The following is a 227,179-nucleotide window of genomic DNA, read 5'->3' as shown; positions in this document are numbered from 1 at the left end:
AGTGCTTGATCATGGCGCGCACCGGCATCGCAGCAGCATCGCCCAGCGCGCAGATGGTGCGGCCCATGATGTTCTCGGCCACGTTGTCGAGCAGTTGCATGTCCTCGGGTTTGCCGAGGCCACGGTCGATGCGGTCGACCAGGCGCCAGAGCCAGCCCGTGCCCTCGCGGCAGGGCGTGCACTGGCCGCAGCTTTCGTGCATGTAGAAGTAGGACAGGCGCTTGAGCGACTCGACCATGTCGCGCGAGTCGTCCATCACGATGACGGCGCCCGAGCCGAGCATGGAGCCGGCCTTGGCGATGGAGTCGTAGTCCATCGTGCACTCCATCATGATGTGCGCGGGCAGCACCGGGGCCGACGATCCACCAGGGATCACGGCCTTGAGCTGGCGGCCCTTGCGCACACCACCGGCGAGTTCGAGCAGCTTGCTGAACGGCGTGCCGAGCGGCACCTCGTAGTTGCCCGGCAATTCGACGTCCCCGCTGACGGAGAAGATCTTGGTGCCGCCGTTGTTGGGCTTGCCGATCTCCAGATACGCCTGGCCACCGTTGCGGATGATCCAGGGCACCGCCGCGAAGGTTTCGGTGTTGTTGATGGTGGTGGGCTTGCCGTACAGGCCGAAGCTCGCGGGGAACGGCGGCTTGAAGCGCGGCTGGCCCTTCTTGCCCTCGAGCGATTCGAGCAGCGCGGTTTCCTCGCCGCAGATGTAGGCACCAAAGCCGTGAAACGCGTGCAGCTGAAAGCTGAAGCCCGAGCCCAGGATGTTGTCGCCCAGCAGGCCGGCCGCCCTCGCCTCTTCCAGCGCGGCCTCGAAGCGTTCGTACACCTCGAAGATCTCGCCGTGGATGTAGTTGTAGCCCACGCTGATGCCCATGGCATACGCCGCGATCGCCATGCCTTCGATGACGATGTGCGGGTTGTACATGAGGATGTCGCGGTCCTTGCAGGTGCCCGGCTCGCCCTCGTCGGAGTTGCACACCAGGTACTTCTGGCCCGGGAACTGGCGCGGCATGAAGCTCCACTTCAGGCCACTGGGGAAGCCAGCACCGCCGCGGCCGCGCAGGGCCGATTCCTTGACGGTGGCGATCACCTGGTCTTGCGTCAGACCTTCACCGCCGTCCTTGCCGAGGATCTTGCGCAGCGCCTGGTAGCCGCCGCGTGCCTCGTAATCCTTGAGCGACCAGTTGCGCCCGTTCAGGTCGGCGTAGATCTGCGGGTTGATGTGGCGGCCGTGGAAGCAGGTCTGCACGCCGGTGGCGGCGAACTGGCCAATGATCTGTTCGGCGTTCATCAGGCTTTGCCCTCCGTGGCGCGCAGGCCGTCGACCAGCTGGTCGAGCTTGTCGTGGCTCATGAAGCTGCACATGTGGCGGTCGTTCACCAGCATCACCGGCGCGTCGGCGCAGGCGCCCAGGCACTCGCTCTGCTGCAGCGTGAACAGGCCGTCGGGCGTGGTTTCGCCCATCTCGATGCCGAGCTTCTTCTCGAGGTGGTGCAGTGCCTTCTGGCCATCGCGCAGCTGGCACGGCAGGTTGGTGCAGACGTTGAGCTTGTATTTGCCCACCGGCCGCTGGTTGTACATGTTGTAGAAGGTCGTGACCTCATGCACCGCGATCGGCTCGACGCCGATGTAGGCCGCCAGCGCGGTCTCGGCTTCGGTGCTCACCCAGCCCTGCTCCTGCTGGATGATGGCCAGGCAGGCCATGACGGCCGAGATGCGCTGCTCGGGCGGGTACTTGGCGACCTCGCGGTCGAAGCGCGCGATGGTGGCGGCGGAGAACTGCATGGCGGTGGGCGCAGGGGCGTTCATCGGTCGATCTCCCCGAAGACGATATCCATGGTGCCGATGATGGCGACCGCATCGGCCAGCATGTGGCCGCGCGCCATCTCGTCGAGCGCGGCCAGGTGTGCGAAGCCGGGAGCGCGGATCTTCAGGCGGTAAGGCTTGTTGGCGCCGTCGCTCACGAGGTAGATGCCGAACTCGCCCTTGGGGTGTTCGACCGCAGCGTAGGCCTCGCCCTCGGGCACGTGGAAGCCTTCGGTGAAGAGCTTGAAGTGGTGGATCAGCTCTTCCATGTTGGTCTTCATCGCCTCGCGGGCGGGCGGCGCGACCTTGTGGTTGTCGGTGATCACCGGCCCGGGGTTGACGCGCAGCCAGTCCACGCACTGCTTGATGATGCGATTGGACTGCTTCATCTCCTCCATGCGCACGAGGTAGCGGTCGTAGGTGTCGCCGGTCTTGCCCACCGGAATGTCGAATTGCATGCGGTCGTACACGTCGTACGGCTGCTTCTTGCGCAAGTCCCAGGCGATACCGGAGCCGCGCAGCATGGGGCCGGTCATGCCGAGGTTGAGGGCACGCTCGGGCGTCACCACACCGATGCCCACGGTGCGCTGCTTCCAGATGCGGTTGTCGGTGAGCAGCGTGTGGTACTCGCCGAGGTAGGTCGGGAAGCGCTTCGTGAAATCGTCGATGAAGTCGAGCAGCGAACCCTGGCGGTTCTGGTTCATCTCGTCGATCGCGCGCTGGTTGCGCACCTTGCTCGCCTGGTACTGCGGCATGGTGTCGGGCAGATCGCGGTAGACGCCGCCGGGGCGGAAGTAAGCCGCGTGCATGCGCGCACCCGACACCGCCTCGTACATGTCGAACAGGTCCTCGCGCTCGCGAAAGGCGTAGATGAGGATGGTGGAGCTGCCACAGTCGTTGCCATGCGAACCCAGCCACATGAGGTGGTTGAGCAGGCGCGTGATCTCGCTGAACATCACGCGGATGTATTGCGCACGGATCGGCACCTCGATGCCCAGCAGCTTTTCGATGGCCAGGCAGTAGGCGTGCTCGTTGCACATCATGGACACGTAGTCAAGACGGTCCATGTAAGGCAGCGACTGGATGTAGGTCTTGTGCTCGGCGAGTTTTTCGGTTGCGCGATGCAGCAGGCCGATGTGCGGGTCGGCGCGCTGCACGACCTCGCCGTCGAGCTCGAGCACCAGGCGCAGCACGCCGTGGGCTGCCGGGTGCTGCGGGCCGAAGTTCAGGGTGTAGTTCTTGATCTCTGCCATGTCGGTTCGTCCCGCGGGTTCAGTGCAGGCCGCCGTAGTTGTCTTCGCGGATCACGCGCGGCGTGATCTCGCGCGGCTCGATCGTCACGGGCTCGTAGACCACCCGCTGACGCTGTGCGTCGTAGCGCATCTCGACGTGGCCGGAGAGCGGGAAATCCTTGCGGAACGGGTGGCCGATGAAGCCGTAGTCGGTGAGGATGCGCCGCAGGTCGTCGTGACCTTCGAAGACGATGCCGTACAGGTCGAAGGCCTCGCGCTCGTACCAGTTGGCACTGTTCCACAGCGCCGTGACAGAAGGCAGCACGGGAAAGTCGTCATCGGTGCAGAACACACGCACCCGCACGCGCTGGTTCAGGCTCACCGACAGCAGGTGCGACACGGCCGCAAAGCGCGCACCTTCCCAGCGACCGTCGCCATACTCGTGGTAGTCCACACCGCACAGGTCGAGCAATTGCTCGAAACGCGCTTCGGGCGCGTCATGCAGGGTCTGCATCACACCCAGGTAATCGTTGGCGCCCACGGTGACGGTGACCTCACCGCGCGAAAGCTCGACCGAGCGGGCGCGCTCGCCCAGCAGATCGGCCAGGCGCTGGCGCAGTTGTTCGGGCGCGATGGCGTGAGAAGAGGCGGCGTGTTCGGTCATGGTGCTTCTCAGGCGCGCGCGATCGTCTGGGTGCGGCGGATCTTCTGCTGCAACTGGATGATTCCGTACAGCAGGGCCTCGGCGGTGGGCGGGCAGCCGGGCACGTACACATCCACCGGCACGATGCGGTCGCAGCCGCGCACGACCGAATAGCTGTAGTGGTAGTAGCCGCCGCCATTGGCGCAGGAGCCCATCGAGAGCACCCAGCGCGGCTCGGCCATCTGGTCGTAGACCTTGCGCAGTGCCGGCGCCATCTTGTTGCACAGCGTGCCGGCCACGATCATGAGGTCGGACTGGCGCGGGCTGGCGCGAAACACCTCGGAGCCAAAGCGGCCGATGTCGTAGCGTGCAGCCGCGGCATGCATCATCTCGACAGCACAGCAGGCCAGGCCGAACGTCATCGGCCAGAGCGATCCGGTCTTGGCCCAGTTCACCACCGCGTCATAGCTGGTGGTGACGAAACCTTCCTTGAAGACACCTTCAATCATGCGCTACTCCGTCGCGCCCGCGCGGCGGGCGCAGATTCATTCCCAGTCGAGGGCGCCCTTTTTCCACTCGTAGGCAAAGCCCACGGTGAGGATGGCGAGGAAAACCACACCGGCCACGAAACCTGTGACACCGATGTCATTGAAGGCCACCGCCCAGGGGATGAGAAAAGCGATCTCGAGATCGAACAGGATGAAGAGGATGGCCACCAGGTAGTAGCGCACATCGAACTTCATGCGCGCGTCTTCGAAGGCTTCGAAGCCGCACTCGTAGGGGGAGTTCTTCTCGGCGTCCGGCAGGTTGGGGCCAAGGATGTAGCCAAGCACCTGGGGGATGACGCCTACCGCGATACCCACAAGGATGAACAGAAGCACGGGGAGGTACTGGTCTAGGCTCATCGTGGGTCGGTTCCATAAGCCGGGCCTGCGGGCCGGGCCTTCAACGATCTGGTGCCGACGGCGAGACTCGAACTCGCACAGCTTTCGCCACTACCCCCTCAAGATAGCGTGTCTACCAATTTCACCACGTCGGCTTGGGTCTGCGTTGCCATGCTCACGAGGCTTGAGTGAGCAATCGCGACAACCCAGGGAGTTTACCCTGAAATGCACCCCTCTTTCGGGGTGGACGGGACCCTTTTTTAAGGCACCCGCGCCGCATGCGTCAGCACGCGGCAAGGATGCTCACATTCACTGCGAGGGGATCTGACCGGCACCCGCGGGAGCCTGTGCCGGCGCGCCTTGCGCGGGCGCACCCTGAGCGGGCGCGGCGCCCGGCGCAGGTGCCGGCACGGGAACGCCGCCAGGGATCTGCTGCGCAGGCGTGGCCGGCACGGACTCAAGCACGCTGCCCGAACTCGGCGCCTCACGCAGGTTGCCGAAGTAGGCCAGACCCAGCGTGCAGGCGAGAAACACCGCGGCGAGCACGGCCGTGGTTCGCGAGAGGAAGTTCGCACCGCCCGAAGCGCCGAACAGGCTGGCCGAGCCCGCACCGCCGCCGCCGAAGGCCGCGCCAGCGTCAGCGCCCTTGCCGTGCTGCATCAGGATGAGGCCGATCATGCCCAGGGCAGCGAGGATCTGCACCACAAGCAGGAGGGTCAACAGGAAGTTCATCGATTTCTCCGGGTTTCGTGCGAACGGCGCGCGCCGTTGCTGAAGGTTCTGAATCAGTGGGCGGCAGCGACGATCTGCAGGAAATCGGGCGCCTTGAGCGACGCACCGCCGATGAGGCCGCCGTCAATATCGGGCTGCGCCAGCAAGCTGGCGGCGTTGGCCGCGTTCATGCTGCCGCCATAGAGAATGCGCACGCGTTCGGGGTGGGCGGTTGCCGCAGCGATCTGCGCCCGCAACACCGCATGCACCTGCTGGGCCTGCTCTGGCGTGGCGGTCTTGCCGGTACCGATGGCCCACACGGGCTCGTAAGCCACCACGATCTCGCTCGTGCAGTGCGCCACGGTGTGGATCACCGCGGCGAGCTGACGTTTGACCACGGCCTCGGTCTGGCCGGCTTCACGCTCGGCCAGTGTTTCGCCCACGCAGACGATGGGGGTGACGCCGCCCGCAAGCGCACGCTGGGCCTTGGCGGCCACCAGCGCATCGGTCTCGCCGTGGTACTGGCGGCGCTCGGAGTGGCCGACGATGGCAAAGCGGCAACCGAAGTCGCGCAGCATGGCCACCGACACCTCACCGGTGTAGGCGCCCTGCTCGTGCGGCGAAACGTCCTGCGCGCCCCAGGCGATGGCGGTGCCGTGAAGCAAGGACTGCATCTGCGCCAGATAGGGGGTCGGCGCGCACACCGCCACCTCGGCGGCGGGCGAACCGATCTGTGCCAGCAGCGCGCGCAGCAACGCCTCATTGGCGGCCAGGCCGCCATTCATCTTCCAGTTGCCGGCAATGAGTTTTTTCATCGTCATGACCAACGCAGCATCAGCTTGCCGATGTGGCGATTCGATTCCATGAGCGCGTGGGCGTCGGCCGCTTGCGCGGGCTCGAACACCTGGTGGATCACCGGCTTGATGGTGCCCGCCGCCAACAGCGGCCACACGCGTTCACGCAGCGAGCGCGCAATGGCGGCTTTGAAGGCCACAGGGCGCGGGCGCAACGTGGAGCCGGTGATGGTGAGGCGACGACGCAGCACCAGACCGGCGTTGAACTCGGCCTTCACGCCGCCCTGCACCGCAATGATGACCAGCCGGCCGTCCTCGGCCAGACAGTCGATTTCGCGTGCCACGTAGCTGCCTGCGACCATGTCGAGGATCACGTCCACGCCACGGCCGCCGGTGATGTCGGCCACGGCGGCAACGAAATCCTGCGTGCGGTAGTTGATCGCGTGGTCAGCGCCCAGCGCCTTGCAGGCCGCGCACTTCTCGTCGCTGCCGGCGGTCGCAATCACCACCGCGCCCATGGCCTTGGCCATCTGGATGACGGTGACGCCGATGCCGCTGGTGCCACCCTGCACGAGCAGGGTCTCACCGGGCTGCAGGCGACCGCGGTCGAACACGTTGCTCCACACGGTGAAGAAGGTCTCGGGCAGCGAGGCTGCGGCCACGTCGTCCAGACCCGCCGGCACCGGCAGGCACTGGCCGACGGGGGCCACGCACCATTGCGCGTAGCCGCCACCGGCCACCAACGCACAGACGCGATCACCGACCTTCAGCCCGGCCTCGGCCATGGCCGCCACGTCACCGGATTCGATGACACCGGCCACTTCGAGGCCAGGGATGTCGGACGCGCCGGGCGGCACCGGGTAGTTGCCGGTGCGCTGCAGCACGTCGGGGCGGTTCACGCCCGACGCGCTGACACGGATCAGCACCTCACCTGTACTCGCCACCGGGCGTTCGCGCTCGGCCAGGCGCAACACCTCGGGGCCACCGTAGGCGCCGATCTCGACAACCTGCATGCTCGGCATGTCGGCGCGTACCTTACTGCTGCTGCTGTTGCTGCTGCTGGGCAGCGGCCTCGGCGGACGCGCGATCACCACGATCACCACCGCCGTTGCGCTCGAGCAGCGCCTTCATCGACAGCTTGACGCGACCCTTCTCGTCGGTCTCGAGCACCTTGACCTTCACGATCTGGCCTTCCGACAGGTAGTCGGTGACCTTCTCGACGCGCTCGTGCGCGATCTGGCTGATGTGCAGCAGGCCGTCCTTGCCGGGCAGCAGGTTCACCAGGGCACCGAAGTCGAGGATCTTGGTGATCGGGCCTTCGTAGACCTTGCCCACTTCCACCTCGGCCGTGATCTGTTCGATGCGGCGTTTTGCCTCGTCGGCCTTGGCCGAATCGGTGGAGGCGATGGTGATGGTGCCGTCTTCGTCGATGTTGATCTGGGTGCCGGTTTCTTCGGTCAGCGCACGGATCACGGCGCCGCCCTTGCCGATCACGTCGCGGATCTTCTCCGGGTTGATCTTCATCGTGTACAGCTTGGGCGCAAAACTGGAGATCTCGGTCTTGGCCTCGCCCATGGCTTCCTGCATCTTGCCCAGGATGTGCATGCGCGCCTCTTTGGCTTGGGCCAGCGCGACCTGCATGATTTCCTTGGTGATGCCCTGGATCTTGATGTCCATCTGCAGGGCGGTGATGCCGTTGGTGGTGCCGGCGACCTTGAAGTCCATGTCGCCCAGATGATCTTCGTCACCCAGGATGTCGGTCAGCACGGCAAAGCGGTTGCCATCCTTGATGAGGCCCATGGCGATGCCGGCGACGTGCGCCTTCATCGGCACGCCGGCGTCCATCAGTGCCAGGCAGCCGCCGCAGACGGAGGCCATCGACGACGAACCGTTGGACTCGGTGATCTCGGACACCACACGGATGGTGTAGGGGAACTCTTCCTTGCTCGGCAGGCAGGCCACCAGGGCGCGCTTGGCCAGGCGGCCGTGGCCGATCTCGCGGCGCTTGGGGCTGCCCACGCGGCCGGTTTCGCCGGTGGCGAAGGGCGGCATGTTGTAGTGGAGCATGAAGCGGTCTTCAAACTCGCCGGCCAGCGCGTCGATCTTCTGCGCGTCGCGGTCGGTGCCCAGCGTGGCAATCACCAGCGCCTGGGTTTCACCGCGCGTGAACAGCGCCGAGCCGTGGGTGCGCGGCAGCACGCCGTTGCGGATCTCGATGTTGCGCACGGTGCGCGTGTCGCGGCCGTCGATGCGCGGCTCGCCAGCCAGGATCTGGCCGCGCACGATGCGCGCTTCGATATCGAACAGCAGGCCTTCGACCTTGACGCTGTCGAACTCGACGCCGGCGGCCTTGAGGCCGTCCATCACGGCGGCGTAGGCCTCACGGCAGGCCTGGGTGCGTGCCTGCTTGTTGCGGATCTGGTAGGCAGCGCGCAGCTTGTCTTCGCCGAGTTCGGCCACCTTGGCGATCAGCGGTTCGTCGCGCGCGGGGGCTTCCCAGGTCCACTCGGGCTTGCCGGCTTCGCGCACCAGGTCGTTGATGGCGTTGATCGCGATGTTGCCCTGCTCGTGGCCGAACACCACGGCGCCCAGCATGATCTCTTCGGACAGCTGCTCGGCCTCGGATTCGACCATCAGCACCGCGGCCTGCGTGCCGGCGACCACCAGATCCATCTGCGAGTTCTGGCGCTCGGTCTGGCCCGGGTTGAGCACGTACTGGCCGTTGATGTAGCCCACGCGCGCGGCACCGATCGGGCCGTTGAAGGGGATGCCGGAGACCGACAGCGCGGCCGAGGTCGCGATCATCGCGGCGATGTCGGCATCCACCTCGGGGTTCAGCGACAGCGTGTGGATGACCACCTGCACTTCGTTGAAGAAGCCCTCGGGAAACAGGGGGCGGATCGGGCGGTCGATCAGGCGGCTGGTCAGCGTCTCCAGCTCGCTCGGGCGGCCTTCGCGCTTGAAGAAGCTGCCGGGGATCTTGCCGGCGGCGTAGGTCTTCTCGATGTAGTCCACGGTCAGCGGGAAGAAATCCTGGCCGGCCTTGGCTTCCTTGCGCGCGACGACGGTGGCCAGCACCACGGTGCCCTCCATGTCGAGCAGAACGGCGCCGGTGGACTGGCGCGCGATTTCGCCGGTTTCCATGGTGACCGTGTGCTGGCCCCACTGGAAGGTCTTGGTGACTTTGTTGAACATGCTCATGGGTTCATCTCCTGTTCGCCGCCCGCTTCTTCGGGCGGCATGGCGTGCAGTGGTCTGCACCTTCCCGGAGAACGCACCCAGAACACGATGCCATTCCAGAGCCGCTGCGCAGCGCGCAACCGCTTTGGAATGACACAGCTTCGCTCGGTGTGTGAACTCCGGACTTCAGCGAACCGGTGCGCAGAACGCAAAAAGCCCGAGCCAGCGAACCAACTCAGGCTTGTTGCGTGGGCACACCCGGCTCAAATTACTTGCGCAGGCCCAGTTTCTGGATCAGGGCCAGGTAGCGGTCGGCGTCCTTGGCCTTGAGGTAGTCGAGCAGCTTGCGGCGGCGGCTCACCATGCGCAGCAGACCGCGACGGCCGTGGTGGTCCTTGGCGTGCGTCTTGAAGTGCGGGGTGAGTTCGTTGATCCGGGCGGTCAGCAGCGCGACCTGGACTTCGGGGCTGCCGGTGTCGTGGGCGGCACGGGCATTGGCGGCAATGACGTCCGCCTTGGCTTGTTGAGCAATCATTTCGGTTTCCTGTGAACTTGCGTCCCGCTGCAGCGACTGCCAACCGTTGGTTCGACCTGCCGCGACGGGCGTGAACTGCCACTGCGAGCGCAACGGCAACCCGGCATTCTAGCCGAATCGGCCTGGCGGGGGGCTGCCGCTCAACGGGCCGTCGCCAGCCAGCCCTTCAGGCGCGCCACGCCCTCGACCAGGCGTGCGGTGTCGCGGCTGGCAAAACACCAGCGCAGCCAGCCGCTGGCCTCGGCCCCGAAAGCGCTGCCCGGCGCCAACCCGAGGCCGGCTTCGCGCACCAGTCGTTTTGCAACGTTCAGGCAGTCAGCCTGCCCCGGCAATTGGAAAAAGGCATACATGCCGGCGCGCGGCGTGGCCAGCGCCACACCCGGCAGTGCCTGCAGCAGCGGCACCAGGGAGTCGCGGCATTGGCGCAGGTGGGCCACCAGGGCGGGCGTGACCGAATCGCCATGGGCGATGGCGGCCACCGCGCCGCGTTGCACGAACACCGGCGCGCACGAGGTGTTGAACTCGATCAGCTTGCCCACCGGCTCGGTGAGGGCCCGCGGCAGCACCAGCCACCCCAGGCGCCAGCCAGTCATCAGAAAGCTCTTGGAGAAGCTGTGGGCCACGATCAGGCGGTCCTCGGGCTCAGCCACGTCCAGGAAGCTCGGCGCCGCACCATTCGCGGTATCGGCTTCGAAGTAAAGCCGCTCGTAGACCTCGTCGGCGACGATCCAGGTACCCGTGGCGCGGCAGTGCGCCAGGATGGCGCGCTGCTCGACCGCGGTGAGCGTGAAGCCGGTCGGGTTGGCCGGCGCGTTGACGATCAGCACACGCGTGGCCGGTGTGATGGCAGCACGCAGGGCGCCGAGGTCGAGCGTCCAGGCGCCGGCGCGCGGCACCAGCGACACCGTGCGCACACGCGCCCCCATGATCTGCGGCTGCGCCACCAGGTTGGGCCAGGCAGGCGTGAGCACCACCACCTCGTCGCCCGCGTTCACGAGCGTCTGGGCGGCCAGCATGAGGCCGTTGACGCCGCCCGATGTGACGGCGATGCGCTCAAACCAGTGCGTCGCCCCGCGGCCGGGGTGCAGGCGCTCGGTGTAGCCGGCGATGGCCTGACGCAGCTCGGGCAGGCCCAGGTTGTGGGCATAGAACGTCTCGCCCGCTTGCAGCGAAGCGATCGCTGCGGCGCGGATCGGCTCGGGCGTCACCTCGTCGCTCTCGCCGAACCAGAACGCCAGCACGCCCTCGCGGCCGATGCCCTCATTGGCCACCTCCCGAATCCGCGAGCCCTGCAGGCCCGCCACCACCTCACGCATTACCGCTCTCCGTCGTTGTCAGGGACGGCCCATCGTACAGGTGTGCGGCATCTCGGCCTGCTGCGGCGCGAGGTTGCGGATCACCCGGAAACCGTAGCCCGAGCCTTCGACATCGAACTTCACGCCAGGCGCGCCCTGGCGCTCCATCACGGCCACGGCCAGGTTCTGCTGGAACTGGTGATCGCCCTCGCGCATGCGCCCGCGCTGACCGGCCAGCGACACGTCGGCCTGCGCCAGCGCGGCAGCAATCGCGCCCGCCTCCACCTTGCCCGCGCGCTCGATGGCCTGCGCCAGCGCTTCGATCATGAGCTGCATGCGCATGTGCACGTAATCGTCTTCGGGTTTGGGAAAGCGCTCGCGAAAGCTGCGATAGAAGGTCTCGCTGTCGGCGTTGGGTACGTTCGGGAACCAGTCGGCCACGGCGACCACCTTGCCCACGCCGGCCTCGCCGATGGCCGCGGGTGCGCCCAGCGCGTTGCCGTAGAAGGTGTAGAAGCGGCCCTCGAAGCCGACATCGCGGGCAGCCTTCACCAGCAACGTAAGGTCGTTGCCCCAGTTGCCGGTGAGCACGGCCTGCGCGCCGCTGGTTTTGATCTTGGTGGCGTACGGGAGGAAGTCCTTCACGCGGCCAATCGGGTGCAGCTCGTCACCCACGATCTGCACGTCGGGCCGCTGCGCGCCCAGCTGACGCCGCGCCTCGCGCAGCACACCCTGGCCGAAGCTGTAGTCCTGGCCGATCAGGTAGATGCGTTTCAAGTCCTTGTCTTCGCGAAGCACGCCCATGAGCGCGCTCATGCGCATGTCGGCGTGGGCATCGAAGCGGAAATGCCAGAAGCTGCATTTCTCGTTGGTGAGCGACGGGTCCACCGCGGAGTAGTTGAGGAAGAGCTGGCGGCGCTGTGGCTCGCGCTCGTTGTGCTTGTTGATCGCCTCGATCAGCGCACTGGCCGCGGCCGACGAGTTGCCCTGGGCCACGATCGCAATGCCCCGATCGACCGCCAGTCGCAGCGAGGACAGCGCCTCCTCGGTCTGCCCTTTGCTGTCGAAGCGTTCAATCTGCAGCGGACGCGCGCCACCGGGCAGCTTGACGCCGCCCCGCGCGTTCACGCGCTCGGCCGCCCACAACAGGTTTCGGTACACCGCCTCGCCGGTGTTGGCAAACGGGCCCGAAAGCCCTTCGATCATGGCGATGCGGATCGGCTCGCCACGCGGCGCCGACGGGGCAGACTGGGCCAATGCCAGCGGCACGGCGGAAACGGACAGCAGGGCGGCGCCCAGCGCGGCCAGGCCGCGGCGACGGGAAACGGGAAACATGGACAACTCCGTGGTGAAACCTCGGGCGCACGATGGGGCGCCCTGTCGATTTGTCGCATGCGCGACAGATCGAGACTTTAATTCATAATTATTGCGAGCTTTCGACCTCTGATCGGCATGCAATGCGGTGTCACACCGCCGGCGACAGGTTGGCCAGCGGCCACCGCGGCGCGACGTCGAAACGGCCCGCCGGCCCGGTTTGCCCGAGCAAACCGGCCTGGGCGCGCAGCCCGGCGGCCAGGGCGATCATGGCGCCGTTGTCGGTGCACAGGGCCAGCTCGGGGTAGTGCACGCGCAAGCCGCGCCGCGTGGCTTGCGCGTTCAATTGGGCACGCAAGCGTGCGTTCGCGCCCACGCCGCCTGCCACCACAAGCCGGCGCAGGCCGGTGCTTTCGATCGCGGCGAGCGACTTCTTCACCAGCACGTCCACGATGGCGGCCTGCACGCTGGCGGCCACGTCGGCTTTTTCCTGCGGTGTCAGTGGGTCGGCCAGGTGGGTGGTGGCCGGGCCCTCGGGCGCCGCATGTGCGAGACGCTTCACCTGCGTGAGCACCGCCGTCTTGAGGCCGGCAAAAGAGAAATCGAGATCACCGCTGTGCAACAGCGGGCGCGGAAACTTGTAGGCGATGTCGCTGCCCTGCTCCGCCAGCCGAGCCAGTGCCGGCCCGCCCGGGTAGCCCAGGCCCAGCAGCTTGGCGGACTTGTCGAAGGCTTCGCCGGCCGCGTCATCGATGGTCTCACCCAGGAGTTCGTAGCGCCCCACCCCGTCCACCCGCATCAGCTGCGTGTGGCCACCCGACACGAGCAAGGCCACGAACGGGAACTCGGGCGGGTCCGCACTCAGGAAGGGCGACAACAAGTGCCCTTCGAGGTGATGCACGCCGATCACCGGCTTGCCCAGCGCCACGCCGAGCGCGTGCGCCACGCCGGTGCCCACCAACAACGCCCCGGCCAGACCGGGGCCACGCGTGCAGGCCACTGCATCGATCGCGTCCAGCCCCAGGCCGGCCTGCGCCAGCACCGCGTCGGTGAGCGGCAGCACGCGGCGGATGTGGTCGCGGCTGGCCAGCTCGGGCACCACACCGCCATAGGCCTGGTGCATGTCGATCTGGCTGTGCAGCGCGTGACCCAGCAGACGCGGCACGCCGTGGCCACTGGCATCCACCAGGGCCACGCCGGTTTCGTCGCAGGAGGATTCGATACCCAGGATTCGCATGAGGGGCGGGAGTTTAAGCGCGGCACGCTTGTTGCTCACGTGAGGGGGTGATGAGGCATGGGGTGGACGAGGAATGAAAACGGGCCTGGACTTTCTGCTGGCCGCCAAGCGCTGCGAGATCGATGGCCTGCAGCGACTGGCGTTCACCGCCACGCTGGTGGACGTGACCGCGCGGCTGGTGCACAGCCTGCAGCGCGAGCGCGGGCTGACCAACATGGTGCTGGCGTCGCAGGGCACGCGCTTCAACGAGGCGCGGGGTGCCCAGCTGGGTGCCTCGCGGCAGGTCGAGGCCGAATGGCGCGCGCAGTTCGAGCGGCTGGACGCCAGCGCCGCACAGGCTGGCCACGGCGCGCGCCTGTTCAGCCGAATCGCCTATGTGCTTCAAGGGCTGGACGGCCTGGAGCCCCTGCGCGAACGCCTGTGCGGCGGTGAATGGAATACCGCGCGCGCCACCGAGGCCTACGTGCGCCTCATCGCCGCGCTGCTGGCCGTGGTGTTCGAGGCCGCCGACAGCGCCACCGACCCCGAGGTCTCGCGCCGGCTGGTGGCGCAGTTCAATTTCATGCAGGGCAAGGAGTTCGCGGGGCAGGAGCGCGCACTGGGCGCGGCCCTGTTCGCGCGCGGCCAGGCCGATGCGGCCGAGCAGCAACGCCTGCTGCACCTCATCGAATCGCAGGATCGTTGCCTGGAGGTGTTCGGCGCCTTCGCGCCGCCCGAGACCCGCGCCATGCTCACCGCGCCGCACGCCGGCGGCACGCTGGCCGAACTGGAGCGCCTGCGCCGCGTGCTGTGCACCGCGGCGCACGGTGCCGCCCTCAGGCCCGAGCTCAGCCAGACCTGGTTCGACACCTGCAGCGCGCGCATCGACGGCATGAAGGGCGTGGAAGACCGCCTCACCGCCGACCTGCGCGATCTGTGCAGCGAAAAGATCGCACACGCCCAGGCCGAACTCGCCACATTCGGCGCGCTCGCCGCGCATCCGGCACCCGATCCGCTGGCGTTCTACCTGGCTCCTGCCGACCCGCACCCCGCGCCGGTCACCACCCAGGGCTTCGGCTTGCCCCTGGAGCGCTCGGTGCTTGAACTCGTCAACGACCAGGCACGCCGGCTGCAGGCGATGGGGGATGAACTCGAGGCCGTGCGCGCCAGCCTCAACGAGCGCCGGCTCATCGAACGCGCCAAGGGCTTGTTGATGGCGCACCGCCACCTGAGCGAGGCCGATGCGCACAAGGCGCTGCGCCAGATGGCCATGAACCAGAACCGGCGCCTGGTGGACGTGGCCGAGGCGGTGCTCTCGATGGCCGCGGTGCTGCCGCCGCGCTGAGTGCACTGCTGCGGTGCACAACAAGGGTTCGCGCGCACCAAGCAAGCGCCCGGCTCGCAGCGCGCGGCAAGCAAATCAACCACTTGCGAACACAGCGCGGGCTGGCACGGTCCCTGCATTGATCACATCAGACGGAGAGCGGCCAACGGCGGTCGGTTTCCGGCAAGTCTCCCCAGACACGGACAACGGCGTCCATTTCCCACCCGCGCCTCGCGGGAACGGAAATGGGCGCCGTTGTGTTTTGGGGCTGTGGAATCTTCATTCAACGCAGGAGCTGGACCCATGACCGCAGCGCACACGCCCACGAGCCCTTCCGCCGCCCAACCCACCCGGCGCGAGCTGATCAAGCAAGGCGCCGCAAGCGCCGCCCTCTTCGCCAGCCTGGGCCACCTGCCCGTGTTCGCCGCCGGCTCCGACGCGCCCGAGAAGAAGGAAGTGAAGATCGGTTTCATACCGCTGACCGACTGCGCGAGCGTCGTCATGGCCTCGGTGCTGGGCATCGACCAGAAGTACGGCGTGAAGATCATTCCCACCAAGGAAGCGAGCTGGCCAGGCGTGCGTGACAAGCTCGTCAACGGCGAGCTGGACATGGCGCACGTGCTATGGGGCCTGATCTACGGCGTGCATCTGGGCACCGCCGGCCCGAAGAAGGACATGGCGGTCCTGATGAACCTGAACCACAACGGCCAGGCCATCACGCTGTCGAAAAAGCTCGCCGACAAAGGCGCGGTGGACGCCGCCAGCCTGGCCAGGCTGATGGCCACCGAAAAGCGCGAATACACCTTCGCCCAGACCTTCCCCACCGGCACGCACGCCATGTGGCTGTACTACTGGCTGGCGTCGGCCGGCATCCAGCCCCTGAAGGACAGCAAGATCATCACCGTGCCGCCACCGCAGATGGTGGCCAACATGCGCGTGGGCAACATGGACGGCTTCTGCGTGGGCGAGCCCTGGAACCACCGCGCCATCATGGACAACATCGGCATCACCGCCGTCACCACGCAGGACATCTGGAAGGACCACCCCGAAAAGGCACTGGGCACCACGGGCGAGTTCGCGCAGAAGTACCCCAACACCTGCCGCGCGGTGGTGGCCGCCATCCTGGAAGCCGGCAAGTGGATCGACGCTGGCCTGCAGAACAAGCTGAAGATGGCCGAGACCGTGGCCGACCGCGCCTATGTGAACACCAGCGTGGACGCCATCAACCAGCGCATCCTGGGCCGCTACCAGAACGGGCTGGGCAAGACCTGGGACGACCCCAACCACATGAAGTTCTTCAATGACGGCGCGGTGAACTTCCCCTACCTGTCCGACGGCATGTGGTTCCTCACGCAGCACAAGCGCTGGGGCCTGCTGAAAGACCATCCCGACTACCTGGCCGTGGCGCAGCAGATCAACAAGATCGACCTCTACAAACAAGGCGCCGCCGCCGCCAAGGTCAATGTGCCCAAGGAGACGATGCGCAGCAGCAAGCTCATCGACGGCGTGGTGTGGGACGGCAAGAACCCCAAGGCGTATGCCGACGGCTTCAAGGTCCAGGTCTGAGGAGAACGCCATGGTCAGCGCTGTTTTTCATTCACCGCTCGCGGTGCCCGATCCGGTGAACCCGCCCGCCCGCAAACCCGCGGTGGCGGCCCACGCCCCCGAACCCCTGCCCGCAGCCGCGCCGGAGGCCAACGCCCACACCCGCATGCCCATCGACTGGAAGGCCTTCTGGCTGCGGGTTGTCCCGCCCGCTCTGGGCCTCGGCCTGCTGGTGCTGTTGTGGGGAATGATCGCCAAGTCCGCCGACAGCGGCATCCCCTCGCCCGCCGTGACCTGGGAGGCCGCGGTCAAGCTGTTCAGCGACCCGTTCTATTCCAACGGCCCCAACGACCAGGGTATCGGCTGGAACGTGCTGTCCTCCCTGCAGCGCGTGGGCATGGGCTTCGGCATGGCCGCGCTGGTGGGCATTCCGGTGGGCTTTGCCATCGGGCGCTTCAGCTTCCTCTCGCGCATGTTCAACCCGCTCATCAGCCTGCTGCGCCCGGTCTCGCCGCTGGCCTGGCTGCCCATCGGCCTGCTGGTGTTCAAGGGCGCCAACCCGGCCGCCATCTGGACCATCTTCATCTGCTCCATCTGGCCCATGATCATCAACACCGCGGTGGGCGTGCAGCGTGTGCCGCAGGATTACATGAACGTGGCGCGCGTGCTCAACCTGAGCGAATGGAAGATCGTCACCCGGATCCTGCTGCCGGCCGTGCTGCCGTACATGCTCACCGGCGTGCGCCTGGCGGTCGGTACCGCGTGGCTCGTCATCGTGGCGGCCGAGATGCTCACCGGCGGCGTCGGCATCGGCTTCTGGGTGTGGGACGAGTGGAACAACCTCAACGTTGCCCACATCATCATCGCGATCTTCACCATCGGCCTCGTGGGCCTGGTGCTGGAGTTCGCGCTCATCAAACTGGCCACCGCCTTCACCTACGAGGACGTCAAGTCATGAGCGCCGACGACAGCAAGTACATCGAGATCCAGGGCGTCGCGCAGACCTTCAAGACGCAAAAGGGCCTGTTCCCCGCACTGCGCGACATTCACCTCACCGTCGCCAAGGGCGAGTTCGTCGCCCTCATCGGTCACTCGGGTTGCGGCAAGTCCACGCTGCTCAACCTCATTGCCGGCCTCACCACGCCCACCAGCGGCGTGCTGCTGTGCGCCGACCGCGAGATCGACGGCCCCGGCCCCGAGCGCGCGGTGGTGTTCCAGAACCATTCGCTGCTGCCCTGGCTCACCTGCTTCGAGAACGTGTACCTGGCGGTGGAGCGCGTGTTCGGCGCCACCGAGAAACGGGCTCAGCTCAAGGCCCGCACCGATGCCGCGCTGGCGCTGGTGGGCCTGTCGCACGCGGCCAGCAAGCGCCCCGGCGAGATCTCAGGCGGCATGAAGCAGCGCGTGGGCATTGCACGTGCACTGAGCATGGAGCCCAAGGTGCTGCTGATGGATGAGCCTTTCGGCGCGCTCGACGCGCTCACCCGCGCCCGGCTGCAGGACGAACTGCTGGAGATCGTGGCCACCACACAGGCCACCGTGGTGATGGTGACGCACGACGTGGACGAGGCCGTGCTGCTGGCCGACCGCATCGTCATGATGACCAACGGCCCGGCCGCCACCATCGGCGAGGTGCTGCGCGTGGACCTGCCGCGCCCGCGCCATCGCGTGGCCCTGGCCGACGACCCGCGCTACCAGCAGTGCCGCAAGGCGGTGATCGATTTCCTCTACACGCGGCAAGGCCACGTGGAAAAAGCCGCCTGAGGAGAACGCCATGGACATGCGCGTCAATCCGCGACAGAAATTGAAACTCGTGATGGTGGGCAACGGCATGGCCGGGGTGCGCACGCTGGAGGAACTGCTCAAGATCGCGCCCGACCTCTACGACATCACTGTCTTCGGCGCCGAGCCACACCCCAACTACAACCGCATCCTGCTCTCGCCGGTGCTCGCGGGCGAGCAGACGCTGGACGAGATCGTGCTCAACGACTGGGCCTGGTACCGCGACAACGCGATCACGCTGCACGCGGGCTGGCAGGTCACGTCGGTGGACCGTGCGAAGCGCCTGGTGCACGCCACGAATGCGCTGGGTGAGACGATCAGCGCGCCCTACGACCGGCTCATCATGGCCACCGGCTCCAACCCCTTCATCCTGCCGATCCCGGGCAAGGACTTGGCAGGCGTGCTGGCCTACCGCGACATCGCCGACACGCAGGCCATGATCGACGCGGCCGCGAAGTACAAACACGCGGTCGTCATCGGGGGCGGCCTGCTGGGCCTGGAGGCCGCCAACGGCCTGATGAAGCGCGGCATGAGCGTGAGCGTGGTGCATGTGGCGCCCTGGCTCATGGAGCGCCAGCTCGACGACGTGGCTGGCAAGTTGCTGCAGCAGTCGCTGCAGGCTCGCGGCATGAATTTCCTCATCGGCGCGCAGACACAGGAGCTCGTCGGCGGGGAAGACGGGCGCGTGAAAGCGGTGCGCTTCAAGGACGGCACCGAGGTGCCCGCCGACTTGGTGGTGATGGCCGTGGGCATCCGCCCGAACACCGCGCTGGCCGAGGCCATGAAGCTGCACGTGAACCGCGGCATCGTGGTGAGCGACACCTTGCAGACCGTGACCGATCCGCGCATCTACGCGGTGGGCGAATGTGCGGCGCACCGCGGCATCGCCTATGGCCTGGTGGCGCCGCTGTTCGAGCAAGGCAAGGTGCTGGCCACGCACCTGGCCGAGTTCGGCATCGGCCGCTACAGCGGCTCGCTCACGTCGACCAAACTCAAGGTCACCGGCATCGACCTGTTCTCGGCCGGCAACTTCATGGGCGGCGACAACACCGAAGAGATCGTGATGAGCGATCCCGCGGGCGGCGTCTACAAGAAGCTCGTCATCCAGGACGACAAGCTGGTGGGCGCCTGCCTGTACGGCGACACGGTGGACGGCAGCTGGTACTTCAAGCTGCTGCGCGAAGGCCGCAGCGTGGCCGATATCCGCGACAAGCTGATGTTCGGCGAATCGAACATCGGCGATACAGGGCATGAGGGCCACAGCAAGGCCGCCAGCATGCCCGACGACGCAGAGGTCTGCGGCTGCAACGGCGTGAACAAGGGCGCCATCTGCAAGGCCATCAAGGACAAGGGCCTGTTCACGCTGGATGAGGTGCGCAAGCACACCAAGGCCAGCGCCAGCTGCGGCTCGTGCACCGGCCTGGTGGAGCAGATCCTCATGTTCACCGCGGGCGGCGACTACTCGGCCACCCCCCGGCTCAAGCCCATCTGCGGCTGCACCGACCACGGCCACCAGGCGGTGCGCGACGCGATCCGCGAGCAGAAGTACCTGAGCACCGGCGCGGTGTTCGCAGGCATGGGCTGGCGCACGCCCAACGGCTGCGCCACCTGCCGCCCCGCGGTGAACTACTACCTCATCAGCACCTGGCCCAAAGAGGCGAAGGACGATCCGCAGAGCCGCTTCATCAACGAGCGCAGCCACGCCAACATCCAGAAAGACGGCACCTACAGCGTGATCCCGCGCATGTGGGGCGGCGAGACGAACGCGGCCGAGCTGCGCCGCATCGCCGACGTGGTGGACAAGTACCAGATTCCCACCGTCAAGGTCACGGGCGGCCAGCGCATCGACCTGCTGGGCGTGAAGAAGGAAGACCTGCAGTCGGTGTGGCGCGACCTCGCCATGCCCAGCGGCCACGCCTATGCCAAGGCCCTGCGCACGGTGAAAACCTGCGTCGGCAGCGAGTGGTGCCGCATGGGCACGCAGGACAGCACCCAGATGGGCAAGGACCTCGAGCGCGCCATGTGGCGCATGTACGCGCCGCACAAGGTGAAGTTCGCGGTGAGTGGCTGCCCGCGCAACTGCGCCGAAGCGGGCATCAAGGACGTCGGGATCATCGGCGTCGATTCGGGCTGGGAGATGTACATCGCCGGCAACGGCGGCATCAAGACCGAGGTGGCCGAGTTCCTGGTGAAACTGAAGACCGCCGAGGAGGTGCTGGAGTACACCGGCGCCTTCATGCAGCTCTACCGCCTGGAAGGCTGGTACCTCGAGCGCACCGTGCACTACGTGGGCCGCGTGGGGCTGGACTACGTGAAGAAGCGCATCGTCGACGACGCCGAAGGCCGCAAGGCGCTGTGGGCACAACTGCAGTTCGCGCTCGATGGCGAACCCGACCCCTGGTTCGAGCACCAGAAGGCCGCGGTGGACACGCGCCAGTTCGTTCCGATCCAGCCCGTGGCGCTGGCCAACGAGGGGAGCGCAGCATGAGCGCCATCAACCCGAACTGGACGCCGATCTGCCGCGTCGACGACATCCCCGTGCTGGGCTCGCGCACCGTGCGCCGACCGACGGGCATGGACGTGGCGATCTTTCGCAACGCCGACGGCGACGTGTTCGCCTTGCTCGACCGCTGCCCGCACAAGGGCGGACCGCTGAGCCAGGGCATCGTGTTCGACAACCGCGTGGCCTGCCCGCTGCACAACTGGACCATCGGCCTGCAAGACGGCTGCGCACAGGCGCCCGACGAGGGCTGCACGCCGCGCTTCGCGGTTCAGGTGGTGGACGGCGTGGTGCACCTGGACGCGCACGAACTGGCCACCCACGCCACCGAACACACGCGCCCGGTGGCCGGCCCGCAGACGCGGCGCGCGGCGGTATGACCGACACCCGCTCCACCTGCCCCTACTGCGGCGTGGGCTGCGGGGTCATCATCGAAAGCGACGGCGCGCAGATCACCGGCGTGCGCGGCGACCCGCAGCACCCTGCCAACTTCGGCCGACTGTGCAGCAAGGGGCAGACCCTGCACCTCACGGCCGCCGCGCCGGTGACCCTGCAGGCGCGATTGCTGCACCCGATGCTGCGCCCCGCGCGCGGCGCCGCGCCAGCCCGCACCGACTGGGACAGCGCGCTCACGCTCGCCGCGGAGCGCTTCAACACCGTCATCAACAGCCACGGCCCCGACGCCGTGGGCTTCTACATCAGCGGCCAGCTGCTTACCGAGGACTACTACGTCTTCAACAAGCTCGCCAAGGGCCTGATCGGAACCAACAACATCGACACCAACTCGCGCCTGTGCATGAGCAGCGCGGTGGCCGGCTACAAGCTCACGCTGGGCGCCGACGCGCCGCCCGCCTGCTACGACGACGTGAACCACGCCGACTGCCTGTTCATCGTCGGCAGCAACGCGGCCTGGGCGCACCCGGTGCTGTTTCGCCGCATCGAAGACGCCAAGGCTGCGCGGCCCGGCATGAAGGTCATCGTGGCCGACCCGCGCCGCACCGACACCGCGGGCCTGGCCGACCTCTACCTGCCGCTGCAGCCCGGCAGCGACGTGGCACTGTTCCACGGCCTGCTGCACATCATGCTGTGGGAGGGTTGGGTCGACACTGGCTACATCGAGCGCCACACCACCGGCTTCGATGCGCTCAAGGCGCTGGTGCGCGAGCACACGCCGGAGCAAGTGGCGCAACTGTGCGGCGTGGCAAAGGAAGACCTGTTCACCGCAGCCCGGTGGTTCGCGCAATCGCCCGCCACCCTCAGCCTCTACTGCCAGGGCCTGAACCAAAGCAGCAGCGGCACCGCCAAGAACGCGAGCCTGATCAACCTGCACCTGGCCACCGGCCAGATCGGCAAACCCGGCGCCGGCCCGTTCAGCCTGACCGGCCAGCCCAACGCCATGGGCGGGCGCGAGGTCGGCGGGCTGGCCAACCTGCTCTCGGCCCACCGCGACATGGCCAACCCCGCGCACCGCGCTGAGGTGGCTGCGCTCTGGGGGGTGCCCGATGTGCCCGCCAAGCCCGGCCTCACCGCGGTGGAACTGTTCGAGGCCGCTGCCGACGGCGCGGTGAAGGCGCTGTGGATCGCCTGCACCAACCCCGCCCAGTCCATGCCCGACCAGCGCACCGTGCGCCGCGCCCTGCAGCGTGCCGAGTTCGTGGTGGTGCAGGAAGCTTTCGCCACCCCCGCCACCTGCGACTTCGCCGACCTGCTGCTGCCCGCCACCACCTGGGGCGAGAAGGAAGGCACCGTCACCAACAGCGAACGCCGCATCAGCCGCGTGCGCGCGGCCGTGCCGCCGCCCGGCGAAGCACGGCACGACTGGCGCATCGTGGTCGACTTCGCGCGGCGCCTGGAACGAGCAAGAGGAGCAAATGGGGTCGGATCCGAATTCGAGAATTCGGCTCTGACCCCATTTGCGGTGCGGCCGGGGACCACCCTTTTCCCCTATCAGAACCCCGAAGCCATCTGGCACGAACACCGCGAATCCACCCGCGGACGCGACCTCGATATAACCGGGCTGTCCTACCCCACGCTGGAGCACGAAGGCCCGCAGCAATGGCCCTTGCGCGAGGGCGAAAGCACCGGCCGCAAGCGCCTGTACGAAGACGGCGTGTTCCCCACCGTCGACGGCAAGGCCCGCTTTGCCGCTCTGCCCTACAAGCCGCTGGCCGAGCCGCGCGAATCGCGCTTTCCCTTTTCGCTGACCACGGGCCGCCTGCGCGACCAGTGGCACGGCATGAGCCGCACTGGCACGCTGGGCCGCCTGTTCGGCCACGTGGCCGAGCCCGCGGTGCAATTGCACCCGCAGGACATGGCCCGTCTCGCCGTGCGCGACGGCGACCTCGTGTACGTCACCAGCAAACGCGGCAGCCTGGTGCTGCCCGCGCAGGCCAGCGAGCAGATCGCGCCCACGCAGGCCTTCATCGCCATGCACTGGGGCAGCGAATACCTCAGCGGGCGCAGCAGCGCGGGCGAGCCGGTGGCGGGCGTGAACGCCATCACCACCTCGGCCTTCTGCCCGGGCTCGAAGCAGCCGGAACTGAAACACGCCGCGGTGAAGGTGCTCAAGGCCGAGCTGCCCTGGACGCTGCTGGCCCTGGCCTGGCTGCCCGACCACCGCGCGCTGGCCGTGCAGCAGGCATTGCGCACGCTGATGGCCGAATTCCCGTTCGCGAGCTGTGTGCCCTTCGGCCGCGAGCGCACCGGCGTGCTGTTCCGCGCCGCCGCGCACGAAGCGCCCGCGCCCGAGCTGATCGACCGGCTGGAGGCCCTGCTCTGCCTCGACCGCGCCGACACCCAGCGCTACGCCGACCGCCGCCTCGGCCAGCGGCGCGCCGCGCGTCTGCTGCGCGCACCCGGCGTGCCGGCCCGGCTCGAAGGCTTTCTGCTCGCAGGCGACACCCGCGCCGAGGCCTGGCTCAAGCCCCTGTTGCAAGACGAACTGCCCGCCGAGGCCTACGCGAAACGCCTGCTGATGCCGGGCGCACGCGCCCCGGTGGACGAAGCGCCGCGCGGCAAACAGGTCTGCACCTGCCTCAACGTGAGCGACGCCGCGATCCGCGACCGTCTGAGCCGCTGCGAGGGCAGCGACGAGCAGCGTCTGGCGCAACTGCAGGATGCCCTGCGCTGCGGCACCCAGTGCGGCTCCTGCGTGCCCGAGCTGCGCCGTCTGGTGCGCGCCAGCGCGCCGGCCCTCGCATGAACCGTCGCGCAGCCGCCATATAACAACAAGTCATCAGGCTTGCCAGACAATCCGCCGATCATGGGCATCAGTCACTACATCAAGGAAATCGGCCGCGGCAAGGAAGGCGCTCGCTCGCTCACGCGCGCGCAGGCCGCCGACCTGATGGGTCAGGTGCTCGACGGCGCCGTGAGCGACCTCGAGTTGGGCGGCTTCTGCCTGGCCATGCGCATCAAGGGCGAAACGCCCGAAGAGATGGCCGGCTTCCTTGACGCCACGCACGCGCGTCTGCAGCGCGTACCCGGCCATGAGCGGCCCGTGGTGGTGCTGCCCAGCTACAACGGCGCGCGCAAGCTGCCCCTGCTCACGCCGCTGCTGGCGCTGTGGCTGGCGCGCCAGGGTGCAGCAGTGCTGGTGCACGGCACCGCCACCGAGGACAAACGCGTCACCGCCGAGGCGGTGTTCGGCGCACTGGGCATCGCGCCGGCCGCGCGCGTGGCGGGCATTGCGCCCGGTGCCTGTGCCTACGTGCCCACCGCCGCGCTGCTGCCCGGCTTGAAGCGCCTGCTCGACGTGCGCCGCGCCGTGGGTCTGCGCAACCCGGGCCACAGCCTGGTCAAACTCATGAACCCGGTGGCCGGGCCCGCGCTCGTTGTGGGCAGCTACACACACCCCGAGTACGCGCTGAGCATGGCCGAGACCTTTGCGCTCACCGGCGCCCACGCGCTGCTGCTGCGCGGCACCGAAGGCGAGCCGGTCGCCGACCCGCGCCGCCAGCCGCGCATCGAGGCCTTTCGCGACGGCGTGCGCATCGAACGCATCGCTGCGCAGGACGGCCCGCTCACGCAACTGCCCGAGCTGCCCGCGATCGACGCCGCCAACACGGCCGCCTACATCCGCGCCGTGCTCGACGGCACCTTGCCCCTGCCCACGCCGATCGCCCGCCAGGGCGCGTGCATCCTTGCCGAGATCCAGCACCATGAACCCGTCAACGCCTGACTTTCGCCCCGGCACCGTCACCCTGGTGGGCGCCGGCCCGGGCGATCCGGAGCTGCTCACGCTCAAGGCGGTGCGCGCCATCGGCGCGGCCACCGTGCTGCTGGTGGACGACCTCGTGAACGACGCCGTGCTTGCCCACGCCAACCCGCGCGCGCGCATCGTGCACGTCGGCAAGCGCGGCGGCTGCAAGAGCACGCCGCAGGCCTTCATCGACAAGCTCATGCTGATGGCCGCGCGCGAGGGCGAGATCGTTGTGCGCGTCAAGGGCGGCGACCCATTCATCTTCGGCCGCGGCGGCGAAGAGGTGGAGCACCTGCGCGCCGAGGGCGTGGCGGTGCAGGTGGTCAACGGCATCACCGCCGGCCTCGCGGGCCTCACCGCGCTGGGGGTGCCACTCACACACCGCGACCACGCGCACGGCGTGGTGTTCATCACCGGCCACGCCAAGCCTGGCGACGCTGGCACCGACTGGCCCACGCTGGCTGCCACCGCGCGCGACGCGAAACTCACCCTGGTGATCTACATGGGCGTGAGCGGCGCGGCCCACATCGAGCAAGGCCTGCTGGCCGGCCTGCCCGCGCACACCCCGCTCGCGGTGATCCAGCACGCCACGCTGCCCGAACAACGCCACACCGTGAGCACGCTGGGCGACCTGCGTGCCTGCATCGAACGCGAAGGCCTGGGCAGCCCGGCGGTGATCGTGGTCGGCGACGTGCTGCGGGGCCTGCGGTCGCTGGCCGCGGCCGCACCATCGGTGCGCGCCGCCTGAAGCGGGGCGCACCCAGGCACCGGCACCTCTACACTGCGGCCCCAGCCCGGAGGCCGCATGCTCGACAAACTCAACCGATTCGCCGAAAGCCATGGTGCGCTGCGCCCGGGGCGCGGCCTCGTCAGCGGCGTGATCGCCCTGTCGCTGGCCATCCTGTGCTTCCTGGGCGTGCTGGCGTTCCACTTCCCCGAGTACCTCACCACGCCCGAGCTGCGCCGCCAGTACGACGTGTCGCTGATGCGCCAGATCCTGTTCTGGTCGCTGGTGCTCGCGGGTGCGCTGAGCCTGGCCAACCTGGTGTTCCGGCGCGCGCCGTGGCTCGCAGGCGCGGCCTTTGCCCTCGTGCTGCTAAGTGCGCTGCTGGGCGGCCACGCGGTGGAGGTGGACCCGAACTTCCCCGACCACACCCCCTACATCGGCCTGGACTGGTTCATCCTTGACCTGCTGGGCTCGGCGCTGGTCTTCATCTTCATCGAGAAGCTGTTCAAGCTGCGCAAGGACCAGCCAGTGTTCCGCCCCGAATGGCAGACCGACTTCCACCACTTCATCGTGAACCACATGCTGGTGGGCTTCATGCTGCTGGCCACCAACCTGCTGGTGCACCGCCTGTTCGGCTGGGTGCCCGCGGACGGCGTGCGCGGCTGGATCGCAGACCTGCCGTTCTGGGCCGGCCTGCCGCTGTGCATCCTGGTGGCCGACCTCGCGCAGTACTGGACGCACCGTGCCTACCACCAGGTGCCGCTGCTGTGGCGGCTGCACGCCGTGCACCACAGCTCGAAACACATGGACTGGATGGCCGGCTCGCGCCAGCACGTCCTCGAGACCTTGATCACGCGCACCCTGGTGCTGGGGCCGATCTTCCTGCTCGGCTTCTCCAAGGAGGTGATCGACGCCTACATCATCGTGGTGGGCTTCCAGGCGGTGTTCAACCACGCCAACGTGAGCGTGCGCCTGGGCCCGCTGCGCTACCTGATCGTCACGCCCAACTTCCACCACTGGCACCACAGCCAGGACCAGGAAGCACTGGATCGCAACTACGCCGCGCACTTCGCCTTCCTCGACCACCTGTTCGGCACCGCCGTCAACAGCCCGAAGGTCTGGCCCGAGCGGTATGGCGTGCTGGGCGACTACGTGCCCAAGGGCTTCCTGCGGCAACTGGCCTTCCCGTTCACCTGGAAGGGCTGACCCGGCATGACCGATACCGCCTGGGACGTCATCGTCGTCGGGGCCGGCGCCGCCGGCCTGTTCTGCGCCGGCATCGCGGGCCAGCGCGGCCGGCGGGTGCTGCTCATCGACCACAGCGCCAAGGTGGCCGAGAAGATCCGCATATCCGGCGGCGGACGCGCCAACTTCACCAACCGCGACCTGGATCCGCGGGCGCCGCAGAAACACTTCGTGGGCGAGAACCCGAACTTCTGCCGCTCGGCGCTGTCGCGCTACACGCCAGCCGACTTCATCGCCCTGGTCGATCGCCACGGCATCGCCTGGCACGAGAAGCACAAGGGCCAGCTGTTCTGCGACCGATCGGCCGACGACCTGATCCAGGTGCTGCTGCGCGAATGCGAGGCCGGTGGCGTGACCCGTTGGCAGCCTTGCGCCGTCGCGGGCGTTCGCCAGGGCGGCGACGGCGCGTACGAGCTCGACACCGATCGCGGCCCGGTGCGTGCGCCAAAGCTGGTGGTGGCCACGGGCGGTCTGCCGATCCCGCAGATCGGCGCCAGCGATTTCGGCCTGCGCCTGGCCGCGCAGTTCGGGCTGCGCGTGGTCGACCCGCGTCCCGCGCTGGTGCCGCTCACCTTTGACGGCGCCGGCTGGGCACCCTACGCCGAACTGGCCGGCCTGGCGCTGCCGGTGCGCATCGAGACTGGTGAGAAGAAGGCCCGCATGGCCTTCGACGAGGACCTGCTGTTCACCCACCGCGGCCTGTCGGGCCCGGCGGTGCTGCAGATCTCCAGCTATTGGCTGCCCGGCACGCCACTGCGCGTCGACCTGGCGCCCGGCGCCGCCCTGGCCGATGCACTGGCCGAGGCCAAGCGCCATTCGCACAAGCGCCTGGCCAACGAACTGGCACGCTGGGTGCCGTCCCGACTGGCCGACGCCTGGACGGCCCGGGATGCCGACTGGCAGCGCCCGGTGATGGAAACCGCCGACAAGGCCCTGGCCCGCTTGGCCGGGCAGTTGCAGCGCTGGGAACTGGTGCCCACCGGCACCGAGGGCTGGCGCAAGGCCGAGGTGATGCGCGGCGGGGTGGACACGCGCGAGCTTTCGCAGCAGACGCTGGAATCGCGTCAGCCCGGGTTGTATTTCATCGGCGAGGTGGTCGACGTGACCGGCTGGCTCGGCGGTTACAACTTCCAGTGGGCCTGGGCATCGGCCCATGCCTGCGCCCAGGCCATCTGAGGGGCCCCTCGGGTAGCCAACCGTTGCGAAGTGGCTATAATCGCGGGCTTTGCTGGCAAATTCCCGTCGGCCAATACTAGTTTTTGACGGGACCTATCGCAGCCAAGAAGCCCGGGCCTGATCTACCCGACTTCCTCTGGCCGCACATTCTGGAATCGACCGATACATGACCACCATCCGTGTCAAAGACAACGAGCCGTTCGACGTGGCTCTGCGTCGCTTCAAGCGCACCATTGAAAAGCTCGGCCTGCTGACCGACCTTCGCGCCCGCGAGTTCTACGAGAAGCCCACCGCCGAACGCAAGCGCAAGAAGGCTGCCGCCGTGAAGCGCCACTTCAAGCGCGTGCGCTCGATGCAGCTGCCCAAGAAGCTGTACTGAACGCCTCGGCCCCAGCTGGCCGACACAAAGCCCGCCCAAGGACGCTTGCGCGGGCTTTTTCGTTTTCAATTCCGTTTCCTCCTCACCGCAGGACCCGACCATGAGCCTCAAAGCCCGCATCACCGACGACATGAAGGCCGCCATGCGCGCCAAGGACACCGAACGCCTGGCCACCATCCGCCTGCTCACGGCGGCCATCAAGCAAAAGGAAGTGGACGAGCGCATCGAACTCGACGACGCCGCCGTGGTGGGCGTGATCGACAAGATGGTCAAGCAGCGCAAGGACTCGATCGCCGCATTTGAACAAGGCAACCGCCCGGATCTGGCGGCCAAGGAGGCGGCCGAGCTGACCGTGCTGCAGGCCTACCTGCCCGAGCGCCTGTCGGCCGAGGCGGTGGCGGTGGAGGTGAAAGCCATCGTGGCCGAACTGGGCGCAGAACTGGGTCGTTCGGTTGGGCCGGGCGACATGGGCAAGGTCATGGGTGCGGTGAAAACGCGCCTGGCCGGCAAGGCCGACATGGCGCAAGTCTCGGCGGCGGTGAAGGCGGCACTGGCCGGCTGAGACGCCGGTTCACCAGCGGCCAGGCTGACAAAATCCTGACGCCAAGGGCGGCGCGCGCCGCCCGTCATCGAGCGGTCACCGTTCAGAAATCCCGAGCGGGGCAAACCCGCATGCAGCCCGGAGCAGCACCTCGGCACAGTTCGCGCCATTTGTCACCCTGGAGACGCGAATGTCATGGTTGCCCCGCCCCCTGCTGGCCGCTGCCGCGCTGGCCGGCCTTCTGCTCAGCCCCCTCGCCGCCCAGGCCCAGGGCGCCGCGCCCGTCAAGGTCGGCGTCATCGGGCCCTTCACCGGTCCATCCTCCGATTTCGGGCAGCCCATGCTCAACGGCATCCGGCTCGCGGTGGAGGAGATCAACGCCGTCGGCGGCTACCTCGGCAGGCCGCTGGAACTCGTCATCAAGGACGACCGCGGTGACCCTGACACCGGCCTGCGCGAGTCGGAGCAACTGGTGCGCGACGGCGTCATCGCCACCATCGGCTTCTGCAATACCGGGGTGGCGCTCAAGTCCCTGGACGTGTTCCAGAAGAACCGGTTGCCGCTGATCGTCCCCTGCTCCACCGGCACGCCGGTGACGGCGAAGTACCCGGCGCCCGAAAGCTACATCTTCCGCACCTCGGCACGCGACGCCATCCAGGCGCCCTTCGTGGTGCAGGACCTGGTGCGCCGCGGCTGGACGCGCGTGGCCATCTTTGCCGACACCACCGGCTACGGCGAGGCCGGCCTGAAGGACGTGGAAGCCGCACTCGCTGCGAGGAACCTCAAGCCGGTGCACGTGGCCCGCTTTGGCCTGGGCGTGAAGGATCTGAAGACCGAACTGGCCGCAGCGCGCGCCGCCGGTGCCAATGTGGTGTTCAGCTACACCGTGGGCCCAGAGAACGCCACCATCGCCAACGGCCGCAAAGAACTGGGCTGGGACGTGCCGCAGGTGGGCGCCTGGCCGCTGTCGTTCCCGTTCTTCATCAATGGCGCACCGCAGGCCAGCGAAGGCGCGCTGATGGCGCAGACGTTCATCGCCGAACCCAGCAACGAGCGGCGCGCCTCCTTCCTGGCCAACTACGCGCGCAAGTTCAACCAGAAGATGGCCGTGCCCATGGCCGCCGCCCAGGCCTACGACACCACCTACCTGCTCACCTACGCGATGTTCGGCATCCGCAACGGCCAGTTCGGCGGCCCCGCCATGAAGGCTGCGCTGGAAAACATCCAGCGCACCTACTACGGCGTCGTCGCCACCTACGAACGCCCGTTCACCCTGGAAGACAAGGACGCCGTCACCGACAACATGCTGGTGATGGGCAAGGTCGTCAAAGGCGCCGTGACCTTTGCCTACGCGGAAGACGCCCGGCGCAACCTGTTCGTGCAGCGCAAGCGCTGAGCCATCGGTCACTCAACCCAGCACCAGCCCCGTCCCGACCACCGCCAGCACCGCCCCCGCCCACGCGCCCCAGGCCGGGCGGCGGCGGTACACCAGCCACAGCAACGGCAGCACCACGATGGGCGTGACCGAGGACAGGATGGCCACCAACCCGGCCTGGCCGTCTTTCATGGCCTGCAGAATGAGCGTCATGCCCAGCGCCATGGCGATGGCAGCGCTGCCGAACACCTGAGCGGCCTCGCGCCAGCGCATGGGCTGCACTGCCTTCGCGCGCCGCCACACCAGCCACAGCAACACATGCGCCGCAAACGCGGTGCTCATGCGCATGGCCGAGCCGGCGATGGCGTCGATGCCGCTGGCCATGAGCGGCTTGAGCATGAGCGTGGCGATCGACTGGCACAGCGCGGCCACCAGGCCCAGCGCCACGCCGATGGCGAGTCGGCCACGCGTCTGCTCCCAGGCATGCGATTCGTCGTCGCGGCGGCCCTTGAGGATGGCCAGCATCACGCCCGCCACCAGCAAGCCGCTGCCCACCAGCGCCCAGCCCCAGAGCGACTCGCCCAGGAAAGCCCATGCGAACACAGCCGAGAACATGGCGTGGGTGGCGAACAGCACACCCGAGCGGCGCGGCCCGAGCCGGTTCATGCAGGCGAACAGCGCGGTGTCGCCAATGAAGATGCCGATCAGGCCCGAAAGCGCGAGCAGGCCGAATGCCGAAGCATCGAGGCTGCGCCAGCCGCCACTGGCCATGGCGATGGACCACAGCAGCCCGGCGGCGAAGAGCATGCGCCAGCGGCTGAAGGCGATGGCGCCAAGGCGTTGCGAGGCGGGTGCCGAAAAGAGCGCCGCGACCGCCCAGCAAGCAGCAGCGAGCAGCGCAAGCGCTTCGGGGCGCAGATCAGCTCCCCGCCACCTTCATGCGATTCACCAGCACCGAGCCCACGGTCTTGGCGCCGTAGTTGTAGGCATCGGCGCCCACGGCCTCGATCCCCATGAGCATGTCTTTCAGGTTGCCGGCGATCGTGATCTCCTGCACCGGGTAGGCGATGACGCCGTTCTCGACCCAGTAGCCCGAGGCGCCGCGCGAGTAGTCGCCCGTGACCGGGTTGACGCCCTGCCCCATGAGCTCGGTGACGAACAGGCCGCGGCCGAGCTTCCTGAGCATGGCGTCGAGGTCGTCGCCCTTCTTCGTGCGCCGGCTCGTGAGCGTGAGGTTGTGCGAGCCGCCGGCGTTGCCGGTGGTGCGCATGCCCAGCTTGCGCGCCGAGTAGGTGGACAGGAAATAACCCTGCACCACGCCCGCTTCGACCACCTTGCGGGCCGATGTGCGCACGCCTTCATCGTCGAACGGCGCGCTGCCCTTGCCGCCGCGCAGGTGCGGGTCTTCCACGATATCCAGATGCTCGGCCATCGCGCGCTTGCCCAGGCTGTCGGCCAGGAAGCTGGTCTTGCGGTACAGCGCGCCACCGCTGGTGGCCTGCACGTAAGCGCCCAGCAGGCCCGCGGCCAGCGGCGACTCGAACAGCACCGGGCATTCGGTGGTCTTGATCTTGCGCGCACGCAGCCGCGAGAGCGCGCGTTCGGCGGCGTAGCGGCCCACGGCCTCGGGCGAGGCCAGGTCCTCGGGCGCGCGCATGGAGCTGTACCAGTAGTCGCGCTGCATGCCGTCGCCCTTGCCCGCGATGGGCGCCACCGACAGGCTGTGTCGCGAGCTGGCATAGCCCCCGCTGAAGATGCCGGGCTTGCCGCGCTCGCCGCCGCGCATGTGCGCCACGAAGAAGTGCGACTGCTGCGCCGAGACGCCGGCGCCTTCGCTGTTGGTGATCTGTTTGCTGGTGGCAAAGGCCGCGGCTTCGCAGGCCAGCGCGATCTCCGCCGCGCGTTCGGCGCTCAGGTCCCAGGGGTGAAAAAGGTCCAGATCGGGGTAGGCGTCGGCCACGTCTTGCGGGTCGGGCAGGCCGGCCACCGGGTCTTCCGCGGTGAAGCGCGCGATGTCGTAGGCCGCCTGAACAGTCTGGCGGATCGCGGCGGGGGAAAAGTCGGAGGTGCTGGCGTTGCCGCGGCGCTGGCCGAGGTAGACCGTGACGCCGAGCGACTTGTCGCGGTTGCGCTCCACGTTCTCGAGTTCGCCCTTGCGCACCGAAACGCTCAGCCCCGATCCCTCGGAGGCTTCGGCAGCGGCGTCGCTGGCACCCAGCGATTTCGCGTGCGAGAGCGCCAGATCGACCAGCTCTTCGAACTGGTGGCGGCTGTGGTGGAAACCGGGGAGCGGGGCGTTCGATGAGGTCTTGAGCATGGCGGCCGCTATGATACGGGCCCCCTTTGCACGGCGCTGGAGCGCGCGTGCAAGCCCACTCGAACCCCCTCCCCCGCATGGCGCGCAAACCCACCCGAGGCTATTTCGTTCGCGGCCAATTCGTCGCCGAGGGCAGCGAGCTCGACCTAGAGCTCAAGCGCGAGGCCAAAGGCACCGACGGAATGAGCCGCGGCGACCTCAAGAAGCTGAGCGACAAACTGCAAGACCTGGGCGAGCAGTTGCTCACGCTGCGCAGCGACCTGCTCAAAGCACTCGAGCTCGAAGACCAGCTCATCGACGCGCTCGACGAACTTCGCCGCATCACCAATTTCGAAGGCCGGCGCCGCCAGAGCCAGTACGTCGGCAAGCTCATGCGCAAGCTGCCCGAGGAGAAGATTGCCGCCATCGAGGCCGCGATCGAGGAGCAACGCAAGCCCTCGGCCGAGGCCACGCTGCAGCTGCACCTGGCCGAGCAATGGCGCGACCGCCTGATCGCCAACGACGGCGCGCTCACCGAATGGCTCTCGCTCGACGCCGAGGCCGACGTGCAGCACCTGCGCACGCTCATCCGCCAGGCGCGCAAGGACGCGCAGGCCCACCCCGACAAGCCTGGCGAAGCGCAGCGCCACGGCCGCGCCTACCGCGACATCTTCCAGCTCGTCAAGGCCGCACTGGCCCGCGGCGGCAACACGTCGAACGAAACCACATGAGCGAACACACCCCCGCCCACGACCCGGTGCGCATCGGCATCGTCTCCATCAGCGACCGCGCCAGCAGCGGCGTCTACGAGGACAAGGGTCTGCCTGCCTTGCAGGAGTGGCTCTCACGCGCGCTCAAGAACCCCATCACCTTCGAGCCGCGCCTGATCCCCGACGAGCAGGAGCGCATCAGTGCCACGCTGATCGAACTGGTGGACGCCGGCTGCGCGCTGGTGCTCACCACCGGTGGCACCGGCCCGGCCAAACGGGACGTCACGCCCGAGGCGACGCTCGCCGTGGCGCACAAGGAAATGCCGGGCTTCGGTGAGCAGATGCGCCAGATCAGCCTGGCCTTCGTGCCCACAGCCATCCTGTCGCGCCAGGTGGCGGTGATTCGCGACAACAGCCTCGTCATCAACCTGCCCGGGCAGCCCAAGGCCATCGCCGAAACCCTGGAAGGTGCGAAGAACCCCGACGGCTCGGTTCGGGTCAACGGCATCTTCGCGGCCGTGCCGTACTGCATCGATCTGATCGGTGGCCCGTACCTCGAAACGCACGACGAGGTGATCAAGGCCTGGCGACCGAAGAACGCCCTGCGACCCGCGCGCTGAACACCCTGGAGACCTGCATGAAGATCGAAAAAGACACCGTGGTCACCGTGACCGCCCGCATCCACGACGCCAAGGGCAAGCTGCTTGACGACGGCAAGACCGCGCGCGCCTACCTGCATGGCGGCTATGGCAACACGCTGCCCGGCATCGAGATCGCGCTGGAGAACCAGGAAAAGGGCTTCACCACCACGCTCACGCTGCAACCCGGGCTGGCCTTTGGCGAGCGCGACGAATCCCTCGTCACCAGCATCCCCAAATCGCAGTTTCCGCCCGGTGTGAAGGTCGGTGGTCAGCTCGAAGGCACGGATGACCAAGGCCGCCGCCAGATCTTCACCGTGGTGAAGATCAAGGGCGACAAGGTGCTGCTGGACGGCAACCACCCGCTCGCAGGCGAAGACCTGAAGATCGCGCTCACGGTGCTGGACGTGCGCGCGGCGAGTGCCGAGGAAATCCAGCACGGCCACGCACACGGCGACCACGGGCATCATCATTGACCCCCCTGCGCTGGCCTGGCGGACGTCTCCCCCCGGGGGGACGGCGCCCACGGCCCGGCGAAGCCGGTTCCGCGGCGCCGCTGGGTCAGGACATCACTTGCCCACCAGCTGATTCAGCTTTTCGGCCTGGAAGTGCTCCTCGCGCTGAGCATCCGTGGGCACGCAGTCGCGCTCGCGCGCCTCGGCCAGCTTCTCGATCGCCTGCCACAGCAGCGCAATCTGGTGTTCCTGGCTGGCGGTGCTGTCGATCAGCCCGCGCATGGCCTGTGACAGCGGATCGTCTTCCTGCGTGACGCCGTAGGCCGAGAACTTGGTCTCCGTCACGTCGGCGCTCTCGCCCTTCTTGCTGGGAATGATGCGCGCCGGAATGCCCACCGCCGTGGCGCCCGCGGGCACAGGTTTGATGACCACCGCGTTGCTGCCGATCTTGGCGCCGTCGCCGACCTCGAAACCGCCCAGCACCTTGGCGCCAGCGCTCACGACCACGTCACGGCCCAGCGTGGGGTGGCGCTTGGTGCCCTTGTAGAGCGAGGTACCGCCGAGCGTGACGCCCTGGTAGATGGTGCAACCATCGCCGATGACCGCGGTTTCCCCCACCACCGTGCCCATGGCGTGGTCGAAGAACACGCGCTCGCCGATCACCGCGCCGGGGTGGATCTCGATGCCGGTGAAGAAGCGAGCCAGGTGCGAGATGAAGCGGCCCAGCCACTTGAGGCCGTGCGTCCAGCACCAGTGCGCGGCGCGGTGCAGCACCACCGCGTGCAGGCCCGGGTAACACGTGAGCACCTCGAAGGCGCTGCGCGCGGCCGGGTCGCGCTCGAGGATGCACTGGATGTCGGAGCGAAGGCGTGTGAACATGGGTTGCGCCGTTTCAGGGCCGGCCAGTCTAGCGTTTCGCGCGCTCGGCGGTTTGCAGCATGGCGCGGGCAACACCGCGAAGAATGTGGATTTCCTCCTCGCTCGGTTGCGCGCGGTTGAAAAGCTGTTGCAGGCGCGGCATCAGCTTCTTCGGCGCCGCGGGGTCCAGAAAATCCACCGCCACCAGGGCCTGCTGCAGGTGTTCCAGCATGCCGGCCAGGGCGGCGGCGTCGGCCACCTGCGCGGACTGGCGTTGCGCCACCGGGGAAGCCACGGAAAACCCGCCCAGCGCCTGGCGCCAGTCGTAGGCCAGCAGTTGCACGGCTGCAGCCAGGTTGAGCGAGCCGTAGCCCGGCGCGGTGGGGATCGACAGCGCCACGTGGCAGCGGTAGACGTCCTCGTTGGCCATGCCGAAACGCTCGCTGCCGAACAGGAAGGCCACGCCCGTTGGCACCTCGCCGCCGGCCAGCAGCTGCGCTAAGTGCTCGCGTGGCGCGCGCGTGGGCGGGCCGAAGTCGCGCGGCGTCATGGCCGTGGCGCACAAATGGGTAATTCCCTCCAGCGCCTCGTCCAGTGTGTCGACAACACGCGCCTTCGCCAGCACGTCGGTGGCGCCGCTGGCGCGCTGGATGGTTTCTTCCTTGCGCAGCACGTTGGCCCAGCGCGGGCGCACCAGCACGAGGTCATCGAAACCCATCACTTTGAGAGCGCGCGCGGCCCCCCCCACATTGCCGGCGTGGCTGGTCTCGATGAGGACGAATCGGGTGCGCATGGGCGGGGGATGGGGTGGCCGGGTAAAATCGACGCCATTGTCGCCGCCCGCATCGCCGGGCACGCGGCGGCCCCCCCTCCCCCCGCTCTTCACCGTTGCGCTGCGGCGCGAAGGTCACAATCCATGTCGTCCAGCCAGCACCCCATGCTCAACGTGGCCGTCAAGGCCGCCCGCGCCGCCGGCGCCATCATCAACCGCGCCGCACTCGATGTCGAAGCCGTGCGCGTCTCGGTCAAGCAGACCAACGATTTCGTCACCGAGGTCGATCACGCGGCCGAAGCCGCGATCATCGAAACCCTGCGCACCGCCTACCCCGACCACGGCATCTGGGCCGAGGAATCCGGCCAGCAGCCGGGCAAGGGGCGCGACAAGAACCACGTGTGGATCATCGATCCGCTGGACGGCACCACCAATTTCATTCACGGCTTTCCGGTCTACTGCGTGAGCATCGCGCTCATGGTGGACGCCCGAATCGAGCAGGCCGTGATCTACGACCCCACCCGCAACGACCTCTTCAGCGCCACGCGCGGGCGCGGCGCCTACCTCAACGACCGCCGCATCCGCGTGGCCAAGCGCACCACGCTGCGCGACTGCCTCATCTCCACCGGCTTCCCGTTCCGCCCGGGTGACGCCTTCCAGACCTACATGCAGATGCTGGGCGAGGTTATGCCCAAGGTGGCCGGCGTGCGCCGCCCGGGTTCGGCCGCGCTCGACCTGGCCTACCTGGCCGCGGGCTTCACCGACGGCTTCTTCGAGATGGGCCTGTCGCCCTGGGACGTGGCCGCGGGCTCGCTGCTCGTCACCGAGGCGGGTGGCCTGATCGGCAACTTCACCGGCGAGCCGGACTTCCTCGAACAAAAGGAATGCCTGGCCGCCAACCCGAAGATCTACGGCCAGTTGGTGGCCCTGACGGGCAAGTACAGCAAGTTCGCCAGCGCTGGCGACAAAGCCGCGGTGCGCCAGGCGCGCGCTGCCGCGCGCAAAACGGTGGTGACGCCGAAGGCGGACGACGCGACCGAGTGACGGTCAAGCCAGGGGAAGGCTGAACCAGAACGTGGCGCCCTGCCCCGGCACCGACTCGGCCCACACGCGCCCGCCATGGCGCTCAACGATGCGCGAGACGATGGCCAGGCCGACGCCCATGCCAGGCACGTCGGTGTGTACATGCAGGCGCTGGAACAGACCGAACAGCTTGTTGGCGCGCGCCATGTCGAAGCCGATGCCGTTGTCGCGCACGAAATAGGCGCGTTGCGACGGATCGTGGCCGACGACGACGCGCGGCTCGCTCTGCTGGCGTGAATACTTCAACGCGTTGTCGATCAGGTTGCTCAGCACCTGCCGCAAGAGCGTCGCGTCGCCCATGGCCAGCGGCAGCGCCTGTACGTCGATGCGCGCAGCCGGCGCTTGCGGACCCAGGGCCTCGGCCACCGCGTGCGCCAGGGCAGCCATGTCTACCGGGCGCGGTTCCAGCTCCACCTGCACCACACGCAGCAGCTCCAGCATGTCGGTGATCATCTGGCCCATGTTTCTCGCCGAACGCGAAATGCGCGCAAACATCTCGCGCCCGTGCTCACTCAGGCGCGCCGCCTCTTCCTCGGCAATCACCTGCGCGAAGCCGTTGACCGAGCGCAGGGGAGCGCGCAGGTCGTGTGCGATGGAGTACGAAATGGCTTCCATGTCGCGCATGGATCGCTCCAGCTCGGCCGTGCGTTCCTGCACGCGCTGTTCCAGGCTGGCGTTGAGGGCGCGGATCTGCTCTTGCGCGGCCACACGGTCGCTGATGTCCAGGTGCGTACCCGACATGAAGAGCGCGCGGTCCTGTTCGTCGCGCCGGTGCACGCGCCCGCGGGTGTTGATCCAGACCCAGTGGCCATCCTTGTGGCGCATGCGGATGTCGCAATCGTAGAAGGGCAGCTCGCCCGACGCATGCCGGTCGCGCAAGGCGGTTGCACGAACGAAGTCCTCGGGGTGGATGCGGGACACCCAGGTCTGGTAGCTGACGGGCTCGAGCTCCTGCAGCGTATGCCCCAGCATCTCGGCCCAGCGCTCGTTGATGACCATCGTGCCGTCGGCCAGGTTGGTCTCCCAGATGCCCGGACGCGTGGCCTCGAGCACCCAGGCCAGGCGCTGACGTTCGTCGCGCAGCGCGTCCTGCGCGGCAATGTAGGACGTCACGTCGGCGTAGGTGCGCACGAACCCGCCTTCGGGCAGGCGGAAGGTGCGTATCTCCAGCGTGCGGCCCTGGCGCGTTCGACGCCAGAAATGCTCGGGCAGCGCCGCTTGCGACATGAGCGTGAGGTATTCGCGAGCGTGCGCATCCACCCATTCCATGCCGGGACCGAAGTCGCCACGTTCGGTCTGGAAGCGGATCAACTCGTCATGTGTGGGGTGTGCCGTCACCACGGACTCGGGCAAGTCCAGCAGTTCCAGGAAGCGGCGGTTGTAGACCCGCAAGCGGCCCTCGGCATCGACTTTGACCAGGCCCTGGCTGATGCTGTCCAGCGTGATGTGAAGCGCCTCGCTCTTCTCGGCGAGCAGGCGGCCGGTGCGCTCGAGTTCTTCCCGCGTGCGCTGGCGCTCCTTGTGAGCCCGCCACGCCATGACGAGCTGGCGCAAGGCTCCCAGCAAGGGCTGCAGGAACTCGACATCGTCCGCGCTGTAGCCGTCCGGCTGGTTGGCCAGGCCCACCATGGCCACCAGCTGATCGCCCACCGCCAGCGGCACGCCCAGAAAGGCGTTCATGGGACGGTGCCCGTGGGGCATGCCACCGGCGCGCGGGTCGTTCGTCGGGTCGTTGGCGATCACCGCTTCACCGGTGCGCAGAGCGTGGCCGAACAGGGTGTCGAGGTTGCGGAACTCCATGCCGCGTTCGCGGTGCTGGTCGAACAGGCGGCGCGATGCGTCGTCCCACGAGATGTCGGTCATCGCGTGGGTGCGCAGATAGGGGTGGCCATCGTGGTCGTACTCGACCTCGCCCAGAAAGCCGTACTCGCTGCCAGTCACCAAGAGGAAGGCATCGAGCAGTCCCTGGAACGCCGGCCGCTTGTCCTGACCTTCGATGAACAGGGTCTGTGCCTGCGTCACGGCGGCCAGCATGCGGTTGATGCGCTCGCGCCGCTGCTCGTCAGCGCGCTTTTGCGTCACGTCGGTCGTGAACCCGTGCCACACCACACAACCATCCTGTTCGGTCTGCGGAATGGCTTCCACGCTGAGCCAGCGCTCGCGCACGCCCGGCAACACCACGCGGTACGTCTCGCGCCAGGGCACCAGTTCGCGTGCCGATCGCTCCAGCGAGGCCATCACGCGCGGTTTGTCCTCGGGGTGCAGCATGTCGAACAACACCTGCGAATCGCGCATCAGCGCCTCAGGCTCGACACCGAACAACTCCCGCACGGCGTCGTTGACGAAGGTGATCACGCTGCGCCCGTCGGGCGTGAGACGCGCTTCGTAAATGATGCCGGGCACGCGCGCCGCGATGTTCTGCAACAGCCGCAGCTTATCGGCCAGGCGGTTGGTGGCCTCGCGTTCGGCGGTGATGTCCTGCACCACGCCGTAATCCGTCTGCGGGTTGCCCTTGACCGTGGTCAGGCCCATGCGGGTTCGAAACCAGCGCATCGAGCCGTCGGGCCGGTACCAGCGAAACACCACCTCGCGGCCGTCCAGGTGCTGGCGCGCCTGCAGCCATGCGTCCATGTCGTCGGGGTGAATGCCACCGCGCCCGAGCGCGCGGGTGAGGCGGTCCTGCCGTTGCAAGCCCGCGATCTCGTACAACCCGTCGGACCAGTAGACCTCCTGCTCGCTCTCGGCGTTGGTCCAGTGCCCCACCCGCGCGGTGCGCTCGATCTCGGCGTGAAGCTCGACGCGCTGCTGCAGCTCGATGTTGGCCGCGCGCAGGGCATGCTCGCTGCGCTCGCGCGCGGTCTCCGCCTCCACTTCGCGCTCGGCCTGCACCACCTGCACCAGCAGCAGATCCTCACCGCCATCGCGCACCACGGCCACATGCATGCGCACCAGATGCGCAATACCGCCTCTGAATTGCAGTCGCGTTGGCGGCAACTGCCCGGGCACAAGTTCCAGGAACGCGGCACGCTGTGCCTCGTCGCTCCAGTGGCCGAGTTCGAGTGTGGTGCGCCCGATGGCATCGGCCCGGCTCACACCGGTGAGTGCTTCCCAGGCCTGGTTGACTTCGATCAACCGGCCATCGCTGCGCCGCGTGATGGATGCGGCCACGCGCGACGCCATGAACAGCGCGCGATACGGCAGTTCCGGCGAATCGGGAGCCGCCGGGGAAAGCGGGAGCGGGGCGACGGAATCCAAGGTGTTTGCGGTACGGGGCCGACCCATTGTGCCCCACGCCCCACGCACGCCACCATCCCCGGGGGAACCCGGGGGGCAGCCTCGAGTGCGGCTCAGGCAAACGGCCGCGTGCCGCCGAAGTCGCCGATCGGCATCGTGTGGCTCACCAGCCGCTGGCCGTGCCACAGGTGCAGCTGAAAGCCCGGCGGCTCCATCACATACCCATCGGGTGCCAGGCCCTGCAGGTTGAGCGCGATCTGGTGCGCCGGGCTCGGGCAGGTGCTGGCCAGGGCGCCGCCAAAGCGCGTCTGGATGCTGCGGTGCAGGTGGCCGCACAGCACGGCCTGCACCTGCGGGTGCGTGCTCACGAGGGATTCCAGCGCGGCCGTGCCTTCGCGCAAGCCCATGTCATCCATGTGCCCGATGCCTGTGGCAAACGGCGGGTGGTGCATGGCGATCACCACCGGCCGTGCATCCGCTTGCAGGCGCTCACGCAGCCAGTCGAGCCGACGCGCGCACAGGGCACCGTGGGGCTGCCGCGGCACCACGGTGTCCAGTGCCAGCAGCCGCAAGGGTCCGAGGGACGCTTCGTATTGCAGGAAATCGGCCATGGCTGCGCGGTGTGGCCCCATGCGAAAACCCAGCGCCTCGCGCAGGATGGCGCGTTCGTCGTGATTGCCCGCCAGCGGATAGATCGGCCACTCGATGGGGACCAGCATCTCGAGAAGGTGGCGGTACTCGGCCGCACCCCCGGCCTCCACCAGATCGCCGCTGAGCAGCAGCGCGTCGGGCACCGGGCGCAGCGCCTGCAGCGCACGCACACCGGCGCGGGCCATGGCATTGGTGTCCACAGCGCCACCGAGCAAGCGCCCCGGTGCGCAGACGTGCAGATCGGATAGCTGGGCGATCAGCATGCGGTCTCTTTCCCCCAAGGGCAGGTCAGCCCGCCCCCTGCCGCGAGATTGGACCAAGGAACGCACAGGCACGCCAGAACAAAAAGGGGACGAATCGGGTCGGGGGCGCGGGGCGACGCTCGCGCGCGTCGGCAAAACCGCCGGTTCAACCGAAACGCTGCGCCGCGTAGGGCGCCGGGTCCACCAAGGGCCTTGCGCCCTCGATCAGTTCCGCCAGCAGCCGCCCGCTCACGGGCCCGAGCGTGAAGCCCTGGTGCGCGTGCCCGAAGTTGAACCACAGCCCGCGGTGCCGGGGCGCCGGCCCGATGACCGGCAGCATGTCGGCGGTGCAGGGGCGCGCGCCCAGCCAGGGCTCGGGCTCCACGGGCTGCGGCAGGACCAGCAACTCGCTGGCCAAGGCGTGCGCGCGGGCCAGCTGCACGGGCGTTGGTGGGGCGTCCAGGCGCGCGAACTCGGCGCCGGTGGTGATGCGCACCCCGCGCTGCATGGGCGCGATCACCAGGCCACCGTCGGCGTCGAGCAGGCTCAGGCGCGGGGCCTGGCCACCCGTGTAGTGGCGGTGGTAGCCCCGCTTGGCAAAGAGCGGGAAGCGATAGCCCAGTGCTCGCACCAGCGCGTCGGACCAGGGCCCGAGCGCCACCACCGCGTGCTCGGCATCGACCACACCCTCGGCGCTGCGCACCTGCCAGCCACCGGATGTGGCGCGCAGCGTGGTGGCATCGCCCTGCAGCATCCGCACACCTAGCCGCTGGGCGAGCGCCGCATAGCGCGCCACCAGCCCGCCCGGATCGCTGACCGACCAGGGGTCGAGCCAATGGATGGCGCCAGCCAGGCGCCGGCGCAGCGCAGGCTCGGTCTGCAACAACTGCCCGGCATCGAGCACCGCATGGCGCACGCCGCACGCATCGGCCAGCCGACGCGCATCGTCCTGTGCCGCACGCAGGGAAGCCGGTTTGCGAAACACCGCCAGATAGCCGTCACGGCGCACCAGGTCGTCGGCGCCGGCCTGTGCGATCAGCGGTTCATGTTCGCTCAGGCAATGTGCGATCAGGCGCTCGTGTGCCTGTGCGATGCGCGCATGGCGCGCCGGACTGGAATGGCGCCAGTAGCGCAGCAGCGGCGCAGCAAGTCCGGGCAGTGCGCCGAGGTGGTAATTCACATCGGCCCCGCGCTTGAGCGCCACCCGTGCCAGCGTCGCCCACTCGCGCGGGAAGGCATAGGGCTCCACCGCCTCGCGCTGGATGATGCCGGCATTGCCATACGAGGTCTCCCGACCGGGCTCGCGTCGGTCGACCAGCGTGACGGTGTGACCACGCTGCGCCAGGTGCAGCGCGGTGCAGGTACCGACCATGCCGGCGCCAAGCACGAGCACGCTGGTGGGGGTTCGGGAGTTGCTCATCGCTTCACGGTCGACCAGGGGCGCCGGAATCATATGGGCGACACAGGGGCGTGGCGCGCCGGCGCAGAATGAAGCGCGTTGCCACAGCCTGCCAACACCCCGATGAACGACACCCCGCTGCTGCTGACCACCCGCCCGCAGGCAGGCGTGGCCGTACTCACCATGAACCGGCCGCAGTCGCTCAACGCGCTGTCGATCGGGCTGCGCGAAGCGCTGGTGCGCGCGCTGCGCGAGATCGCCGCCGACAGCGACGTGCGCGCGGTGGTGCTCACCGGTGCCGGGCGCGACTTCTGCGCCGGGCTGGACTTGAAAGAGCTTGGCGAGCGCGGCCTGGTGCCGAGCAACGCCGACAACGACGTGTCCGCGGCCCTGGCGGCGATGCCGCAGCCCGTGATCGGCGCGATCAACGGTGTGGCCATCACCGGCGGGCTGGAGCTGGCCCTGGCGTGCGACATCCTGATCGCCAGCACCCAGGCTCGCTTCGCCGATACGCACGCGCGCATCGGCATCGTGCCCTACTGGGGTCTGTCGCAAAAGCTCAGTCGGCTGGTGGGCCGCTCGCGCGCCATGGAAATGTCCCTGTCGGGCAACTTCGTCGATGCCGCCACCGCCGAGCGCTGGGGGCTGGTGAACCGCGTGGTGGAGCCCGATGCCCTGCTGCCCGCGGCGCTGGCACTGGCGGGCGACATCGCCAGCGCCGACGCCGCCATGCTGGTGACCTACAAGCGCCTGATCGACGAAGGCCACCGCCTGCCGCTGGGGGAAGCACTGCAACTGGAGCAGCAGCGCAGCCGGGAGTGGTCGCGACGGCTCGACCGTGAACAGCTGGCCGCGCGCCGCGAGCAGGTGCAGGCGCGCGGGCGCTCCCAGCAGGGCGGGTGAGCCAGGGCGATCGGCTACAGTCGTCGGCTGTTTTTCGCCGCGACCGACGCCCCCCCGTGACCGCCCCGCTGGAAGCCCACACGCCCATGATGCAGCAGTACCTGGCCTTGAAGGCCGGGCACCCGCACACGCTGCTGTTCTACCGCATGGGCGATTTCTACGAGCTCTTCTACGAGGACGCCGAGAAGGCCGCCCGGTTGCTGGACATCACCCTCACCCAGCGCGGCCAATCGGCCGGCAAACCCGTGGTGATGGCGGGCGTGCCCTTCCATTCGGTGGACACCTACCTCGCGCGCCTCATCAAGCTGGGCGAGTCGGTGGCCATCTGCGAGCAGGTGGGCGACGTGGCCACCGCCAAGGGGCCGGTCGAGCGCAAGGTGGTGCGCGTGGTCACACCTGGCACGCTGACCGACGCCGAACTGCTGTCAGACAAGAGCGAATCGCTGCTGATGGCGGTGCACGCCGGCGCGCGCACCGGCTGCGGCCTGGCCTGGCTCTCGCTCACGCAGGGCATCGTGTTCCTGGCCGAGTGCGCGAGCGACGAACTGGCCGACTGGGTGGCCCGCATCGGCCCTGGCGAGCTGCTCTACAGCGCCGACGCGACACCCACCTTCGAGCAGCGTATCCAGGCGCTGGCCAGCCAGCCCACAACACAGGGCGGCCGGCTGGTGGCGGTGCTGCGCCCGGCCTGGGCTTTCGACGCTGCCCTGGGCGAGCGCAAGCTGCTGGAGCAACTGCAGGCCGCAAGCCTGGCCGCCTGGGGTGCCGAGGGCCTGGGCAGCGCCCACGCCGCCGCGGGCGCGCTGCTGAGCTACGCCGAGCACACGCAAGGTCGGGCGTTGGCCCACGTGCGCAGTCTGCAGGTGGCGCGTGCCGATGAACGCATCGACCTGCCACCCAACACACGCCGCAACCTCGAACTCGTGCAGACGCTGCGTGGCGAGACCAGCCCCACCCTTTTCTCGCTGATCGACACCTGCGCCACCGGCATGGGCAGCCGTGCGCTGCGCCAATGGTTGCTGGAGCCTCGGCGCGACCGCAGCGAAGCGCGCGCGCGCCTGGGTGCCATCGGCGCGCTGCGCGCTGGCCCATGGCAGGCGCTGCGCGGCCAGCTCAAGGGTTGCAGCGACGTGGAGCGCATCACCGCGCGCACCGCCCTGCGCCAGGTCAAGCCGCGCGAGCTGGTGGGTCTGGGGCTCACGCTGCAACGTGCGGGTGAGCTCGCTGCCTCGCTGGCGCCGTTGATGGCAGACACCCTGCTCGCGCAGACCGCGCGCGACCTGCAACCGCCCGCGGGCTGCGCCGAACTGCTGCAGCGCGCGCTGCTCGCCGAGCCCGCCGCATTGGTGCGCGACGGCGGCGTCATCGCCGACGGTTTCGATGCCGAACTCGACGAGCTGCGCAACATCCAGACCCACAGCGACGCCTTCCTGATCGAGCTCGAGGCGCGCGAGCGCGCGCGCACCGGCATCGCCAACCTGCGCGTGCAATTCAACAAGGTGCACGGTTTCTACATCGAGGTCACGCAAGGCCAGCTCGACCGCGTGCCCGACGACTACAAGCGCCGCCAGACGCTCAAGAACGCCGAGCGCTTCATCACGCCCGAGCTCAAGGCCTTCGAGGACAAGGCCTTGTCGGCGCAGGAGCGCGCGCTGGCGCGCGAGAAGTGGCTCTATGAACGCCTGCTCGACGAGCTGCAGGCCTTCATCGACCCGCTCACGTGCCTGGCGCGCGCGCTGGCCACGCTGGACGCGCTGTGCGCGCTCACCGAACGCGCGCTCACCCTGAACTGGTGCGAGCCCGTGTTCACCAGCGAGCCCGGCATCGAAATCCGCGCCGGCCGCCACCCGGTGGTGGAGGCGCGGCTGGCCGAGACCAGCAGCGGCGGCTTCATCGCCAACGACACCGTGCTGAGCCCCAAGGCGCGGATGCAGGTGATCACCGGCCCCAACATGGGCGGCAAGAGCACCTACATGCGCCAGGTGGCGGTGATCGCGCTGCTGGCCAGCATGGGGAGTTACGTGCCCGCGAGCGCCTGCCGCCTGGGGCCGATCGACGCCATCCACACGCGCATCGGTGCGGCCGACGACCTGGCCAATGCGCAGTCGACCTTCATGGTCGAGATGACCGAGGCGGCGCAGATCCTGCACGGCGCCACGCCCGAGAGCCTGGTGCTGATGGACGAGATCGGCCGCGGCACCTCCACCTTCGACGGTTTGGCGCTGGCCAGTGGCATCGCCACGCACCTGCACGACAAGGTGCGCTGCTTCACGCTCTTTGCCACGCACTACTTCGAGCTCACCGAATTCCCCGCCAGCCACCACGCGGCGGTGAACGTGCACGTGAGCGCCACCGAGGGCGGCAGCAAGGGCATCGTCTTCCTGCACCAGATCGAACCCGGCCCCGCGAGCCGCAGCTACGGCATCCAGGTGGCACGCCTGGCCGGTGTGCCTGCCCCGGTGGTGCAGCACGCGCGGCACACGCTGGCCGCTCTGGAAGCGCACAGCGCCGAACAGCAGACGCAGGTGGACCTGTTCGCGCCGCCGCCGGTGGCCGAAGCACCCGAGACACACCCCGCGGTGGCCGCGCTGGCCGCCCTCGACCCCGACACGCTGAGCCCGCGCGACGCGCTGGATCAGCTCTACCAACTCCGCAAATTGATCACCCTCACCGGGGAAAAATCATGACCTACTGCGTCGCCGTCAAGCTCAAGGCCGGCATGGTGTTTCTCTCCGACTCGCGCACCAACGCGGGTCTGGACCAGATCAGCACCTTCCGCAAAATGATCGTCTACGAGAAGCCGGGCGATCGCTTCATGTGCCTGCTCTCGGCCGGCAACCTCAGCGTCACGCAATCGGTGCGCGAGATCCTGCAGATCGAGCAACTCGACGACCACGAAGGCGGCGAGCCGATCAACATCTGGAACGCGCGCAGCATGTTCGATGCCGCGCGCGTGCTCGGCTCCGCCGTGCGCCACGTGTGGCAGCGCGACGGCGAGGCGCTCAAGCGCGCGGGCGTGGACTTCAACATCACCATGATCTTCGGCGGCCAGATCCGCGGCGAAGGCATGCGCTTGTTCCAGGTCTACGCGGCCGGCAATTTCATCGAAGCCACGGCCGAAACGCCGTTCTTCCAGATCGGCGAGTCCAAGTACGGCAAACCGGTGCTCGACCGCGTGATCAACCCCGACACCCCCCTCGACGAGGCCGCCAAATGCGCGCTGGTGTCGATGGATTCCACGCTCAAGTCCAACCTGTCGGTGGGCCTGCCGCTGGACATGGTGGTCTATGAGGCCGACACGCTGCAGACCGACCGCATCGTCTGCATCGACGAGAACAACCCCTACTTCCGCATGGTGCGCAGCTCCTGGGGCCAGCGTCTGCGCGAAGTCTTCGACAGCATCGAGCACCCCACCTGGGACGGCAGCCCCACGCAGGTGCCCCTGGTCTGCGAGAACGAGCGCACCCGTCCGCTCAAGAAGATCACGAACCCACGCGAGCGGCTGATCTGAGGTGGGTCGCCAGGGCGCCGAGCGTTGAGCGTTGAGGCCTTTGCCGCGCTCGACGATCGACACCGAACGCTCAACGCGCATGATCATCTTCTCCCACGCCAACGGCTTTCCGGCCGGCACCTACCATGTGCTGTTCCGCTCCCTGCGCGGGCGCGGCCACACGGTGCGCGCCGTCGACAAGTTCGGCCATGAACCGCAATGGCCCGTCACCAGCAACTGGCCGCACCTGGTGCAGCAACTGGCGGATTTCGCCGCGGCCGAGATACAGCGCGCCGGCCAGGGCGCCTGGCTGGTGGGGCACTCGCTGGGCGGTTTCCTCAGCCTCATGTGCGCGGCGCGCCACCCGTTGCTGGGCGGGCATGCGGTGCGCGGTGTGGTGCTGATCGACTCGCCCGTGCTGGGTGGCTGGCGCGCCCGCACGCTGGAGCTCATCAAGCGCACGCAGCTCGTGGGCGCCGTCTCCCCGGGGCGCGTGAGCCAACGGCGCCGCGAGCGCTGGCCCGACGCCGACGCCGCTCTCGCGCACTTCCAGCACAAGCGCGCCTTCGCCCACTGGGACCCGCAGTGCCTGCGCGACTACATCGCCCACGGTACGCAAGAGGTGCAGACGGCACACGGCAGCGAGCGCGTGTTGAGCTTTTCACGCGAGGTCGAAACCGCCATCTACAACACCCTGCCGCACAACCTGGACCGGCTGCTGCGGCGGCACCCGCTGCAATGCCCGATCGGCTTCATCGGCGGCACACGGTCACAGGAGATGCAGCAGGTGGGCATGGCGATGACGCACCGCCTGGTCGGCGGGCCGGCGTCGCCCCGCCTTCGCATGGTCGAGGGCAGCCACCTGTTCCCCATGGAACGTCCGCACGAGACCGCCGCTGCGCTGGACGACCTGCTGCGCGCGCTGGCGTGAAGAATCCGACACCGGCGCCACATCGGTGCATTCCCGCGGTGCGGGGTGCATGCGCGGGTGTACCCTAGCCCACCGTGAATACAAACGCCCTGTCAGAGGCTCCAGCAACAACGCCACCGGCCTCCGTGAGCCTGCGCGAGCGCGTGGCAACGTGGGAACCCGCCCAGCATCCCTGGTGGCTGCGGGCCGTCGTGGCATTGGCAATCACGGGCTTGGCGGCCTGGATGCGCGTGGCGCTGGCACCGGCCGAATCCGGCGGGCGCTTCATCACCTTGTCATTGGCGGCCGCGTTGTGCGCCCTCTACGGCGGTTTTCGCATCGGCATGCTCAGCACGGTGGTGGGCATGCTCTTCATCAACTTCCTGCTGGTCAAGCCCTACTTCAGCTTCGCCTTCGAAAACCCCGTCGAGGCGTTCTGGCTCAACCTGTGGCATTTCGTCACCCAGCTCGTGGTGGTGGGCGCCATCGCCCTGATGCAGCGGCGCAACCGGCTGCTGGGCGCGTCGATGGCGCTGGCCGCGCACAACCAGCGGCAGATGCATGCCACCTTCGAGCACAGCGCCACCGGCATGGCACACGTCAAGCCCGACGGCACGACGCTGCGCATGAACCGGACCTACGTCGAGATGCTGGGCTACACCCACGCCGAACTGATGGCCTTGCATTGGACCGAGTACACGCATCCGGACGACCGCACGCCCGACCTGGCCCTGAGCCAGCGCATGCTGGCCGGTGAGTTCGACCACTACACACTCGAAAAACGCTTCATCCACAAACAAGGCCATGCGATCTGGTCCCTGCTGTCGGTGGCTCTGGTGCGCACGCCCGATGGCCAGCCCGATTACGAGATCGTGGTGGTGCAGGACATCACCCGCCGCAAGGTGGTCGAAGCGGCGCTGCGCACCAGCGAGCGGTTGCTGTCGCAGGCGCAGACGATGGCCGGGATGGCGACCTGGCGCTTCGACGCCGCCACACGCACCTTCACCGTGCTGGGCGAGTCGCACCGGGTGCTGGGCCTGCCGGGTTCGCAGTTCACCGATCTCGAGATGCTGGCCCACACCCATCCGGACGATGTGGAGCGCGTCAAACACGCCTGGGCGGCGGCCTTCGTGCATGGGCAGCCCTACGCCATTGATTACCGCCTGCGCTTCGGCGACGACTGGCGCTGGTTCGCGGTGCGTGCCGAGTTCGAGCGCGACGACAAGGGTCGGGTCACGGTCGGGTTGGGGGTGGTCCTGGACATCACCGAGCGCAAGCTGGCGGAGATGCACATCCAGGACCTGAACACCTCCCTTGAGGAGCGCATCCAGGAACGCACGCAAGCCCTCAAGGCCGCCTACGACGAGCTGGAGAGCTATTCCTACGCCGTGGCCCACGACCTGCGCTCGCCGCTGCGCATCATCAACGGTTTTGCGCAAGCGCTGGAGGAGGACAACCCGCGCCTGGATGACGAAAGTCGCAAGCACCTGGAGCGCATCCGCGATGCCAGCAAGAAGATGGGCGAGCTCATCGATGGCCTGCTCAAGCTGTCGCAGATGGCGCGCGGCGAACTGCAGCGCCTGCCGGTCGACCTGTCGGCCATTGCCACGCGACTGCTGCGCGAACTGACGATCACCGAACCCGAGCGCCGCGTGGACTGGCAGGTGGAGCCGGGCCTGCTGGCCATGGCCGACCCGCCGCTGGTGGAGGCACTGCTGCAGAACCTGTTGCACAACGCCTGGAAATACAGTGCCTGCACGGCGGACGCCCGCATTCGCGTGGGGCTGGAGGTGCACAACGGCTTGCGTGAGTTCGTGGTGGCCGACAACGGCGCCGGCTTCGACATGGCGCGTGCCGGCAAGCTGTTCCAGCCGTTCCAGCGGCTGCACATGCCGCACGAGTTCAAGGGTCTGGGCATCGGGCTGGCCACGGCCCGGCGCATCGTGCTGCGCCACGGGGGCGACATGCGGGCCGAAGCCGCACCGGGCCAGGGCGCGCGCTTCTACTTCACGCTGCAGCCTGCGGCCTGAGCGCCTGCCTCAAGGCGTCCAGTCGATCCAGCCCGCCTGCGCGGTGGCCAGGATCAGCACACCAAAGCCGATGCGGTACCAGGCAAACGGCACGAAGGTGTGCGTGGCCACGAAACGCAGCAACCATCGCACGCAGACCCAGGCCGACAGCCAGGAGACGATCAGACCGGTGGCGAAGAACGGCAGATCCGCCATCGTGAGCAGGTGGTGGTTGCGGTACAGGTCGTAGGCCCCGGCACCCACCAGCACGGGCAGCGCGAGGAAGAAGCTGAACTCGGTGGCCGCCCGGCGGCTGAAGCCCACCAGCATACCGCCGATGATGGTGGCGCCCGAGCGGCTGACCCCGGGCACCAGCGCCAGGCACTGGATCAGGCCGACCTTGAGCGCATCACGCCAGCGGATGTCGTCCACGCCATCGACAGGGGGGGCGGCGATGCGCGCCTGACGGGCCTCCGCCCACAGGATGACGAAGCCACCAACGATGAAACCGGTGGCAACGACCAGCGGGTTGAACAGCACGCCCTTGATCACGCCGATGAAGAAGAAGCCCAACACCGCCGCCGGCAGGAAACCGATCAGCACATTGGCGGTGAAGCGCCGCGCCACCGCGTCGCCACTGGGCAGGCCCTTGAGGGTGTCGAGCAGGCGCTGCGCGTAGACCGAGACGATGGCAAAGATGGCGCCGGTCTGGATCACCACCTCGAACAGCTTGATCTTCTCGCCATGCAGTCCAAGCAGCGTGCCCGCGAGGATCAGGTGGCCGGTGGAGGAGATCGGCAGGAATTCGGTGAGGCCTTCGACCACCCCCATCAGGGCGGCCTTGATCAGCAATGCAATGTCCATGAAACGGGAGCGTCGGGCGTCAAAGCCCGGCATCGTACCCGGCGCGCGGCACCGGCCCGCGCGTCACTCGTGGCGCAAGGCCTCGATCGGCAGCAGCTGCGAGGCGCGCCGCGCCGGGTAGAAGCCGAAGAAGACGCCCACGAAGGCCGAGAAGCCCGCGGCCAGCACCACCGAATCCAGCGTCATGCTCACTTGCCAGCCGGCGAACTGTCCGGTGGCCCAGGTGGCCACGGCTCCCAGCGCCACACCGATGGCGCCGCCGATGAGGCTGAGCGTCACCGCCTCGATCAGAAACTGCGCCAGGATGTCGCGCCCGCGCGCACCCACCGCCATGCGCAGGCCGATCTCGCGCGTGCGCTCGGTCACGCTCACCAGCATGATGTTCATGATGCCGATGCCGCCAACGATCAGGCTCACGCCGGCAACCGCCATCAGCAGCAGCGTCATGATGCGGCTGGACGCCTCCTGCGCCTGCAGCACCTCGGTGAGGTTGCGCACGGTGAACGGATCGTCCATGCCGGGCTGCACGCGCAAGCGCTGGCGCAGCAGCTCCTTGATGCCCTGCTCGGCCGCGGCCATGCTCTGCCCTTCGTGCACCTTCACGTTGATGGACCACACGCGCTTGAGCCGTCCGCCACCACCGCCCTGGATGCGATTGCGAAAGGTGGACAGCGGCAGCATGACCACGTCGTCCTGGTCCTGACCGAAGCTGTTCTGCCCCTTGCGCGCGAGCACGCCGACGATGGTGACGGGCACCGTGCGCACGCGGATCATCTGGTCGACCGGATCGGCGTCGCCGAACAGCTCGCGCGCCACGGTCTGCCCGATCAGGGCCACCTTGCCCGAGCCCTGTGCCTCCATCGGTTCGAACCCTCGACCGCTCGCCAGCTCCCAGTCGCGCGCGACCAGGTAATCGTTGGTGATGCCGAAGATCGACGTCGCCCAGTTGCTGCCACCACCCACCACCTGGCCGCTGGTGCGGTTGCTGGGTGCGGCCACCTGCACTTCGGGCACTTCCAGCGCAATCGCCTGCGCATCTTCCTCGGTGAGGATCTGGCCGGCCTGCGCACCCAGGCGCACGCCGCTGGAGGTGACACTGCCCGGCGTGACCAGGATGATGTTGGAGCCCAGGGCACGCATCTGCGCCTGTACGCGCTCGGTGGCACCGGCGCCGATGGCGATCATGGTGATGACCGCGGCCACGCCGATGATGATGCCCAGCATGGTGAGCACGCTGCGCAACGCGTTCGCGGTGAGCGCGCGCCAGGCACTTCGCACGGCGGCCAGCGTGTTCATGGTGTGACCTCTGTGCGCCGTGCGTCGTGGTGCGGCGGCTGCGCCGCGTCCTCCACGATGCGGCCGTCACGAAACACCAGCCGGCGCCGCGCCCACGCGGCCACGTCGTGCTCGTGCGTCACCAGCACCACCGTGATGCCCTGGCGGTTGAGATCGCTCAGCAGGCGCATCACGTCCTCGCTGGTCTGCGTGTCCAGGGCACCGGTGGGCTCGTCGGCCAGGATCAGCGAAGGGTTGTTGACCAGCGCTCGCGCGATCGCCACCCGCTGCTGCTGCCCGCCCGAGAGTTCGGCCGGCGTGTGGCCCAGCCGCTGGCCCAGGCCCACGCGCTCCAGCGCGGCGCGGGCACGCGCCTGCCGCTCGGCCGCTGGCACGCCCGCGTAGACCATGGGCAGCTCCACGTTCTCCTGTGCGCTGGTGCGCGGCAGCAGGTTGAACTGCTGGAACACGAAGCCGATGCGCCGGTTGCGCACGCTGGCCAGCGCATCGCCATCGAGCGCCTCCACAGCCTCGCCCGCAAGCCGGTACTGCCCGCTGTCGGGCCGGTCCAGGCAGCCCAGGATGTTCATGAGCGTGCTCTTGCCTGAGCCCGAGGCACCCATGATGGCCACGAACTCGCCGGCGTCGATGTCCAGCGACACGCCGTCGAGCGCGTGCACCGACTCGCCGCCCATGGCGTAGGTCTTGGTCAACCCGCGTGCTTCGATCAGGGGCATGGTGTCGGCCTCAGAACAGGCGCGGCCCGCTCGGGCGGTTGGCGGCGGCCGGGTTGATGTTGACGCCGGTGATCACCGTGGCACCTTCCACCACCGCAGCCGCAGCGGGCGTGTCGGGGCGCAACAGCACTTCACTGAAACTGCCATCGCCGACGCCCACACCCACGTTGTAGGCCACGGGTTTGCCGTCCGCACCCAGCAGGTAGAGCCGCCCGCGTGAGATGCTGTTGCGCCCGCCCGCCATTGGCGCCGGCCGGACACCGGGCGCCGCGTCGGCCGGTGCGCTGGCGGCCGGCTCAACCCCGGGAATACGCACGCGCAGCGCGGCGTTGGGCACCTTGAGCACGTTCTCGCGCTGCTCGGTCACCACGCGCACGTTGGCCGTCATGCCCGGCAGCAGGCGGCCGTCGTTGTTGTCGAAGTTCACCACCGCCACGTAGGTGATCACGTTGGAGACGTTGGTGGCGGCCTTGCGCACCTGGCGCACCGTGCCTTCGAAGCTTCGGCCGGGGAATGCATCCACCGTGAAGCTGGCTTTCAGGCCGGCGCGGATGCGCCCGACATCGGCCTCGTCGATGCTGGTGTCCACCTGCATGTCCGAGAGGTTGCGCGCGATCACGAACAGCTCGGGCGCCTGCAGGCTGGCGGCCACGGTCTGGCCACGTTCCACCGTGCGCTTGATGACGATGCCGTCCACCGGCGAGGTGATGCGCGTGCGCGAGAGGTCCACCTGCGCTTGCGCCAAAGCCGCGCGGCGTTGCTGAACGTTGGCGCGCGCGCTCTGGATCTGTGCCTCGCTCACGCCCAGCAGCGCCTGCACCGCCTTGAGCGACTCCTGCGCCGATTCGAGCGCCGCGCGGGTGCGGTCGGCCTCGCTCTGGGCAATGAAAGCCTGTGCCACCAGACTCAGGTTGCGTTCGTGCGCGCGCCGTGCCTCGGCCAGCTCGGTCTGTGCGCGCGACACGTTGGCGCGGCTGGACAATGCATTGGCCTGCGCGATCGCCACCGCGGCCTCGGCTGCGTCCAGGTCGGCCTGGGCCGAGCGCACGCGGTATTCGAACGTCTGCGGATCGATCTCGGCGATGAGCTGCCCGGCCTTGACCTCGCTGTTGAAGTCGACGTGGATTTCCTTGATCTGGCCCGAAACCTGGCTGCCCACCGAGACCTGCTGAACCGGATTGACCGTGCCGCTGGCCGACACGCTGGCCTGCAGCGCGCCGCGTTCGATGGTGGCGGTGCGGTAGGTATCGGCGTCGGTGTCACCGCGCTGGGCCCACCACCACCCGCCGGCGGCCAGTGCCAGCACGGCGACCCCGGCGATCCAGTACTTGGTTTTCATGTTGCGGATTGTAGGAATCGCCTGCGTCGCCCCCGTGCCGCTGGGGTATCGCCCCGGTAAAGCCAGCCTGCCGCCGGCAGCCCGGGCCGCGAGCGGCCGCATTTCGCTCCAGGCGGGCGTCATTTCGCGGCGGCGGGACGCGGTTTCGTCACAGGCCGCTGGCGACGGCGACTTGCGGCGTGGACAGTGCGCCCATCGCACCGCATCGGTCGCCCTCGGAGCCGTTCATGAACCTCTCACCCGCCATCGCCATCCATCTGTTCGCCGCGCTGGCGGCGCTGGTTCTGGGCCCGCTTGCCCTGTGGGCCCGCCGCGCCGGCCAGCCCCGCGCGCGCCTGCACCGCGCCGCGGGTTACGCCTGGGTCACGCTGATGGTGGTCACCGCACTGTCGGCCCTGTTCATCAGCGACCCGGTGATCCCCAACATCGCCGGCTTCGGGCCCATCCACCTGCTGATTCCGGTGGTGCTGGGATCTCTGTTCCTGGCGTTGCGCCAGTTGTTGCGCGGCAACGTGCGCGGCCACCGGCAAACCATGCTGGGCCTGTACTTCGGTGCCTGCCTGGGCGCGGGCGTGTTCACGCTGCTGCCGGGGCGCACGCTGGGGCAGTTGGTGTGGGGGCAATGGTTGGGGCTGCTTTGATCGGCATACTGCGCGCCATGCCCACCCTGCCCGCCCTGCCGATGGCCGCCCTGGCGCGCCATGGCGCCCTCACGGCGGCCGTCAACACGGCCATCGCGGGTTTTCTCACGGCGCTGGGCAACGACGGGTTCGCGGTGAACCTGCTGTATTCGCAGTGCATCGGCCTGGGCATCTGGGTTGTCATCGATGGCGGGCGCTTCGTGCTGCGCCGCGACGGCTGGCCCGGCGTGGGGCCGATGTCGGCCCTGGTGGTGGCCGGCGTCCCGCTGGCTTATGCGCTGGGCAGCGCCACCGCCAGCCTGTTGCTGGGCCGCCCGGCGCTGTTTGCGCTCGCGGGCTTTCCGCGCGCCACATTGGGCCTGCTGCTGATGTCGCTCATGGTCGGCGCCGTCGGTACCTACTACTTCACCAGCCGCGAGATGCTGGCCAAGGCCCGGCTGGCGCAGGAAGAAGCGCAGCGCCAGGCCAGCGAGGCAAGGCTGCGCCTGCTCGAGTCGCAACTCGAGCCGCACATGCTGTTCAACACGCTGGCCAACCTGCGCGCGCTCATCGCCACCGACCCACCGCGCGCCATCGACATGCTCGACCGCCTCAATGCCTTTCTGCGCGCCACACTGGCCGCCTCGCGCAGCGACGCGCAGGGCAACGCGCACACCCTGCGCGACGAATTCGCGCGCCTGGGCGACTACCTCGAACTCATGGCCGTGCGCATGGGCCCGCGCCTGCGCGTGCGCCTGGAACTGCCCGAGCCGCTGGCCGACCTGCCGGTGCCGCCCCTGCTGCTGCAACCGCTGGTGGAGAACGCCATCCGCCACGGACTGGAGCCCAGCACGCGGGGCGGCGAGGTTGCTGTGCGCGCGCAACGCCAGGGCGGGCTGCTGCAGTTGAGCGTGATCGATAACGGCGTGGGCTGCGACGACCCGCGTGGCGACGGTTTCGGGCTCCACCAGGTGCGCGAACGGCTGCGCGCCCTGCACGGCGACGCGGCCCGGCTCGACTGGCACAGCCAGCCCGGGGTCGGCACGCAGGTGCACCTTCAACTGCCGATCCCCTCGTGAACGCCACCGCCCTCATCGCCGAAGACGAACCGCTGCTGGCCCAGGCGCTGCAGGCAGAGCTGGCGCGCGCCTGGCCCGCCCTGCGCGTGCTGGCCTGCGTGAGCGACGGTGAAAGCGCCGTGCAACAGGCGCTGGCGCTGCGCCCGCAGGTGCTGTTCTTCGACATTCGCATGCCCGGCCTGGGCGGTCTCGATGCGGCAGCCGCCCTGGCCGAGGAATGGCCGGCCGAGGCGCCACTGCCCGTGCTGGTGTTCGTGACCGCTCACGACGAGTTTGCGGTGCAGGCCTTCGAAGCCCGCGCGCTGGACTACTTGCTCAAGCCCGTGCAACCCGAGCGACTGCAACGCACCGTGGCGCGTGTGCAGGACGCCCTGGGGGCGCGCACCGCCGACGCGGCACCGGACTGGTGGGCCGTGCACGCGCTGCTGGCCGCGGGCACCGGCGCAGCACCGCCCCGGTTGCGGCACCTCATGGCTGGCGTGGGCAACAGCGTGCTGCGCGTGGCCATCGACGAGGTGCTGGCGTTCGAGGCCGCAGACAAGTACGTTCGCGTGCTCACCGGCGAGCGCGAATGCCTTATCCGCACACCGCTCAAGGAGCTCGTGCCGCAGCTCGATCCGGAGGTGTTCTGGCAGATCCACCGCGGCACCGTGGTGCGGGTGGACGCCATCGATCGCGTGACCCGCGACGAGGCGGGCAAGTGGCGGCTGACGCTGCGCGGCCTGCGCGAGACCTTCGCCGTCAGCCGGCTTTATGCCGACCGCTTCCGCGCGATGTGAAGCGGCCGGGAGGCACCGTCAGTCGTCCCAGTGGCGATGACCGCGGTGGTGCTTCTTCCAGTGCTTGTGGCCGCGATGCCCATGCCATTGCGGATGACCGTAGACCGGGTAGCTGTGCACCACCACCGGCCGTGGGTGAACCACCACGGGGCGCGGGTAGACCACGACCGGGCGGGGTTCGTAATAGACCGGATAGCCATACGAGGGATAGCTGTAAACCACGGTCGGCGCGTTGGACACGCCCACGCTCACGCCGGGCGAGTTGATGCCGATCGACCAGTGGATGTTGTCGCGCGCGTGCGCGGTGCCCGACAGCGCCCAGGCGCCGGCGGACAGCGCCAGGACGGCCAGGCCCCGGGCCCAGGCGCGGACGCGGGCGGGCTGGCGGGCCATGTCGAGGGACGGGGTGTTCATCGTGGGACTCCGTTGTGCGGCGGTCTGCCGTGTACGTATTGCACAAGAATCCTGTGTCTGCCGATCCGCACGGCCGGTCAAACCTGTTGCAACACGTAAACGCCATGGATACCTCCCTGCCCACCACTGCCCGCGCCCTGCTCGACCTCTGGCTCGGCGACGGCCTCGAGCGCGACTGGCCCAGCCTCCCCCGCAGCGACCTGTGGTTCAACGCCACGCCCGAGCAGGACGCCGATCTGCGCGAACGCTTTGGCGCCGAGGTGCAGGCCGCCCTCACCGGCCAGCGCGACAGTTGGGCTGCCAGCCCCACCGGCCGGCTGGCGCTGGTGGTGCTGCTCGACCAGCTGCCGCGCAACCTGTTCCGCCGCCAGGCCGCCGCCTTTGCCGGCGATGCGAGCGCCCAGGCCCAGGTGCAGGCGGCGCTGGCGGCGCGAGAAGACGAAGCCATGCCCACCATCGGCCGCGTGTTCCTGTACCTGCCGCTCACACACGCCGAATCGCTGCCGCTGCAGGACGAGTGCGTGCGCCGCTTCGAGTGGCTGCGCGCCAACGCTGCGCCCGAGCGCCATGCCGAACTGGACAACTTCCTGCGCTTTGCGCGACTGCACCGCGACATCGTGGCGCGTTTCGGGCGATTTCCGCACCGCAACGCCGCGCTCGGGCGCGAAAGCACGGCCGAAGAACGGGAATTCCTGAAAGACGGCCCTCGCTTCGGGCAGTGAGGGGTCCCCACGGCCGGGGACGGGCCGGGCAATCGACGGCCAATCGACGGCGGGTCGGTGGCATTGCGCAATGCGCGTCCTGCGACGCGCGGTGCCGTCGTACGGTGCTATCGTGCGCCACCGCTGCCTCCCCGCGCCGCCATGCCGCACACCCTGGTCATCCACGCCCACCCGCGCCCGCGGCAATCGCGGGTCACCCACGCCCTGCTCGACACGCTGGCCGCGCGGCCCGACACCGCGGTGCGCTCGCTCTACGAGCGCTACCCCGATTTCGACATCGACGTTGCCAGTGAACAGGAGGCGCTGACACACGCCGACTTGCTGGTGTGGGTGACGCCGGTGTACTGGTACAGCGTGCCGGCGCTGCTGAAACACTGGTTCGACACCGTGCTCACGCACGGCTGGGCCTACGGCCATGGCGCGCAGGCGCTGCAAGGCAAAACCGCGTGGTGGGTGGCCAGTGCGGGCGGCACCACGGCCGCTTATGGTCCCGGCGGCCACCACATGCGCCCTTTTGCCGACTACGTGGCACCGGTCGAACACACCGCGCGCTACTGCGGCATGCACTGGCTGCCGCCCTTCGTGGCCCACGGCGGGCAGCGCCACACGCCCGAACAACTGGCCGCGGAGCAGGCCGAACTCGCGCGGCTGGCAGAGCAACACGTGCAGGCGCTGGCCGAGGTGGTGCGCGCATGAACCAGGCCATCGTCTTCCTCGCCATGGCGGTGGTGCTGGTGCCCATCGCCGTGCGCCTGGGCCTGGGCTCGGTGCTGGGCTACCTCATCGCCGGCATCGCGGTCGGGCCGCTCGGCCTTGGGCTGGTGGCCGACGCCGCGGCCGTGGCCCAGGTGTCCGAACTCGGCGTGGTGCTGATGCTGTTCCTCATTGGCCTGAACCTGGAGCCGCGCCGCCTGTGGGCCATGCGCAGCGCGGTGTTCGGCGGCGGCGCGCTGCAGCTCGTGGCGTGCACCGTGCTCATCATGCCCATCGGCTTCCTGCTCGGCTGGAGCTGGAAGGCCACGCTGATCGGCAGCCTGGCGATGGCGCTGTCCAGCACGGCCATCGTGGTGCCCATCCTGCAGGAGCGCAACCTGCTGCTGCGCCCGGTGGGTCAGAAGGGCTTTGCGATGCTGCTGTTCGAGGACATCGCCGCCATTCCCCTGCTGGCGCTGGCGGCGCTGCTGGGCAGCACGATGGGCACGCCCACCGCGGTAAGCCCGTCGGCGCAGGACAGCGGTTGGTGGGGCCCGCTGATGCAGTTGGGTGCCATCGCTGGCGTGGTGCTGGCGGGGCGCTTCCTGGCCTACCCCGCCATGCGTTTCATCGCGCGGCTGCCGGTGCGCGAGCTGTTCACCGCCTTTGCGCTGGCGCTGGTGCTGGGCGTGGCCGTGTTGATGCAGGCGGTGGGCCTGTCGATGGGCCTGGGCGCGTTCATCGCCGGCGTGCTGCTGGCCGGCTCACCCTACCGGCACGCGCTGGAGAACGACATCCTGCCCTTCAAGGGCCTGCTGCTCGGCCTGTTCTTCATGGCGGTGGGCATGGGCATGCAACTCGGCCTGCTGGCCACACACGGCGTGCAGGTGGTGGTCGGGCTGGTGCTGGTCACGCTGCTCAAGCTGGTGGGCGTGTGGCTGGTGCTGCCGCTGGTGGACCTGCACGGACGCAACCGCTCGTTGCTGGCCGTGCTGCTGGCGCAGGGCGGCGAATTCGCCTTCGTGATCCTGGCCACCGCGCAGGCGTTCAAGGTGCTGCCGGCCGAAGACGCCGCGCTGCTCACCCTCATCACGGCCATCTCCATGCCGCTCACGCCGCTGCTGCTCAAGCTGTTCGACCGCTATGCGCGCGACGAGGCCACGGAACGCGCGGCCGACGCCATCCCCGACGAGCGCCCCGCTGTGCTGCTGGCGGGTTTCGGCCGCTACGGCCAGATCGTTGCGCGCCTGCTGCTGGCCGCGGGCATCAAGCCCACCGTGGTGGACCACGACGCCGAAACCGTGGACAGCGCCCGCCGCCTGGGCTTCGAGGTGTACTTCGGCGACGCCACGCAGCCCGACCTGCTGGCCGCCGCTGGCGCCGCGAACGCGCAGGTGCTGGTGGTGGCGGTGGACGACGTGGACCAGGCCAACCGCCTGGTGACTCTGGCTCGCGAGCAATGGCCGCACCTGAAGCTGGTGGCGCGCGCACGCGACGCGGTGCACGCCATGGCGCTGCACGAGGCCGGCGTGCACCATGTGCAACGCGAGCTGTTCGAGAGCTCGCTGCGCAGCGGGCGTTCGGTGCTCGAAACGCTGGGCTTCGACCACTTCCATGCGCGCGAAATGGCCGACGAGTTCCGCCGCTACACCGAGCGCTTCATCCGCACCGAGCACGGCCTGCGCCACCGCGACGAGGAAGACCGGCTGCGCCGCGTGCGCGAAGGCCGCGAGCAGTTCGAGAAACAGATGCAGCAGGACCTGCAGCGCCAGCGCGAGCGCAGCCAGGACGGCGGCTGGCAGGGGGAACGGTAGTCAGCGGGGCTCGGCCAACGGTTTGAGCGGCGCCGGCAGCCAGCCCACCAGCGCCGCGTGAATGCGCGCCTCGCGCCGCTGCCACCAGATGCCCAGGGCCACGATCGCCAGCCCCAGCAGCGTGAGCGCAAAAGGAAACAGCAGGCTGTCGGCAAACACCTTGTAGCTCAGGTAACCCAGGTAGCCGGCCACACCGATGGCGCCGAACACGGTGAACACGCGCCGCGAAATCGCCGCGCCCAGGAACACCATCACCACGTTGATGGCCGCGTAACCGGCCTTGGCCAGTTCGCTGTCGCTCTCGCGCAGGCTCAGGCCGCCCCAGAACATCAGCACGCCGAACAGGTAGAGCCAGAACGCGAAATCCTGCCGGTCGCGCGGATCGCTCGCGAGGCGGGTGCGCAGATCCACCCACACCGCGATGGCGACAGTGGCGATGCCGAACAACAGCGAGGTGTCGCGCGTGAACTGCCAGTCGAAGCCCTCCTTCTGCATCAGCATGTGGGTGAGGTCCATCCACAAATACCAGATCGTCACGGCCACCGGCATCACCATGAACGGAAAGCGCAGCCACCACAGCATGACCACCGCCGCCGCCAGCGTGGCCAGTTCCAGCCAGAGCCATCGCCAGTCGATGAAGCGGTGGAAATCGCGGTAGTTGTCGTGCGGGCCATCGGGCCACAGGCCCAGTGCACTTTGCAGCGCCCAGGTGGCCAGCGGCACCAGGCACACCGCCAGCGTGGCCAGGATGCCCGCCGGAATGTGCAGGCCGCGGTGCAGCAGGTTTCTGGCCACCGCGATGGCGCCCACGCCGTAGCCCACGGCCAGCAGCAACACACCCCAGGCGCCGAACAGCTCCCAGCCCAGCGTCATGAACAGCGTCATGGCGCCGATGGCGAGCATGCCGCCAAAGTAATAGAGCACGTGGGTGAAACTGAAGCGCGGCGCGGCGATGGCGCTGCCAGCGCCACCGGCCCAGCGGGCCCACAGCCGCTCGGCCTGATCGGCCGAGATGTCGCCGGCCTGCGCGGCGGCTTGCAGCTGGCTCCAGCCGATCTGGATGCGCTGGCTGCTGTCCGGGGCAGCGCCCGGTGTGGTGGCGTCGTTCATGTGCTGTTCCTCCGGGGCGCACGATAGCGCATGGCCATCGCGCGCGGCCGGGCCGGTGCCGCTCGCCGGTCCCTAGAATCCCGGGATGACCTCCCCCACCCACCCCGCCGCCGACGGCGACGCCAAGGCCAGCAACTTCCTGCGCCAGATCATTGAGGCCGACCTGGCCAAGGGCACCTACGCCAGCCGCCGCTGGGCCGGCAGCCCCGGCGACGCCGCCCACCACGCCAGCGGCCAGCCCGACCCGGCGAAGATCCGCACCCGGTTTCCGCCCGAGCCCAACGGCTACCTGCACGTGGGCCACGCCAAGAGCATCTGCCTGAACTTCGGGCTGGCGCGTGACTACGGCGGCATCTGCCACCTTCGCTTCGACGACACCAACCCCGAGAAGGAAGACACCGAGTACGTCAACAGCATCATCGACGCGGTGCAGTGGCTCGGCTTCTCGTGGGACGCCGGGGGCGTGAAGCACCTCTACCAGGCCAGCGACTACTTCGACTTCATGTACCGCGCGGCCGAGGCGCTGATCGAACGCGGCCATGCCTATGTGGACGAACAGACCGCCGACGAGATGCGCGCCAACCGCGGCGACTTCACCACGCCCGGCAAGGACAGCCCGTTCCGCGGCCGTACGCCCGCCGAGAACCTGGCGCGCTTTCGCGAGATGCGCGACGGCAAGCTCGCTGACGGCGCTGCCGTGCTGCGCGCGAAGATCGACATGGCCTCGCCCAACATCAACCTGCGCGACCCGGCCATCTACCGCATCCGCCGCGCCACGCACCACAACACCGGCGACAAGTGGTGCATCTACCCCATGTACACCTACGCGCACCCGATTGAGGACGCGCTGGAGCAGATCACCCACAGCTTCTGCACGCTGGAGTTCGAGGACCAGCGCCCGTTCTACGACTGGCTGCTTGAGAAGCTGACCGAAGCCGGCCTACTGGCCAGCCCGCCGCCGCGGCAGTACGAGTTTGCGCGCCTGAACCTCACCTACGTGATCACCAGCAAGCGCAAGCTCGCGCAACTGGTGAACGAAGGCAAGGTGAGCGGCTGGGACGACCCGCGCATGCCCACCATCGTGGGCCTGCGCCGACGCGGCTACACGCCCGAGAGCATCCAGCTCTTTGCCGAGCGCATCGGCGTCACCAAGAGCGACAGCTGGATCGACTACAGCGTGCTCGAAGGCTGCCTGCGCGAAGACCTGGAAAACAAGGCCCACCGCGCCATGGCCGTGCTCGACCCGGTGAAGCTGTTGATGACCAACTGGGCCGAGGTCTTCGGCAGCGACAGCCACACCGAAGACTGCGCCCAGCCCGCCCTGCCCCACTCGGCCATCGCCGAAGGCCAGACGCCACCGCCCGAGCGCGTGTTCAAGATCGGCAAGGAAGTCTGGATCGAACGCGAAGACTTCGAGGAGGTGCCGCCCAAGGGCTACAAGCGTTTGTTCCCCGGCAACGTGGTGCGCTTGAAAGGCGGCTACGTCATCGAATGCACCGGCTGCGCGAAAGACGCGAACGGCAAAGTGACCGAAGTGCACGCCAAGGTGCTTGCCGGCACCAAGAGCGGCACCCCCGGCGCCGACAGCGTGAAGGCCAAGGCCGCCATCACCTGGGTGGCTGCGGTGGACGCCATCGCCGCCGAAGTGCGCCTGTACGACCGCCTGTTCAGCGACCCCCACCCCGACGCCGGCGGCAAGGACTTCCTCACCGCCCTCAACCCCCACAGCCTGACCGTGGTGCAAGCCTGGGTGGAGCCGTCACTGGCCAGCGCGAAGCCGGACGACAAGTTTCAGTTCGAACGCCATGGCTACTTTGTGGCTGACCGTGTGGACCACGGGGTGGGTGGCAAGGTGGTGTTCAACCGGGTGACGGGGTTGAAGGATAGCTGGGTAAAGTAGAAAAGTTAAACCGACAACACTCAGCAAATCAGGAGGCAATATGAAAAAAAACAATTGCGCTGCCCCGACATAAAACAGCCGCGCCTCCTCGCGCTCGTCCTCACTCTCAGCGGGCATGCGCCCGGCGCCCGCCAGTCCCACCACCGGAAACTCCAGCCCTTTGCTGACGTGCAGCGTCATCTCCTTGATGCTGTCGGACGGGGTCGAATCGCCTGAAAAATGTCGAATATGTTTGACATTTACTGTTTCGGGTGCTCCACTCCAAGCCATGAACCTCGCAGACATCGGACAACTCGTGCAAGCCCGGCGGGAGGCGCTGGGCCTTTCGCAGGCGCGGCTGGCGCGGCTGGCCGGTTTGTCGCGCGCGACCATCAACCAGCTGGAGAACGGCTCTCTGGTGGACCTGGGCGCGGCCAAGCTGCTGGCGCTGCTGAACCTGCTGGGCATGGACCTGGCCGCACAGCCACGGGCACCCCAAAAGCACGCGTTGGCCTTGCTGAGCCAGACGGCCAGCGTGAGCTACAGGCAGGCGCTGCAGCCGGGCGCGCTGGCCGACGCGTTGGTGGCAGGCACCCTGCCCCCCGCGCTGGTGCCGCAGGTGGCCACGCTGCTGGACGAGGCGCCGTTGCCGCTCATCGTGGCCGGTGTGGCGGAAGTGGCCGAACGCACCCACACGCCGCCCAAGACGCTGTGGAAGCACCTGGCGGCCTGGGCACAGGCGCTGCAGTCACCGCGCGCGGCCTGGGCATGAGTGGCAGCAAAGAAGTCATCGACATGACCCCGTCCGCCCAACCGAGCGCCCTGCCGAAGGCGTGTGGCAAACCTTGCTGGCCCACGCCTTCACGCTGGTGGACGAGATCGCCCGGCGCGGCATCAGCGATCCGTTCTGGACCTTCGGCGGCGGCACGGTGTTGATGCTGCGGCATGGCCACCGACTGAGCAAGGACATCGACATCTTCGTGCCCGACCCGCAATACCTGGGCTTCGTGTCGCCCCGGCTGAGCGATGCGGCCGAGCGTGTGTCGGTGGACTATGTGGAGGGGCCGGGCTACGTGAAGCTGCTGCGGCCAGAAGGCGAGATCGACTTCGTGGCCTCGCCCAACCTCACGGCGCAACCGTACGACGAATGGACGCTGCTGGGGCGCACGGTGAAGGTGGAGACCGCCGCCGAGATCGTGGCCAAGAAGCTCTGGCACCGGGGCGACCGGGCCACGGCGCGAGACTTGTTCGACCTGTCGCTGGTGATCGAGCGCGAGCCGGAAGCGCTGGCGACAGCTGCGCCCCACCTCGTTCGCCATCGGGATGCATTCCTGGCGCAGATTCAACAACGGCGAGCGGTGCTGAGTGCGCAGTTTGAGGCGATTGAGGCGCTCGGCTGTCGGCCGCCGTACGACGAGGCAGTGGACCGGGCGAGCTGGTTCTTGAAGCGGCTGCCCGCTGTTTGACGGGGGACGGGCACGGGCAACAGGGCGGACCGCACCGCTGGCTCAAAGACGCGCAGCGAACTTCCCGCCCCCACTCGCCCCAATCACCAACCGCTGCGTCGCCCGCGTGGCCCCCACATAGAACAGCCGCGCCTCCTCGCGCTCGTCTTCGCCCTCGGCGGGCATTCGCCCGGCGCCCACCAGCGCCACCACCGGGAACTCCAGCCCTTTGCTGGCGTGAAGCGTCATCACCTTGATGCTGTCGTGCGCGGGGTCGAACACGCTGGATGAGTTCCGGCGCAGCTGGTGTGGCAGCTTGCGTTTGCGCAGGAATTCGGCGCACATGTCCATTTCGCTGTGGTGGCGGCAGAGGATGGCCATGTCGGCCCAGGCATGGCCTTCGCGGTGGGCGCTGGCCAGCAGATCGGCCACCTGGGCCACCTCTTCGCGCAGGGTGGGCAGGCGCACGATGAGCGGCGCCTCGCCGTCGCGCCCACAGCTCACGGGCTTGAGCAGGGGCACGCCGTCGTCATCCTTGTCTTCGGCGGTCAATAGATCGGCAGCGACGAGGCTGGCCGTTTGCAGAATCTGCCGCGTGTTGCGGTAGTTGATCTTGAGGATGGTGGTGCGGCCCTGCGCCTGGATGCCCACGCTCTTGAAGCTGAAGTTCTTCTTTTGCGTGCGTTCGTAGATGCTCTGCGCGTCGTCGTACAGCACGAGCAGGCTGTTGGTGGTGGGGTCCACCATCTGCACCACGAGGCGCAGCCATTCGGGCGCGAAGTCGTGGCCTTCGTCAATGAGCACGGCCTGGTATTGCCCGCTGGGTATCTGGCGGCGGTCCACGCCGGTGATGACGCGCTGGACCATGTCGGCCATCTTGTCGGAGACGGACTGGTTGGCAGCGGGCAGGCTTTGCCCGTAGGCCACCAGCTGGTCGCGACACCACTTGTGGAAGTGCACGGCGTGCACGCGGTCGGCGATGCCTTTGGCGGCCATCACACGGGCGATCTGCCGGGCCAGCGGTTCGTTGTAGCAGAGGATGAGGATGGGCTTGCTGGCGGCGGTCTGTGATTTGGCCAGGTGTTCGGCGCGGTAGCCCAAGAGCATGGTCTTGCCGGAACCGGCCACGCCGTGGATGACGCGGTGGCCGTCGCCCAGACTTCTCGCCAGTTGCTCTTGCTGGATGTCCATGACCCGCATGATGTCGGGCAGCGTGGCGGTCTCGTCGCTGTCGTCAAACAGCTCGCCGCTCACCTGCACGCGCACCTCGGGGAACATGATCCAGCGCACCCGGCTCATCTGCGGCAGCGACATGACGCCGCCCGTCATGAAGGGGAACATGTCCCACAAGCGGCTTTGCAGCGCCTCTGGCTCCACCTGTTCGCCCATCTCGTCCTGGCAAATAACGCGGTGCGGTTCGATGGCATGGCCGAGTTCGGCCTTGTCGAACTGCGCTCGGGTGATGTTGGGCAGCACCACGCCGTAGCTCCATGGAAACGCCAGCTTGCCCTGGTGGCGGCCCGAGGACTGGATGAGTTGCGGGTCGCGCTCCAGCGCCTTGACCACCTGGTGCGCGTATTGGCGGGCCTGCTCCAGCGGGCTGGGAATGGTCTTGGGGCCTTGGTCGCCGTGGATGTCCCAGGTCTGCTTGTCGGCGCGGATGAGGGTGCTGAGGCGAAAGTCCTTGACCTCCAGGATCAGGATGCCCCGGCGCGGGTGCATCACCACGAAATCGGGGTGCTGGTGCCGGGGCCCGACGGCCACGTCGTACCAGAGCAGGTAGTCGGCGTCGAGCTTCTGTTCAAGCCGCTCGGCGGTGCGGCGCTCCCCGGGCGTCATGCGCGACACGCAACTGCCCAATGCCGGAATGAGTGTGGCCATGTGCTGGTCTTGGTATCTTCCCTGAGCCGGCATGATGCACGGGAATGGCCGGTCGAGAAAGCCGTCCCAGTCATGGCTGACACCGGTCACCATCCGATGACCCCCGACGAATCCACCCTCCTCCAGTCCCTGCTGCGCACCACCCCCACAGCCGCTCTCGCCACCCTGCACCGCGGCGAACCGGCGGTGTCGATGGTGCCGTTCGCGCTGCTGTCCGGTGGCGAGGGACTGGTGGTTCACGTGAGCCGGCTGGCCACGCACACGCAAGACATGCTCGACCACCCGGGCGTGGCACTGTTGGTCACGGGCACGATGGCGACCGGCGATTCACCGCTGGCCTTGCCGCGGGTGAGCATTCAAGGCCATGCCCGCCCCTGCCCGGTGGATGCGCCTGGCCATGCCCAGGCGCGGGAGGCCTATCTGGCCAAGCTGCCGGACGCCGAGCCCCTGTTTGGCTTTGGCGATTTTTCGCTGTTCGTCATCGAACCCGAGTCGCTGCGCTTCGTGGCCGGCTTTGGCCGGGCCATGGCCTTCAAGGCGGAACGGCTGCGCGCGGTACTGGCAGGTTCCACCGCCTGAACGCACAGCGAGATCCGCTTCAAGATTCACCGAGGAGCCACTTCATGCAGAACCTGCTTGCCGGACAACGCGTGCTGATCACCCAGGCCCACGACTTCATGGGCCCGGTGTTCTGCGAGGTCTTCGCCGAACAAGGCGCCACGGTGGTGGCCAGCCCCGATGCCTTGAGCGAGCCGGACGCGGCCGAGCGCGTGGTGCGCGCGGCCGGCACCATCGACGTGCTGGTGGCCAACCTGGCATACCCGGCGCCCACCACAGCCGCAGCCGATGTGGGCGAGCAGGAATGGCGCGACGCGTTTGCGGCGCTGGTGGACCCGCTGCCGCGCCTGGTGCGCGCCGCCACGCCCGCCATGGTGGCGCGGCGCTCGGGCAAGGTGCTGGTCATCGGCAGTGCGTCGGCCCTGCGGGGCATGAAGCGCGCCTCCACCTACAGCGCGGCCCGCGGAGCGTAACTGGCCTATGTGCAGGCGGTGGGTGTCGAGCTCGCGGCGCACAACGTGCAGGTGAACGCCATCGCACAGAACTTCGTCGACAACCCGACGTACTTTCCGCCCGAGGTGCAGGCCAACCCCCGGTTCCAGGAACGCCTGGCGCGCGAAGTTCCGCTGGGCCGGCTGGTGGCCGCGCGAGAGGACGCGCTGTTCGCCGCCTACCTGTGCAGCCCGGCCGCCAACTGCTTCGTCGGGCAGGTGTTTCCGGTGTGCGGGGGCTGGGTAGGGCGCTGAGCCCGCTGCTGCACCGCTCTGCCCCATGCCCCGCCCGCATCACCACGTCTACGTCGTCGAGCTGCACCCCGACGTGCTGCACGAGCGCAAGTTCCGCGCGTGCAACCCGGGCTACGTCGAAGGAAAGCCGTGCGTGTACGTGGGCATGACGGGGCTGGACCCGGATGTGCGCTTCGACCGCCACAAGGCCGGCATCCAGGCCAACGCCTACGTCTTCAAGTACGGCCTGCGGCTGCTGCCCGATCTGTACGAGGGCTTCAACCCGATGCGCTACGACGCCGCGGTGGACAAGGAGATCGAGGTCGCCATCGATCTGCGTTCGGCGGGGTTCGGGGTCTGGCAGGCGTGACCGTACTCAAGCGCGGCATCAGTGCGCGGCGCCTGCGCCCAACACCGCATCGCTCCCGTTCTCAAGCGCACACCGCACCGCCACCCGCAGCCCGCGCACGATGGCGTCGAGCGGCATGTGCGGCGTGCCCTGCTCGGGCAGCCAGGGCACGTGAACGAAGCCGCCGCGCGTGTGGCGCAGCGCGGGCTTCGTGGCCAGGGTGTGCATGAGGCCGTAGAACACGTGGTTGCAGACGAAAGTGCCGGCGGTCTGTGACACCTCGGCCGCAATGCCTTCGGCCTGCACCACTGCCCGCATGGCCTTGATGGGCAGGCTGCTGAAACAGGCGGCAGGTGCACCGGCGATCACCGGGGTGTCGATCGGCCGCGCGCCCGCGTTGTCGGCGATGGGCGCGTCGTTGACGTTGATGACCACGCGCTCGATGGAGATCGCACTGCGCCCACCGGCCTGACCGACGCATATGGCCAATGCGGGCTGGTGGGTGTGCAGCAGTGCATCGAGCACGCGCAGCGATTCGCCGAACACCGTGGGCAGCTGCGCTGCGACGATGCGGTGGCTCAGTACCTGCTCGCCATGCAAGGCGTTCACGGCCAACCAGCTCGGGTTGAGCGTTGATCCGCCGAAGGGGTCAAAGCCGGTGAGGAGAACGGTGGGACTCACGGTGATCAACGCCGTGCGACGCGCGCGCGCAGATCGACCAGCTTGGCGCGCAGGCGCTGGTGGTTGTCGGCGCCCATGCGCAGCAGCATCTTCTGCCCGGCCGACAGCGACTCGAGCGCTGGGTCGGTGAACTCGTAGCGCACCCACGGGCGGGTGGACGGCACGGGGCCTTTGACCTCCACCAGCTTCACCGCCAGCGGGCCGGGCTGCACCGGCGTGGCGATCAGGTGGTCCAGCACCTGCACCAGGCGGTCGTTGAAGTAGCGGCCGGGAAAGCCCAGCTCCTCGTAGGCCTGCTGGAACAGCGGGTAGAGGCGCCGGTACAGCGCCACGGCCTGCGCGCTGTCGACCGCTTCGACGAAACGCACGAAGGGTGTGTAGCGGGCAGCGTTGTCGGGGTGGATGGTTTCGCTGGTGCCGTCCGCAGACCTGAGGGTGGTGAAGCGTTGCGGCGTGGGCTTGATGGGCCACACCATCACTGGCGCCAGCTCGCGCGGCAGGTTGTCCACGGTGGCCACGGCGCGCCGCACAAAGCCCTCGGTCAGCAGCCACGTCAGCACCGCGTCGCGCCCCAGCAGGCCGACCAAGGCATCGCGCACGTAGGCATCGGCTTCGGCCAATGCGGGCATGGGCTGCGCGACGGCGGCGTCGGTGGACGGCTCCACCGGGTGCTCGATGGCGGGCGCGGCGGGCGCGGGTGCGCTGGGCAGCGGCGTGGCCGGCACCGCGGCGGTGGGCACAGGCGCGCTGGCCGGGGTGGGCTCGGGGGCGGGCTTGAAGTGGTCCCAGGCGAGGTAGCCGCCCACACCGAGCACGAGCAACACGATGAGGGTTTCGGGCAGGCGGGAGGGCTTTTCGGAAGTCATGGGCTCGGCAAGGAAGGCGTGGAAGGCGGGCGATCAAGGCCATGCTAGACCAACGCAGCGCCCACCCTCACGAATGACGCATTTTGTTTCGTCCTTGGCCCGCGCTGCGGAAGGCAGTGCCCTTGCCTGCCTTGGGTGGTTGCCACGCGACACTCGGCCACGCCACGCGGCATCGGCTCCAATGCGGGCATCGCCTCACTGGAGAAACACATGAGCTGGTTGTTGCTGTTGATTGCCGGGTTGCTGGAAGTCGTCTGGGCCATCGGCCTGAAGTACACCGAGGGCTTCACGCGGCTGTGGCCGTCGGTGGGCACAGGCGCCGCGATGGTGGCCAGCGTGGTGCTGCTGGGCCTGGCCATGCGCACGCTGCCGGTGGGCACGGCCTACGCGGTGTGGACAGGCATCGGCGCCGTGGGCACCGTGATCCTGGGCATCGTGCTGTTCGCCGAGCCGGCCACCGCAGCGCGGCTGGGTTGCGTGGCACTGATCGTGGCCGGCATCGTCGGCCTGAAGCTCACGTCGGCAGCGTGACGCTGACCTCCAGCCCCGGGTGGGCGTTGCGGATGTCGCAGCGGCCGCCGTGGGCTTGGGCCACCAGGCGGCACAGGTACAGGCCCAGACCCACGCCGCCGGCGTCGCGGGTGCGGGCGCTGTCGGGGCGGTAGAAGGGTTGGCCGAGTTGTGCGATGCGGTCTTCGGGTACGCCGGGGCCGTGGTCGCGCACCACGAAATGCAGTGCACCAGCGCCGCGCTGCACATGCAGTTCGGGCGACTGTGGCGCGTCGGCGCCGTGGCGCAGGGCGTTGTCGAGCAGGTTGCGCAGCAGCAGGCGCATTCGCACGCGGTCAAGCTGCGCCGTCGGCAGGCTGTCGTCGATGTGCAGCGCGATGCGGCGCGCCTCGGGCCGCGCTTGCGCGAGTTCGTCGATCGCCTCGCGCGCGAGGGTGGCGGGGTCGGTGGGCTCGCGGTTCAGCGCCGCGTGGCGGCCGGCCAGGCGCTCGCTTTCCAGCAGGTCGCTGATGAGGCGCGCCATCTCGCCGAGGTCGCGCAACAGCGCCTCGCGCTGTGGGTTCACCTCGGGCGATTCGGGCAGCAGCTCGGTGTTGAGACGGGCGCGCGTGAGCGGGCTGCGCAGCTCGTGGCTGATGGCCAGCAGCAGCGCGCGCTGGGCCTGCAGCATCTGCTCGATGTCGCGGCCCATGGTGTTGACGGTGGTGGCAAGCTCACCGAGTTCGTCGCGCGCGCGCCGCGCCGGTACCTCGATGGGTTGCGAGAAATCGCCCGCGCCGAAGCGCACCGCACCCGCGCGGATGGCGTCCAGCGGGCGCAGCAGGCGGCGCACGTACCAGAAGGCCAGCGTGGTGACGATGAACAGGGCAGCCAGCGCAAACAGGAACAGCCGTGGCCGGCGTTCGATGGCTTCCTCGTTGAGGCCGAACTCGATGAGGTGGCCGTCGGCGGTGCGGCGTTGCACCACCTCGCGCCAGACCTCGTCGTCACTCCAGTCTCGGCTGGCCGGGTCAGGGCGCCAGCGGTGCCGCGGCAGTTGGGGGTGCGATCGCCACTGCACCTCGGGGCCACTGATGTCGATGGTGACGATGGGCAGGCGCTGCACCAGCGCCTGTGCCTGCGCCAGGTCCGGCCGGCCCTGCGGCGCCACGTCGTTCGCCAGGCGGCTCACGTAGTCCATCAAGAGCGGGCGTCCGGCCTCGCGCCAGCCGAGGGTGAAGGCCTTCTGTGCGCCGCCGATGAAGATGAACGCCACCAGGAAGGCGAGCAGCAGGAACACGCCGAGCAGGCGCAGCTTGATGGAATGGCGCCAGCGGCGCAGCGTGCCCATCACGGTTTGGAGGCGCGCCGCAGCGCGAGCGAGTAGCCCGCGTTGCGCAGCGTCTTGATGCAGTCCAGCGGCTCGAGCTTTCTGCGCAGGCGGCTGACCACAATGTCCACCGCGCGCGTGAGCAACTCGGCCTCGTGCCCGCGCAGGTGGTTGAGGATGTCGTCGCGGCTGAGCACGCGGCCCGCTTCGCGCGCCAGCAGGTGCAGCAGCTCGAACTCGGTGCCGGTGAGCTCCACCACCTCGCCCTGGCGACGCACCTCGCGCCGTGCCGGGTCGATGCTCAAGCCTTCGAACACCAGCACCCCCGGGTCGGGCGCGGGCGTGGCCACCCGACGCCGCAGCACGGTCTGCACCCGCGCCACCAGCTCGCGCGGCTCGAAGGGCTTGGGCAGGTAGTCGTCAGCGCCCAGCTCGAGGCCGACCACGCGGTCCATCACGTCACCGCGCGCGGTGAGCATCACGATCGGCAGGTCGCTTTCCTTGCGGATGGTGCGGCACAGCTCGAAGCCGTCCATCTCGGGCAGCATCACGTCCAGGATGGCGGCATCGAAGCCGCCGCGACGCAGCAGCCCCAGGCCCTCGCTGGGCTTGAGCGCCTGGACCAGCGCGAGGTCGAAGCGCTGGAAGTAGCTCGCCAGCGGCGGGCCGAGCTGCGCGTCGTCGTCGATCAGCAGGATGCGGGGCATGCGCGCATTCTCACACCGTGCCGGCGGCGCTCAGCCAAGCCCTCGGGCCTGCACCTCAGCCACGCCCCCAGCCGCCACGGCGTTTGTCGAAGAACTCGCGCACCTCGGCTTGCTGCGTGGGGTTGAGGCTGTCGTAGAAGTCGGCCAGGGCGTTGATGACGTCCGGTGTGGCCATCTGCAGCACGCGTGTCTTCTCGTCGAGCAGGTTCAGCGCGCGGGCGCGGTCGAACTTCTCGCCCGCCACCAAGGCGCGCATGGCCTCGCGCGGGTGGCCGTCCTTGCCGATCATGGCGGCGCGCTGGGCAATCAGCCGGTCGGCCAACACCTCGAACTTCTGGCGCTGTTCGGCGTTCAGGTCGAGCTTGCTGCTCACGCGATCGACCGCCTTGCCGCGCCACTCGGCCACCTTCTCGGGCGAGGCCGGGCCTTGGTGGGCGCGGTGCCCGCAGGCGGCGAGACCACCAGCCAGCACGGTGACGCTGGTGAGGCCGATGAGGGTGCGCTTGATCCAGGTTTTCATGACGGGTCCTTTCGGGACGGTGTTGAACATGGCCGTGATGGTGCGTGGCCCGCCCCGATACCGGGTCTCGTCGCGGTATCGCTTCTTGTCGATTTGTTTCGGCGCAGAATGCGGCCACCCCAAGCCCGCCGGAGGACAGCCATGCACCGCTTCACCGCCCTGCTCTGCCTGGTGCTCCTCGCACCCGGTGCCCATGCCACCGGGCCCACAACGCCCCCATCGGACGGCCTGCCGGCCGATTGCAACAAGGCCGAGACGCAGCGACAGCTCAATGCGTGTGCATACCGCGACTTCGAGGTGGCACAAGCGGGGTATGCGGCCACGTTCCGCGATCTGTCGGCCGTGCTTGACAGCGCGCAGCGCACGCTGCTGCGCAACGCGCAGACCGCGTGGCTGGCCTACCGCACCGCGGCGTGCGACTTCGAGGCCAGCGGCGTGCGCGGCGGCAGCGCAGAGCCCATGGTGCGGCAGTTGTGCCAGGCCCGACTCACGCGCGAACGCACGGCAGAGTTGCGCCGGCACATGAGTTGCCCGGAAGGCGATGTGAGCTGCGTGCGCCCGCGCGCGCGTTGAGCGCGCGCGCCGCTAACGTCAGCCCGCGAAGACCTCGGTGTCAACCTCGCGGTTGGCCTGCTCGTTGTAGCGGTTGCCGCTCACGGTGTTTTCGTTCACCAGCGCTTGCAGGCGCTGCATGGCATCGGCGCTCAGCACCACGCCATCGGCGCCCAGGTCTTCGAGCAGGTGGTCCACATTGGCCGTGCCCGGGATGGGCAGGATGTGCGGCGCCTTGTGCAGCAGCCAGGCGATGGCCAGTTGCGCCGGCGTGCAGCCCAGCTCGGCGGCCATGGCGCGGTAAGGGACGAGCCAGCGGCGGTTGGCGGCCATGTGCTCGGGCGCAAAACGCGGCATGGTGCGGCGGATGTCCTTGGCATCGAGTGCGGCCGGATCCACCTCGGCGGCCAGGTAACCGCGTCCCACCGGGCTAAAGGCCACGAAGGCCGCACCGATCTCGCGGCAGGCGTCGAGCACAGCGATCTCGGGGTTTCGCGTCCACAGCGAATACTCGGTCTGCACCGCGGCGATGGGATGCTCGGCGTGCGCACGGCGCAAGGTGGCGGCCGACACCTCGGACAGGCCAACCGCACGGATCTTGCCGGCGCGCACCAGATCGCCAAGCGCGCCCACGCTTTCTTCGATCGGCACCTGCTTGTCCCAGCGGTGCAGGTAGTACAGGTCGATGACGTCGGTGCGCAACCGCTGCAGCGCGGCCTCGCAGGTGGCGCGCAAGGTGGCCGGGCGGCCGTCGATCACGCGCACGAGCTGGCCGTCGCCTTTCACGTCCACACCCTGCATGCCGCACTTGCTGGCCAGCGTGAAGCGGCTGCGGTGTTTCGAGAGCACCTTGCCCACGATGGTCTCGCTGGCACCGAAGCCGTAGAGCGCGGCGGTGTCGAAGTGCGTCACGCCGGCGTCCAGCGCGGCGAGCAGCAGCCGCTCGGCCTGCGCCTCGGGCACGGGCGGCCCGTAGGCGTGGCAGATGTTCATGCAGCCCAGGCCGATGGCCGAGACGGTGAAGGGGCCGAGTGCGCGCTGCTGCATGCGATCAGCCCTGTGCGTTCAGTTTCAGTTCGAGGTCGTGCAGCACGCGATAGCAGTCGAACACGCGCGCCACGCTGGCGTTGGGCTCGCGGCCTTCGCGTATGGCGGCGAAGAACTCGCGGTCCTGCAGCTCGATGCCGTTCATGCTGACGTCCACCTTGCTCACGTCTATCTTCTCTTCCTTGCCGTTGAAGAGGTCGTCGTAGCGCGCGATGTAGGTGGCGGTGTCGCCGATGTAGCGGAAGAAGGTGCCCAGCGGGCCGTCGTTGTTGAACGAGAGCGAGAGCGTGCAGATGGCGCCGTTGGCGGCCTTGAGCTGGATGCTCATGTCCATGGCGATGCCCAGCACCGGGTGGATCGGACCCTGGATGGCGTTGGCATGAACGATCGGGCTGTTGCACTGGTAGGCGAACAGGTCCACCGTGTGCGCGGCGTGGTGCCACAGCAGATGATCCGTCCAGCTGCGCGGCTGGCCCAGCGCGTTGGTGTTGGTGCGGCGGAAGAAGTAGGTCTGCACATCCATCTGCTGGATGTTGAATTCACCGGCCTGGATCTTCTTGTGCACGTACTGGTGGCTCGGGTTGAAGCGGCGGGTGTGGCCGCACATGGCCACCAGACCGGTCTGCTTCTGCAGGTCCACCACGGCCTGCGCGCCGGCCAGGCTGTCGGCCAGCGGAATTTCCACCTGCACGTGCTTGCCTGCTTTCAGGCAGGCGATGCTCTGCTCGGCGTGCATCTGCGTGGGCGTGCACAGGATCACCGCATCCAGCTCTGCAATGGCGAGCGACTCGGACAGCTCGGTGGTGACGTGGCCGATGCCGTACTTGGCGGCGACCTCTTTCGTCTTGTCGAACTCACGGCCGATCAGCGAGATGACCTCGACGCCGTCGATGTTCTTGATGCCGTCCAGGTGCTTGACGCCGAAGGCGCCGGCACCGGCGAGTGCGACCTTGATGTTCTTGCTCATGTCAGTTGTTCTCCAGAATCAGATGGCCCACCGCCGTATTGCTGGCGGGCACGTGGAAGAAGCGGTGCGCCACTTTCGGGCGCGGGCCGCCGGCCACGTCGGCCATGGCGCCACGGGCGATCAGCCACATCACGAGTTCGATGCCTTCGCTGCCAGCCTCGCGCACGTAGTCGATGTGCGGGATCGCGGCGGCCGCCTCGGGGTTCGTCTCCAGCAGGTCGAGGAAGCGGTTGTCGAAATCCTTGTTGATGAGGCCGGCGCGCGGGCCCTGCAGTTGGTGGCTCATGCCGCCCGTGCCCCAGATGTGCACGTTGAGGTCTTCGTCGTAGCTCTCCACCGCCTTGCGGATGGCCTGGCCCAGGTTGAAGCAGCGCCGGCCGCTGGGCACGGGGTACTGCACCACGTTCACCGCAAAGGGAATCACCGGGCAGGGCCATTCCTTGGGCTGGCCGCACATCAGCGACAGCGGCACCGTGAGGCCGTGGTCCACGTCCATCTTGTTGACGATGGTGAGGTCGAAATCCTGCTGGATCACGCTCTGCGCAATGTGCGAGGCCAGTTCCGGGTGGCCCTTGACCACCGGCACCGGGCGCGGGCCCCAGCCCTCGTCGGCGGGCTGGAACTCGGCCGCCGTGCCGATGGCAAAGGTGGGAATGAAGTCGAGGCTGAAGGCGGTCGCGTGGTCGTTGTAGACGAGGAAGATCACGTCGGGCTTGTGATCCTTCATCCACTGCTTGGAGAACTCGTAGCCCTTGAAGACCGGCTGCCAGTACGGCTCGGTGGTCTTGCCGAGGTCAAGCGCCGCGCCGATGGCGGGAACATGCGAGGTGTAGACGGATGCGGTGATACGGGCCATGTCAGTGCTTTCCTTGCTTGCCTTGCGGTTGCCGATGCGCCTGCGCGTCGCCGTCTTCGCCGATGTAGCGGTTGCCCTCGACGGAGCGACCACCGCCGATCATCATGTTGCGGTACTCCTCTTCGGTCATGCCGGTCATGGAGCCCGCCATTTGCTGGAAGCTCTTGCCGTCCGTGGCCCCGATCTTGGCCAGGAAGTAGATGTTGCCGCCCAGCGCAATGCAGCGGTTGAGGTCGCGCGCCAGCACGGCCTGCTTCTGTTCTTCGGTCATGGCCCATTCGTCGAGGTAAGCGCGCTCGTCCTTCTTGAAGCGTTCGCGGTTCTCGGCCTTCATGAGGCTCATGCAGAACTGGTTGAGCCAGTAGCCCTTTCGGCTTTGCTCGGCATCGAAGATGGTGGTGCCGGGCACGTCCTTGTACGGTTTGTCGAGTGCCATGGTCAGTGTTCCTCCGGCCAGTACAGGCGCATGGGGTTGGTCACGAGCAGCTTCTTCTGCAACTCGGCCGTGGGTGCGATGTGCGGGATGAAATCGACCAGCAACCCATCGTCGGGCATGTGGTCCTTCAGATTGGGGTGCGGCCAATCGGTGCCCCAGAGCACACGGTCGGGGAAGGTTTCGACGACCTTTCGTGCGAAGGGCACGACATCGCGATAGGCGGCCTGCTCACCGTTCAGTGCTTTGGGGCCGGCAACCGACAGGCGCTCGGGGCAGCTCACCTTGCTCCACACGTTCTCATGATCGCGCATGAACTTCAGGAACAGCGCGAACTCGGGCCCGTCCACCGGCTTGCTCACGTCAGGGCGCCCCATGTGGTCCACCACCACGGTGGTGGGCAGCGCAGTGAAGAAATCCCACAGCTCGGGCAGGTCCACCGCCTCGAAGTAGATCACCACGTGCCAGCCCAGCGCCTTGATGCGCCCGGCGATCTCCATCAGCTCGTCCTTGGGCGTGAAGTCCACCAGGCGCTTGACGAAGTTGAAGCGCACACCGCGCACACCGGCGGCGTGCAGGGCCTGCAGTTCGTTGTCGGTCACGCTGCGCTTGACGGTGGCCACGCCGCGTGCCTTGCCATTGGAAGCAAGGCAGGCGTCCACCAGGGCGCGGTTGTCGGCGCCGTGGCAGGTGGCCTGCACGATCACGTTGCGCGCAAAGCCCAGGTGATCGCGCAGCGCAAACAGTTGCTGCTTGCTGGCGTCGCAAGGCGTGTACTTGCGCTCGGGCGCATACGGAAACTCGGCGCCGGGGCCGAACACGTGGCAATGCGCGTCCACGCTGCCAGGGGGCAGTGCGAAGCGCGGCTTGCTGGGGCCCTCGTACCAGTCGAGCCAGCCTGCGGTCTTGGCGAAGTCGCCGGTGGTGGGTTTGCTCATCGTGTGGTCTCAGTCGATGTCAGTCGATGTACTTGAGGCCGGCCGCGGCCAGGGGCTCGCGCATCTTGTACATGTCCAGGCCGAGCACGCCGCTGGCGAGCTTGTCTCGCTTCTCGCCTTCGTTGGCCTCGCGCTTGCGCGCGGCCTCCAGCGTGGCGGCGGCTTTGGCCCGCGGCACGCACACCACGCCATCGTCGTCGGCCACGATCACGTCGCCGGGCGTGACCCACATGCCCGCGCACACCACGGGGATGTTCACCGACCCGAGCGTGGCCTTGATGGTGCCCTTGCTGCTGATGGCCTTGCTCCAGACCGGGAAGTTCATTTCCTTCAGGGTCTTGACGTCGCGCACGCCGGCGTCGATGACCAGCGCACGCGCGCCGCGGGCCTGGAAGCTGGTGGCCAGCAAATCACCGAAGTAGCCGTCGGTGCATTCGGCAGTGATGGCAGCCACCACGATGTCACCGGGCTGGATCTGCTCGGCCACCACGTGCATCATCCAGTTGTCACCCGGGTGCAGCAACACGGTGACGGCCGTGCCGCTGACCTGCGCGCCGCTGAAGATGGGGCGCATGTAGGGCTTGAGCAGGCCGACACGGCCCATGGCTTCGTGCACCGTGGCCGAGCCGAGCGCGGCGAGCGCGTCGGCGGTTGCGCGGTCGGTGCGCTGGATGTTGCGGTAGACGACGCCCAGTTCGTACATGTCTTGTCTCCTTGTGATTCAAAGGCCCTTGGCCTTGAGGCGTGCATCGAGGCGCGAGAACACGCGGCGCACGTTGCCCTCGTAGATGGCGTGCTTGTCGTCGGCGCTCAGGATTCTTGACGCTTCGATGTAGCGCTTGGTGTCGTCGTAGTAGTGGCCGCTGTCCGGGTCGATGCCGCGCACCGCACCGATCATTTCGCTGGCGAACAGCACGTTCTTCACCGGGATCACGGTGTTGAGCAAGTCGATGCCCGGCTGGTGGTAGACACAGGTGTCAAAGAAGACGTTGTTCAGCAGGTGCTCGGAGAGCAGCGGCTTCTTCATCTCCTGCGCCAGGCCACGGAAGCGGCCCCAGTGGTAGGGCACCGCGCCGCCGCCGTGCGGAATCAGGAACTTCAGCGTCGGGAAATCCTTGAACAGATCACCCTGGATCAGTTGCATGAAGGCCGTGGTGTCGGCGTTGAGGTAGTGCGCACCGGTGGTGTGGAAACACGCGTTGCAGCTCGTGCTCACGTGGATCATGGCCGGCAGGTCGTACTCGACCATCTTTTCGTAGATGGGGTACCAGTGGCGGTCGGTCAGCGGCGGGCTGGTCCAGTGCCCCCCCGAGGGGTCGGGGTTGAGGTTGATGCCGACCGCGCCGTATTCCTTGACGCATTTCTCCAGCTCGGGGATGCAGGTGGCCGGGTCCACACCGGGCGATTGCGGCAGCATGGCCACGGGCACGAAGTGATTCGGGAACAGCGTCGACACACGGTAGCAAAGCTCGTTACAGATGGCGGCCCAGGTGCTGGAGACGGCGAAGTCGCCGATGTGGTGGGCCATGAAGCTCGCGCGCGGGCTGAACAGCGTGATGTCACTGCCGCGCTCCTTCATCAGCTTGAGCTGGTTGGTTTCGATCGACTCGCGCAGCTCGTCGTCGCTGATCTTGAGATCGGCCGCCTTCGGCATGACCGACGGGTCCTTGATACCCGCGATCTGCGCGTTGCGCCAGTTCTCCAGTGCCTTGGGGGCCGTGGTGTAGTGGCCGTGGCAATCGATGACCAATGACATGTTGTCTCCTCGGATCCGTTGTGTCTGCAAAAAGATGTCAGGCCGCCGCCATGCCCTGGCGCTGCTTGGCTGCATCGGCTTCGCGCGAGGTCATGAAGGTCAGCAGTGCGTGCACGGCGTCGGCGTGCGGTGTGTTCACCGCCACGCCGGCGCTGAACACCGTGGTGATCTGGATCGGCTCGGGCAGCGGCCCGGCGATGGTGATGCCCTCGACGTGCAGCAGTTCACTGAGTTGCTGGAAGCCGAGGGCGACCTCACCCCGGGCCACCAGCGAGGCCACCGGCACGCCGGGCGGCGCCTGCACCGTCTTGCCGGCCACCGCATCGGCGATGCCCCAGCGCTCGAACAGCTTGTGCAGCGCCACACCGCTCGGGCCGGTGGAGTAGCTGATTTTGTCGGCCGCCAGCACCGCGGCCTTCACCGCAGCCTCACTGGAGAGGTCGGGCACCGGAGCACCGGCGCGCACGCAGGCGGCCACGCCGCTTCTCACGAGGTCGATGCGTCCGGGCTTCAGGTGACCGCCCGCGATGAGCTTGTCGATCGCGTCGCTGGCCAGGATCACCAGGTCGAACGCTTCGCCGGCCTGCACCCGTTTCGCCGCGTCCACCCCGCCCACCGACTCGATGACCACGACCTGCCCGGTGCGCGCGGTGTGGGCGGACGTGAGATCGGCCAGCACCTGCCGGGTGGCCATGGAGGAAATGCCGCGCACGGTGCGGTTCGGGGTGTCGCTCATGGAGGGACCATTGTGGCCAGCCTGCCGTTGTGCGAAAACCCACACGACAGGCTAGCAGCTAGAACAAAATCCGATACCTAGCGATCGGATACCCATGGACTTGAAGCAACTCGAATACTTCGTGCGCGTGGCCGAGCTCGGCAGCTTCACGCGCGCGGCCATCGCGCTGGATGTCGCCCAGCCAGCCCTCTCGCGCCAGGTGCGCCTGCTCGAGGTTGAGCTGCGCCAGACCCTGCTGGTGCGCAACGGCCGCGGCGCCACACCCACGGAAGCAGGCAAGCTGCTGCTGGCGCACGGCCGCGGCATCCTGCACCAGGTGGAGCGCGCCAAGGAGGAGCTGGGTCGCGTGCGCGGCGCCCTCGCGGGGCGGGTCGCCATCGGCCTGCCGCCCAGCCTGGCGCGCGTGCTGGCGGTGCCGCTCACGCGGGCTTTTCGTCAGAAGCTGCCGCAAGCCAGCCTGTCGATCAGCGAAGGGCTGTCGGTCACCATGCAGGAATGGCTGCTCACCGGGCGACTGGACATTGCGGTGCTGTACAACGCCCAGCCGCTGCCCGAGATCGAGATCCAGCCCTTGCGGGAGGAGGAGCTCTGGCTCGTGCTGCAGCGCCCGCCCGGCTTGAGCGAGGAGCCCCCGCCCCCGCCCATGCCCCTGCGCGAGCTGGCCGAGGTGCCGCTGATCATCCCGAGCCGACCCAACGCGGTACGCATGCAGGTGGAGCGGGAGCTGGCAGCGCTCGGCTATCGCCCGAACGTGGCGCTGGAGATCGATGGCGTCTCCGCCATCCTCGATCTCGTCGCCGATGGCGCCGGCGCAGCCCTGCTGTCGGACAACGCGGTGGCCAGCTCCATCCGACCATCGGCCTACCGCCTGCGCGGCATCGATCCCCCGATGCGCACCCGCCTGAGTCTGGCCACGAGCGCCCAGCGTCCCGCCACGCTGACGCAGCAATCCACGATCGATCTGATTCGCGAGACGTTGAAAGCCGTTGCGCCGCGGTGAGGTCGCTGCGGACTACAGCTCCCGGTCCCAATCGCGCAGCGGCTTTGCCCCGCGCCGGCGCAAGCCGTTCATGTAAGCGCGCACGATGTTCCGCGCCGCGGCTGGCGAGCGCTGCAGCCCCACCCAATCGGTGGCCAGACGGGGCAGGTTGCGCGCCCATTGCACACGCTCGGCATCGCTCCAGCGACGCACCGTGACAGGAGCGCCGCCCGAACGTGGCGCCTGCAGCGCCTGCAGACTGTCTTCGTAGCGTTGCGCCACCAGCTTGCCGACTTCGACGGAGTACCGCTGCCCGGCCTCGCGCAGGATGTGCTGCACTTCCTTGGGCATGGCGTCGAAGCGTTTCTTGTTCATCGCGAGACCGCCGCCAAAGAAGCACCCCAGATCCACCAACGACACATGCGGCGCCACCTCATGGATGCGCAACGGCAATGCACCTGAGGCAATCGTGAGCGCGCCATCGCTGACGCCCGTCTGGATATCCGTGTAATACGTGCTGAGCGCGCCGTCCACCGCCACGGCGTTGGAGCCCTGCAGCCACAGTGCCAATGCACCGGGTGCGCTGATGCGTCGTCCTCGCAGATCGGCGTATCCACTCGCGGGCTGTTTGGTGAACAGGTGGTAGCTGTCGGTGGCGTTCGCGCCCAGAAACACCAGTCCGTTGCGCTCCCATTCCGCGGCCAGATCGGGAATGGTGGCATTGAGTTCGTTGATGGTGTCGAGCACCACGCGCAGATCGGTGCAGGCAAATGGCATGGCGGCGCTGAACTGCGCGAGGGGCAGTCGCGACGCCTCGGAGGCCGCCAGCACCCAGCCGATATCGGCAATGCCATCGGCCACGCTGGTGAGGGAGGCATTCATCTTGTAGAGCTGGCCGCCGTAGAACTCGCTCCATTCCACCGACCAGCCAGGCCCGAGCGAGGCCACACGCTCACGCACCTCGGGCACGAACTGCTCCGCAATCAATTTGACCCACGGGGTGGTGGTTGGGTGCACCGCAGCAACCGTGAGCCGATACGCCTTCCCCGGGGTGGCCAACACGGGCGCCGCACACACCCCGGCCGTCGACACCGCCCACCGCAGCAAGTCACGCTTGTTCATGTTCTCCCCTGAAGAACAACACGTTGATCGCAAGTACCGCCCCAGTGGGTCCATTAAATCACCAGACGGCCTGTTGCGCCCAAGGGAACGCAGGGCAGGCGCCGTCGCGGTTCGCCCACAGCTTCCCAGAATTCCCACCAGCCCCGAGAATCCGCTCGACATTCCGACGGACCCGATGGACGCGCACGCCTCCCCCATGGAAGTCTCCTGGCCGGGCATTCGCCTCGACATCACCCATGCGTGCGAGGTGACTGGCATCAGCGCGCGCGCCGCCGAACTGCAGGCCCGAGGGCGCGGACGGTGGTCCGATCTGTCCATCCTCGAACCGGCCTCGCGCGAGGCGCTGCGCCGTGCGCTGGGGCGGCCAGAGTCCTTTGCACTGGCCCTCGAGCTTCAGGGCAACGGGCGAGAAAACGCCGTCCACCTGCACTGTGCCGGGCATTGGCAAGCGGCCCGCCGCCTGCATGTCTGCCAGATGGCGGACACCAGCGATCTGCACCGTACCCAGAGCGCTACCGATCATCGCTTGAGCATGCTGCAAGAGATGGTCGACGGTCTTCCGCTGTTGATCATCCAGCTCGATACAGGGCCGTGGCTTCGCTGCGCCTTCGCCAGTGGCGCCCTGCTCCATCTGGTCACGTCGCAGACAGCCGGCGCCGTGGGCCGCGATGCGTTGACGCTGTTCGGACCGAGGATCTACGCCAACCTGCAGGGGTTGTTGCCGCAGTGCGCACAAGGGCAGGCGGTTCCCTTCGCCTGGCACGTCACCGACACCGAGGGCAAGGCGCGCGTGCTCGAGGGCCATCTGCGCAGCCTGTTCGACGACGCTGGCAATGCCAGCGGCCATTTGATCGATGCGCTGGAAACCACGGCATATCACGAAACGATGAGCGAACTGCGGCTATCCGAGACCCGGCTTCGACGCTTTGTCACAGCCAGCAGCGACGGCATCGTGGTGCACGAAGGCCATCAGGTCGTAGATGCCAATCCTTCCGCCTGCCGCTTGCTGGCCACCACGGCCGATGCGCTTCGCCAGCGACGGTTTGCAGACCTGATTGCCCCGGAGAGCCGGCAGGCTTACCGTGAACGCGAGGGACGGGCTTCACACGACGCCTTTGAGTGCGACCTTGTCGACAGCGCGGGCGCACGCGTTGCGGTGGAACTCATCGGACGCTCCGTGCAACGTCAAGGCAGACAGATGCAGATGGCGATCCTGCGCGACGTGCGTGATCGCAAGGACACGCAAGCGCGCATCCAGAAGCTGATCACCGACTTGCGCAGCCAGATGGAGAGGGCCGAATCGGCCGACCGCGCGAAGTCCTTGTTCCTGTCAGCGGCCGGCCATGACCTGCGCCAGCCGGTTCATGTCATCGGTCTGTTTCTGTCCAGCATGGAGGCGCTCGTCCAGTCGCCTCGTTTGCAAACGTCCACGCTGGAGGAGGTGACGAATCGCATGCGATCGTCGCTGGACACGTTGAGCCGACTCCTCAACTCGCTGCTCGACATCTCACGGCTCGACGCCAACGCGGTGGCGGTACATCCATCGCCCCTGTCCCTGGGTGCCCTGTTCGGCGACATCGAAGCCGACTTTGCCGAATCGGCAATTGCCAAAGGCCTTCGCCTGGACGTGGTGCAAACCAGCCGCTGGGTTCGCACCGACGCGGTCATCTTGCGCCGGATTCTGGACAACCTGGTCTCCAACGCCATCCGCTACACGCGCCAAGGGCGCGTGCTGGTCGGCGCGCGCACACGGGGTGATTCGGTCGAAATTCAGGTGTGGGATTCCGGCATCGGCATTCCTTCCGACCAATTCGACGCCATCTTCAACGAGTTCTACCAGTTGCAGCCCGCGGCCGATTCCGCCGGCGGACTCCGGGGTCTCGGGCTGGGCTTGTCCATCGTGAAGCGCTCCGCCAGGCTACTTGGCGCCGCGCTGAAGGTGCGATCCACCCTGGGGCGCGGTTCCATGCTCTCGATCACGTTGCCGCGCTGCGATTCGGCGCAGCCTTCAGAGACAACCGTGGCAAAAACGCTCACACCGGGCAACATGCACGCCGGGTTCACCCGGCGCCACGTGCTCGTCATCGACGACGACCCGACCGTTCTGCTGGCCATGCAGGAACTGCTGCAGGCCTGGGGGCACGAGGTGTGGTGTGCCGCCAGCGCCGACGAGGCCATCGTGCTGGCCATCAGCCAATCGGCAGAGATCGATCTCGTTCTGTCGGACTACCACCTGGGACAAGACATCAACGCCACGGAGTTCATCGACGCCATCCGGGCCTGCATCCTGCGGCCGGTGCCGGTGTACATCTTCACAGCCGACACCTCCGCGCCGGTGGCGCGTGAGCTGCAGGAAAGAGGTCTGTCGGTGCTGCACAAGCCTGTGCGGCACGATGCCCTTCAATGGGTTCTCGAACAGGGGCTGCCATGACCTTGTCTGTCGAGGACATTGACGCCTGCGATGTACCGGCTGCCTGGCTGAGGACATCGCCCTGGCAGTTGGGCGCCAACGCTTCGCTGAGGGCCTTGCTCCATCAAGCCGATCTGCAAGAGGGCAGGTTTTGCGCCGCTTTCGACGTCGGTGGGCAGCGTCTGCCCCCGAATGCCTGGCCCAAGGACAAGCTTTTCAGGGACGGCTGCGCTTTGCGCGCCCGGGTATGCCCGGAACAGATCTGCTGCTTCACGCCGACTTCTCACCCGCGGCGAGTGGCAGTGACTGGATTTGCACCTTCGTCGACCTCTCATCGCTCGAGTCGGCACACGCGCGACGGTCGCTGACGCTCGAACGGCTGCGACACACCCTGGATCAGCTGCAGGAGCCGATCTCGATGATCGATCACGAAGAGAACATGCTCTTCGTCAATGCCGCCTACGCCAGCTTCTTTGGTGTGACGCCAGACGACGCACAGGGTCGACAGGTGCGTTTGGTGATGGGGGAGGACAACTACGCGTTGACCGCCGCCCCCAGGCAGGAACTCTTTCGAACGCGGGAGCCGGTGCGCTACGAGCGCATGCTGCACGACAGCAACGGCGAGGATCGCGTCATGGGCATCCTGCTCTGGCCGATCAAGGACGCCCAGGGGCGGCTCTCAAAGATGGCCACGCTCACCCGGGACGTCACCCTCAGGCATCGCGGTATGGTGGCACTGCGCCAGACGCTGGAACGCCTGGACGCCTTGTTCGAGGCGGGTATCGAGGGCATTCTGCTTCATGAAAGGGGCGTGATTGTCGATGCCAACCCGGTTGCCTGTCGCCAGGCGGGCCTGACGCGCGAGCACATGGTGGGCCAACCATTGGCCAGGGTGCTGCAGATGATGGGCGTTCCAGGCACCGGGCCCGAGTCTGGCGATGCCGTCCCCGAAGACTTGCATCTGTGTCTCACGCCGGCTGCGGGCGGCAAGCCTCCCTTGCAGATCCAGTCTGTCGCGTTCATGGATGACGATGAGATCTGCCATGCCGAGGTGATGCAGGACATGAGCTATCGCCACCAGGCACAGCGACGCATCGACAGGCTCATCGGTGATCTGCGCCAGCAGACCACCCGCGCCGAAGCCGCAGACCGCGACAAATCGGTTCTCCTGGCGTCGGCCAGCCACGACTTGCGCCAACCCATTCATTCGCTGGGCTTGTTCCTGACAACGATAGAGACGCTTTGCCGCTCTCCACGCAAACCGGACACGACGTCGTTGCGCTCGATCGTTCAGCACATGCGTGCCTCTCTGGACAGCCTGGTGGTGCTGCTGGAAAGGCTGCTTGGCGCCCCCCGGCACGGCGCCCATCAGGCACCAACACACGGGGTTCCCACCCCACTGCAACCCGTGCTGGACGAACTCGTTGCCGAGTACGGCGTCACGGCAAGCGAGAAAGTCGTGCAGACCGGGCATGCGGTGCGATGCAACGTCCTGCTCGTCGACGACGACGACCATGTGCTTCAAGCCATGTCCCGGCTGCTGGGATCCTGGGGACACCACACGCTGAGCGCCACCAGCGCGGCCGAGGCGATTCGCCTGTGCGAGGCCGAGCCAGAGCGCATCGACGCCGTCATCTGCGACTACATGCTCGACCCATCGATGGACGGGCTGGCGTTGCTGCAGCGATTGCGCCTGCGCCGGCCACGCCCCCTGCCCGTTTGCATGGTCACGGGCGATGTCTCCGCCGAACGCATGGAGCAGGCGCGACGTCACGGCTTCACCCTGCTTCACAAGCCGGTGACTGCCGATGCGCTGCAGCAATTCCTGCAAACCTGCGTCTGAGGAATCCGCATCCGGGCCGGAGAGCGAAGCCTGCCCGACGGTGCCTTGCCGCGCGGCGGACAGGCCCCCGACGGGGCCGTGCGCCGTGCGGCAGGCTGAACCCGAGCGCTACAGCACGAACGTCACGATCGCCGGGAACGCCACCAGGATCGCGGTCCGGATGAAGTCACTGGCCACGAAGGGCAGCACGCCGCGGTAGGTGGCCATGATGGGCACGTCCTTGGCCATGCTGTTGATGACGAACAGGTTCATGCCCACCGGTGGCGTGATCAGCCCTACCTCGACCACGATCAGCACCAGAATGCCGAACCAGATCGCGAAGTGCTCCGGGCTCATGCCGAAATCGAGCGCGGTCACCACCGGGAAGAACACGGGAATGGTCAGCAGGATCATGGACAGCGAGTCCATGAAGCAGCCCAGGATCACGTAGATCACCAGGATGGCCACCAGCACCACGATCGGGCTCAGGCCCCAGCCGGCCACCATCTGTGCCGCTTCCTGCGGCAGTTGCGACAGCGCGAGGAACGTGTTGTAGAGACCCGCACCCAGCACGATCATGAAAATCATGCCGGTGGCCACCGCGGTGCCCAGGATCGCGCCCTTGAGCGTCTTGAAGTTGAGCCCACCCGAGGCCCAGGCCGCCACCCCGGTACCAAACGCACCCACGGCCGCGCCTTCGGTGGGCGTGAAGATGCCCAGATAGATACCGCCGACCACCACCAGGAAGATGGTGAGCACGGGCCAGACCTTGAGGGTGGCTTTCCAGCGCTCGGCCATGGGAATGGGCGGGATGGTGCCCATCTCCTGCGGGCGCACGCGGGCGTAGATGGCGATCACGATCACGTAGCCCAGCGCCGCCAGGATGCCGGGCACGAAGGCCGCGAGGAACAGCTTGGCAATGTTCTGCTCGGTCAGGATGGCGTAGATCACCAGCACCACCGAAGGCGGAATCAGGATCCCCAGCGTGCCGCCGGCGGCCAGCGTGGCGGTGGAGATGCCGCCCGCGTAGCCCGCGCGTTTGAGCTCGGGCAGCGCCACCTGGCCCATGGTGGCCGCCGTGGCGAGCGACGAGCCGCAGATGGCGCCGAAGCCGGCGCACGCGCCCACCGCTGCCATGGCCACACCACCCTTGCGGTGGCCGATCCAGGCCTCGGCGGCCTTGAACAGCGCCTGCGACAGCCCGCCCAGCGCGGCGAACTGTCCCATCAGCAGGAACAGCGGAATCACCGACAGGTTGTAGTTCGAGAAGGTGCTGTACGTCACCTGCTTGAGCTGGTTCAGGATGGGTGCGGCATTGCCGTAGATCATCCAGGCGCCACCCAGGCCGCACACCAGCATCGCGAGCCCGATGGGCACGCGCACGAAGATCATCAGCAGCAGGATCGGGAACGACCAGGCCGCGAGTTCGATGCCCGACATCAGTGCACCCCCGCTTCGGTCGTCCAGCCGGCCGGCTCCTTGCCGATGCCGAACAGCGTGAGCGTCTTGGCGATGTACGCCATGCACCCGATCACCGCGCCCACCAGGCAGGCCGCGTAAGCCCACCAGATCGGCATGGCCAGGATGAAGGTGGTCTCCAGGTACTCCTTCTTCTCCATCATGCCTTCGTAGAGCTTCCAGGTCATGATGAGCCACACGGCGAGCATGAGCAGGTCGCTCACGATCACGATGGCTTTCTTGCCCCACGCGGGCAGGTGCATGTACAGCAGATCCACGGTGGCATGGCCGCCCTTGAGGTAGGTCCATGGCAGGAAGAAGAACACCGCGATCGCGGTGCCGACCTCGACCAGTTCGAAATCACCAGGCACGGGGCCCAGACCGATGGAGATGAGTGCGCGGCCGGACACGCTGGCCACGCTCATGAGCGTGAGCGCGACCAGCGCGATACCGCCCACGATGGCTGACCAGTAGGCCAGCCGGTACACAAATGCTGTCATGCGAAGGCTTTCACGAACGAGGAGGACGACCCGGCGATTGTCCGATATCGGCGCGGGCGCCTCTCAACAAAAAGGCCGCCCCCTTGCGGGGACGGCCAGCAGCCCATCGGGCTGTTTACTTGGTGTGCTTGGCGATGAGAGCGCGCGCCTCGGCGGCGAGCTTGGCGCCGTCGATGCCCTTGGCCTTGACCTCGTTGATCCAGTCGGTTTCGACGGTCGAGGCGGTGCGGCGCCAACGTTGGGTTTCCAGCGCGTCCAGCGCCACGATGTTGTTCTTCGCGCGCTCGGCGATCTCGCGGCCGGCCTTGTCGCCATCATCCATCGCGCGGCCGAACATGGCCGCCGTCTCGATGCCCGAGTTCTTGTCGATCACGGCCTTCAAGTCGGCGGGCAGCTTGTCGTAGGCGGCCTTGTTCATCGAGAACGCGAAGGTCTGGGTGTACAGGCCTTCCCTGCCGGCGAACGTGGTGTGGTTCTTCACCAGCTCGCTCACCTTGAGCGCGGGCGTCACTTCCCACGGAATCGTGGTGCCATCGATCACGCCCTTGGAGAGCGCCTCCGTCACGGCCGGCACCGGCATGCCCACGGGTGTGGCACCCAGCTTGGTGAGCATGTTGTTGATGATGCGCGAGCCACCGCGCACCTTCATGCCGCGAAGGCTTTCGAGGCCGGTTACCGGCGTCTTGGTGTGGAACAAGCCCGGGCCGTGCGTGTGCACCGCGATCAGCTTCACATCCTTGAACTCATCGGCCGCGTACTTCTCGACGTATTCCTGGATGGCGCGCGAGGAGGCCTCGGCGCTGCCGCTCATGAACGGCAGCTCGAACACTTCGGTCTTGGGAAAGCGCCCCGGCGTGTAGCCCAGCACCGTCCAGGTCAGGTCCACCACACCGTCGCGGGCCTGATCGAACAGCTGCGGTGGCGCGCCGCCGAGCTGCATCGCGTGAAACAGTTGCACCTTGATGCGCCCGCCAGACTCGGCTTCGACCTTCTGCGCCCAGGGCGTCAGCGCGCGAGCCGGAATCGTGGCCTGCGGCGGCAGCATCTGGTGCAGTCGCAGCGTGACGGTCTGGGCCATCGCGGTGCCGGCCATGGTGGCCGCGGCCACCGCCCCCAGCACCGCCAGCGCGGTGCGTCGCTTCAAGAGGTTCATCGTCGTGTCTCCGTTCGGGTGGGTCGCCCGCGCCTCGGGGGTGTGGGTGCTCGTCGGCACGGGCATTGGGGAAAGCGCCCACACTGTGCATTCACCGCTCGGGGCCGACCAGCCCCGGGGCCAACTTTCAGGTATGCCGTTATGTTATGAAACCAGCGCAAACCCTGATGTTCGATCTGGCTCGGTGTCCGGGCGGTACGCGCTGTCCAACGTGACGCAGCCGACCACACGCGACACGCAGGCGCACAGGCGGCGGTTCTCGCGCTTTTCGTGCTCGCTCAGGAACACGTCGCGGTGATCGATCTCGCCCTCGAGCGCCAGCACATCGACCACGCACAGGCCGCATTCGCCGCGGCGGCAATCGCTCACCACCTCCACGCCCGCAGCCTCCAGCGCGTCCAGCAGCGATTCGCCGGCCGGCACGGTGATATCGGCGCCGTGGCGCGGCACGCGCACGACGAAGCTGCCGGTGGGCAGACGTCCGCCACTGCCGAAGGTTTCGAAGCGCAGGTCGGCCGCGGCACGTCCCTGTGCCGACCAGGCGCCGCGCGCCGCATCGAGCATGCCCGCGGGGCCGCAGACGAAGCACGGCGCACCGGCCGGCAGCGCAGCGATCTCGCGCGCCAGGTCCAGCCGCTCACCGCGCGCGGACACCGCCGTCACGAGTGCATCGCCCAACAGGGCGCGCAAGCCCTCGGCATAGGCCAACTCGGCATCGTTGCGCACCGCGTACAACAAGCGCACGCGCCGGCCCAGGCGCACCAGCGTCTGCGCCATGCCCACCAGTGGCGTGATGCCGATGCCACCGGCCACCAACAGCGTATCGATGGCATCGAGCGAAAGCGCGAAGTGGTTCTGCGGTGCGCTGGCGGTCAGCGTGTCGCCCACCGCGAGCGACCACATGGCCTTCGAGCCACCGCGGCCGTCGTCCAGGCGTTTGACCGCAATGCGGTAGGCGCCCGGCACCTCGGCCGGCAGGCCCACCAGCGAATAAGAGCGGTGCTGCTCCCGCCCCGCCACGTTCAAACGCAGCTGCAGGTGCGCACCCGGCGCCCAGGCGATGGCAGCGCCTTCGACGGGCTGCAGCACGAACTCGCGCACGGTGGGGGTGAGGTCGGTGGTGGCGGCAACACGCACGGTCTGCCAGGTGGGATTGCTTTTCATGGTGTTCCTTCAGCGGCGGCGGATCAGGCGCAACGCCGGCATGGACGCGTGCGCCTGCCCCTTGGTGTGGCCGGCCAGCACCGAGCGCAGGTTTCGCTGCGCCAGGCGGGAGTGCTCGCGCAGGATCGCCTCGGCACGCGCGCTCTCGCGGCGTTCGATGGCATCGAGCACCTGGCGGTGCTGGTCCTGCGCGACGACGAGCATGTCGCGTGCCTGCGGCGACTCGGCCTCGGCGAGCACGAAGCCCGATGGCGAGGCGAACGGCAGCGCGCACACGCGCTCCAGTTGTCGCTCCACCGTGGGGCTGTCGGCCATCTCGGCCAGCAGCGCGTGAAAGCGGCTGTTGAGCGCCACGTACTCGGAAAAAGCCTCGTCATCCAGCGTGGGGGCGGCGAGCACGGCGTCGATGCGTTCGAGCACGCCCCGCGCCTCGGTGAGCACGGCCGCCGGCGCACCGCGCTCGGCCGCCAGCCTGGCGAGCAGACCTTCCAGCGTGCCGCGCAGCTCGATGGCGTCGGCGATGTCGCGCTCGGAGAAGGTCTCCACCACGTAGCCGCCACCGGGCAGCGCGCGCAGCAGGCCCTCTTGCTCCAGCCGCAACAAGGCAGCGCGCACGGGCGTGCGCGACACGCCCAGCCGCTCGACGATCGCCAGCTCGGCAATGCGCGAACCGCCGCTCAGTTCGCCCGAGAGGATGAGCTCGCGCAACTGCAGCAGGGCGCGGACCTGGGCGCTTTCGGGGACGGCTTCGTTCACGGTGTTCAAGGCCTCACCCCGCACGACGGATGGGAATGACGCTGGAGCCGGCACCCGGCGTGCCCCGCTCGGCCACCACCATCCGGTCGATCAGCCGCCGCGCCCACATGGCGCCGGCGTCGATGTTGAGGTTGTAGAACTTGTGGTCCGGGTGTTCCTCGATCGCTTTTTGCTGCGCTTCGAGCACCAGTTCGTCCTCGCGGAAGATGCCCGCCACGCCTTCGCGCAGTTGGTGCGTGAGGCGTTGCTCGTTCAGGCTGTAGTTGCGCGCGAAGGCCCAGAAGTAGAGGCAGGTGTTGTCGGTCTCGGGCGTGATGGTGTTGAGCACCATGCCGTTGACACCCTGGCTGCGGTCACCCTGCGGCGCGCCAGAGCCTGCGGGCGCCACCCCGACGTCGATCGCCACCGTGCAGGGGGCCTCGAAGCGGATGATCTGCCAGCGGTCCACCGGGCCCTTATAGCCGCGCGCCTGCTGGATCTGCCCGGCCCAGAACGGCGGCGCCTCGATGTTTTCCATCCAGCGCGTCACGGTGGCGGTGCGATCACCGTGCGTGGCCACGAAGGGCGCCTCGGCCACCGCGCGGTTGCCGATGCTGCTGCCGTGCACGAAGGTCTCGTGCGTGAGGTCCATCAGGTTGTCGATCACCAAGCGGTAGTCGCACTTCACGCGGATCATCTTGCCGTCGCCGGCCCAGGCCGGGTCGTGGTTCCAGTGCAGGTCGGGGATCAGCGATTCGTCGGCCAGCGCCGGGTCGCCCGGCCAGACCCAGATGAAGCGGTGCTTCTCGGCCACCGGGAAGCGACGCACGCAGGCCGACGGGTTGATGGTTTCCTGGCTCGGCATGTGGGTGCAGCGGCCCTCGGCGTTGAACACCAGGCCGTGGTAGCCGCAGACCACCTCGTCGCCCTCCAGCCGGCCCATCGAGAGCGGCAGCAGGCGGTGCCAGCAGGCGTCCTCCAGCGCGGCCACGCGGCCGTCGGTTTGCCGGTACAGCACCAGCTTGTGCTTGCAGACCGTGCGGGCCAGCAGGCTGCGGCCGACCTCCACGTCGTAGGCGGCGGCGTACCAGGCGTTCAGGGGAAAGTGGTTGGGCGCGGTGTTCATGGATACGCAATGTATACAGAAAATCAAGAAAACCCAATGAAAACGTGTTGAAACGGTCAGCTTCCGCCATTGATGTATTCAATAGCACCAAAACGGTTGCAGGTCGATCGGGCTTCGGCTACCGTCGGCGCCTTCCGCAATCCCAACCCCCTGGAGACAAGATGAGCCTGAATCCCCCGTTCCGCGCCGACCACGTCGGCAGCTTTCTGCGCCCTGCCTACCTGCTGCAGGCGCGCGAACAGAAGGCCAAGGGCGAGATCACGGCCGCCCAGCTGCGTGAGGTCGAGGACCGCGCGATCACCGAGATCGTGAAGTTCCAGGCCGACGTCGGCCTGCAGTCCATCACCGACGGCGAGTTCCGCCGCACCTACTTCCACATCGACTTCCTGGAACAGCTCGGCGGTGTGAAGACCGACATCCCGGTCACCATTCGCAAGCCCGACGGCACCGAGGAGCTGGCGCCACCGGTGATCCGCGTGATCGACAAGGTGCGCCACGCGAAGAACATCCAGCTCGCCGACTTCCAGTACCTGCAGGCGCAGGTCAAGGCCCTGGGTCTGCCCGGCCTGATGCCGAAGGTCACCATCCCCTCGCCCACCATGCTGCACTTTCGCGGCGGGCGCGCCGGCATCAGCAAAGAGGCCTACCCCGAGCTCGACCCGGTGTTCTACGACGACGTGGCCCAGGCCTACGCGGACGAGCTGCAGAGCCTGGCGGACGCCGGCTGCACCTACGTGCAGATGGACGACACCAACATGGCCTATCTGTGCGACGAGAAAATGCGCGAGGCCGCCCGCCAGCGCGGCGACGACCCCAACGAACTGCCGCACCGCTACGCCAGCTTCATCAACAAGGTGGTGGACAAGAAGCCCAAGGGCATGACGCTGGCCATGCACCTGTGCCGCGGCAACTTCAAGAGCACGCACGCCGCGGCAGGCAATTACGAACCCGTGGCCGAGGCGCTGCTGTCCGAGATGCGGCTTGACGCCTTCTTCCTCGAGTACGACGACGACCGCTCGGGCGATTTCCGCCCGCTGCGCTACCTGAGCAAAGGCAAGACCGTGGTGCTGGGCCTGGTCACCACCAAGTTCGGCCAGCTCGAAAGCAAGGACGACCTCAAGCGACGCATCGACGAGGCCGCGAAGTACGCCCCGCTGGAGCAGTTGTGCCTGTCGCCGCAGTGCGGCTTCTCCAGCACCGTGCACGGCAACAACATCGCGGTGGAAGACCAGCGCAAGAAGCTGGCGCTGGTGGTGGAGACGGCGCGCGAGGTGTGGGGCAGCGTTTGAAGCCACCGGTCCACGTCCACCTCGACTTCATCTCGCCCTACGGCTACTTCGCGTCCTTGCGCGTCGAGGCGCTGGCCGCGCGCCATGGCCGTACCGTGGCCTGGCACCCGATGCTGCTGGGCGTGGCGGTGCTCAAGGTGATGGGCCTCAAGCCCTTGATGGAGACGCCACTCAAGGGCGACTATGTGGAGCGCGACGTGCGGCGCTACGCGCGCGAGCACGGCGTACCCATGCAACGCCAGCCGCGCGACGAGGTGATGAACCCGCTGGCCTGCGGCCGTGCCCTGGCCTGGGTGAACCGTCACCAACCCGAACGCGCCGGCGACGTGGTGCACGCGATCTATCGCGCGTACTGGGGCGAAGGGCGCGACCTGTCCACGCCGGTCTCGCTCGAACCCGTGGTGGATGAAACCGTGGCGCGCGCAGCTGCCGGGGAAGAAGCCGCTGCGTTGCTGCGCGCCGAGGTCGACGCCTCGCTGGCCGCGGGCGTGTTCGGCTCGCCCACACTCATCGTCGACGGAGAACCCTTCTGGGGCGTGGACAAGCTGGAGCAGGCCGAGCGCTGGCTGGCGCGCGGCGGCTGGTAGGCCGCAGGCGTTCAGCTGAAGCGCACGTCCGTCGGTACCGCAATGGCGGCCAGCGCCGCTTGCAGCCGATCCGCGAGCACATCGTCGGGCGCACCCGCGAAGGTCACCGTCGCTCGCTGGCGTCCGCCCTCCTCGCGCGCCTGCACCTGCGCCGCGCGACCCGGCGCCAGTTCGCGCGCCAGGTCGCTCAACTTCAGTTCGATGGCACGCAGTCTCAGCGCGGGCTTGAATACCTTGCCGATGGCGGTGAGCGGCAAGGCCTCGACAACGACCACGCGCTTGGGTACGGCGGGGCGTTCGTAGACAGCGGGAGCGACCTCACGCAGCAAGGCATCGGCATCGACCGCCGCGCCCGCGCGCAGCACCACGAAAGCCGCCGGCACCTCGCCTGCGTAGGCATCGGGCTCGGCCACCACGGCGCACTGCGCCACCGCGGGGTGGGCGAGGAAGGCGTCTTCCACCAGACCGGGGTCGATGTTGTGCGAGCCGCGGATGATCACGTCCTTGGCTCGGCCGGTGATGTGCACGCGCCCTTCGGCATCGACGTGACCGAGGTCGCCCGAGACGATCCAGCCCTGCTCGAACATGCCGGCGTTGCGCTTTGCGTCCAGATAACCCGGACTCATGTGCGGACCACGCAGCACCACCACGCCGGTCTCGCCCGGTGCACAGCGTTCATCGAGCTTTGCCTCGCCATCGCGCCAGGGAACGGTGTGCACCTCAGTGAAGGGCAGGCGCCAGCCGGCCGAGCCCGGCACGCGCGGCGCGTGCAGGGGTTCGATGCTCACCAGGCCTGCGCATTCCGTCATGCCCAGAATGTTGCGCACCGCGATGCCGGTGCCAGCCTCGAAGCGCTGCGCGAGTTCGGTAGGCAGCGGCGAACCGCCGGTGTACGCAGCGCGCACGCGCGCAATGTCGGCATCCACCGGCACGGCGAGCAAGCTGGCCAGCACGGTGGGCACACAGGCCAGGTGCGTCACGCCTTCGCGTTCACAGAAGCGCCAGTAGCGCTGAACAAAGGCGGTGTTGCGCATGCCGCTCAGCGTGGGCAACACCTGGCGCGCGCCCACGGCCAGCAGGGCCAGGCCGTAGACAAAGGCACCGGCCACGTGGAACAACGGGAAACCATTGATTTCCACGCTGTGTTCGTCGCAGTCGTAATAGGCGTGGGCGAACCAGGCCGTGTGCGCCTCGTTGCCCGCGGTGTGCTGCGCGAGCTTGGGCGCGCCCGTGGTGCCCCCGGTGTGGAACAGCGCCACCACGCGGTCGGGATTCAGGTCGGGCTCGAAGGTGAGCGTATCGGGCTGCGCGGCCATCAGCTCCTGCAGCGAGGCGAAGCCGGGCACGGCTTCATCGACGGTGACCGACACCAGCGTGCACGCATGGTGCTGCTGCACCTTCAAGGCAGTGGGCCACACCGCGAGCTCCGCGTTCGGGCCCAGCGCGACCAACACTTTCGCGTTCGCGGCCTGCATCAGCGCGGCGATGTGGTCGGGCTGCAGCAACACGTTGATCGGGCACACGCGGCCCGCGAGCTGTGCACCCCACAGCACGGCGTGCGCCTGCGGCATGTTGGGCGCGAGCAGCGCCACGCTGTCGTGCGGGCCGATGCCGAGCGCACGAAACGCGTTCGCCGCGCGGTGGATGTTGGCCAGCAGATCGCTGTAGCGCACGCGTTGCGGGGTGCTGGCAAGATCGGCATCGCGCAGGAAGGTGAAGGCTTCGCGCTCGGGAAATCGTTGCGCTGCGGCGCGGATGAGGCCATAGGGCGTGCGCTGCGGGGCCACGTCCTGCAGGGGGCGCCGCTCCAACGCCTCGATGTCGGTCAGCGAGGCGAAGGCCTTCATGCGAGACCCAGCAGGCGCACGGCGTTGCCCTTGAGGATGCCGGGCATCACCTCGGGCTTGAAACCGGCGACCTCGAAGTCCTTCATCCAGCGCTCGGGCGTGATGAGCGGGTAGTCGCTACCGAACAGCACGCGGTCCTTCAGCAACGTGTTGGCGTACTGCACCAACTGCTTCGGGAAGTACTTCGGGCTCCAGCCGCTGAGGTCGATCCACACATTGGGCTTGTGCGTGGCCACGCTGAGCGCTTCGTCCTGCCACGGGAAGCTGGGGTGCGCCATCACGATCTGCATGTCGGGAAAATCGATCGCCACGTCGTCAAGGTGCATCGGGTTGCTGTACTCCAGCCGCAACCCGCCGCCGCAGCGCATGCCGGAGCCGATGCCGCTGTGCCCGGTGTGGAAGATGGCCGGCAGCTTGTGCGCGTTGATCACCTCGTAGATCGGCCAGGCCATCTTGTCGTAGGGGTGGTAGCCCTGCACGGTGGGGTGAAACTTGAAGCCCTTGACGCCCTCTTCCTTGATCAGCCGCTCGGCCTCGCGCGCGCCCATCTTGCCCTTGTGCGGGTCGATGCTCGCGAACGCAATCATCATGTCGCTGTTCTCGCGCGCGGCCTGCGCGATCTCCTCGTTCGGGATGCGGCGGCGGCCGAGCTTGCTTTCGCTGTCGACCGTGAACATCACGAGGCCGATCTTCTTCTCGCGGTAATAGGCAATCGTCTCGGCGATGGTGGGCCGGCGGTTGCTGCCGAAGTACTTGTCGGCCGCGCGGTCGTACTCCTCGCCGTAGTTGTCGAACGGGTTCCAGCAGCTCACTTCGGCGTGGGTGTGGATGTCGATGGCGATCAGGTTCTGGTGGTCCATGGGTGGGGCTCCGGTTCAGTGCTTTCTGTTGGCCTGCTTGTGTGGCTGGTGTCAGGGCGGTGCCCCTGGCCTTGGGAGCGCAACTGCGTCGGTCCTCGCTGCGCGAGGACTTCCCTGTGGTGCTCGGGCGAGTGGCCCGCGGCATAACTCACTGCGCGGCCTGTGGCCGCTCCGTTCGGACAGATGCCGCGAGTCAGTCAACGAAGCGCGCTTCGCGCGCGGCCGCTCGCCCTGCGCTCCACGGCGGCGCACAGGCGCCCCCAAGGCCAGGGGCACCGCCCTGACGCAGGCACTGTTGGTACTCCACCGGTGGCGTGCCGGCACCTCGTGGTCGAGGGCTTGGGCCATGGGCTGGGGGGCGCCTGTGCGCTGGCGAGGAGCGCAGGGTGACGGGCTGGCGCGCGCAGCGCGCTTCGTGAACTGACTTGCGGCATCTGTTCGAGCGGAGCGCGCAAAGCGCGCGCAGCGAGTTATGCCGCACAGCCCGTCACCCGAGCACCGCAGCGAACCCCTTGCACAGCAAGGGGCAGCGCAGTGAAGCCCCCCAGCCCATGGCCCAAGCCCTCGGCTTGCCACCCAAGCTGGAGCGCACATGCACTTGGCGAGCACACCCATCGCGTCACGTCTCCTCACCCATCACCCGGGTAAACCCGTACGCCTTTCCGACGTGCCGGGATTGAATTGGTTATTGGTTATAACAATAATCGCCCATCCCCACAAGGCACGAAAACCATGCCCATCCAGACCAACGACCTCACGATCGAGCTGCGCGGCGAGCAGCAGCAGATCGCCCTCATCACCCTCAACCGCCCGAGCAAGCGCAACGCGCTCAACGACGGGCTGGTGCTGGCCATCCGCGACATCTTCCAGGGCATGCCGCACAGCGTGCGCGCGGCCGTCATCCATGGCAACGGTGACCATTTTTGCGCCGGGCTCGACCTGTCCGAACTCAGCGAGCGCGACGCCGCCGCCGGGCTGCACCACTCGCGCATGTGGCACGCCGCGCTCGACTGCGTGGAGCGCGGACCGGTGCCGGTGGTGGCCGCGCTGCACGGCGCCGTCGTCGGCGGCGGCCTGGAGCTCGCCAGCGCCTGCCACGTGCGCGTGGCCGACGCGTCCACCTTCTTCGCGCTGCCTGAAGGCTCGCGCGGCATCTTCGTCGGCGGCGGTGGTTCGGTGCGTATCCCGCGCCTGATCGGCACCGCGCGCATGGCCGACATGATGTTCACCGGCCGCGTCTACAACGCCGAAGAAGGCGAGCGCACCGGCCTTGCGCAGTACCTGGTGCCGCAGGGCACGGCGCTGGACAAGGCGCTTGAACTGGCCACCCGCATCGCCGCCAACGCGCCGCTCACGAACTACGCGCTGATGCAGGCGCTGCCGCGCATCGCCGACCAGACGGCCGACCACGGCCTTTTCACCGAGGCATTGATCTCGGCCATCGTGCAGGACGCGCCCGAGGCCAAGGCCCGCGTTCGCGAGTTCCTCGAAGGTCGCGGGCCGAAGGTGAAGAAACAATGAGCGTGGCACCGCGTTACCGGCCGTTGGCCTTCGGTGTCACCGAGGCCGAATTGCGCCACACGGCCGACGGCACCGGCTACCTGAAAGCGAAGGTGCCGCTGCAGCCCTGGCCGCAACGCATGACCGACCGGCTGCTGCACTGGGCGCAGGTTGCGCCCGATCGCAGCTTCATGGCGCGCCGCACGAAGAACACCGATGGCACGACGGGCGACTGGGTGCACCTGAGCTACGCACAGGCGCTGGATGCCGCGCGCTGCATCGGCCAGGCCCTGCTCGACCGCGGCCTCAGCGCCGAGCGCCCGGTGCTGATCGTGAGCGAGAACGACCTCGAGCACGCGCAGATCGCGCTCGGCTGCCTGTACGCGGGCATTCCGTGGGCGCCGGCTTCACCCGCCTACTCGCTGGTGAGCCAGGACTTCGACAAGCTGCGCCACCTGGTGAACACACTCACGCCCGGCCTGGTGTATGCAGCAGATGCGCCGCGCTACGAACGCGCGCTGCTGGCCACGCTGGGCGAGGACGTGGAGATCGTCACCGGCAGCGGCAGCGTGCCCGGGCGCGCCACCACCAGCTTCGCCGCGCTGCGCGCCACCGCGCCCACGCCGGCGGTGGACGCCGCCATGCAGGCCACCGGCCCCGACACCATCGTCAAGTTCCTGTTCACCTCGGGCTCCACCAAGCTGCCCAAGGCCGTCATCAACACGCAGCGCATGTGGTGCGCCAACCAGCAGCAGATGGCGCAGAGCATGCCGGTGCTGGCCGACCCGGACACCCCGCCAGTGCTGGTGGACTGGCTGCCCTGGAACCACACCTTCGGCGGCAACCACAACGTGGGCCTCACGCTGATGCACGGCGGCACGCTCTACATCGACGACGGCAAACCCACGCCCGCGCTCATCGGCGAAACCTTGCGCAACCTGCGCGAGATCGCGCCCACGGTGTACTTCAACGTGCCCACCGGGTTCGAGGCCATCGCCAACGCGATGAAAACCGACACCGTGCTGCGCGACACCCTGCTCAGCCGCGTGCGCATGTTCTTCTACGCCGGCGCCGCGCTTGCCCAGCCCGTGTGGGACACGCTGCACGCGGTGCAGGAGCAGGCCATCGGAGAGCGCATCGTCATGGGCACCGGCCTGGGCATGACCGAATCCGGCCCGTTCGGCATCTTCATCACACGGCCCGAGGTGAAATCGGGCGACCTCGGCCTGCCCGCGCCGGGGCTGGAACTCAAGCTCGTGCCCAGCGGCGACAAGGTGGAGGTGCGCTATCGCGGCCCCAACATCACGCCAGGCTACTGGCGCAGCCCCGAAGCGACGGCCGAATCGTTTGACGAGGAAGGCTTCTTCTGCACCGGCGACGCCGTCACCTGGATCGACCCGGCGCAACCCGACCTGGGCCTGCGCTTCGACGGCCGCATCGCCGAGGACTTCAAGCTCGCCACCGGCACCTTCGTGAGCGTGGGCCCGCTGCGCGCGAAGATCATCGCGGCCGGCGCACCCTTCGTGCAGGACGCGGTGATCACCGGCCTGAACGAGAAGGAAGTCGGCGCCATGCTGTTCACCACGCCGGCCGTGCGCACGCTGGCAGGTTTGCCAGCCGACGCACCACTTGCCGACGTGCTGGCGCACCCGGCGGTGCTCGCACACTTCCAGCAGGTGGTGAACGACCTGGCCGCGCAAAGCACCGGCAGCGCCAACCGCGTGGCACGGTGCATCCTGCTGGCCGAGCCACCGAGCATCGACAAGGGCGAGGTCACCGACAAGGGTTCCATCAACCAGCGCGCCGTGCTCAAGCACCGCGCGGACCTCGTGGCCGCGCTGCACGCGGGCACGGCGCCCAACACTTTGAACCCGCAAACCGACACACAGAGGAGACAAGCATGAAGATCGAAGGACAGGCCGCACTCGTCACCGGCGGCGGCTCGGGCCTGGGCGAGGCCACCGCACGCGAGCTGGCGCGCCTGGGCGCCAAGGTGGCCGTGCTCGACGTGAACCTGGAAGGCGCGCAGCGCGTGGCCAGCGACATCGGCGGCATCGGCCTGAAATGCGATGTGACCGACACCGCCAGCGTGCAGGCCGCGATCGACGCGGCCGCTGCCGCCCATGGCCCGGCGCGCATCCTCATGAACATCGCCGGCATCGGCACCGCCAAGCGCGTGGTCCAGAAGGACGGCAGCGCCGCGCCGCTGGACGACTTCGCGCGCGTGATCAACGTCAATCTGATCGGCACCTACAACGCCAGCCGCCTGTTCGCGGCCGCCTGCGCGAAGCTCAACGCGCTGGAGGACGGCGAGCGCGGCGTGATGCTGTTCACCGCCAGCGTGGCCGCCTTCGACGGTCAGGTGGGCCAGCAGGCGTACAGCGCCTCCAAAGGTGGCCTGGTGGGCATGACGCTGCCGATGGCGCGCGACCTCGCGCAACACGGCATCCGCGTCTGCACCATCGCGCCCGGGCTGTTCTCCACGCCACTGATGCGCCAGCTGCCCGAGCCGGTGCAGGCGTCGCTTGCGGCCAGCATCCCGTTCCCGCCGCGGCTGGGCAAGCCCGAGGAGTTCGCCGCGCTGGCCGCGCACATCGTGACCAACACGCACCTCAACGGCGAAGTGATCCGCCTCGACGGCGCACTCAGAATGGCGCCGCGATGAGCAAGACCCAGGTCTACGAAGTGGAGGTGATGTTCGGCGACTGCGATCCCGCCGGCATCGTGTTCTTCCCCAATTTCAGCAAGTGGATGGACGCGTCGTCCCTGAACTTCTTCGTGAAGTGCGGCGTGCCGCCGTGGCGCGAGCTGGTCAAGACGCGCGGCATCATCGGGACTCCGCTGCTGGAGATCCACACGAAGTTCAGCAAGCCCGCCACCTACGGCGAGCGGCTGCAGGTGCACACGAGCGTGATCGAGTGGGGCGCCAAGGTATTCAAGCACCAGCACCGCGTGATGCGGGGTGACACGCTGCTGTGCGAAGGCACCGAGGTGCGCGCGTTCTGCGAGCGCCACCCCGAGGACGCCTCGCGCATCCGCGCCATCCCGGTGCCCGAAGACATCAAGGCGCTGTGCACCTGAGGCGCGTGGACCGATGAGCGAAACCTCGATCGCCAACGCGATGCGTCGTCCCCGCGGGGCCCGCAAGGGCGCAGCGTCGAGCGACACCGCCGTGCCGGAATCCGCGGTTGGCGACGGCCTGCCCGACACCGGCTTTCTCGAAACCCTGGTCGGCTACAACGCGCGGCGCGCAGCGCTCTCGGTGATCGCGGTGTTCCTGCGCCGCATGGCGCCATTCGAGCTGCGGCCGGTGGACTTCTCGGTGCTCAGCGTGATCGCGCACAACCCCGGCGTGACCTCGCGCCAGATCTGCGCCGCGCTGGACATCCTGCCACCCAACCTGGTGGGCATGGTCAAGGCCCTGCAGCAGAGAAAGCTCATCACACGCCGCCCGCATCCGAGCGATGGCCGCGCGCTGGGTCTGCACCTCACACACGGCGGCGAGCGGCTGTACCGCGAGGCGCAGGCCATGGCCAGCGCGCTGGAGGCCGAGGCCACGGCGGCACTCACGCCCGACGAGGTGCAGACCCTGATTGCGCTGCTGCGCAAGGTCTACCGCCCAGGATCGGTGGGCAACGGCCACGGCGACGGCGTGCTCTGACGCTCGGGCCATGCCCATCGGGTCTAACCCGGGTGGCCCACACACCACATTGCTGCACTGCACACAGCTACCAACTTGGTAGCGACCGTGGGCATGCCTATAGTGCGGTGAAAAGGCCCCGTCCAGGCCGCGCAGGAGACCGCCGATGAGCAAGGACAAGGAAGCGCTCGACCAGCTGTTCGACCTGCTGGAGTCGCGCTACGCGATGCGCGTGATCCAGGCGCTGGCCGATGGCCATCCGCAGACCTTTCGCCTGCTGCAGGACAGCGTGGGCGGTGTCACCCCCAACACGCTCAACACCCGCCTGAAGGAGCTGCGCGCGGCCCACCTGCTCGACCATTGCGGCACCGGCTACCGGCTCACGCCGCATGGCGCCGAGCTGGCACGTCGGCTGGGTGAACTCAAGCCGTTCGCGGGGCGATGGCACAACCAGCAGCGCCTGCGCGCCAACGGTGCCTCACGCCCGTCGGCCCAAGTGCGGGCGGCAGCACGCGCCGCGCCCTAGTTCGCCACCACCACCTGGCGCTGCTCGCCCAGACCGCGCCCGCCCAAGGTCACCACGTCGCCCGCCTTCAGGTACAGCGGTGGCTTGTGGCCCATGCCCACGCCCGGCGGCGTGCCGGTGGGAATCACGTCGCCCGGCAGCAGCACCATGAAGCGGCTCAGGTAGCTCACGATGTGCGCCACCCCAAAGATCATGGTGCGGGTGTTGCCGCGCTGGCGCGGCACGCCGTTCACATCGAGCCAGAGATCCACGTCCTGCGGGTCGCCCAGCTCGTCGGGCGTCACCAGCCAGGGGCCGATGGGGCAGTGCGTGGGGTAGCTCTTGCCCTTGACCCACTGGCCTTCGTACTCCATCTGGTAAGCGCGCTCGGACACGTCGTTCACGAGGCAGTAGCCGGCCACGTGGCGCAGTGCGTCTGCCTCACTCACGTGGAAGGCGCGCTGGCCGATCACGATGCCCAGCTCCACCTCCCAGTCGAGCTTTGCCGAACCCGGCGGCAGCCAGACGTCGTCGTTCGGGCCGCTGATGGAGGCGCTGTGTTTATTGAAAACGATCGGCTGGCCAGGCGCCTTCAGCCCGGCTTCGGCGGCGTGGTCGGCGTAGTTCAGACCGATACCGATGACGTTGCCCACCCGCCCCACGCAGGGGCCCAGCCGGGTACCCAGGGGCACCGGAGGCAGGGTCAGCGGGTCAAGCGCGGCCAGGCGGGCCATAAAATCGGGGCTCAGCGTGGCCGGCTCGATGTCGGCCACCACCCCGGTGAGGTCGCGCAGCGTGCCGCTGGCGTCGATCAGGCCGGGTTGTTCGGCGCCGGGCAGGCCGTGGCGGATCAGTTTCATGCTTCGTCGTGCGGCGGGTGAAAAGCCGCCGATTCTGCCCTGCGGCGCCCCGCGGCGGTGCCGACCCTTGAAATCCACCGGACCGACCCCAGTTGCCCGACTTGTCGGGCAAACCGCCCCCATTCCAGAACCCGCCAAGCCCCTTGCCACGATGAGCCAGACGCCGCCGACCGACCCGCAGACCCCCGCCACCGAGGCGCCCATGAGCCCCGAAGAGGCCGAAGCCGCCCAGGCCGCTGGCGAAGCCGACGCCCTGGCCGCGCTGCAAGCCGAACTGGCCACCCTGAAGGCCCAGAACGCCGATCTGGCCGACCAATTCCTGCGCGCCAAGGCCGAGGCCGAGAACGCCCGCCGCCGCGCCGAAGACGAAATCACCAAGGCCCGCAAGTTCGCGGTGGAAAGTTTTGCCGAGAGCCTGTTGGCCGTGGCCGACAGCCTGGAAGCGGGCTTGGCCATCCAGGAGGCCACGCGCGAGCAGCTGCGCGAGGGCACCGAGGCCACCCTCAAGCAACTCAAGAGCGCGCTGGAGCGCCACAAGGTGATACAGATCGCGCCCGCGCCCGGCACGAAGTTCGACCCCCACCAGCACCAGGCCATCAGCATGGTGCCGGCCGAACAGGAGCCCAACACCGTGGTCACGGTGCTGCAAAAGGGTTACCTGATTGCCGATCGCGTGCTGCGCCCGGCGCTGGTCACGGTGGCGGCGCCCAGGTGAGGCCACAGGGCCGAAGACCGCACTTGTCCACGCCCTGCCCCCTTGAATTCCCCAGGCTTATCCACACCTCGTCAACAGTTTTACCAACACCCTCGGAGTCACAGACATGGGACGCATCATCGGCATCGACCTCGGCACCACGAACTCGTGCGTGGCCATCATGGAAGGCAACAACACCAAGGTGATCGAGAACAGCGAAGGTGCGCGCACCACGCCCTCGATCGTCGCCTACCAGGAAGACGGTGAGGTGCTGGTCGGCGCCTCGGCCAAGCGCCAGGCCGTCACCAACCCCAAGAACACGCTGTACGCCATCAAGCGCCTGATCGGTCGCAAGTTCACCGAGAAGGAAGTGCAGAAGGACATCGACCTGATGCCCTACTCCATCGTGGCAGCCGACAACGGCGACGCCTGGGTGGAGGTGCGCGGCAAGAAGATTTCGGCCCAGCAGGTCTCGGCCGACATCCTGCGCAAGATGAAGAAGACCGCCGAGGACTACCTGGGCGAGCCGGTCACCGAGGCCGTCATTACCGTGCCCGCGTACTTCAACGACGCGCAGCGCCAGGCCACCAAAGACGCCGGCCGCATCGCCGGCCTCGATGTGAAGCGCATCATCAACGAGCCCACCGCCGCGGCCCTGGCCTTCGGCCTGGACAAGCAGGACAAGGGCGACCGCAAGATCGCCGTGTACGACCTCGGCGGCGGCACGTTTGACGTGTCGATCATCGAGATCGCCGACGTCGACGGCGAGAAGCAGTTCGAGGTGCTCTCCACCAACGGTGACACCTTCCTGGGCGGCGAAGACTTCGACCAGCGCATCATCGACCACATCATTTCCGAGTTCAAGAAAGAACAAGGCGTCGACCTGAGCAAGGACGTGCTGGCCCTGCAGCGCCTGAAGGAAGCGGCCGAGAAGGCCAAGATCGAGCTGTCCTCGTCCGCCGCGACCGACATCAACCTGCCCTACATCACGGCCGATGCCTCGGGCCCCAAGCACCTGAACATCAAGCTCACGCGCGCCAAGCTCGAAGCCCTGGTGGAAGAGTTGATCGAGCGCACCATCGCGCCCTGCCGCACCGCCATCAAGGACGCCGGTGTGAGCGTGGGCGAGATCCACGACGTCATCCTGGTCGGCGGCATGACCCGCATGCCCAAGGTGCAGGAAAAGGTCAAGGAGTTCTTCGGCAAGGAGCCGCGCAAGGACGTCAACCCCGATGAAGCGGTGGCCGTCGGTGCCGCCATCCAGGGCCAGGTGCTCAGCGGCGACCGCAAGGACGTGCTGCTGCTCGACGTGACCCCGCTGTCGCTGGGCATCGAGACCATGGGCGGCGTCATGACCAAGATGATCGCCAAGAACACCACCATCCCGACCAAGTTCTCGCAGGTGTTCTCCACCGCCGACGACAACCAGCCGGCCGTGACCATCAAGGTGTTCCAGGGCGAGCGTGAGATCGCTTCGGGCAACAAGCTGCTGGGCGAGTTCAACCTCGAAGGCATTCCCGCCGCACCGCGCGGCATGCCGCAGATCGAGGTGACCTTCGACATCGACGCCAACGGCATCCTGCACGTGGGCGCCAAGGACAAGGGCACCGGCAAGGAAAACAAGATCACCATCAAGGCGAACTCTGGCCTGTCCGAGGCCGAGATCCAGCAGATGGTGAAGGACGCCGAGCTCAACGCCGCGGAAGACAAGAAAAAGGTCGAACTCGTGCAGGCGCGCAACCAGGCCGAGGCGATGGTGCACAGCGTGAAGAAGAGCCTCTCCGAGCACGGCGACAAGCTCGAGGCCGGCGAGAAGTCCGCCATCGAAGACGCGCTCAAGGCGCTGGAAGAAGCCGCCAAGGGCGAGGACAAGGCCGACATCGAGGCCAAGACCACCGCCCTCATGACGGCAAGCCAGAAGCTGGGCGAGAAGGTCTACGCGGCGCAGCAGGCCGAGCAGGCCGCCGGCGCGTCCGGTGCAGCCGACAGCGCGTCTCAGCAATCGTCCAAGGCCGCTGATGACGACGTCGTCGACGCCGAGGTGAAGGAAGTCAAGAAAGGCTGATCGCGCGCTGCGACATCCGTCACACCGCCGCGTCCGCGCAAGCTGACGCGGCGTTCGTGTTCAAACACAAGCCCCGAACAACATGGCCAAACGCGACTACTACGAAGTGCTGGGTGTGCCCAAGAACGCCTCCGACGAGGAGATCAAGAAGGCCTACCGCAAGCTCGCGATGAAGTTCCACCCTGACCGCAACCAGGGTGACGCGGCCAAGGGCGCCGAAGAGAAATTCAAGGAGGCCAAGGAGGCCTACGAGATGCTCTCGGACGCCCAGAAGAAGGCCGCTTACGACCAGTACGGCCACGCCGGTGTGGATCCGAACATGCGCGGCGGCCCGGGCGGGCCCGAAGGCTTCGGCAACTTCGGCGATGCCTTCGGCGACATCTTCGGCGACATCTTCGGCGGCGCACGCCGCGGGGGCGGTGGCCGCCAAGTGTACCGCGGCGCCGACCTCTCCTACGCGATGGAAATCTCCCTCGAAGAGGCCGCCAACGGCAAGGAGACGCAGATCCGCATTCCCAGCTGGGACGACTGCGAAACCTGCCACGGCAGCGGTGCCAAGCCCGGCACCAGCGCCAAGACCTGCGGCACCTGCCACGGCCAGGGCGTGGTGCAGATGCGCCAGGGCTTCTTCAGCGTGCAGCAGACCTGCCCCACCTGCCAGGGCCGCGGCAAGGTCATCCCCGAGCCCTGCACCACGTGCCACGGCCAGGGCAAGATCAAGAAGCAGAAGACGCTGGAGATCAAGATCCCGGCCGGCATCGACGACGGCCAACGCATCCGTTCCACCGGCAACGGCGAACCGGGCCAGAACGGCGGGCCCGCGGGCGATCTGTACATCGAAATCCGCCTGCGCAAGCACGACATCTTCGAGCGCGACGGCGACGATCTGCACTGCCAGGTGCCGGTGAGCATGACGATCGCCGCCCTGGGCGGCGAGATCGACGTGCCCACGCTGCAGGGCAAGGCCACCATCGACCTGCCCGAGGGCACCCAGAGCGGCAAGACCTTCCGCCTGCGTGGCAAGGGCATCAAGGGCGTGCGCAGCAGCTACCCGGGCGATCTGTACTGCCACGTGGCGGTGGAAACGCCCGTGAAGCTCACCGAGCACCAGCGCAAGCTGCTCAAGGAGCTCGATGAGTCGTTCAAGAAGGGTGGCCACAAGCACAGCCCGAACGACAAGGGTTGGTTCGAGAAGGCGAAAGACTTCTTCAGCTGACCGGCCCCACCGCCCAGCCCCGAAAAGCGACGCTCCGGCGTCGCTTTTCTTTTGTGCCCGGCCTCCCGTCCAGCCAGCGGGTCCGTTCGGAGCCGGGGCTTTTCATGCGCGCCGGATCGGCGTACAACCCGTTCTCAAGAACGGTGTAAATCGTATGAACCGTATATCTCGTTTCATGAGAACGGTTCTGCTGCTGGCAGGCCTGGCCCTTCCCTGGCCTGCCGCCGCCGAAGTGGCCTGCCACGACGACCCGCGACGCATCGCCGAGCAACGCGCGCTCGACGAGGCGCAGATCGCTGCCCTGCTGCGCGAACGCACCGAAGTGCCGGTGCCGCCGCGGCTGAACGCATTGCTCGAGGAGCTGGTGAGCGCATCACCCCGCCTGCGCGGTGGTCCGCCCGTGCGACTGCTCGCCTTCGACGATCCCGAGCCCAACGCTTACGCTGCCGACCACGGCGTCATCCTGCTCACCAACGCGCTGTGGAGCGCGACGCACGCCTTCAGCGAGGACGAACTCGCTGCCGTGATCGCACACGAGCTGGCGCACGTCGAAGTGCGCGATGGCCTGGCCGAAGCCTGCGAGATGCAACTGCGCGTGGGCCATGCACAGACCGACATCGCCCAGGTGCGTGCGCGGCTGGCCATGCTCAACGCCGCCTCTCCGCTGGGCCGCAATGCGGCCGACCTGCTGCACGAGCAGGAGTTGCTGGCCGACGCACGCGGCATGGCCTTGCTGCGTGCCGCTGGTCGCGATCCGCAGGTCATGCTCGACGTGCTGGCCAAACTGCATGCGCCAGCCGGGCCGGGTGGCGCCTTCACTGTGGGCCACACGCACCCGGCACTGCGCGATCGGCTCGAACACGCCAAGCGCCAGTGGCTCAGCGAACCGGTGCTGCCCCAGGCCCCGCGGACACGCTCGCCGCGTTGATGGCGCGGATGCGCTCGTGCGCTGCGCTTGCCAGCGCCGCTGGCCGGTTCTGCTTGCCCAGCAGGTAATGCTCGGTGAAGAGGTCAAGCCAGGCCGCCAGGGCCTGGGCCGCCCCGGCTTCGCCCGCGAGTTCCAGGCACATCGCGCCGACTTCGGCGGTGCAGAAGTGGTCGTCGCGCGCCGCGCGGCGCAACCGGTAGTTCGAGCGCTGCTCGGGGTGCAGGCTGAGCACCGGCAGCGCGTCGAGGTAGCGGCTCTTGTTGAACATCTTGCGTGCCTCGGACCAGGTGCCGTCGAGCAGCACGAACAGCGGCCGCCTGGGCGCACCGGTGGCCGTCGCAGGCGTGGCGGGCAGCAGCGACGTCACCACGCGCTCGGGTGCAACGAACTCGCCCGGAAACACCACGTAGGGTTGCCACTGTGGATCAGCAAGCAACGCGATGAGCGCGGGGTCGATCACTGTGCGCGACCACTGGAAGGCATGGGTCTCGGCCACCAGATCGGCGATCAGCCACCCCGTGTTGCTGGGCTTGAGCGATTCGATGTCCCCCATGAGCAGGCACACACCCGCGTGTGTGTCCACGCGGGGCTGCCACGCACAGATGCACCAGGGCCCGTAGAGGCGGCAGCGCTCGCAGCGGCCCGGGGCCGAGCCGCGGGCGTTGAAGGGTTTGGTGGCGGCGGCCATGCGCGCAGCGCGCAGGCGGGCCACGGCATGGGCGTGGGGCATGAGGCGGCGACTGTACCCGCCGCCGGGGCCCCGTTCGTCAGGGAATGAAGTTGAGCCCCTCGGGGAGATCGCCCTGGATCGGCACCTCGAACAGCGGGCCACCGTTGTCGGGATCGATCACCAGCGCGCCGTTGTTTGCGAAGAAGGCCGCAATCTGCGACTGCGCACCCACCGCGATCGGTAAGGCGGCCGTCACGCCGATGTTGGTGAGGAAGGTGTGCGGGTTCTTCGGAATGCCCTGGTTGCCCGCGAACGCCAGATCGTTGCGGTAGTAGGTCACGCGATCCTGCAGACCGCCCGCGCGCACGAGGGCCGTGCTGGTCGGGTTGGGCACGGTCACGTCGCCTTTGGCCACCTGCACGATCACCGGCTTGGCCGCGTGGCCCTGGGGCGGGTTCTGGCGGATCAGCGACGCGTACGACACCGGGTTGCCCGATTGCTGCACCCATTCGTTGCGGTCCAGCAGCTCGGCGATGGCCATCGCGCCGGGAACGCTGTTCACCACGGGCGGCAGATCGCGCAGCGGGATGTTCTCGTTGAAGCGGAGGTTGAACGGGAAAGGCAGGCCCGGATCGGACGGCAGGTTCAACAGCACCGGTTGACGCGTCGCGAGGCTCACCGCGGTCAGGACCCGGAAGTTCGGGCTCAGGCGCGCGATCTCGGTGATGGAGCCACCCGGCACGTTGGGCACGCCGGCCTTGATGTTGCGCTCCACACCCAGCAGCATGGTGCCGTAGATGCCGCCGAAGGACTGGCCGGCGTAGTAGATGCGGTTGGGGTCGAGGTCGCGTGCACCGTCACCATCGGCGTCCATGCCCACCTCGATCTGGCGCACCAGCTGCATCAGGTCGATCACGGTCTGGCGCAGGCCGTCGCGGCTGCCCACGATGGTCTGCGTCGCGGCGGCGTTCACGCCCTCGGTGCTGTCGATGACGGTGTTGCCGTCCTGGTCGATACCGCGGCCGCCCGCGGGCACCTGCACCGGCGCGCCCGCCTTGGGCAGCACGTTCAGCACACCCTGCGCGCCGCCGCCGTGGCCCACCACGTTGATCGACAACGTCGCTATGCCTTGCGAGGCGAATACCGAAGCCACCGTCCACGGCGCGCCGTACATGCTGTCGGTGAAACCGTGGCCGAAGATTGCGACCGGCCAGCCGCCCGCGGGTTTGGGCGATGAGGGCAGGAAGAGCTGGAACACCAGTTGCTGGTTGCCTTGTGGTTGCGGCGTGCCGGTCAGCGTGGCGGTGGCCGGAATCACCTTGTCCTCGGTCTGGTATTCGGGCGAGCTGTAGCGCCCGTAGGCCACGTGCCCCACGGCACCCGCCACCACCTGCAGCGCGGGCGTGGGCAGAAAACTTTCCGTGAACACCGGTGCCGCGCCCGTCTGGCGCTTGAACTGGATGCCTGCCAGGTCCGCCACCGGGAACAGGGCGCGAACAGCGCCGCCATTGCCCACCATGAAGTCGGCCGGCGCCGGCGTACTCGCCTTGATGCGGCGCTGGATCTTGAGCAGGTCGCCCGTGGTGGACTGGGTGGTGAACAGCGAGGCCGCCACCACGTTGCGCCCGCCACCGCGCGCCACGGGCAGTGCGTCGCGCAGCTCCCGTTGGTGCGCGTCGCCCCTGCCCAGAAAATCCGCCGATTTGAGTTTTTTGCCCTGCGCATCGCGAACCGCATTGGTGACCACCACCAGGTAGCGCGAACGCTCCTGCAGCAGTTCGTCGGACTCGAACGCCAGCGTTTTCGTCTCGGGATCCCACACCACCTGGTTGATGCCCACCTTCTGCCCGAACCCGCGCAGCGTGAGCACGTCACCCAGGTTCACCAGATAGATGCTCTCGCTGTTCACCGACGCAGGATCGATGTCACCCGTGAACGGCACCGTGATGCGAGGCTGCGTGGAAAATCCGTCGAGCGTGTTGATCACGTCGAAGTCGGCGCAGTCGCTCGGTCGGGTCTTGCAGTCGGGCTTGGGCAGGTTCACGCGGCGCAGCGTTGCGTTGCCGAAGTCGGGCACCGTGAAACGGTTGCTCGGGAACGGCGACGCCTCGGCGTCATAGCGCACCGACACGCCATCGGCCTGCGCGAGCGCAGGCAGCAAGGCGAACGGCAGGGCAAGGATCAACGCCCACCGCAAGGGGCGGGTGCTTGGCTGGGTCATGGCTTGTCTCCTGAGGGTGGCCGCTCATGCGGCTCGTGTGCCGGGGCGCTTCTCTTCGTTCTCGCTGCTCCGGCGCGGTTATAGGCGGGGCCCGATGGGCGCGCCAGTGGGGGCTCGCGTTTTCCCTGAGGCCGTGCACCCATGCGATGTCGCCTGCGCGACGATGCTGCAGTGCGGAACCCGAACGGCCCGCGTGGGTCCACCCAGACGCAGAAGGAGAGCCCATGTTCAAGACCTTGAAAGACCTGCTCGATCAGATTTCACGCGAGCTGGCACCCGACGCCCCCAGCCCGCCCGGCGAACACACCCTGCACCTGGCCACTGCCGTGCTGCTGGTGGAGGTGATGCGCGCCACACCGGAACTGCACGAGGACGAGCGCGATGCCGTGCTGCGTGCGCTGCGGCGCAAGTTCTCGCTGGCCGACGACGAACTCGAGCGGCTGATCGAACTCGCGCACGACACCGCACGCACCAGCAACGACTACCACCGCTTCACCAGCCTGCTCAACGAGCGGTTCACCCAACCGCAGAAGATCGCGGTGATCGAGGCGATGTGGGAAGTCGCTTATGCCGACCAGCACCTGGACGTGCACGAGAACGCGGTGATCAACAAGGTGGCCGGCCTGCTGCACGTCACCCACGGTGAATACATCGCGGCCAAGATGCACGCGCGCCAGACGGTGCTGGGCAACGTGGACTGAGGTGGCGGACGGGGCTCCGATCGGTTGCAAAGTCGTCTTCGATCTTTGCGCACGCTCTGCCAGGGGTTTACGCACGCGACACACACGCCGCGCACGATGAAGGCTCCTCAACCGCTCCCGGAAGGAGACACGCCATGAAAGCCCGTGAACTGCTCTCGATCGCCGTCGCGACCGCCACGCTCGCGATGAGCACCGCGACCTTCGCCGACGACGACCGCCGCGGCCACCGCCGCCACCATGACGGCCCGCGCGTGGAACACCGCCACGTGGAAAAGCACGTGGTGCGCCACGGCGATCGCCGGCACGTGGAACGTCACGTGGAGCGGCATGTGGTGCGCCACGGCAACCACCACCGCCGCGTCGAGCGCCACGTGTACCACCACGGCCCGCGCGTGGTGCACCGCGACGTGCGCATCGTGCACAAGGGCCCGCGCTGGCACCGCGGCCACTACGTGCCGGTGGAATACCGCCAGAGCCGCTACGTCGTGCGCCACCACCACCCGCAGCTGTACGCGCCGCCGCGCGGCCACCACTGGATTCAGGTCAACGGGGAATTCCTGTTGATCGCGGCCGCCACGGGTCTGATCGCCCACGCGATCCTGAACCACTGACACGCCGGCTCGCTACCATCGCGGCATGAATCGCCGCCAACTCCTCCCCACCATGGCCGCACTCGCGGCCATGGGCTTTCTGACCGCCTGCTCGCGCGAGCCCGAAGCGCCGCCGGCCCCACCCATCGACCGCAGCCAGGCCCTGCAGGTGCTCGCCGCCGAAGGCAAAGGCTTCACCGTCGGCACCATGATGGCCGCCAACACGGTCTACGTGCTGTTCGACCCGCAGTGCCCGCACTGTGCCAACCTGTGGCAAGCCTCGCAACCGCTGCTGCGCCAGGCGCGCTTCGTGTGGTTGCCCGTGTCCATGCTCAACGCCAAGAGCCTGCCGCAGGGCGCGGCCATCCTCACCGCAGCCGACCCGGTGCAGGCCATGGCCGAGCACGAGAAGAGCCTGATCGCCGGCCAGGGCGGTATCTCCGCCTCGGCCAGTATCCCCGACGAGGTGAAGGCCGCCATAGAGCACAACACCGCGCTGCTCAACCGCCTGGGCGGCGACGCCGTGCCCTACATCGTGGCGCGCGACCCGCAGGGCGGCGCGCGCAGCGTGGGCGGCGCCATGCCCACCGCGCAACTGGCCGCCTTCATCGGCCTGACGGGGGCCAACTGAGCGCACCGCGGGCTCGCCAGCGCCACCTGATGGCGCGCGCCGGGCGCGAGGTGCGCTCGTTGCTGCGTCTGGCCGCGCCCCTGGTGGCCGGCCTGTCGCTGTCGACCGGCGTGATGCTGGTCGACACCGCCATGCTCGGCCCGCTGGGGGCGGTGCCCCTGGCAGCGGTCTCGCTCACCACCAGCGTCATCATCATCTTCTGGGCCGCGCTCTACGGCTTCGCGGGGCCGGTGGGCCTGTACGCGGGGCGCGCGTACGGCGCCATGGACGCACCGGGCATCGGCCACGTCGCGCGCCACGGCTTCGTGCTGGCGCTCATCGCCGGCAGCGGCGGCGCGTTGCTCATGGCCGCGGTGCTGCCGCTGCTGCCCTACATCGGCCAGCCCGACGACGTGCTGGCCGTCATGGGCCCCTACTGGCTGTGCCTGAGCGCCTCGATGGCGCCCTTCACCGTGACCATGGCCGCCAAGAACCTGCTCGACGCGACCGAGCGGCCCTGGACCTCGGTGGCCCTGACCACCGTGCCGGTGGGAATCAACGTGTTCCTGAACTGGGTGCTGATCTACGGCAATCTGGGCGCGCCCGCGCTCGGCCTTACGGGCGCTGGCATCGCCAGCCTGGTGGCACAGACGGTGGGCGCGATCGTGATCTGCGCCTGGGCGCGGTACGCGCCGGCCACCCGCGCCTGGTGGGGTACGCCCCGCTGGGAGCGCACCGAGTTCGGGCGCCTGTGGCGCGAGGCGCTGCCCATGACCACGCAGTACTTCCTCGAGGGCGCATCGGTGGCGGTGGCGGGCGTGCTGATCGGCCTGTTCGGCACCGTCGCCCTCGCCGGCAACCAGGTGGCGATGTCGGTGGGCGCCACGCTGTACATGCTGCCCATGGGCATGGCCGGCGCGGTGAGCATCCGTGTGGCGCAAGCGGTGGGCGCACGCGAGCACCGGCGCATCGCGCCGATCGGCTTTGCCGGGCTGGGCGTGGTCACGGTGTGGATGGGCGCCATCGCCCTGCTCTTTCTCACCAGCGGTGCCACCATCGCCGGTTGGTTCGTGGACGACGCCGCAGTGATCGCCGCCGCCGCGTCCATCTTCTTCGTCTACGGCCTCATGCAACTGGCCGACGGCGTGCAGTCGGTGAGCCTGGGCGCGTTGCGCGGCCTGCTCGACAACGTCTGGCCAACACGGGTCTCGCTGATCGCCTACTGGCTGGTTGCGCTGCCGCTGGGTACGCTGCTGGGCTTCGGTGCCGGCTGGGGCGCTGCGGGCATCTGGGCGGGCTTCGGCGTGGGCCTGCTCGGTGCCTCGGTGGCGTTGCTGCGACGCTTCCTGCAGCAGACGCGACAGCGCCCGCGCTGAAGGCCGAAACGCTCGCTACCATTCGCCTCCATCCGCCGGCACCGCCAGCACAACAGGAGCAGCCCATGGGCAAGGAACAGCGCAACGAAAAGATGAGCAAGAAGCCCAAGAAGGACACCAGCGCCCCCAAGGGCCCGGCCACGTCCGACCGCCCGGTCGCGCCGGTCACGGCAGTGATTCCGCGCGGCAAGGAAAAGAACAAGTAAGGCGCGTCGCGCGCCGATGCGGCGGCGCGCGAATCCCGAAGTCGCCGCTGGGTGACGATGGACGCCGGGCCCGCGCCGGCGTACCGTGAAGCGCTCTCGTTCTCCCACGGAGGCTTTCATGCGTTGCTTCAATCTCGCGAGCGCGGCGCTTGCCGCCGCCACCCTGGCCGGCTGCGCCGGGCACAGCGCGCACCACCACCCCACCATGCAGGGCGCCATGGACGGCCGGGCCCACGGCAGCATGCACAGCGGCATGCACGCTGCGATGCACGCCAACCCCGCGCCGGCCACCGCACCGGCGCGCGTGAGCGCCAGCACCCCCACCCTGAGCAGCGGCTACAAGAAGGTGGCTGCTGCGCCCAACGCGCGCCTGTACTTCGTGAACCTGGCCAACGGCCAGACCGTGAGCAACCCGGTGCGTGTGGTGTTCGGGCTCTCGGGCATGGGCGTCGCGCCGGCCGGGGTGGAAAAGGAAGGCACCGGCCATCACCACCTGCTGGTCGACGTGGCCGAGTGGGACGCCAACGCGCCGCTGCCGGCCAACGACAACTTCCGCCATTTCGGCCTGGGGCAGACGGAAACCTCGCTCACGCTCGCGCCCGGCATGCACACACTGCAGCTCGTGCTGGGCGACCAGAACCACATACCCCACCACCCGGTGGTGGCGAGCGAGCGCATCACGATCACGGTGAAGTGAGTCAGGCGGCGGCGCGGCCGAGCTGCTGCAGCTTCTGGCACCAGCGCGCCACGCCTCTCTCGCCCAGGCTGTCGACGTTGCCGATCAGCGTCTCTCGCACCGGCGCAAAGCCGACGAAGCCGAGCACGTTGCGCTCCAGCGATTTCACGCTGTGCGCGCGGAAGTACCAGCGGTACACCACCGCGGGCATGCCCATGGTCACGATCACGCGCGCCGAGCGCCCGGACAGGGGTTTGCGCGCGAACAGCGACTGCCGGTCCTGCGGCACCGCGAACCCCGGTCGCGCCACCTGCTCCAGAAACGCCTTCACCAGGGCGGGCATGTCGCCCAGCCAGAGCGGAAAGCACAGCACCACGTGCTGCGCCCACTGCAGTTCGGCCTGCACGGCCTTCAGGCCGGCATCCAGCTCACCGTGGGTCCAGGCCTCGGCGCTGCGCAGCAGGGGGATGTCGAGTTCGGCCAGGCGCACGCGGTGCACCGTGTGGCCGCCCGCTTCGGCGCCGGCGGCATAGGCGTCGGCCAGCGCGCGGTTCAGGCGCTGGGGCGAACCATCGGGATGGCCTTCGATGAGCAGCACACGGGCCTTGTCTGCCATGCGTGCATCGTGCCCTGGCCGCTGGCCCGCGCCTTGACGCGGATCAAGCCGTCAGCGGCGGCGCGGCCGCCCGCGAGGCCGTTCGTCGCCGAAGCGCTCGCGCTTCAAGCGCTGTCGCTCGGCGTCGGCGGCCTGCCCGGCCTTGAGCCAGGCCAGGTACTGCGTGGGCGTCTCCAGCGTGATGCGGCCCATCAGCGCTGCGCGGAAGTCGGCAATCACCAGCTCTGCCGCCTTCTGCGCATCCACCCGACCACCACTCACCAAGGCGCCGCGCTGGCGGCCGATGGCGTCGAGCATGTCCTCCGCGGGCATCTGCGCCAGCGCGGCATCGCTGTCGCCCAGCCCGTAGCGCGCGCGCAGCAGGCCCGGGTAGGCGAGCTTGAGGTTGTCCAGCAGCTCGTAGGCCACTTCCTGGTCGTCATAGGCGTTGCGGCCCACCGCCCCGCTGGCCGCCAGGTGAATGCCGCTCTGCGGCACCACGATGCGCGGCCACAGCACGCCGGGCGTGTCGTACAGGTACACGTCATCGGCCAGCGCCACACGCTGCTCGTTGCGGGTCACACCCGCTTCGTCGCCGGTCTTGGCGGAGCGCTTGCCCATGAGCGTGTTGATGAGCGTGCTCTTGCCCACGTTGGGCACGCCACAGATGAGCACCCGCAGCGGCTTGGCCATGCCGCCGCGGTTGGGCGCGAGCTCGCGGCAGGCCGCCACCAGCGCGCGCGCCGGCGCGGTGACGCTGGCATCCAGCCCGATGGCGCGCGTGCCGGGCTGGGCGTTGTAGTGCGCCAGCCAGAGCGCGGTGCGCTCGGGGTCGGCCAGGTCCTGCTTGTTGAGCACCTTGAGCGTGGCGCGCTTCTTCGTCAGCTCGCCCAGCAGCGGGTTGGCGCTGGAGCCTGGCAGGCGCGCGTCGAGCATCTCGATCACGACGTCGATGGTCTTCACGCGGTCGGCAATGGCCTGGCGCGTGAGGTGCATGTGACCGGGGAACCACTGGACGCTCATGGAGGGGGGTGCTGCGGGCGGGCGAACGGGGAAAGGCCGGGATTGTGCCCTGCCCCGGGGTAAGCCCGCAGCGCAGGCCTGGGAGGCGCTGCCTAGAATGCCCGCGAACCGCAACGCACACGTCCTCACGAAAGGCACCCATGGCCATCACCGTCAAGATCGACCTCGGCTACGAATTCGCCGTCAAGGCCAAGGCGGCCGATGTGTTCAAGCTGCTCTCCGACGTGCCCGCGTCGGTGAGCCATTTCCCCAAGGTCGAGAAGCTCACCGACCTGGGCGGCGGCGCCTACCAGTGGGAGATGGAGAAGGTCGGTACCGCACAGGTGAACATCCAGACGGTGTACGCGAGCAAGTACACCAGCAAGTTCGACGCCGCCAAGGGCACGGGCACGGTGAAGTGGACGCCGGTCAAGGGCGTGGGCAACGCCCAGGTCGGCGGGCACTGGAAGATCACCGACCAGGGCGGCAAGAGCACCGCCATCGAACTCGCCATCGACGGCGCGGTGGACGTGCCGCTGCCCGGGCTGATGAAGATGGTGGTGGCACCGGTGGTCGAATCGGAATTCGAGAAGCTGGTCGACAAGTACGTCGCCAACCTGATCAAGAAGTTCGGCGGCGAGGTCTAACCCCCGCGCACCGCCCCGCGGCGCAGCGGTTCAAACCGTGACCGCACCCTTTGCAGGCGTTGCCGCGCGCGGGCGGCCCAGGCGGTCGGGTGAGACGTATTCCTGGCGGTAAATCTCGAACGGCAGCGTATCGGCGGCCTCAATGGCGCGCTGGTCGTCCAGCGAGCGGGCGGCCATCTGCTCGTGGCGCGCCTGCTGCGCGGCGCTCCAAGGCAGGGCCAGCAGGTGCTCATGCGTGGTGGCCGACTGCCCGCGCACGAAGCCAATGAAGGAATCGTCGTGGTGCGCGGCCATGGCCTTGAGCACGCGCGCCGAGGGCAGCAGGTCGGGCTGGCGCAGCGTGCTGCGCGCGTGCGCAACGGCCAGCGCGTGTGCGTCGGTGCCTTCCAGCTCGTCCAGTGCGTCGGCGATGGGCTGCAGTTGCTCGATGAGCTCCAGCCCCCAGTCGGTGAGCTTGACCGGCTGGCCGCGGCGCAGCAGCTCCAGCCCCGGCTCGCGGCCGCGCGCGGCCGTCAGGTGCTGGTTTTGCGCCAGCTCGCGGATTTCGCTGGGCGTGTCGGGCGGGCTGTCGGCCAGCAGGCAGTGCAGCAGAAACACATCGAGGAAGCGCAGCGTCATCGCGTCGATGCCGATCGGCTCGAACGGGTTGAGGTCCATCAGACGGACTTCGATGTACTCCACGCCGCGCTCGCGCAGCGCGTGCAGCGGGCGCTCGCCGGGGAAGATCACGCGCTTGGGGCGGATCGTGCCGTAGAACTCGTTCTCGATCTGCAGCAACGTGGTGGCGAGCTGGTTGTAGTCTCCACCCGGGTTGCGGATGCCCACGGTCTCGTAGGCGGGCCAGGGCCGCGTGAGCGCGTCATGCAGCGACGCGGCATAACCCTCCAGGCCGTTGTAGCTCACCGCCAGCGTGGCCTGCGCCTCGCTCTGGTAGCCCAGGCGGCCCATGCGCAGCGAAGTGCCGTGCGGCATGTACAGCGTGCCGCTGGCGCCGAGCTTCTGCAGCTCGTGGTTGCGGCCTTCCACGAAGCTCGAACACACCGCCGGCGAAGCGCCGAACAGCGTGAGCAGCAGGAAGGCGTGGCGGCGGAAGTTGCGGATCAGCGAGAAATACCCGTCGTTGTCCACGCCGGGCAGCGACCAGTTGTAGTGGATGCCCGAGATCGTCTGCATGCGCCGGCCGTAGCGGTGGCCCAGGCCCATGCGGTACACGCTCTTGGCGCGGCCCACGTTCGACGAACCGTAGCGCCCGAGCGGAATGGTCTCGTCGGTGGGCAGGCCGCACGGCATGCTCGATACCCACAGCCGCTCGTCGCCCTGCGCCTTGAGCGTGCGCAGCACGAACTGGTGGATCTCGGTGAGTTCGTTCAGGCAGCCCTGCACGCTGGCGTGCACGCCGGTGATGAGCTCGAGCTGTGACTCGCTGTAGTCGGTGGTGATGTGCGGGTGCGTCAGCGCGCTGCCCAGCGGGGCGGGGTGCGGCGTGAGCGCGAGCTTGCCGTCGGGCTGCGAACGCAGGCTTTCCTTCTCGATGCCACGGCGCATGCCGCGCAGGCGATCGGGGCCCAGGGCGGCCAGCCGTTGTTGCAGTGCAGACATAGAGGGGCTCTGACAGGCGCTGTTTGGCAGCGGGGGCCGGAAGTTAACACGGCTGCGCGGTTTCTGCCGACGCCTCGTCGGGGCATCCCCAGCGGGCCTGGGCCTGCTGCAGCCAGGCCTCGAGGCGGCCGGTTCGTGGTGTAAGCGCAGCTCGTCGAAGGCCTGCTGCGCCTCGGGGTGGCGGTGGCGCAGGTAGTTGAGCCATTGCTTGAGCCGCCCGGCCCGGTGGCGCCGCTCCACGCGCGCGCTCACACGGGCCCAGAACAGCGGCAGCAGCGGCACGATGCGCCACCACGGCACCGCCGCACCACCCGTCACCTGCTGCGCCAGGCCCGGGTCGGTGATCTGCCCGCGCCCGATCATGAGGTGCTCACAGCCGGTGATGGCGCGGCAACGCTGCGCGTCACCGGTGGTCCAGATCTCGCCGTTGGCGATCAGCACGGGCCGCTTGGCCGGCAGCGCCTGCGCCACCTGCGCGATGCGCTCCCAGTGCGCGGGCGGCTTGTAGCCCTGGGCCTTGGTGCGCGCGTGAATCACGAGCTCGTTCGCCCCCGCGTCGGTGATGGCGAGCGCGTTGTCCTCGGCGCGCGCGTCGTCCATGTAGCCCAGGCGCATCTTGGCCGACACCGGAATGTGCGCCGGCACCGCGCGCCGCACCGCCGCCACGATCCGCCCCACGAGTTCGGGCTCCTCCAGCAGCACCGCCCCACCCCGGCTGTTGTTCACCGTCTTGGCCGGGCAACCGAAATTGAGGTCGATGCCCGGCGGATGCAACGTGGCCAGCCGTGCCGCGTTCTCCGCCAGCAATATGGGGTCAGAACCCAATAACTGCGGGCGAACCGGCACGCCGGCCGCGGTGCGCCCGCCGTTCAACAGCTCGGGCACCACGCGGATGAACGCGCGCTCGGGCAGCAGGGTGTTGGTGACGCGGATGAACTCGCTGGTGCAACGGTCCACCCCGCCCAGTCGCGTGAGCACGTCGCGCAGCGTGGCGTCGAGAAGGCCTTCCATGGGGGCGAGCAGCAGCATGGGGGCGTATTGTCCTCGGGGAGAATCTGCGCATGTCTGTTGTTGTGTCTCTCTCCGGCAAGTCCGGTGGACGGCGACCGGGGTATCTGGCTCCGCTCATGTCCCCCGGGCCGGCTGCGCCGGCCCTCCTCCTTTATGTCGCTACGCCAGACACCCCGATCACCGCCCACCTCGCGGCACTCGATGCGGGCGCGCTCGTCCATAACTTGAGCTCGCGGGTGATGGGTGCTCTGCGTAGCGACATAAAGGAGGAGGACCGCACAGCGGTCCGGGGGACAGTCGCGGAGCAGAGTACCCGTCGAACGCGAGCGTCCGCGAGTTCAAGGTGAGTGATCCCCTAGAACCGATCCACGAAGACGAGCACCTCATCGTCCTCGACAAACCGAGCGGCCTGCTCGCCGTGCCCGGCCGCGGCCCCGACAAGCAGGACTGCCTGAGTGCGCGTGCCCAGCAACGCTGGCCCGACGCGCTCATCGTGCACCGGCTCGACATGGCGACTTCCGGCCTGATCGTCATGGCGCGCGGCATCGACATGCAGCGCAAGCTCTCGATGAGCTTCGAGAAGCGCCGCGTGCACAAGCGCTACACCGCCGTGGTGGCGGGCGATCTGCGCAACCCCGAGCCCGCGAATGGCTGGCAGACCATCAGCCTGCCGCTCATGATCGACTGGCTCAACCGGCCGCGCAGCATCGTCCACCACGGCATGGGCAAGCCCAGCCACACGCGCTGGCGCATCGCGCCCGATGACCAAGGCGCGCACGCGGACATCGGCACCCGGTTAGAACTGGAGCCCGTGACCGGGCGCACGCATCAGTTGCGTGTGCACCTGCAGGCCATCGGCCACCCCATCGTGGGCGACCCGCTCTACGCCAGCGAGGCCCAGCGCGCGCTGGCCGATCGCCTGCTGCTGCACGCGGGCTGGCTCGCGCTGCCGCACCCGGCCACCGGCGAGACGATCGAATTCCACTCCCCCTGCCCTTTCTGATTCCAAAGCCACGATGCAACACCTCACCGTACTCACCGGCGCCTCGCGCGGCATGGGCCTGGCCATGGCCCGCCAACTGCTCGCCCCCAACCGCCTGCTGCTGTGCCTGTCGCGCCAGATCAGCGCCGAGCTCGAGGCCGAGGCGCAGCAGCGCGGCGCGCATCTGGTGCAGTGGTCGCAGGACCTGGCCGACACCAGCGGCGCACGCGAGCGTCTGGCCAACTGGCTCGCCGCGCTCAAGCCTGCCGACTTCGCCAGCGCCACCCTCATCAACAACGCCGGCGTGCTGCCCGCGGTGGTGCCGCTGGGCGAGGTGCCCGAGGCGCAATTGGTGAACGCGCTGCGCGTGGGGCTGGAGGCGCCGATGCAGCTCACCGCCGCCTTCCTGGCCGCCACCGGTGCCTGGGCGCAGGCCGGCTGGCAGGGCCCGCGCAAGGTGCTCAACATCTCCTCGGGTCTGGGCCGCAATGCCATGGCCTCGCAATCGCCCTACTGCGCGGCCAAGGCCGGCATGGACCACTTCACCCGCTGCTGCGCGCTGGAGGAAGCCAACCGGCCCAACGGGGCCAGGCTGGTCTCGCTGGCGCCCGGCGTCATCGACACCGACATGCAGGTGCACCTGCGCGGCAGCGCGGCCAGTGGCTTCCCGGACCGCCAGCGTTTCGTGGACCTGCGCGAGAAGGGCATGCTGACCTCGCCCGACGACGCCGCGGCGCGCGTGCTGGCCTGGCTCGATCGGTCGGACTTCGGATCGAACCCCGTCGCCGACGTCCGCGACGCCTGACCCCAGGGAGAAGACCATGCTGCAAAGGCGCGACTTCATCACCGCATCGGCTGCGCTCGCCGCGTTCGGCGCGCACGCGCAGACCAGCGACTTCTGGGCCCGCCTGCGCGAAGGCGGCAACGTGGTGCTGATGCGCCACGCGCAGACCGAGCCCGGCATCGGCGACCCGCCGAACTTCGACGTCAAGCAGTGCAGCACGCAACGCAACCTCAGCGCCGAGGGCCGTGAGCAATCGCGCCGCGTGGGCGCGGCCTTCCAGCGCGAAGGCATCCGCCTGGACGAGGTGCGCTCCAGCGCCTGGTGCCGCTGTGTGGACACGGCGCAGCTCGCCTTCGGCCGCCACACGGTGTGGGCGCCGATCAACTCGTTCTTCGGTGGCCAGGGCGAGCGCGACACGCAAACGCGCCAGGTGCTGGCCGCCGTGCGCGGCCTGCGCGCGCCCACCAACTGGATGCTGGTCACGCACCAGGTGAACATCACCGCGCTCACCGGCGAATACCTCGCCATGGGCGAGGTGTTCGTGACGCGTCCCAACGCCGACAGCAACCGGCTGCAGGTGCTCGCGCGACAGACCTTCTGAGGGGCGGCGGGTACCATCCCCGGGTATTCAACCCGCCTGCCTGGAGAGCCCCCCATGACCCGTGAAGTCTTCGTCGTCAGCGCCGTGCGCACCGCCATCGGCACCTTTGGCGGCAGCCTGAAAGACACCCCGCCCACCGCACTTGGCGCGCTCGTGGTGCGCGAATCGCTCGCCCGCGCCAACGTCAGCGGCAACGACGTCGGCCACGTGGTGTTCGGCCACGTGGTCAACACCGAGCCGCGCGACATGTACCTCTCGCGCGTGGCCGCGCTCGACGGCGGTTGCGCCCAGGGCACGCCGGCCTTCAACGTGAACCGACTGTGCGGCTCGGGCCTGCAGGCCGTGGTGTCGGCCGCGCAAAGCATCCTGCTCGGTGACGCCGACATCGCCATCGGCGCCGGCGCCGAGAACATGAGCCGCGCGCCCTACGCCAGCCTCAACACCCGCTTCGGCGCGCGCATGGGCGACGCCACGCTGGTGGACATGATGGTCGGCGCGCTGCACGACCCGTTCCACACCATCCACATGGGCGTCACGGCCGAGAACATCGCGGCCAAGTGGGGCATCTCGCGTGACGAGCAGGACAAGCTCGCCGTGGAAAGCCACAACCGCGCGCAGCGCGCCACCGAGGCCGGTTACTTCAAGGACCAGATCGTCCCGGTGATGCTCAAGAGCCGCAAAGGCGAGGTGGCCTACGCCATCGACGAGCACTTCCGCCCCAACGCCTCGCTGGACGACATGGCCAAGCTCAAGCCGGTGTTCGTGAAGGAGAACGGCACCGTCACCGCGGGCAACGCCTCGGGCATCAACGACGCGGCCGCGGCCGTGGTGCTGATGAGCGGCGAGCAGGTGAAGGCGCGCGGCGCCAAGCCCCTGGCGCGCCTGGTGGGCTACGCACACGCCGGCGTGGACCCGAAGTACATGGGCATCGGCCCGGTGCCGGCCACACAGGCCGTGCTAAAGAAGACCGGCCTGAAGATCAGCGACATCGACGTGATCGAGGCCAACGAGGCCTTCGCCGCACAGGCCTGCGCCGTGACGCGCGACCTCGGCCTCGACCCGGCCAAGGTCAACCCCAACGGCTCGGGCATTTCGCTCGGCCACCCGATCGGCGCCACCGGCGCGCTCATCACCGTGAAGGCGGTGCACGAGCTGCAGCGCATCGGCGGCAAGTACGCGCTGGTCACCATGTGCATCGGCGGTGGCCAAGGCATCGCCGCCATCTTCGAAAGAACCTGAGCCGTGTCGCGCTGGGCCGCCCCCCTCGCCGCGCTGGAGCAAGGCCTGCTGCAGCGCGACGTGGCGGCCCGCTGTCTGTTGCTGGCCGCGCTGGCCGGTGAACACGTGCTGCTGCTCGGCCCGCCCGGCACCGCCAAGAGCGAACTCGCGCGCCGGCTGCGCCGCCTGCTGCCAGGCGCGCACTATTTCGAGCGCCTGCTCACGCGCTTCACCGTGCCCGAGGAACTGTTCGGCCCGCTCTCGCTGCAGGCCCTGGAGCACGACCGCTACGAACGCCTCACCGAGGGCTACCTGCCCGGCGCGGAAGTGGCCTTTCTTGACGAGGTGTTCAAGGCAAACTCGGCCATCCTGAACACCCTGCTTGGGCTGCTGCACGAGCGCATGTTCGACAACGGCCGCCAGCGCGTGACGGTGCCGCTGGTGACGCTGGTGGGCGCGAGCAACGAGCCGCCGCAGGACGACAGCCTGCTCGCCTTTCACGACCGCTTTCTGCTGCGCGTGCCGGTGGCGCCGGTGGACGACGCGCACTTCACCGCGCTGCTGCAGACCACCGGCGAGATGGACGCGCCCGCGGCCGACGCGCTGATCGACGCACCTGAGCGCCAGGCCCTGCAGGCCGCTGCGCCCGCGGTGGCGTTGGGCAATGAAATCGTGCAACTGCTGCAGGCCGCGCGCGAACACGCACAACGCACGCAGCAAAGCGTGTCCGACCGGCGCTGGCGCCAGCTGGTGGCGCTGCTGCGCCTGCAGGCCGCGAGCCGCGCCGACACCGCCGTGAGTGCGTGGGATGCGTGGCTGCTGCCCTACGTGCTCTCGGCCAACGCCGACGCCGTGCCGGGCTGGACCGATTTCTTCGAACACCGCGTGGCCCACACCGCGCCGCTCGAACTCGACGGCCTGGAGCGCGCCGTGACCGCCTTCGAACAGCAGCTCGACATCGAACAGCGCGCGCCCAGCGAACAACAGGACGACAGCGCCGGCAAGCTCGCGCTGGCACGCGCCATCGCGGGGCCCGAAGGGCGCGACAACGAGCTGGTGCGCCTCACCAGCGAACGCGCGGGCCGCCGCTGGAGCCCCGTGCACATCGCCGCGCGCGTGGCGCAGTGCAGTTCACTGCTGCAGCAACTGGCTGATCTGCACGACGAGCTGCAACGCATCGCCACGCACGTCATGACACAGGCGCGCGCGCACGACTGGCTGCCGCCCTCGCAGCGCTTGCGCATCGAGGCCGTGCACAGTGCGCGCTGCGCCGCCGTGGCCGGCTGGCTGCAACGCCTGCAGACTGCGCGCGATGGCTTTGCTGCCCTGCCGGTGGACGAGGCCCTGCGCGCCGAGGCGCCCGCACCGATTGCGTGGGAAGCACGGTGAACCCCGCCGCGCCCTGGCACCTGCTCGACGCCCTGCCGCGTGAGTTGTGGCGCTGGGCGGTGGTGTGCAGCGCCGGCGCGCCGGCACAACGCGTGCCGCAACTGCAGCGCTGGCAGCGTGCCCTGCACGACGGCGCCCTGCCCGACGCGCAGGACGACTGGGGCGACGCCGACGCCACCCAGGCGCTGCGCCCGCTGCTGCAGGAACTGGAACTCACACAACTCACGCAGGGCAGCGAGGCCTTGTCGCGCCAGGTGCTGCAAAGCCTGCTCTGGCACCTGGACAGCCTGATCGACCGCGCCGAGGGCGAAGCGCGCGCCGACGCCATCGCCCGCATGCGCGAGCAGTTCCGCCAGAGCTGGGACGTGCAGCGCCAGGGCTGGGACGAGGTGCTCGCGCTGCTGCAATCGCTGGGCGACCTGGCCCACCTGCGCTGGGACGAACTGCAAGGCCAGCTGAACCGCCGCGAATGGACCGAGGCGCAGCGCATCGGCGAGCTGCTGGCGCGCCTGCCGCGCCTGGCCGCCTTCATCGACGCCGTGGGCCGCCGCGCGCCGGTGCCCAAGGCCGCGCCCGCCGCGCAACCGCAGCCGCGCCCCACCGCGCCACAACGCGCCGCGCGCCACCCGGCCGAAGAGCAGGAACGCCGCCCCGAACCGCACGCGGTGGACGGCGTGCACCGATCGCGCGCGCTGGCGCGGATGACCGGCGCCGAAAGCGCCCTGCTGCGCCACCCCGTGGGCCGCCGCCTGTGGCGCGCGCGCTTTGCCGAGGCGCAACTGCAAACCTACGACGACCGCGCGCCGCAACACAGCGAACGCCCCGCGCCAACGCCCGCCCCTGCGCAAGCGCACACCGCGCCGCTGGGCCGCGGCCCGCTGGTGGTGTGCCTGGACACCTCAGGCTCCATGCGCGGCGCGCCCGGCAACGTGGCGCGCGCCTGCGTGCTGCAAGCGCTGCGCAGCGCCCACGCGGGCCAGCGGCCTTGCGCCCTCATCGCCTTCGGCGGCGCGGGCGAGGTGATCGAGCGCGAACTGGCGCTCGACGCCCGCGGCCTGCAACACCTGCTGGACTGCATGGGCCAGGCCTTCGACGGCGGCACCGACGTGCAGACCCCGCTGGAGCAGGCCATTGCGCGCGTGCAGACCACCGGCTGGCACGACGCCGACATCCTGATCGTGAGCGACGGCGAGTTCGGCGTCACCCACGCCACCCTGGACGCACTGCGCGACGCCAAGGCCCGCCTGGGCCTGCGTGTGCACGGCGTGTTGATCGGCGACCGCGAAACCGTGGGCCTGGTGGAGGTGTGCGACCACCTGCACTGGGTGCGCGACTGGCGCCGCTGGGGCGACACCGCCACCCGCGCGGGCGACGATTTCTCGCCCGTGCACAGCCTGAGCCTCACCGCCTTGTATTTCCCCAACGCCATCCGAAGGCCACCGCAATGAAGCGATTCGTTCGAATACAGCGTGCCGCCGCGTTCGTCGTGATGCTGTCGCTCATCGCGTCCCTCGCGTCAGCGCAAGATTGGTCATGGGCCAATACGGCTACAAACGGGTTCAGGCAGCTGGCCAGGACAGTCAGCGTACCGCCTGCCAGCGAAGCCCGGCCGCTTCTCGGTCCCGACAAGCATCCCCATGCGGCCCAGGTACCTGACTTTGACGACCTGATCGGTCGAAACAAGGCAAAGGCGATCTTGATCGCCGACGCCAAAGGACTGCTTGCGGAGTCGTACGGGTTCGGCGTGAGCGCAAGGCGCACTCCATTGGGATTCTCCATGTCGAAAAGTCTGACCGCCCTTGCGGTCGGACATGCACTGTGCGACGGCAGCATCAAGACGCTCGAAGACCCACTTGAAAAGTACGTACCCGAAACCACCGGCACTTCCTGGGGACGAGCCAGCATCCACGATCTGCTGCGAATGAGCAGTGGGGCGCACCCCACCGCCAGTACGGGACACAAGTTCGGGGACCCGGACAGTGTTCTGGGACGCGCCATCCTCGAAGGTACGATGCACGAAGCCTTCATCGATACGATGAAACGTCAAGACGAGATGTACCGCCCATCCGGAGCGGTCTTTCAATACAACAACCTCGACACGACGGCCCTGGCGATGCTGGTGACGGCCACGAGCGGTGAGACCTTCGAGTCCTACTTTGCCCGCAAGGTGTGGCACACCTCAGGCGCGGCCAGCAAGGGCGCATGGGTCGTGAACAACCGCGGTGAGGTTTCCGCCTATCAAGGATTCAGCGCAACGCCGCACGACTGGATTCGGCTCGGACTGTATGTATTGGAGCAAATCGAACAGACCGAAACCTGCTTTGGCAGATTCCTCCAGACAGCCACCAGCCGTCAAATAGCTGCGTTTGGCGCAAGCAACGAATACGGCTATCAGATCTGGGTCAGGTGCGGGCCTGCCATTGATTTTTGCTTTGCCGGGCATGGTGGTCAGTACCTCTTCTTCAACCGTCAGCATGGCATCGTGATCTATCAACACGCCACGAATCAGCGCCTTGGCAGCGAGGGGCTGCGCGCACTCATGCCCCCGCTGATTGCGGCATTGCCGTCCAATCGCTAGCTCGTACAAGCATCCCAACCAACCATACACAAACTGTCAGGAGTCAGACCCATGCTGTTCACCACCGCCATTGCCGGCAGCCTGCCCAAACCCGCGTGGCTGGCCGAGACCCAGAAGCTCTGGCCGCAATGGAAAGCGCAAGGCAAGGAACTGGAGCAAGCCAAGGCCGATGCCACGCTGCTGTGGATCAAGGCGCAGGAGGACGCTGGGCTGGATGTGATCGGCGACGGCGAGCAGGCGCGCCAGCACTTCGTGCACGGCTTCGTCGAGCATGTGGAGGGCATCGACTTTGAAAACAAAGTGAAGATGGGCATCCGCAACAACCGCTACGACGCGATGGTGCCGCAGGTGGTGGCGCCGCTGAAGCTCAAGGGCCGTGTGCACGCGTTCGAGGCGCAACTGGCGCGCGCCCACACGAAGAAGCTGCTCAAGTTCACCCTGCCCGGGCCCATGACCATTGTGGACACGGTGGCCGACCGCTTCTATGGCGACAAGGTGAAGATGGCCATGGCCTTTGCCGAGCTGCTGAATCAGGAAGCCCTGGCCCTGCAGGCCGACGGCGTGGACATTATCCAGTTCGACGAACCCGCCTTCAACGTCTACATGGCCGAAGCGGCCGACTGGGGCGTGAAGGCGCTGGAGCGCGCCGCGCAGGGCCTCACCTGCAAGACGGCCGTGCACATCTGCTACGGCTACGGCATCGAGGCCAACGTGAAGTGGAAGGAAACCCTGGGCGAGGAATGGCGCCAGTACGAACAGGTGTTCCCCGCGCTCGCCAGGAGCCGCATCGACCAGGTGAGCCTGGAGTGCTTCCACTCGCACGTGCCGCCCGAGCTGATGGCCTTGCTGAAAGGCAAGGAAGTGATGGTGGGCGTGATCGACGTGGCGAGCGACACGATCGAGACGCCCGAGCAGGTGGCCGACACCATCGGCACCGCGCTGCAGTACGTGCCCAGGGACAAGCTCATTGCCTGCACCAACTGCGGCCTGGCCCCCATGAGCCGCGAGGTGGCCATGGCCAAGCTGGACGCACTGGCCAAGGGCGCGGCGCTGGCGCGCCAACGCTACGGGGCCTGACATGGCGCACGGCTTGCCCACGGCCGCCCCGGCCGACGCGGGGCTGTGCCCCGAGCGCACGCAACACATCGTGCAGATGCTGCAGCACGACGTGGACCGCGGCCACCTGCCCGGCGCGCACGTGCTCATCGCCCGCGGCGGCCATGTGGTGCTGGACGCCACCGTGGGCCGCCTGAACCCGGCGCGCCGCAAGGCCATGCCCGCCGATGCGATCTACCGCATCTACTCCATGACCAAACCCATCGTCTCGGTGGCGGCCATGCGGCTGGTGGAACAAGGCCGCCTGCTGCTGAGCGACCCGGTGGGCCAGTACATCCCCGGCTTCATGAACCAGCAGGTGGCTGTGCCCGGCCCGCACGGCGTGAAGCTGGTGCCGGCCGAGCGCCCCAGCACCGTGCAGGACCTGCTGCGCCACACCGCGGGCCTGACCTACGAGTTCACCGGCAACGGCCACGTGAACGCGCTCTACGCCAACGCCGGCCTGAACGACCGCCAGCAGACCAACGCCGAGCTGTGCGAACGCATCGCCGCCCTGCCCCTGGCCCACCAGCCCGGCAGCGCCTGGGCCTACAGCCGCGCCACCGACGTGCTGGGCCGCGTGATCGAAGTCATCACCGGCCAGGGCCTGGCCGAACACCTGCGCGAAACCATCCTGCAACCCCTGGGCATGCACGACACCGCCTTCCACGTGCCACCCGCCCAGCACCACCGCATTGCCGAAGCCTTCAAGCACGACCCCGACGGCGGCGTGCAGATGCCCATGCACGACCCACGCGAAGTGCCCAAGCTGGAGATGGGCGGCGGCGGCCTCATGTCCACCGCGCACGACTACGCGCGCTTCCTGCAGTGCCTGCTGAACGGCGGCGAACTCGGTGGCGCGCGCATCCTGTCACCGCACACCCTGGCCTTCATGACCGCCGACCACCTGGGCAGCACCGTGCCCCACGCCGACAACCCACTGCTGCCCCCGGGCCACGGCTTCGGCCTGGGCTTTGCGGTGCGCACCGCACTGGGCGAAGCCAACGTGCACGGCTCGGTGGGCACGTACCACTGGAGCGGCATCGGCGGCACCCACTTCTTCGTCGACCCCGAACTCGACCTGTTCGCGATCTTCATGGCGCAGGCGCCGAATCAAAGGATTCACTACAGGATGAAGATGCGGGGGGTGGTGTATGGGGCGGTGGTGGGGTGAGAGGTTGGGCGCGGCGTACCCGACCCGCGCACACCTGCCTTTAGACGTGAAACCGGGTCTGGATGAGGGGCGGTGATTGCAAGGTCTGCGCCACCACGCAACAGCGCTCTGCGGCCAGGCGCAGCTTTTCCAGTTGATCCGCAGGCGTGCCATCCGCGGCCTCCAGGTGGATGTCGCAAACCAGGGACTGGAAGCCCACCGGTACGTCGCGCTGCATGCCCAGAGCGCCACGCACATCCAGCGTGCCCTGGACGTGGACCTCCAGGCGCCGCAGGGTGATGCCCATCGCGTCGGCCACCATCCGGATCGAAGCATCCTGACAGGCAGCCAGCGCGGCGCACATCAGATCGCCCGGGCAAGGCAGCGCGTGGGGGCTGCCCACCGACCGATGCACACCGAACACCATCGCCTCGGCGTCGGCACCCATCGGGCGCACCTGTGAGCGGAAAGGGTCCGTGAGATCGAACCCGCCGGTGAACGCCTGGCTGGTGACGGTCGCGGACGGGGGTGATGCCTTGTATCGGGCACGCAGGGGGGTTTGGGCTTCGATGACGCTACTGCTCATGTCCGGACTCCTCGGGTGGTTGGGAGCCGTCACCGTATCCGGCGCCTGTACGGTGAAGCCTTTAAATTTCTGAAGAATTCGCTAAAGATGCCGGTCGACGCCCAGGACCACTTGAGACACGGCCATGCCCGAGCGCTACCTGTTCGATCGCTTTGAAGTCAGACCAGCCGAGCGGTTGCTGCTCATCGACGGCGTGGCGGCGCCCCTGGGCGCGCGCGCCTTCGATCTGTTGCTGTGCCTGCTGAGCCACCGCGACCGCGTGGTTCCCCGCGAGGAGGTGCTGGGCATCGTCTGGCCGGGCCTCGTGGTGGAAGAAAACAACCTGTCCGTGCAGGTCTCGACCTTGCGCAAGCTGCTCGGACCGCGTTCGATCGCGACGGCATCGGGGCGGGGCTACCGATTCACTCTGAACGTGGAGGTGATTGGCACTCCCGGCGCGGGGGACCGGTCGCTGAGCGCGCCGACCTCGACCGCAACCGCACCATCGACCATCGCGGTGCTGCCATTCGCTGTCCTGTCCGACGATCCCCAGTTGCACTTCCTGGCGGACGGTCTGGCCGAAGACGTCATTGCCTTGCTGGCACGGGTCCCGGGCTTTCAGATGATTTCGCGCGCCTCGTCGTTCGCGTTTCGGGGTCTCGACGCCACGGTACGCGACATCGCCCAACAGCTGGGCGTGCGCTTTGTCGTCGAAGGCAGCGTGCGCCTGCTGAGCGACGGGCTGCGCGTCTCGACGCATTTGAGTGACGCTGCGTCCGGGCATGTGCTGTGGAGCGGCCGTTTCGACAGCCGCCGCGACACGGCGATCGACCTGCAGGAAGACATTGCACGCGGGATCATCTCGGAGTTGGAGCCCGAACTCACACGCGCGGAGATAGCGCGCATCCGCCGCCAGCGCACAGGCAACCAGGACGTGTGGTCCCACTACCACCAGGCCATCGGCTCGATCGCCATGCACGGCTGGGGCAGCGAGGCGATGGCCGAGGCGCGTTCTCGTCTGCGCCAGAGCGTGACGGTGGATCCCGGCTTCGGGCTCGGGCACGCCCACTATGCCTTGCTGACCGCCCTGTCCCGCAACATCGCGCTGTTGCCCGACTCCACCGAACTGGTCAACGACGCGCTGAGCGCTGCGGATCGCGCCATCGGGCTCGATGACGGCAGTTCCGAAGTGCTGGGTTACGCGGGCTGCGCTTTGTGTGACCTGGGGCAGCACGAACGTGGCGTGGACATCCTGCACCGCGCCCTTGATATCGATCCCAGCAACGCGCAGGCTCACGTCGCGCTCGGCGCGTCGCTGGCCATGACGCAGAAGTTCGATGAAGGCATCGAGAAGATGCGCTACGGGATGAGGATCAGCCCGCGCGATCGGCGTCTGGGCTTCTGGGGTTGGGCGCTCGGGGTATTCCTGTTCCGCGCAGACCGGCTTGACGAGGCGTTGATCGAGGCCCGCGCCTCCAGCCGTCGCGACCCCCGGTTTCACCACGCTCGCGTGCTGGAGGCCGCCACGCTGGACCGCCTGGGAAGCACCAGAGAGGCGAGCGTCGCCCTCGCACTGGCGCGCCAGGCCAATCCCGACCTGACACTGCGTGAAATCGCCTGGACACACGGGCGGCGGGTGAGCGAGCGAATGGGGCCTTTGTGGGAGGGTCTGTGACCCGGATTCAGCGGGTGATGCCCCTTCGGGTAGCTAGAGCCCCCGCAGGTACAGGTGGAGGGCCTTCAAATCCACCTCGCTCATCTCCCTGAGCGACTCAAACGGCATCACCTTCACCGCGCTCCCATCCGGCCGCTTCCCGCTGCGGAACATGCCGATCAGCGCATCGGCATCGGGGTAACGCTCCATCACACTCCCCTCCCCGGGCGAGAGCTTCGAGGCCGGGGGCCAGTCGGGCGGGCCGCCGGGGATCTTGCCGCCGGCCAGCGTGGCACCGTGGCAGCCGATGCACATGTTGGCCACGTAGCGGCCGTGTTCCACGGTCACGCCTTCGGGCACGGGCAGTTGCGGGGGCAACGAATGGTCGATCTTCGCGGCGGCGTCTTTGATGGCGCAGAAGCCGTAGAGGGCTTTCACGGGCAGGGGCAGGTTCACCACGGCGCCTTGCCCGCTTTGCGGGGGCAGTGCGCGCACGTGGGCCACCAGGGCGGCCAGGTCGTCGTCGGTGAAACGGTTGTAGTCCTCGCTGGGCATCACCATCAGCGCGCGGCCCAGGGGGGTGATGCCGTGGCGGATGGCGCGCACCCAGTCCACCGGCTGGTAGGTGGCCACCACGCCACCGGGGCCGGTGGTGATGTTGGGTCCGGCGATGGTGAGTGCGCCGTCGTCCACAAAAGTGCGGCCGGCGCCGTTGGCGCCATGGCAGTCCACACAGCCGCGCGATGCGTACAGGTAGCGCCCGCGTTCCAGCGCGGCGGCGTCGGTCTTGTAGGGCACGGGTTGCACCGCCACGTCCACGCGGCGCTGCTGTTTGCGTTCGGCCAGGTAAATGCCAGTGGCCAGGGCCGCAGCCGCCAGCAGCACCAATGTGCCCAGGCCAATGGCGAGCACGCGCCACCAGCGCGTGCGGTTCTTTGTCGTCGTCATCTCACCCCTCCTTTTCGGGTGGGGTGATTGCACGCCGGCGCGTGAAAGCGCGTCAACCCTCAGGCAGGGCAAGAACGCACCAGCGGCGCGTGCTTAAGCGATTTTTCAGATGTGGCGGCACACGCGCACCGCGGCGGCCGAGCCCGAACCCACCAGCCAGCGCCACACGGCCAGCGGCCCACGGGCGCGGCCGTTCCAGCGCGCGGCGGCGTCGTCGCGGTGGGCCACTTCGTCTTGCTGGCATTGCTGCAGCAGGGCGCGCAGCGCGGCCAGTTCGGGGCTGGGGTGTTCGCGCTGCAGGGTGTCGATGAGGTCGAGCTGCGCAGCGTAGTGGTGGTCCACAAAGGTCTCCACCGCCTGAATGGTGGCGTACACCGCTCGCGGGCCGAAGCAGGCGGGCAGCACGCCGGTGAGCCAGCCCGACGCGCGCCACAGCGGCAGCAGGCGGCTGCGCCACGCTGGCGGCACCACCGGCTCGATGAGGGCGAGGTGGCGCGACTCGGTGTCGAGGTGGTGCTGGGCGAAGGCGCGCAATTCGGGGTCGCGCGTCACGGCCAGGATGCCGCGGTAAATCATGACGGCGCCGGTTTCGCCCGCGTGGTCGGTGCGCAGTTCGCGCAACAGCGGCAGGGGCAACGCGCTGGCCGTGCCGCCCGCGGGGCGCCACAGGGGCCGCACGCGCAGGAAGGCGCGGTAGCCCAGTTCCAGCACGGGCAGCACGCCGGGCAGGCGGGCCAGCCGCGACAACCAGCGCCAGCGCGGCAGCGTGGACCAGATCTCGGCAAACGCCGCGGCGCCGTGCAGCAAGGTGCCGTCGGCCCGGCGCACGTGCAGGCGCGCCAGCGCATCGGGGCGTTGCAGATCAGGCCCCAGCTCGGCGGGCGCGCAACCGTGTGCGTCCACCCACTGCACGGCGTCACCGCCTTCGGTGCGCTGGTAGGTGGCGATTTCGGCGCGGCACAGGGGGCAGCCGCCGTCGTAGTACACGCACAAGGCGGCGGCTGCGGGGGTCGAGGCGGTGGCGGGGGTCTGGGGCGTGGTGTGCACACGGGCATTGTGGCCAGCGCGCCGCACGCACGCCGGCCTGGGGTCTTGAGCGCCCACCGCGCGCGCTCAAAATGCGGCTTGCGGCCCGGCCCGCTCGTCGGCCCTACCCCATGCCCACCCTCAGCCCCTCCCTGAAACCGGCCCTGCGCATTGCGGCGTGGCTGGTGGCCGCGCTGGTGGCGCTGCTGGTGCTGGCCGTGGGCACAGCGCTGGTGCTCTACCCCGCGCCCTACGTGTGGCGCACCTTCGTGTGGATGGACGCGGACGTGGACGACCGCCTGCGCTTCCCGGCGCGCGAGGTGGCGGCCCGCCCGGGCGCGAGCGAGCTGCCCGCTGCCCCCGCGCCCGAACGCGTGCGCGCCGCGTTCGCCGCCGCCCTGCCGGGCGAGAACATGGATGCCTGGCTGGCCGCGCGCAAAACGCTCGGTTTCGTGGTGCTGCAGCATGGCCGTGTGGTGTTCAAGGGCTACTACAACGGCCATGGGCGCGAGGAGCGCGCCACCTCGTTCTCGGTGGCCAAATCGTTCCTCTCCACGCTGGTGGCGGCCGCGGCCGAGGATGGCCTGCTCGGCCTCGACGAACCCATCACCAAGCGCCTGCCCGAGCTGGCCGCGCGCGATGCGCGATTCGAGCGCTTCACGCTGCGCCACCTGATGGACATGCGCACCGGCATTGCCTACCGCGAGACCGGCCTGCCCAACGGCGACGACGCCAAGACCTACTGCTGGCCCGACCTGCGCGCGCTGGCCCTGCAGCACACGCAGGTGGCGGCCGAGCCCGGGCCAGGCTGGCTCTACAACAACTACCACCCGCTGCTGATGGGCCTGGTGCTGGAGCGCGCCACCGGCATGCCGGTGGCCAAGTACCTGGAGCAGCGCCTGTGGCAGCCCGCCGGCATGGCCGCTGGCGCGAGTTGGAGCCTGGACAGCGAAGCCAGTGGCTTCGAGAAGCTGGAGAGCGGCGTGAACGCGCGCGTGCTGGACTACGCGCGCTTCGGTGAGCTGATGCGCATGCAGGGCGTGGCCGCCGACGGCTGCCGCGTGCTGCGCGAAGACACGGTGCAAGCCCTCACCGGCCCCGAGCGCGCGATGGATTTGAGCGCGCTGCGCCCCGGCCTGCACTACCGGCTGTTCTGGTGGGGCCGGCGCGACGCGCAATGGGGCGACGCCTTCCACGCCCAGGGCAACCACGGCCAGTTCATCTTCGTGGCGCCCGCGCACGGCGTGGTGATTGCGCGCAACGGCCGAGAATGGGGCGTACCGCCGGCCGAATGGCTGACGCTGTTCGCGCGCATGGCGCACGAGCTCGGGCGCACGGCGCGTTCCGGGCCCTGACGTTTTTTTTGTTGCTACACACACCATGTCGCTTGCCCACCTGCTGGCCCGCCAGGCCCTCACCCGCCCCGATGCCCCGGCCATTTACTCCGGCACCACGCTGTGGGCCACGCACGCGCAGTGGGCACAGCGCAGCGCCGCCCTGGCGCATCGCCTGCGCGCCGCAGGCCTGCAACCCGGGGACCGCGTGGTGCTGTTCATGAGCAACCACCCGCGCTACCTGGAGATCCTGTGGGGCGCGTGGTGGGCCGGGCTGGCGGTGGTGCCGGTGAACGCCAAGCTGCACCCGGCCGAGGTGGAATGGATCATCGACAACGCGCAGGCGCGCTGGGGCTTCGTAACGAGCGACGTGGCGCCGCGCGCGCTGGCCGGGTTGCAGCACCAGATCGACATTGAATCGGCCGAAGCCGATGCGCTGCTGGCGCCGCTGAGCGAAGCGGTCCCGGCGCCGCACGACAGCGCGCCCGGCGACCTGGCCTGGCTGTTCTACACCAGCGGCACCACCGGCCGCCCCAAGGGTGTGATGCTCACGCACCGCAACCTCATGACGATGGGGCTCACCTACTTCGTGGACGTGAACGCGGTGGACGCGGGCGACGCCATCGTCTATGGCGCGCCGATGTCGCATGGCTGCGGCATCTACGCCATTCCGCATGTGATGGCCGGCGCACGCCACGTGGTGCCGGCCTCGGGCGGCGTGGAGCCGGCCGAGCTGTTCGCGCTCGGCCAGGCGCTCGGGCCGCTGTCCACCTTCGCAGCGCCCACCATCGTCAAGCGGCTGGTGGACCACGCCGAAGCGCAGGGCCTGGGCCCCGACGACGCGGCGCGCGCGTTCAAGACCATCGTCTACGGCGGCGCGCCGATGTACCTGGCCGACATCCAGCGCGCGCTGCGCGTGATGGGCCCGCGCTTCGTGCAGATCTATGGCCAGGGCGAGACGCCGATGGTGGCCACTGCCCTCTCCCGCCGGCACATTGCCGACACCACATACCCCGATCACGCGGCGCGCCTGGCCTCGGTGGGCGTGGCACAAACGCCGGTGCAGGTGCGCGTGGCCGGCCCAGACGGCGCCGATCTGCCGCTCGGCGAGGTGGGCGAGGTGCTGGTGCGCGGCGACACTGTGATGGCCGGCTACTGGCGCAACCCCGAGGCCACGGCCGCGGCCGTGCGCGATGGCTGGCTCTGGACAGGCGACATGGGCACGCTGGACACACACAGCTTCCTCACCCTCAAGGACCGCAGCAAGGATTTACTCATCAGTGGCGGCTCCAACATCTACCCGCGCGAGGTGGAGGAGGTGCTGCTCACCGCGCCCGGCGTGCACGAGGTGGCCGTGGTGGGCGCGCCCGACCCCGAGTGGGGCGAGGTGGTGGTGGCCTTCGTGGTGGCCGCGCCCGAGCAAGCCACCGATGCCGCCGCGCTCGACGCGCATTGCCTGGCGCACATCGCGCGCTTCAAGCGCCCCAAACGCTATGTGTTCGTGGACACGCTGCCCAAGAACAACTACGGCAAGGTGCTCAAGACGCAATTGCGCGCGCTGGCCGCCCAAAACCCCAATTGAGACGTGACCACGGTGCAATTCCAGCCATCAGCGCCTGGGGATTGCCGCAAACTCGGGCGACTTTCCCGGACCTGCAGCCCATGAGTACCCGCCCTTTCCACCCCGATGAAGCCAAGGAGGAGCTGGTATGCGCGCACGGACTTCCCGCCGGCCTCAAGAAAGCCCTCGACCAACACCTGCCCCCGGGCTTTCGCAACATGCGCTCGCAGCGCTACCGAGGCGAGGATTTCGACATCGCGCTGGCGTCTCTGAGCGAGGTTGATCAAGCGCATGTGCGGGTGGTGTACGAGCTCGCCAAGACGCTGCATAACCGCTGGGTTGCCATGCGCGACGCCCCGGACTGGGACGCGCTGCTGCAGCTGGTGACCACCGTGCTGAGCGCACCGTTTTCCGATGCGGCCAAGGCCATGGGCCACGACACCATGGCCACGTGCCACGACGAAGCCACCCGACAGGCGCTGGGCAAAGTGCTCCACGATTTGCGCGGCGGCGCATTGACGCCGCTGCAGCTGTACGCGCGCATGGCCGAATGGGACACGGACCCGCTGCACCTGCGCAGCGCCGCCTTTCTGGCGCGTGACCAGGCCAAGATCATGCGCAACATCCTGCCCGACCTGGACCCGGCCGTGCGCCGCGCCGACGAGGCCGAGAAGCCGCACTTCATGCACACGGTGGTCGAGAAGTGGGACGGCTTCCAGTTCGAGCGCGGCGATCAGGCGCCGGGCCACGTGCGCGTGGCCTGTGGCTACCAGGGGCTGCTGGCGTCGTGCTGCCTAGAGGCGTCCGCCGTCGACCGCATCGTCTACAACTATGTCAACAACGCCATGCGGTTCACCACCGGCGACACCATTCACCTGGACATCGCTCCCGTGGGCGAGCACGCGGTGCGCTGGGTGGTGGCCAACCCGATCGCGCCTGACCAAGGGGCGTGGTTGCGCCAGAACACCAAAGGCGACCTGGGCAACCTGTTTTGCGGCGGCCTGACCCGCGGCGGCACGGGTGTGGGCCTGTCCAACTGCGCCGACTTCGTGGCGGCCGCCTTCGGCCTGCCCGACATCGACATCGCGCTGGATGGCAAGTACCTGGGGGCTGCGGTGGAAGGTGACTGGTACCTGGCGTGGGCGCATTGGCCCTCGCTCTACGCCGCGTGACGCGCGCGCGCCGAACGGCCCGCGTTCAGGCGGTGGGCGCCACCTTCTCGGGTGCGCGCCAGCGAAAGAACATCGGGTAGACACGCTCGACCACCGGGCCATCGAAGTCCCAGGCGCGGCACTGGCCCAGGTGCGGCGGCGGGCTGCCGTCGTCGCGCACCGCAAAGGTGGCACCGGCGCGCGTCTGCATGGCGGCGGTGGCCAGGTTGAACAGCAGCTCGCGCAGGTGGGTGCAGCCCACCACGCCACCCAGGTGGCGCTGGATGGTGTGGCGCCAGCCCTTGCCCAGCACCTCGCCCACCAGGCCCTTCATCGGCGGCATGGCCTGCGGGCAGGGCTCGTGCGGGTGGGCGTCCATGGCGACGTGGATGTCGCGGATCACCATGGCTTCGTCGATGGTGACGCGGATGCGCATGTGGTGCACCGGCTGGCCAGCCTCCCAGCGGCCTTCGCCGGTAATCTCGAAGCCGAAGGGTTTGCTGTCGTGCAGCTCGCCTTCGATGTCCCAGAGGCCGTCGTCGCGCTGAAAGCCCTGGTAGGTGACACGGCGGGTGTGCAGGGGCGCGCGGGGCGCGGGGTCGGGCAAAGGCAAGGCAACTCTCCAGGGACGCTCGGGGAAAACCCTGCATTGTCGGGCTGTTGCGCGCGTGGCGCTGGCACACTGGCGTCACACACCCGCCGGAGCACGCCATGGGCCATGACCATTCTCACGAACACCCGCATGACCACACACATGGCGATTCGCACGGCGATTCGCACGGCGGGCCGCGCTGGAAGCACGACGGCGTGCGCGTCGTGCCCGGCAACCAGCTCGACGGCAACGTGCCCTCCACCCCGGGCATGGACCGCAAGGCCGCCATCAACTTCGCGCGCGTGGGCGCGCAAAAGCTCTGGGCCGGCACCGTCACCATTCACCCCGACGCCAAGACCGGCGCCCACCACCACGGCCACCTGGAGAGCGTGATCTACGTGGTCAAGGGCCGCGCGCGCATGCGCTGGGGCGACCACCTGGAATTCACCGCCGAGGCCGGCCCGGGCGATTTCATCTACGTGCCGCCATACGTGCCGCACCAGGAGATCAACGCCAGCCCGATCGAGGTGCTGGAGTGCGTGCTCTGCCGCAGCGACGGCCAGGCGGTGGCGATCAACCTCGACATCGAACCGGTGGAAAAACCCGAGACCGTGCTGTGGGTGGACCCGACGCACCCGACCGGCGGGGTGTAGGGCTCAGCCCCCCTGAAAGCCCCCGGCGCGCAGCGTCACCACCAGCGTGTCGCGCCAGCCGTGGCCGTCCGGCTGTTCGGGCTGGATGGGTGTGCTTTCGTGGATCACGCGCGGGTCGTCGAGCAGCAGCAGCGACCACGGGTCGCGCAGCGTGAAGCGTTGCCCTGCCGGGCCGTTGGCCTCGAACACGCGGCTCTCGCCGCCCTTGATGGCGTGGCGGCCCACCAGGAACACGGCCACCAGATCCACGCCGTCGCGGTGTGCGCCCTCGGGCGTGGGGCGGCCGATGCCGTCGGTGGTGTCGATGCGAAAGGGATGCGCCTCCACGTACCAGGGCTGCGGGCCGCGCAAGGCGTCGGCCGCCGCGGCCAGGCGCTGCAGCAGGCGGGCCCAGGCGGGTGCGGCCACCATGGCGGGTTCCATGGGCTCGAACCAGCGCTGCATGCCGCCGTGCAAGGCGTTGTATTCCAGCGGCTGCCAGTGCGCGCGGTGCGGCACCTGCTCCACGCGATCGCCCTGCACCACGAAGCAGCTGTGGCGGCGCTGTCGGTAGCGCCCGCCGTCCTTGAGGTAGCCGTCGGCCACCAGGCGGTTCCAGTGCGGCTCCAGCGCGTGCAGCTCGGCCAGCGGCACGCCGATCCAGGCGGCGGTGTCCTCGCCGCTGAGCAGGCCCACGCCGCGCTCGCGCAGCGCGGTGTCGATGGCGTTGGGGGACAGGTAGGGTGGGGAGAATTCGGCGGCGGACATGGGCGTGAGTGTAGGTTCGCGCCCTGGGGAAAGCCCGCATCGGGGGCGTTGCGCGTCGGTGGCTCAATGGCGGGATGAACGCCAGCGCCGACCCCCACCCCCCGGAGCCCCGCGGGCCATCCGTGTTCGACCTGCGCATCACCGAACTGCGCCCGGGCGATCCGCTGCGCTGGCTGCGCGCGGGCTGGGCGGATTTTCTGCGCTGCCCGCGCATCGGCCTGTTCTACGGCGCCTGCTTCTTTGCCATGGGGCACGCGCTGTTGTGGGTGTTCCGCACCGCGCCGGCCTATGTGCTGGCGCTGTCGGCGGGCTTTCTGCTGATGGGCCCCTTCTTGTGCCTGGGTCTGTACGACGCCAGCCGTGCGTTGCAGCGGGGCGAAACGCCGTCGCTGGCGCGCTCGCTGCGCGCGTGGGTGCCCACCAAAGGCACGATGGCGATCTTCGCGGGTGTGCTGCTGATTCTGGAGATGCTGTGGGGTCGCGCCTCGCTGGTGGTGTTCGCGGTGACGTTCAACACCATGCCCGACGCGCAGAACCTGCTGTCGCAGTTGCTCAGTGGCCAGAACCTGGAGTTCCTGATCACCTGGACGCTGGTGGGCGCGGTGTTCGCGGGGCTGATCTTCGTCACCAGCGTGGTGAGCATCCCGATGATCCTGGACCGCGGCAGCGACGCGATTTCATCGGGGCTCACCAGCATCCGCGCCTGTTTGCAGAACCCGGGTGTGATGCTGTGGTGGGGCGCACTGATCACGGTGGTGATCGGCCTGGCCATGGCGCCGTGGTTCCTGGGCCTGCTGGTGGCCGGGCCGGTGATCGGACACGCCACCTGGCACGCCTACCGAGGAACGGTGCAGGACGCAGCGGGCACGGTGGGCGAGGCTGCGGGCTGAGACCGCCAGCCCGCGCGTCAGCCGCCGAACGTGCGTTCGCGGCGTTCCCGCCGCTGGCCGTTGCCGAGCAACGAGGGCTCGACCAGGCCGTCGAACAGCGGCTGCAACGCCATCACCTTGGCCATGGCGGCACGCTCCTCATGCGCGCGGCAGAGCCAGTGCAGCAGGTCGGGCCGCATGAACCACAGGGCACGGGCCGACTCGGCCACCAGCATGCGGTGGCGCAGTTGCTCGGCTTCCCAGTTGGTGTCTTCGCCCACGAGTTCCAGCATGGCGCGGCGTACACGGGCCAGGCGGTAGGGGTCATCGTCGCGTCTCGAGTCGTTCCCGTGCAGGCGTTGGGCAACGGTGTCAAACAAGGTGGAGAAGAATTGCTTCATGGCCTCGCTGTGGACGCGGTGAGTCGCGCCATCGGACGGACAACGGCCGACGCGCGGCGCCATTCCAGCACAAAACAGGCCATTTGTAACGAGGTGATGTCGCTCAAACCACCCACCGCACCCCGCTGGCCCGCCCTGAACCGCGCGGATGGCGGCTTCACGACCCGGACCCGCCTTCGCGCCACAGCCGCGCCAGCAGCCACCAACCCAGCAGCGTGTTGGTGAGCGCCAGCAGGCCGAGCACAAGGCGCAGCCCCGCGGGCGGTTCGTGGATCTGGATGAACAGCACGATGGCGCTGGAGAGGATCTGGAAGCCGACCACAAGCCAGAACAGCGGCTTGCGCGGCTGCCAGACGCGGCGAAAGGCGTCGGCGAGCGAAGTCATGCCCCATTGTGCCGGGCCGGCCCTAGGTTGCCGACGCGCGCGCGGCCTCCTGCTCCTGCAGCCAGCGCCACATCACCTTGCCGCTGCCGCTCTTGGGCAGGGCGTCGACGAACTGCACCTCGCGCGGTGCCTTGTACACAGCCATGTGCTCGCGGCACCAGGCCAGGATGTCGGCCTCGCTGGTCTTGCCCCTGGCGTCGGCGCGCAGCACCACCACCGCCTTCACGCTCTCGCCGCGGTAGGCGTCCTGCGTGGCGATGACGCAGGCCTCGGCGATGGCGGGGTGCTTGAACATCAGCGCCTCGACCTCGGCCGGCCAGACCTTGAAACCGCTGGCGTTGATCATGCGCTTCAGGCGGTCGGTGATGAAGAAGTAGCCGTCTTCGTCCACACGGCCGAGGTCGCCCGAACGGAAGAAGCGCTTGCCGTCGAGTTCGACAAAGGCAGCGGCCGTGGCCTCGGGGCGCTTCCAGTAGCCGTCGAACACCATCGGGCCGTGGATCAGGATTTCACCCGCCTCGCCCACGGGCAGTTGTTGCAGCGTGTCGGGGTCGACCACACGAGCATCGGTGCTCATGAAGGGAATACCCAGGCACTGTTGCTTGGGGTGGTCGGGCGGGTTGCTGTGCGAGGGCGCCGCGGTTTCGGTGAGACCGTAGCCTTCCACGAAGCGCAGACCGAACAGGTCGAACAGGCGCTGCGCCACGGCTTGCGGCATGGCCGCGCCACCGCCGCCGATGTTGACCAGGCTGGTGAGGTCGTACTGATCGAAGCTCGGGCTGGCGAGCAGGTCGATCACCATGGTGGGGATGTTGGTCCAGTGCGTGACGCGCCAGGCCGAGATGAGCCGCCCGGCGAGTTCGCGGTCCCAGCGCGGCATGAGCACGATGGTGGAGCCACCGTAGATGCCGGCGTGCATGCCGGTCACCATGCCGGTGATGTGAAAGAGCGGCACCACGACCAGCGAGACGGTCTCGGACGTGCTGGTGCCCCACAGCACGCTGGCCACGGCGTTGTGCATCAGCGTGCGGTGCGGGTGCATGCAGCCCTTGGGCAGGCCGGTGGTGCCGCTGGTGTAGGGCAGCACGGCCAGGTCGTCGGGGCCGCGGTTGTGCTCGGGCAGCGACGCGCTGCAGGCCAGGGCCTGCTGCCAGGTGGCCACGCTGCCGCTCTCGAGCACGGGCGCGTCGTGGCGCGCGCCCAGCCAGGCCTGCCAGGCAGGCGGGATCTCGGCCTGCGGGCCGATGGCGTCGCTGTAGTGCGTGACGACGAGGTGGCGCAGCCGCTCGCCCTCGGGCACGCCGGCGTTGGCCTTGACCAGCTCGCCCGCCAGATCGGCCGCGCAGATGGCCACGCGCGCGTCGGGATCGGTGATGTAGTGGCCGAGCTCGTCGGCCTTGTTCATGGGATTGACCGGCACCACCACCGCGTTGGCGCGCAGCACGGCGTAGTACGCCACGATCCACTGCGGGCAGTTCTGCATGAAGACGATGACGCGGTCACCGTCCTGCACGCCCTGGGTGCGCAGGTGAGCCGCCAGACGCTCGGCCTGCGCCAGCAGCTCGGCGTAGGTCGTGAGGCGATCGAAGTAGACCAGCGCAGGTTTGGCGGGGTAGCGCAGCGCGCTCACCTCCAGGTTGCGCCACAACGAAGTGGCGGGTGGATGCAGGGTGTGCGGCAGGCGCCGCGGCCAGAAGCGGTGGTGTGCGGGTGCGTCGGCCGAAGCGGGCGCGGGACGGGTTTGCATGTCGGCTTGTCTCCGTTGGCATGGCGCGCCTCGTGTGCGGGGGTCGGGTTGGGCGTGCTCTCGCCGCAGCATACGGTTCGCAACTTCAGGACGACAGTCCGGTTTGTCGCGCCTGGGACCACGTGCATGGCACGGAACCTGCAGACATCACTTCGCGGGTAAACACCCGGTGCACCGCAATGGATCAATAAAACGATTGCATGACTTTTCCACGTAAACCCCGATCCATGGTGCAAATCGTCGGGCATACAGTGCCCTGCCGCCACCCGTGGCACCGAACGGGTGCACACGGGTGGCGGACGCCTTCCATTCACCAATCCGGAGAGACCGAATGAAATCCACGTCCCTGAAGCTGACCGCGCTGGCCGTCGGCGCTGCCGCCACGCTGCTCTCCTTGCCCGCCCATGCCGGCAAGGACCTTGAAGCCATCAAGAAACGCGGCGAGCTTGTGTGCGGCGTGAACACCGGGCTGCCCGGCTTCTCGGCGGCCGACAGCCAGGGCAAATGGAGCGGCATGGACGTGGACGTGTGCCGCTCGGTGGCCGCGGCCATCCTGGGCAACGCCGACAAGGTGCGCTATGTGCCGCTGACGGCGCAGCAGCGCTTCACCGCCCTGCAATCCGGCGAGATCGACATGCTGGCGCGCAACACCACCTGGACGCTCACTCGCGACGCCTCGCTCGGCCTGAGCTTCGTGGGTGTCAACTTCTACGACGGCCAGGGCTTCATGGTGCCCAAGAAGCTCAACGTCAAGAGCGCGAAACAACTCAAGGGCGCCACCGTCTGCGTGCAGTCGGGCACCACCACCGAACTCAACCTGACCGACTATTCGCGCGCCAACAACCTGAACATCAAGCCCGTGGTGTTTGAAAAGCTCGAAGCTGCCGTGGGCGCTTACGCGTCGGGCCGCTGCCAGGCTTACACGACGGACGCCTCCGGCCTGGCCTCCACGCGCGCCAAGGACATGGCCAAGCCCGATGACCACGTGATCCTGCCCGAGCTGATCTCCAAGGAGCCCTTGGGCCCGGCCGTGCGCCGCGGCGACGACGAGTTCGAGGCCATCGTCAAGTGGGTGGGCTTCGCGCTGATCGAGGCCGAGGAATACGGCGTGACACAAGCCAACGTGGACCAGCAAAAGGCCTCCAGCACCAACCCATCGGTGATGCGCCTGCTGGGCATGGGCAACGAAGACACCGGCAAGCTGCTCGGTCTGGACAAGGAATGGGCCTACCGCGCCATCAAGGCCGTGGGCAACTACGGCGAGCAGTTCGAGCGCCATGTGGGCCCGAAGACCGCCATCGGCCTGCCGCGCGGGGTGAACAACCTCTGGACCAACGGCGGCATCCTGTACGCGCCGCCGATCCGCTGATCGGCACGGGGCAGCCGTTGCACCGGCTGCCCCGCCCTTGCGGAACCGTGACGGCCTGAGCCGTCACGTACCGTTCATTGCGCTGCCACCCGGCGAGGACACCCTTGGCCATCTCCGCATCCCCCCCTCCCAAGACCCGACGCTTCTCGCTCAACAGCCGCGCCACGCGCGGCCTGCTTTACCAGATCGTCGCGCTGGCGCTGCTCGCGCTCGGCCTGTGGTACCTCGCGCACAACACGCAGGCCAACATGCAGGCGCGCGGCATCCAGAGCGGCTTCGATTTCCTCGGCGCCAGCGCCGGTTTCGACATCGGCGAGACGCTCATCGCCTACGACCCGAGCCAGAGCTACGGCAAGGCCATCTGGGTCGGCGTGCTCAACACCGTGAAGGTGGCGATCGCCGGCATCGTGCTCACCACGCTGCTGGGCGTGATGCTCGGTGTGGGGCGCTTCTCGCGCAACGCGCTGGTGCGCGGTTTGTGCTACGGCTACGTGGAGGCATTCCGCAACGTGCCGCTGCTGCTGCAGCTGCTGATGTGGTACCTGTTCTTCATCGAGGTGCTGCCCGCGGCCAACGAGGCCGCGTCGCTGGCCGGGTTGTTCTTCCTCAGCAAGGGCGGGCTATCGATGCCCTGGCCCACGGCCGGCGTAGGCGCGGTGCTTGCAGGCCTGACGGTGGGCCTGGTGGCGGGTGTGCTGTGGCGCTTTCGCGTGCAGCGCCGCTTCGAGGCGACGGGCCAGGACGGTGACCGTGTGTGGGTGCCGCTGGCGCTGATGGTGGTGTTCGCGCTGGTGGGCTGGGCGGCGGCCGGTATGCCGCGAGAGTGGAGCGTGCCCGAGCAACTGGCCTTCATGGTCGATGGCGGCATTGCCTTCACGCCCGAGTTCATGGCCATCCTGATCGGGCTGGTGATGTACACCGCGTCGTTCGTGGCCGAGGTGGTGCGCGGAGGCATCCAGTCGGTGGGCCGCGGTCAGGACGAAGCCGCGTCCGCGCTGGGCCTGAACCCGAAACAGAAGATGAAGCTGGTGATCCTGCCGCAGGCCATGCGCGTGATCATCCCGCCACTGACCAACCAGTACCTGAACCTCACCAAGAACTCGTCGCTCGCGGTGGTGGTGGGTTACCCGGACGTGGTCTCGATCGCCAACACCACCATCAACCAAAGCGGGCGCGCGGTCGAGTGCATCGCGATCATCATGCTGGTCTACCTGAGCACCTCGCTCACCACCTCGCTGGTGATGAACTGGTACAACCGCCGCATGGCGATCAAGGAGCGTTGATCACCATGTCCGCACAGTTCCAACCCATTGCACCGCGGCCATCGCCGGTGCGCGAGTCCGGCCCGGTGGCCTGGGCGCGGAGCAACCTGTTCGCTGACTGGCGCTCCACCACCACCACGCTGTTCATCGTCGGCCTGCTCGTATGGCTGCTGCCCGGGCTGTGGCGCTGGATGGTGATCGGCGCCGTGTTCCAGGCCGACGCCGATGCTTGCCAGGCCGCGCGCGGCATCGGCGCATGCTGGGGCGTGGTGACCGAGAAGTACCGCGTCATCCTGTTCGGGCGCTACCCGTTCGAGGAGCAGTGGCGACCGCTGGTGGCCACCCTGTTCATGGTGGGCGGTTTGATCGTCAGCTGCATCCGCTTTTTCTGGAAGCGCTGGCTGGTGGCGGTGTGGCTTGCCATCCTGGCGGTGTTCTTCGTCCTCATGGGCGGCGGCTGGTTTGGCCTGTCCGAGGTGCGCACCGACAGCTGGGGCGGCCTGCCACTGACCATCATGCTGGCGGTGATCTCGCTCTTTCTGGCCTTTCCGCTCGCCGTGCTGGTGGCGCTGGGGCGGCGCGCGCAACTGCCGGCCATCCGCACCATCTGCGTGCTGTATGTGGAACTGATCCGCGGCGTACCGTTGATCTCGGTGCTGTTCATGGCGTCATTCATGTTCCCGCTGTTCGTGCCCCAGGGCGTGCAGGTCGATGTGCTGGTGCGCGTGATCGCGGGCCTCACGCTGTTCATCGCCGCCTACATGGCCGAGACGGTGCGCGGCGGGCTGCAGGCCGTGCCCAAGGGGCAGTTCGAGGCGGCCGACTCGCTGGGTCTGTCGTACTGGCAGACGCAGCGGCTCATCGTGCTGCCGCAGGCGCTTTCGATGGTGGTGCCCAGCATCATGAACACCTTCATCTCGCTGTTCAAGGACACCTCGCTGGTGACCATCGTCTCGCTCTACGAACTCACGGGGGCGCTGGCGCTCGCGCTCAACTCCGACGTGCAGTGGCGCCCCTTCAAGATCGAGGCATACCTCTTCATCACCCTCATCTACTTCGCCGGCTGCTTCGCAATGTCGCGCTACAGCCTGTGGGTCGAGAAACAACTGGCCGCCAGCAAGGCGCGTTGAAAGCAGATCACATGAGTGAACCCATCATCCACTTCGACAAGGTCAACAAGTGGTACGGCAACGATTTCCACGTGCTGCGCGACATCGACCTTGCCGTTGCCAAAGGCGAGCGCATCGTGATCTGCGGGCCCTCGGGCTCGGGCAAGTCCACGCTGATCCGCTGCATCAACCGGCTCGAGGAACATCAGCAAGGCAGGCTCACGGTTGACGGCATCGAGCTCACCGACGACATCAAGGCCATCGACCAGGTGCGCAAGAACGTGGGCATGGTGTTCCAGCAGTTCAACCTGTTTCCGCACCTCACGGTGCTGGAGAACCTGACGCTCTCGCCCATGTGGGTGGGCAAGCTGCCCAAAAAAGAGGCGGAGGAGCGCGCCATGCAACAGCTGCAGCGCGTGCGCATCGCCGAGCAGGCGAAGAAGTTCCCGCTGCAGCTCTCGGGCGGCCAGCAGCAGCGCGTGGCCATTGCGCGCGCGCTGTGCCTCACGCCCAAGATCATGCTGTTCGACGAGCCCACTTCGGCGCTCGACCCCGAGATGATCAAGGAGGTGCTCGACGTGATGATCGAGCTGGCCAACCAGGGCATCACCATGCTGTGCGTGACGCACGAGATGGGGTTTGCCAAGGCGGTGGCCGACCGCGTGATCTTCATGGACCAGGGCCAGATCGTCGAGCAGAACACCCCCGAGGCGTTCTTCAACAACCCGCAGAACGAGCGCAGCAAGGACTTCCTGTCCAAGATCCTGGGCCATTGAAGCTAGAATTTGGCCCATTGCTCAGGAGAGTGTTCCCCCGAGGAACCGCCGAAGGCGCAGGAGGCCCTGGTCAGCACGACAGTGGCCCCGAACGCTCAGGCAAAAGGACTGGCAAGCGCCCGCCGCGAGGTGGGTGATCCCCCCTGGAGAGAGGCCCCACGCGAAATGGGGCCCACCGAAGGAGCAAACGCGGCATCGCCCGCGTGAATCTCTCAGGTAAAGCGGACAGCGGGGCAGCGCACGGCACAGCCGTGCCCCGCCCTGCCAAGGGCCTGCCCCTGCCAGCGAGTCCGCCTTGTCCTCCGAAACGACCGATCTCCTGAAGACCCCGCTGCACGCCCTGCACCTGGAACTGGGCGCGCGCATGGTGCCCTTCGCGGGCTACAGCATGCCGGTGCAATACCCGGCGGGCCTGATGGCCGAACACCTGCACACGCGCAGCGCGGCCGGCCTGTTCGACGTCTCGCACATGGGCCAGTTGCGCCTGGTGGGCCCCGATGCGGCGGCCGCCTTCGAAAGCCTCATGCCGGTGGACGTGATCGGCCTGGCGCCCGGCAAGCAACGCTACGGTCTGCTGCTTACCGACCAAGGCACGGTGATCGACGATCTGATGTTCGTCAACCGCACCGACGATCTCTTCGTCATCGTCAACGGCGCATGCAAACACGGCGACCTCAAACACATCGTCGAGCGCATCGGCGCACGCTGCACCGTGGAGCCGCAGTTTGACCGCGGACTGCTCGCGCTGCAGGGCCCGCAAGCCGTGACCGCGTTGCAGCGCCTGCTGCCCGGCGTGGAAAAACTGGTGTTCATGACCGGTGCTGCCTTCAGTTGGCAGGGCAAGCCGGTATTCGCCACCCGCAGCGGCTACACCGGCGAGGACGGCTTCGAGCTCTCGCTGGCCGCGGCCGACACCGAGGCCTTCGCGCGCGCGCTGCTCGATCAACCCGAGGTGAAGCCCGTGGGCCTGGGCGCACGCAACTCGCTGCGCCTGGAAGCCGGCCTGTGCCTTTACGGCAATGACATCGACACCACCACCACGCCGGTGGAAGCCGCGCTCAACTGGGCCATGCAGAAGGTGCGCCGCACGGGCGGTGCACGCGCGGGTGGCTTCCCGGGTGCCGGGCGCGTGCTCGCGCAACTGGACGGCACGGCGCCGCTGCAGCGCGTTCGCGTGGGTTTGATCGCGCAGGAGCGCGTACCCGTGCGCGAGCACACCGAACTGCACAACGAGGCCGGCGAACGCGTGGGCGAGGTCACGAGCGGCCTGCTCGGCCCCAGCATCAACCAACCGATCGCCATGGGCTACCTGCCCCCGGCGCTGGCCACTGTGGGCACGCGCGTCGCCGCCATGGTGCGCGGCAAGGCCGTGTCCATGCAGGTGGCCCCCATGCCTTTTGTTCCCAACCGGTATTTCCGCGGCTGACACCCCCCACTTTTTCAGGAGCCATCCATGACCACCAAGTACACCGAAGACCACGAATGGATCACCGTCGAGGGCGATGTCGCCACGGTCGGCATCACCCACCACGCGCAGGACGCGCTCGGTGACGTGGTGTTCGTCGAACTGCCCGAAGTGGGCAGGGCCTTCGCGCAGAAAGACGTGGCCGGCGTGGTCGAGTCCGTCAAGGCCGCAGCCGACGTCTACATGCCGGTGAGTGGCACGGTGACGGAGGTGAACGAAGGCCTGCGCGCCGACCCCTCGCTGGCCAACAGCGACCCGCTGGGTGCGGGCTGGTTCTTCAAGGTGAAGCTGAGCGACCCGGCGCAACTGAATGCGCTGCTCGACAAGACCGCCTACGACGCCTTCGCTGCCAATCAATGAACACCCCCGCCGCGCTTCGCGCGACCCCCTCAAGGGGGCGGCACCCACGGCCCGGCGAAGCCGGTTCCGTGGTGCCACTGGGTCACGTGGCATCACACGTGGCGCTTCGCACTTGAACGGCAAATCCCCATTTCCTGAGGCCCGCCATGCTCATGCCCGCCGTCAAACCCCTGGGTGAACTCGAGAACGCCAGCGAGTTCGTCGCCCGCCACATCGGCATCACCGACGCCGACGAAGCGCACATGCTGTCGGTCATCGGCGAGGCCTCGCGCCGTGCGTTGATCGACAGCATCGTGCCGCGCAGCATCGCGCGCCGCCAGGGCATGAAGCTGCCCGCGCCGGTGACGGAAGCCGCCGCGCTGGCCGAACTCAAGGCCATCGCGCAGCAGAACCAGGTGCTCAAGAGCTTCATCGGCCAGGGCTACCACGGCACGCACACGCCGGGCGTCATCCTGCGCAACATCCTGGAAAACCCGGCCTGGTACACCGCGTACACGCCCTACCAGGCCGAGATCTCGCAAGGCCGCATGGAGGCGCTGGTGAACTTCCAGACCATGCTGACCGACCTGACCGGCATGGCGATTGCCAACGCTTCCATGCTCGACGAAGCCACCGCCGCGGCCGAGGCCATGACGCTGGCCAAGCGCTCGGTGAAGGCCAAAGGCAACGCCATCGTGGTCGGTGGTGACTGCCACCCGCAGACCATCGAAGTCATCCAGACCCGCGCCGAACCGCTGGGCATTGCGGTGGTGGTGGCGAACTCGGCCGCCGCGTGGGACGCCGCGCTCGCGCGCGACGACTACTTCGCCGTGGTGGCGCCCTACCCCAGCAGCAGCGGGCGCATTGAAGACCAGCGCGCCGACGTGCAGAAGGCCCACGACAAACAGGCCGCCTACATCGTCTGCGCCGACCTGCTGGCCCTCACACTGATCGCACCGCCCGGCGAATGGGGTGCCGACATCGTGGTGGGCAACACCCAGCGCTTCGGCATGCCCATGGGCAACGGCGGCCCGCACGCGGCCTATATGGCCTGTCGCGACGAGTTCAAGCGCAGCCTGCCCGGCCGCCTGGTGGGCGTGAGCGTGGACACCCACGGCAACCCCGCCTACCGGCTGGCGCTGCAGACGCGCGAGCAGCACATCCGCCGCGAGAAAGCCACCAGCAACATCTGCACCGCGCAGGTGCTGCCAGCGGTCATCGCCAGCATGTACGCCGTCTACCACGGCCCGCAAGGCTTGAAGCGCATCGCTCAGCGCGTGGCGGCCTACACCGCCATCCTCGCGCAAGGCCTGGAGCAGCTGGGCCACACGCTCACCAGCGACACCGCGTTCGACACCGTCACCGTGAAGGCCGGCACGCAGGCGCAGGCCCTGCTGAAACGCGCGCTGGACGCGGGCATGAACCTGCGCCTCTCGTGGGGCGAGTACGTGGGCATCGCACTCGACGAGACCACCACGCGCGAGGACATCGAGGCGCTGTGGAAGGTGTTCGCCGCACCGGGTCAGGCCCTGCCCTCGTTGGCCGGTTTCGAGAAAGGCGTGGAACCGCGCATCCCCGCCGAACTGCGCCGCACCAGCGCCTTCCTCACGCACCCGGTGTTCAACACGCACCACAGCGAGACCGGCATGCTGCGCTACATCCGCTCGCTGTCCGACAAGGACCTCGCGCTGGACCGCAGCATGATCCCGCTGGGCTCGTGCACCATGAAGCTCAACGCGACCAGCGAGATGATTCCCATCACCTGGCCCGAGTTCGCGAACATCCACCCCTTTGCGCCAGCCGACCAGCGCCAGGGCTATGCGCTGCTCGACCAGCAGCTGCGCGACTGGCTGTGCGAGGCGACCGGCTACGCCGGCATCAGCCTGCAACCCAACGCCGGCTCTCAGGGCGAGTACGCCGGCCTGCTTGTCATCCAGGCCTACCACCGCGCACGTGGCGAGGGTCATCGCAACATCTGCCTCATTCCCAGCAGCGCGCACGGCACCAACCCGGCCAGCGCACAGATGGTGGGCATGCAGGTGGTGGTGACCAGGTGCGACGACAACGGCAACGTCGACATGCCCGACCTGCAGGCCAAATGCGAGCAGCACTCGAAGAATCTGGCCGCGGTGATGATCACCTACCCCAGCACGCACGGCGTGTTCGAAACGCAGGTGAAGGAACTCTGCGCCCTCGTGCACCGGCACGGTGGCCGGGTGTATGTGGACGGCGCCAACATGAACGCGCTGGTGGGCGTGGCTGCCCCGGGTGAATTCGGTGGCGACGTGAGCCACCTCAACCTGCACAAGACGTTCTGCATTCCGCACGGCGGTGGCGGCCCGGGCGTGGGCCCGGTGTGCGTGGTGGAAGACCTGGTGCCCTACCTGCCCGGTCACGCCACCGGCGGCCTGCCGGTCAACGGCGTGGGCGCCATCTCCGCCGCGCCGCTGGGCAACGCGGCGGTGCTGCCGATCAGCTGGATGTACATCCGCATGATGGGCGCCGAGGGCCTTCAACGCGCCACCGAGACGGCCATTCTCTCGGCCAACTACATCAGCGCGCGCCTGAAGGACCACTTCCCCACGCTGTACGCGAGCGAGAACGGCCACGTGGCGCACGAGTGCATCCTCGACCTGCGCCACCTGAAGGACACCAGCGGGGTGATGGCCGAGGACGTGGCCAAGCGCCTCATCGACTACGGCTTCCACGCCCCCACGCTGTCGTTCCCGGTGGCCAACACGCTGATGGTGGAGCCCACCGAAAGCGAAACGCTGCAGGAGATCGACCGCTTCGTCGACGCCATGATCGCCATCCGCCAGGAGATCGCCCGCATCGAGCAGGGCGAGTGGCCGCAGGACGACAACCCGCTGAAGAACGCGCCGCACACCGCGGCCAGCCTGCTCAAGGGCGAGTGGCCGCACCCCTACGGCCGCGACGTCGGCTCCGCCGCGCTCGACACGCGCCTGCACACCAAGTACTGGCCGCCCGTGGGCCGTGTCGACAACGTCTACGGCGACCGCAACCTGTTCTGCAGCTGCGTGCCGGTGGGCGATCTGGCGGACTGAGCCGCTGCGGTCGCGCCGGGCGGCCTCAGCGCCCCTGACGCCACTCGCGGCGCCAGATCTGGTTGAGGTCGATCAGCATCGGCCCGGGCGGGGCACCAAAGCTCTGCGTCTTGCCGCGCTGGTGAACCAGGCCGTACACCCGGCCCTGGGCCGCGTCGTACAGCAGCACGGCATTGTTGTCGCCGCAGTCGTGCGGCATGCAGTACGCGGCCACGGTGTAGTCCACCCCGCCGATGCGCTGGCGCCTGAGGTCGGGCGCGGGCCCGTGCATTTCGGCCAGCCAGGGCGTGCCCGCCAGCGGCCCGAGCGCGCGCAGGTAGGCGGGTTTGAACAACGGGTCGCGGATCAACTCGGACGGGTGCTTAGCCGAGCCCGGCTTCACCGGTGCGCGGGCGGCGGCATCGGCCTGCTTCGCGGCCTGCTGGTCGGCCACCGCCTGGCGGTTGGCCGCCTCGTTGCAGTGGCGAAAGCGCGCGCTGGCCATGTCGTTGCCCAGACTCGTCTTCACCGTCGGGTCGCCGTCGAACGTGAGGTACTGGCCGCGGCCATCGGCATTCACGATCGCCAGCACCTCCTGGCGGCCCGGCAAGCGGCCCATCAGCGCCACCCGGAACTCCGGAGGCGGGTTGTTGCCGAAATAGCTGAACGCCGCGTCCAGGTTGCCCAGGTTGAGCACCTGCTTTCCCTGCTCCACACGCATCTGGCGCTCCAGCACCACGACGCGTGGTGAATCGTGTTTCGCGCAGTCGAGGGCGTAGCGCCCACCGTAGTTCGCCAGCACATCGGGCCGCAGCCCCTGGGCAACGACCACCGTGCCGCAGCACAGGGCGCCGAAGAAGAAGACGCTTGAACGTGTCATGGCCCACCTCCAGCCGCCGATGCTAGGCCGGCACGCGGGTGAGCGTCCACTGTGCTGCGAGGGGCGGGCGAGCGGCCGTACACTGCCGCCCTCGCCCCGCCCGCCATGACAGCCCCTGCCTTTCGCGTGCTCAGCGTCATCCCGCCGATGACGCAGCTCAACACGCCCTACCCCTCCACCGCCTACCTCACGGGCTTTCTGCGCTCGCGCGGCATCGACGCGGTGCAGACCGACCTGGCGCTGGCGTTGGTGTTGCGGCTGTTCACGCCCGCGGGGCTGGACGCGATGCGCGAGCGCGCGCTGGCCTTGCCAGTGGCCAAGCGCAGCGCGAGCGTGAACGCCTTCCTCGACGAGTTCGCGCGCTACCGCCGCAGCATCGCCCCCACCATTGCCTTCCTGCAGGGGCGCGACAGCACGCTCGCGCACCGCATTGCCGCGCGCGAGCTGCTGCCCGAGGGCCCGCGCTTTGCCGCGCTCGACCAATACGGCCACCTGAACGACGAGGACAGCGACGACCCGCTGGGCTGGGCCTTCGGCGCCCTGGGCACACACGACCGCGCGCGCCACATTGCCACGCTCTACCTCGACGACCTGGCCGACGTGATCCGCGACGCGGTGGACGACCGCTTTGCCTTCGTGCGCTACGGCGAATCGCTGGCCAGCAGCCAGCCCAGCTTCGAGCCGCTGGCGCAGGCGCTGGCAGCACCGCCCACGCTGGTGGACGACACGCTGAAGCAACTCGCGATCGACGCGGTGGAACGCGCCGCGCCCCAGTTGCTGCTGCTCTCGGTGCCCTTTCCCGGCGCGGTGTACGGCGCACTGCGCATCGCCCAGGCGGTGAAAGCGCGCTGGCCGAAACTGACCATCGCGCTCGGCGGCGGCTACGTCAACACCGAGCTGCGCGAACTCAAGGAAGCGCGCCTGTTCGATCTGGTGGACTTCGTGACGCTGGACGCCGGCGAGCGGCCGCTGCTGGCACTCATCGAGCACCTGCAGGGCAAGCGCGGCCCACAGCGCCTGGTGCGCACTTTCCTGCGCGACGACGCGTGCACGGTGAAGTACGTCAACCTCGCCGAACCCGACGTGCCGTTCGAGGACGTGGGCACCCCCACCTGGGACGGCCTGCCGCTGAACGACTACCTGAGCCTGCTCGACATGCTCAACCCCATGCACCGGCTCTGGATCGACGGGCGCTGGAACAAGCTCACCGTGGCGCACGGCTGCTACTGGAAGAAGTGCAGCTTCTGCGACGTGGGGCTCGACTACATCGGCCGCTACGAGACCGCGAGCGCGAGCACGCTGGTCGATCGCATTCAACGCATCGTGGAAGAAACCGGCCAGACCGGCTTTCACTTCGTGGACGAAGCCGCGCCGCCCAAGGCGCTCAAGGCACTGGCCGATGAACTGATCCGGCGCGACCTTGCCATCAGCTGGTGGGGCAACATCCGCTTCGAGAAGACCTTCACCCCTGAGCTCGCGCAGCTGCTGGCCGACAGCGGCTGCATCGCCATGAGCGGCGGCCTCGAGGTGGCGAGCGACCGCCTGCTCGCGCTGATGACAAAGGGCGTGACGGTGGAGCAGGTAGCGCGCGTCACCAAGGGCTTCAGCGACGCCGGCATCCTGGTGCACGCCTACCTGATGTACGGCTTCCCCACGCAAACGGTACAAGACACGGTGGACGCGCTCGAATACGTGCGCCAGCTGTTCCAGCACGGCTGCATCCAGAGCGGCTTCTTCCACCGCTTCAGCTGCACCGTGCACTCACCCGTTGGGCTGGACCCGGCGGCCTACGGCATCGAGCTCATCCCACTGCCGCCAGTGACGTTCGCCAAGAACGACATCGGCTTCATCGACCCCACCGGCGTCGACCACGACGCGCTCGGCATCGGCCTGCGCAAGGCGCTCTACAACTACATGCACGGCGTCGGCCTCGACGAGGACGTGCGCGCCTGGTTCGACCACCTGCCCCACCCGGCACCGAGGACGACGGTGAAGCGGCACTTCATCGAGCGGGCGCTGAGCCGGCGCGAGAACGCCTGACCCGACCACATCCCGAACACGACCACACCATGACCCTCAAGATCACCGTCTATTCCAAATCCGCCTGCCCGCAGTGCGAATCCGCCAAGATGCTCTTGAAGTCCCGCTCGCTGGACTTCGAGGAAGTGAAGATCGACGACGAGGCCGAGCGGCTGGCGTTCTACGCGAAGTGCGGGCCGTCGGTGCGGCAGATGCCGCAGATCTTCATCAACGACCAGCGCGTGGGTGGCCTCAATGGCTTGCAGGCGGCGCTGGCGCAGCTAGGGCGCTGAGCCCCGGCTTCAGTCGACCTGACCCGCGGCGATCTGCCGCAACGCCTGCTCGAACACCGCAGCCGGCTGGCCGCCCGAGATGAGGTGGCGGTCGTTGATGATGACCGCGGGCACCGAGTGAATGCCGTGCGAGAGGTAGAATTGCTCGCGCTCGCGCACCGCTGGCGCGAACTCGTCACTGGCCAGAATGGCTTGGGCGCGTGCTTCGTCGAGCCCGGCCTCACGCACGCAGGCCAGCAGCACGTCGTGGTGGCCCATGGCTTCGCTGCGGGTGTGGCAGGCGGCCAGCAGCGCTTTCTTCAATGCCGCTTGCTGCCCCGATGCGCCTTCTTCGGCGGCCCAGTGCAGCAGGCGGTGCGCGTCGAAGGTGTTCCAGATGCGCCCGCGCCCGGCAGGGTTGAAGGCGAAACCCACCTCGGCGCCACGCGCGCGGATGGTGTCGCGGATCTGCGCCTGCTGCTCGGGCGTGCTGCCGTACTTTTGCGTCAGGTGCTCGCCGATGTCCTGGCCCTCGGGACCCATCTGCGGGTTCAGCTCGAAGGGCTGGAAGGTGATGTCGGCGGCGACACTGCCGTCCAGGCGCTGCAAGGCCTGCTCCAGCCCGCCCAGGCCAATGGCGCACCAGGGGCAGGAGACGTCGGAGACGAAATCGATTTTCAGGCGCGGTGTGTTCATGGCGCGGATTGTCCCGCCGGGGGCTGCGAGACAATCGCCTGCGACACCAAGACCCCACCCGGACCCCAGCTTTCATGACCGACCGCTACGCCGTCATCGGCCACCCGATCTCGCACAGCAAGTCCCCGCAGATCCACGCCGCCTTCGCGCAGGCCACGGGGCAGGACCTGAGCTACACCGCCATCGAAGCGCCGCTGGACGGCTTTGCCGCCACGGTGCAGGCCTTTCGCCACGAAGGCGGGCGCGGCGCGAACGTGACGCTGCCCTTCAAGATGCAGGCCTGTGAGCTGGCCACGCACCCGAGCGAGGCCGCACGCCTGGCCGGGGCGGCCAACGCGCTCAAGTTCGAGGGCGAGCGGGTGTACGCGGAAAACTTCGACGGCATCGGCCTGGTGAACGACATCCAGCGCAACCTGGGGCATGCGCTGCAGGGCAAGCGCGTGCTGTTGCTGGGTGCTGGCGGCGCCACGCGCGGCGCGCTGCTGCCCATCGCCCAACAGGGGCCGGCGGTGCTGGCGGTGGTCAACCGCACGGCCGACAAGGCGCACGCGCTGGGCCGTGACTTCGCGGCACACGCCATGCTGCAGACCGGGGGCTACGACGACCTCGAGGGCGAGACCTTCGACGTGGTCATCAACGCCACGTCGGCCGGCCTGGCGGGCGAGGCCTTGCCCCTGCCTGCTGGCCTGTTCGCATCAGGCGCGCTGGCGTACGACATGGTGTACGGCAAAGGCCTGACCCCGTTCCTGCGGCAGGCACAGGCCGCCGGCGTGACGGCCCTGGCCGATGGCGTGGGCATGCTGGTGGAGCAAGCGGCCGAGGCTTTCCTGTGGTGGCGCGGCGTACGCCCGGCCACGCGCGAGGTGATCGCGCGGCTGTCGGTGCCGCTGGTTTAATCTGTGATCGTTCGGCAGGGCTTGCACAGGCCCGGCCCGAACGGAACCGTTCTTCGACGCTGGAACTTCCCATGCCCGCCATCCTGCTGCTCAACGGCCCCAACCTCAACCTGCTCGGCACGCGCGAGCCCGGCACCTACGGCGCTGCCACGCTGGCCGACGTGGAGGCCAACTGCCGCGCCGCGGCCGCGCGCCACGGCCACACCCTCGAAGCGCTGCAAAGCAACCACGAGGGCGTGCTCATCGACGCCATCCACGCCGCGGGCAAACGCTTCAAGGCCGGTGAGGTGCTGGGCGTGGTGATGAACCCGGGCGCCTACACCCACACCTCGATCGCGCTGCACGACGCCATCGCCGGCGTGGCGCCGCTGCCGGTGATGGAGGTGCACATCTCCAACGTGCACGCGCGCGAGAGGTTTCGCCACCATTCGTACATCTCGCCGGTGGCCGCGGGCATCGTGGTGGGCTTCGGTATCGCAGGCTACGAGCTCGCCATCGAAGGCCTGGTGCGCAAGACCACCAAGGCCTGAGCCGGGCCCGCGCATGGCCCGAGTCCTGCGCGCGACAGGGCGTGCCCTCAAGTCGCGCAGGCGACGCCCGACAATCACCGGGTGAGAACCCGCCATTTCGCCCAGCTGGTCGGCCTGTCCGCGCTCTGGGGCGCTTCCTTTCTGTTCCTGCGCATCGCCAGCCCGGCCCTCGGGCCGCTGACGCTGGCCGGCCTGCGCGTGTCGCTGGCGATCGTGGCTTTGGTGCTGATCATGCGTGCGCTGCGCCAGCCCTGGCCCTGGAAGCACTGGCGCGAGCTGGCCATGCTGGGCGCTCTCACCGTGGCCCTGCCCTTCCTGCTCTACGCCTGGGCCGCGCTGCGCCTGCCGGCAGGCTACAGCGCGCTGCTCAACACCACGGCCGTGCTGTTCGGTACCCTGGCCTCGGCCTGGTTCAAGGAAGACACGCTGACCGTGCGCAAACTCCTGGGCTGCGCGGTGGGCTTCGTGGGCGTGGCACTGATCGTGCAACTCGGTCCGGTCCGGCTGGATGGGCCCACGCTGGTGGCGGTGGTGGCCTGCATCATTGCCTCGTGCTGCTACGGCGCGTCCACGCCGCTGATGAAGCGTGCCACGACGCGCATGGAGCCGCTGGCGATCGCCGCCGGCATCCACGTGGCGGCGCTGGTGTTCGTCACGCCCGGCGCGTTGTGGGCGCTGCCGCAGGCGAACTTCACGCCGGCGGCGATGTTCTCGGTGCTGGTGCTGGGCGTGCTCACCTCGGGCGTGGCGTACTGGATCCACCTGCGCATCATCCGCCAGGTGTCGCCGGTGGCGGCCATCAGCCCGGCGTTCATGATCCCGGTGTTCGGCGTCACCTGGGGTCACCTGTTCCTGGGCGAGGAACTCTCCAGCGGCATCTTCGTGGGTGGCGCGCTGGTGCTGCTGGCCACCGCGCTGGTGACCGGCTTCAACCCCTTCAAGCGCTGGCTCGCGGCATCGCCCGCACCTTGAGCGCGCAGCCCAGCGCCACCGCCGCGCAGGCCGTGGCCAGCCAGAACACGCTGGCCAGGCCAAGCCGGCTCGACAACGCACCTCCGGCCACGCCACCCAGCACGCCGGGCACGCCGTAGCCCAGCACGCTGTAGAGCGCCTGCCCGCGCCCACGCAGCCGGCCGGGGAAGTGCTCGCTGATCCACGCAATGCACACGGTGTGGTGCGCCGCGAAGGTGATGGCATGCAGCGCCTGCGCCAGCGCCAGCAGCGGCCAGACCTGGGCAGCGCCGGCGGTGATGGCCATGCGCAGCGCCATCAGCGCGGCGGCCAGCACCAGCCAGCCCGCCAGGCTCAAGCGCGGCAGCCAGCGGCCCTGCGTGACGAACCAGCCGATCTCGATCGCCACCGAGAACGCCCACATCAGTCCGATCACGGTCTTGGAATAGCCCAGGGCGTCCAGGTGCAGCGAGAGAAAGATGTAGACGAAGATATGCGCCATCACATGGAAGGCCGCGGCGGCGAAGAACCAGCGCATGCGCGGCTGGCGCAGCACCGGCCACACGCGTTCGCGCGGCGCGTCCACGTGCCCCGCGTCGCGCACATCGGGCAGACACCAGGCGCTCAGTGCCACGGCCGCCAGGGTCAGTGCGGTCCAGGCGGGGAAACTGCCCAGGCCGAAGGCGTCGAACCAGGCGCCAGCCACCAGCACCGTGACCAGGAAGCCCAGCGATCCCCACACCCGCACGCGGCCATAGCGTCGAGCGTCGAAGGCCCCGTCGCGGCTGACGTGTTGCGCCAATACGGCTTCGCTCATCGGCATCATGCCGCTGGTGTGCGCGAACATGAGCAGCAACACCGCGAACAATGCCAGGCCGCCGAGTTCGAACCACAGCCCGACCGAGATCAACAGCGCAGCGGTGGCGCCGTAGCGCAGCAGCCGCACGCGCTGGCCGGTGTGGTCGCTCAACCAGCCCCAGCCGTAGGGCGCAAAAACGCGCGTGGCCGACTGCACCGAGGTCAGGATGCTGATGGCCAGCAGGCCGAAACCCAGGTCCTTGAGCCAGAGTGGCAGGTAGGGGTTGAAGAAGCCGATGTGCGCGAAGTAGCTCGCGGACAGGCCGGAGAACGCGAGCAGGTGGCGCCGCTCAGCCACGCGCACGAGCGGCGATGTCGGGCGTGTCCGTCACCACGTCGCCACATTGCGCGCGGTGGCGCAGCGCATGGTCCATCACCACCAGCGCCAGCAGCGCCTCGGCAATCGGCGTGGCGCGGATGCCCACGCAGGGGTCGTGGCGGCCCTTGGTGATGACTTCGGTGCTGGCACCGGTGATGTCAATGCTTTCGCGCGGCACCAGGATCGAGCTGGTCGGCTTGATGGCGATCTGCACCTCCAGATCCTGCCCGGTGCTGATGCCGCCCAGCACGCCACCGGCCTTGTTGGCCGCGAAGCCCTCGGGCGTGAGGCTGTCGCCGTGGGTGCTGCCGAAATCGGCCACGCTGGCAAAGCCGGCGCCGATCTCCACGCCCTTGACGGCGTTGAGACCCATCATGGCGTGCGCAATGTCGGCGTCGAGCCGGTCGTACAGCGGCTCGCCCAGGCCCACGGGCACGCCGCTGGCGGTCACGCGGATGCGCGCGCCGCACGAATCGCCGCGCTTGCGCAACGCGTTCATGTAGTCCTCCAGCGCGGACACGTCGGCCACCGGCGCGAAGAACGGGTTGTTCGGCACGTGATCCCAGCTCTCGAAGGGCACCACGATCTCGCCAATCTGCACCATGCAACCGCGAAACGCTGTGCCGAACTTCTCGTTGAGCCATTTCTTGGCCACGGCACCGGCGGCCACGGTGGGTGCGGTGAGCCGGGCCGATGAACGCCCGCCACCGCGCGGATCGCGGATGCCGTATTTCTGCCAGTAGGTGTAGTCCGCGTGACCGGGCCTGAAGGTGCGTGCGATCTCGCTGTAGTCCTTGCTGCGCTGGTCGGTGTTGCGGATCAGCAGGCAAATGGGGGTGCCAGTGGTCTTGCCCTCGTACACACCACTCAGGATCTCCACCGCATCGGGCTCGTTACGCTGGGTGACGAACTTGCTGGTGCCGGGGCGGCGGCGGTCGAGGTCGCCCTGGATGTCGGCCTCGCTGAGGGCCATGCCGGGCGGACAGCCGTCGATGACGCAGCCGATGGCCGGGCCGTGGGATTCGCCGAAGTTGGTGACCCGGAACAGGGTGCCGAAGGTGTTGCCGCTCATGGCACGGATTATCGGTGAGGCCATGAAAGGCCCCGCAAAGAAGAACGCCCCGCAAAGGGGCGTTGTGGTGCAGCGCTGGCCGCGATCAGCGGGCCGCTCGGGCCTGCGGTGCGGGATCAGCCGGCGCTTCTTCCTCCGGCCAATCACGGATGTAGGCCTTGAGCATCTTGTTCTCGAAGTTCTGGCTGTCCACCACGGCCTTGGCGACGTCGTAGAAGCTGATGACGCCCATGAGCATGCGGTTGTCCATCACCGGCATGTAGCGGGTGTGCTTCTCGAGCATCATGGGGCGGACTTGATCAAGCTCGGTCTCGGGGGTGCAGGTCATGGGGTGATCGTCCATCACCGTGCGCACGATCTTGCCGTCGAGCTTGCCGCCGTTGCGCGCCAGGGTGTCGATGAGCTCGCGAAAGGTCAGCATGCCCACCAGCTCGCCATGCTCCATCACAGCCAGCGAGCCGATGTCGAACTGGGCCATGGTCTCGACCGCACGCCCCAGGGTTTCGTCAGGGGAGACGGTGTAGAGCGTGCCGCCCTTGACGCGCAGGATGTCGCTGACTTTCATGGGGCTCTCCTCGGTTTTGCTGTCACCCGCGCTCGCGGTAGACGGATCAATATAGCCCACAATCCGCCGGAAAACACAGAGGAGACTGCACATGGCAGGCCATGCCGACCCTGGCTTCGACACGCTCGCGCTGCACGCAGGCGCCAGCCCCGACCCCGCCACCGGCGCGCGCGCCGTTCCCATCCACCTCACGACCTCGTTCGTCTTCGAATCGAGCGACCACGCCGCCGCCCTGTTCAACCTGGAGCGCGCGGGCCACGTCTACAGCCGCATCAGCAACCCCACCAACGCGGTGTTCGAGCAGCGCATGGCCGCGCTGGAAGGCGGCATCGGCGCCATTGCCACCGCCAGCGGCCAGGCCGCGCTGCACCTGGCGGTGGCCACGCTCATGGGCGCGGGCTCGCACATCGTGGCCAGCACCGCGCTCTACGGTGGCAGCCAGAACCTGCTGCACTACACGATGCGCCGCTTCGGCATCGAGACCACCTTCGTCAAGCCCGGCGACATCGACGGCTGGCGCGCCGCGGTTCGCCCCAACACCCGCCTGTTCTTCGGCGAGACCGTGGGCAACCCCGGCCTGGATGTACTGGACATGCCCACCGTGGCGCAGATCGCGCATGAGGCGAAAGTGCCGTTGCTGGTGGATTCGACCCTCACCACCCCTTACCTGGTGAAACCGCTGGAACTGGGCGCCGACATCGTCTACCACTCGGCCACCAAGTTCCTCAGCGGCCACGGCACCGTGATCGGCGGCGTGCTGATCGACGGCGGCAGCTTCGACTGGGACGCGGCGGGCCACTTCCCCGAGTTCAGCGCGCCCTACGAGGGCTTTCACAACATGGTGTTCACCGAAGAGTCCACGGTGGGCGCCTTCCTGCTGCGCGCGCGCCGCGAAGGCCTGCGCGATTTCGGCGCCTGCATGAGCCCGCACACCGCCTGGCTCATCCTGCAGGGCATCGAGACCTTGTCGCTGCGCATGGAGCGTCACATGAGCAACACCGAGAAGGTGGTGCAATTCCTGGCCAGCCACCCGCTGGTGGGCCGCGTGGGGCACCCGCTGATGGAATCGCACCCCAGCCATACGCTCGCCAACAAGCTGCTGCGCTTCGGCGCGCGCGGCGCGGGCTCGGTGTTCAGCTTCGACATCAACGGCTCGCGCGCGCAGGGCCGCGCCTTCATCGAGTCGCTCAAGATCTTCAGCCACCTGGCCAACGTGGGCGACTGCCGCTCGCTGGTGATCCACCCCGCGAGCACGACGCACTTCCGCATGAGCGACGAGGCGCTCGCGGGTGCAGGCATCGGGCCCGGCACCATCCGGCTATCCATCGGCCTGGAAGACGCGGACGACCTGATCGACGACCTCAAGCGCGCACTCAAGGCCGCAGAAAAGGCGGGTGCGTGATGGAACTGCTCGTCAAAGGCGCCAAGACCTACTGCTACACCGGCGGCAAACCCTTCGACACCGCCAAACCCACGGTGGTCTTCATCCACGGCGTGCTCAACGACCACAGCGTGTGGGCGCTGCAGAGCCGCTATCTCGCCAACCACGGCTTCAACGTGCTCGCGCTGGACTTACCGGGCCACGCGCGCAGTGGCGGCGAGGCGCCTGCCTCGGTGGAACAGGCAGCCGACTTCATTGCCGCGCTGCTCGACGCCGCGGGCGTGCAGCGCGCCGCGCTGGTCGGTCACAGCTGGGGCGCGCTGGTCGGGCTGGAGGCGGCGGCACGGCTGAAAGAGCGCATCACGCACCTGGTGCTGGTGGGCGTGGCCCACCCGATGAAGGTCTCGCCCGCGCTGCTGCAGGCCTCGATCGACGAGCCCGAGAAGGCGCTGAAGATGGTCAACGTGTTCAGCCGCAGCACGCTGGCCGCCCCGCCGTCGGCCCTGGGCCCGGGCACCTGGGTGTATGGCGCGGGCATGGCGCTGGGGCGCCGCGTGCTGCGCAGCAACCCGAAGGTCAACGTATTCCACCGCGGTTTCGTGGCCTGCGACAGCTACGCCAACGGCGAAGTGGCGATGAAGACGCTCACCTGCCCGGTGCTGTTCGTGCTCGGCGCGCTTGATCAGATGGCGCAGGCCAGGGCCGCCAAGGGCCTGATCGACACCGGCAAGGCCGCTGGCAAGGCGGTGCGCGTGGCCACACTGCCCGTGGGCCACCACCAGATGACCGAAACGCCCGACGCCACGCTGTTCGCGATCCGCGACTTCCTGCAGGCATGACGATCACTGCCCACGACATCACCCCGCCGATGACGGCCGAGCGCGCGCAGGCCATCGCGAACACGTTCGACCTGCGCGCCCTGCCGCCCGACTTCTTCAGCAACCCCTACCCGGTGTACCGCGCGCTGCGCGAGCGCGAGCCGGTGCGGCGCATGCCCGACGGATCGGTGTTCCTCACGCGCTGGGCCGATCTGGCCGCGGTGTACCGCGACGCGCAGGCCTTCAGCTCCGACAAGCACGTGGAGTTCGCGCCCAAGTACGGCGAGGGCACGCCGCTGTTCCAGCACCACACCACCAGCCTGGTGTTCAACGACCCGCCGCTGCACACGCGCGTGCGTCACCTGATCATGGGCGCCCTCACACGGCGTGCGATTGCCGACATGGAGGCCGGCCTGATCGAGCTGGTGGACCGCTTGCTGGACCACATCGCTGCGCGCGAAGGTGGCGACCTGATCGAGGATTTTGCGGCCGCCATTCCGGTGGAGATCATCGGCAACCTGCTCGGTGTGCCGCACGCCGAGCGCGGGCCGCTGCGCGACTGGTCGCTCGCCATCCTGGGCGCGCTGGAGCCCAGCATCACACCCGAGCAGGCCCGCCGCGGCCACCACGCCGTCACCGAGATGTGCGACTACCTGCGCACGCTGGTGGCCGCGCGCCGGCTGGCGCCACTCGACCCGGAGCGCGACGTGCTCACGCGCCTGATCCAGGGCGAGGCCGATGGCGAGCAATTGAGCGAAGTCGAGCTGCTGCAGAACTGCATCTTCCTGCTCAACGCGGGCCACGAGACCACCACCAACCTGATCGGCAACGCGCTGGTGGCGTTGCAGGAATTCCCCAGCGTGCGCACGCAACTGCTGGAGCGCATGAACACGGGCGACGAGGTGGCCGTGCTCGACCGCGCGGTCGACGAGTTCCTGCGCTACGAGTCGTCCAACCAGCTCGGCAACCGCCGCGCCATCAAGGACGTGCGCATCGGCGATCTCGACCTGCCCGCCGGCACGCTGGTCACGCTGTGCATCGGCGCCGCCAACCGCGACCCGGCGCAGTTCCCCGACCCCGAGACGCTGGACATCGCGCGCGAGCCGAACAAGCACCTGGCTTTCGGCTTCGGCATCCACCAGTGCGCGGGCTTGAGCCTGGCGCGCCTGGAAGGCCGCATCGCCATCGGCCGATTCCTGCGTCGCTTCCCGGGCTACCGGCTCACGGCAGCGCCCACGCGCGGCGGACGAGCGCGCTTTCGAGGATTTCTGGCGGCACCGTTCAGCGCAGGCTGAGCGGTTCGGGCAGCGCTTCGTCCACTGTCATGCCCGCCCAGTGGCTGCGCTCCCACAGCCGTGCCGTGGCGCTCTGACGCGACAGCAGCAACCGCTCCATCAGCGGGCCCAGCGCGGTCTGCGCCGGGTCGATGAGGAGCACATAGCGCTCGCCCTCCTCGTCGAGCCGCCCCAGCCAGTCCAGCGCCACCAGCGCCGCGACGGGCTCCTCCAGTTGCAACGCCTCCACGCGCAAGGCGGTGGCCAGTGCCTCCAGGCTCTGGCCCTTGGGAACGGCGGCGCGCGCGGCGTGCAGTTGCGCCAGCACCTCCAGCGCCAGCTGGAACGACCAGCCCGGCGCATCACCGCGGCGCGCCACGCCGGCCAGCAGGCTGGGCAGGTAGGCCGCGATCACCGCGCCCAGCAGCACGATCACCCAGGCCAGGTAGATCCACACCAGCAGGATCGGCGCGGTGGCGAAGGTGCCGTAGAGCATCGAGAAGGTGGGCACCTGCTTGAGGTACCAGGCCAGCACGCCCTTGGCCACCTCCAGCGCCACCGCCGCAAAGAAACCACCCACCAGCGCGTGGCTCCAGCGCACGCGTGTGTTGGGCACGTAGCGGTAAAGCGCAGCCAGCCCGCCGGTCACCATGATCAGTTGCAGGGAATCGAGCAGCAAGCGCAGCGGCGCGGGCAACGCGGCCAGGTCGCGCGGGCTGCCCACGGCATAGCTGGTTGCGGCCACGCTGCCGGCCAGCAACAGCGGCCCGAGCGTGAGTACGGCCCAGTACACGAGGATGCGCTGCGTGATCGGCCGTGGCTGGCGCACGCGCCAGATGTCGTTGAGTTTGCGGTCGATGGTGAGGATGAGCGCCAGTGCCGTGATCAACAGCACCAGCGCGCCGGCCCAGCCCATCTGGGCGGCCTTGGCCGCGAACTGGTTCAGGTAGAGCAGCACCGGGCGCGCGATGCTCTCGGGCACCAGACTTTCCACCAGGCTGCGCTGCAGGGTGCGCTGCAGCCGCTCGAACATCGGGAAGGCGCTGAAGATGGCCAGCGCCACCGTGAAAAGGGGCACCAGCGAGATGGTGGTGGTGAAAGTCAGGCTGCTGGCGGTGATGCCCAGGCGGTCTTCACGGAAGCGTTCGCGCAGCGTGAGCGCGGTGGTCTGCCAGGGGAAATCGAGCACGCCGCGCCAGAAGTGGCGCGCGAATTCGGACAGGGCTTCAAGCCGCTCGGACAAGGTCATCCCGATATCATGCCAGCCTCCTTTTTCCGGCCCGAGCGCATGTCCCACCCTTCTGCAGATACGGCCAGCACGGCTGAAACGGCCTCGCGCGTGGCCCTGACGCGGCAGCTGGCCGTGGCCAGCCTGGTCGGCCTGATCGTGGTCGGCCTGGCGTGGGAGCTCTGGCTCGCGCCGCTGCGCGAAGGCGGCTCCTGGTGGGCCATCAAGGTGCTGCCGCTGGCGGTGCCGCTGGCCGGGCTGCTGAAGAACCGCATGTACACCTACCGCTGGGTGAGCCTGCTGGTGTGGCTGTACTTCACCGAGGGCGTGGTGCGCGCCACCAGCGGCGAGAGCGGCATGTCCACGCTGATGGCGGTGCTGCAGACGCTGCTGTGCGTGGCGCTGTTCGTGGCCTGCGCGCTGCACGTGCGCCTGCGCCTGCGCGCCGCCGGCGCCGATGCCGTGGCGGCCGACGTGGCCGCTGCCAACGCCGCCGCCGAACGTGCGGTGGCGCGCAAGCCATGAACCGGGCCGCGCTGCTCCAGGCCCTGCGCGACGCGGTTGGCCATGGCCACGTGCTCACGCGCGACACCCATGACCTCGCCGCCTGGGAGCGCGACTGGCGCCAGCGTGCCCACGGCCACGCGCTGGCGGTGGTGCGCCCCGCCAGCACACCCGAGGTGGCGGCTGTGGTGCGGGCCTGCGCAGCGCACGGCGCGAGCCTGGTCCCGCAAGGCGGCAACACCGGGCTGGTGGTGGGCTCGGTGCCCGACGATTCCGGCACGCAGGTGGTGTTGAGCCTGCAGCGCATGAACACGGTGCGCGGTATCGACCGCGCCAACCTCACCATGACGGTGGAAGCCGGCTGCGTGCTGCAGGCCGTGCAGCAGGCAGCCGAGGCCGAGGGCCTGCTGTTCCCGCTGAGCCTGGCCGCCGAGGGCAGTTGCACCATCGGCGGCAACCTGGCCACCAACGCGGGCGGCACGCAGGTGCTGCGCTATGGCAACGCGCGCGACCTGTGCCTGGGCCTGGAGGTGGTCACGCCCGACGGCGAGGTTTGGCACGGCCTCTCCGGCCTGCGCAAGGACAACACCGGCTACGACCTGCGCGACCTGTTCGTGGGCAGCGAAGGCACGCTGGGCATCATCACCGCGGCCACGCTCAAGCTCTATCCGCAGCCGGCGGCCACGCTCACCGCCTGGGCCGCCGTGCCCACGCTGCAGGCCGCCGTGGAACTGCTAGGCCTGGCGCAGCAGCGCCTGGCGGCCGGGCTCACGGGTTTCGAGGTGATGGGGCAGTTCGCCCTCTCGCTGGTCGATCGGCACATGCCGCAGCTGCGCGTGCCGTTGTGGAAGGATTCGCCCTACTGCGTGCTGCTGGAGAACAGCGACAGCGAGGGTGAAGACCACGCCCGCGCCCAGTTCGAAGGCCTGCTCGAAGCGGCCATGGAACAAGGTCTGGTGAGCGACGCGGTGGTGGCCGAATCCATCGCCCAGGCGCACGCGCTGTGGCACATCCGCGAGAGCATTCCGCTGGCGCAAGCGCAGGAAGGCCTGAACATCAAGCACGACATCAGCATCCCGGTCTCGCGCATCCCGGCCTTCTGCGACGAGACCGACGCCTTGCTGCAGCGCGAGATTGCGGGCGTGCGGCTGGTGAATTTCGGCCACCTGGGCGACGGCAACCTGCACTACAACGTGCAGGCGCCAGCCGGCGGCGATGCCAAAAAGTTCCTGCTGGAGCAGGAATCGCGCGTGAATCAACTGGTGTTCGAGGCGGTGGCTCGCTACCATGGCTCGATCAGCGCGGAGCACGGCGTGGGCAGCCTGAAGGCGGAGCACCTCACCCACTTCAAGGACCCGGTCGCGCTGGCGCTGATGCGCCGCATCAAGCAGGCGCTGGACCCGCACAACCGCCTCAACCCTGGACGCGTTCTGACCCCATGAACCCGACGACGCCGTTGCGCATCGGCCTGCTGGCCCTGGGCATGCTCGCGGGCGCAGCGCACGCGGCCGACGCCTCGCAGCGCCAGGCCTGGCGCGAACAGGCGATTGCGTTCGAGCATGGCGAAGGCGTGCGCCGTGACGCCACCGAGGCCATGCGTCTGTACTGCCAGGCCGCGCTCGCCGGCGACGCGATCTCTGCGTACAACCTGGGCTGGATGCACGCCAACGGCCGCGGCGTGCCGCGCCACGATGGCCTGGCTGCCCACTGGTTTGCCCGCGCTGCCCTGCTGGGCGATGTGAAGGCAGAGGCCATGTTCCAGCGCCTGGGTGTGTCGGCCGACAAACCCGAGTGCGTGCGCGAGGCCGAGGAGCGCCAGGCGCGTGCCGCTGCCGAGCAAGCCGAACGCAAGCGCCTGGCGGATGAGAAGCTCGCCCTGTCCACCGCCTACCGCGCGCATGTGGACACGCCCGAGCAGCAGCGCATCATGAAGATCGTCTACAAGCTCGCACCCCGATTCGGGCTCGAGCCCGGTCTGGTCTATGCGGTGATCCGTGCCGAATCCAACTTCGACGTGAACGCGGTTTCCGACAAGAACGCACAGGGCCTGATGCAACTCATTCCCGAGACCGCGGCACGCTTTGCGGTGCGCAAGCCCTTTGACGCCGAGCAGAACATCCGCGGCGGCATGTCCTACCTGCGCTGGCTGCTCTCCTACTTCCGCGGCCAGGTGCCGCTGGCGGTGGCGGCCTACAACGCCGGCGAAGGCGCGGTGGACAAACACGGCGGCGTACCGCCTTACGCCGAAACGCGCGAGTACGTACAACGCATCCAGCGCTACTACGCGCTCACCGAGCACCCGTTCGACGAGCGGCTCACCGAACCCTCGCCCCTGCTGCGCCATCAGGTCTCGCGCGCACCCTGAGCAGCGCGGCCATCGCCGGCAAGGCAAAATGCCGGCCCATGAACGCCGCCCGCCCTGTCCGCTCCCAGTACGAAGATTTCATGCGCCACGTGTTCACCACGGGCGTGCCCAAGACGGACCGCACCGGCACCGGCACCGTGAGCGTGTTTGGCCACCAGATGCGCTTCGACCTCAACGAAGGTTTTCCGCTCGTGACCACCAAGAAGGTGTTCACCAAGGCCATCATCGTGGAGCTGCTGTGGTTCCTGCGCGGCGACAGCAACGTGAAATGGCTGCAGGAGCGCGGCTGTACGATCTGGGACGAATGGGCGCGCGAGGACGGCGACCTGGGCCCGGTCTACGGCGTGCAATGGCGAAGCTGGCCCACGCCCGATGGCGGCCACATTGACCAGATCGCCGAGGTGGTGAAGCAGCTCAAGACCAACCCGGACTCGCGCCGCATCATCGTGAGCGCCTGGAACGTGGCCGACCTGAACAAGATGGCGCTGATGCCCTGTCACGCGTTCTTCCAGTTCTACGTGGCCGACGGCAAGCTCAGCTGCCAGCTCTACCAGCGCAGCGCCGACATCTTCCTCGGCGTGCCGTTCAACATCGCCAGCTACGCCCTGCTCACCCACATGCTCGCGCAGCAGTGCGACCTGCAGGTCGGCGAGTTCATCTGGACCGGTGGCGATTGCCACATCTACAGCAACCACCGCGAACAGGTGCAACTGCAGCTGTCGCGCACGCCCTACCCCTACCCCACGCTGAACATCAAGCGCCGCCCGGCCTCGATCTTCGACTACGAGCTCGACGACTTCGAAATCGTGGACTACCAGCACCACCCGGTGATCAAGGCCCCGGTCGCGGTCTGATCGGCGCATGCTCAGCCGCCGACAACTCTGGGCCCTGGTGGGCCTCACGCTCATGTGGGGCGTGAACTGGCCCATGATGAAGCTCTCGCTGCAGGAGCTCACGCCCCTGTACTTCCGGGCCAGCACCATGTTCCTCGGCGCGGCTTGGCTGTTCGTCTACGTGCAGCGCCATGGCGAGCGCATGTGGCCGCAGGGGCGCGAGTGGCTCACGATCACCTGGCTGGGGTTGCCCAACGTGCTGGGCTGGCACACGCTGTCCATCTTCGGCGTGCAGGAACTCGCCTCGGGCCGCGCAGCCATCATCGGCTTCACCATGCCGATCTTCACCGTGCTGCTGGGCGCGGCCTTCTTCGGCGAACGCATCACGCCGCGCGTGCGGCTGGCCGTGGCGGCCGCTGGCATCGCCATCGGCCTGCTCCTGTGGCACGAGCTGCAGAGCCTGAGCGGGCGGCCCGCGGGCATTGCGTGGATGCTGGGCGCCGCTGCCTGCTGGGGCCTGGGCACGCTCACCTTCAAGCGCGCGCATTTCCAGCTCTCGGCCATGGCGGTCACGGTGTGGATGCTCCTGCTGGGCAGCGCGGTGCTGTGGGTGCTGGCCATCGCGATCGAGCCCGTGCCCGCACCGCAGCGCTTCAGCGTTCCCATGTGGCTGGCGCTGGCCTACGGCGTGTTGATCAACTACGGCGTGGCCCAGCTCATCTGGTTCGGGCTGGCGCGGCACCTGCCGCCTGCCACCAGTGCCATGAGCGTGATGGCGATTCCGCTGGTGGGCACCCTGTCGGCCACCTTCATCGTGGGCGAAATTCCGCACTGGCAGGATTGGCTGGCCATCGTGTTCGTGATGATCGCCATCGCCAGCGTGCTGTGGCCGGCGCGCTCTCGACCTGAGGTGCCCGCCGCACAATGACGGTCATGACCCGCCTCAACCTCATCTACGCGCGCGCGGCCAACGGCGTCATCGGCAAGGACAACGCCCTGCCCTGGCACCTGCCGGAAGACCTGGCCCACTTCAAGCGCACCACGCTCGGCAGCCCGGTGATCATGGGCCGCAAGACGTGGGACTCGCTGCCCCCGCGCTTTCGCCCGCTGCCCGGGCGGCGCAATATCGTGCTGACCCGCGACAGCCGCTGGCAGGCCGAGGGCGCGCAGCGCGCGGGCTCGGTGGCCGAGGCGGTGGCCGCTTGCGGCGACGCGGCAGAGGCCTGGGTGATTGGCGGGGCTGAGGTCTACCGCCAGGCACTGCCCCACGCGCGGCGCGTGGTGGTGACGGAGATCGCGCGCGACTTCGAGGGCGATGCGTTTGCCCCCACGCTCGGTCCCGATTGGAGCGAGACCGCGCACGAGGCCCACACCGCGGGCAACGGCCTGCCGTTTGCCTTCGTGACCTTCGAACGCAAGGACTGATCATGCAACTGGCCACCTGGAACATCAACTCCCTGGCGGTGCGCCTGCCGCAGGTGCTCGACTGGCTGGCCGCCCACCCCGTGGACGTGCTCGCGCTGCAGGAGCTCAAGCTCACCGACGACAAATTTCCCGCGCAGGCCTTTGCCGACGCGGGCTACCAGGCGCAGTGGTTCGGACAGAAGACCTACAACGGTGTGGCCCTCATCACCAAGGCACCGGTGGCTGATGTGGTGAAGAACATCCCGGGCTTCGAGGACGAGCAGTCGCGCGTGATCGCGGGCACGGTGGACGGCATCCGCGTGATCGGCGCCTACTTCCCCAACGGGCAGGAACCCGGCAGCGAGAAGTTCGCCTACAAGATGCGCTGGCTCGACGCGCTGCGCGAGTGGGTTCGCGCGGAAATGGCGGCGCACCCGGCGCTGGTGCTCCTGGGCGACTACAACATCACCTTCGACGACCTTGACGTGTGGGATCCGGTGGGCCTGCGCGAGACCATCCATTGCACGACCGAGGAACGCGAGAAGCTGCAGGGCCTGATCGGCCTGGGGCTCACCGACAGCGTGCGCCTGTTCCCGCAGCCCGAAAAGAACTACTCGTGGTGGGACTACCGCGACCTGGCGTTCCGCCGCAACCGCGGCCTGCGGATCGATCACATCCTCGTGAGCGATGCGGTAAAAGCCCGCGCCAGCGCCTGTGCGGTGGACAAGGCGCCGCGCAAGAACGAACGCCCGAGCGATCACGCGCCGGTGGTGCTCACGCTCGCGTGAGCACCCGGGGCCCTCACTCCATTCCCAGTTCCTGAATCTTGCGCGTGATGGTGTTGCGGCCGATGCCGAGCTTGTGAGCCGCTTCGATACGCCGCCCGCGCGTGTTGGCCAGCGCGGTCTGGATCAGGCGGGTTTCGAAGCGGCGCGTGAGCACGTCCCAAACGTCGGTGCGGCCGGTCTCCAGCAAGGCCAGGGCCTCGGCCTGCAGGCCGGCTTCCCAAGAAGGACTTGAGCCGATCGCCTCGGGCGGCGCTGAGGTGGGAGCAGCCACCGAACGCGTCGGCATCTCGGACGCGGTCGCCGAGGGCGCCGCCACCTCAGCAAACCCTGAGGCAGGTGCGGGTGCGGGAGCCCACGCTGGCGGCACCACCGTGGCGACGGCAGCCGCGGCTTCGGCACCGCCCACGGCACCCAGCACCTCGGGCGGCAGGTCCTTGACCTCGATCACCTGGGCCGGCGCCATCACGGTGAGCCAGTGGCACACGTTTTCAAGCTGGCGCACGTTGCCCGGGAAATCGAAGGTACCCAGCAGCCGTAGCGCTGCATCGGAAATGCGCTTGGGCTCCACGCCGAGCTGCCGGGCGCTTTGCTGCAGGAAGAAGCGCGTGAGCATGGGCACGTCCTCGCGGCGCTCGCGCAGCGCAGGCAGACGCAGACGAATGACGTTGAGGCGGTGGAACAAATCCTCGCGGAACACGCCTTCCTTGACGCGCTGCTCCAGGTTCTGGTGGGTGGCAGCGATCACGCGCACGTTGGCACGCACCGCGCTGTGACCACCCACGCGATAGAAGTGCCCATCCGAGAGCACGCGCAGCAGGCGGGTCTGCAGATCGAACGGCATGTCGCCGATCTCGTCGAGAAACAGCGTGCCGCCGTCGGCCTGCTCGAAGCGGCCGCGGCGCATGGTTTGCGCACCGGTGAAGGCACCTCGCTCATGACCGAAGAGTTCGCTCTCCAGCAGGTCCTTCGGAATGGCGGCGGTGTTGATGGCCACGAACGGGCCACTGGCGCGCGGTGAGTGCTTGTGCAGCGCACGCGCCACGAGCTCCTTGCCCGAACCCGACTCGCCGGTGATCAGCACCGTGACCTGGCTCTGACTCAGGCGCCCGATGGCGCGAAACACGTCCTGCATGGCCGGCGCCTGGCCCAGCATCTCGGGCACCGCACTCAAGCGCTCTTCGGAGACTTCCTCGCGCTGGCTCTCGTCGACCGCGCGTCGAATCAGCTCCACCGCCTTGGTGAGGTCGAACGGCTTGGGCAGGTACTCGAAGGCGCCGCCCTGAAAGGCCGAGACCGCGCTGTCGAGGTCGGAGAAGGCCGTCATGATGATGACGGGCAGCGCCGGATAGCGCTGCTTGACTTTCTCCAGCAGATCCAGGCCCGAGCCACCCGGCATGCGGATGTCGCTCACCAGAATCTGCGGGCCTTCGCTGTCGGGCGCATCGGTCAGCGCCTTGAGGACGTCGGTGGCGTTGGTGAAACTGCGCGTGGGCAGGTTCTCGCGGAGCAAAGCCTTCTCGAGCACGAAGCGGATGGACTGGTCGTCATCCACTATCCAGATCGGCTTCATGTAACGGTCGTCCCTTCAGGTGGCGCGGCGTGCGGTGTGAGGATCGGTCAAGGCAACGGGATCAGGATCTTGAAGTCCGTGTGACCCGGCTCGCTCTCGCACTCGATCAGGCCATGGTGTTGCTGCACGAAGGTTTGCGCCAGCGTCAGCCCCAGGCCGGAGCCGCCATCGCGCCCCGACACCAGCGGGAAAAAGATGCGGTCCTTGATCGAGTCCGGCACGCCGGGCCCGTTGTCGATGACATGCAATTCCAGTGCCAACCGATAGCGCTGTTTGCCGAAGGTGACCTGGCGCCCCACCCGCGTCTTGAGCGTGATGCGCGCGTCGCCCGCCTCGATGCGCTCTGCCAGGGCCAACGCCGCGTTGTGGGCGATGTTGAGCACCGCCTGGATCAACTGCTCGCGGTCGCCGCGGAATTCGGGGATGGAGGTGTCGTAGTCGCGCACCACCTTCAGCCCCTTGGGGAACTCGGCCACGATGAGCGCACGAACGCGCTCGCAGACCTCGTGGATGTTGACATCGCCCACCACGTGCGGGCGGCGGTGCGGGGCGAGCAGGCGATCGACCAACGATTGCAGACGGTCGGCCTCGTGCACGATGACCTGGGTGTACTCGATCAGCTCCTTGCTCTGCAGCTCCATCTGCAGAAGTTGCGCCGCCCCACGGATGCCACCCAGCGGGTTCTTGATCTCGTGCGCCAGGTTGCGGATCAGCTCCTTGTTGGCCTGCGCCTGGTCGAGCAGGCGTTCCTCGCGCTCCTGGCGGGTCTGCTGCTCCAGCGGCAGCATTTCCACGACCACCTCGCCGGTCTGCTCGGTCTGCGCCACCACCACGTGCACCGGCAGCGGGTCGTGGTTGAGCCGGCGCAGGAAGGCGTCGTAACGCAGTGCCGCGAACTCGTTGCTGCGCGCACCCTGCAGGGCGTTGTCGAGCAACACGGGTTCGCTGAAGCAATCCTGCAGGCGCGCGCTGGCGATGCTGCGGCGGGATATGCCCAATGCGTCCTCAAGCGCTGCGTTGGCGTAGAGCACCTGGCCGTCGGCGTCGACCACCGCCACCAGCGTGGCCAGCAGATCCAGCGCCTGAAAGCGCGCCAGCGCGGACACGTTCGGGCGTGTGGCCCCGCGATCAGTGCCGCGCCGGGTGACCAGGTTCAGCAGGGAGAAGGTGTCGGGCTTGTTCAAGCTGCCCATTGTGCGACAAGCGCCGGGGCAAGCGGTGCGCCACCGGGGGCGAGCGACAGCGCGCGCGCCGCGTTCAGTTGGCGAGGCGCTGCAATTCGCGGCGGATGCCGGCGACGTCGTTCTCGGCGCGGGTGACAGCGTCCTTGAGCTCGGCCACGCGATCGAGGTAGCGCTGGTAATTGCGGCTCTCGATGCCTTGCTTTTCCGGCTCGCCGTTGGCATAGGCCTTCTGGGCATCGGCCAGGCGCTGCTCGGCCTTGCGCAATTCGGCCTCCAGCGTGGCGCGTGCGTCGGCATCGCGCTGGTGCTGGGCGGCGCTGTCCACGCGCGGGGCGTTGCCGGGGCGCGGCGCGGCAGCGGGCGATGGCGAGGCAACCGCCGGGCGCGTGCCTTCGATGATGGTGATGTTGCCACCCTGCAGCGGCGTGCAGCCACGCTGCTTGGCCACGGCCGCGTTGTTCGTGTACTCGTTGCCGCAACGGTAGATGGCATCCTGGGCCTGTGCCGAGGCAGCGGCCGCCAGCGCCAACAAAGGCAGCAGGCGTCGGATCGGACGGGACGTGCGTGCGGACAAGAGAGGACCTCCAGATGGTATTTTGCGCGGCAGTATGACCCAAACAGCGCTTGAAAGTGCCCAGGGCGATCCCGCAGCGACGTGCGCCGAAAAAAAAGGGACGGCCGGAGCCGTCCCTCTGCATTGGCAGCACCCGCGCGTGCGGGTGGGCCGCATCACAGGCTGTAGTACATGTCGTACTCGACCGGGTGCGGCGCCATGCGAAAGCGCGTCACTTCGCCCATCTTGAGCTCGATGTAGGCGTCGAGCATGGAGTCGGTGAACACACCGCCCTTGGTCAGGAAGGCGCGGTCCTTGTCGAGGTACTCCAGCGCTTGGTCGAGGCTGTGGCACACGGTCGGGATCTTCGCGTCCTCTTCGGGCGGCAGGTGGTACAGGTCCTTGGTGGCGGCTTCGCCGGGGTGGATCTTGTTCTCCACGCCGTCCAGGCCGGCCATCATGAGGGCCGAGAAGCACAGATAAGGGTTGGCCGAAGGATCGGGGAAACGCGCCTCGATGCGGCGGCCCTTGGGGTTGGCCACGTACGGGATGCGGATGGAGGCCGAGCGGTTGCGCGAGCTGTAGGCCAGCTTCACCGGGGCTTCGAAGCCAGGCACCAGGCGCTTGTAGCTGTTGGTGCCCGGGTTGGTGATGGCGTTGAGCGCGCGGGCGTGCTTGATGATGCCGCCGATGTAGTACAGCGCGAAATCGCTCAGGCCGGCGTACCCGTCACCGGCGAACAGGTTCTTGCCGTCCTTCCAGATCGACTGGTGCACGTGCATGCCGGAGCCGTTGTCGCCAGCGTAGGGCTTGGGCATGAAGGTGGCCGTCTTGCCGTAGGCGTTGGCCACGTTCCACACCACGTACTTGAGGACCTGGGTCCAGTCGGCGCGCTCGACGAGCGTGCTGAACTTGGTGCCGATCTCGTTCTGGCCGGCGCCCGCCACCTCGTGGTGGAACACCTCGACCGGGATGCCCAGCGACTCGAGGATCAGGGACATCTCGGCACGCATGTCCTGCGTGCTGTCGACCGGGGGCACGGGAAAGTAGCCGCCCTTGGTGGTGGGACGGTGCCCGCGGTTGCCGCCTTCGAGTTGTTTGCCGCTGTTCCAGGGGGCTTCGTATTCTTCGATGGCGAACATCACGTTGCCGGGCTCGTTGCTCCAGCGCACGCCGTCGAAGATGAAGAACTCGGGCTCCGGCCCGAAGTAAGCGGTGTCGCCCAGACCGGAAGCCTTCAGGTAGGCCTCGGCGCGCTTGGCGATCGAGCGCGGATCGCGGTCGTAGGCCTTGCCGTCGCTGGGTTCGACCACGTCGCACTGCAGGTACAGCGTGGTCTCTTCGAAGAACGGGTCGATGTTGGCGGTGTTCGGGTCGGGCATGAGCTGCATGTCCGACGCCTCGATGCCCTTCCAGCCGGCGATGGACGAGCCGTCGAAAGCGTGGCCGGAGGTGAACTTGTCCTCGCCAAAAGCCGAAATCGGCACGGTGACGTGCTGCTCCTTGCCGCGGGTATCGGTGAAGCGGAAATCAACGAACTTGACTTCGTTGTCCTTCACCATCTGCATCACGTCTGCGACGGTCTTGGCCATCAAATGCTCCTGTGTCTCTGGAAGGGTGGAAAAGGGGAAATGACGGTGGGGAGGAAAGCAGGTTTCATGCCATCGTGCACCGGCGCTCGCCCGTGAAAGGGCGAAGCGGTGATTATGGCGCTGCGTTCATGCGCCAGAACGGTTCACCCCGCCACCGGATGGCGCATCAACCGAAAGCGCGACGAGTGGTTGGGCAGCAAACGCACCATATCAGGGCTTATATGCCCTATTTCAGTGCATTGCGTCAGCGCACCAATTCAGGGCCCAGCTGGACCCCGCGGGAGCGCAGCCCTTGCAGCAAGGCCTCGAAGGCCTCACCTACCGCACCCACAGACCCCTTGACGCCGAGCTCGATGTGGCGCCCGTAGGTGGGATGGTCCACGCTGGGCAGGCTGAACACCTTGACCGCGTGGCTCGCCTCGATGCTTTCCATCAGGGGCGTGAGTGCCGCCTCCATGGCGCCCATGACGATCACCGAACGCTCCTGCCAGGCGTTGGCCTGCTGCAGGTGGGCGTAGCGCTCATCGAGCAGCCACTCGATCATGGGCCAGGCCATGACGGGAAACCCGGGCACGAAATGCACCGCCGCCCCGCCCGGGCCCGTGCAGCTGAAACCGGGAATCTTGTTGTACGGGTTGGGAACGATGGCCGCGCCCACGGGAAACACACCCATGTTGTAGCGGTGCACGTTGTCCGGTCGCTCGGGCTCGAACGGCACACCCTGTTCGGCGGCGATGTCGCGCATGCGCTGCTCGATCAGGCGCGCGGCCTCGGGGTGCAGCGCGAGCTCCACGCCGAGCGCGGCGGCGGCGCACTGGCGGGTGTGGTCGTCCGGCGTGGCGCCGATGCCGCCGCAGCAGAACACGACGTCCGTGCTGGCGAAGGCCTCGCGCAAGGCTGCGGTGATGCGCGCACGGTCGTCGCCCACGACGCGCGCCCAGGCGAGCGACAGTCCGCGCGCGGCAAGCAATTCGGCCACCTTGGGCAGGTGCTTGTCCTGCCGTTTGCCGGAAAGGATTTCGTCGCCGACGATGATCAGGCCGAATTCGGGGTTCACGCGGCTCATGGGTTGCTCGGGCCTGCGGGCAAAGGCAGGGGGGTCACGGCGGGCGTTGCCGCGGGGGCGGCCGGGTCCACCACCTCAACCATCACCGAAGCCCGAAGGCGCTGCAGCGCATGCAGCAGGTAGTGGGCAAACCAGAGCGAGGCGAAGGCAAACACCAGCGTGTAGATCCAGATGGCCACCGGCACCAGCAGCGGCGCGAGGGCAATGAACATGGCTCCCGACGCCCACAGCAGGCTGGGCGCCGCGCCGAGGTAGCCACAAAGCACACCCATGGCCAGCAAGGTGCTGCGGTGCTCGCGCATGAGCTGGCGGCGTTCGTCCGCGCTGGCATGGTTGGCGAGCGCATCGAAGGCGAACACGCGGTAGGTGAGCCAGCCCCAGATGAGGGGCGGAAGAATGAGCACAAGAGGCGGGATCAGCCACATCGGCATCGACAGCACCAGAGCAATCACCGCCAGCAGCGTGGAGCCGAGCGACCACACGATGCCCACCAGCCAGGAGCCCCCATGCAGCTTCTGCAGTTGCGGGAAGCGCCGCCGGCCCACGAGATCGACCATGAAAGGCGTCATGCACACGGCCACCAGCAGCAGGCACACAAGAACGATGACGGGCGTGGCGAGCACCAGCACGATGAGGGGCGCAAACACCGCGCGCAGGCCACCCAGGCCGATGCGCTCCAGCCAGCCCAGCAGGGCCTGCACGAGGTCGAAAGCCTCGAACCAGGCGGCAACGGCGGCCACCGCGCCGTCCCAGAAGAAATAGCCCAGGCCGAAGGAGAGCACCACCATCAGCAGCAACGGCAGCAGCGACAGTGCGATCACCATGGGGTGCAGGCAATACGCGACGGCACGCCAGAAGGCGTCGAACATGGATCCCATGGTTCGAAGAATACCCGCACGGCGGTGCCCCCGCGCCCGCTAGGATGCGCTCATGAACCTGATCAATGTGCACGGGGTGCGGCTGGAGGTCGCGCACATCCCCGGTGACGAATCCCTGGCGCCGCTGGTCTTCCTGCACGAGGGGTTGGGCAGCGTCTCGTTGTGGACACAGCGCGGCCAGTCGTGGCCCGAGGCGCTGTGCAAGGCCACGGGGCGCACGGGCTGGCTGTACTCGCGCCGCGGCTACGGCCAGTCCGACCCGGTCGCCGACGTGCGCGGCGAGCCGCGCATGCAGGGCTTCTGGCACATCGGTCGCCACGAACCCGACTACATGCATCGCGAGGCGCTGGATGTGCTCCCCGCGCTGCTGCGCGAACTCGGCATCCAGCGCCCGTTGCTCGTGGGCCATTCCGACGGCGCGACGATTGCGCTGCTGCACGCCAGCGAGCACCCGGTGCAGGCATGCGCGGTGCTCGCACCCCACGTCTTCGTCGAGGACGTCTCGGTCGAGGCCATCGCGCGCGCACGCGACGCCTACCTGCAGGACCCGGACAACCCGGCCAGCCTGCGACAACGCCTCGCCCGCCACCACCGCGATGTCGACAACGCTTTCTGGCAATGGAACGACGTCTGGCTCAGCGAGGCATTTCGTCGCTACAACATCGAGCGCGAATGTGCCGCCATCCGCTGCCCTCTGCTACTGGTGCAGGGCAAGGACGACGAGTACGGCACGCTGGCGCAGCTGGACGCCATACAGCGCGCAGCACCACACGCCGAACGGCACGACCTGCCCGACTGCGGCCACAGCCCGCACCGTGACCAGCCGCACGCACTGACCGAACTGCTGCAGCAGTTCGTGACAAAGCACGCAATTTGACGGGTGAATTACTGCAGTTGGGGGATAGAAGGGCGCGCATCGCCACGGACAATGCCCCGGAGACGGTTGGCGCCTGCGCTGCCTGGTCGCCACAGCCGGGGGCAACAAATCCCAAGGAAATCACGCGAGTGCCGGCTTTTCCCTTGACACCCCTCCCGTTCCGTGGCGGCATCTATACACTTTGATACAACTAGGCCAACCGCCGACACCCATGACCGACTGGAACCAACCCTGGCTGCTTGCAGCACTCGCGCCCGCCCTGCTGGCGCTGGGTGCACTGCTGCATCGCACCTGGGCAGAACGCCAGGCCCGTCAGCGTCGCCGCCTGCCCAAGCACTGGCCCCTGGCCGCCCGCCCCCTGGCCAACAGCGAGGAAGCCCGCGTCTGGCACTGGCTGGCCCGCGCCTTCTACGACCACCACGTCATGATCAAGCTGCCGGTGACGCGCTTCACGCTGCCGCGCCAGCGCGAAGAAGGCGTCGACTGGTACAAGCTGCTGGGCGGGGTGTACTGCACCTTCACCGTCTGCAAGTCGGACGGCCGTGTGGTGGGCTGCCTGGACGTGCCCGGCCCGGCCGGCATTCCGCGCAGCACGCGCGCGCTCAAACACTCGCTGCTCAGCCAGATCGGGCTGCCCTACTGGGTCGTGCGCTCGAACAGCCTGCCCACCGTGGCCGAGATCCGCGCGGAGTTCCTGGGCGAATCCGAGTTCAACCGCGCCATGCGCGAACGCGAGATGGAAGAGCGCGCCATCATCGCGGCCCAGACCAACCTGCGCAGCGCCATCAACCGCCAGCGCAGCAGCCGCCCCAACAGCGACTTCAACCCCTTGTCGTCGAACTGGCCCAACAGCGTGCCCGCGGACGCCCGCAGCAGCGACTTCCATTCGCAGTGGCAGGACAACAACTCCTTCCTGATGCCGCTGGACAGCCGCAAGGGCGACCTGCTTTGAGCGCCTGAGGGCCGCAGTCGGCGTGTCTGGCGCACCGGGCTTCAGGCGGTGCGCGCCGCGCGCAAGCCTTCCACTTCTTCCCGCGTGAGCCAACGCCAGGCGCCCGGCGCCAGGTCGTCAGGCAAGCGCAGATCGCCAATGGCCGATCGGTGCAGCGTCTCCACCCGGTTACCCACCGCCGCCACCATGCGCTTGACCTGGTGGTACTTGCCTTCGGCCAGCACCAGGCGCAGGTGGCGCTCGCTCACCAGATCGGCCGAGCGCGCGCGCACCGGACGTGGATCGTCGTCCAGCACCACGCCCTCAAGCAGCCGCTGACATGCTTCCAAAGCCATGGGGTGGCGCAAGCCGACCTCGTACACCTTGGGCACGTGATGACGGGGGGAGGTGAGCCGGTGGATGAACGCACCGTCGTCCGATAGCAGCAGCAGGCCGGTCGTGTCCTGATCGAGCCGCCCCACGGCCTGCACACCGGCCGCCGCGCCGCCGCCACGCTGACGCAACGGGGCGGGCAACAAGGTGTAGATGCTCGGGTGGGCGGACGGCCGCTGCGAGCATTCGAAGCCAGGCGGTTTGTTCAACATCAGGTAGGCGCGCTCGTGCCACTCCCAGGGCACGCCCTCAACCTCGAAACGAAACCCCAGCGGCGCGAACAGCGCGTCCGGGTCGAGGCAGGGCTGCGCGGGGGAGCCCACCGCCACCCGCCCCTGCTGCACCAGGCCACGGCACACGCGGCGGGTGCCGAACCCTTGGGTGAAGAGCAGATCCTCAAGTCGTTTCATCCGCCCATTCTCGCCGGGCCCTGAACGTCACTGGCGGCTGCGCCACAATCCGCGCAGTCCAACTCCCCATTCCGCTCTGCCCTGTCCCCATCATGAAGAACCGCCTCAAGGCGTGGCTGCCCACGCCGGAGACGATACGCAACAACCGCTGGCTGCGCTGGCTGGGGCCACTGCTCCACCAACCGCGGCTGTGGCATTTCAGCCGGCGCGGCATCGCACTCGGCCTGGCCATCGGCATCTTCTTCGGCTTGCTGATTCCGGTGGCGCAGATTCCCTTTGCGGCCACGTTGGCCGTGCTCGCCCGCGCTAACCTGCCGGTGGCCGTCGCCAGCACGCTGGTCACCAACCCGGTGACCTTCGGGCCGGTGTATTACGGCGCCTACCGGCTCGGGCAAGTGGTGCTCGGTCAACGGACCTCAAGCCCCGAGGAGGCGGCGGCTGCGCTGGCAAAAGTGCAATCGGGGGGCAGCGGTGAGCAGGAGCCCGCCGACAAGGCGCTGAAGCGCTGGTGGCAAAAGTTCGGCGAGGTGGGCAAGCCCCTCGTGGTGGGGCTGGGCATCGTAGCCACCGCGGCGGGGTTTTTGTCCTACGCCGCGGTGAGCCTGGTGTGGTCCCTGCGAGTGCGCTGGCAGCGCCGACGCCGGCTCAACCAGCGTGGCCCGCGCCCGGCGCCACCCACGCACGGCAAACAGCCCTGAGGCAGCGTCTGAGGCTCAGTTCCAGCAACCGGAACTCGACGCGGCGCCGCGGGCGCCCGTCTGCGTGAGCGTGAGGGTGCCGCAGCGCGTATCGCTGGCTTGTGCCCCGCCAGGCACCGCCTGCAAGGTGTACGCACTCGTGGTCGGGTTCGCCGTGAACGAGAACGCGTAAGCCGCGCCCAGATCGGCACGGCAGCTCAAGGCTGGCAGCCCTGCGCTGTCGAGATCGGTGGCGCAACCCGCACCCGTCTTGTCGTAACGCAGGCACGTGGTGTAGTTGCGCTCCATCCATTGCGCGAGTTCGGTCAGGCAGCCGGTGGCCGTGGCCCGTCGCGTCTTCTGCACGTGCGTGAGGTAGCTCGGATAAGCCACTGCCGCAAGAATCGCGACGATGGCCACCACGATCATCAGTTCGATCAGCGTGAAGCCGCGGCTGGCCGGTTTGCCGCGTGGCGGCATTGGTGAGTGCATGGGGTTCATGTTGGGCTTCAATCTCTGACAATTTCACGCCACGAGAGGCGACCACGCAGCGGTGTGATGCCGGTGTTGACGCGGATATCGGCCACCCGGCCGGCAGAGCCGCCCACCACCAGACGGTTGCCGATGATCACGGCCTCACCCGGCATGCCCACATTGAGCTGCACGGAGCTGGCGTACGCCCCACCCGACAGCGTGTCGTCGGTGAAACTGCCGCTGTCGTTGAGGTCGAAGAAGGGCTTTGCCAGACGGCCGCAGGTGAACGGGTTGATGGCGTTGAGCAAACCGGTGCCACCGGGCACACACTGGTCCTGCGTCTCGGGCAGGATGGAGCTGAACAGCAATGTGGGTTCGGCCAGACGGAACAGGTTCGCCCGGGTGACCACGCGCTCACCGGTCTGCGGCAGGTCGACGTAGCAACCCAGCTTGCCGTTCATGTCACCCGCCGATGCCGCGTCGAGCCGGCGCACGGTGCGCGAGATCAAGGGATTGGTGGTTGACTGGGGCTTGCTGGGGTCGCGCAAGGCGCTGAACACCTCGGTGGCCGTCATGACACGCTGCGCGAGCGGTGCACGGGTGGCCACCACGGAGGATTGGTCGTGCGGTGTGGCCGAGTCGTCCACGATGCTGTAGAAAGTCTGCACCTGGGTGCTCGCCGGGTCGCCCGACTGGAAGTAGCTGCCGGTGCCGAAGAACACGAAGCGCTTGTTGAAGTTGGGATCAACGCTCACGCTGTTGATCGCCACCGACAGCGGTGCGGTGATAGGTTGGCGCGCGCCGCTGGGGCTGCGTGCGGTGAAGATAGGAAGACCACCGTTGGACACCGACCAGCTGGCCGCATTGGTGCTGCTCAGATCAAAACGCCAGACCTGACCAAACAGATCACCGCCGTACACCGTATCGATGCGGCCGTTGTTGTTGGCGTCGAACACGCCCGGCGTGGCCAGGCCGTTGCTGCCGACCGTAACCGTGGGCACCACCAGCTTGCGGATGCGCTGACCGGTGGTCAGGTTGAACACGTACAGCGCGGCCGATTCGTTGGTGCTGTTGTAACCATTACCCACAATTGCGATCGGTGTTCCGTCTTCGGCAGTACCGATGATTGGGCGTCCCAGCATGAAACCAAGGTCCGGATCGGGCACCAGGGCTGAATTGGCGCTGGAGTTGTTCTCGAAATACTCCCACTTCACATCATTGGAGCTGAAGTTATACGGATCGGTCACATCCAGACCGAACAATCCCTTGCCGCCACGACCCAGGGTGGCCACCAAGTAATTGCGGTTGCTGATCTTCGCGGAGACGGCCACGTCGCCGTCCACGAAATATTCGTGCGCCACGTCATAGCCGACTGCGGCCAGGTTTTTCAGGCGGGGCAGCACCGCACTGGGGATGTAGGCGAACAGCTCGGTGCCCGGCGGGATGCTGTTGCCGCCGGCCACCAAGGGCTTGGTGGCGAAGGCGTGCAACATGCCGCCGTTGGAGCCCACGAACACCACCTCGCTGTCCTTGCTGAAGGCGGGTGACGAATGGGCAATGTCCCCCAGCACCGTGGTCGCACTGCGATCGCGCAGATTGCCGCCGCGGGTGAACTCGTTGGCCCCCGAGCCGCGGATGTAGTTCACCACCGACTGACGAACCGCGTCGTTGGGCCCGAACAGTGCCTTTTCGGCATTGGACAAGTTGTTCCACAAGAACTCGTCCCCCTTGTTGGCCCCGTTGTTGTCAGACCAGTAGAAGATCTTGCGCAGAGCATTGCTGTCCTTGGGCAACCGGTCCGCCGCGTTCCAGTCGGGTACCGCGCTCACACCGCTGCTGTTGGCCCGGTACGCCAGCAAGTTGCCGCCCCAGCGGTTGTTGTTGAAGGTGGCCTGGAACACGTAGGTGTCGGAGTCCAGGCGGGTGCTGTTGGCAATGATGTTGCCGCCGCTGGCGCTGTTGTTGGTGATGCTCTCCAGCGCGCGGCGCAACGAAGCGCGCAGGTTCAGCGGGTTCTGCACGAGGAAGTAGTTGTCGGGTACGCCATCGCCGGTCTTGGTCGCCGTGGCGGGCGAGGCGTCCCACTCGGCCTGGGTGGTGGGGCCGACACCCGTACTGGTGGTGTCGTCCTGCTTGACGTAGCCGCCGTACTTGGCGACGTACCACAGCGGATCCTTCAGCAGCGAGGCGGCGCCAGCGCCGGACGTGTTCGGGCTGAACCGGTAGATGGGGTAGGTGTTGGCAGCCTGGTTGATGGTGGGCAGGCTGCCGCAACCTGCCCGACTGGCAGGTGTCGCCGGTGACGGTGGATCGCACCAACCCGCCCACTGGTCACCGGGCACGTTGAGGAAGTAGGCCGGTGATGTGGACTCATCGCGCGCCACCAGGTACACCCCGTCCGCCGAGGTGGAGGTGCCGGGACGCACCACTCCTGACACCACGAAGCCCATGTTCTGCTGAATACCACCGGCTTGGTAGGTCGGCACCACCTGAACACGGAGCTCCCCGTTCACGACCTCGATCGTGTAGCGGGCGATAGCGTCCATATCATGGTCGCCGCCCTGCTCGACGTCTTCGAAGTTGATCTGGAACACAGCACGGAAGCCGTTGCCGTTGGTTTGCCCCGGGTTGTATTCCTCGAGGTAGAAATCGACGATCTGATTGGTGGGCTGGTAGTTGCCCTTGCCGGCGTTGATGCCGGAGCCGCCAACGGACTTGGCAAAAGGCACCAACGAAACCTTGCGATCACCAATCGTAATTTCCAGGTTGGGCAGCGGCGAACTGAGTGCCACCACGTAACTATCAATGTTCACATTTACCGTACCCGTGGTGGCGGTCAGGTCCGGGCGGATGTTATTGGTCTTGGCCCAGTAGGCCAGCGCTGCCGAATAGAAACTGCCTTGCTTGCTTGGCTCGTCGGGGGCGAGACCACGCGCGTTGCCCAGGCCGCTGCTCAGCGTCTTGGGCGTCGGCGCGTCGTCCGCCGTGCCGCCCACTTGGCCGATGAAGAAGGAGCGGCCTGTGATGCTGGATTCGATGACCCTGTCCTCGATGCCGGTGACGGCGTTCGCCACCGTGCGCACGTTCAAGCCGGTCAGATTGGCAGGCAAGGCAGAAATCGTGGCCGGCAAGGGATTTACGGTGCTCGAGGTGAAACTACCCGCAGCACCGGGAACGGCATCCGAATCGAACGATGGGTTGATGTTCGAGACGATCAGGAAGTTGGGGCGCGCGCAGTACGGGGCCTTGGCAGCACTGGTGCTTGAGAACGGATCGTCCCAGGTGGCACTGCTCAAACCCACCTGACCATCAATGGTTCTTTCGCTCGCGTTGTCGAATGCGGGTTCTGCCCCACCGGCGCCGGCAAAGTAGCGCAAACCCTCGTACATCATCTCGCCGATGGGGTTGCCCCAGTCGACGAACTGGCCCTCGGTGGGCCTCACCGCCGAGCGTGAATAGGGATCGCTGAAGGCGTATTCGTTCGAACTGCTGCTCTGGTTGAAGCCGCGGATGCGAAGACTGTTGAAGGTAGTGACGATGGGCGCGTCATTGCCCGTCTTGAAAATGCCGGTGTTGAGGTTGATCTCGTTTGCAAACGAGGACACCGTCTTGCGCAGGCGGCCACCCGTCATGTGCCGGTCGTAGCTGCCGGTAATGAGGCCAAACAACATGGCTTCGCTCTCACCATATTCGTGGAGCAAGCCGATGGGCTTGTAGTTTCCATTCGGATAGGCCTTGCAATCCTTCAGGAAGCTCGGATTGCCGGTGGTACCTACCACGCATACCTGCGCGCGAACCGCGAAGTTACGCTCGTCGTAATCCGTCCCACTCTGAAAGCTACCGCTCGACAGGCTGGTATCCAGCACCGGCCGCTCTTTTGAGGCCCATTCCCAGATACGTCGGTTGAGTACGTTCTCCCGAATGCGCAGCAGTGGAGGACGACTGCTGCAATTCGATAAGGTGGAGCAGTTCACCCCGTTGGTGGCAGTCAGATTACCGAAAAAGTGGCGCCGCACATTGGGGCTGGTTTCGCTCACAGGAGCGCTCAACGGCGTGTAATCGGCGATGTCATAGCCATCAACCGCAGTGGAGGTGTACTCCTTGCCCCAGCTATGAGCGTCCTGCGGGATATATGCCCGTCGCAACACCGTATTGCCGTTCACATCCACATCGCGACTACCCCCATACAAGACCTTGCGCAAGGCGTCGATGCGGCTGGTGGTGACGTAATTGAGCCAGTTACCAGACCACAGCGTGCCCTGGTTGCTGCCAACGCAGCGGCGTAAACCGTCGGTGCTGGCCGGGGAAACGGGCTCGAATTGCTCCGCATTCTTCGTGGAGCCGTTGTCGTTCGCGTTCGCGTTGCCGTTGTAGCGATAGCACACGTCAGTGTCGAACAGGCCGAAATACTCGATGCTTGGGCTGAAGCGCAGATCCAGCACGCCGTCGCCGTTCACGTCACTCGCGTCGTTGTAGGCCTCGTAGAACAAGCGGTGATCGCGGCCAGCGATCAGCATGGTCATGGGTTTGGCGTTGAGCGTGGCCGCCAGCGGAACCGAGGGGATGGACAGCGGTGCGGCTGTGGCGTCCACCGCGTCGGTGAAAACCTGCACGCACAAGGCCGACAAGGCCAGCACGGCCTTGAGCGATCCGAGGGTCAGTGATCGGGCATTCATGGAACGACTCCCTGTGTGTCGGTTCTGGGCCTGGGCCGGGTCAATCGGTGGCAAAGGTGGACTGGAGCATCACGACCGAGCGGTCCGCGCCCGGGTTGCTGCGCGCCGTGATGCGATAGCGTTTGCAGTCGGTGCTGGTCGATGGCGAACCGGGCTCACACTCGAAGGTGTTGCCCAGGTACTCGACGATGTATTGCGGGGTGATGGCGATCGAACCGCTGGTGATGGTGGTGGCCGCCTGCCAGTCGGTGGAGTTCGGAACAAGCCAGCGCGGTGTATCGGTAGGTGCCGCGGCCGGGCACAGGCCATTGGCGCAGCTCGTGGGCATGGGCTTGTTTGCGGCCACCACCGCCTCCGCCTCGCGCAGCGCCGACTCGGCGGCCTGGAACGACAGGTTGCGGTCGTAGGTGTGGGCGGCCATGCGCTCCTCCTGCGACACCGATCGCATGGCGTTGACGCCGACCAGCGCCATGATGGCCAGCAACACGAGGGCCACGACGAGAACGACGCCACGTTGGGCCGAACGTGACGAAGGCTGGGGCTGGGTGGAGAAAAGAGCGTTCATGATCACAGCGCCCGGTTTCGCAGCGTCACCGAGTACACCTGTACCCGGTTGAGGGTTTGTTGATCGGTGCCGACGTTCTGCAGGGATTGCAGGGAGAGCTGAACCCGCACCGCCACCGGCAGCTCCGTGCCGGCGTTGGACCAGTTGGTGATGGTGCTGCCGTCGACCCAGTCCAGCGCGAGGTTGCCCGAGGTGGCGTTGCGGGTGAGGTACTGCAGCTGCATGTCCACCACGCCGTCTGTGATCTCGACCTGCGCGGTTGAACTGGCCCGGTATAGCGAACGGCCACCCCGGGGGTTGTTGCCGATGTACCAGAAGCCGGGGTTGAGCTTGGACACGATGCCGCCGCCCGCGAAGGTCTTGGGCGTGCCGTTGGTGGTGCAGAGCACGGGATAGCCCAGGCCCTTGGTGCAGTTGCCCGGCGTGCCGAGGCCGGTGTTGTGCACGATGGTCACGTTCACGCCGGGCTGCGCGTTGGTGATCTGCGTCACGGCCGCGGACTGCGAATCGCAGACCAGCACCACGTCGCCGTCGGCGATGCCGTGGTTGGAAGTGTTCAATGAAAACTCGGCCGCGGTGGGGTTGTGCGTGACGATGGTGGCATTGTCGACCGGGTTGGGCCCCATGATCATGATGGCGTCGGTGCCGTTCACCCGCTGGCCCACGGCGGTGCCGGTGGCCACGATGCCCGTCGCGGGCGCGTTGCCCTCATAGCCGATGACCGGCCCGGCGTCGAAATCGGTGTACCAATTGTTCGAGGGGTTGTTGAGCACGTTGGCCACCAGCGTCGCCCCGCAGGCGTTGCCGCCAGCCTGCCGCATCTCGCGCGACATCAGCTCGAAGGCGATCCGTCCGCTTTCCTGCAGGCGCGCCAGGCCCTCGTTGGTGCGCGCGGCCTGCTGGTTGGTGACGTAGACGCTGGCCGCACCGATGATCAGGATGAGCCCCAGCACCAGGGCGATCATCAACTCCACCAGGCTGAAGCCCGCCTGGTGGCGGGGCGTGCGGGGGACTGCCGGGCGCATCACAGGCGGCTCCTGGTTTCAAAACGCTGTTGCCCCGATCCGCCGGCACGCTCGTCGTCCCAGGTGATCTGGATGGTGCATTCGCCCGTGGCTGCGCAGCGGATCGCTCCACAGGTCTGCGCGGAATCGCCAAGCCCGGTCTTGATGGCCGTGAGCCAGTCCTGCCGGGTGTTGTCGGCCAGCGTGTTGGCCGAAAAATCGGCCGGGTTGCACACCGGCGACAGCACGGCGCCCGGGGTGGCGTTGTTGTCGGTGTTGTAGTCGCCCAGCACCGCCCGGTTGCGGTCGGCGCGCATCATGTCGAGCATGTAGTAGCTGAGCATCACCGCCTGGCTGCGGGCGTAACTGCTCTGGTTGCCGCGCAGGGCACTGGCCTGCAGGCCAGCCATGCCCAGCAGGCCGATGGCAAGCACCACCACGGCCACCAGAACCTCGATGAGACCGGCACCCGCCTGTCTCAAGGGAACATGTCGACGCTGGAATCGGGAAGTCATCATGTTGGGGCAACACATGCGCTGGTGACGTTGACGACGGTGGTGGCCAGGCGACCGGCCGACGTGATGTCGACTTCGCGCGCCCGCGTGGCATCGGTCAGGGCGCCGGAATTGCTGCACACCCGCAGCCTGCCGGCCATGGAGGTGCCGTTCATGGTCCGCACCGTTCCATCGGCCGCGAAGGACACGAAGTTGGCGAAGTTGGCGGTGCCGAGGACGTTGATGTTGCCCGGGCGCGCGCCGGCAACCGCAATCACGGTTTCGCCGGCGTCCACCGTGGCGGCTGCGCTGCCGCGGGTCGGATCGGCGAACACGAGCCAGCCTTGCTGCCAGCCCCCGCTGGTGGTGCAGGCGGTGCCATTGGCCGTCTTGCAGACGGTCACCCGGGTGCCGCGCCGGATGGCCTCGCTGCGCGCGAGCGCCATGGCGCTCACGAGGTCGTTGGTCGATGAGGTGAGGCGGCTGCGGGCGATGGTCCCCTGGAAGCTCGGCACGGCGAACAGCAGCAAGATGGACAGGACCGTGACCCCGACCATCAGTTCGATCAGGGTCAGGCCCCGCTGCGCGCGGGGCACGGCACACTCAAGCCGCATACAGGGAGGGGCATTCCACATGCCCCGATGCTCTCCGCCGCCAGCCCCTGGGAAAAATCGGCTAGACGGGCGTCCTTGCGAGGACGACGAGCGGTTACATCTCGAATCGTCTGCCGGGACAGACGGCTTTTCGAGGGGAAAGATGGTGGAGCTGGGGGGAATTGAACCCCCGTCCGCAAGCCTTCTTCGCGCAGTTCTACATGTGTAGCCGTCTGGTTTGGGTCTCGCCGTCCGGATCGCGCAGCGGCACGCTATCCGGCAAGCCAGCAGCCTTGAGTCTCATTCCCCGCCAAGCTGCCCGGCGCGGAACCAGCCGATGTGAATGCCCTCGCAGCCGGGAGGTCTTGCGACCCCCTTGCCCAGCCCATCGGCCTGCTGTTGCGAGGCTCACCGGTGTTTAGGCGGCGAGTGCGAAACGTTCGTCGTTTGCAGTTAGTTTTTTTCTGCGGTTTAACGAGGTGACAGAACCTCGACATGCCCTGCTGCGTGTCCGAACCCACGTCGAAACCGGTGCAGCCCCAGGACCGGGGAGTTTAGGGCAGATCGAGCAGTTTCAAGACCTCGATCGGCGAATCGATCACCGCATCGGCTTCCCAGGCCTCCACCACGGCGCCCGGCCCCAGGTAGCCGTAGCGGGCCGCCACGGTGCGCATGCCCGCCGCCCTGCCCGCCTGAATATCCCGCAGGTCATCGCCCACGTAGATGCACTCGGCGGGGTCCGTTCCGAGCCGGCGCGCGGCCTCCAGCAGGGGCGCGGGGTGCGGCTTGGCGTGCGGCGTGGTGTCACCGCACACGATGGCACTGGCCGAGTTGAACAGGGGCAAGGCACGCGCGATCGGCAGCGTGAAGCGCTGCGACTTGTTGGTGACCACGCCCCAGCCCAGGCGGCCGTCCTGCAGGCGCTGCAACAGGGTGGCCACACCGTCGAACGCGCGGGTACGCGTCAGCATGCAGGCTTCGTAGGCCGCAAAAAACTCCTCGCGCAAGGCTTCGTAGGCCTCGTGCTCCGGGGTGAGGTCGAACGCCACGCGCAGCATGCCGCGCGCGCCCGAGCCGGCGTGCGCACGGTAGGCGTGCAACGGCAGGGGTTCCAGGCCCCGGGCGGCGCGCAAGGCTTCGGCGGCAGCGCCCAGGTCGGGTGCGCTGTCCAGCAGCGTGCCGTCCAGATCGAACAGCACCGCACGCACACCGCGAAAGGTCGGCGGCGCCATCTTCACGCCTTGCGCGTGGCCACGAGGTAGTTGACGCTGGTATCGCCGCTGAGCCAGTAGCGCTGGGTGAGCGGGTTGTATTCCATGCCCCGCATGTGATCGAGCGCCAGGCCACTGTCGCGGCAGTGCGCGGCCAATTCCGCTGGACGCACGAACTTCGCGTACTCGTGGGTGCCGCGCGGCAACAGCCGCAGCACGTATTCCGCACCCACGATGGCAAACAGGAATGCCTTGGGGTTGCGGTTGATGGTGGAGAAGAACACCCAACCTCCCGGCTTGACCAGCGCGGAGCAGGCGCGCACCACCGACGACGGGTCGGGCACGTGCTCGATCATCTCCATGCAGGTCACCACGTCGAAGCTGGCTGGCTGTTCGGCGGCCAGGGCCTCCACGCTGGTTTCCAGATAGCGCACGTTCGGCGTGGCTGCCTCAAGCGCGTGCAATTGGGCCACCTTGAGCGCCTTGGTTGCCAGGTCGATGCCGGTCACATCGGCGCCCCGGCGCGCCATGGAATCGGAGAGGATGCCGCCGCCACAGCCAACGTCGAGCACGCGCTTGCCCGACAACCCCACCAGCGAGTCGATCCAGTCCAGGCGCAAGGGGTTGATCTGGTGCAGCGGGCGGAACTCGCTTTGCGGGTCCCACCAGCGGTGGGCCAGCTCGGAGAATTTCGCCAGCTCGGCAGGGTCGGCGTTGGTGTGTGCGGTCATGGCGCGATTATGCGAAGGCAACAAAAAACCGCGCCGGAGCGCGGTTCCTTGTGATGCCGGAGAACCGGATCAGTTCTTGCGGGTACCGACCACTTCGACTTCCACGCGACGGTTCTTCGCGCGGCCTTCGCGGGTGGCGTTGTCGGCCACCGGCTGGGTCAGGCCCTTGCCTTCGGTGTAGATGCGGTTGCTTTCGATGCCCTTGCTGACCAGATAGGCCTTCACGGCTTCGGCGCGGCGCACCGACAGGGACTGGTTGTAAGCGGCTGCGCCGGTGGAGTCGGTGTGGCCCACGGCGATCACGACTTCCAGGTTGATGCCCTGAACCTTGCCAGCCAGGTCGTCCAGCTTGGCTTTGCCTTCGGGCTTGAGGACGGCCTTGTCAAAGTCGAAGAAGGCGTCGGCGGCGTAGGTCACCTTGGTGGCGGCGGGAGCCGGGGCCGGGGCGGGCGCGGGGGCCCGTGCCGGCGCAGCAGCGGGGGCCGGAGCCGGGGCGGCAGCGGGGGCCGGGGCCGGAGCAGCAGCGCGCGGCACGATGGCGCCGTCGCAACCCTGGGCGGCGGTCGCGGGGGTCCACGAGGCATCGCGCCAGCAGAGTTCGTTCGTACCGTTCTTCCACACCAGCTCGCTGGTGCCGTTGCGCCAGTTATCGATGGTCTGGGCGCCAGCAGCCGTTGCCATGGCGGCGGTTGCAAACAGCATTGCCACTCGGTTGAGTTTTTTCATGGTTTTCCTCTTGGTAAGCCGCAGACGACCTGCGTGACATGGATGACGATTGGGGAACTTTCTGCCCAAAACGCTCGAGTCATTGTGCCACAAGCGCGACCAACGGCAGCCCGCACCTCGGGACGCGGCGTTCGCCTACAAGGCTCGGCGCCCATCCGTTGTCGATGAACAACAAATGACGCCTTCCGGGCCCATCGCGGGCGCGCCGTAAAATCTTCGGCTGCATTCCAGACGGTCAACCGCCCAGTCACACCATGAGTTCATTCGCCAAAGAAACCCTGCCGATCAGTCTGGAAGAGGAGATGCGCAGGAGCTATCTCGATTACGCGATGAGCGTGATCGTCGGGCGCGCGCTGCCCGATGCCCGGGACGGCCTCAAGCCGGTGCACCGGCGCGTGCTCTTCGCCATGCACGAACTCAACAACGACTGGAACCGCCCCTACAAGAAGTCGGCGCGTATCGTCGGCGACGTAATCGGTAAGTACCACCCGCACGGCGACTCGGCGGTGTACGACACGATCGTGCGCATGGCGCAGGATTTCTCGCTGCGCCATATGCTGGTCGATGGCCAGGGCAACTTCGGCTCGGTCGACGGCGACAACGCCGCGGCCATGCGCTACACCGAGATCCGCCTGTCCAAGATCGCGCACGAGATGCTCGCCGACATCGACAAGGAAACCGTCGACTACGGCCCGAACTACGACGGCAGCGAGAAAGAGCCGCTGGTGCTGCCCACGCGCCTGCCCAACCTGCTGGTCAACGGCAGCGCCGGCATCGCGGTGGGCATGGCCACCAACATCCCGCCCCACAACCTCAACGAGGTGGTGGACGCGTGCCTGCATCTGCTCAAGAACCCCGAGGCCTCCATCGACGAATTGATGGAGATCATTCCGGCGCCCGACTTCCCCACCGCCGGCATCATCTACGGCATCAATGGCGTGAAGGACGGCTACCGCACCGGTCGCGGGCGTGTGGTGATGCGCGCCAAGTGCCACTTCGAAGACATCGATCGCGGCCAGCGCCAGGCCATCATCGTTGACGAGCTGCCCTACCAGGTCAACAAGAAGACGCTGCAGGAGCGCATGGCCGAGCTGGTACACGAGAAGAAGATCGAAGGCATCAGCCACATCCAGGACGAATCGGACAAATCCGGCATGCGCCTGGTGATCGAGCTCAAGCGCGGCGAAGTGCCCGAGGTGGTGCTCAACAACCTGTACAAGCAGACCCAGCTGCAGGACACCTTCGGCATCAACATGGTGGCGCTGGTGGACGGCCAGCCCCGCCTGTGCAACCTGAAGGATCTGGTCACCGTCTTCCTGGAGCACCGCCGCGAGGTGGTGACCCGCCGCACCATCTTCAACCTGCGCAAGGCGCGCGAGCGCGGCCACGTGCTCGAAGGCCTGGCGGTGGCGCTGGCCAACATCGACGAGTTCATCCGCATCATCCGCGAATCGCCCACGCCGCCGGTGGCCAAGGCCGAGCTGATGACCCGCAGCTGGGACAGCCAGCTGGTGCGCGAGATGCTCACCCGCGCCAAGGCCGACGGCGGCACGGTGAATGCCGACGACTACCGCCCCGACGGGCTGGACCGCGCGTTCGGCATGCAGGGCGACGGCCTGTACCGGCTCTCGGAAACGCAGGCGCAGGAAATCCTGCAAATGCGCCTGCAGCGCCTCACCGGGCTGGAGCAGGACAAGATCGTGGCCGAATACAAGGACGTGATGGCCGAGATCGACGATCTGCTGGACATCCTGGCCCGGCCCGAGCGCGTCTCGACCATCATCGGCGACGAACTCACCGCGGTGAAGCAGGAGTTCGGCCAGACCAAGCTCGGCGCACGCCGCAGCCAGATCGAGCACAACGCGCAGGACCTCGGCACCGAGGACCTGATCACGCCCACCGACATGGTGGTCACGCTCAGCCACTCGGGCTACATCAAGAGCCAGCCGCTCAACGAATACCGCTCGCAAAAGCGCGGCGGGCGCGGCAAGCAGGCCACGGCCACCAAGGAAGACGACTGGATCGACCAGCTCTTCATCGCCAACACGCACGACTGGATCCTGTGCTTCTCCAACCGCGGGCGCCTGTATTGGCTCAAGGTGTGGGAAGTGCCCAGCGGCTCGCGCGGCTCGCGGGGCAAGCCCATCGTCAACATGTTCCCGCTGGCCGAGGGCGAGAAGATCAACGTCGTGCTGCCGCTCACCGGCGAGTTCCGCAGCTTCCCGGCCGATCACTATGTGTTCATGGGCACGGCCGGTGGCACGGTGAAGAAGACCGCGCTCGACGAGTTCAGCAACCCGCGCAAGGCCGGCATCATCGCGGTCGACCTCGATGAGGGCGACTACCTGATTGGTGCCGCCCTGACCGACGGCCGCCACGACGTGATGCTGTTCTCCGACGGCGGCAAGGCGGTGCGCTTCGACGAGAACGACGTGCGCCCGATGGGCCGCAACGCGCGCGGCGTGCGCGGCATGATGCTCGAGGACGGCCAGCGCGTGATCGCCATGCTGGTGGCCGAGGACGAGACGCAAAGCGTGCTGACCGCCACCGTCAATGGGTACGGCAAGCGCACCTCCATCACGGAGTACACGCGCCATGGCCGCGGCACCAAGGGCATGATCGCCATCCAGCAAAGCGAGCGCAACGGCAAGGTGGTGGCGGCCACGCTGGTGCGTCCCGACGACCAGATCATGCTGATCACCGACAAGGGCGTGCTGGTGCGCACCCGCGTGGCCGAGATCCGCGAGATGGGCCGCGCCACCCAGGGCGTCACGCTGATCTCGCTGGACGACGGAGACGAACTCTCCGGCCTGCAGCGCATCGTGGAAAACGACGCCAACATGCCCGAGGGCGGCGACAACGGCGAGAGCACCGAAGGCGGCGACGCCGAACCGGCGGCGTGATGGCGCGCCCCTACAACTTCTCGGCCGGCCCGGCCGCCATGCCCGAGGAGGTGCTGCAGATCGCCGCCAGCGAGATGCTCGACTGGCACGGTACCGGCACGAGCGTGATGGAGATGAGCCACCGCGGCAAGGCCTTCGGCGAGATCATCACCCGCGCCGAGGCTGACCTGCGTTCGCTGCTCGCCATTCCAGCGCACTTCAAGATCCTGTTCATGCAGGGCGGCGGCCTGGGCGAGAACGCCATCGTCCCGCTGAATCTCTCGCGCGGCGGCGCGGTCGATTTCGTCATCACCGGCAGCTGGAGCCAGAAGTCGCACAAGGAGGCCGCTCGTTATGCCACGGCGCGCATCGCGGCCAGCAACGCCGACACCAAGCACACCACCTTGCCCGCGCCGGGCAGCTGGCAGATCGGTGCCGACGCGCAGTACGTTCACGTCTGCAGCAACGAAACCATCCACGGCGTCGAATTCCACGAACTGCCCGACCTCAAGGCCCTCGGCAGCGATGCACCGCTGGTGATCGACTTCTCGTCTCACGTGGCCTCGCGTCCGGTGGACTGGTCGCGCGTGGGTCTGGCGTTTGGCGGCGCGCAGAAGAACCTCGGCCCGGCCGGCCTTACGCTGGTGGTGGTCCGCGAAGACCTCATCGGCCACGCCCTGCCCACCTGCCCGAGCGCGTTCGACTACAAGACCGTGGCCGACAACGGCTCGATGTACAACACGCCGCCCACCTACGCCATCTACCTCGCCGGCCTCACCTTCCAGTGGCTGCAGCGCCAGGGAGGCATCGCCGAAATGGAGCGCCGCAACATCGCCAAGGCGCAATTGCTCTACGACTTCATCGACAGCTCGGCGTTCTACGAGAACCGTGTCGCCCCCGCCTGCCGCTCGCGCATGAACGTGCCCTTCTTCCTGAAGGACGAGGCGCGCAACGAGGCCTTCCTGGCCAGCGCGCAGGCGCGCGGCCTGCTGCAGCTCAAGGGACACAAATCGGTGGGGGGCATGCGCGCCAGCATCTACAACGCCATGCCGATCGAAGGCGTGCGCGCCTTGGTCGACTACATGCGCGAATTCGAGAAAGAAGCGGTCTGACCCATGGCAGTCCAACCCCAGCAAACCGAAGCCCTGGGCGCCCTGCGCGTGCAGATCGACACCATCGACCAGCAGCTGCTGGCCTTGCTCAACCAGCGCGCCCGCGTGGCTGAGCAGGTGGGTGAACTCAAGCGCCAGGAAGGCTCGCCGTTTTTCCGACCCGACCGCGTCGCGCAGGTGATCGAGAAGATCCAGACCGCCAACCCCGGCCCGCTGCTCAACCAGCATGTGGCCGCCATCTGGCGCGAGATCATGTCGGCCTGCCTGGCGCTGGAGACGCCGCAGCGCGTGGCCGTGCTCGGACCGCAAGGCACCTTCTGCGAACAGGCCGCGATCGAATTCTTCGGCAGTGCTGCCAACCTGATCTACTGCAGCAGCTTCGACGAGGTGTTCCACGCCACGGCCGCCGGCACCGCGCAATTCGGCGTGGTCGGCATGGAGAACTCCACCGAGGGCGTGGTCGCGCGTTCGCTCGATCTGTTCCTGCGCTCGCCCGTGCATGTGGTGGGCGAAGTCAGCCTGCTGGTGCGCCACAACCTGCTGCGCCGCGACGCCGGGCTCAACGGCATCGAGGTCGTGATGGCCCATCCGCAAGCACTGGCGCAATGCCAGGGCTGGCTCTCGCAGCACCTGCCGAACGCGGAGCGGCGCGCGGTCTCCAGCAACGCCGAGGGCGCGCGCCTGGCCGCCGAGGACCCGCGCTGCGCGGCACTCGCCAGCGAGCGCGCGGCCGCCCAGTTCGGCCTGCACATCGTGGCCCATGCGGTGCAGGACGAGGCGTACAACCGCACGCGGTTTGCCGTCATCTGCCTGCCGCAAACGCTGGCCATGCCGCCTGCCAGTGGGCGCGACTGCACCAGCCTCGTGGTCTCGGTGCCCAACCGCCCAGGCGCCGTGCACGACCTGCTCGTGCCGCTCAAGCAGCACGGCGTGTCGATGACGCGCTTCGAGTCCCGCCCCGCCAAATCGGGCCAGTGGGAGTACTACTTCTACATCGACATCGCGGGTCACCCCTCGCAGCCGCACGTGGCCGCCGCGCTCGACGAACTTCAACGCCTGTGCGCCTACTACAAGGTGCTGGGCGCCTATCCGGTGACCGAATGATGTTTGAACAGTTGGGACTGATTGGCTGCGGCCTCATGGGCGGCTCCTTCGCCCTGGCGCTCAAGCGCGCGGGCCTGGTCAAGCGCGTGGTGGGCTACAGCAAATCGCCCTCCACCACCGAGCGCGCCCGCCAGCTGGGGGTGATCGACGTCGAAGCCCCCTCGGCACTGCTCGCCGTCTCGGGCGCCGACATCGTGCTGCTGGCCGTACCGGTGGCCGCCACCGAGTCCACCTTCAAGGCGATCCGCCATCTGGTGCGCAACGATGTCCTCATCATGGATGTCGGCTCCACCAAACGCGAAGTCATCGACGCCGCGCGGCGCGTGCTGCGCGAGCAAGTCGGCGTGTTCGTGCCGGCGCACCCCATCGCGGGCAAGGAACTCGCTGGCGTGGAACACGCCGATGCCGAGCTCTACAGCGGCCGCCAGGTGATCCTCACGCCCATCGAACGCACCCTGCCCACCCACCTGGACAAGGCCGAGCAGGTGTGGCGTGCGCTGGGTTGCCAGGTCAAGCGCATGACGCCTGAGGGACACGACGCGGCCTACGCAGCCATCAGCCACCTGCCGCACCTGCTGGCATTCGCCCTGATGAGCTCGATCAAGAACCAGCCCGAAGGCGCCGACTTCCTCTCGCTCGCCGGCCCGGGGTTTCGCGATTTCACCCGCATCGCAGCCAGCGACGCGGCGGTCTGGCGCGACATCCTGCTCTCCAACCGCGAGGAATTGATCACCCAGTCGCGCCACTTCATGCGCGCCTTGCAGCAGTTCGAGGCCACCATCAAGAACGGCGACGCCGACGCCCTCGAGCAGCTGATCGACATCGCGAGCGAGGCGCGCGCCAACTGGCGTATGACGGCCATCAAGCCCCAAGGCTGAGACCGCCGCGCATGTTCGCCATCCCCAGCCTCGACCTGCCCTCCCTCGCCAGCGCCGGCGGCCGCGTGCGCCTGCCCGGCTCCAAGAGCATCTCCAACCGGGTGCTGCTGCTGGCTGCGCTGAGCGAGGGTGTCACGCAGGTCGATGACCTGCTCGACTCCGACGACACACGCGTCATGCTCGACGCGCTGCGCGCCCTCGGCTGTATCGTTGAATCCACCGGCCCTGCGTCGGTGCGCGTGCACGGCCTGGGTGGGCGCCTGAACGTGCGCGAAGGCAGCCTCTTTCTCGGCAACGCCGGCACCGCCATGCGCCCGCTGACCGCCGCCCTGGCCCTCCTGGCCACGGTGCAGGGCGCACGCTTCGAGCTCTCGGGCGTGGCCCGCATGCACGAGCGCCCCATCGGCGACCTGGTGGACGCGCTGCGCCAGCTCGGCTGCCCGGTGCAGTGCCTGCAGAACGAAGGCTACCCGCCGCTGCGCCTGGGCGATGGCGCCACGCACGCATTGCGCCTCGATGCCCCGATCCGCGTGCGCGGCGACGTCTCCAGCCAGTTCCTCACCGCGCTGTTGCTGGCGCTGCCGCTGGTGGCGCAGGCGCACGACGTGGTGATCGAGATGAGCACCGAGCTCATCTCCAAGCCCTACATCGAGATCACGCTGCAACTGCTGGCCCGCTTCGGCGTGCACGTGCAACGCGACGGCTGGGAGCGCTTCACCATTCCTCGCGGCAGTCGCTACGCCTCGCCCGGGCGCATTGCCGTCGAGGCCGACGCCTCCTCGGCGAGCTATTTCATCGCGCTCGGCGCCATCGCGCCGCCCGCGCCGGGCACCGACGGCATCGTGATCGACGGCGTGGGACTGTCCTCGATCCAGGGCGACATCCGCTTCGTCGACGCCGCGCGCCTGATGGGTGCGGACATCACGGGCGAGGACAACGCGCTGCGCGTGCGTCGCGGCACCTGGCCACTCAAGGCGATCGACCTCGACTGCAACCACATTCCCGACGCCGCCATGACGCTGGCCGTCATGGCGCTCTACGCCGACGGCACCACCACGCTGCGCAACATCGCCAGCTGGCGCGTGAAGGAAACCGACCGCATCGCCGCAATGGCCATCGAGTGCCGCCAGCTCGGCGCCACGGTGGAAGAAGGCGCGGATTTCATCCGCATCACGCCGCCCGGCCGCCCCGCCGCCGGGCCGCCCCAAGGCGGGGCAGCCCCCTCGGGGGGCAGCGAACCACACGAAGTGGGGAGCGTGGGGGCACACGGATGGCGCAAGGCGACCATCCACACCTACGACGACCACCGCGTCGCCATGTGCTTCTCGCTCGCGGCCTTCAACCCGGCGGGCCTGCCGGTGCGCATCGATGACCCGCGCTGCGTGGCCAAGACCTTCCCCGACTACTTCGAAACCCTGTTCAGCGTCTGCCGCACCCCGGCCGAGCGCATCCCCGTCATCTGCATCGACGGACCGACCGCCTCGGGCAAGGGCACGCTGGCGGCCGAGCTGGCCACGCGGCTGGGCTACCACCTGCTCGACTCCGGCGCGCTGTACCGCCTGGTGGGCCTGGCGGCCGAACGCGAAGGCCTGTCCACCACCGAGGCCGACCTGCGCGAGCCCGCCCACGCCGAGCGCATGGGCCAGCTGGCCGCCCGCCTGGACGTGCGCTTCACCCCGGGCAAGACCTGGCTCGACGGTGAGGATGTGAGCGAGCCCTTGCGCACCGAGGCCGCGGGCATGGCCGCCTCGCGCGTGTCGGCCGTGCCCCAGGTGCGCGTCGCCCTCATGGACCTGCAGCTCAACTTCCGCCACCTGCCCGGCCTGGTGGCGGATGGCCGGGACATGGGGACCGTGGTTTTCCCCGGCGCACCGCTCAAGGTGTATCTCACCGCGAGCGCCGAGCAGCGCGCCGAACGGCGCCATAAGCAATTGATTTCAAAAGGAATCCCGGCTATACTCGCCGACCTTCTGGCCGATTTGAAGGCACGCGATGCGCGCGACATGAACCGCGCGCATGCGCCCTTGAAACCGGCCGATGACGCGGTGCTGCTGGACAACTCCGACCTGGACATCGAGCAATCGGTGCAGACGGTGTTGAACTGGTGGCACGGCAAACAGGCCTTCCCGGTTCGCTGAGAAGGCCTTTTCCCAGGCCCTGACGATCCCGCCGGACTTTCCCCGTCCGCAGCTCGAAAGGTTCTTCCAACCAACCCGCCGTGTTCCGCACGGCACAAGCAACACCGCCCACCCGTCGTCACCCGCGCTGCCCTTGAGGGCACACCCGCGCCGACGCCAGGCGGTTCTCAGGAAACCCAATGTCTGAATCTTTTGCCGCCCTCTTCGAAGAGTCTCTCAAGCGCGCCGAAATGCGCTCGGGTGAGGTCATCACCGCAGAGGTCGTTCGCATCGAACACAACCACGTGGTGGTCAACGCCGGCCTGAAGTCGGAAGCCTACGTTCCGCTGGCCGAATTCAAGAATGACCAGGGCGAACTCGAAGTGCAGGTCGGCGACTTCGTCTCCGTGGCCATCGACTCCGTCGAGAACGGCTTCGGCGACACCCTGCTCTCGCGCGACAAGGCCAAGCGCCTGGCCTCGTGGATGGCCCTCGAGAAGGCCCTGGAGTCGGGCGAATTCGTCACCGGCACCACGACAAGCAAGGTCAAGGGCGGCCTGAAGGTCATGGTCAACGGCATCAGCGCCTTCCTGCCGGGCTCGCTGGTGGACAGCCGTCCCACCAAGGACCTCACCCCCTACGAGAACAAGACCCTGGAATTCAAGGTCATCAAGCTCGACCGCAAGCGCAACAACGTGGTGCTGAGCCGCCGCGCCGTGGTGGAAGCCTCCATGGGCGAAGAGCGCGCCAAGCTGATGGAAACGCTCAAGGAAGGCGCCATCGTCAACGGCGTGGTCAAGAACATCACCGAATACGGTGCGTTCGTGGACCTCGGCGGTATCGACGGCCTGCTGCACATCACCGACATGGCCTGGCGCCGCGTGCGCCACCCCAGCGAGGTGGTGCAGGCCGGCCAGGAAATCACGGCCAAGATCCTCAAGTTCGACACCGAGAAGCAGCGCGTCTCGCTTGGCCTCAAGCAGATGGGCGACGACCCGTGGCACGGCGTGAGCCGCCGCTACCCGCAGGGCACCCGCATGTTCGGCAAGGTCACCAACATCGCCGACTACGGCGCGTTCGTGGAACTCGAGCCGGGCATCGAAGGCCTGGTGCACGTCTCCGAAATGGACTGGACCAACAAGAACGTGGCCCCGTCCAAGCTGGTGTCGCTGGGCGACGAGGTCGAAGTCATGGTGCTCGACATCGACGAAGACAAGCGCCGCATCTCGCTGGGCATGAAGCAGTGCAAGGCCAACCCCTGGCACGAGTTCGCCGAAGCGACCAAGCGCGGTGACCGCGTCAAGGGCCCGATCAAGTCGATCACCGACTTCGGCGTGTTCGTCGGCCTGGCCGCCGGCATCGACGGCCTGGTGCACCTGTCCGACCTGTCCTGGAACGAGCCCGGCGAACAAGCCGTGCGCAACTACAAGAAGGGCCAGGAAGTCGACGCCGTGGTGCTGGCCATCGACGTCGAGCGCGAGCGCATCAGCCTGGGCATCAAGCAGCTCGACGGCGACCCGTTCACCACCTTCGTGTCGGTGAATGACAAGGGCTCCATCGTGACCGGCAAGGTCAAGACCGTGGACGCCAAGGGCGCCGAGATCGATCTGGGCGAAGACGTGCTGGGCTACCTGCGCGCCTCCGAGATCAGCCGTGACCGCGTGGAAGACGCGCGCAACGTGCTCAAGGAAGGTGACGAAGTCACCGCCGTGGTTGTCAACGTGGACCGCAAGACCCGCAACATCCAGCTCTCGATCAAGGCCAAGGACGCTGCCGACCAGCAGGAAGCCATGGCCAGCCTGAGCCAGAACTCGGGTACCGCCGGCACCACCAGCCTGGGTGCCCTGCTGCGCGCCAAGCTGGACAACAGCAACAACGGCCGCTGATCGTCCGTTCCGCGCCCGGTTCGGGGCGCGGTGTGCGAGCCTGCTCGCGCATCGCGCTCCGCGCCGGGAGCTCAACGCCAACGCCTCAACCCACATGACCCGAAGCGACCTCGTCGAAGCCCTGGCCGCCCGATTCAGCCAGCTCACCCACCGCGACGCGGAGTACGCCGTCAAGGCCATTCTCGACGCGATGGGCGATGCCCTGGTGAAGGGCCATCGCATTGAAATTCGCGGGTTCGGCAGCTTCTCCGTCAACCGGCGCTCGCCCCGCATCGGGCGCAATCCGCGTTCGGGCGAGAGCGTCATGATCCCGGAGAAGCGGGTGCCGCACTTCAAACCGGGCAAGGCGCTGCGCGAGCAGGTCGACGAGCGCACCAAGGCGCTGTTGCAGAACGAGACCAAAGCAAAAGGCTGAACCGCCCACCCCCTGACTACAATCGTCCCACCACAGAGGGGATGCATTGAAGTACCTGATGTGGCTGCTCAACGCAGCCCTTTTTTTTGTCCTCTTCGCCTTTGCGCTGAACAACCAGGACAGCGTGACGCTGCACCTGTTCTTTGGCCACAGCTGGCAGGCACCGCTGGTGCTGGTGCTGCTGGTCGTGCTGCTGATCGGCGTGTTCCTGGGCGTCATCGTCATGCTGCCGCTGTGGCTGCGTGCCAAACGCGCCCGCGCACGGTCCGGCCTGTCAACCACCTTCGGCGCCGACAGCACGGTGATGCCGCCCGAACCCATCGATCGCCGGCATGGACTTTGATCTGACCTGGCTGCTCTGGGGCCTGCCGGTCGCGTTCGCGCTGGGCTGGGCCGCGTCGCGCCTGGACCTGCGGCAGTGGCGCATCGAGAGTCGGCAGGCGCCCAAGGCCTATTTCCGCGGCCTCAACCACCTGCTCAACGAGCAGCAGGACCAGGCCATCGACGCCTTCATTGAGGCCGTGCAGGGCGACCCAGACACCGCGGAACTTCACTTTGCGCTGGGTAACCTGTTCCGCCGCCGCGGCGACTACGACCGCGCAGTGCGCGTGCACGAACACCTGCTCGCACGCGCCGACCTCAACCGCAAGGAGCGCGACCGCGCACAGCACGCGCTCGCGCTCGATTTCCTCAAAGCCGGCCTGCTGGACCGCGCCGAGTCTGCCCTGCACAAGCTCGAAGGCACGGGGTTCGAGAGCGAGGCGCGCCTTGCCCTGCTGGGCATCTACGAGCGCTCGCGCGACTGGTCGCAGGCACAGGCCATCGCCGAGAAACTGGATGCCGTGGAACACGGCAGCTTCACCACCCGGATCGCGCACTACCAGTGCGAGCAGGCCGAACTGGCGCACCGTCAGGGCGACGCCGTGCGAACGCGTGAACTGCTCGACGAGGTGGTGCGGCGCGCGCCGGGCATGGCACGCGGCTGGATCGCCCGCTCGGCCCTGCGCGCTCAGCAGGGCGACGCCCCGGGCGCACTCGACGATCTGCTGGCATTGGCCCAACAAGCGCCCCAGGGCTTGCCATTGGCCGCGCGCGCCATGGCCGACCTCGCGCAGCAGACCGGCCGCGTGGACACCGTGCGTTCGCTGCTTGACCAAGCCCAGGCACGCTCACCCGCCATCGACGTGACCGACGCGCTTGCGCGGCTGGCCGGGCAGCCTGCCGAGGCGCGCCACACCTTCGTGCGCCACCTGGAGGCCGAGCCCTCACTGGTGATCGCCAGCCAGTGGCTGGCGGGCGAGACGCTGTCCGACCCGGCCGCACAAGTCGGTGTTCTGCGTGCGCTCGACCACGCCAGCGGCCCGCTCAAGCGCTACCGCTGCGCAGCCTGCGGCTTCGAGGCCCGCCAGCACTTCTGGCAATGCCCGGGCTGCCAGGCCTGGGACAGCTACCCGGCGCGGCGCGTCGAGGAAATCTAGCGCAGCGAGTCCCTGCGTTCACAGCAGGCGCTTCTTCCAGGACACCTGCTTCAGCGAGTCCTGCAGGTGCTCGTAGCCACCGTCAGACAACGCACCAGCCTTGTGCAGCCTGTCCCAGGCCTTCTGCAGGCAGCGAACCATCTTGCGTGAGCGAACGAGATCAATGAATGTCGCGTCGGCCTTGCCGTTCAAAGACAACACCTTGTACACGTCAGCCGGCTTGATCGCCTTGGCGTGAACCAGGTGAAGCAACACGTCGGCAAAGCACTGGACAAAGCCGCTGTGGTTGGATGCGATGGCGGTCGACAGCAGGGTCTTCGCGTTCATTCGCTGCAGGTTCAACGCGTAAAGCACGTCCTCTGACGAGATCAGTCCGTGGTGGAAAGCTGCAGCCAGGCAACGGCCCCAAGCGGTCATGACGTGCTTTTGCCCAGCCTCTGCGGCTGCATGCATCAAGGGCAGACTGATGGCATCATCGCGCCCTGCGACGAGCGCGTCGAGCACATCCTTGGGCAGCTCAACCCCCAGTTCAATCTGGGTGGTCAGCATGTCCAGCCCTTCACTGGTCCCGGTCACGATGAACTCCCGCACCAGTTCCTTGTGCCAGTTCCGCGGCAAGCCCGCGAAGGTTGAGCTCACGTTGCCGTACTTGGCCGTCGTGGAACCTTGCGGTCTTGCCGGATCGTCGATAAGGGTGATCTTGACGTAGGCGGTGGCGTCCGCCCATTCGCCGTTGCGTGCGAAGTAGCTCCCCCGGCACTCATGGAATCGGGGAAACAGCGTGGCCAGGTTTTCGCCTTTTGTGCAGATAGTGGGTTCCTGCGAGAAGTTCGGGTCGAGTGCGATGATCGACATCGATTTGTCCGGGGCCAGGACAAAGGCCACCGGCATGACGTGGGTCGTCGTGTGCAGGAGGGCGAAAACGGGCGAACCCTGAGCCAGCAGGCGCTCCCTGGGCACTTCCAGGAAATCCGCCCACTTGTCGAATCCGACGATGAACGCCTTTGCCGGGCGCAAGGCCAGCGCGCAGTACACGTCCTCGGCCTTGCTGCTCACGCTGGCGCTGAGCTGCGCCTCGCTCTGTATCCAGACGAGAGCGGCCGGGTCCATGTGATCGACAGTGGCATGCGCCCAATCCAGGCGCGCCCAATGCACCAGGGTCGTGAGGGCAATGTGCCGGCACGCAATCTTCTGCTGGGTGCCCGCGATGGTGGTGGCGAGATTGAAGTTGTGCCAGCGAAGCTTCACATGGCATTCACCCGACGGCGTCACCTGTTCGGCCACGTGCAAATCCTTGTCGCACTCGTGATCGATCACCACCGCGTGATTCGGCACCTGCACCCTGACGCCGGGCCAGCGAATCTTTTCAAGCTCCACCCGCTTCAGGTGGGGCAGCATGCTCATGTCCAGCCTCCTGCCGCGGACATGCGGTGTGCACACGACCTCAAGCTGCTGAAAGTGCCGGATCCACGGCGGCAGGCAGGACAAGCCAGACGGGAACCGCATGCGGGCCAGTGGCGGTTGGCGCGAGGCCGTGAAGGCAGCAAACGCCTGCATCACCTTCTCAGGCGCGCGGTTCAACACCTTGGTGCCGCACTCCCTCAGATCGAGTGCAACGTCCCCATGCTCGGCATGGTCCAGGAGGGCTTGCCACAGCACGTCGTCCGCAGGGGTGAAGTCTTCGCCGCCGCGCCAGGTGGCCAGTTCGCGCAGCAGTGTTTCGTGAGCCTGCTGTTGTGGCGACACCTGGATCGCAGCCTGTCCGCCCGATCTGGGAACAACAAGCAGGGATGGGGCGGAGGTGGTGCGGACCAGGGTTCGTGAATGCATGCGGCTGCCGGTGGTGGGTAGAAGCCCGTGACAGAACGGGCCACGCCTTGTGTACCGGCGGGCAGGCCCGGGTTCCCGCACCGGGCTCACGCTGGTATCACGTCAGGGCACGCCGAACCCGCCACCCCCCGGCGTGTGGATCTCGAACACGTCACCCACCGCCATCTCCGCCTGGCCGATGTGTTTCAGGTCCTCGGTATGGCCATCGGCACGCACCACGCGGTTGATGCCCGGCGCACCGGGTGATCCGCCAGCCATGCCGAAGGCTGGGTGCACGCGGCCGTTGGAAAGGATGCTCGCCGTCATCGGCTCCAGAAAGCGCACACGCCGCACGCCGCCATCGCCCCCGCGCCAGCGGCCGGCCCCGCCCGAGCCTTTGCGGATCTCGTAACTCTCCAGCCGCACCGGGAAGCGGAACTCCAGCACCTCGGGGTCGGTCAGGCGCGAGTTGGTCATGTGCGTCTGCACCACCGACGTGCCGTCGAAGCCCTCGCCTGCGCCGGAGCCGCCTGAGATCGTCTCGTAGTACTGGTGGCGCGCGTTGCCGAAGGTGAAGTTGTTCATCGTCGGCTGGCCGCCCGCCATCACGCCGAGCGCGCCGTACAACGCGTTGGTGATGCAGGTGGACGTCTCCACGTTGCCCGCCACCACCGAGGCCGGCGGGTTGGGGTTGAGCATGCAGCCGGGTGGAATGATCACCTGCAGGGGCTTGAGGCAGCCCGCGTTGAGCGGAATGTCGTCGTCCACCAGGGTGCGGAATACGTAGAGGACCGCGGCCATGCACACCGCGGTGGGTGCGTTGAAGTTGTTGGTTTGCTGCGGGCTGGTGCCGGTGAAGTCGATCTGCGCGCTGCGCTCGGCGGCATTCACGCGCACCGTCACCGCAATCTTCGCGCCGTTGTCCAGCGGCAGGGTGAAGGCGCCGTCCTTCAGGCGCGTGATCACACGGCGCACCGACTCCTCGGCGTTGTCCTGCACGTGGCGCATGTAGGCCTGAACGACATCCAGGCCGAACTGCTCGACCATCTTGCGCAGTTCCTGCACGCCCTTCTCGTTGGCGGCGATCTGCGCCTTCAGGTCGGCCATGTTCTGCTGTGGGTTCCTCGACGGGTGCTGGCCGCTCTGCAGCAACGCGATCATCTCGGCCTCGCGCAGGCGCCCGCCTTCGACCAGCTTCACGTTGTCGATCTGCACGCCCTCTTCCTCGATGCGCGTGGAGAACGGTGGCATGGAGCCCGGCGTGGTGCCGCCGATGTCGGCGTGGTGGCCGCGCGAGCCGACGTAGAAGGTGGGTTGCGCCGCGTCGCCGATATACACCGGCGTGATCACGGTCACATCGGGCAGGTGGGTGCCACCGTGGTACGGGTCGTTGAGGACGTACACATCACCGCGCTGCATGCGGCCCGCGTTCTTGCGGATCACGGTCTTGATGCTCTCGCCCATCGAGCCCAGGTGCACCGGCATGTGCGGCGCGTTGGCGATCAGGTTGCCTTCGGCGTCGAACAGCGCGCACGAGAAATCGAGCCGCTCCTTGATATTCACCGAGTAGGCGGTGTTCTGCAGTTGCAGACCCATCTGCTCGGCGATGTTCATGAACAGGTTGTTGAACACCTCCAGCAGCACCGGGTCGACCGTGGTGCCCACCGCGTGGCGCGTGGCGCGCGGCACGCGCCGTTCCAGCACGAGGTGGTCCAGCGCGGTGAGCTGCGCCTCCCAGCCCGGCTCCACCACCGTGGTGGCGTTCTTCTCGGCAATGATGGCCGGCCCCGGGATCACGTCGCCCGGCTGCAGGTCCTCGCGCACCACGAGCGCGGCGTTGAGCCACTGGCCCTCGGCGTATACCTTCACCGTGTCGCGGCGCGGCACCTCGCGCGGCTCGTGCAGCGCGTGGCGCGGCTCGGCGGGCGCGTCGCCTGCCACCACCGCCTCCACCGACACGGCTTCCGCGATCAGCCGCTTGCCGGGCATCAGGAAGGCAAAGCGCTGGCGGTAAGCGGTCTCGAAGGCCGATTCGATCGCGGCGAGATCGCCGAAGGGCACGATCAGCGCGGCGTCACTGCCCTCGTAGCGCACGTGTACGCGGCGGTGCACCTGCACCTCACCCGCGCTCGCCTGCTGCGAACGCAACTCGTCCGCAGCAGCCTTGGCCAGCGCGTCCAGTTGCTCGCCAACGTCACCGAGCGCGTCGGCCGCCAGCACCCGCTCCACCGCCTGCTCCTTGATCACGTTCTGGTCCGCCAGGCCCATGCCGTAGGCGCTGAGCACGCCCGCCAGCGGGTGCACGAACACACGGTTCATGCCCAGGGCGTCGGCCACCAGGCAGGCGTGCTGGCCCCCGGCGCCGCCGAAGCACTGCAGGGTGTAGCGCGTCACGTCGTAGCCTCGCGCCACCGAGATCTTCTTGATCGCGTTGGCCATCTGCTGCACCGCGATGCGGATGAAGCCCTCGGCCACGTCCTCGGCGCTGCGCCCGGTCTGTTGCGCGAGCTCACCGAACTTCGCGCGCACGGCCTCGGCACTCAGCGCCTCGTTCGCGTTCGGGCCGAACACCTTGGGGAAATGCGCCGGCTGGATCTTGCCCAGCATCACGTTGGCGTCGGTCACGGCCAGCGGGCCGCCGCGGCGATAGCTCGCGGGCCCGGGGTTGGCGCCCGCGCTCTCAGGGCCGACGCGAAAGCGCGAACCGTCGAAGCTCAGGATGGAGCCGCCGCCGGCCGCCACGGTGTGGATGCTCATCATGGGCGCGCGCATGCGCACGCCGGCCACCTGCGTCTCGAACTCGCGCTCGAAGGCGCCCGCGTAGTGCGACACGTCGGTGGAGGTGCCACCCATGTCGAAACCAATCACCTTGTCGTGTCCGGCCAATGTCGCTGTCCGTGCCATGCCCACGATGCCGCCCGCCGGGCCGGAGAGGATCGCGTCCTTGCCCTGAAAGCGGTGCGCGTCGGTCAGGCCGCCGCTGCTCTGCATGAAGAACAACGGCACACCCGGCATCTCGCTGGCCACCTGCTCCACGTAGCGGCGCAGGATGGGAGAGAGGTAAGCATCGACCACGGTCGTGTCACCCCGGCTCACGAACTTCATCATCGGGCTGGTCTCGTGCGAGGTGCTGATCTGCGTGAAGCCGATCTCCTTAGCCAGCCGGGCGGCCGCGGCCTCGTGCGCGGTGAAGCGGTAGCCGTGCATGAAGACGATGGCCACGCTGCGCAGGCCGGCGTCGAACGCGGCCCACAGGCGCTCGCGCAGGTGCGCTTCGTCCAGCGCCTGCAGCACATCGCCCTGGGCGTCGACGCGCTCTTCGGCCTCGATCACGCGGCTGTAGAGCAACTCGGGCAGCACGATGTGCCGGTCGAACAGGCGCGGGCGGTTCTGGTAGGCAATGCGCAGCGCGTCGCGAAAGCCGCGCGTCGTGACCAGCAGGGTGGGCTCGCCCTTGCGCTCCAGCAGCGCGTTGGTGGCCACCGTGGTGCCCATCTTCACGCAGGCCACCTGTGCGGGGGTGACCGCTTCGCCGGGCTTCAAGCCCAACAGGTGGCGGATGCCGGCCACCGCGGCGTCGCGGTATTGCTCGGGGTTTTCCGACAGCAGCTTGTGCGTGGTGAGCGAACCGTCCGGGCGCTTGGCCACGATGTCGGTGAAGGTGCCGCCGCGGTCGATCCAGAACTGCCAGCGGGTGTCTTGAGAGGTGGTCATGGTCGGTCCGGCGCGTGCGCCGCCAAGAGAACGTTGTGAGGGGTTCGGCCACCCCGTGGGGCAGCCGGTGCGGGGATCGTAGCGATTCGTTCGGACCTGCGGGTCAACCCTGCATCTGCGAAGGCAGCCAAAGTGCCACGCCGGGCACCACGTAGGTCAGCAGCACGGCGGCCATCATCAGCACGAACAGCGGCAGGGTGGCGCGCGCGATCCAGGTCACCTCGCGCTGCGTGAGGCCCTTGAGCACGAACAGGTTGAAGCCCACGGGCGGCGTGATCTGCGCCATTTCGACCACCAGCACGATGAAGATGCCGAACCAGATCAGGTCGAAGCCAGCCGCCTGCACCGTGGGCAACAGCACGGCGATGGTGAGCACCACCATCGAGATGCCGTCGAGGAAGCAGCCCAGCGCGATGAAGAACACGGTGAGCAGCAAGAGCAGCGCAAACGGCGTCAGTTGCAGCGCGCCGATGAATTCCGCCACCTGGCGCGGCAGGCCGATGAAGCCCATCGCCAGCGTGAGGAAGGCCGCCCCCGCCAGGATCAGGCCGATCATGCAGTACACCCGGCAGCCGGCGATCAGCCCGTCGCGAAAGGTCTGCCAGTTCAGCGTGCCGTCCACCCGTGAGAGCAGCAGCGAGCCGGCCACGCCCAGCGCCGCGGCCTCGGTGGCGGTGGCAATGCCGCTGTAGATGCCGCCCAGCACCAGCGCGATGAGCAGCACCACCGGGATCAGGTGGCGCGAGGCGTAGAGCTTGTGCCGCAGTGCAGTACCGGCGTCGGCCGCGGGGATGCGCCCCGGACGCAGCAGCGACCACACCACGATGTAGGCGCTGAACAGCAGCCCGAGCATCAAACCCGGGATGACGCCGGCGAGGAAGAGCTTGGCGATCGACACGTTGGCCGCCACGCCATAGACGATGAGGATGATCGAAGGCGGAATCAGCAGGCCCAGCGTGCCCGCGCCCGCCAGCGTGCCGATGGCCATGTTGTCGGGATAGCCGCGCTTCTTGAGTTCGGGCAGGGTGATCTTGCCCACCGTGGCGCAGGTGGCGGCCGATGAGCCCGAGATGGCGGCGAAGATGGTGCAACCCACCACGTTGGCGTGCAGCAGCCGCCCGGGCAACCAGTTGAGCCAGGGCGCCAGGCCCTTGAAGAGGCTGTCCGAGAGCCGGCTGCGGAACAGGATCTCGCCCATCCACAGGAACAAGGGCAGCGCGGTGAGCGTCCAGCTCGAGGTCGCCCCCCACATGGTGAGCGCCATGCTGTCACCCACCGGGCGCGAGGTGAACAGTTCCATGCCCACCACCGCCACGGCGATGAGCGACAGCCCGATCCACAGCCCCGAGCCGAGCACGGCAAACAGGGCCACGATGAGCACGAGGGCGATCATGGCTTCCATGGCGATTCCTTGAGGGTGCAGGCGTGGGGGTTCATTCGGTGGGGGCGGCGGCGTGGGACGCGATCAGCTCGCGCCCTTGCAGCCGCCACCACAGCGCCTGCACGAAAGCCAGCGCCAGGCCCAGGCAGCCCAGCACCATCGCGATTTGCGGCAACCACAGCGGCGTCGCGTCGGCCGAGGGCGACACGTCGTGCGTGGTGTGCGAGATCCAGGCCAGTTGCACTGCGTACCAGGCGATGTAGAGCGACAGCGCCAGGCCGGCGAGCAGGCACCACCATTCCAACGCGTGGCGCGCCACGGGTGGCAGCCGGTCGAGCACCAGCGTCACGCGGATGTGCTCGCCGCGCACCAGCGTCGAAGGCAAGGCCAGGAACAGGGCCGCGGCGATCGCGTAGCCCGCGTAGGCGTCCAGCCCCGGCAGGTCCCAACCGAACAGGCGCGAGAGCACGCTCAAGCTGACGGCCGCGAAGGCTGCCACCATCGCGACGCAGGCCAGGGCCAGCAGCAGCCGGAAAAAATTCAGGACGAGCTTGTCCATCGCGCGCTCCAGGACACGAAAGAGGATGTCGGGGTGAAGAACGGTGGCGTGCCAATGCACCACCGGGTGGGGACCGAGGGACCGCCCTTCGACAGGCGCAGGACGGGCCTCAGGTGCCGCCCCCCTTCAAGGGGGGTCGCGCGCAGCGCGGCGGAGGGTTACTTCCGATACATGTCGACGATGGCCTGACCCTCGGGGCCGGCGGCCTTGATCCATTCGGCGGTCATGGTCTCGCCAATGGTGGCCAGCGCCTTCTTCAGGTCATCGCTTGGCGGCGTGATGCTCATGCCCGCAGCCCGAAGTTGCTCGATGTACTCGCCATCGAGCTTCTCACTGAGCGCCCAGCCACGCGCTTCGGCCTCGGCCGCGGCCTTGAGCAGCGCGTCCTGCGTGGGCTTGTCGAGCGCGTTGAAGTCCTTCAGGTTGACCACCGTCACGTTGCGCGGCAGCCAGGCCGACACCGGATAGAAATGCTTGACCTGCTCGTGCAGCTTGCTCTCCACCCCGCTGGCGCTGGAGGTGAGGAAGTTCTGCACCGCGCCGGTGGCCAGGGCCTGCGGCAACTCGGCAAGCTGGATCGTCACCGGCTGCGCCTTGAGCAGTTGCGCGATGCGCGTGGTGGCCGGGTTGTAGGCGCGCATCTTGGTGCCCGCCAGATCGGCCGCGCTGTTGACCGGCTTGATGGAATACAGGGATTGGCCGGGCCAGGGCACCGAGAACAGCACCTTCATGCCCTGCTGCGCCAGCACCTTCTCCTGTGCGCCGCGTGCGGCGTTGTACAGGCGGCGCGACTCGGCGTAGCCGGTGGCCAGGAAGGGCACGGAGTCCACGCCGAAGAGCGGGTTCTCGTTGGCCGCTCCCGAGATGATGAATTCGCCCGCGGGCGTCTGCCCGGTCTGCACCGCGCGCTTGATCTCGTTGGCCTTGTAGAGCGAGCCGCCCGGGTGCAGTGTGATCTTGAGCTTGCCGCCCGTGGCCTTGTCCACGTCGTTGGCGAACTGCTGCAGGTTCTGCACCTGGAAGGTGTTGGCCCCGTAGCCGCTGGGCAGGTCCCATTTGGCCTGCGCGTGGGCGGCACCGGCCAGGGCGAGGGCGCAAAGCCCGATGGCTGTCTTCATCATGGTCACTCTCCTGGTTCGCTTGCGAGTTGCTGGTTGAGAAGGTCGGTGATCAGCATCGCGCCCGGGGCGTGCGTGATGCAGAACGCGGGGCGGGCCTGGGCAATGGCTGCCTGCGGCGTGACGCCGCAGGCCCAGAACACAGGCACCTCATCGGGCAGCACATCCACGGCATCGCCGTAGTCGGGCTGGCCAAGGTCGGCAATGCCGATCAACGCTGGCTCGCCGATGTGCACGGGCTCGCCGTGCACGTCGGGAAAGCGCGCGGTGATGCGGGCGGCGCGCGCGGCATCGGCCGCCTTGATCGGGCGCATGCTCACCACCATGGGTCCGGCGAACGGGCCCGCGGGTTCGGTGGCCAGCGTGGTGCGGTACATGGCCACGTTGCGGCCCTGCTCCACGTGCCGCAAGCGGATGCCGGCAGCCATCAGCGCTTGCTCGAACGAGAAGGAGCAACCGATGACGAAGGTCACGAGGTCGTCGCGCCACAGCGCGTGGATGTCGTTGGGCTCGTCCACCAGCACACCGTCGCGCCACAACCGGTAGCGCGGCAGGTCACTGCGGATGTCGATGCCCTCGCCCAGCGTGGGCAGCATCGGGTCACCCGGCGCGCCCACCGCCAGCAACGGGCAGGGCTTGGGATTGCGCTGGCAATAGAGCAGGAAGTCGTCGGCGAGCGCGCGCGGCAGGATCACCACATTGCCCTGCACCAGCTCGTCCGCGAGACCGCTGGTGTGGCGCGTCCATTCGCCGCGGCGGATCGGGCCGCGCACCTGTTGCGCCAGCGCCCGTGCACCGGTGTCGATGTGTCGCGTCTGCAATGCCTCTGGCAATCCCACTTGTGTCTCCAGCTCCACCGGCGCCGCCGGTTCATGGGTTTCGTGACAGGCTTGTCACATTGGGGCCGGATTGTGGGCAGGTGGATCGTCCACCACAAACGCGATTTTTCTTGCTTACGTCATCGATTTTTTCGATGCCTTGAGTTGGGGCGTTTTTCCACGGCTGCGCCCCACGGCGGTGCCTTCGCGCGCGGCGGTCCAGGCTTCCACGAAGGCCAGCGCCGAGCGCACCACCGTCTCCACCGCCTGGGTGGAAGGGTCGCTTCGGTAGCTCGCATGGATCGGCAGCGGTTGCAGGCGGGCGTCGCAGGGCAGCTCGCGCAGATCGGCCACCGCAAACAGGTGCTGCACCGCCTCGCGCGGCAGGGTGGCCACGCCGAAGCCGCCCTGCGCCATCTGCAGCATGGCCGACACCGAGGAGATGGTGTGCACGCGCCGCGGCTCCACGCGTGCCGCGCGAAACAGGTCAAGCAGGGCCACGTGCGGCAGCGAGCCGCGCTGGAAGGTGAGCAGTTCCAGCTGCGCCAGGTCGTCCAGCGCATAGCGGCGGCGCCGATGCAGGCTGGCGCTGCCCACGAACACCATCGCCATCGATGGCAACGCGCGCGAGCGCACACCGTCGGCGGCCGCAGGCTGGGCGGCAAACGCCAGGTCCAGCGTGCCGCGGCGCATCTGCTCCAGCAGGATGGGCGTGGTCTCCACCGACAGCTCCAGTTCCAGCGCCGGGTGCTCGATGCGCAGTTGCTCCATCCACGGAATCAGCCACGAGTGCAGCACGGATTCGATGGCGCCGATGCGCAGCGACACCGCCAGCGCTTCGCCCGAACCCATCTCGGCCTTGGCCTCGCGCTGCAGCTCCAACAGCCGCTGCGCGTAGTTCAGGAAGCGCGCACCCGCGGTGGTGAGCCGGAACTGCTTGTCGCGCCGGTCCAGCAGCAGCACACCCAGCTCCTCCTCCAGCGTGGCAATGCGGCTGGACATGGCCGACTGCGTGAGGAAGAGCTTCTCGGCGGCGCGGGTCACGCTCTTGAGCGTGGCCACCCAGTAGAAGGCCTCGACGAAGCGCAGATTCATGCGCGTCTCCGGGGAAACACGGACAAACCTGGCCCGCGTTTTGCAACTATGCTGCCCGTCTTTGTCATCCGTTCAACCTTCTGGAGTGACCATGAAATTCAAGCTCGCCCTGGCCACGGCCGCCTTCGCCTTTGGCGCCAGCGCCCAAGCCCAGACCGCCTGGGACCTGCCAGCCGGTTACCCGGCCACCAACTTCCATTCGGTCAATCTTGCCACCTTCGCCAGCGACGTCGACAAGGCCAGCGGCGGCAAGCTCAAGATCACGGTGCACCCGGGCGCCTCGCTGTTCAAGGCCCCCGAGATCAAGCGTGCGGTGCAGGGCGGTCAGGCGCAGATCGGCGAGATCCTGCTGGTCAACTACCAGAACGAATGGCAGATGTTCGGTGCCGACGGCATTCCGTTCCTGGCCACCAGCTACGCCGATTCGAAGAAACTGTATGCGGCGCAGAAGCCCATCCTGCAGAAGAAGCTCGCCGAGCAAGGAATGATGCTGCTCTACGCCGTGGCCTGGCCGCCGCAAGGCCTGTACAGCAAGAAGCCCGTGGCCAGTGCGGCCGACCTCAAGGGCAGCAAGTGGCGCGCCTACAGCCCGGCCACGTCGCGCATCGCCGAGCTGGTGGGCGCACAACCCGTCACGGTGCAGGCGGCCGAGCTGTCGCAAGCCCTGGCCACCGGCGTGGTGGAAACGAACATGACATCGGGCGCCACGGGCGTGGACAGCAAGCTCTACGAGCACCTGAAGTTCTACTACGACGTGCAGGCCTGGTTGCCCAAGAACGCGGTGATCGTGAACAAGCGCGCGTTCGACGCGCTGGACAAGCCCACGCAGGACGCCCTGATGAAGGCCGCCGCCGACGCCGAGGCGCGCGGCTGGGCCGCGTCGGAGAAGGTGAACACCGACACCATGGCCGTGCTCAAGGCCAACGGCATGACGATCGAGCCGCCGTCGGCCGCGCTCAAGGCCGATCTGCAGAAGGTCGGTGCGACCATGCTCCAGGAATGGCTGAGCAAGGCTGGCCCCGAAGGCCAGCAACTCATCGACGCTTTTCGCAAGTGAGGCCACGGGCATCGAATGCGAAAGGCGCTTGACGGCCTCTACCTCGGCGCGGGCTGGTTGGCCGCGCTGTTCATGATCGGTGTGCTCGCGATGGTGCTGCTGTCCATCGTGAGCCGCCTGGCCGGCTTCTACGTGCCGGGCACCGACGCGTATGCCGGCTACGCGATGGCCGGCGCGGGCTTTCTCGCGCTGGCCCACACGCTCAAGAGCCACGAGCACATCCGCGTCACGCTGATCATCGGCAAGCTCACCGGCGGTGCGCGCCGCGGGATGGAACTGTGGGCGCTGTCGGTGGCGGCGCTCATGGCCGGCGCCCTGGCCTGGTTCTCATGGCGGCTGGTGTGGCAGTCGCACCAGTTCCACGACATTTCCACCTCGGCCGACGCCACCCCGCTATGGATCCCGCAGATCCTCATGGGGGTGGGCTGCACGGTGCTGTTCATTGCGCTGATCGACGAATGGGTGCTCGAGGTACGTGCAAAGCGCATGCGCGCCGCCGGAGACACGCGCCATGAATGAGTTCTTCATCACCACGCTGCTCATCGTGGCGCTGTTCGTGCTGCTGGGCAGTGGCGTGTGGATCGGCCTCACGCTCGCGGGCGTGGCCTGGATCGGCATGGAGCTGTTCTCCTCGCGCCCCGCGGGCGACGCGATGGCGCTGACCATCTGGGGCTCGGCCAGCAGCTGGACGCTGACGGCGCTGCCGTTGTTCGTTTGGATGGGCGAGATCCTGTTCCGCACCAAGCTCTCCGAAAGCATGTTCCGCGGCCTCGCACCGTGGGTGAACGCGCTGCCTGGTCGGCTGCTGCACACCAACATCCTGGGCAGCACCATCTTCGCGGCGGTGTCCGGCTCGTCGGCCGCCACCTGCGCCACGGTAGGCAAGATGAGCATTCCCGAGCTCACGCGCCGCGGCTACCCGGCGGAGAAGATCGTGGGCTCGCTCGGCGGTGCCAGCACGCTGGGCCTGTTGATTCCGCCCTCGATCATCATGATCGTCTACGGCGTCGCGGCCGAGGTGTCGATCGCCAAGCTCTTTGTGGCGGGCGTCATTCCGGGCCTGCTGCTGGCCACGCTGTTCAGCGGCTCGCTCATGGTGTGGGCGCTGCTCAACCCGGGCAAGGTGCCGCAGGCCGATGCCGGGATGTCCTTCGGCGAGAAGCTGCGCGAGTCGCGCCACCTCATCCCGGTGGTGCTGCTCATCGGCGGCGTCATCGGCGCGATCTACAGCGGCATCGCCACCGCCACCGAGGCCGCGGCCATCGGCGTGGTGGGCGCGCTCATCCTGTCGGCCTCGCAAGGCTCGCTCAACTGGACGACCTTTCGCGACTCGCTGCTGGGCGCCACGCGGCTGTACTGCATGATCGCGCTCATCCTGGCGGGCGCGGCCTTCCTCACGCTGTCCATGGGCTACATCGGACTGCCGCGCCATCTGGCGGAATGGGTGGGCTCACTGGGCCTGTCGCCCGGCATGTTGGTGATCGCGCTCGCGCTCTTCTACATCCTGCTGGGCTGCTTCCTCGATGGCATCTCGATGATCGTGCTCACCATGGGCGTGATCCTGCCCACCGTCACCGCCGCCGGCATCGATCTGATCTGGTTCGGCATCTTCGTGGTGGTGGTGGTCGAGATGGCGCAGATCACGCCGCCCGTGGGCTTCAACCTGTTCGTGCTGCAGGGCATGACAAAGCGCGAGATCACCTGGATCGCCATGGCCTGTCTGCCCTATTTCTTCCTGATGGTGCTGGCGGTGCTGCTGCTCTACTGGTTCCCGGGTCTCGTCACCTGGCTGCCCTCGAAGATGTAGCCACCGCCCCGCTAAGATGCACACCCCGCCGCCTCACCCGCGAGCGGGGTTTGTTTTTCCGGAGATCCCGTTTCGTGTTCAAGAACCTCACGCTTTACCGCATCGCCCCGGGCTGGGCGCCCTCGCTGGATGCGATGGAGAAAGCGCTCGATGGCGCGCGCTTCGTGCCCTGCAGCGCCACGCAGGACAAGTCCCTCGGTTGGGTGGAGCCGCGCGGTGAAGCGCATGGCCCACTGGTGGAGGCCGTGGCCGGCCAGCGCATTCTCAAACTGCAGATCGAAACCAAGTCCGTGCCCGGTGCGGTCGTGCGCCGCAAGGCGCAGGAGGCGGCCGATCACATCGAGGCCACCACCGGCCGCAAGCCCGGCAAGAAGGAAACGAAAGGCCTGCGCGAAGACGCGCTGATGGCGCTGCTGCCGCAGGCCTTCGCGCGCCAGCAAAGCGCCTGGATCTGGATCGACCCCGAACGCGGCTGGCTGGCCACCGACGCCAGCAGCCAGGGCAAGCTCGACGACATCGTCACCGCGCTGGTGCGCGCCTTCGACGGCCTGGCGCTCACGCTGTTCAACACCCAGGTGACACCGCAGGCCGCCATGACCCAATGGCTCAGCGTGACCGACGCCGAACAATGGCCCGAAGGCCTGGCCGTGGAGCGCGACTGCGAGCTGCGATCCAGCGACGAGGAACGCTCGGTGGTGCGCTTCACGCGCCACCACCTCTTCAACGACGAGGTGCGCCGCCACATCAGCGAGGGCAAGCTGCCCACGCGCCTGGCGCTCAACTGGGAAGGCCGCGTCGGCTTCACGCTCACCGAGAGCATGGCGCTCAAGAAAATCCAGTTCCTGGAAGGCGTGTTCGAGGACCGCCCCGCGAACGAGGAAGAGAGCTTCGACAGCAACGTCGCCATCGGCACCGGTGAGCTGCGTGGCGTGCTTGATGCGCTGATCGCCGCGCTGGGGGGCGAGCTGCAACCGGGCCAGGTGCCGGGCCATGAGCCCGTTGCGACGCCCGCCACCGCCAGCGCGAACAACAGCGCGACCACCCGCGCAGACGCCAACGCCACCGCCGACGAAGGCGCACCCTTCTGACCATGGCCCCGGTGCTCGCCATCTGCCTCGGTGCTTGTGCGGGCGCGCTGCTGCGCTGGCGCCTGGGCCTGTGGCTGAGCACGCCCACGAGTCTGCTGCCCTGGGGCACGCTGGCCGCCAACTGGATCGGCGCCTACGCCATCGGCCTGACCTTCGCGGTGCTGCAGGCCAACCCGCATCTCGATCCGGCGTGGCGCCTGGCCATCGTCACCGGCCTGCTGGGCGCGCTCACCACCTTCTCCACCTTCTCGATCGAAGTGGTCACGCTGCTGCAGCAAGGGCGTTTCGCGCTCGCGCTGGGGGTGTCCTCCCTGCACCTGTTCGGCTCGCTGCTGCTCACCTGGCTGGGGCTCAGAACGCTGACGGCCTGAGGCCGCCCGCTGCTTTGCCAGCACGTCGGCGGGGGGCTACTCCACTTTTCCTTGTTCGGCCCGGCTCATCAGGTCGCGGCTGATGCCGATCATGCGATCGCCCAGCGCCGCGCGGCGCGTGGGGTGCAGACGCGATTCGCTGGCCACCAGCACGATCGCGCCCACCGGGCGCCCATCGCGCTGCAACAGCGGCACGCCCAGCGCCCAGTAGCCCGGCACCACGATGCCCGGAATCACGGCGTAACCGCGCTCGCGCGTTTCAGCCACCAGGTGGCGGATCACGGCCACAGGCGATTTGGGGTAGTTCTGGTCGATGTGGTGGCCGTTCACCTGCAAGGCGTTGTCCACCTCGGCATCGGGCAGCGCAGCCAGGATGGCCAGCCCGCCCGCGCCCACGCCCAGCGGGTGGCGGTCGCCCAGGCGCAGCGCGTCGCTCGGGATCGGCCCGTGGCCGGTCTCGCGCGACAGGCAGATCACCTCCAGACCCTGCACCACCGAGAAGAACACCCAGTCCCCCGTCTCCAGCGCAAGGGCGCGCAGCGAACCCGTGGCCAGGCGCTGCAGCGAGTAGCTCGGCTCGGCCGCCAGCCCCACCACGAAGGATTCCGGCCCGAGCCGGTAGCAGCGCGAGCTGGCGTCGTGCACCACGAAGCGCTCGTCCGCCAGCGTGTGCGTGAGCCGCACCGCGGTCGCCTTGCTGAGCCCCAGGCGGCGGCCGATTTCGCCGATGCGAAGGCCCTCGGGCTGGTGGCGCGCCAGCAGCTTGAGGATGCCCAGCCCGCGCCGCAGCGTCTGTGCACCGGGCGTGTCGCCGGCGGGGAGTTCGGGTGGGTTCATGTCGGTAGTTACCCGCAACAACGGGTTCACATAGTGAACCGGTTTTGCGGGGCCTTTCAGGGTTTTCCTCGGCAGCCATTGGTTGGCGTGCTGCCAATATCAAGGCCACTGATTCACATTCTGGACATTCAACCTCACAAGGGCGAGATGGACAACCCTAAGCAGCACGAAGGCCGGGTCGCATTGATCACCGGCGCGGCCAGCGGCATCGGCCTGCAGATCGCGCGCGATCTCGCGCAGCAGGGCGCCACGGTCTGCATCGTGGATCGCAACGGCCCCGCGGCCGAGCAGGCCGCCGAAGCCATCCGCAGCGAAGGGGGCCAGGCCCTGGCCCTGGTGCTCGACCTGGCCGATACCGAAGCCGTCCAGCACGGCATGGACGGCCTGCTGCAGCGCTTCCTGGCGATCGACATCCTGGTCAACAACGCGGGCGTCGTCTCCACCCAGCCGGCGACCAGCGTGACGCTGGCGCAGTGGAACAACACGCTGGCCATCAACCTCACCGCGCCCATGGTGCTTACGCAGCGCGTGCTGCCGGCCATGCAGGCGCGGCGGTGGGGCCGCATCGTGAACATCTCTTCCATCAGCGGCGTGCGCGCCGGCACCGGGCGGCTGGCCTATGGCAGCTCCAAGGCAGCGCTCATCGCCATGACGGGCCAGTTCGCGATCGAGGTCGCGGCGCACGGCGTCACGGTCAACGCGATTGCGCCGGGCTTTGTCGACACGCCCATGATTCGCACGCTGCACGGCAGCTCCAACGCGAACACCTACCTCGACGTCTGCCCCATGCACCGCTTCTGCTCGCCGCAAGAGGTGTCGGCCGCGGTGGTGTTCTTCTGCTCCGAACAGGCCAGCTTCATCACCGGGCAGACGCTGGGCGTCGACGGTGGCTACCTCGCCAGCGGCCTGTTCATGCCCCGGCTGTTCGAGATTCCCGCCGCCACGCCCACCGCCGCCGCGGCCTGAGCTTTCCCCGCCCGCCCCCAAGTTCCAACCCGAGGAGACAACGATGACCCTTTCCCGCCGCACCCTCATCCAGGCCACCGGCATTGCCGCGGCCAGCGTCGCCGCACCGCTGAAGCTGGCGTATGCCCAGAGCGCCGAGTTCACCTTCAAGTACGCCAACAACCAGCCGCCGCAGCACCCCATGAACGTGCGCGCCAAAGAGGCGGTAGAGGCCATCAAGAAGGAAACCAATGGCCGCATGGACATCCAGATCTTCCCGAGCAACCAGCTCGGCTCCGACACCGACACGCTGAGCCAGCTGCGCTCGGGCGGTGTCGAGATGTTCAACCTCTCCGGCCTGATCCTGTCTACGCTGGTCACGCCCGCTGCGCTCAACGGCCTGGGCTTCGCCTTCCCCAACTACGACGCCGTGTGGAAAGCCATGGACGGCGACGTCGGCGCCTACATCCGTGCGCAGATCGCCCGCGTCAACCTGCATGCGCTCGACCGCATCTGGGACAACGGCTTCCGCCAGACCACCACCTCCACCAAGCCGATCAACACGCCGGCCGATCTCGAAGGCTTCAAGATCCGTGTGCCCGTCTCGCCGATGTGGACCTCGATGTTCAAGGCCTTCGGTGCGTCGCCAATCTCGATCAACGCCTCCGAGATGTACACCGCGCTGCAGACCAAGGTGGCCGACGGCCAGGAGAACCCGTTCGCGGTCATCTCCAACTTCAAGCTCTACGAAGTGCAGAAGTACTGCTCGCTCACCAACCACATGTGGGACGGCTTCTGGACACTGATCAACAAGCGCGCCTGGGACCGCCTGCCACCCAACATCCGCGACATCGTCACCAAGCACCTGAACGACGCCGCGATGAAGGAGCGTGTGGACGTGGCCGCCAACGAAGCCACGCTGCAGAAGGACCTGACCGCCAAGGGCATCGTCTTCAACTCGCCCAACACCGCACCCTTCCGCGACAAGCTGCGCAGCGCCGGCTTCTATGCCGAGTGGAAGGCCAAGTTCGGTGACGAGGCCTGGGCCGTGATGGAGAAGTACACGGGTAAGCTGGGCTGACAGACACTGGGTTGACATGACAGAACTCATCGCCGGCACTTCTGCCGACGCGGACGGTGCCTACAAGGGCACCGTCCTTCACGACACCCGCCGCAGCCCGTTCTGGCTCAAGCCCCTGGAGGCCGTCTCGGTCCTCCTGATGCTCAACATCACGGTGCTGCTGCTGGTGGGCGTGATCTCGCGCTACGTGTTCAACAAATCCCTGGTGTGGTCGGACGAGGTCGTCTCGATCTCCTTCATCTGGCTCACCATGCTGGGCGCGGCCATTGCCGTGCACCGCAACGAACACCTGCGCCTGGGCCTGTTCGTCGAACTGCTGCCGCCGCGCGCGCGGGAGTTCGTGCACGCCTTCGCGCTGGTGGCCATCGCCGCCGTGCTGCTGGCGCTCATCGGTCCGGCCATCGACTACGCGAAGGACGAGTGGTTCATCCGCACGCCCGCGCTCGACATGCCCAACACGTTCCGCGTCAGCTCCATCGCCTTCGGCTTCATCGCCATGCTGGGCTTGGTGTTGCTCTACGCGGGGCGTTCCGCCCGCAAGCTCGATCTGGCGCTCGCCACGCTCGCGGTCGGCGCGGTGGCACTGGCCTGCTGGCAGTTCTCGCCACAGCTCATGAAGCTCGGGCCAGCCAACATCGGCATCTTCCTCATCGGTTTTGCGGCGGTGTGCCTCGCAGCCGGCGTGCCGATCGCCTTCTGCTTCGGCGTGGGCGCGGTGTGCTACCTGGCCTTCACCACGCACGTGCCGCTCACCGTGGTCATCGGCCGCATGGACGAAGGCATGTCCAGCCTGGTGCTGGTCTCCGTGCCCATCTTCGTGCTGCTCGGCTGCATCCTCGATGCCACCGGCATGGGCAAGGCCATCGTCGACTTCCTGGCCTCGCTGTTCGGCCACATCAAGGCCGGCATGTCCTACGTGCTGCTGGGCTCGCTGTTCATCGTCTCGGGCATCTCCGGCTCCAAGGTGTCCGACATGGCCACCGTGGCGCCCGCGCTGTTCCCCGAAATGAAACGCCGCGGCCACAAGCCGCGCGAAATGGTGGCGCTGCTGGCCACCGGCGCCGCCATGGCCGACACCGTGCCGCCCAGCATCGTGCTCATCGTGCTCGGCGCGGTCGCGGGCGTGTCCATCGCGGGTCTGTTCCAGGCCGGCTTCGTCATTGCCATGGTGTTGCTGGCCGTGCTGCTCGTGCTGGCACGCTGGAAGGCCCGCAACGAAGACATGCACGACGCCAAACGCGCACCGATGTCGATGGTGCGCCGCTTCCTCATCATTGCCGCGCCAGCGCTGGTGCTGCCCTTCCTCATCCGCGCCGCGGTGGGCGAAGGCGTTGCCACCGCCACCGAGGTCTCCACCGTTGCCGTGGTCTACGCGCTTTTCGTGGGCCAGGTCATGTACGGCGGCATCGGCCTGCGCAAGTTCTACGACATGCTGGTGGAAACCGCCGCTCTGTCGGGCGTGGTGCTGCTGGTGCTGGGGGCCGCATCGGCCATGGCCTGGTCCATCACGCAAAGCGGCGTGGTGCAGCAGCTCTCGGTGTTCATGACCTCGCTGCCCGGCGGCTGGATCGGCTTCATGGCCGTCACCATCCTGGTGTTCGTGGCGCTGGGCTGCCTGCTCGAAGGCCTGCCCGCGGTGCTGCTGCTGGCGCCCATCATGTTCCCCATCGCCAAGTCGCTGGGCATCAACGACATCCACTACGCCATGGTCGTGGTCTGCGCCATGAACATCGGCCTGATGATGCCCCCCCTCGGTGTGGGCTTCTACATCGCCTGCCGTATCGGCAACGCTCCGCCCGACGAGGTCATCGGCGCCATCTGGCCCTACCTGGTAGCCCTGCTGGTGGGCGTCGTGATCATCGCGGCCTTCCCGCAGATCACCGCCCTGGCCTTGTGATCAACTTCCCCATGATCGAGCTTTACCGAACCATGGCGCGCATCCGCGCTTTCGAACTCGCGGCCGAGGTCGCCAGCCAGGGCGGCGTGGGCGTGCTCGGCGCGCAGGTGGACGAACGCGCCAAGGTGCGCGGCCCGCTGCACCTGTCCATCGGTCAGGAAGCGGTGGCCGCTGGCGTGTGCGCCCACCTCACGCGCGAAGACCTGCTCACCAGCACGCACCGCGGCCACGGCCATACGCTGGCCAAGGGCGGCAACATGCGCCGCATGATGGCCGAGCTGTTCGGGCGTGCCGACGGCAGCAACGGCGGCAAGGGTGGCTCCATGCACATTGCCGATTTTTCGGTCGGCATGCTGGGCGCCAACGGCGTCGTCACCGCGGGCCTGCCCATCGCGTGCGGCGCGGCACAGGCGCTCAAGCTGCAGGGCAAACCGCACCTGGTGGCCTGTTTCTTCGGCGACGGCGCCATCAACCGCGGCCCTTTCCTCGAAGCGCTCAACTGGGCCGCGGTCTACCAGCTGCCGGTGCTCTTCGTCTGCGAAGACAACAAGTACTCGGCCACCACCAGCACCGCCGGCCTCACCGCCGGCCCCGGCGTGGCCGCGCGCGCGCTGGCGCTGGGTGTTCCCGGTGCAAGTGTTGACGGCAACGACGTGGAAGCCGTGCACGCCGCGGCCGCCCGCCTGGTCGGCAAGATCCGCGCGGGTGAAGGCCCGCAGCTGCTGCACGCCCTCACCTGGCGCGTGCGCGGCCACGTGTCGGTGGACAAGCAGGCCTACCGCGATCCGAGCGACCTGCAGGGCGCGATCGACGCCGACCCGCTGCGCCGCGCGCGCGCCCGTGCGCTGGAGCGCGGCATCGCTGCCGCCGAGCTCGATGCGGTGGACGCCGCCGTGCAGGCCGAGATCGACGACGCCGTGGCCTTTGCCAACGCCTCGCCCGTGCCCGACCCGGCCGCGGCCTACACCGACATCCAGACCACCGGAGCCGGCCCATGGCACTGAACACCATGACCTATGCCGAAGCCGCCGTGCACGCCATGGCCCAGGCCATGCGCGCCGACCCGCGCGTGGTGGTGCTCGGCGAAGACGTGGGCCGCGGCGGCATCTTCCAGCAGTACAAGGGCCTGCAGGCCACCTTCGGGCCACAGCGCGTGATCGACACGCCGATCTCCGAGGCCACCATCGTCGGCGCCGGTGTGGGCATGGCACTGGTGGGCATGCGCCCGGTGGTGGAAATGCGCGTGGTCGACTTCGCGCTTTGCGGCATGGACGAGATCGTCAACCAGGCCGCCAAGAACCGCTACATGTTCGGCGGCCAGGGCCGCGTGCCGCTGGTGATGCGCATGCCCATCGGCTTCTGGCAGAACTCCGCGGCCCAGCACTCGCAAAGCCTGGAAGCCTGGTTCGCACACCTGCCCGGCGTGGTGGTGATGTGCCCGGCGACACCGCAGGACAACTACAGCATGCTCACCCACGCCCTGCGCGGCGAGGACCCGGTGATCTACATGGAGAACAAGGAGCTCTGGGGCCTGCAGGGCGAAGTGAACGAATCGGTGCTGCACGTGCCCGGCCGCGCCCACGTGCTGCGCCGCGGCAGCGACCTCACGCTGGTGAGCTGGTCGGCCGCGGTGCACACCACCACGCAGGCCGCCGACGCGCTGGCCGCTCAGGGCGTGAGCGCCAGCGTGATCGACCTCGGCACCCTCTGGCCCTGGGACCGCGAGGCCGTGCTGCAGGACGTGGCCCGCACGCGCCGCCTGCTGGTGGTGCACGACGCGGTGCAGACCGCCGGCTTCGGCGCCGAAGTGGCCGCCACCGCCGCGCAGGCCACGGGCTGTCGCATCGGCCGCCTGGGCGCGCCGCGCGTTCCCGTGGGCTACGCCACCAGCCTGGAGGCCGTCGCCCGCATCTCCCCCGCCGCCGTCGTCGACGCGGCGCTTTCCCTCATCCCCCAACCCGAAACGGCACCATGAAAGTTTTCTACGACAAGGACTGCGATCTTTCCCTCATCAAGGGCAAGACGGTCGCGATCATCGGCTACGGCAGCCAGGGCCACGCGCACGCGCAGAACCTCAACGACAGCGGCGTGAAGG

At 68.0% G+C, this 227,179-nt stretch carries 211 protein-coding genes, 1 tRNA gene, 1 other RNA gene, 3 pseudogenes and 2 riboswitches (1 of these 218 cut by a window edge); of the genes and pseudogenes, 119 read left to right on the top strand and 97 right to left on the bottom strand.

All coding sequences use genetic code 11. From position 1 onward, the window contains the following. The 15 genes from nuoF to tsaD all read right to left on the bottom strand — a co-directional run. A protein-coding gene (nuoF, locus tag M3149_RS01090; protein WP_251707485.1) for an NADH-quinone oxidoreductase subunit NuoF crosses the window boundary here: on the bottom strand, positions 1-1,291 show its 5' portion. Its footprint begins 59 nt before the window's first position; the window shows 1,291 of its 1,350 coding nt (coding positions 1-1,291); the start codon lies at positions 1,289-1,291; its stop codon lies beyond the left edge, outside the window. Next, positions 1,291-1,809: an NADH-quinone oxidoreductase subunit NuoE gene (nuoE, locus tag M3149_RS01085; protein ID WP_251707484.1), complete on the bottom strand. Its 519-nt coding sequence runs from the start codon at positions 1,807-1,809 to the stop codon at positions 1,291-1,293. Before nuoE ends, nuoF begins: the two co-directional genes overlap by 1 nt. Further along, positions 1,806-3,059 (bottom strand): NADH-quinone oxidoreductase subunit D, encoded by a 1,254-nt coding sequence (locus M3149_RS01080; protein WP_251707483.1) that lies wholly within the window; start codon positions 3,057-3,059, stop codon positions 1,806-1,808. The genes nuoE and M3149_RS01080 overlap by 4 nt, the downstream gene beginning before the upstream one ends. A gap of 19 nt (positions 3,060-3,078) precedes the next feature. Further along, the gene (locus M3149_RS01075) at positions 3,079-3,702 is read right to left on the bottom strand and encodes an NADH-quinone oxidoreductase subunit C (RefSeq protein WP_251707482.1); all 624 of its coding nucleotides are present in this window, start codon (positions 3,700-3,702) and stop codon (positions 3,079-3,081) included. Positions 3,703-3,710: 8 nt separating this feature from the next. Then, positions 3,711-4,190 carry a NuoB/complex I 20 kDa subunit family protein gene (locus M3149_RS01070; protein WP_009520160.1) on the bottom strand — a complete coding sequence of 160 codons (480 nt, stop codon included), beginning with the start codon at positions 4,188-4,190 and terminating at the stop codon, positions 3,711-3,713. A 36-nt stretch (positions 4,191-4,226) separates the two neighbouring features. Further along, positions 4,227-4,586, bottom strand: coding sequence for an NADH-quinone oxidoreductase subunit A (locus M3149_RS01065; protein WP_251707481.1), 360 nt, complete (start codon positions 4,584-4,586; stop codon positions 4,227-4,229). Between the two features lie 49 nt (positions 4,587-4,635). Continuing rightward, positions 4,636-4,720 (bottom strand) — tRNA-Leu (locus tag M3149_RS01060). A 154-nt stretch (positions 4,721-4,874) separates the two neighbouring features. After that, on the bottom strand, positions 4,875-5,297 hold the full coding sequence (gene secG / locus M3149_RS01055; RefSeq protein ID WP_251707480.1) for a preprotein translocase subunit SecG: 423 nt from the start codon (positions 5,295-5,297) through the stop codon (positions 4,875-4,877). Positions 5,298-5,350: 53 nt separating this feature from the next. After that, a complete protein-coding gene (gene tpiA, locus M3149_RS01050; protein WP_251707479.1) occupies positions 5,351-6,097 on the bottom strand; it encodes a triose-phosphate isomerase in 747 nt (248 codons plus the stop codon). Then, a complete protein-coding gene (locus M3149_RS01045; RefSeq protein ID WP_251707478.1) occupies positions 6,094-7,083 on the bottom strand; it encodes an NAD(P)H-quinone oxidoreductase in 990 nt (329 codons plus the stop codon). The genes tpiA and M3149_RS01045 overlap by 4 nt, the downstream gene beginning before the upstream one ends. Before the next feature lie 22 nt (positions 7,084-7,105). Then, positions 7,106-9,271 (bottom strand): polyribonucleotide nucleotidyltransferase, encoded by a 2,166-nt coding sequence (pnp, locus tag M3149_RS01040; RefSeq protein ID WP_251707477.1) that lies wholly within the window; start codon positions 9,269-9,271, stop codon positions 7,106-7,108. A 247-nt stretch (positions 9,272-9,518) separates the two neighbouring features. Further along, positions 9,519-9,785: a 30S ribosomal protein S15 gene (rpsO, locus tag M3149_RS01035; protein ID WP_251707476.1), complete on the bottom strand. Its 267-nt coding sequence runs from the start codon at positions 9,783-9,785 to the stop codon at positions 9,519-9,521. 140 nt (positions 9,786-9,925) lie between these two features. Then, a complete protein-coding gene (locus tag M3149_RS01030; protein WP_251707475.1) occupies positions 9,926-11,101 on the bottom strand; it encodes a pyridoxal phosphate-dependent aminotransferase in 1,176 nt (391 codons plus the stop codon). Between the two features lie 18 nt (positions 11,102-11,119). Then, positions 11,120-12,415: a branched-chain amino acid ABC transporter substrate-binding protein gene (locus tag M3149_RS01025; protein ID WP_251707474.1), complete on the bottom strand. Its 1,296-nt coding sequence runs from the start codon at positions 12,413-12,415 to the stop codon at positions 11,120-11,122. A gap of 130 nt (positions 12,416-12,545) precedes the next feature. Beyond that, positions 12,546-13,631, bottom strand: coding sequence for a tRNA (adenosine(37)-N6)-threonylcarbamoyltransferase complex transferase subunit TsaD (tsaD, locus tag M3149_RS01020; protein ID WP_251707473.1), 1,086 nt, complete (start codon positions 13,629-13,631; stop codon positions 12,546-12,548). Between the two features lie 73 nt (positions 13,632-13,704). Here tsaD and M3149_RS01015 point away from each other — a divergent pair, with 73 nt between their 5' ends. From M3149_RS01015 to M3149_RS00950, 14 genes are all read left to right on the top strand, one after another. Then, positions 13,705-14,955, top strand: coding sequence for a nitrate regulatory protein (locus M3149_RS01015; RefSeq protein WP_251707472.1), 1,251 nt, complete (start codon positions 13,705-13,707; stop codon positions 14,953-14,955). 282 nt (positions 14,956-15,237) lie between these two features. Beyond that, entirely contained in the window at positions 15,238-16,500 is a 1,263-nt protein-coding gene (locus M3149_RS01010; protein WP_251707471.1) for a CmpA/NrtA family ABC transporter substrate-binding protein, read from the top strand. Between the two features lie 10 nt (positions 16,501-16,510). Beyond that, positions 16,511-17,437, top strand: coding sequence for a nitrate ABC transporter permease (gene ntrB / locus M3149_RS01005; protein WP_251707470.1), 927 nt, complete (start codon positions 16,511-16,513; stop codon positions 17,435-17,437). Next, positions 17,434-18,243, top strand: coding sequence for an ABC transporter ATP-binding protein (locus M3149_RS01000; protein WP_251707469.1), 810 nt, complete (start codon positions 17,434-17,436; stop codon positions 18,241-18,243). The genes ntrB and M3149_RS01000 overlap by 4 nt, the downstream gene beginning before the upstream one ends. Positions 18,244-18,253: 10 nt before the next feature. After that, positions 18,254-20,749: a nitrite reductase large subunit NirB gene (gene nirB, locus M3149_RS00995; protein ID WP_251707468.1), complete on the top strand. Its 2,496-nt coding sequence runs from the start codon at positions 18,254-18,256 to the stop codon at positions 20,747-20,749. Further along, positions 20,746-21,141 carry a nitrite reductase small subunit NirD gene (gene nirD / locus M3149_RS00990; protein WP_251707467.1) on the top strand — a complete coding sequence of 132 codons (396 nt, stop codon included), beginning with the start codon at positions 20,746-20,748 and terminating at the stop codon, positions 21,139-21,141. Before nirB ends, nirD begins: the two co-directional genes overlap by 4 nt. After that, complete coding sequence (locus tag M3149_RS00985; RefSeq protein WP_251707466.1) at positions 21,138-23,963, top strand: nitrate reductase; 2,826 nt, start codon at positions 21,138-21,140, stop codon at positions 23,961-23,963. The genes nirD and M3149_RS00985 overlap by 4 nt, the downstream gene beginning before the upstream one ends. Positions 23,964-24,023: 60 nt before the next feature. After that, the gene (ybiB, locus tag M3149_RS00980) at positions 24,024-24,941 is read left to right on the top strand and encodes a DNA-binding protein YbiB (protein WP_251707465.1); all 918 of its coding nucleotides are present in this window, start codon (positions 24,024-24,026) and stop codon (positions 24,939-24,941) included. After that, positions 24,922-25,710, top strand: a complete 789-nt coding sequence (gene cobA, locus M3149_RS00975) for a uroporphyrinogen-III C-methyltransferase (RefSeq protein ID WP_251707464.1) — start codon at positions 24,922-24,924, stop codon at positions 25,708-25,710. Before ybiB ends, cobA begins: the two co-directional genes overlap by 20 nt. A gap of 57 nt (positions 25,711-25,767) precedes the next feature. Next, entirely contained in the window at positions 25,768-26,895 is a 1,128-nt protein-coding gene (locus M3149_RS00970) for a sterol desaturase family protein (RefSeq protein WP_251707463.1), read from the top strand. A gap of 6 nt (positions 26,896-26,901) precedes the next feature. After that, positions 26,902-28,110 carry an NAD(P)/FAD-dependent oxidoreductase gene (locus M3149_RS00965; protein WP_251707462.1) on the top strand — a complete coding sequence of 403 codons (1,209 nt, stop codon included), beginning with the start codon at positions 26,902-26,904 and terminating at the stop codon, positions 28,108-28,110. 166 nt (positions 28,111-28,276) lie between these two features. Then, positions 28,277-28,489 carry a 30S ribosomal protein S21 gene (gene rpsU / locus M3149_RS00960; RefSeq protein ID WP_009520186.1) on the top strand — a complete coding sequence of 71 codons (213 nt, stop codon included), beginning with the start codon at positions 28,277-28,279 and terminating at the stop codon, positions 28,487-28,489. 100 nt (positions 28,490-28,589) lie between these two features. Then, positions 28,590-29,051, top strand: coding sequence for a GatB/YqeY domain-containing protein (locus tag M3149_RS00955; RefSeq protein WP_251707461.1), 462 nt, complete (start codon positions 28,590-28,592; stop codon positions 29,049-29,051). Positions 29,052-29,220: 169 nt separating this feature from the next. After that, positions 29,221-30,426, top strand: coding sequence for an ABC transporter substrate-binding protein (locus M3149_RS00950; protein WP_251707460.1), 1,206 nt, complete (start codon positions 29,221-29,223; stop codon positions 30,424-30,426). Positions 30,427-30,438: 12 nt separating this feature from the next. Here M3149_RS00950 and M3149_RS00945 read toward each other — a convergent pair whose 3' ends face one another. Further along, positions 30,439-31,302 carry a DMT family transporter gene (locus M3149_RS00945; protein WP_251707599.1) on the bottom strand — a complete coding sequence of 288 codons (864 nt, stop codon included), beginning with the start codon at positions 31,300-31,302 and terminating at the stop codon, positions 30,439-30,441. A gap of 22 nt (positions 31,303-31,324) precedes the next feature. Next, complete coding sequence (gene pmbA, locus M3149_RS00940) at positions 31,325-32,722, bottom strand: metalloprotease PmbA (protein WP_251707459.1); 1,398 nt, start codon at positions 32,720-32,722, stop codon at positions 31,325-31,327. A 77-nt stretch (positions 32,723-32,799) separates the two neighbouring features. Between pmbA and yjgA the strand changes: the two genes are divergently transcribed. From yjgA to M3149_RS00925, 3 genes are read left to right on the top strand one after another with little or no spacing between them, the layout of a single operon-like run. Next, positions 32,800-33,432: a ribosome biogenesis factor YjgA gene (gene yjgA, locus M3149_RS00935; protein WP_251707458.1), complete on the top strand. Its 633-nt coding sequence runs from the start codon at positions 32,800-32,802 to the stop codon at positions 33,430-33,432. After that, positions 33,429-34,031, top strand: a complete 603-nt coding sequence (mog, locus tag M3149_RS00930; RefSeq protein ID WP_251707457.1) for a molybdopterin adenylyltransferase — start codon at positions 33,429-33,431, stop codon at positions 34,029-34,031. Before yjgA ends, mog begins: the two co-directional genes overlap by 4 nt. A gap of 17 nt (positions 34,032-34,048) precedes the next feature. Then, positions 34,049-34,525 (top strand): FKBP-type peptidyl-prolyl cis-trans isomerase, encoded by a 477-nt coding sequence (locus M3149_RS00925; protein ID WP_251707456.1) that lies wholly within the window; start codon positions 34,049-34,051, stop codon positions 34,523-34,525. Between the two features lie 93 nt (positions 34,526-34,618). On the opposite strand, the gene cysE is transcribed toward M3149_RS00925, so the two are convergent. Both cysE and M3149_RS00915 read right to left on the bottom strand, forming a co-directional pair. Continuing rightward, complete coding sequence (gene cysE / locus M3149_RS00920) at positions 34,619-35,383, bottom strand: serine O-acetyltransferase (RefSeq protein WP_251707455.1); 765 nt, start codon at positions 35,381-35,383, stop codon at positions 34,619-34,621. A gap of 28 nt (positions 35,384-35,411) precedes the next feature. Next, entirely contained in the window at positions 35,412-36,155 is a 744-nt protein-coding gene (locus M3149_RS00915) for an RNA methyltransferase (RefSeq protein ID WP_251707454.1), read from the bottom strand. Positions 36,156-36,278: 123 nt separating this feature from the next. Here M3149_RS00915 and M3149_RS00910 point away from each other — a divergent pair, with 123 nt between their 5' ends. After that, positions 36,279-37,178 (top strand): inositol monophosphatase family protein, encoded by a 900-nt coding sequence (locus M3149_RS00910; protein WP_251707453.1) that lies wholly within the window; start codon positions 36,279-36,281, stop codon positions 37,176-37,178. Positions 37,179-37,181: 3 nt separating this feature from the next. Here M3149_RS00910 and M3149_RS00905 read toward each other — a convergent pair whose 3' ends face one another. The 3 genes from M3149_RS00905 to M3149_RS00895 form a co-directional block, all read right to left on the bottom strand. Then, positions 37,182-40,472, bottom strand: a complete 3,291-nt coding sequence (locus M3149_RS00905) for a PAS domain-containing protein (protein WP_251707452.1) — start codon at positions 40,470-40,472, stop codon at positions 37,182-37,184. 92 nt (positions 40,473-40,564) lie between these two features. Further along, positions 40,565-41,365, bottom strand: a complete 801-nt coding sequence (locus M3149_RS00900; protein WP_251707451.1) for a phosphodiesterase — start codon at positions 41,363-41,365, stop codon at positions 40,565-40,567. Positions 41,366-41,510: 145 nt separating this feature from the next. After that, a complete protein-coding gene (locus tag M3149_RS00895) occupies positions 41,511-42,764 on the bottom strand; it encodes an NAD(P)/FAD-dependent oxidoreductase (RefSeq protein WP_251707450.1) in 1,254 nt (417 codons plus the stop codon). 102 nt (positions 42,765-42,866) lie between these two features. Here M3149_RS00895 and M3149_RS00890 point away from each other — a divergent pair, with 102 nt between their 5' ends. From M3149_RS00890 to M3149_RS00870, 5 genes are all read left to right on the top strand, one after another. Beyond that, complete coding sequence (locus M3149_RS00890; protein WP_251707449.1) at positions 42,867-43,646, top strand: enoyl-CoA hydratase; 780 nt, start codon at positions 42,867-42,869, stop codon at positions 43,644-43,646. Positions 43,647-43,732: 86 nt separating this feature from the next. Continuing rightward, complete coding sequence (mutS, locus tag M3149_RS00885) at positions 43,733-46,333, top strand: DNA mismatch repair protein MutS (protein WP_251707598.1); 2,601 nt, start codon at positions 43,733-43,735, stop codon at positions 46,331-46,333. Then, the gene (locus M3149_RS00880) at positions 46,330-47,157 is read left to right on the top strand and encodes a proteasome-type protease (RefSeq protein WP_251707448.1); all 828 of its coding nucleotides are present in this window, start codon (positions 46,330-46,332) and stop codon (positions 47,155-47,157) included. The genes mutS and M3149_RS00880 overlap by 4 nt, the downstream gene beginning before the upstream one ends. A gap of 79 nt (positions 47,158-47,236) precedes the next feature. Then, a complete protein-coding gene (locus tag M3149_RS00875; RefSeq protein WP_251707447.1) occupies positions 47,237-48,067 on the top strand; it encodes an alpha/beta fold hydrolase in 831 nt (276 codons plus the stop codon). Positions 48,068-48,192: 125 nt separating this feature from the next. Further along, positions 48,193-50,076, top strand: coding sequence for a PAS domain S-box protein (locus tag M3149_RS00870; RefSeq protein ID WP_251707446.1), 1,884 nt, complete (start codon positions 48,193-48,195; stop codon positions 50,074-50,076). A gap of 9 nt (positions 50,077-50,085) precedes the next feature. On the opposite strand, the gene M3149_RS00865 is transcribed toward M3149_RS00870, so the two are convergent. From M3149_RS00865 to M3149_RS00850, 4 genes are all read right to left on the bottom strand, one after another. Beyond that, a complete protein-coding gene (locus M3149_RS00865) occupies positions 50,086-50,919 on the bottom strand; it encodes an undecaprenyl-diphosphate phosphatase (RefSeq protein WP_251707445.1) in 834 nt (277 codons plus the stop codon). 63 nt (positions 50,920-50,982) lie between these two features. After that, complete coding sequence (locus tag M3149_RS00860; protein WP_251707444.1) at positions 50,983-52,215, bottom strand: ABC transporter permease; 1,233 nt, start codon at positions 52,213-52,215, stop codon at positions 50,983-50,985. Continuing rightward, positions 52,212-52,931 carry an ABC transporter ATP-binding protein gene (locus M3149_RS00855; RefSeq protein ID WP_285886275.1) on the bottom strand — a complete coding sequence of 240 codons (720 nt, stop codon included), beginning with the start codon at positions 52,929-52,931 and terminating at the stop codon, positions 52,212-52,214. The genes M3149_RS00860 and M3149_RS00855 overlap by 4 nt, the downstream gene beginning before the upstream one ends. Before the next feature lie 10 nt (positions 52,932-52,941). Continuing rightward, positions 52,942-54,270, bottom strand: coding sequence for an efflux RND transporter periplasmic adaptor subunit (locus M3149_RS00850; RefSeq protein ID WP_251707443.1), 1,329 nt, complete (start codon positions 54,268-54,270; stop codon positions 52,942-52,944). Positions 54,271-54,497: 227 nt separating this feature from the next. On the opposite strand from M3149_RS00850, the gene M3149_RS00845 reads away from it, so the two are divergent. From M3149_RS00845 to M3149_RS00835, 3 genes are read left to right on the top strand one after another with little or no spacing between them, the layout of a single operon-like run. Beyond that, the gene (locus tag M3149_RS00845) at positions 54,498-54,911 is read left to right on the top strand and encodes a DUF2306 domain-containing protein (RefSeq protein WP_251707442.1); all 414 of its coding nucleotides are present in this window, start codon (positions 54,498-54,500) and stop codon (positions 54,909-54,911) included. 17 nt (positions 54,912-54,928) lie between these two features. Next, a complete protein-coding gene (locus M3149_RS00840) occupies positions 54,929-55,969 on the top strand; it encodes a sensor histidine kinase (RefSeq protein WP_251707441.1) in 1,041 nt (346 codons plus the stop codon). Further along, positions 55,966-56,748 carry a LytR/AlgR family response regulator transcription factor gene (locus M3149_RS00835; RefSeq protein ID WP_251707440.1) on the top strand — a complete coding sequence of 261 codons (783 nt, stop codon included), beginning with the start codon at positions 55,966-55,968 and terminating at the stop codon, positions 56,746-56,748. The genes M3149_RS00840 and M3149_RS00835 overlap by 4 nt, the downstream gene beginning before the upstream one ends. A gap of 18 nt (positions 56,749-56,766) precedes the next feature. Here the strand turns inward: M3149_RS00835 and M3149_RS00830 are convergent, their stop codons facing one another. Then, positions 56,767-57,162, bottom strand: a complete 396-nt coding sequence (locus tag M3149_RS00830) for a hypothetical protein (protein ID WP_251707439.1) — start codon at positions 57,160-57,162, stop codon at positions 56,767-56,769. A 104-nt stretch (positions 57,163-57,266) separates the two neighbouring features. Here M3149_RS00830 and M3149_RS00825 point away from each other — a divergent pair, with 104 nt between their 5' ends. The 3 genes from M3149_RS00825 to M3149_RS00815 all read left to right on the top strand — a co-directional run bounded on the left by M3149_RS00825 (position 57,267) and on the right by M3149_RS00815 (position 60,391). Next, a complete protein-coding gene (locus M3149_RS00825; RefSeq protein ID WP_251707438.1) occupies positions 57,267-57,884 on the top strand; it encodes a DUF924 family protein in 618 nt (205 codons plus the stop codon). Positions 57,885-58,025: 141 nt separating this feature from the next. After that, positions 58,026-58,580: an NAD(P)H-dependent oxidoreductase gene (locus M3149_RS00820; protein ID WP_251707437.1), complete on the top strand. Its 555-nt coding sequence runs from the start codon at positions 58,026-58,028 to the stop codon at positions 58,578-58,580. Beyond that, a complete protein-coding gene (locus M3149_RS00815) occupies positions 58,577-60,391 on the top strand; it encodes a monovalent cation:proton antiporter-2 (CPA2) family protein (RefSeq protein ID WP_251707436.1) in 1,815 nt (604 codons plus the stop codon). Before M3149_RS00820 ends, M3149_RS00815 begins: the two co-directional genes overlap by 4 nt. On the opposite strand, the gene M3149_RS00810 is transcribed toward M3149_RS00815, so the two are convergent. After that, positions 60,392-61,501, bottom strand: a complete 1,110-nt coding sequence (locus tag M3149_RS00810) for a DUF2157 domain-containing protein (RefSeq protein WP_251707435.1) — start codon at positions 61,499-61,501, stop codon at positions 60,392-60,394. 85 nt (positions 61,502-61,586) lie between these two features. Between M3149_RS00810 and M3149_RS00805 the strand changes: the two genes are divergently transcribed. Then, positions 61,587-63,401: a glutamine--tRNA ligase/YqeY domain fusion protein gene (locus M3149_RS00805; protein WP_251707434.1), complete on the top strand. Its 1,815-nt coding sequence runs from the start codon at positions 61,587-61,589 to the stop codon at positions 63,399-63,401. A gap of 54 nt (positions 63,402-63,455) precedes the next feature. Here the strand turns inward: M3149_RS00805 and M3149_RS23125 are convergent. Beyond that, positions 63,456-63,602 (bottom strand): annotated as a pseudogene (locus tag M3149_RS23125) (3'-5' exonuclease); the annotation flags it as partial. A 67-nt stretch (positions 63,603-63,669) separates the two neighbouring features. On the opposite strand from M3149_RS23125, the gene M3149_RS00800 reads away from it, so the two are divergent. Beyond that, the gene (locus M3149_RS00800) at positions 63,670-64,152 is read left to right on the top strand and encodes a helix-turn-helix transcriptional regulator (protein WP_251707433.1); all 483 of its coding nucleotides are present in this window, start codon (positions 63,670-63,672) and stop codon (positions 64,150-64,152) included. 61 nt (positions 64,153-64,213) lie between these two features. After that, the gene (locus tag M3149_RS00795; protein ID WP_251707432.1) at positions 64,214-64,846 is read left to right on the top strand and encodes a nucleotidyl transferase AbiEii/AbiGii toxin family protein; all 633 of its coding nucleotides are present in this window, start codon (positions 64,214-64,216) and stop codon (positions 64,844-64,846) included. Positions 64,847-64,888: 42 nt separating this feature from the next. On the opposite strand, the gene M3149_RS00790 is transcribed toward M3149_RS00795, so the two are convergent. Continuing rightward, entirely contained in the window at positions 64,889-66,706 is a 1,818-nt protein-coding gene (locus M3149_RS00790; RefSeq protein ID WP_251707431.1) for a DEAD/DEAH box helicase, read from the bottom strand. Positions 66,707-66,802: 96 nt separating this feature from the next. Here M3149_RS00790 and M3149_RS00785 point away from each other — a divergent pair, with 96 nt between their 5' ends. From M3149_RS00785 to M3149_RS00775, 3 genes and pseudogenes are all read left to right on the top strand, one after another. After that, complete coding sequence (locus M3149_RS00785; RefSeq protein WP_251707430.1) at positions 66,803-67,285, top strand: HugZ family protein; 483 nt, start codon at positions 66,803-66,805, stop codon at positions 67,283-67,285. 44 nt (positions 67,286-67,329) lie between these two features. Further along, positions 67,330-68,010, top strand: a pseudogene (locus tag M3149_RS00780) (SDR family oxidoreductase). A 25-nt stretch (positions 68,011-68,035) separates the two neighbouring features. Beyond that, positions 68,036-68,359, top strand: coding sequence for a hypothetical protein (locus M3149_RS00775; protein ID WP_251707429.1), 324 nt, complete (start codon positions 68,036-68,038; stop codon positions 68,357-68,359). An 18-nt stretch (positions 68,360-68,377) separates the two neighbouring features. Here the strand turns inward: M3149_RS00775 and pcp are convergent, their stop codons facing one another. Continuing rightward, positions 68,378-69,019 (bottom strand): pyroglutamyl-peptidase I, encoded by a 642-nt coding sequence (gene pcp, locus M3149_RS00770; RefSeq protein ID WP_251707428.1) that lies wholly within the window; start codon positions 69,017-69,019, stop codon positions 68,378-68,380. 5 nt (positions 69,020-69,024) lie between these two features. Then, positions 69,025-69,885: a DUF3014 domain-containing protein gene (locus tag M3149_RS00765; RefSeq protein ID WP_251707427.1), complete on the bottom strand. Its 861-nt coding sequence runs from the start codon at positions 69,883-69,885 to the stop codon at positions 69,025-69,027. Positions 69,886-70,095: 210 nt separating this feature from the next. Here M3149_RS00765 and sugE point away from each other — a divergent pair, with 210 nt between their 5' ends. After that, the gene (gene sugE, locus M3149_RS00760) at positions 70,096-70,416 is read left to right on the top strand and encodes a quaternary ammonium compound efflux SMR transporter SugE (protein ID WP_251707426.1); all 321 of its coding nucleotides are present in this window, start codon (positions 70,096-70,098) and stop codon (positions 70,414-70,416) included. Here the strand turns inward: sugE and M3149_RS00755 are convergent. From M3149_RS00755 to M3149_RS00745, 3 genes are read right to left on the bottom strand one after another with little or no spacing between them, the layout of a single operon-like run. Next, positions 70,400-71,725: a sensor histidine kinase gene (locus M3149_RS00755; RefSeq protein WP_251707425.1), complete on the bottom strand. Its 1,326-nt coding sequence runs from the start codon at positions 71,723-71,725 to the stop codon at positions 70,400-70,402. The two genes, sugE and M3149_RS00755, sit on opposite strands and share 17 nt — an antisense overlap. Beyond that, a complete protein-coding gene (locus tag M3149_RS00750; RefSeq protein ID WP_251707424.1) occupies positions 71,725-72,411 on the bottom strand; it encodes a response regulator transcription factor in 687 nt (228 codons plus the stop codon). The genes M3149_RS00755 and M3149_RS00750 overlap by 1 nt, the downstream gene beginning before the upstream one ends. Before the next feature lie 55 nt (positions 72,412-72,466). Next, positions 72,467-72,931, bottom strand: coding sequence for a Spy/CpxP family protein refolding chaperone (locus M3149_RS00745; protein ID WP_251707423.1), 465 nt, complete (start codon positions 72,929-72,931; stop codon positions 72,467-72,469). Positions 72,932-73,072: 141 nt separating this feature from the next. Here M3149_RS00745 and M3149_RS00740 point away from each other — a divergent pair, with 141 nt between their 5' ends. Further along, a complete protein-coding gene (locus M3149_RS00740; RefSeq protein ID WP_251707422.1) occupies positions 73,073-73,504 on the top strand; it encodes a lysozyme inhibitor LprI family protein in 432 nt (143 codons plus the stop codon). An 18-nt stretch (positions 73,505-73,522) separates the two neighbouring features. Here the strand turns inward: M3149_RS00740 and M3149_RS00735 are convergent, their stop codons facing one another. Genes M3149_RS00735 through M3149_RS00700 form a run of 8 tightly spaced genes read right to left on the bottom strand, consistent with a single transcriptional unit; the run spans position 73,523 to position 80,216 of the window. After that, complete coding sequence (locus M3149_RS00735; RefSeq protein ID WP_251707421.1) at positions 73,523-74,530, bottom strand: aldo/keto reductase; 1,008 nt, start codon at positions 74,528-74,530, stop codon at positions 73,523-73,525. A gap of 4 nt (positions 74,531-74,534) precedes the next feature. Next, a complete protein-coding gene (locus M3149_RS00730) occupies positions 74,535-75,497 on the bottom strand; it encodes a Gfo/Idh/MocA family oxidoreductase (protein ID WP_251707420.1) in 963 nt (320 codons plus the stop codon). 1 nt (position 75,498) lies between these two features. Then, positions 75,499-76,353: a class III extradiol dioxygenase subunit beta gene (locus M3149_RS00725; RefSeq protein WP_251707419.1), complete on the bottom strand. Its 855-nt coding sequence runs from the start codon at positions 76,351-76,353 to the stop codon at positions 75,499-75,501. A 1-nt stretch (position 76,354) separates the two neighbouring features. Further along, entirely contained in the window at positions 76,355-76,789 is a 435-nt protein-coding gene (gene ligA / locus M3149_RS00720; RefSeq protein WP_251707418.1) for a protocatechuate 4,5-dioxygenase subunit alpha, read from the bottom strand. Between the two features lie 2 nt (positions 76,790-76,791). After that, complete coding sequence (locus tag M3149_RS00715) at positions 76,792-77,724, bottom strand: amidohydrolase family protein (RefSeq protein ID WP_251707417.1); 933 nt, start codon at positions 77,722-77,724, stop codon at positions 76,792-76,794. Between the two features lie 19 nt (positions 77,725-77,743). Then, positions 77,744-78,427: a 4-carboxy-4-hydroxy-2-oxoadipate aldolase/oxaloacetate decarboxylase gene (ligK, locus tag M3149_RS00710; protein WP_251707416.1), complete on the bottom strand. Its 684-nt coding sequence runs from the start codon at positions 78,425-78,427 to the stop codon at positions 77,744-77,746. Positions 78,428-78,445: 18 nt separating this feature from the next. Further along, complete coding sequence (locus M3149_RS00705; RefSeq protein WP_251707415.1) at positions 78,446-79,480, bottom strand: amidohydrolase family protein; 1,035 nt, start codon at positions 79,478-79,480, stop codon at positions 78,446-78,448. A 37-nt stretch (positions 79,481-79,517) separates the two neighbouring features. Next, the gene (locus M3149_RS00700) at positions 79,518-80,216 is read right to left on the bottom strand and encodes a substrate-binding domain-containing protein (protein WP_251707414.1); all 699 of its coding nucleotides are present in this window, start codon (positions 80,214-80,216) and stop codon (positions 79,518-79,520) included. A 94-nt stretch (positions 80,217-80,310) separates the two neighbouring features. On the opposite strand from M3149_RS00700, the gene M3149_RS00695 reads away from it, so the two are divergent. After that, the gene (locus M3149_RS00695) at positions 80,311-81,216 is read left to right on the top strand and encodes a LysR substrate-binding domain-containing protein (protein ID WP_251707413.1); all 906 of its coding nucleotides are present in this window, start codon (positions 80,311-80,313) and stop codon (positions 81,214-81,216) included. Positions 81,217-81,228: 12 nt separating this feature from the next. On the opposite strand, the gene M3149_RS00690 is transcribed toward M3149_RS00695, so the two are convergent. Then, positions 81,229-82,317: a C4-dicarboxylate TRAP transporter substrate-binding protein gene (locus M3149_RS00690; RefSeq protein ID WP_251707412.1), complete on the bottom strand. Its 1,089-nt coding sequence runs from the start codon at positions 82,315-82,317 to the stop codon at positions 81,229-81,231. A 196-nt stretch (positions 82,318-82,513) separates the two neighbouring features. Between M3149_RS00690 and M3149_RS00685 the strand changes: the two genes are divergently transcribed. Further along, positions 82,514-84,748, top strand: coding sequence for a hybrid sensor histidine kinase/response regulator (locus M3149_RS00685; RefSeq protein ID WP_251707411.1), 2,235 nt, complete (start codon positions 82,514-82,516; stop codon positions 84,746-84,748). A gap of 130 nt (positions 84,749-84,878) precedes the next feature. Then, the gene (locus tag M3149_RS22970) at positions 84,879-86,570 is read left to right on the top strand and encodes a PAS domain S-box protein (protein WP_285886266.1); all 1,692 of its coding nucleotides are present in this window, start codon (positions 84,879-84,881) and stop codon (positions 86,568-86,570) included. 108 nt (positions 86,571-86,678) lie between these two features. On the opposite strand, the gene M3149_RS00670 is transcribed toward M3149_RS22970, so the two are convergent. From M3149_RS00670 to M3149_RS00645, 6 genes are all read right to left on the bottom strand, one after another. Continuing rightward, the gene (locus M3149_RS00670; RefSeq protein ID WP_251707410.1) at positions 86,679-87,989 is read right to left on the bottom strand and encodes a TRAP transporter large permease; all 1,311 of its coding nucleotides are present in this window, start codon (positions 87,987-87,989) and stop codon (positions 86,679-86,681) included. After that, the gene (locus tag M3149_RS00665) at positions 87,989-88,507 is read right to left on the bottom strand and encodes a TRAP transporter small permease (RefSeq protein WP_251707409.1); all 519 of its coding nucleotides are present in this window, start codon (positions 88,505-88,507) and stop codon (positions 87,989-87,991) included. Before M3149_RS00665 ends, M3149_RS00670 begins: the two co-directional genes overlap by 1 nt. 115 nt (positions 88,508-88,622) lie before the next feature. Continuing rightward, positions 88,623-89,660 carry a TRAP transporter substrate-binding protein gene (locus M3149_RS00660; RefSeq protein ID WP_251707408.1) on the bottom strand — a complete coding sequence of 346 codons (1,038 nt, stop codon included), beginning with the start codon at positions 89,658-89,660 and terminating at the stop codon, positions 88,623-88,625. Between the two features lie 144 nt (positions 89,661-89,804). Continuing rightward, positions 89,805-90,824 carry a PDR/VanB family oxidoreductase gene (locus M3149_RS00655; protein ID WP_251707407.1) on the bottom strand — a complete coding sequence of 340 codons (1,020 nt, stop codon included), beginning with the start codon at positions 90,822-90,824 and terminating at the stop codon, positions 89,805-89,807. Positions 90,825-90,833: 9 nt separating this feature from the next. Then, positions 90,834-91,580 carry a GntR family transcriptional regulator gene (locus M3149_RS00650; RefSeq protein WP_251707406.1) on the bottom strand — a complete coding sequence of 249 codons (747 nt, stop codon included), beginning with the start codon at positions 91,578-91,580 and terminating at the stop codon, positions 90,834-90,836. Positions 91,581-91,593: 13 nt separating this feature from the next. Beyond that, complete coding sequence (locus tag M3149_RS00645; RefSeq protein ID WP_251707405.1) at positions 91,594-92,685, bottom strand: aromatic ring-hydroxylating dioxygenase subunit alpha; 1,092 nt, start codon at positions 92,683-92,685, stop codon at positions 91,594-91,596. A 161-nt stretch (positions 92,686-92,846) separates the two neighbouring features. On the opposite strand from M3149_RS00645, the gene M3149_RS00640 reads away from it, so the two are divergent. Together M3149_RS00640 and M3149_RS00635 are read left to right on the top strand one after the other, a co-directional pair. Further along, positions 92,847-93,974, top strand: a complete 1,128-nt coding sequence (locus M3149_RS00640) for a 5-methyltetrahydropteroyltriglutamate--homocysteine S-methyltransferase (protein WP_251707404.1) — start codon at positions 92,847-92,849, stop codon at positions 93,972-93,974. Continuing rightward, positions 93,971-94,561 (top strand): 2-hydroxychromene-2-carboxylate isomerase, encoded by a 591-nt coding sequence (locus M3149_RS00635; RefSeq protein WP_251707403.1) that lies wholly within the window; start codon positions 93,971-93,973, stop codon positions 94,559-94,561. Before M3149_RS00640 ends, M3149_RS00635 begins: the two co-directional genes overlap by 4 nt. 11 nt (positions 94,562-94,572) lie before the next feature. On the opposite strand, the gene M3149_RS00630 is transcribed toward M3149_RS00635, so the two are convergent. After that, on the bottom strand, positions 94,573-96,408 hold the full coding sequence (locus tag M3149_RS00630; protein WP_251707402.1) for an AMP-binding protein: 1,836 nt from the start codon (positions 96,406-96,408) through the stop codon (positions 94,573-94,575). Next, positions 96,405-97,268: an amidohydrolase family protein gene (locus M3149_RS00625; protein WP_251707401.1), complete on the bottom strand. Its 864-nt coding sequence runs from the start codon at positions 97,266-97,268 to the stop codon at positions 96,405-96,407. The genes M3149_RS00630 and M3149_RS00625 overlap by 4 nt, the downstream gene beginning before the upstream one ends. A gap of 732 nt (positions 97,269-98,000) precedes the next feature. Here M3149_RS00625 and M3149_RS00620 point away from each other — a divergent pair. From M3149_RS00620 to M3149_RS00595, 6 genes are all read left to right on the top strand, one after another. Further along, a complete protein-coding gene (locus M3149_RS00620) occupies positions 98,001-98,789 on the top strand; it encodes a crotonase/enoyl-CoA hydratase family protein (RefSeq protein ID WP_285886264.1) in 789 nt (262 codons plus the stop codon). Then, positions 98,786-100,672: a feruloyl-CoA synthase gene (locus tag M3149_RS00615; RefSeq protein WP_251707400.1), complete on the top strand. Its 1,887-nt coding sequence runs from the start codon at positions 98,786-98,788 to the stop codon at positions 100,670-100,672. The genes M3149_RS00620 and M3149_RS00615 overlap by 4 nt, the downstream gene beginning before the upstream one ends. Next, entirely contained in the window at positions 100,669-101,433 is a 765-nt protein-coding gene (locus M3149_RS00610; RefSeq protein ID WP_251707399.1) for an SDR family NAD(P)-dependent oxidoreductase, read from the top strand. Before M3149_RS00615 ends, M3149_RS00610 begins: the two co-directional genes overlap by 4 nt. Then, positions 101,430-101,849, top strand: coding sequence for an acyl-CoA thioesterase (locus tag M3149_RS00605; protein WP_251707398.1), 420 nt, complete (start codon positions 101,430-101,432; stop codon positions 101,847-101,849). The genes M3149_RS00610 and M3149_RS00605 overlap by 4 nt, the downstream gene beginning before the upstream one ends. Positions 101,850-101,862: 13 nt before the next feature. Then, positions 101,863-102,429 carry a MarR family winged helix-turn-helix transcriptional regulator gene (locus M3149_RS00600; RefSeq protein ID WP_251707397.1) on the top strand — a complete coding sequence of 189 codons (567 nt, stop codon included), beginning with the start codon at positions 101,863-101,865 and terminating at the stop codon, positions 102,427-102,429. 145 nt (positions 102,430-102,574) lie between these two features. Then, positions 102,575-102,934, top strand: a complete 360-nt coding sequence (locus tag M3149_RS00595; protein WP_251707396.1) for a winged helix-turn-helix transcriptional regulator — start codon at positions 102,575-102,577, stop codon at positions 102,932-102,934. On the opposite strand, the gene M3149_RS00590 is transcribed toward M3149_RS00595, so the two are convergent. Next, positions 102,931-103,773, bottom strand: a complete 843-nt coding sequence (locus M3149_RS00590; RefSeq protein ID WP_251707395.1) for a fumarylacetoacetate hydrolase family protein — start codon at positions 103,771-103,773, stop codon at positions 102,931-102,933. The genes M3149_RS00595 and M3149_RS00590 overlap by 4 nt on opposite strands. A gap of 151 nt (positions 103,774-103,924) precedes the next feature. On the opposite strand from M3149_RS00590, the gene grpE reads away from it, so the two are divergent. From grpE to M3149_RS00570, 4 genes are all read left to right on the top strand, one after another. After that, positions 103,925-104,488, top strand: coding sequence for a nucleotide exchange factor GrpE (gene grpE, locus M3149_RS00585; RefSeq protein ID WP_251707394.1), 564 nt, complete (start codon positions 103,925-103,927; stop codon positions 104,486-104,488). A 106-nt stretch (positions 104,489-104,594) separates the two neighbouring features. Further along, positions 104,595-106,532, top strand: a complete 1,938-nt coding sequence (gene dnaK / locus M3149_RS00580; protein ID WP_251707393.1) for a molecular chaperone DnaK — start codon at positions 104,595-104,597, stop codon at positions 106,530-106,532. Positions 106,533-106,614: 82 nt separating this feature from the next. Then, a complete protein-coding gene (dnaJ, locus tag M3149_RS00575; RefSeq protein WP_251707392.1) occupies positions 106,615-107,748 on the top strand; it encodes a molecular chaperone DnaJ in 1,134 nt (377 codons plus the stop codon). Between the two features lie 175 nt (positions 107,749-107,923). Further along, positions 107,924-108,676 (top strand): M48 family metalloprotease, encoded by a 753-nt coding sequence (locus M3149_RS00570; RefSeq protein WP_251707391.1) that lies wholly within the window; start codon positions 107,924-107,926, stop codon positions 108,674-108,676. Here M3149_RS00570 and M3149_RS00565 read toward each other — a convergent pair. Then, complete coding sequence (locus M3149_RS00565) at positions 108,627-109,406, bottom strand: tRNA-uridine aminocarboxypropyltransferase (protein WP_251707390.1); 780 nt, start codon at positions 109,404-109,406, stop codon at positions 108,627-108,629. The two genes, M3149_RS00570 and M3149_RS00565, sit on opposite strands and share 50 nt — an antisense overlap. Positions 109,407-109,443: 37 nt before the next feature. Next, positions 109,444-111,567, bottom strand: coding sequence for an Ig-like domain-containing protein (locus tag M3149_RS00560; protein WP_251707389.1), 2,124 nt, complete (start codon positions 111,565-111,567; stop codon positions 109,444-109,446). A gap of 224 nt (positions 111,568-111,791) precedes the next feature. On the opposite strand from M3149_RS00560, the gene M3149_RS00555 reads away from it, so the two are divergent. The 6 genes from M3149_RS00555 to M3149_RS00530 all read left to right on the top strand — a co-directional run bounded on the left by M3149_RS00555 (position 111,792) and on the right by M3149_RS00530 (position 115,747). After that, a complete protein-coding gene (locus tag M3149_RS00555) occupies positions 111,792-112,268 on the top strand; it encodes a TerB family tellurite resistance protein (protein WP_251707388.1) in 477 nt (158 codons plus the stop codon). A gap of 134 nt (positions 112,269-112,402) precedes the next feature. Continuing rightward, entirely contained in the window at positions 112,403-112,879 is a 477-nt protein-coding gene (locus tag M3149_RS00550) for an RcnB family protein (RefSeq protein ID WP_251707387.1), read from the top strand. 25 nt (positions 112,880-112,904) lie between these two features. After that, positions 112,905-113,489, top strand: a complete 585-nt coding sequence (locus M3149_RS00545; protein ID WP_251707386.1) for a thioredoxin fold domain-containing protein — start codon at positions 112,905-112,907, stop codon at positions 113,487-113,489. Between the two features lie 29 nt (positions 113,490-113,518). Further along, positions 113,519-114,844: an MATE family efflux transporter gene (locus tag M3149_RS00540; RefSeq protein ID WP_251707385.1), complete on the top strand. Its 1,326-nt coding sequence runs from the start codon at positions 113,519-113,521 to the stop codon at positions 114,842-114,844. A 65-nt stretch (positions 114,845-114,909) separates the two neighbouring features. Further along, a complete protein-coding gene (locus M3149_RS00535; RefSeq protein WP_251707384.1) occupies positions 114,910-115,050 on the top strand; it encodes a hypothetical protein in 141 nt (46 codons plus the stop codon). Between the two features lie 118 nt (positions 115,051-115,168). Beyond that, the gene (locus M3149_RS00530) at positions 115,169-115,747 is read left to right on the top strand and encodes a DUF4399 domain-containing protein (RefSeq protein WP_251707383.1); all 579 of its coding nucleotides are present in this window, start codon (positions 115,169-115,171) and stop codon (positions 115,745-115,747) included. Between the two features lies 1 nt (position 115,748). Here the strand turns inward: M3149_RS00530 and M3149_RS00525 are convergent, their stop codons facing one another. Beyond that, positions 115,749-116,342, bottom strand: coding sequence for an NAD(P)H-dependent oxidoreductase (locus tag M3149_RS00525; RefSeq protein ID WP_251707382.1), 594 nt, complete (start codon positions 116,340-116,342; stop codon positions 115,749-115,751). Positions 116,343-116,393: 51 nt separating this feature from the next. Next, positions 116,394-117,344, bottom strand: coding sequence for a ribosome biogenesis GTPase YlqF (gene ylqF, locus M3149_RS00520; protein WP_251707381.1), 951 nt, complete (start codon positions 117,342-117,344; stop codon positions 116,394-116,396). A gap of 140 nt (positions 117,345-117,484) precedes the next feature. Here ylqF and M3149_RS00515 point away from each other — a divergent pair, with 140 nt between their 5' ends. Next, entirely contained in the window at positions 117,485-117,970 is a 486-nt protein-coding gene (locus M3149_RS00515; protein WP_251707380.1) for an SRPBCC family protein, read from the top strand. A 30-nt stretch (positions 117,971-118,000) separates the two neighbouring features. Here M3149_RS00515 and gshA read toward each other — a convergent pair whose 3' ends face one another. Further along, on the bottom strand, positions 118,001-120,598 hold the full coding sequence (gshA, locus tag M3149_RS23285) for a glutamate--cysteine ligase (RefSeq protein WP_435370711.1): 2,598 nt from the start codon (positions 120,596-120,598) through the stop codon (positions 118,001-118,003). A 325-nt stretch (positions 120,599-120,923) separates the two neighbouring features. Here gshA and M3149_RS00500 point away from each other — a divergent pair, with 325 nt between their 5' ends. Genes M3149_RS00500 through M3149_RS00460 form a run of 9 tightly spaced genes read left to right on the top strand, consistent with a single transcriptional unit; the run spans position 120,924 to position 130,401 of the window. Next, positions 120,924-121,583, top strand: coding sequence for an RluA family pseudouridine synthase (locus M3149_RS00500; RefSeq protein WP_251707379.1), 660 nt, complete (start codon positions 120,924-120,926; stop codon positions 121,581-121,583). 13 nt (positions 121,584-121,596) lie between these two features. Then, the gene (locus tag M3149_RS00495; protein WP_251707378.1) at positions 121,597-122,367 is read left to right on the top strand and encodes an SDR family NAD(P)-dependent oxidoreductase; all 771 of its coding nucleotides are present in this window, start codon (positions 121,597-121,599) and stop codon (positions 122,365-122,367) included. Positions 122,368-122,383: 16 nt separating this feature from the next. Beyond that, positions 122,384-122,947, top strand: a complete 564-nt coding sequence (locus M3149_RS00490; RefSeq protein WP_251707377.1) for a histidine phosphatase family protein — start codon at positions 122,384-122,386, stop codon at positions 122,945-122,947. A gap of 54 nt (positions 122,948-123,001) precedes the next feature. Continuing rightward, positions 123,002-124,186, top strand: coding sequence for a beta-ketothiolase BktB (bktB, locus tag M3149_RS00485; protein WP_251707376.1), 1,185 nt, complete (start codon positions 123,002-123,004; stop codon positions 124,184-124,186). A gap of 3 nt (positions 124,187-124,189) precedes the next feature. Further along, complete coding sequence (locus M3149_RS00480) at positions 124,190-125,554, top strand: AAA family ATPase (protein ID WP_251707375.1); 1,365 nt, start codon at positions 124,190-124,192, stop codon at positions 125,552-125,554. Continuing rightward, positions 125,551-127,002 (top strand): VWA domain-containing protein, encoded by a 1,452-nt coding sequence (locus tag M3149_RS00475; RefSeq protein ID WP_251707374.1) that lies wholly within the window; start codon positions 125,551-125,553, stop codon positions 127,000-127,002. Before M3149_RS00480 ends, M3149_RS00475 begins: the two co-directional genes overlap by 4 nt. Further along, positions 126,999-128,132 carry a serine hydrolase domain-containing protein gene (locus M3149_RS00470; protein ID WP_251707373.1) on the top strand — a complete coding sequence of 378 codons (1,134 nt, stop codon included), beginning with the start codon at positions 126,999-127,001 and terminating at the stop codon, positions 128,130-128,132. Before M3149_RS00475 ends, M3149_RS00470 begins: the two co-directional genes overlap by 4 nt. Positions 128,133-128,186: 54 nt before the next feature. Next, positions 128,187-129,209: a methionine synthase gene (locus M3149_RS00465; RefSeq protein WP_251707593.1), complete on the top strand. Its 1,023-nt coding sequence runs from the start codon at positions 128,187-128,189 to the stop codon at positions 129,207-129,209. A gap of 1 nt (position 129,210) precedes the next feature. After that, complete coding sequence (locus M3149_RS00460) at positions 129,211-130,401, top strand: serine hydrolase domain-containing protein (protein ID WP_251707372.1); 1,191 nt, start codon at positions 129,211-129,213, stop codon at positions 130,399-130,401. Positions 130,402-130,441: 40 nt separating this feature from the next. On the opposite strand, the gene M3149_RS00455 is transcribed toward M3149_RS00460, so the two are convergent. After that, complete coding sequence (locus tag M3149_RS00455; protein ID WP_251707371.1) at positions 130,442-130,966, bottom strand: OsmC family protein; 525 nt, start codon at positions 130,964-130,966, stop codon at positions 130,442-130,444. A gap of 124 nt (positions 130,967-131,090) precedes the next feature. Here M3149_RS00455 and M3149_RS00450 point away from each other — a divergent pair, with 124 nt between their 5' ends. Beyond that, positions 131,091-132,620, top strand: a complete 1,530-nt coding sequence (locus tag M3149_RS00450) for a winged helix-turn-helix domain-containing tetratricopeptide repeat protein (protein WP_251707370.1) — start codon at positions 131,091-131,093, stop codon at positions 132,618-132,620. A gap of 33 nt (positions 132,621-132,653) precedes the next feature. Here the strand turns inward: M3149_RS00450 and M3149_RS00445 are convergent, their stop codons facing one another. Further along, positions 132,654-133,547, bottom strand: coding sequence for a c-type cytochrome (locus M3149_RS00445; protein WP_251707369.1), 894 nt, complete (start codon positions 133,545-133,547; stop codon positions 132,654-132,656). Between the two features lie 105 nt (positions 133,548-133,652). Beyond that, the gene (locus tag M3149_RS00440) at positions 133,653-134,594 is read right to left on the bottom strand and encodes a demethoxyubiquinone hydroxylase family protein (RefSeq protein WP_251707368.1); all 942 of its coding nucleotides are present in this window, start codon (positions 134,592-134,594) and stop codon (positions 133,653-133,655) included. 110 nt (positions 134,595-134,704) lie between these two features. Here M3149_RS00440 and M3149_RS00435 point away from each other — a divergent pair, with 110 nt between their 5' ends. The 3 genes from M3149_RS00435 (at position 134,705) to M3149_RS00425 (ending at position 138,640) form a co-directional block, all read left to right on the top strand. Next, complete coding sequence (locus tag M3149_RS00435) at positions 134,705-135,928, top strand: serine hydrolase domain-containing protein (protein ID WP_251707367.1); 1,224 nt, start codon at positions 134,705-134,707, stop codon at positions 135,926-135,928. Positions 135,929-135,953: 25 nt separating this feature from the next. Next, entirely contained in the window at positions 135,954-137,489 is a 1,536-nt protein-coding gene (locus M3149_RS00430) for a class I adenylate-forming enzyme family protein (RefSeq protein ID WP_251707366.1), read from the top strand. 80 nt (positions 137,490-137,569) lie between these two features. Beyond that, positions 137,570-138,640 (top strand): hypothetical protein, encoded by a 1,071-nt coding sequence (locus M3149_RS00425; protein ID WP_251707365.1) that lies wholly within the window; start codon positions 137,570-137,572, stop codon positions 138,638-138,640. A gap of 25 nt (positions 138,641-138,665) precedes the next feature. Here M3149_RS00425 and M3149_RS00420 read toward each other — a convergent pair whose 3' ends face one another. Then, positions 138,666-139,232 (bottom strand): DUF2889 domain-containing protein, encoded by a 567-nt coding sequence (locus tag M3149_RS00420; RefSeq protein ID WP_251707364.1) that lies wholly within the window; start codon positions 139,230-139,232, stop codon positions 138,666-138,668. Between the two features lie 98 nt (positions 139,233-139,330). Here M3149_RS00420 and M3149_RS00415 point away from each other — a divergent pair, with 98 nt between their 5' ends. Continuing rightward, positions 139,331-139,864 (top strand): cupin domain-containing protein, encoded by a 534-nt coding sequence (locus M3149_RS00415; protein WP_251707363.1) that lies wholly within the window; start codon positions 139,331-139,333, stop codon positions 139,862-139,864. Positions 139,865-139,867: 3 nt separating this feature from the next. Here M3149_RS00415 and M3149_RS00410 read toward each other — a convergent pair whose 3' ends face one another. After that, positions 139,868-140,611: a 2OG-Fe dioxygenase family protein gene (locus M3149_RS00410; RefSeq protein ID WP_251707362.1), complete on the bottom strand. Its 744-nt coding sequence runs from the start codon at positions 140,609-140,611 to the stop codon at positions 139,868-139,870. A 122-nt stretch (positions 140,612-140,733) separates the two neighbouring features. On the opposite strand from M3149_RS00410, the gene M3149_RS00405 reads away from it, so the two are divergent. Further along, complete coding sequence (locus tag M3149_RS00405; RefSeq protein ID WP_251707361.1) at positions 140,734-141,501, top strand: DUF2189 domain-containing protein; 768 nt, start codon at positions 140,734-140,736, stop codon at positions 141,499-141,501. A gap of 17 nt (positions 141,502-141,518) precedes the next feature. Here the strand turns inward: M3149_RS00405 and M3149_RS00400 are convergent, their stop codons facing one another. The 3 genes from M3149_RS00400 to M3149_RS00390 all read right to left on the bottom strand — a co-directional run bounded on the left by M3149_RS00400 (position 141,519) and on the right by M3149_RS00390 (position 144,013). Further along, the gene (locus M3149_RS00400) at positions 141,519-141,881 is read right to left on the bottom strand and encodes a hypothetical protein (protein WP_251707360.1); all 363 of its coding nucleotides are present in this window, start codon (positions 141,879-141,881) and stop codon (positions 141,519-141,521) included. 157 nt (positions 141,882-142,038) lie between these two features. Continuing rightward, positions 142,039-142,266 (bottom strand): hypothetical protein, encoded by a 228-nt coding sequence (locus M3149_RS00395; protein ID WP_251707359.1) that lies wholly within the window; start codon positions 142,264-142,266, stop codon positions 142,039-142,041. Between the two features lie 22 nt (positions 142,267-142,288). Continuing rightward, positions 142,289-144,013 carry a long-chain fatty acid--CoA ligase gene (locus M3149_RS00390; RefSeq protein WP_251707358.1) on the bottom strand — a complete coding sequence of 575 codons (1,725 nt, stop codon included), beginning with the start codon at positions 144,011-144,013 and terminating at the stop codon, positions 142,289-142,291. 331 nt (positions 144,014-144,344) lie between these two features. On the opposite strand from M3149_RS00390, the gene M3149_RS00385 reads away from it, so the two are divergent. The 7 genes from M3149_RS00385 to gcvP all read left to right on the top strand — a co-directional run bounded on the left by M3149_RS00385 (position 144,345) and on the right by gcvP (position 153,398). Then, positions 144,345-145,382: an amino acid ABC transporter substrate-binding protein gene (locus M3149_RS00385; protein WP_251707357.1), complete on the top strand. Its 1,038-nt coding sequence runs from the start codon at positions 144,345-144,347 to the stop codon at positions 145,380-145,382. A gap of 110 nt (positions 145,383-145,492) precedes the next feature. Continuing rightward, the gene (locus M3149_RS00380) at positions 145,493-146,665 is read left to right on the top strand and encodes an ABC transporter permease subunit (RefSeq protein WP_251707592.1); all 1,173 of its coding nucleotides are present in this window, start codon (positions 145,493-145,495) and stop codon (positions 146,663-146,665) included. A 5-nt stretch (positions 146,666-146,670) separates the two neighbouring features. Then, positions 146,671-147,774: an amino acid ABC transporter permease gene (locus M3149_RS00375; protein ID WP_251707356.1), complete on the top strand. Its 1,104-nt coding sequence runs from the start codon at positions 146,671-146,673 to the stop codon at positions 147,772-147,774. Positions 147,775-147,785: 11 nt separating this feature from the next. Beyond that, the gene (locus tag M3149_RS00370; protein WP_251707355.1) at positions 147,786-148,529 is read left to right on the top strand and encodes an amino acid ABC transporter ATP-binding protein; all 744 of its coding nucleotides are present in this window, start codon (positions 147,786-147,788) and stop codon (positions 148,527-148,529) included. A gap of 12 nt (positions 148,530-148,541) precedes the next feature. Further along, a riboswitch (glycine riboswitch) is annotated at positions 148,542-148,649 on the top strand. A 13-nt stretch (positions 148,650-148,662) separates the two neighbouring features. Next, positions 148,663-148,768, top strand: a riboswitch (glycine riboswitch). A 56-nt stretch (positions 148,769-148,824) separates the two neighbouring features. Beyond that, entirely contained in the window at positions 148,825-149,955 is a 1,131-nt protein-coding gene (gcvT, locus tag M3149_RS00365; protein WP_251707354.1) for a glycine cleavage system aminomethyltransferase GcvT, read from the top strand. Positions 149,956-149,982: 27 nt separating this feature from the next. Further along, positions 149,983-150,354 carry a glycine cleavage system protein GcvH gene (gene gcvH / locus M3149_RS00360; protein ID WP_251707353.1) on the top strand — a complete coding sequence of 124 codons (372 nt, stop codon included), beginning with the start codon at positions 149,983-149,985 and terminating at the stop codon, positions 150,352-150,354. A 146-nt stretch (positions 150,355-150,500) separates the two neighbouring features. After that, on the top strand, positions 150,501-153,398 hold the full coding sequence (gene gcvP, locus M3149_RS00355) for an aminomethyl-transferring glycine dehydrogenase (RefSeq protein WP_251707352.1): 2,898 nt from the start codon (positions 150,501-150,503) through the stop codon (positions 153,396-153,398). Positions 153,399-153,423: 25 nt separating this feature from the next. Here the strand turns inward: gcvP and M3149_RS00350 are convergent, their stop codons facing one another. Continuing rightward, complete coding sequence (locus tag M3149_RS00350; protein ID WP_251707351.1) at positions 153,424-154,257, bottom strand: Ivy family c-type lysozyme inhibitor; 834 nt, start codon at positions 154,255-154,257, stop codon at positions 153,424-153,426. 105 nt (positions 154,258-154,362) lie between these two features. On the opposite strand from M3149_RS00350, the gene M3149_RS00345 reads away from it, so the two are divergent. Next, on the top strand, positions 154,363-156,297 hold the full coding sequence (locus tag M3149_RS00345; RefSeq protein WP_251707350.1) for a B12-binding domain-containing radical SAM protein: 1,935 nt from the start codon (positions 154,363-154,365) through the stop codon (positions 156,295-156,297). Between the two features lie 29 nt (positions 156,298-156,326). After that, positions 156,327-156,569, top strand: a complete 243-nt coding sequence (locus tag M3149_RS00340) for a glutaredoxin family protein (protein WP_251707349.1) — start codon at positions 156,327-156,329, stop codon at positions 156,567-156,569. Positions 156,570-156,578: 9 nt separating this feature from the next. Here M3149_RS00340 and M3149_RS00335 read toward each other — a convergent pair whose 3' ends face one another. After that, positions 156,579-157,244: a DsbA family oxidoreductase gene (locus M3149_RS00335; protein ID WP_251707348.1), complete on the bottom strand. Its 666-nt coding sequence runs from the start codon at positions 157,242-157,244 to the stop codon at positions 156,579-156,581. A gap of 74 nt (positions 157,245-157,318) precedes the next feature. Here M3149_RS00335 and aroE point away from each other — a divergent pair, with 74 nt between their 5' ends. The 3 genes from aroE (at position 157,319) to M3149_RS00320 (ending at position 159,642) form a co-directional block, all read left to right on the top strand. Beyond that, positions 157,319-158,140, top strand: a complete 822-nt coding sequence (gene aroE / locus M3149_RS00330) for a shikimate dehydrogenase (protein ID WP_251707347.1) — start codon at positions 157,319-157,321, stop codon at positions 158,138-158,140. Between the two features lie 71 nt (positions 158,141-158,211). Further along, positions 158,212-158,670: a type II 3-dehydroquinate dehydratase gene (gene aroQ / locus M3149_RS00325; protein ID WP_251707346.1), complete on the top strand. Its 459-nt coding sequence runs from the start codon at positions 158,212-158,214 to the stop codon at positions 158,668-158,670. Between the two features lie 81 nt (positions 158,671-158,751). Then, positions 158,752-159,642 carry a DMT family transporter gene (locus M3149_RS00320; protein WP_251707345.1) on the top strand — a complete coding sequence of 297 codons (891 nt, stop codon included), beginning with the start codon at positions 158,752-158,754 and terminating at the stop codon, positions 159,640-159,642. Here M3149_RS00320 and M3149_RS00315 read toward each other — a convergent pair. From M3149_RS00315 to M3149_RS00305, 3 genes are all read right to left on the bottom strand, one after another. Beyond that, the gene (locus M3149_RS00315) at positions 159,608-160,783 is read right to left on the bottom strand and encodes an MFS transporter (RefSeq protein WP_251707344.1); all 1,176 of its coding nucleotides are present in this window, start codon (positions 160,781-160,783) and stop codon (positions 159,608-159,610) included. The genes M3149_RS00320 and M3149_RS00315 overlap by 35 nt on opposite strands. Next, positions 160,770-161,870, bottom strand: coding sequence for a chorismate synthase (aroC, locus tag M3149_RS00310; protein ID WP_251707343.1), 1,101 nt, complete (start codon positions 161,868-161,870; stop codon positions 160,770-160,772). Before aroC ends, M3149_RS00315 begins: the two co-directional genes overlap by 14 nt. Before the next feature lie 85 nt (positions 161,871-161,955). Further along, on the bottom strand, positions 161,956-162,435 hold the full coding sequence (locus tag M3149_RS00305) for a CBS domain-containing protein (RefSeq protein WP_251707342.1): 480 nt from the start codon (positions 162,433-162,435) through the stop codon (positions 161,956-161,958). 91 nt (positions 162,436-162,526) lie between these two features. Between M3149_RS00305 and M3149_RS00300 the strand changes: the two genes are divergently transcribed. From M3149_RS00300 to M3149_RS00290, 3 genes are read left to right on the top strand one after another with little or no spacing between them, the layout of a single operon-like run. Then, positions 162,527-163,837 (top strand): O-acetylhomoserine aminocarboxypropyltransferase, encoded by a 1,311-nt coding sequence (locus tag M3149_RS00300; protein WP_251707341.1) that lies wholly within the window; start codon positions 162,527-162,529, stop codon positions 163,835-163,837. Then, a complete protein-coding gene (locus M3149_RS00295) occupies positions 163,837-164,655 on the top strand; it encodes an alpha/beta fold hydrolase (protein WP_251707340.1) in 819 nt (272 codons plus the stop codon). The genes M3149_RS00300 and M3149_RS00295 overlap by 1 nt, the downstream gene beginning before the upstream one ends. Then, positions 164,652-165,929, top strand: a complete 1,278-nt coding sequence (locus M3149_RS00290; protein ID WP_251707339.1) for a cytochrome P450 — start codon at positions 164,652-164,654, stop codon at positions 165,927-165,929. The genes M3149_RS00295 and M3149_RS00290 overlap by 4 nt, the downstream gene beginning before the upstream one ends. Here the strand turns inward: M3149_RS00290 and M3149_RS00285 are convergent. Continuing rightward, positions 165,916-167,157: a YihY family inner membrane protein gene (locus M3149_RS00285; protein ID WP_251707338.1), complete on the bottom strand. Its 1,242-nt coding sequence runs from the start codon at positions 167,155-167,157 to the stop codon at positions 165,916-165,918. The two genes, M3149_RS00290 and M3149_RS00285, sit on opposite strands and share 14 nt — an antisense overlap. Before the next feature lie 39 nt (positions 167,158-167,196). Between M3149_RS00285 and M3149_RS00280 the strand changes: the two genes are divergently transcribed. The 7 genes from M3149_RS00280 to xth are packed head-to-tail and all read left to right on the top strand — an operon-like array spanning position 167,197 to position 173,030. Further along, positions 167,197-167,661, top strand: coding sequence for a DUF2069 domain-containing protein (locus M3149_RS00280; protein ID WP_251707337.1), 465 nt, complete (start codon positions 167,197-167,199; stop codon positions 167,659-167,661). After that, positions 167,658-169,082, top strand: coding sequence for an FAD-binding oxidoreductase (locus tag M3149_RS00275; RefSeq protein WP_251707336.1), 1,425 nt, complete (start codon positions 167,658-167,660; stop codon positions 169,080-169,082). The genes M3149_RS00280 and M3149_RS00275 overlap by 4 nt, the downstream gene beginning before the upstream one ends. Next, positions 169,079-170,005, top strand: coding sequence for a transglycosylase SLT domain-containing protein (locus M3149_RS00270; protein ID WP_251707335.1), 927 nt, complete (start codon positions 169,079-169,081; stop codon positions 170,003-170,005). Before M3149_RS00275 ends, M3149_RS00270 begins: the two co-directional genes overlap by 4 nt. A gap of 38 nt (positions 170,006-170,043) precedes the next feature. Continuing rightward, positions 170,044-170,859, top strand: a complete 816-nt coding sequence (locus M3149_RS00265; protein WP_251707334.1) for a thymidylate synthase — start codon at positions 170,044-170,046, stop codon at positions 170,857-170,859. Between the two features lie 7 nt (positions 170,860-170,866). Further along, complete coding sequence (locus tag M3149_RS00260) at positions 170,867-171,766, top strand: DMT family transporter (RefSeq protein ID WP_251707333.1); 900 nt, start codon at positions 170,867-170,869, stop codon at positions 171,764-171,766. A gap of 5 nt (positions 171,767-171,771) precedes the next feature. Then, complete coding sequence (locus M3149_RS00255) at positions 171,772-172,263, top strand: dihydrofolate reductase (protein WP_251707332.1); 492 nt, start codon at positions 171,772-171,774, stop codon at positions 172,261-172,263. Between the two features lie 2 nt (positions 172,264-172,265). Beyond that, entirely contained in the window at positions 172,266-173,030 is a 765-nt protein-coding gene (xth, locus tag M3149_RS00250; protein WP_251707331.1) for an exodeoxyribonuclease III, read from the top strand. Positions 173,031-173,043: 13 nt separating this feature from the next. Here xth and ntrC read toward each other — a convergent pair whose 3' ends face one another. The 6 genes from ntrC to M3149_RS00220 all read right to left on the bottom strand — a co-directional run bounded on the left by ntrC (position 173,044) and on the right by M3149_RS00220 (position 179,873). Further along, a complete protein-coding gene (gene ntrC, locus M3149_RS00245) occupies positions 173,044-174,600 on the bottom strand; it encodes a nitrogen regulation protein NR(I) (protein ID WP_251707330.1) in 1,557 nt (518 codons plus the stop codon). Between the two features lie 47 nt (positions 174,601-174,647). Continuing rightward, the gene (glnL, locus tag M3149_RS00240) at positions 174,648-175,793 is read right to left on the bottom strand and encodes a nitrogen regulation protein NR(II) (protein WP_251707329.1); all 1,146 of its coding nucleotides are present in this window, start codon (positions 175,791-175,793) and stop codon (positions 174,648-174,650) included. 64 nt (positions 175,794-175,857) lie between these two features. Beyond that, positions 175,858-176,358: a hypothetical protein gene (locus M3149_RS00235; protein ID WP_285886258.1), complete on the bottom strand. Its 501-nt coding sequence runs from the start codon at positions 176,356-176,358 to the stop codon at positions 175,858-175,860. Positions 176,359-176,513: 155 nt separating this feature from the next. Then, positions 176,514-177,929 carry a type I glutamate--ammonia ligase gene (glnA, locus tag M3149_RS00230; RefSeq protein WP_251707328.1) on the bottom strand — a complete coding sequence of 472 codons (1,416 nt, stop codon included), beginning with the start codon at positions 177,927-177,929 and terminating at the stop codon, positions 176,514-176,516. A gap of 244 nt (positions 177,930-178,173) precedes the next feature. Beyond that, complete coding sequence (locus M3149_RS00225; protein ID WP_435370714.1) at positions 178,174-178,986, bottom strand: competence/damage-inducible protein A; 813 nt, start codon at positions 178,984-178,986, stop codon at positions 178,174-178,176. 5 nt (positions 178,987-178,991) lie between these two features. Continuing rightward, the gene (locus tag M3149_RS00220) at positions 178,992-179,873 is read right to left on the bottom strand and encodes an EI24 domain-containing protein (RefSeq protein ID WP_251707326.1); all 882 of its coding nucleotides are present in this window, start codon (positions 179,871-179,873) and stop codon (positions 178,992-178,994) included. 52 nt (positions 179,874-179,925) lie between these two features. Here M3149_RS00220 and M3149_RS00215 point away from each other — a divergent pair, with 52 nt between their 5' ends. Together M3149_RS00215 and M3149_RS00210 are read left to right on the top strand one after the other, a co-directional pair. After that, positions 179,926-180,750: an alpha/beta fold hydrolase gene (locus M3149_RS00215; protein ID WP_251707325.1), complete on the top strand. Its 825-nt coding sequence runs from the start codon at positions 179,926-179,928 to the stop codon at positions 180,748-180,750. 211 nt (positions 180,751-180,961) lie between these two features. Then, positions 180,962-181,702 carry a DUF2726 domain-containing protein gene (locus M3149_RS00210; protein ID WP_251707324.1) on the top strand — a complete coding sequence of 247 codons (741 nt, stop codon included), beginning with the start codon at positions 180,962-180,964 and terminating at the stop codon, positions 181,700-181,702. A 41-nt stretch (positions 181,703-181,743) separates the two neighbouring features. On the opposite strand, the gene M3149_RS00205 is transcribed toward M3149_RS00210, so the two are convergent. Further along, entirely contained in the window at positions 181,744-182,484 is a 741-nt protein-coding gene (locus M3149_RS00205) for a 16S rRNA pseudouridine(516) synthase (RefSeq protein WP_251707323.1), read from the bottom strand. A gap of 92 nt (positions 182,485-182,576) precedes the next feature. On the opposite strand from M3149_RS00205, the gene M3149_RS00200 reads away from it, so the two are divergent. Further along, positions 182,577-183,182: a DUF2062 domain-containing protein gene (locus M3149_RS00200; RefSeq protein ID WP_251707322.1), complete on the top strand. Its 606-nt coding sequence runs from the start codon at positions 182,577-182,579 to the stop codon at positions 183,180-183,182. A gap of 15 nt (positions 183,183-183,197) precedes the next feature. On the opposite strand, the gene M3149_RS00195 is transcribed toward M3149_RS00200, so the two are convergent. The 10 genes from M3149_RS00195 to ompA all read right to left on the bottom strand — a co-directional run bounded on the left by M3149_RS00195 (position 183,198) and on the right by ompA (position 193,635). Next, positions 183,198-183,662 carry a type IV pilin protein gene (locus M3149_RS00195; protein ID WP_285886257.1) on the bottom strand — a complete coding sequence of 155 codons (465 nt, stop codon included), beginning with the start codon at positions 183,660-183,662 and terminating at the stop codon, positions 183,198-183,200. A gap of 8 nt (positions 183,663-183,670) precedes the next feature. After that, positions 183,671-188,311, bottom strand: coding sequence for a pilus assembly protein (locus M3149_RS00185; RefSeq protein ID WP_251707321.1), 4,641 nt, complete (start codon positions 188,309-188,311; stop codon positions 183,671-183,673). A 40-nt stretch (positions 188,312-188,351) separates the two neighbouring features. After that, positions 188,352-188,876 (bottom strand): pilus assembly PilX family protein, encoded by a 525-nt coding sequence (locus M3149_RS00180; protein WP_251707320.1) that lies wholly within the window; start codon positions 188,874-188,876, stop codon positions 188,352-188,354. Between the two features lie 2 nt (positions 188,877-188,878). Further along, positions 188,879-189,901 (bottom strand): prepilin-type N-terminal cleavage/methylation domain-containing protein, encoded by a 1,023-nt coding sequence (locus tag M3149_RS00175; protein ID WP_251707319.1) that lies wholly within the window; start codon positions 189,899-189,901, stop codon positions 188,879-188,881. Then, positions 189,901-190,362 carry a type IV pilus modification protein PilV gene (pilV, locus tag M3149_RS00170; RefSeq protein WP_251707318.1) on the bottom strand — a complete coding sequence of 154 codons (462 nt, stop codon included), beginning with the start codon at positions 190,360-190,362 and terminating at the stop codon, positions 189,901-189,903. Before pilV ends, M3149_RS00175 begins: the two co-directional genes overlap by 1 nt. Positions 190,363-190,394: 32 nt before the next feature. Continuing rightward, a complete protein-coding gene (locus M3149_RS00165; RefSeq protein WP_251707317.1) occupies positions 190,395-190,970 on the bottom strand; it encodes a GspH/FimT family pseudopilin in 576 nt (191 codons plus the stop codon). Between the two features lie 161 nt (positions 190,971-191,131). Further along, positions 191,132-191,508: a transfer-messenger RNA gene (gene ssrA, locus M3149_RS00160) on the bottom strand. Positions 191,509-191,521: 13 nt separating this feature from the next. Further along, positions 191,522-192,199 carry an HAD-IA family hydrolase gene (locus tag M3149_RS00155; RefSeq protein ID WP_251707316.1) on the bottom strand — a complete coding sequence of 226 codons (678 nt, stop codon included), beginning with the start codon at positions 192,197-192,199 and terminating at the stop codon, positions 191,522-191,524. Positions 192,200-192,201: 2 nt separating this feature from the next. Next, positions 192,202-192,909, bottom strand: coding sequence for a bifunctional 2-polyprenyl-6-hydroxyphenol methylase/3-demethylubiquinol 3-O-methyltransferase UbiG (gene ubiG, locus M3149_RS00150; RefSeq protein ID WP_251707315.1), 708 nt, complete (start codon positions 192,907-192,909; stop codon positions 192,202-192,204). A gap of 69 nt (positions 192,910-192,978) precedes the next feature. Then, positions 192,979-193,635, bottom strand: coding sequence for an outer membrane protein OmpA (gene ompA, locus M3149_RS00145; RefSeq protein ID WP_251707314.1), 657 nt, complete (start codon positions 193,633-193,635; stop codon positions 192,979-192,981). 254 nt (positions 193,636-193,889) lie between these two features. Here ompA and gyrA point away from each other — a divergent pair, with 254 nt between their 5' ends. From gyrA to lapB, 9 genes are all read left to right on the top strand, one after another. Continuing rightward, on the top strand, positions 193,890-196,538 hold the full coding sequence (gene gyrA, locus M3149_RS00140; RefSeq protein WP_251707313.1) for a DNA gyrase subunit A: 2,649 nt from the start codon (positions 193,890-193,892) through the stop codon (positions 196,536-196,538). After that, positions 196,538-197,629 carry a 3-phosphoserine/phosphohydroxythreonine transaminase gene (gene serC, locus M3149_RS00135; protein WP_251707312.1) on the top strand — a complete coding sequence of 364 codons (1,092 nt, stop codon included), beginning with the start codon at positions 196,538-196,540 and terminating at the stop codon, positions 197,627-197,629. The genes gyrA and serC overlap by 1 nt, the downstream gene beginning before the upstream one ends. Before the next feature lie 3 nt (positions 197,630-197,632). After that, positions 197,633-198,733 carry a prephenate dehydratase gene (gene pheA / locus M3149_RS00130; RefSeq protein WP_251707311.1) on the top strand — a complete coding sequence of 367 codons (1,101 nt, stop codon included), beginning with the start codon at positions 197,633-197,635 and terminating at the stop codon, positions 198,731-198,733. Continuing rightward, a complete protein-coding gene (locus tag M3149_RS00125; protein ID WP_251707589.1) occupies positions 198,733-199,611 on the top strand; it encodes a prephenate dehydrogenase in 879 nt (292 codons plus the stop codon). Before pheA ends, M3149_RS00125 begins: the two co-directional genes overlap by 1 nt. An 11-nt stretch (positions 199,612-199,622) precedes the next feature. Further along, a complete protein-coding gene (locus M3149_RS00120) occupies positions 199,623-201,749 on the top strand; it encodes a bifunctional 3-phosphoshikimate 1-carboxyvinyltransferase/cytidylate kinase (protein ID WP_251707310.1) in 2,127 nt (708 codons plus the stop codon). A gap of 179 nt (positions 201,750-201,928) precedes the next feature. Next, positions 201,929-203,614, top strand: coding sequence for a 30S ribosomal protein S1 (gene rpsA, locus M3149_RS00115; RefSeq protein ID WP_251707309.1), 1,686 nt, complete (start codon positions 201,929-201,931; stop codon positions 203,612-203,614). Between the two features lie 94 nt (positions 203,615-203,708). Further along, positions 203,709-204,029: an integration host factor subunit beta gene (locus M3149_RS00110; RefSeq protein ID WP_251707308.1), complete on the top strand. Its 321-nt coding sequence runs from the start codon at positions 203,709-203,711 to the stop codon at positions 204,027-204,029. A gap of 46 nt (positions 204,030-204,075) precedes the next feature. Beyond that, entirely contained in the window at positions 204,076-204,372 is a 297-nt protein-coding gene (locus M3149_RS00105) for a LapA family protein (protein ID WP_251707307.1), read from the top strand. Then, positions 204,362-205,507, top strand: coding sequence for a lipopolysaccharide assembly protein LapB (gene lapB, locus M3149_RS00100; RefSeq protein ID WP_251707306.1), 1,146 nt, complete (start codon positions 204,362-204,364; stop codon positions 205,505-205,507). Before M3149_RS00105 ends, lapB begins: the two co-directional genes overlap by 11 nt. A gap of 18 nt (positions 205,508-205,525) precedes the next feature. Here the strand turns inward: lapB and M3149_RS00095 are convergent, their stop codons facing one another. The 7 genes from M3149_RS00095 to M3149_RS00065 form a co-directional block, all read right to left on the bottom strand. Then, on the bottom strand, positions 205,526-207,337 hold the full coding sequence (locus M3149_RS00095; protein WP_251707305.1) for a hypothetical protein: 1,812 nt from the start codon (positions 207,335-207,337) through the stop codon (positions 205,526-205,528). Between the two features lie 102 nt (positions 207,338-207,439). Then, entirely contained in the window at positions 207,440-211,030 is a 3,591-nt protein-coding gene (locus tag M3149_RS00090) for a hydantoinase B/oxoprolinase family protein (RefSeq protein WP_251707304.1), read from the bottom strand. 103 nt (positions 211,031-211,133) lie between these two features. After that, complete coding sequence (locus tag M3149_RS00085; RefSeq protein ID WP_251707303.1) at positions 211,134-212,432, bottom strand: TRAP transporter large permease; 1,299 nt, start codon at positions 212,430-212,432, stop codon at positions 211,134-211,136. A 31-nt stretch (positions 212,433-212,463) separates the two neighbouring features. Further along, a complete protein-coding gene (locus M3149_RS00080; protein ID WP_251707302.1) occupies positions 212,464-212,970 on the bottom strand; it encodes a TRAP transporter small permease in 507 nt (168 codons plus the stop codon). Positions 212,971-213,128: 158 nt separating this feature from the next. Continuing rightward, positions 213,129-214,091: a TRAP transporter substrate-binding protein gene (locus tag M3149_RS00075; protein ID WP_251707301.1), complete on the bottom strand. Its 963-nt coding sequence runs from the start codon at positions 214,089-214,091 to the stop codon at positions 213,129-213,131. Between the two features lie 2 nt (positions 214,092-214,093). Next, entirely contained in the window at positions 214,094-214,873 is a 780-nt protein-coding gene (locus tag M3149_RS00070) for a putative hydro-lyase (RefSeq protein ID WP_251707588.1), read from the bottom strand. Positions 214,874-215,041: 168 nt separating this feature from the next. Continuing rightward, positions 215,042-216,001, bottom strand: a complete 960-nt coding sequence (locus tag M3149_RS00065; protein ID WP_251707300.1) for a LysR family transcriptional regulator — start codon at positions 215,999-216,001, stop codon at positions 215,042-215,044. Between the two features lie 91 nt (positions 216,002-216,092). Between M3149_RS00065 and M3149_RS00060 the strand changes: the two genes are divergently transcribed. From M3149_RS00060 to crcB, 5 genes are all read left to right on the top strand, one after another. Next, a complete protein-coding gene (locus M3149_RS00060; RefSeq protein WP_251707299.1) occupies positions 216,093-217,058 on the top strand; it encodes a TRAP transporter substrate-binding protein in 966 nt (321 codons plus the stop codon). A 15-nt stretch (positions 217,059-217,073) separates the two neighbouring features. Further along, positions 217,074-217,577, top strand: a complete 504-nt coding sequence (locus M3149_RS00055) for a TRAP transporter small permease (protein WP_251707298.1) — start codon at positions 217,074-217,076, stop codon at positions 217,575-217,577. Then, complete coding sequence (locus M3149_RS00050) at positions 217,570-218,865, top strand: TRAP transporter large permease (protein WP_251707297.1); 1,296 nt, start codon at positions 217,570-217,572, stop codon at positions 218,863-218,865. Before M3149_RS00055 ends, M3149_RS00050 begins: the two co-directional genes overlap by 8 nt. A gap of 74 nt (positions 218,866-218,939) precedes the next feature. Continuing rightward, positions 218,940-219,953 carry a recombination-associated protein RdgC gene (locus M3149_RS00045; RefSeq protein WP_251707296.1) on the top strand — a complete coding sequence of 338 codons (1,014 nt, stop codon included), beginning with the start codon at positions 218,940-218,942 and terminating at the stop codon, positions 219,951-219,953. 2 nt (positions 219,954-219,955) lie between these two features. Then, the gene (crcB, locus tag M3149_RS00040) at positions 219,956-220,324 is read left to right on the top strand and encodes a fluoride efflux transporter CrcB (protein ID WP_251707295.1); all 369 of its coding nucleotides are present in this window, start codon (positions 219,956-219,958) and stop codon (positions 220,322-220,324) included. 36 nt (positions 220,325-220,360) lie between these two features. Here the strand turns inward: crcB and M3149_RS00035 are convergent, their stop codons facing one another. Continuing rightward, a complete protein-coding gene (locus tag M3149_RS00035; protein WP_251707294.1) occupies positions 220,361-221,161 on the bottom strand; it encodes an IclR family transcriptional regulator in 801 nt (266 codons plus the stop codon). Between the two features lie 147 nt (positions 221,162-221,308). On the opposite strand from M3149_RS00035, the gene M3149_RS00030 reads away from it, so the two are divergent. From M3149_RS00030 to M3149_RS00005, 6 genes and pseudogenes are all read left to right on the top strand, one after another. Then, entirely contained in the window at positions 221,309-222,127 is an 819-nt protein-coding gene (locus M3149_RS00030; protein ID WP_251707293.1) for an SDR family NAD(P)-dependent oxidoreductase, read from the top strand. Between the two features lie 43 nt (positions 222,128-222,170). Continuing rightward, positions 222,171-223,187, top strand: coding sequence for a TRAP transporter substrate-binding protein (locus M3149_RS00025; protein ID WP_251707292.1), 1,017 nt, complete (start codon positions 222,171-222,173; stop codon positions 223,185-223,187). A 16-nt stretch (positions 223,188-223,203) separates the two neighbouring features. Beyond that, positions 223,204-225,084 carry a TRAP transporter large permease gene (locus tag M3149_RS00020; RefSeq protein ID WP_251707291.1) on the top strand — a complete coding sequence of 627 codons (1,881 nt, stop codon included), beginning with the start codon at positions 223,204-223,206 and terminating at the stop codon, positions 225,082-225,084. A gap of 11 nt (positions 225,085-225,095) precedes the next feature. Further along, positions 225,096-226,088 carry a thiamine pyrophosphate-dependent dehydrogenase E1 component subunit alpha gene (locus M3149_RS00015; RefSeq protein ID WP_251707587.1) on the top strand — a complete coding sequence of 331 codons (993 nt, stop codon included), beginning with the start codon at positions 225,096-225,098 and terminating at the stop codon, positions 226,086-226,088. Beyond that, positions 226,079-227,059: an alpha-ketoacid dehydrogenase subunit beta gene (locus M3149_RS00010; RefSeq protein ID WP_251707290.1), complete on the top strand. Its 981-nt coding sequence runs from the start codon at positions 226,079-226,081 to the stop codon at positions 227,057-227,059. Before M3149_RS00015 ends, M3149_RS00010 begins: the two co-directional genes overlap by 10 nt. After that, positions 227,056-227,179 (top strand): annotated as a pseudogene (locus tag M3149_RS00005) (ketol-acid reductoisomerase); the annotation flags it as partial. The gene M3149_RS00010 and the pseudogene M3149_RS00005, both read left to right, overlap by 4 nt.

The organism is Hydrogenophaga intermedia, from assembly GCF_023715105.1.
GTDB lineage: Bacteria > Pseudomonadota > Gammaproteobacteria > Burkholderiales > Burkholderiaceae_C > Hydrogenophaga > Hydrogenophaga intermedia_A.
This window is presented reverse-complemented; position numbering and strand designations above follow the sequence as displayed.

Coding starts and splice junctions, on each gene's coding strand:
- nirB (WP_251707468.1), top strand. CDS start 18,254: ATGGACATGCGCGTCAATCCGCGACAGAAATTGAAACTCGTGATGGTG.
- M3149_RS00750 (WP_251707424.1), bottom strand. CDS start 72,411: ATGCCCCGCATCCTGCTGATCGACGACGACGCGCAGCTCGGCCCGCCG.
- M3149_RS00470 (WP_251707373.1), top strand. CDS start 126,999: ATGAAGCGATTCGTTCGAATACAGCGTGCCGCCGCGTTCGTCGTGATG.
- M3149_RS00625 (WP_251707401.1), bottom strand. CDS start 97,268: ATGGACCACCAGAACCTGATCGCCATCGACATCCACACCCACGCCGAA.
- M3149_RS00590 (WP_251707395.1), bottom strand. CDS start 103,773: ATGAAACTGATCCGCCACGGCCTGCCCGGCGCCGAACAACCCGGCCTG.
- M3149_RS00460 (WP_251707372.1), top strand. CDS start 129,211: ATGGCGCACGGCTTGCCCACGGCCGCCCCGGCCGACGCGGGGCTGTGC.
- M3149_RS00800 (WP_251707433.1), top strand. CDS start 63,670: ATGAACCTCGCAGACATCGGACAACTCGTGCAAGCCCGGCGGGAGGCG.
- mog (WP_251707457.1), top strand. CDS start 33,429: ATGAGCGAACACACCCCCGCCCACGACCCGGTGCGCATCGGCATCGTC.
- M3149_RS00430 (WP_251707366.1), top strand. CDS start 135,954: ATGTCGCTTGCCCACCTGCTGGCCCGCCAGGCCCTCACCCGCCCCGAT.
- yjgA (WP_251707458.1), top strand. CDS start 32,800: ATGGCGCGCAAACCCACCCGAGGCTATTTCGTTCGCGGCCAATTCGTC.
- M3149_RS01045 (WP_251707478.1), bottom strand. CDS start 7,083: ATGCAGGTTGTCGAGATCGGCGCCTACGGTGGCCCCGAGGTGTTGCGC.
- gshA (WP_435370711.1), bottom strand. CDS start 120,598: ATGCTGCTGCTCGCCCCCATGGAAGGCCTTCTCGACGCCACGCTGCGC.
- M3149_RS00085 (WP_251707303.1), bottom strand. CDS start 212,432: ATGGAAGCCATGATCGCCCTCGTGCTCATCGTGGCCCTGTTTGCCGTG.
- dnaJ (WP_251707392.1), top strand. CDS start 106,615: ATGGCCAAACGCGACTACTACGAAGTGCTGGGTGTGCCCAAGAACGCC.
- M3149_RS00205 (WP_251707323.1), bottom strand. CDS start 182,484: ATGAAACGACTTGAGGATCTGCTCTTCACCCAAGGGTTCGGCACCCGC.
- M3149_RS00280 (WP_251707337.1), top strand. CDS start 167,197: ATGTCCCACCCTTCTGCAGATACGGCCAGCACGGCTGAAACGGCCTCG.
- M3149_RS00305 (WP_251707342.1), bottom strand. CDS start 162,435: ATGAAAGTCAGCGACATCCTGCGCGTCAAGGGCGGCACGCTCTACACC.
- M3149_RS00645 (WP_251707405.1), bottom strand. CDS start 92,685: ATGAACACCGCGCCCAACCACTTTCCCCTGAACGCCTGGTACGCCGCC.
- M3149_RS00605 (WP_251707398.1), top strand. CDS start 101,430: ATGAGCAAGACCCAGGTCTACGAAGTGGAGGTGATGTTCGGCGACTGC.
- M3149_RS00220 (WP_251707326.1), bottom strand. CDS start 179,873: ATGGGATCCATGTTCGACGCCTTCTGGCGTGCCGTCGCGTATTGCCTG.
- bktB (WP_251707376.1), top strand. CDS start 123,002: ATGACCCGTGAAGTCTTCGTCGTCAGCGCCGTGCGCACCGCCATCGGC.
- M3149_RS00535 (WP_251707384.1), top strand. CDS start 114,910: ATGGGCAAGGAACAGCGCAACGAAAAGATGAGCAAGAAGCCCAAGAAG.
- M3149_RS00600 (WP_251707397.1), top strand. CDS start 101,863: ATGAGCGAAACCTCGATCGCCAACGCGATGCGTCGTCCCCGCGGGGCC.
- M3149_RS00775 (WP_251707429.1), top strand. CDS start 68,036: ATGCCCCGCCCGCATCACCACGTCTACGTCGTCGAGCTGCACCCCGAC.
- M3149_RS00060 (WP_251707299.1), top strand. CDS start 216,093: ATGAAATTCAAGCTCGCCCTGGCCACGGCCGCCTTCGCCTTTGGCGCC.
- M3149_RS00495 (WP_251707378.1), top strand. CDS start 121,597: ATGCAACACCTCACCGTACTCACCGGCGCCTCGCGCGGCATGGGCCTG.
- M3149_RS00810 (WP_251707435.1), bottom strand. CDS start 61,501: ATGAACGACGCCACCACACCGGGCGCTGCCCCGGACAGCAGCCAGCGC.
- M3149_RS00025 (WP_251707292.1), top strand. CDS start 222,171: ATGACCCTTTCCCGCCGCACCCTCATCCAGGCCACCGGCATTGCCGCG.
- M3149_RS00335 (WP_251707348.1), bottom strand. CDS start 157,244: ATGAACACACCGCGCCTGAAAATCGATTTCGTCTCCGACGTCTCCTGC.
- xth (WP_251707331.1), top strand. CDS start 172,266: ATGCAACTGGCCACCTGGAACATCAACTCCCTGGCGGTGCGCCTGCCG.
- M3149_RS01000 (WP_251707469.1), top strand. CDS start 17,434: ATGAGCGCCGACGACAGCAAGTACATCGAGATCCAGGGCGTCGCGCAG.
- M3149_RS00525 (WP_251707382.1), bottom strand. CDS start 116,342: ATGGCAGACAAGGCCCGTGTGCTGCTCATCGAAGGCCATCCCGATGGT.
- M3149_RS00290 (WP_251707339.1), top strand. CDS start 164,652: ATGACGATCACTGCCCACGACATCACCCCGCCGATGACGGCCGAGCGC.
- M3149_RS00120 (WP_251707310.1), top strand. CDS start 199,623: ATGTTCGCCATCCCCAGCCTCGACCTGCCCTCCCTCGCCAGCGCCGGC.
- M3149_RS00855 (WP_285886275.1), bottom strand. CDS start 52,931: ATGCCCCTGATCGAAGCACGCGGGTTGACCAAGACCTACGCCATGGGC.
- M3149_RS00690 (WP_251707412.1), bottom strand. CDS start 82,317: ATGAACAAGCGTGACTTGCTGCGGTGGGCGGTGTCGACGGCCGGGGTG.
- M3149_RS00125 (WP_251707589.1), top strand. CDS start 198,733: ATGTTTGAACAGTTGGGACTGATTGGCTGCGGCCTCATGGGCGGCTCC.
- M3149_RS00090 (WP_251707304.1), bottom strand. CDS start 211,030: ATGACCACCTCTCAAGACACCCGCTGGCAGTTCTGGATCGACCGCGGC.
- gcvP (WP_251707352.1), top strand. CDS start 150,501: ATGCTCATGCCCGCCGTCAAACCCCTGGGTGAACTCGAGAACGCCAGC.
- M3149_RS00845 (WP_251707442.1), top strand. CDS start 54,498: ATGAACCTCTCACCCGCCATCGCCATCCATCTGTTCGCCGCGCTGGCG.
- M3149_RS00455 (WP_251707371.1), bottom strand. CDS start 130,966: ATGAGCAGTAGCGTCATCGAAGCCCAAACCCCCCTGCGTGCCCGATAC.
- M3149_RS00880 (WP_251707448.1), top strand. CDS start 46,330: ATGACCTACTGCGTCGCCGTCAAGCTCAAGGCCGGCATGGTGTTTCTC.
- M3149_RS01080 (WP_251707483.1), bottom strand. CDS start 3,059: ATGGCAGAGATCAAGAACTACACCCTGAACTTCGGCCCGCAGCACCCG.
- gyrA (WP_251707313.1), top strand. CDS start 193,890: ATGAGTTCATTCGCCAAAGAAACCCTGCCGATCAGTCTGGAAGAGGAG.
- M3149_RS00530 (WP_251707383.1), top strand. CDS start 115,169: ATGCGTTGCTTCAATCTCGCGAGCGCGGCGCTTGCCGCCGCCACCCTG.
- M3149_RS01010 (WP_251707471.1), top strand. CDS start 15,238: ATGACCGCAGCGCACACGCCCACGAGCCCTTCCGCCGCCCAACCCACC.
- M3149_RS00015 (WP_251707587.1), top strand. CDS start 225,096: ATGATCGAGCTTTACCGAACCATGGCGCGCATCCGCGCTTTCGAACTC.
- gcvH (WP_251707353.1), top strand. CDS start 149,983: ATGACCACCAAGTACACCGAAGACCACGAATGGATCACCGTCGAGGGC.
- M3149_RS00010 (WP_251707290.1), top strand. CDS start 226,079: ATGGCACTGAACACCATGACCTATGCCGAAGCCGCCGTGCACGCCATG.
- M3149_RS00875 (WP_251707447.1), top strand. CDS start 47,237: ATGATCATCTTCTCCCACGCCAACGGCTTTCCGGCCGGCACCTACCAT.
- M3149_RS00400 (WP_251707360.1), bottom strand. CDS start 141,881: ATGAAGCAATTCTTCTCCACCTTGTTTGACACCGTTGCCCAACGCCTG.
- M3149_RS00640 (WP_251707404.1), top strand. CDS start 92,847: ATGAGCCTGAATCCCCCGTTCCGCGCCGACCACGTCGGCAGCTTTCTG.
- aroQ (WP_251707346.1), top strand. CDS start 158,212: ATGCCCGCCATCCTGCTGCTCAACGGCCCCAACCTCAACCTGCTCGGC.
- M3149_RS00565 (WP_251707390.1), bottom strand. CDS start 109,406: ATGCCCCACGCCCATGCCGTGGCCCGCCTGCGCGCTGCGCGCATGGCC.
- M3149_RS00180 (WP_251707320.1), bottom strand. CDS start 188,876: ATGAACGCTCTTTTCTCCACCCAGCCCCAGCCTTCGTCACGTTCGGCC.
- pnp (WP_251707477.1), bottom strand. CDS start 9,271: ATGAGCATGTTCAACAAAGTCACCAAGACCTTCCAGTGGGGCCAGCAC.
- M3149_RS00350 (WP_251707351.1), bottom strand. CDS start 154,257: ATGACACGTTCAAGCGTCTTCTTCTTCGGCGCCCTGTGCTGCGGCACG.
- M3149_RS00985 (WP_251707466.1), top strand. CDS start 21,138: ATGACCGACACCCGCTCCACCTGCCCCTACTGCGGCGTGGGCTGCGGG.
- M3149_RS00620 (WP_285886264.1), top strand. CDS start 98,001: ATGCCCATCCAGACCAACGACCTCACGATCGAGCTGCGCGGCGAGCAG.
- M3149_RS00840 (WP_251707441.1), top strand. CDS start 54,929: ATGCCCACCCTGCCCGCCCTGCCGATGGCCGCCCTGGCGCGCCATGGC.
- M3149_RS00570 (WP_251707391.1), top strand. CDS start 107,924: ATGAGAACGGTTCTGCTGCTGGCAGGCCTGGCCCTTCCCTGGCCTGCC.
- M3149_RS00915 (WP_251707454.1), bottom strand. CDS start 36,155: ATGCGCACCCGATTCGTCCTCATCGAGACCAGCCACGCCGGCAATGTG.
- M3149_RS00815 (WP_251707436.1), top strand. CDS start 58,577: ATGAACCAGGCCATCGTCTTCCTCGCCATGGCGGTGGTGCTGGTGCCC.
- M3149_RS00705 (WP_251707415.1), bottom strand. CDS start 79,480: ATGTCATTGGTCATCGATTGCCACGGCCACTACACCACGGCCCCCAAG.
- M3149_RS00210 (WP_251707324.1), top strand. CDS start 180,962: ATGACCGACTGGAACCAACCCTGGCTGCTTGCAGCACTCGCGCCCGCC.
- M3149_RS00755 (WP_251707425.1), bottom strand. CDS start 71,725: ATGGGCACGCTGCGCCGCTGGCGCCATTCCATCAAGCTGCGCCTGCTC.
- lapB (WP_251707306.1), top strand. CDS start 204,362: ATGGACTTTGATCTGACCTGGCTGCTCTGGGGCCTGCCGGTCGCGTTC.
- M3149_RS00860 (WP_251707444.1), bottom strand. CDS start 52,215: ATGAACACGCTGGCCGCCGTGCGAAGTGCCTGGCGCGCGCTCACCGCG.
- ntrB (WP_251707470.1), top strand. CDS start 16,511: ATGGTCAGCGCTGTTTTTCATTCACCGCTCGCGGTGCCCGATCCGGTG.
- M3149_RS01075 (WP_251707482.1), bottom strand. CDS start 3,702: ATGACCGAACACGCCGCCTCTTCTCACGCCATCGCGCCCGAACAACTG.
- M3149_RS00595 (WP_251707396.1), top strand. CDS start 102,575: ATGAGCAAGGACAAGGAAGCGCTCGACCAGCTGTTCGACCTGCTGGAG.
- M3149_RS00665 (WP_251707409.1), bottom strand. CDS start 88,507: ATGACAGCATTTGTGTACCGGCTGGCCTACTGGTCAGCCATCGTGGGC.
- M3149_RS00080 (WP_251707302.1), bottom strand. CDS start 212,970: ATGGACAAGCTCGTCCTGAATTTTTTCCGGCTGCTGCTGGCCCTGGCC.
- rpsA (WP_251707309.1), top strand. CDS start 201,929: ATGTCTGAATCTTTTGCCGCCCTCTTCGAAGAGTCTCTCAAGCGCGCC.
- M3149_RS00910 (WP_251707453.1), top strand. CDS start 36,279: ATGTCGTCCAGCCAGCACCCCATGCTCAACGTGGCCGTCAAGGCCGCC.
- grpE (WP_251707394.1), top strand. CDS start 103,925: ATGAGCCAGACGCCGCCGACCGACCCGCAGACCCCCGCCACCGAGGCG.
- ybiB (WP_251707465.1), top strand. CDS start 24,024: ATGGGCATCAGTCACTACATCAAGGAAATCGGCCGCGGCAAGGAAGGC.
- M3149_RS00065 (WP_251707300.1), bottom strand. CDS start 216,001: ATGAATCTGCGCTTCGTCGAGGCCTTCTACTGGGTGGCCACGCTCAAG.
- M3149_RS00610 (WP_251707399.1), top strand. CDS start 100,669: ATGAAGATCGAAGGACAGGCCGCACTCGTCACCGGCGGCGGCTCGGGC.
- M3149_RS00970 (WP_251707463.1), top strand. CDS start 25,768: ATGCTCGACAAACTCAACCGATTCGCCGAAAGCCATGGTGCGCTGCGC.
- cobA (WP_251707464.1), top strand. CDS start 24,922: ATGAACCCGTCAACGCCTGACTTTCGCCCCGGCACCGTCACCCTGGTG.
- M3149_RS00950 (WP_251707460.1), top strand. CDS start 29,221: ATGTCATGGTTGCCCCGCCCCCTGCTGGCCGCTGCCGCGCTGGCCGGC.
- M3149_RS00540 (WP_251707385.1), top strand. CDS start 113,519: ATGGCGCGCGCCGGGCGCGAGGTGCGCTCGTTGCTGCGTCTGGCCGCG.
- M3149_RS00925 (WP_251707456.1), top strand. CDS start 34,049: ATGAAGATCGAAAAAGACACCGTGGTCACCGTGACCGCCCGCATCCAC.
- M3149_RS00075 (WP_251707301.1), bottom strand. CDS start 214,091: ATGATGAAGACAGCCATCGGGCTTTGCGCCCTCGCCCTGGCCGGTGCC.
- M3149_RS00825 (WP_251707438.1), top strand. CDS start 57,267: ATGGATACCTCCCTGCCCACCACTGCCCGCGCCCTGCTCGACCTCTGG.
- M3149_RS00445 (WP_251707369.1), bottom strand. CDS start 133,547: ATGACGACGACAAAGAACCGCACGCGCTGGTGGCGCGTGCTCGCCATT.
- M3149_RS00965 (WP_251707462.1), top strand. CDS start 26,902: ATGACCGATACCGCCTGGGACGTCATCGTCGTCGGGGCCGGCGCCGCC.
- M3149_RS00270 (WP_251707335.1), top strand. CDS start 169,079: ATGAACCCGACGACGCCGTTGCGCATCGGCCTGCTGGCCCTGGGCATG.
- M3149_RS00285 (WP_251707338.1), bottom strand. CDS start 167,157: ATGACCTTGTCCGAGCGGCTTGAAGCCCTGTCCGAATTCGCGCGCCAC.
- M3149_RS00670 (WP_251707410.1), bottom strand. CDS start 87,989: ATGTCGGGCATCGAACTCGCGGCCTGGTCGTTCCCGATCCTGCTGCTG.
- M3149_RS00055 (WP_251707298.1), top strand. CDS start 217,074: ATGCGAAAGGCGCTTGACGGCCTCTACCTCGGCGCGGGCTGGTTGGCC.
- M3149_RS00370 (WP_251707355.1), top strand. CDS start 147,786: ATGAGTGAACCCATCATCCACTTCGACAAGGTCAACAAGTGGTACGGC.
- M3149_RS00745 (WP_251707423.1), bottom strand. CDS start 72,931: ATGAAAACCTGGATCAAGCGCACCCTCATCGGCCTCACCAGCGTCACC.
- M3149_RS00740 (WP_251707422.1), top strand. CDS start 73,073: ATGCACCGCTTCACCGCCCTGCTCTGCCTGGTGCTCCTCGCACCCGGT.
- M3149_RS00155 (WP_251707316.1), bottom strand. CDS start 192,199: ATGGCGCCGCCGACCTTTCGCGGTGTGCGTGCGGTGCTGTTCGATCTG.
- M3149_RS00395 (WP_251707359.1), bottom strand. CDS start 142,266: ATGACTTCGCTCGCCGACGCCTTTCGCCGCGTCTGGCAGCCGCGCAAG.
- M3149_RS00820 (WP_251707437.1), top strand. CDS start 58,026: ATGCCGCACACCCTGGTCATCCACGCCCACCCGCGCCCGCGGCAATCG.
- M3149_RS00185 (WP_251707321.1), bottom strand. CDS start 188,311: ATGAATGCCCGATCACTGACCCTCGGATCGCTCAAGGCCGTGCTGGCC.
- M3149_RS00385 (WP_251707357.1), top strand. CDS start 144,345: ATGAAATCCACGTCCCTGAAGCTGACCGCGCTGGCCGTCGGCGCTGCC.
- M3149_RS00695 (WP_251707413.1), top strand. CDS start 80,311: ATGGACTTGAAGCAACTCGAATACTTCGTGCGCGTGGCCGAGCTCGGC.
- M3149_RS00555 (WP_251707388.1), top strand. CDS start 111,792: ATGTTCAAGACCTTGAAAGACCTGCTCGATCAGATTTCACGCGAGCTG.
- ubiG (WP_251707315.1), bottom strand. CDS start 192,909: ATGACCGCACACACCAACGCCGACCCTGCCGAGCTGGCGAAATTCTCC.
- M3149_RS00030 (WP_251707293.1), top strand. CDS start 221,309: ATGGACAACCCTAAGCAGCACGAAGGCCGGGTCGCATTGATCACCGGC.
- tsaD (WP_251707473.1), bottom strand. CDS start 13,631: ATGCGAATCCTGGGTATCGAATCCTCCTGCGACGAAACCGGCGTGGCC.
- M3149_RS00730 (WP_251707420.1), bottom strand. CDS start 75,497: ATGAGCAAGAACATCAAGGTCGCACTCGCCGGTGCCGGCGCCTTCGGC.
- M3149_RS00900 (WP_251707451.1), bottom strand. CDS start 41,365: ATGCTGATCGCCCAGCTATCCGATCTGCACGTCTGCGCACCGGGGCGC.
- M3149_RS00765 (WP_251707427.1), bottom strand. CDS start 69,885: ATGACTTCCGAAAAGCCCTCCCGCCTGCCCGAAACCCTCATCGTGTTG.
- M3149_RS00345 (WP_251707350.1), top strand. CDS start 154,363: ATGACAGCCCCTGCCTTTCGCGTGCTCAGCGTCATCCCGCCGATGACG.
- M3149_RS00295 (WP_251707340.1), top strand. CDS start 163,837: ATGGAACTGCTCGTCAAAGGCGCCAAGACCTACTGCTACACCGGCGGC.
- M3149_RS00560 (WP_251707389.1), bottom strand. CDS start 111,567: ATGACCCAGCCAAGCACCCGCCCCTTGCGGTGGGCGTTGATCCTTGCC.
- M3149_RS01070 (WP_009520160.1), bottom strand. CDS start 4,190: ATGATTGAAGGTGTCTTCAAGGAAGGTTTCGTCACCACCAGCTATGAC.
- M3149_RS00850 (WP_251707443.1), bottom strand. CDS start 54,270: ATGAAAACCAAGTACTGGATCGCCGGGGTCGCCGTGCTGGCACTGGCC.
- glnL (WP_251707329.1), bottom strand. CDS start 175,793: ATGGGCAGCTTGAACAAGCCCGACACCTTCTCCCTGCTGAACCTGGTC.
- M3149_RS00830 (WP_251707439.1), bottom strand. CDS start 57,162: ATGAACACCCCGTCCCTCGACATGGCCCGCCAGCCCGCCCGCGTCCGC.
- dnaK (WP_251707393.1), top strand. CDS start 104,595: ATGGGACGCATCATCGGCATCGACCTCGGCACCACGAACTCGTGCGTG.
- M3149_RS01015 (WP_251707472.1), top strand. CDS start 13,705: ATGAAAACGGGCCTGGACTTTCTGCTGGCCGCCAAGCGCTGCGAGATC.
- M3149_RS00630 (WP_251707402.1), bottom strand. CDS start 96,408: ATGAAGGCCTTCGCCTCGCTGACCGACATCGAGGCGTTGGAGCGGCGC.
- M3149_RS00425 (WP_251707365.1), top strand. CDS start 137,570: ATGAGTACCCGCCCTTTCCACCCCGATGAAGCCAAGGAGGAGCTGGTA.
- M3149_RS00790 (WP_251707431.1), bottom strand. CDS start 66,706: ATGGCCACACTCATTCCGGCATTGGGCAGTTGCGTGTCGCGCATGACG.
- ylqF (WP_251707381.1), bottom strand. CDS start 117,344: ATGAGCGTCCAGTGGTTCCCCGGTCACATGCACCTCACGCGCCAGGCC.
- ligK (WP_251707416.1), bottom strand. CDS start 78,427: ATGTACGAACTGGGCGTCGTCTACCGCAACATCCAGCGCACCGACCGC.
- M3149_RS00265 (WP_251707334.1), top strand. CDS start 170,044: ATGAACGCCGCCCGCCCTGTCCGCTCCCAGTACGAAGATTTCATGCGC.
- ntrC (WP_251707330.1), bottom strand. CDS start 174,600: ATGAAGCCGATCTGGATAGTGGATGACGACCAGTCCATCCGCTTCGTG.
- M3149_RS00490 (WP_251707377.1), top strand. CDS start 122,384: ATGCTGCAAAGGCGCGACTTCATCACCGCATCGGCTGCGCTCGCCGCG.
- M3149_RS00275 (WP_251707336.1), top strand. CDS start 167,658: ATGAACCGGGCCGCGCTGCTCCAGGCCCTGCGCGACGCGGTTGGCCAT.
- rpsU (WP_009520186.1), top strand. CDS start 28,277: ATGACCACCATCCGTGTCAAAGACAACGAGCCGTTCGACGTGGCTCTG.
- M3149_RS00655 (WP_251707407.1), bottom strand. CDS start 90,824: ATGAAAAGCAATCCCACCTGGCAGACCGTGCGTGTTGCCGCCACCACC.
- ligA (WP_251707418.1), bottom strand. CDS start 76,789: ATGGCACTCGACAAACCGTACAAGGACGTGCCCGGCACCACCATCTTC.
- M3149_RS00725 (WP_251707419.1), bottom strand. CDS start 76,353: ATGGCCCGTATCACCGCATCCGTCTACACCTCGCATGTTCCCGCCATC.
- tpiA (WP_251707479.1), bottom strand. CDS start 6,097: ATGACGATGAAAAAACTCATTGCCGGCAACTGGAAGATGAATGGCGGC.
- M3149_RS00195 (WP_285886257.1), bottom strand. CDS start 183,662: ATGAACCCCATGCACTCACCAATGCCGCCACGCGGCAAACCGGCCAGC.
- M3149_RS00895 (WP_251707450.1), bottom strand. CDS start 42,764: ATGAGCAACTCCCGAACCCCCACCAGCGTGCTCGTGCTTGGCGCCGGC.
- M3149_RS00260 (WP_251707333.1), top strand. CDS start 170,867: ATGCTCAGCCGCCGACAACTCTGGGCCCTGGTGGGCCTCACGCTCATG.
- M3149_RS01030 (WP_251707475.1), bottom strand. CDS start 11,101: ATGCGTGAGGTGGTGGCGGGCCTGCAGGGCTCGCGGATTCGGGAGGTG.
- secG (WP_251707480.1), bottom strand. CDS start 5,297: ATGAACTTCCTGTTGACCCTCCTGCTTGTGGTGCAGATCCTCGCTGCC.
- M3149_RS00545 (WP_251707386.1), top strand. CDS start 112,905: ATGAATCGCCGCCAACTCCTCCCCACCATGGCCGCACTCGCGGCCATG.
- M3149_RS00955 (WP_251707461.1), top strand. CDS start 28,590: ATGAGCCTCAAAGCCCGCATCACCGACGACATGAAGGCCGCCATGCGC.
- M3149_RS00095 (WP_251707305.1), bottom strand. CDS start 207,337: ATGCATTCACGAACCCTGGTCCGCACCACCTCCGCCCCATCCCTGCTT.
- M3149_RS00515 (WP_251707380.1), top strand. CDS start 117,485: ATGGCCATCACCGTCAAGATCGACCTCGGCTACGAATTCGCCGTCAAG.
- M3149_RS00735 (WP_251707421.1), bottom strand. CDS start 74,530: ATGCAGCAGCGCGCACTCGGCCCCTTCACCGTCTCGGCCATCGGCCTG.
- pheA (WP_251707311.1), top strand. CDS start 197,633: ATGGCAGTCCAACCCCAGCAAACCGAAGCCCTGGGCGCCCTGCGCGTG.
- mutS (WP_251707598.1), top strand. CDS start 43,733: ATGATGCAGCAGTACCTGGCCTTGAAGGCCGGGCACCCGCACACGCTG.
- glnA (WP_251707328.1), bottom strand. CDS start 177,929: ATGGCCAAGACCGTCGCAGACGTGATGCAGATGGTGAAGGACAACGAA.
- M3149_RS00255 (WP_251707332.1), top strand. CDS start 171,772: ATGACCCGCCTCAACCTCATCTACGCGCGCGCGGCCAACGGCGTCATC.
- M3149_RS00110 (WP_251707308.1), top strand. CDS start 203,709: ATGACCCGAAGCGACCTCGTCGAAGCCCTGGCCGCCCGATTCAGCCAG.
- rpsO (WP_251707476.1), bottom strand. CDS start 9,785: ATGATTGCTCAACAAGCCAAGGCGGACGTCATTGCCGCCAATGCCCGT.
- sugE (WP_251707426.1), top strand. CDS start 70,096: ATGAGCTGGTTGTTGCTGTTGATTGCCGGGTTGCTGGAAGTCGTCTGG.
- M3149_RS00785 (WP_251707430.1), top strand. CDS start 66,803: ATGACCCCCGACGAATCCACCCTCCTCCAGTCCCTGCTGCGCACCACC.
- M3149_RS00715 (WP_251707417.1), bottom strand. CDS start 77,724: ATGAGCAAACCCACCACCGGCGACTTCGCCAAGACCGCAGGCTGGCTC.
- M3149_RS00865 (WP_251707445.1), bottom strand. CDS start 50,919: ATGGACATTGCATTGCTGATCAAGGCCGCCCTGATGGGGGTGGTCGAA.
- M3149_RS00300 (WP_251707341.1), top strand. CDS start 162,527: ATGGCAGGCCATGCCGACCCTGGCTTCGACACGCTCGCGCTGCACGCA.
- M3149_RS00390 (WP_251707358.1), bottom strand. CDS start 144,013: ATGCAAACCCGTCCCGCGCCCGCTTCGGCCGACGCACCCGCACACCAC.
- M3149_RS00890 (WP_251707449.1), top strand. CDS start 42,867: ATGAACGACACCCCGCTGCTGCTGACCACCCGCCCGCAGGCAGGCGTG.
- ompA (WP_251707314.1), bottom strand. CDS start 193,635: ATGAAAAAACTCAACCGAGTGGCAATGCTGTTTGCAACCGCCGCCATG.
- serC (WP_251707312.1), top strand. CDS start 196,538: ATGGCGCGCCCCTACAACTTCTCGGCCGGCCCGGCCGCCATGCCCGAG.
- M3149_RS00415 (WP_251707363.1), top strand. CDS start 139,331: ATGGGCCATGACCATTCTCACGAACACCCGCATGACCACACACATGGC.
- aroE (WP_251707347.1), top strand. CDS start 157,319: ATGACCGACCGCTACGCCGTCATCGGCCACCCGATCTCGCACAGCAAG.
- M3149_RS01065 (WP_251707481.1), bottom strand. CDS start 4,586: ATGAGCCTAGACCAGTACCTCCCCGTGCTTCTGTTCATCCTTGTGGGT.
- crcB (WP_251707295.1), top strand. CDS start 219,956: ATGGCCCCGGTGCTCGCCATCTGCCTCGGTGCTTGTGCGGGCGCGCTG.
- M3149_RS00035 (WP_251707294.1), bottom strand. CDS start 221,161: ATGAACCCACCCGAACTCCCCGCCGGCGACACGCCCGGTGCACAGACG.
- M3149_RS00660 (WP_251707408.1), bottom strand. CDS start 89,660: ATGAACCTCTTGAAGCGACGCACCGCGCTGGCGGTGCTGGGGGCGGTG.
- M3149_RS00175 (WP_251707319.1), bottom strand. CDS start 189,901: ATGCGCCCGGCAGTCCCCCGCACGCCCCGCCACCAGGCGGGCTTCAGC.
- M3149_RS00435 (WP_251707367.1), top strand. CDS start 134,705: ATGCCCACCCTCAGCCCCTCCCTGAAACCGGCCCTGCGCATTGCGGCG.
- M3149_RS00685 (WP_251707411.1), top strand. CDS start 82,514: ATGGAAGTCTCCTGGCCGGGCATTCGCCTCGACATCACCCATGCGTGC.
- M3149_RS00700 (WP_251707414.1), bottom strand. CDS start 80,216: ATGAGCGACACCCCGAACCGCACCGTGCGCGGCATTTCCTCCATGGCC.
- aroC (WP_251707343.1), bottom strand. CDS start 161,870: ATGAGCGGCAACACCTTCGGCACCCTGTTCCGGGTCACCAACTTCGGC.
- M3149_RS00200 (WP_251707322.1), top strand. CDS start 182,577: ATGAAGAACCGCCTCAAGGCGTGGCTGCCCACGCCGGAGACGATACGC.
- M3149_RS00550 (WP_251707387.1), top strand. CDS start 112,403: ATGAAAGCCCGTGAACTGCTCTCGATCGCCGTCGCGACCGCCACGCTC.
- cysE (WP_251707455.1), bottom strand. CDS start 35,383: ATGTTCACACGCCTTCGCTCCGACATCCAGTGCATCCTCGAGCGCGAC.
- nirD (WP_251707467.1), top strand. CDS start 20,746: ATGAGCGCCATCAACCCGAACTGGACGCCGATCTGCCGCGTCGACGAC.
- pmbA (WP_251707459.1), bottom strand. CDS start 32,722: ATGCTCAAGACCTCATCGAACGCCCCGCTCCCCGGTTTCCACCACAGC.
- M3149_RS00215 (WP_251707325.1), top strand. CDS start 179,926: ATGAACCTGATCAATGTGCACGGGGTGCGGCTGGAGGTCGCGCACATC.
- M3149_RS00410 (WP_251707362.1), bottom strand. CDS start 140,611: ATGTCCGCCGCCGAATTCTCCCCACCCTACCTGTCCCCCAACGCCATC.
- M3149_RS01025 (WP_251707474.1), bottom strand. CDS start 12,415: ATGTTTCCCGTTTCCCGTCGCCGCGGCCTGGCCGCGCTGGGCGCCGCC.
- M3149_RS00050 (WP_251707297.1), top strand. CDS start 217,570: ATGAATGAGTTCTTCATCACCACGCTGCTCATCGTGGCGCTGTTCGTG.
- M3149_RS00020 (WP_251707291.1), top strand. CDS start 223,204: ATGACAGAACTCATCGCCGGCACTTCTGCCGACGCGGACGGTGCCTAC.
- M3149_RS00450 (WP_251707370.1), top strand. CDS start 131,091: ATGCCCGAGCGCTACCTGTTCGATCGCTTTGAAGTCAGACCAGCCGAG.
- M3149_RS00615 (WP_251707400.1), top strand. CDS start 98,786: ATGAGCGTGGCACCGCGTTACCGGCCGTTGGCCTTCGGTGTCACCGAG.
- nuoE (WP_251707484.1), bottom strand. CDS start 1,809: ATGAACGCCCCTGCGCCCACCGCCATGCAGTTCTCCGCCGCCACCATC.
- M3149_RS00375 (WP_251707356.1), top strand. CDS start 146,671: ATGTCCGCACAGTTCCAACCCATTGCACCGCGGCCATCGCCGGTGCGC.
- M3149_RS00805 (WP_251707434.1), top strand. CDS start 61,587: ATGACCTCCCCCACCCACCCCGCCGCCGACGGCGACGCCAAGGCCAGC.
- M3149_RS00340 (WP_251707349.1), top strand. CDS start 156,327: ATGACCCTCAAGATCACCGTCTATTCCAAATCCGCCTGCCCGCAGTGC.